The sequence below is a fragment of the Arthrobacter sp. D2-10 genome, from assembly GCF_054161285.1.
Genome location: NZ_CP096431.1, coordinates 282,052 through 512,737, shown reverse-complemented (window position 1 = coordinate 512,737; position 230,686 = coordinate 282,052). Strand labels below are relative to the sequence as shown.

Annotated in this window: 193 protein-coding genes, 7 tRNA genes, 9 rRNA genes, 1 other RNA gene and 1 riboswitch (2 of these 211 running past the window's edge); of the genes, 108 read left to right on the top strand and 102 right to left on the bottom strand. The window is 63.4% G+C overall.

What is annotated here, in order from left to right; translation table 11 throughout:
• From M1D74_RS02505 to M1D74_RS02470, 8 genes are all read left to right on the top strand, one after another.
• Positions 1–206, top strand: the end of a protein-coding gene (locus M1D74_RS02505; protein WP_458116358.1) for an NAD-dependent epimerase/dehydratase family protein. The gene continues 646 nt to the left of window position 1, outside the view; only the last 206 of its 852 coding nucleotides appear in the window; the start codon falls outside the window, past its left edge; it ends in the stop codon at positions 204–206.
• 129 nt (positions 207–335) lie between these two features.
• On the top strand, positions 336–758 hold the full coding sequence (locus tag M1D74_RS02500; protein ID WP_309070143.1) for a hypothetical protein: 423 nt from the start codon (positions 336–338) through the stop codon (positions 756–758).
• Positions 759–792: 34 nt separating this feature from the next.
• Positions 793–1,134: a hypothetical protein gene (locus M1D74_RS02495; RefSeq protein ID WP_309070142.1), complete on the top strand. Its 342-nt coding sequence runs from the start codon at positions 793–795 to the stop codon at positions 1,132–1,134.
• A 76-nt stretch (positions 1,135–1,210) separates the two neighbouring features.
• On the top strand, positions 1,211–1,657 hold the full coding sequence (locus tag M1D74_RS02490) for a hypothetical protein (protein ID WP_309070141.1): 447 nt from the start codon (positions 1,211–1,213) through the stop codon (positions 1,655–1,657).
• On the top strand, positions 1,654–2,253 hold the full coding sequence (locus tag M1D74_RS02485; protein WP_309070140.1) for a hypothetical protein: 600 nt from the start codon (positions 1,654–1,656) through the stop codon (positions 2,251–2,253). The genes M1D74_RS02490 and M1D74_RS02485 overlap by 4 nt, the downstream gene beginning before the upstream one ends.
• 63 nt (positions 2,254–2,316) lie before the next feature.
• Entirely contained in the window at positions 2,317–2,628 is a 312-nt protein-coding gene (locus M1D74_RS02480; RefSeq protein WP_309070139.1) for a hypothetical protein, read from the top strand.
• Between the two features lie 57 nt (positions 2,629–2,685).
• On the top strand, positions 2,686–3,582 hold the full coding sequence (locus tag M1D74_RS02475; protein WP_458116357.1) for a DNA/RNA non-specific endonuclease: 897 nt from the start codon (positions 2,686–2,688) through the stop codon (positions 3,580–3,582).
• 90 nt (positions 3,583–3,672) lie between these two features.
• Positions 3,673–4,272: a uracil-DNA glycosylase family protein gene (locus tag M1D74_RS02470; RefSeq protein WP_309070137.1), complete on the top strand. Its 600-nt coding sequence runs from the start codon at positions 3,673–3,675 to the stop codon at positions 4,270–4,272.
• A 79-nt stretch (positions 4,273–4,351) separates the two neighbouring features.
• On the opposite strand, the gene M1D74_RS02465 is transcribed toward M1D74_RS02470, so the two are convergent.
• Together M1D74_RS02465 and M1D74_RS02460 are read right to left on the bottom strand one after the other, a co-directional pair.
• Positions 4,352–4,425, bottom strand: a tRNA-Thr gene (locus tag M1D74_RS02465).
• A gap of 93 nt (positions 4,426–4,518) precedes the next feature.
• Positions 4,519–5,379 (bottom strand): DsbA family protein, encoded by an 861-nt coding sequence (locus M1D74_RS02460; protein WP_309072455.1) that lies wholly within the window; start codon positions 5,377–5,379, stop codon positions 4,519–4,521.
• 135 nt (positions 5,380–5,514) lie between these two features.
• Here M1D74_RS02460 and M1D74_RS02455 point away from each other — a divergent pair, with 135 nt between their 5' ends.
• From M1D74_RS02455 to M1D74_RS02440, 4 genes are all read left to right on the top strand, one after another.
• On the top strand, positions 5,515–6,960 hold the full coding sequence (locus M1D74_RS02455) for an alpha,alpha-trehalose-phosphate synthase (UDP-forming) (RefSeq protein WP_309072456.1): 1,446 nt from the start codon (positions 5,515–5,517) through the stop codon (positions 6,958–6,960).
• Positions 6,953–7,738, top strand: coding sequence for a trehalose-phosphatase (otsB, locus tag M1D74_RS02450; RefSeq protein ID WP_309072457.1), 786 nt, complete (start codon positions 6,953–6,955; stop codon positions 7,736–7,738). The genes M1D74_RS02455 and otsB overlap by 8 nt, the downstream gene beginning before the upstream one ends.
• A gap of 142 nt (positions 7,739–7,880) precedes the next feature.
• Complete coding sequence (locus tag M1D74_RS02445) at positions 7,881–8,969, top strand: ABC transporter ATP-binding protein (RefSeq protein WP_309072458.1); 1,089 nt, start codon at positions 7,881–7,883, stop codon at positions 8,967–8,969.
• Between the two features lie 107 nt (positions 8,970–9,076).
• Complete coding sequence (locus M1D74_RS02440) at positions 9,077–10,435, top strand: DUF4032 domain-containing protein (RefSeq protein WP_309072459.1); 1,359 nt, start codon at positions 9,077–9,079, stop codon at positions 10,433–10,435.
• Positions 10,436–10,541: 106 nt separating this feature from the next.
• Here the strand turns inward: M1D74_RS02440 and M1D74_RS02435 are convergent, their stop codons facing one another.
• From M1D74_RS02435 to M1D74_RS02410, 6 genes are all read right to left on the bottom strand, one after another.
• On the bottom strand, positions 10,542–11,162 hold the full coding sequence (locus M1D74_RS02435) for a hypothetical protein (RefSeq protein WP_458116356.1): 621 nt from the start codon (positions 11,160–11,162) through the stop codon (positions 10,542–10,544).
• 121 nt (positions 11,163–11,283) lie between these two features.
• The gene (locus M1D74_RS02430) at positions 11,284–12,657 is read right to left on the bottom strand and encodes an FAD-binding oxidoreductase (protein ID WP_458116355.1); all 1,374 of its coding nucleotides are present in this window, start codon (positions 12,655–12,657) and stop codon (positions 11,284–11,286) included.
• A gap of 14 nt (positions 12,658–12,671) precedes the next feature.
• Positions 12,672–13,160 carry a hypothetical protein gene (locus M1D74_RS02425; RefSeq protein ID WP_458116354.1) on the bottom strand — a complete coding sequence of 163 codons (489 nt, stop codon included), beginning with the start codon at positions 13,158–13,160 and terminating at the stop codon, positions 12,672–12,674.
• An 83-nt stretch (positions 13,161–13,243) separates the two neighbouring features.
• Positions 13,244–13,360, bottom strand: a 5S ribosomal RNA gene (rrf, locus tag M1D74_RS02420).
• Between the two features lie 172 nt (positions 13,361–13,532).
• A 23S ribosomal RNA gene (locus M1D74_RS02415) occupies positions 13,533–16,668 on the bottom strand.
• Positions 16,669–17,185: 517 nt separating this feature from the next.
• A 16S ribosomal RNA gene (locus M1D74_RS02410) occupies positions 17,186–18,709 on the bottom strand.
• A 95-nt stretch (positions 18,710–18,804) separates the two neighbouring features.
• Here M1D74_RS02410 and M1D74_RS02405 point away from each other — a divergent pair.
• A complete protein-coding gene (locus M1D74_RS02405) occupies positions 18,805–18,942 on the top strand; it encodes a hypothetical protein (protein WP_458116353.1) in 138 nt (45 codons plus the stop codon).
• Positions 18,943–20,087: 1,145 nt separating this feature from the next.
• On the opposite strand, the gene rrf (M1D74_RS02400) is transcribed toward M1D74_RS02405, so the two are convergent.
• The 3 genes from rrf (M1D74_RS02400) to M1D74_RS02390 all read right to left on the bottom strand — a co-directional run bounded on the left by rrf (M1D74_RS02400) (position 20,088) and on the right by M1D74_RS02390 (position 25,553).
• A 5S ribosomal RNA gene (gene rrf / locus M1D74_RS02400) occupies positions 20,088–20,204 on the bottom strand.
• Positions 20,205–20,376: 172 nt separating this feature from the next.
• Positions 20,377–23,512 (bottom strand): 23S ribosomal RNA (locus tag M1D74_RS02395).
• 517 nt (positions 23,513–24,029) lie between these two features.
• Positions 24,030–25,553 (bottom strand): 16S ribosomal RNA (locus tag M1D74_RS02390).
• 95 nt (positions 25,554–25,648) lie between these two features.
• Between M1D74_RS02390 and M1D74_RS02385 the strand changes: the two genes are divergently transcribed.
• Positions 25,649–25,786, top strand: coding sequence for a hypothetical protein (locus M1D74_RS02385; protein ID WP_458116353.1), 138 nt, complete (start codon positions 25,649–25,651; stop codon positions 25,784–25,786).
• A 1,145-nt stretch (positions 25,787–26,931) separates the two neighbouring features.
• On the opposite strand, the gene rrf (M1D74_RS02380) is transcribed toward M1D74_RS02385, so the two are convergent.
• The 3 genes from rrf (M1D74_RS02380) to M1D74_RS02370 all read right to left on the bottom strand — a co-directional run bounded on the left by rrf (M1D74_RS02380) (position 26,932) and on the right by M1D74_RS02370 (position 32,394).
• Positions 26,932–27,048 (bottom strand): 5S ribosomal RNA (gene rrf / locus M1D74_RS02380).
• Positions 27,049–27,220: 172 nt separating this feature from the next.
• Positions 27,221–30,356, bottom strand: a 23S ribosomal RNA gene (locus tag M1D74_RS02375).
• A 514-nt stretch (positions 30,357–30,870) separates the two neighbouring features.
• Positions 30,871–32,394 (bottom strand): 16S ribosomal RNA (locus M1D74_RS02370).
• The 16S, 23S and 5S rRNA genes sit together here, the layout of an rRNA operon.
• Before the next feature lie 95 nt (positions 32,395–32,489).
• On the opposite strand from M1D74_RS02370, the gene M1D74_RS02365 reads away from it, so the two are divergent.
• On the top strand, positions 32,490–32,627 hold the full coding sequence (locus M1D74_RS02365) for a hypothetical protein (RefSeq protein ID WP_458116353.1): 138 nt from the start codon (positions 32,490–32,492) through the stop codon (positions 32,625–32,627).
• A gap of 203 nt (positions 32,628–32,830) precedes the next feature.
• Here the strand turns inward: M1D74_RS02365 and glgB are convergent, their stop codons facing one another.
• Genes glgB through M1D74_RS02350 form a run of 3 tightly spaced genes read right to left on the bottom strand, consistent with a single transcriptional unit; the run spans position 32,831 to position 40,277 of the window.
• Positions 32,831–36,496 carry a 1,4-alpha-glucan branching protein GlgB gene (gene glgB / locus M1D74_RS02360; RefSeq protein WP_458116352.1) on the bottom strand — a complete coding sequence of 1,222 codons (3,666 nt, stop codon included), beginning with the start codon at positions 36,494–36,496 and terminating at the stop codon, positions 32,831–32,833.
• Positions 36,496–38,262 (bottom strand): maltose alpha-D-glucosyltransferase, encoded by a 1,767-nt coding sequence (gene treS, locus M1D74_RS02355; protein ID WP_309071202.1) that lies wholly within the window; start codon positions 38,260–38,262, stop codon positions 36,496–36,498. The genes glgB and treS overlap by 1 nt, the downstream gene beginning before the upstream one ends.
• A complete protein-coding gene (locus tag M1D74_RS02350) occupies positions 38,262–40,277 on the bottom strand; it encodes an alpha-1,4-glucan--maltose-1-phosphate maltosyltransferase (RefSeq protein WP_458116351.1) in 2,016 nt (671 codons plus the stop codon). The genes treS and M1D74_RS02350 overlap by 1 nt, the downstream gene beginning before the upstream one ends.
• Before the next feature lie 188 nt (positions 40,278–40,465).
• Between M1D74_RS02350 and glgP the strand changes: the two genes are divergently transcribed.
• A complete protein-coding gene (gene glgP, locus M1D74_RS02345; RefSeq protein WP_309071201.1) occupies positions 40,466–43,075 on the top strand; it encodes an alpha-glucan family phosphorylase in 2,610 nt (869 codons plus the stop codon).
• Here glgP and glgX read toward each other — a convergent pair.
• The 6 genes from glgX to M1D74_RS02315 all read right to left on the bottom strand — a co-directional run bounded on the left by glgX (position 43,072) and on the right by M1D74_RS02315 (position 49,557).
• A complete protein-coding gene (gene glgX / locus M1D74_RS02340; protein WP_458116350.1) occupies positions 43,072–45,162 on the bottom strand; it encodes a glycogen debranching protein GlgX in 2,091 nt (696 codons plus the stop codon). The genes glgP and glgX overlap by 4 nt on opposite strands.
• Positions 45,163–45,178: 16 nt before the next feature.
• Positions 45,179–46,168, bottom strand: a complete 990-nt coding sequence (gene rlmB / locus M1D74_RS02335; RefSeq protein ID WP_309071199.1) for a 23S rRNA (guanosine(2251)-2'-O)-methyltransferase RlmB — start codon at positions 46,166–46,168, stop codon at positions 45,179–45,181.
• Between the two features lie 89 nt (positions 46,169–46,257).
• Complete coding sequence (cysS, locus tag M1D74_RS02330; RefSeq protein ID WP_458116349.1) at positions 46,258–47,706, bottom strand: cysteine--tRNA ligase; 1,449 nt, start codon at positions 47,704–47,706, stop codon at positions 46,258–46,260.
• Between the two features lie 24 nt (positions 47,707–47,730).
• Positions 47,731–48,243 carry a 2-C-methyl-D-erythritol 2,4-cyclodiphosphate synthase gene (gene ispF / locus M1D74_RS02325; protein WP_309071197.1) on the bottom strand — a complete coding sequence of 171 codons (513 nt, stop codon included), beginning with the start codon at positions 48,241–48,243 and terminating at the stop codon, positions 47,731–47,733.
• Entirely contained in the window at positions 48,240–48,956 is a 717-nt protein-coding gene (ispD, locus tag M1D74_RS02320) for a 2-C-methyl-D-erythritol 4-phosphate cytidylyltransferase (protein ID WP_309123810.1), read from the bottom strand. The genes ispF and ispD overlap by 4 nt, the downstream gene beginning before the upstream one ends.
• A 118-nt stretch (positions 48,957–49,074) precedes the next feature.
• The gene (locus M1D74_RS02315) at positions 49,075–49,557 is read right to left on the bottom strand and encodes a CarD family transcriptional regulator (protein ID WP_056546372.1); all 483 of its coding nucleotides are present in this window, start codon (positions 49,555–49,557) and stop codon (positions 49,075–49,077) included.
• Positions 49,558–49,816: 259 nt separating this feature from the next.
• Between M1D74_RS02315 and M1D74_RS02310 the strand changes: the two genes are divergently transcribed.
• The gene (locus tag M1D74_RS02310) at positions 49,817–50,356 is read left to right on the top strand and encodes a hypothetical protein (protein ID WP_309071195.1); all 540 of its coding nucleotides are present in this window, start codon (positions 49,817–49,819) and stop codon (positions 50,354–50,356) included.
• A 68-nt stretch (positions 50,357–50,424) separates the two neighbouring features.
• On the opposite strand, the gene M1D74_RS02305 is transcribed toward M1D74_RS02310, so the two are convergent.
• Positions 50,425–51,105, bottom strand: a complete 681-nt coding sequence (locus M1D74_RS02305; protein WP_309071194.1) for a response regulator transcription factor — start codon at positions 51,103–51,105, stop codon at positions 50,425–50,427.
• Entirely contained in the window at positions 51,102–52,352 is a 1,251-nt protein-coding gene (locus M1D74_RS02300; RefSeq protein WP_309071193.1) for a sensor histidine kinase, read from the bottom strand. Before M1D74_RS02300 ends, M1D74_RS02305 begins: the two co-directional genes overlap by 4 nt.
• 173 nt (positions 52,353–52,525) lie before the next feature.
• Here M1D74_RS02300 and phoU point away from each other — a divergent pair, with 173 nt between their 5' ends.
• Positions 52,526–53,185 carry a phosphate signaling complex protein PhoU gene (phoU, locus tag M1D74_RS02295; protein WP_309071192.1) on the top strand — a complete coding sequence of 220 codons (660 nt, stop codon included), beginning with the start codon at positions 52,526–52,528 and terminating at the stop codon, positions 53,183–53,185.
• Positions 53,186–53,298: 113 nt separating this feature from the next.
• Here phoU and M1D74_RS02290 read toward each other — a convergent pair whose 3' ends face one another.
• A complete protein-coding gene (locus M1D74_RS02290) occupies positions 53,299–54,054 on the bottom strand; it encodes a phosphoglyceromutase (RefSeq protein WP_458116348.1) in 756 nt (251 codons plus the stop codon).
• Between the two features lie 155 nt (positions 54,055–54,209).
• On the opposite strand from M1D74_RS02290, the gene M1D74_RS02285 reads away from it, so the two are divergent.
• Entirely contained in the window at positions 54,210–54,932 is a 723-nt protein-coding gene (locus M1D74_RS02285; protein WP_458117121.1) for a class I SAM-dependent methyltransferase, read from the top strand.
• Positions 54,933–54,944: 12 nt separating this feature from the next.
• On the opposite strand, the gene M1D74_RS02280 is transcribed toward M1D74_RS02285, so the two are convergent.
• Both M1D74_RS02280 and M1D74_RS02275 read right to left on the bottom strand, forming a co-directional pair.
• Positions 54,945–55,265 carry a DUF2516 family protein gene (locus M1D74_RS02280; protein ID WP_309071190.1) on the bottom strand — a complete coding sequence of 107 codons (321 nt, stop codon included), beginning with the start codon at positions 55,263–55,265 and terminating at the stop codon, positions 54,945–54,947.
• A gap of 9 nt (positions 55,266–55,274) precedes the next feature.
• Positions 55,275–56,423, bottom strand: a complete 1,149-nt coding sequence (locus M1D74_RS02275) for a trans-sulfuration enzyme family protein (protein ID WP_458116347.1) — start codon at positions 56,421–56,423, stop codon at positions 55,275–55,277.
• A 195-nt stretch (positions 56,424–56,618) separates the two neighbouring features.
• Here M1D74_RS02275 and tmk point away from each other — a divergent pair, with 195 nt between their 5' ends.
• From tmk to M1D74_RS02250, 5 genes are all read left to right on the top strand, one after another.
• Entirely contained in the window at positions 56,619–57,233 is a 615-nt protein-coding gene (gene tmk / locus M1D74_RS02270) for a dTMP kinase (protein ID WP_309123817.1), read from the top strand.
• Positions 57,230–58,393 (top strand): DNA polymerase III subunit delta', encoded by a 1,164-nt coding sequence (locus M1D74_RS02265; RefSeq protein WP_458116346.1) that lies wholly within the window; start codon positions 57,230–57,232, stop codon positions 58,391–58,393. Before tmk ends, M1D74_RS02265 begins: the two co-directional genes overlap by 4 nt.
• Positions 58,390–59,937, top strand: a complete 1,548-nt coding sequence (locus tag M1D74_RS02260; RefSeq protein WP_458116345.1) for an alpha/beta hydrolase — start codon at positions 58,390–58,392, stop codon at positions 59,935–59,937. Before M1D74_RS02265 ends, M1D74_RS02260 begins: the two co-directional genes overlap by 4 nt.
• Before the next feature lie 79 nt (positions 59,938–60,016).
• Positions 60,017–60,089: transfer RNA gene (locus M1D74_RS02255), tRNA-Thr, on the top strand.
• 106 nt (positions 60,090–60,195) lie between these two features.
• Complete coding sequence (locus M1D74_RS02250; RefSeq protein WP_309069948.1) at positions 60,196–60,990, top strand: SDR family NAD(P)-dependent oxidoreductase; 795 nt, start codon at positions 60,196–60,198, stop codon at positions 60,988–60,990.
• Between the two features lie 5 nt (positions 60,991–60,995).
• On the opposite strand, the gene M1D74_RS02245 is transcribed toward M1D74_RS02250, so the two are convergent.
• The 12 genes from M1D74_RS02245 to M1D74_RS02190 form a co-directional block, all read right to left on the bottom strand.
• Positions 60,996–61,577 carry a hypothetical protein gene (locus M1D74_RS02245; RefSeq protein WP_458116344.1) on the bottom strand — a complete coding sequence of 194 codons (582 nt, stop codon included), beginning with the start codon at positions 61,575–61,577 and terminating at the stop codon, positions 60,996–60,998.
• A 9-nt stretch (positions 61,578–61,586) separates the two neighbouring features.
• Entirely contained in the window at positions 61,587–62,735 is a 1,149-nt protein-coding gene (locus tag M1D74_RS02240) for a zinc-dependent alcohol dehydrogenase (RefSeq protein ID WP_309069946.1), read from the bottom strand.
• Between the two features lie 71 nt (positions 62,736–62,806).
• Positions 62,807–64,660, bottom strand: coding sequence for an amylosucrase (locus tag M1D74_RS02235; protein ID WP_458117120.1), 1,854 nt, complete (start codon positions 64,658–64,660; stop codon positions 62,807–62,809).
• A gap of 99 nt (positions 64,661–64,759) precedes the next feature.
• Positions 64,760–65,806: a lactonase family protein gene (locus M1D74_RS02230; RefSeq protein WP_458116343.1), complete on the bottom strand. Its 1,047-nt coding sequence runs from the start codon at positions 65,804–65,806 to the stop codon at positions 64,760–64,762.
• A 110-nt stretch (positions 65,807–65,916) separates the two neighbouring features.
• Entirely contained in the window at positions 65,917–66,756 is an 840-nt protein-coding gene (locus tag M1D74_RS02225) for an aldo/keto reductase (RefSeq protein ID WP_458116342.1), read from the bottom strand.
• A 65-nt stretch (positions 66,757–66,821) separates the two neighbouring features.
• Entirely contained in the window at positions 66,822–67,280 is a 459-nt protein-coding gene (locus M1D74_RS02220) for a hypothetical protein (protein WP_458116341.1), read from the bottom strand.
• 16 nt (positions 67,281–67,296) lie between these two features.
• Positions 67,297–67,947 carry a bacterial proteasome activator family protein gene (locus M1D74_RS02215; RefSeq protein WP_309069942.1) on the bottom strand — a complete coding sequence of 217 codons (651 nt, stop codon included), beginning with the start codon at positions 67,945–67,947 and terminating at the stop codon, positions 67,297–67,299.
• 31 nt (positions 67,948–67,978) lie between these two features.
• The gene (locus M1D74_RS02210) at positions 67,979–68,233 is read right to left on the bottom strand and encodes a hypothetical protein (protein WP_309123814.1); all 255 of its coding nucleotides are present in this window, start codon (positions 68,231–68,233) and stop codon (positions 67,979–67,981) included.
• Positions 68,234–68,335: 102 nt separating this feature from the next.
• On the bottom strand, positions 68,336–68,512 hold the full coding sequence (locus M1D74_RS02205; protein ID WP_309069940.1) for a YbdD/YjiX family protein: 177 nt from the start codon (positions 68,510–68,512) through the stop codon (positions 68,336–68,338).
• On the bottom strand, positions 68,512–70,809 hold the full coding sequence (locus M1D74_RS02200; protein ID WP_309069939.1) for a carbon starvation CstA family protein: 2,298 nt from the start codon (positions 70,807–70,809) through the stop codon (positions 68,512–68,514). The genes M1D74_RS02205 and M1D74_RS02200 overlap by 1 nt, the downstream gene beginning before the upstream one ends.
• Before the next feature lie 132 nt (positions 70,810–70,941).
• The gene (locus M1D74_RS02195) at positions 70,942–71,181 is read right to left on the bottom strand and encodes a hypothetical protein (RefSeq protein WP_458116340.1); all 240 of its coding nucleotides are present in this window, start codon (positions 71,179–71,181) and stop codon (positions 70,942–70,944) included.
• Positions 71,182–71,245: 64 nt separating this feature from the next.
• Complete coding sequence (locus tag M1D74_RS02190; RefSeq protein ID WP_309069937.1) at positions 71,246–72,235, bottom strand: NAD(P)H-quinone oxidoreductase; 990 nt, start codon at positions 72,233–72,235, stop codon at positions 71,246–71,248.
• 92 nt (positions 72,236–72,327) lie between these two features.
• Here M1D74_RS02190 and M1D74_RS02185 point away from each other — a divergent pair.
• The 3 genes from M1D74_RS02185 (at position 72,328) to M1D74_RS02175 (ending at position 77,948) form a co-directional block, all read left to right on the top strand.
• Positions 72,328–72,415: transfer RNA gene (locus M1D74_RS02185), tRNA-Ser, on the top strand.
• A 214-nt stretch (positions 72,416–72,629) separates the two neighbouring features.
• Positions 72,630–73,151: a septum formation family protein gene (locus M1D74_RS02180; RefSeq protein WP_309069936.1), complete on the top strand. Its 522-nt coding sequence runs from the start codon at positions 72,630–72,632 to the stop codon at positions 73,149–73,151.
• 318 nt (positions 73,152–73,469) lie between these two features.
• Positions 73,470–77,948: an ExeM/NucH family extracellular endonuclease gene (locus tag M1D74_RS02175; RefSeq protein WP_458116339.1), complete on the top strand. Its 4,479-nt coding sequence runs from the start codon at positions 73,470–73,472 to the stop codon at positions 77,946–77,948.
• 87 nt (positions 77,949–78,035) lie between these two features.
• On the opposite strand, the gene M1D74_RS02170 is transcribed toward M1D74_RS02175, so the two are convergent.
• Entirely contained in the window at positions 78,036–79,958 is a 1,923-nt protein-coding gene (locus tag M1D74_RS02170) for an FAD/NAD(P)-binding protein (protein WP_458116338.1), read from the bottom strand.
• A 62-nt stretch (positions 79,959–80,020) separates the two neighbouring features.
• On the bottom strand, positions 80,021–82,414 hold the full coding sequence (locus M1D74_RS02165; RefSeq protein WP_458116337.1) for an ATP-binding cassette domain-containing protein: 2,394 nt from the start codon (positions 82,412–82,414) through the stop codon (positions 80,021–80,023).
• A gap of 161 nt (positions 82,415–82,575) precedes the next feature.
• Here M1D74_RS02165 and M1D74_RS02160 point away from each other — a divergent pair, with 161 nt between their 5' ends.
• Positions 82,576–84,666 carry a prolyl oligopeptidase family serine peptidase gene (locus M1D74_RS02160; protein WP_458116336.1) on the top strand — a complete coding sequence of 697 codons (2,091 nt, stop codon included), beginning with the start codon at positions 82,576–82,578 and terminating at the stop codon, positions 84,664–84,666.
• Between the two features lie 63 nt (positions 84,667–84,729).
• Positions 84,730–84,817 (top strand) — tRNA-Ser (locus M1D74_RS02155).
• Positions 84,818–84,914: 97 nt separating this feature from the next.
• Here M1D74_RS02155 and M1D74_RS02150 read toward each other — a convergent pair.
• Complete coding sequence (locus M1D74_RS02150) at positions 84,915–87,029, bottom strand: RecQ family ATP-dependent DNA helicase (protein ID WP_458116335.1); 2,115 nt, start codon at positions 87,027–87,029, stop codon at positions 84,915–84,917.
• 123 nt (positions 87,030–87,152) lie between these two features.
• Here M1D74_RS02150 and M1D74_RS02145 point away from each other — a divergent pair, with 123 nt between their 5' ends.
• Positions 87,153–88,559: a phosphomannomutase/phosphoglucomutase gene (locus M1D74_RS02145; RefSeq protein ID WP_458116334.1), complete on the top strand. Its 1,407-nt coding sequence runs from the start codon at positions 87,153–87,155 to the stop codon at positions 88,557–88,559.
• Positions 88,560–88,634: 75 nt separating this feature from the next.
• On the opposite strand, the gene M1D74_RS02140 is transcribed toward M1D74_RS02145, so the two are convergent.
• A complete protein-coding gene (locus M1D74_RS02140) occupies positions 88,635–90,494 on the bottom strand; it encodes a phosphoenolpyruvate carboxykinase (GTP) (protein WP_458116333.1) in 1,860 nt (619 codons plus the stop codon).
• A gap of 292 nt (positions 90,495–90,786) precedes the next feature.
• Between M1D74_RS02140 and M1D74_RS02135 the strand changes: the two genes are divergently transcribed.
• A tRNA-Arg gene (locus M1D74_RS02135) sits at positions 90,787–90,862 on the top strand.
• A 108-nt stretch (positions 90,863–90,970) separates the two neighbouring features.
• Positions 90,971–92,383: a dihydrolipoyl dehydrogenase family protein gene (locus M1D74_RS02130; protein WP_458116332.1), complete on the top strand. Its 1,413-nt coding sequence runs from the start codon at positions 90,971–90,973 to the stop codon at positions 92,381–92,383.
• Here M1D74_RS02130 and M1D74_RS02125 read toward each other — a convergent pair.
• The 3 genes from M1D74_RS02125 to upp form a co-directional block, all read right to left on the bottom strand.
• The gene (locus M1D74_RS02125; protein ID WP_458116331.1) at positions 92,380–92,904 is read right to left on the bottom strand and encodes a SixA phosphatase family protein; all 525 of its coding nucleotides are present in this window, start codon (positions 92,902–92,904) and stop codon (positions 92,380–92,382) included. The two genes, M1D74_RS02130 and M1D74_RS02125, sit on opposite strands and share 4 nt — an antisense overlap.
• 30 nt (positions 92,905–92,934) lie before the next feature.
• Positions 92,935–93,777 carry a winged helix-turn-helix domain-containing protein gene (locus M1D74_RS02120; protein WP_309069926.1) on the bottom strand — a complete coding sequence of 281 codons (843 nt, stop codon included), beginning with the start codon at positions 93,775–93,777 and terminating at the stop codon, positions 92,935–92,937.
• Between the two features lie 450 nt (positions 93,778–94,227).
• A complete protein-coding gene (gene upp, locus M1D74_RS02115; protein WP_458116330.1) occupies positions 94,228–94,863 on the bottom strand; it encodes a uracil phosphoribosyltransferase in 636 nt (211 codons plus the stop codon).
• Positions 94,864–94,885: 22 nt separating this feature from the next.
• Here upp and tadA point away from each other — a divergent pair, with 22 nt between their 5' ends.
• From tadA to M1D74_RS02090, 5 genes are all read left to right on the top strand, one after another.
• Positions 94,886–95,365 (top strand): tRNA adenosine(34) deaminase TadA, encoded by a 480-nt coding sequence (gene tadA, locus M1D74_RS02110; RefSeq protein WP_309069925.1) that lies wholly within the window; start codon positions 94,886–94,888, stop codon positions 95,363–95,365.
• Between the two features lie 45 nt (positions 95,366–95,410).
• Entirely contained in the window at positions 95,411–96,334 is a 924-nt protein-coding gene (locus M1D74_RS02105) for an SDR family NAD(P)-dependent oxidoreductase (protein WP_458116329.1), read from the top strand.
• A gap of 66 nt (positions 96,335–96,400) precedes the next feature.
• The gene (locus tag M1D74_RS02100; RefSeq protein WP_458116328.1) at positions 96,401–96,883 is read left to right on the top strand and encodes a pyridoxamine 5'-phosphate oxidase family protein; all 483 of its coding nucleotides are present in this window, start codon (positions 96,401–96,403) and stop codon (positions 96,881–96,883) included.
• A gap of 52 nt (positions 96,884–96,935) precedes the next feature.
• Positions 96,936–97,025, top strand: a tRNA-Ser gene (locus M1D74_RS02095).
• Positions 97,026–97,106: 81 nt separating this feature from the next.
• A complete protein-coding gene (locus tag M1D74_RS02090; protein ID WP_309069922.1) occupies positions 97,107–98,147 on the top strand; it encodes an AAA family ATPase in 1,041 nt (346 codons plus the stop codon).
• A 204-nt stretch (positions 98,148–98,351) separates the two neighbouring features.
• On the opposite strand, the gene M1D74_RS02085 is transcribed toward M1D74_RS02090, so the two are convergent.
• From M1D74_RS02085 to ectB, 4 genes are all read right to left on the bottom strand, one after another.
• Positions 98,352–99,131 (bottom strand): lysyl oxidase family protein, encoded by a 780-nt coding sequence (locus tag M1D74_RS02085; RefSeq protein WP_458116327.1) that lies wholly within the window; start codon positions 99,129–99,131, stop codon positions 98,352–98,354.
• A 284-nt stretch (positions 99,132–99,415) separates the two neighbouring features.
• Positions 99,416–103,618 carry a Pls/PosA family non-ribosomal peptide synthetase gene (locus tag M1D74_RS02080; protein ID WP_458116326.1) on the bottom strand — a complete coding sequence of 1,401 codons (4,203 nt, stop codon included), beginning with the start codon at positions 103,616–103,618 and terminating at the stop codon, positions 99,416–99,418.
• 26 nt (positions 103,619–103,644) lie between these two features.
• On the bottom strand, positions 103,645–104,859 hold the full coding sequence (locus M1D74_RS02075) for an aspartate kinase (RefSeq protein WP_458116325.1): 1,215 nt from the start codon (positions 104,857–104,859) through the stop codon (positions 103,645–103,647).
• 161 nt (positions 104,860–105,020) lie between these two features.
• Entirely contained in the window at positions 105,021–106,292 is a 1,272-nt protein-coding gene (ectB, locus tag M1D74_RS02070; protein ID WP_309069918.1) for a diaminobutyrate--2-oxoglutarate transaminase, read from the bottom strand.
• A 218-nt stretch (positions 106,293–106,510) separates the two neighbouring features.
• Here ectB and M1D74_RS02065 point away from each other — a divergent pair, with 218 nt between their 5' ends.
• The 10 genes from M1D74_RS02065 to M1D74_RS02020 all read left to right on the top strand — a co-directional run bounded on the left by M1D74_RS02065 (position 106,511) and on the right by M1D74_RS02020 (position 119,786).
• Positions 106,511–106,978 (top strand): 23S rRNA (pseudouridine(1915)-N(3))-methyltransferase RlmH, encoded by a 468-nt coding sequence (locus M1D74_RS02065; RefSeq protein ID WP_458116324.1) that lies wholly within the window; start codon positions 106,511–106,513, stop codon positions 106,976–106,978.
• A 97-nt stretch (positions 106,979–107,075) separates the two neighbouring features.
• On the top strand, positions 107,076–107,675 hold the full coding sequence (locus M1D74_RS02060) for a hypothetical protein (protein ID WP_458116323.1): 600 nt from the start codon (positions 107,076–107,078) through the stop codon (positions 107,673–107,675).
• Between the two features lie 78 nt (positions 107,676–107,753).
• On the top strand, positions 107,754–108,488 hold the full coding sequence (locus M1D74_RS02055) for a YcnI family copper-binding membrane protein (protein ID WP_458116322.1): 735 nt from the start codon (positions 107,754–107,756) through the stop codon (positions 108,486–108,488).
• 82 nt (positions 108,489–108,570) lie between these two features.
• Positions 108,571–109,257 (top strand): DUF4232 domain-containing protein, encoded by a 687-nt coding sequence (locus M1D74_RS02050; protein WP_458116321.1) that lies wholly within the window; start codon positions 108,571–108,573, stop codon positions 109,255–109,257.
• Between the two features lie 63 nt (positions 109,258–109,320).
• On the top strand, positions 109,321–113,991 hold the full coding sequence (locus tag M1D74_RS02045; RefSeq protein ID WP_458116320.1) for an ATP-dependent helicase: 4,671 nt from the start codon (positions 109,321–109,323) through the stop codon (positions 113,989–113,991).
• A complete protein-coding gene (locus M1D74_RS02040; protein WP_458116319.1) occupies positions 113,984–114,778 on the top strand; it encodes an Fpg/Nei family DNA glycosylase in 795 nt (264 codons plus the stop codon). Before M1D74_RS02045 ends, M1D74_RS02040 begins: the two co-directional genes overlap by 8 nt.
• A 55-nt stretch (positions 114,779–114,833) precedes the next feature.
• Positions 114,834–116,759, top strand: coding sequence for a DUF6541 family protein (locus M1D74_RS02035; protein ID WP_458116318.1), 1,926 nt, complete (start codon positions 114,834–114,836; stop codon positions 116,757–116,759).
• A 45-nt stretch (positions 116,760–116,804) separates the two neighbouring features.
• Positions 116,805–117,713 (top strand): RluA family pseudouridine synthase, encoded by a 909-nt coding sequence (locus tag M1D74_RS02030; RefSeq protein WP_458117119.1) that lies wholly within the window; start codon positions 116,805–116,807, stop codon positions 117,711–117,713.
• A 92-nt stretch (positions 117,714–117,805) separates the two neighbouring features.
• Positions 117,806–118,519, top strand: coding sequence for a DedA family protein (locus M1D74_RS02025; protein ID WP_458116317.1), 714 nt, complete (start codon positions 117,806–117,808; stop codon positions 118,517–118,519).
• Entirely contained in the window at positions 118,410–119,786 is a 1,377-nt protein-coding gene (locus tag M1D74_RS02020; protein ID WP_458116316.1) for a hypothetical protein, read from the top strand. The genes M1D74_RS02025 and M1D74_RS02020 overlap by 110 nt, the downstream gene beginning before the upstream one ends.
• A gap of 63 nt (positions 119,787–119,849) precedes the next feature.
• Here the strand turns inward: M1D74_RS02020 and M1D74_RS02015 are convergent, their stop codons facing one another.
• The 4 genes from M1D74_RS02015 to M1D74_RS02000 all read right to left on the bottom strand — a co-directional run bounded on the left by M1D74_RS02015 (position 119,850) and on the right by M1D74_RS02000 (position 124,259).
• Entirely contained in the window at positions 119,850–120,773 is a 924-nt protein-coding gene (locus M1D74_RS02015; protein WP_458116315.1) for an NADP-dependent oxidoreductase, read from the bottom strand.
• An 85-nt stretch (positions 120,774–120,858) separates the two neighbouring features.
• Positions 120,859–122,199: a cytochrome P450 gene (locus M1D74_RS02010; RefSeq protein WP_458116314.1), complete on the bottom strand. Its 1,341-nt coding sequence runs from the start codon at positions 122,197–122,199 to the stop codon at positions 120,859–120,861.
• Between the two features lie 50 nt (positions 122,200–122,249).
• Entirely contained in the window at positions 122,250–123,443 is a 1,194-nt protein-coding gene (locus M1D74_RS02005) for an acyl-CoA dehydrogenase family protein (RefSeq protein WP_458116313.1), read from the bottom strand.
• 39 nt (positions 123,444–123,482) lie between these two features.
• Entirely contained in the window at positions 123,483–124,259 is a 777-nt protein-coding gene (locus tag M1D74_RS02000; RefSeq protein WP_309069905.1) for a 3-hydroxyacyl-CoA dehydrogenase, read from the bottom strand.
• 145 nt (positions 124,260–124,404) lie between these two features.
• Here M1D74_RS02000 and M1D74_RS01995 point away from each other — a divergent pair, with 145 nt between their 5' ends.
• On the top strand, positions 124,405–125,508 hold the full coding sequence (locus M1D74_RS01995) for a glycoside hydrolase family 76 protein (RefSeq protein ID WP_458116312.1): 1,104 nt from the start codon (positions 124,405–124,407) through the stop codon (positions 125,506–125,508).
• Positions 125,509–125,511: 3 nt separating this feature from the next.
• On the opposite strand, the gene M1D74_RS01990 is transcribed toward M1D74_RS01995, so the two are convergent.
• On the bottom strand, positions 125,512–126,099 hold the full coding sequence (locus tag M1D74_RS01990; protein ID WP_458116311.1) for a hypothetical protein: 588 nt from the start codon (positions 126,097–126,099) through the stop codon (positions 125,512–125,514).
• A gap of 35 nt (positions 126,100–126,134) precedes the next feature.
• Here M1D74_RS01990 and M1D74_RS01985 point away from each other — a divergent pair, with 35 nt between their 5' ends.
• A complete protein-coding gene (locus M1D74_RS01985) occupies positions 126,135–126,896 on the top strand; it encodes a glycosyltransferase family 2 protein (RefSeq protein WP_458116310.1) in 762 nt (253 codons plus the stop codon).
• Here M1D74_RS01985 and idi read toward each other — a convergent pair.
• Positions 126,882–127,427 carry an isopentenyl-diphosphate Delta-isomerase gene (idi, locus tag M1D74_RS01980; RefSeq protein WP_458116309.1) on the bottom strand — a complete coding sequence of 182 codons (546 nt, stop codon included), beginning with the start codon at positions 127,425–127,427 and terminating at the stop codon, positions 126,882–126,884. The two genes, M1D74_RS01985 and idi, sit on opposite strands and share 15 nt — an antisense overlap.
• A gap of 35 nt (positions 127,428–127,462) precedes the next feature.
• Between idi and M1D74_RS01975 the strand changes: the two genes are divergently transcribed.
• The 6 genes from M1D74_RS01975 to M1D74_RS01950 are packed head-to-tail and all read left to right on the top strand — an operon-like array spanning position 127,463 to position 132,590.
• Entirely contained in the window at positions 127,463–128,533 is a 1,071-nt protein-coding gene (locus tag M1D74_RS01975) for a polyprenyl synthetase family protein (protein ID WP_458116308.1), read from the top strand.
• Positions 128,530–129,444 (top strand): phytoene/squalene synthase family protein, encoded by a 915-nt coding sequence (locus tag M1D74_RS01970; RefSeq protein WP_458116307.1) that lies wholly within the window; start codon positions 128,530–128,532, stop codon positions 129,442–129,444. Before M1D74_RS01975 ends, M1D74_RS01970 begins: the two co-directional genes overlap by 4 nt.
• On the top strand, positions 129,441–131,045 hold the full coding sequence (gene crtI / locus M1D74_RS01965; RefSeq protein WP_458116306.1) for a phytoene desaturase family protein: 1,605 nt from the start codon (positions 129,441–129,443) through the stop codon (positions 131,043–131,045). Before M1D74_RS01970 ends, crtI begins: the two co-directional genes overlap by 4 nt.
• Entirely contained in the window at positions 131,045–131,410 is a 366-nt protein-coding gene (locus M1D74_RS01960; protein WP_458116305.1) for a lycopene cyclase domain-containing protein, read from the top strand. Before crtI ends, M1D74_RS01960 begins: the two co-directional genes overlap by 1 nt.
• On the top strand, positions 131,407–131,730 hold the full coding sequence (locus M1D74_RS01955; protein ID WP_458116304.1) for a lycopene cyclase domain-containing protein: 324 nt from the start codon (positions 131,407–131,409) through the stop codon (positions 131,728–131,730). The genes M1D74_RS01960 and M1D74_RS01955 overlap by 4 nt, the downstream gene beginning before the upstream one ends.
• Positions 131,727–132,590: a prenyltransferase gene (locus M1D74_RS01950; protein ID WP_458116303.1), complete on the top strand. Its 864-nt coding sequence runs from the start codon at positions 131,727–131,729 to the stop codon at positions 132,588–132,590. Before M1D74_RS01955 ends, M1D74_RS01950 begins: the two co-directional genes overlap by 4 nt.
• Positions 132,591–132,635: 45 nt before the next feature.
• On the opposite strand, the gene M1D74_RS01945 is transcribed toward M1D74_RS01950, so the two are convergent.
• A complete protein-coding gene (locus M1D74_RS01945; RefSeq protein ID WP_309069894.1) occupies positions 132,636–132,896 on the bottom strand; it encodes a hypothetical protein in 261 nt (86 codons plus the stop codon).
• 110 nt (positions 132,897–133,006) lie between these two features.
• Positions 133,007–134,023 (bottom strand): DUF808 domain-containing protein, encoded by a 1,017-nt coding sequence (locus M1D74_RS01940; protein ID WP_458116302.1) that lies wholly within the window; start codon positions 134,021–134,023, stop codon positions 133,007–133,009.
• Between the two features lie 200 nt (positions 134,024–134,223).
• On the opposite strand from M1D74_RS01940, the gene M1D74_RS01935 reads away from it, so the two are divergent.
• Positions 134,224–134,565 carry a YciI family protein gene (locus M1D74_RS01935; protein ID WP_309069892.1) on the top strand — a complete coding sequence of 114 codons (342 nt, stop codon included), beginning with the start codon at positions 134,224–134,226 and terminating at the stop codon, positions 134,563–134,565.
• A 19-nt stretch (positions 134,566–134,584) separates the two neighbouring features.
• Here M1D74_RS01935 and M1D74_RS01930 read toward each other — a convergent pair whose 3' ends face one another.
• Entirely contained in the window at positions 134,585–135,307 is a 723-nt protein-coding gene (locus M1D74_RS01930) for a TetR/AcrR family transcriptional regulator C-terminal domain-containing protein (protein ID WP_458116301.1), read from the bottom strand.
• A gap of 119 nt (positions 135,308–135,426) precedes the next feature.
• Between M1D74_RS01930 and M1D74_RS01925 the strand changes: the two genes are divergently transcribed.
• The 4 genes from M1D74_RS01925 (at position 135,427) to M1D74_RS01910 (ending at position 137,949) form a co-directional block, all read left to right on the top strand.
• Entirely contained in the window at positions 135,427–136,086 is a 660-nt protein-coding gene (locus M1D74_RS01925) for a DUF2306 domain-containing protein (RefSeq protein ID WP_458116300.1), read from the top strand.
• Positions 136,087–136,176: 90 nt separating this feature from the next.
• Positions 136,177–136,479: a DUF4193 domain-containing protein gene (locus M1D74_RS01920; protein WP_309069889.1), complete on the top strand. Its 303-nt coding sequence runs from the start codon at positions 136,177–136,179 to the stop codon at positions 136,477–136,479.
• A 52-nt stretch (positions 136,480–136,531) separates the two neighbouring features.
• Positions 136,532–137,248: a VOC family protein gene (locus M1D74_RS01915; RefSeq protein WP_458116299.1), complete on the top strand. Its 717-nt coding sequence runs from the start codon at positions 136,532–136,534 to the stop codon at positions 137,246–137,248.
• Between the two features lie 461 nt (positions 137,249–137,709).
• Positions 137,710–137,949 carry a hypothetical protein gene (locus M1D74_RS01910; RefSeq protein WP_309069887.1) on the top strand — a complete coding sequence of 80 codons (240 nt, stop codon included), beginning with the start codon at positions 137,710–137,712 and terminating at the stop codon, positions 137,947–137,949.
• 47 nt (positions 137,950–137,996) lie between these two features.
• Here M1D74_RS01910 and M1D74_RS01905 read toward each other — a convergent pair whose 3' ends face one another.
• Positions 137,997–138,587, bottom strand: a complete 591-nt coding sequence (locus tag M1D74_RS01905) for a YdeI/OmpD-associated family protein (protein ID WP_458116298.1) — start codon at positions 138,585–138,587, stop codon at positions 137,997–137,999.
• A gap of 127 nt (positions 138,588–138,714) precedes the next feature.
• On the opposite strand from M1D74_RS01905, the gene M1D74_RS01900 reads away from it, so the two are divergent.
• The 3 genes from M1D74_RS01900 to M1D74_RS01890 all read left to right on the top strand — a co-directional run bounded on the left by M1D74_RS01900 (position 138,715) and on the right by M1D74_RS01890 (position 140,997).
• A complete protein-coding gene (locus M1D74_RS01900) occupies positions 138,715–139,254 on the top strand; it encodes an NUDIX hydrolase family protein (RefSeq protein ID WP_309069885.1) in 540 nt (179 codons plus the stop codon).
• A gap of 73 nt (positions 139,255–139,327) precedes the next feature.
• Positions 139,328–140,176, top strand: coding sequence for a DUF6707 family protein (locus M1D74_RS01895; protein WP_309069884.1), 849 nt, complete (start codon positions 139,328–139,330; stop codon positions 140,174–140,176).
• A gap of 41 nt (positions 140,177–140,217) precedes the next feature.
• A complete protein-coding gene (locus M1D74_RS01890) occupies positions 140,218–140,997 on the top strand; it encodes an SRPBCC domain-containing protein (protein WP_458116297.1) in 780 nt (259 codons plus the stop codon).
• Here M1D74_RS01890 and M1D74_RS01885 read toward each other — a convergent pair.
• Positions 140,994–141,998 (bottom strand): FUSC family protein, encoded by a 1,005-nt coding sequence (locus M1D74_RS01885; RefSeq protein WP_458116296.1) that lies wholly within the window; start codon positions 141,996–141,998, stop codon positions 140,994–140,996. The two genes, M1D74_RS01890 and M1D74_RS01885, sit on opposite strands and share 4 nt — an antisense overlap.
• Before the next feature lie 84 nt (positions 141,999–142,082).
• Between M1D74_RS01885 and tgt the strand changes: the two genes are divergently transcribed.
• Positions 142,083–143,333 carry a tRNA guanosine(34) transglycosylase Tgt gene (tgt, locus tag M1D74_RS01880; protein WP_458116295.1) on the top strand — a complete coding sequence of 417 codons (1,251 nt, stop codon included), beginning with the start codon at positions 142,083–142,085 and terminating at the stop codon, positions 143,331–143,333.
• A 182-nt stretch (positions 143,334–143,515) separates the two neighbouring features.
• Positions 143,516–144,454 carry a type IV toxin-antitoxin system AbiEi family antitoxin domain-containing protein gene (locus tag M1D74_RS01875; RefSeq protein WP_458116294.1) on the top strand — a complete coding sequence of 313 codons (939 nt, stop codon included), beginning with the start codon at positions 143,516–143,518 and terminating at the stop codon, positions 144,452–144,454.
• A gap of 58 nt (positions 144,455–144,512) precedes the next feature.
• Here M1D74_RS01875 and M1D74_RS01870 read toward each other — a convergent pair whose 3' ends face one another.
• On the bottom strand, positions 144,513–145,217 hold the full coding sequence (locus M1D74_RS01870) for a queuosine precursor transporter (protein ID WP_458116293.1): 705 nt from the start codon (positions 145,215–145,217) through the stop codon (positions 144,513–144,515).
• A 188-nt stretch (positions 145,218–145,405) separates the two neighbouring features.
• Between M1D74_RS01870 and M1D74_RS01865 the strand changes: the two genes are divergently transcribed.
• The gene (locus tag M1D74_RS01865; protein WP_309069878.1) at positions 145,406–146,065 is read left to right on the top strand and encodes a TetR/AcrR family transcriptional regulator; all 660 of its coding nucleotides are present in this window, start codon (positions 145,406–145,408) and stop codon (positions 146,063–146,065) included.
• 81 nt (positions 146,066–146,146) lie between these two features.
• On the opposite strand, the gene M1D74_RS01860 is transcribed toward M1D74_RS01865, so the two are convergent.
• The 4 genes from M1D74_RS01860 to M1D74_RS01845 form a co-directional block, all read right to left on the bottom strand.
• The gene (locus M1D74_RS01860) at positions 146,147–146,950 is read right to left on the bottom strand and encodes an ABC transporter permease (RefSeq protein ID WP_458116292.1); all 804 of its coding nucleotides are present in this window, start codon (positions 146,948–146,950) and stop codon (positions 146,147–146,149) included.
• 10 nt (positions 146,951–146,960) lie between these two features.
• Positions 146,961–147,890: an ABC transporter permease gene (locus M1D74_RS01855; protein WP_458116291.1), complete on the bottom strand. Its 930-nt coding sequence runs from the start codon at positions 147,888–147,890 to the stop codon at positions 146,961–146,963.
• 182 nt (positions 147,891–148,072) lie between these two features.
• Positions 148,073–149,272, bottom strand: a complete 1,200-nt coding sequence (locus M1D74_RS01850) for an ABC transporter substrate-binding protein (protein WP_309069875.1) — start codon at positions 149,270–149,272, stop codon at positions 148,073–148,075.
• Between the two features lie 52 nt (positions 149,273–149,324).
• Positions 149,325–150,392, bottom strand: coding sequence for an ABC transporter ATP-binding protein (locus tag M1D74_RS01845; RefSeq protein ID WP_458116290.1), 1,068 nt, complete (start codon positions 150,390–150,392; stop codon positions 149,325–149,327).
• A 163-nt stretch (positions 150,393–150,555) separates the two neighbouring features.
• On the opposite strand from M1D74_RS01845, the gene M1D74_RS01840 reads away from it, so the two are divergent.
• The 5 genes from M1D74_RS01840 to M1D74_RS01820 all read left to right on the top strand — a co-directional run bounded on the left by M1D74_RS01840 (position 150,556) and on the right by M1D74_RS01820 (position 157,906).
• The gene (locus tag M1D74_RS01840; RefSeq protein ID WP_458116289.1) at positions 150,556–151,332 is read left to right on the top strand and encodes a FadR/GntR family transcriptional regulator; all 777 of its coding nucleotides are present in this window, start codon (positions 150,556–150,558) and stop codon (positions 151,330–151,332) included.
• Positions 151,329–152,156 (top strand): PDC sensor domain-containing protein, encoded by an 828-nt coding sequence (locus tag M1D74_RS01835; RefSeq protein ID WP_458116288.1) that lies wholly within the window; start codon positions 151,329–151,331, stop codon positions 152,154–152,156. The genes M1D74_RS01840 and M1D74_RS01835 overlap by 4 nt, the downstream gene beginning before the upstream one ends.
• A gap of 78 nt (positions 152,157–152,234) precedes the next feature.
• Positions 152,235–152,684, top strand: a complete 450-nt coding sequence (locus M1D74_RS01830; RefSeq protein WP_458116287.1) for a YdeI/OmpD-associated family protein — start codon at positions 152,235–152,237, stop codon at positions 152,682–152,684.
• A gap of 40 nt (positions 152,685–152,724) precedes the next feature.
• Positions 152,725–153,555, top strand: a complete 831-nt coding sequence (locus M1D74_RS01825) for a hydroxymethylpyrimidine/phosphomethylpyrimidine kinase (RefSeq protein ID WP_458116286.1) — start codon at positions 152,725–152,727, stop codon at positions 153,553–153,555.
• 253 nt (positions 153,556–153,808) lie between these two features.
• Complete coding sequence (locus M1D74_RS01820) at positions 153,809–157,906, top strand: S8 family serine peptidase (protein WP_458116285.1); 4,098 nt, start codon at positions 153,809–153,811, stop codon at positions 157,904–157,906.
• Positions 157,907–157,993: 87 nt separating this feature from the next.
• On the opposite strand, the gene M1D74_RS01815 is transcribed toward M1D74_RS01820, so the two are convergent.
• Together M1D74_RS01815 and M1D74_RS01810 are read right to left on the bottom strand one after the other, a co-directional pair.
• On the bottom strand, positions 157,994–158,539 hold the full coding sequence (locus tag M1D74_RS01815) for a CGNR zinc finger domain-containing protein (protein WP_458116284.1): 546 nt from the start codon (positions 158,537–158,539) through the stop codon (positions 157,994–157,996).
• Between the two features lie 37 nt (positions 158,540–158,576).
• Positions 158,577–160,085, bottom strand: a complete 1,509-nt coding sequence (locus M1D74_RS01810) for a helix-turn-helix domain-containing protein (RefSeq protein WP_458116283.1) — start codon at positions 160,083–160,085, stop codon at positions 158,577–158,579.
• A 103-nt stretch (positions 160,086–160,188) separates the two neighbouring features.
• Between M1D74_RS01810 and aceA the strand changes: the two genes are divergently transcribed.
• The 3 genes from aceA to M1D74_RS01795 all read left to right on the top strand — a co-directional run bounded on the left by aceA (position 160,189) and on the right by M1D74_RS01795 (position 164,110).
• Positions 160,189–161,541: an isocitrate lyase gene (gene aceA, locus M1D74_RS01805; protein WP_309069867.1), complete on the top strand. Its 1,353-nt coding sequence runs from the start codon at positions 160,189–160,191 to the stop codon at positions 161,539–161,541.
• A 114-nt stretch (positions 161,542–161,655) separates the two neighbouring features.
• Positions 161,656–163,272 (top strand): malate synthase A, encoded by a 1,617-nt coding sequence (gene aceB, locus M1D74_RS01800; RefSeq protein WP_458116282.1) that lies wholly within the window; start codon positions 161,656–161,658, stop codon positions 163,270–163,272.
• A gap of 142 nt (positions 163,273–163,414) precedes the next feature.
• Positions 163,415–164,110, top strand: coding sequence for a DsbA family oxidoreductase (locus M1D74_RS01795; RefSeq protein ID WP_458117118.1), 696 nt, complete (start codon positions 163,415–163,417; stop codon positions 164,108–164,110).
• A gap of 38 nt (positions 164,111–164,148) precedes the next feature.
• On the opposite strand, the gene M1D74_RS01790 is transcribed toward M1D74_RS01795, so the two are convergent.
• The 5 genes from M1D74_RS01790 to M1D74_RS01770 all read right to left on the bottom strand — a co-directional run bounded on the left by M1D74_RS01790 (position 164,149) and on the right by M1D74_RS01770 (position 168,743).
• On the bottom strand, positions 164,149–164,829 hold the full coding sequence (locus M1D74_RS01790; protein WP_458116281.1) for a LytR C-terminal domain-containing protein: 681 nt from the start codon (positions 164,827–164,829) through the stop codon (positions 164,149–164,151).
• Positions 164,822–165,121, bottom strand: coding sequence for a type II toxin-antitoxin system VapB family antitoxin (locus M1D74_RS01785; protein ID WP_309123666.1), 300 nt, complete (start codon positions 165,119–165,121; stop codon positions 164,822–164,824). Before M1D74_RS01785 ends, M1D74_RS01790 begins: the two co-directional genes overlap by 8 nt.
• Before the next feature lie 112 nt (positions 165,122–165,233).
• On the bottom strand, positions 165,234–166,733 hold the full coding sequence (locus M1D74_RS01780; RefSeq protein ID WP_458116280.1) for a multicopper oxidase domain-containing protein: 1,500 nt from the start codon (positions 166,731–166,733) through the stop codon (positions 165,234–165,236).
• Positions 166,730–168,118 carry a multicopper oxidase domain-containing protein gene (locus M1D74_RS01775; RefSeq protein WP_458116279.1) on the bottom strand — a complete coding sequence of 463 codons (1,389 nt, stop codon included), beginning with the start codon at positions 168,116–168,118 and terminating at the stop codon, positions 166,730–166,732. Before M1D74_RS01775 ends, M1D74_RS01780 begins: the two co-directional genes overlap by 4 nt.
• On the bottom strand, positions 168,111–168,743 hold the full coding sequence (locus M1D74_RS01770; RefSeq protein WP_309069862.1) for a hypothetical protein: 633 nt from the start codon (positions 168,741–168,743) through the stop codon (positions 168,111–168,113). The genes M1D74_RS01775 and M1D74_RS01770 overlap by 8 nt, the downstream gene beginning before the upstream one ends.
• A 170-nt stretch (positions 168,744–168,913) precedes the next feature.
• Between M1D74_RS01770 and M1D74_RS01765 the strand changes: the two genes are divergently transcribed.
• Positions 168,914–169,774 carry a hypothetical protein gene (locus M1D74_RS01765; protein ID WP_458117117.1) on the top strand — a complete coding sequence of 287 codons (861 nt, stop codon included), beginning with the start codon at positions 168,914–168,916 and terminating at the stop codon, positions 169,772–169,774.
• Here the strand turns inward: M1D74_RS01765 and M1D74_RS01760 are convergent.
• A complete protein-coding gene (locus M1D74_RS01760; RefSeq protein WP_309069952.1) occupies positions 169,771–170,229 on the bottom strand; it encodes a glutathione peroxidase in 459 nt (152 codons plus the stop codon). The two genes, M1D74_RS01765 and M1D74_RS01760, sit on opposite strands and share 4 nt — an antisense overlap.
• Positions 170,230–170,365: 136 nt before the next feature.
• On the opposite strand from M1D74_RS01760, the gene M1D74_RS01755 reads away from it, so the two are divergent.
• Positions 170,366–171,292 carry an oxygenase MpaB family protein gene (locus M1D74_RS01755; RefSeq protein WP_458116278.1) on the top strand — a complete coding sequence of 309 codons (927 nt, stop codon included), beginning with the start codon at positions 170,366–170,368 and terminating at the stop codon, positions 171,290–171,292.
• Between the two features lie 8 nt (positions 171,293–171,300).
• Here M1D74_RS01755 and M1D74_RS01750 read toward each other — a convergent pair whose 3' ends face one another.
• The 3 genes from M1D74_RS01750 to M1D74_RS01740 form a co-directional block, all read right to left on the bottom strand.
• On the bottom strand, positions 171,301–172,485 hold the full coding sequence (locus tag M1D74_RS01750) for a fatty acid desaturase family protein (protein WP_458116277.1): 1,185 nt from the start codon (positions 172,483–172,485) through the stop codon (positions 171,301–171,303).
• Between the two features lie 22 nt (positions 172,486–172,507).
• A complete protein-coding gene (locus tag M1D74_RS01745; protein ID WP_458116276.1) occupies positions 172,508–173,569 on the bottom strand; it encodes a ferredoxin reductase in 1,062 nt (353 codons plus the stop codon).
• Between the two features lie 213 nt (positions 173,570–173,782).
• Positions 173,783–173,867: transfer RNA gene (locus tag M1D74_RS01740), tRNA-Ser, on the bottom strand.
• A 103-nt stretch (positions 173,868–173,970) separates the two neighbouring features.
• Here M1D74_RS01740 and ffs point away from each other — a divergent pair.
• The 4 genes from ffs (at position 173,971) to recR (ending at position 178,437) form a co-directional block, all read left to right on the top strand.
• Positions 173,971–174,067, top strand: an RNA gene (gene ffs, locus M1D74_RS01735) — signal recognition particle sRNA small type.
• Between the two features lie 28 nt (positions 174,068–174,095).
• The gene (gene gluQRS, locus M1D74_RS01730; protein WP_458116275.1) at positions 174,096–175,016 is read left to right on the top strand and encodes a tRNA glutamyl-Q(34) synthetase GluQRS; all 921 of its coding nucleotides are present in this window, start codon (positions 174,096–174,098) and stop codon (positions 175,014–175,016) included.
• A 9-nt stretch (positions 175,017–175,025) separates the two neighbouring features.
• Positions 175,026–177,782, top strand: coding sequence for a DNA polymerase III subunit gamma and tau (locus tag M1D74_RS01725; RefSeq protein WP_458116274.1), 2,757 nt, complete (start codon positions 175,026–175,028; stop codon positions 177,780–177,782).
• A 58-nt stretch (positions 177,783–177,840) separates the two neighbouring features.
• Positions 177,841–178,437: a recombination mediator RecR gene (gene recR / locus M1D74_RS01720; protein ID WP_458116273.1), complete on the top strand. Its 597-nt coding sequence runs from the start codon at positions 177,841–177,843 to the stop codon at positions 178,435–178,437.
• Between the two features lie 13 nt (positions 178,438–178,450).
• Here the strand turns inward: recR and M1D74_RS01715 are convergent, their stop codons facing one another.
• The 5 genes from M1D74_RS01715 to M1D74_RS01695 form a co-directional block, all read right to left on the bottom strand.
• A complete protein-coding gene (locus tag M1D74_RS01715; protein WP_458116272.1) occupies positions 178,451–179,113 on the bottom strand; it encodes a cyclase family protein in 663 nt (220 codons plus the stop codon).
• Complete coding sequence (locus tag M1D74_RS01710) at positions 179,097–180,479, bottom strand: purine-cytosine permease family protein (protein WP_309123672.1); 1,383 nt, start codon at positions 180,477–180,479, stop codon at positions 179,097–179,099. Before M1D74_RS01710 ends, M1D74_RS01715 begins: the two co-directional genes overlap by 17 nt.
• Positions 180,480–180,506: 27 nt before the next feature.
• The gene (locus M1D74_RS01705) at positions 180,507–180,926 is read right to left on the bottom strand and encodes a YybH family protein (RefSeq protein WP_309123673.1); all 420 of its coding nucleotides are present in this window, start codon (positions 180,924–180,926) and stop codon (positions 180,507–180,509) included.
• Between the two features lie 135 nt (positions 180,927–181,061).
• Positions 181,062–182,183: an ABC transporter permease gene (locus M1D74_RS01700; protein WP_458116271.1), complete on the bottom strand. Its 1,122-nt coding sequence runs from the start codon at positions 182,181–182,183 to the stop codon at positions 181,062–181,064.
• Complete coding sequence (locus M1D74_RS01695) at positions 182,180–183,112, bottom strand: ABC transporter ATP-binding protein (protein WP_309071653.1); 933 nt, start codon at positions 183,110–183,112, stop codon at positions 182,180–182,182. The genes M1D74_RS01700 and M1D74_RS01695 overlap by 4 nt, the downstream gene beginning before the upstream one ends.
• Before the next feature lie 217 nt (positions 183,113–183,329).
• Between M1D74_RS01695 and M1D74_RS01690 the strand changes: the two genes are divergently transcribed.
• The gene (locus M1D74_RS01690; protein WP_309071652.1) at positions 183,330–184,616 is read left to right on the top strand and encodes an aspartate kinase; all 1,287 of its coding nucleotides are present in this window, start codon (positions 183,330–183,332) and stop codon (positions 184,614–184,616) included.
• Between the two features lie 28 nt (positions 184,617–184,644).
• Here the strand turns inward: M1D74_RS01690 and M1D74_RS01685 are convergent, their stop codons facing one another.
• Entirely contained in the window at positions 184,645–184,923 is a 279-nt protein-coding gene (locus tag M1D74_RS01685; protein ID WP_375164377.1) for a hypothetical protein, read from the bottom strand.
• A gap of 135 nt (positions 184,924–185,058) precedes the next feature.
• Complete coding sequence (locus tag M1D74_RS01680; RefSeq protein WP_458117116.1) at positions 185,059–188,124, bottom strand: S8 family serine peptidase; 3,066 nt, start codon at positions 188,122–188,124, stop codon at positions 185,059–185,061.
• A 347-nt stretch (positions 188,125–188,471) separates the two neighbouring features.
• Between M1D74_RS01680 and M1D74_RS01675 the strand changes: the two genes are divergently transcribed.
• From M1D74_RS01675 to M1D74_RS01645, 7 genes are all read left to right on the top strand, one after another.
• Complete coding sequence (locus M1D74_RS01675; protein ID WP_458116270.1) at positions 188,472–189,395, top strand: 3-methyladenine DNA glycosylase; 924 nt, start codon at positions 188,472–188,474, stop codon at positions 189,393–189,395.
• A 48-nt stretch (positions 189,396–189,443) separates the two neighbouring features.
• Complete coding sequence (locus M1D74_RS01670) at positions 189,444–190,022, top strand: SSI family serine proteinase inhibitor (protein ID WP_458116269.1); 579 nt, start codon at positions 189,444–189,446, stop codon at positions 190,020–190,022.
• Between the two features lie 173 nt (positions 190,023–190,195).
• Positions 190,196–190,453, top strand: coding sequence for a phosphoribosylformylglycinamidine synthase subunit PurS (gene purS, locus M1D74_RS01665; protein WP_309123676.1), 258 nt, complete (start codon positions 190,196–190,198; stop codon positions 190,451–190,453).
• Positions 190,450–191,226, top strand: a complete 777-nt coding sequence (gene purQ, locus M1D74_RS01660) for a phosphoribosylformylglycinamidine synthase subunit PurQ (RefSeq protein WP_375164837.1) — start codon at positions 190,450–190,452, stop codon at positions 191,224–191,226. The genes purS and purQ overlap by 4 nt, the downstream gene beginning before the upstream one ends.
• Positions 191,223–193,511 (top strand): phosphoribosylformylglycinamidine synthase subunit PurL, encoded by a 2,289-nt coding sequence (gene purL / locus M1D74_RS01655; protein WP_458116268.1) that lies wholly within the window; start codon positions 191,223–191,225, stop codon positions 193,509–193,511. Before purQ ends, purL begins: the two co-directional genes overlap by 4 nt.
• A gap of 133 nt (positions 193,512–193,644) precedes the next feature.
• Positions 193,645–194,028 carry a DUF1304 domain-containing protein gene (locus M1D74_RS01650; protein WP_309071647.1) on the top strand — a complete coding sequence of 128 codons (384 nt, stop codon included), beginning with the start codon at positions 193,645–193,647 and terminating at the stop codon, positions 194,026–194,028.
• A gap of 100 nt (positions 194,029–194,128) precedes the next feature.
• Positions 194,129–194,626 (top strand): GNAT family N-acetyltransferase, encoded by a 498-nt coding sequence (locus tag M1D74_RS01645; protein ID WP_458116267.1) that lies wholly within the window; start codon positions 194,129–194,131, stop codon positions 194,624–194,626.
• Here M1D74_RS01645 and M1D74_RS01640 read toward each other — a convergent pair.
• Positions 194,526–195,035, bottom strand: a complete 510-nt coding sequence (locus M1D74_RS01640; RefSeq protein WP_458117115.1) for a DUF1990 family protein — start codon at positions 195,033–195,035, stop codon at positions 194,526–194,528. The two genes, M1D74_RS01645 and M1D74_RS01640, sit on opposite strands and share 101 nt — an antisense overlap.
• Before the next feature lie 61 nt (positions 195,036–195,096).
• Positions 195,097–195,492 (bottom strand): MmcQ/YjbR family DNA-binding protein, encoded by a 396-nt coding sequence (locus M1D74_RS01635; RefSeq protein WP_458116266.1) that lies wholly within the window; start codon positions 195,490–195,492, stop codon positions 195,097–195,099.
• A gap of 58 nt (positions 195,493–195,550) precedes the next feature.
• Here M1D74_RS01635 and M1D74_RS01630 point away from each other — a divergent pair, with 58 nt between their 5' ends.
• Positions 195,551–196,378 carry a DUF1206 domain-containing protein gene (locus tag M1D74_RS01630; protein WP_458116265.1) on the top strand — a complete coding sequence of 276 codons (828 nt, stop codon included), beginning with the start codon at positions 195,551–195,553 and terminating at the stop codon, positions 196,376–196,378.
• Positions 196,379–196,439: 61 nt separating this feature from the next.
• On the opposite strand, the gene M1D74_RS01625 is transcribed toward M1D74_RS01630, so the two are convergent.
• From M1D74_RS01625 to M1D74_RS01605, 5 genes are all read right to left on the bottom strand, one after another.
• Positions 196,440–196,856 (bottom strand): CoA-binding protein, encoded by a 417-nt coding sequence (locus M1D74_RS01625; protein WP_309071643.1) that lies wholly within the window; start codon positions 196,854–196,856, stop codon positions 196,440–196,442.
• A 13-nt stretch (positions 196,857–196,869) separates the two neighbouring features.
• Positions 196,870–197,901, bottom strand: a complete 1,032-nt coding sequence (locus M1D74_RS01620) for a GlxA family transcriptional regulator (protein WP_309071642.1) — start codon at positions 197,899–197,901, stop codon at positions 196,870–196,872.
• A gap of 47 nt (positions 197,902–197,948) precedes the next feature.
• Positions 197,949–198,728, bottom strand: a complete 780-nt coding sequence (locus M1D74_RS01615; protein ID WP_458116264.1) for an alpha/beta fold hydrolase — start codon at positions 198,726–198,728, stop codon at positions 197,949–197,951.
• Between the two features lie 12 nt (positions 198,729–198,740).
• A complete protein-coding gene (locus tag M1D74_RS01610; protein WP_458116263.1) occupies positions 198,741–199,694 on the bottom strand; it encodes an aldo/keto reductase in 954 nt (317 codons plus the stop codon).
• 87 nt (positions 199,695–199,781) lie between these two features.
• A complete protein-coding gene (locus M1D74_RS01605; protein ID WP_458116262.1) occupies positions 199,782–201,452 on the bottom strand; it encodes a DUF222 domain-containing protein in 1,671 nt (556 codons plus the stop codon).
• A gap of 115 nt (positions 201,453–201,567) precedes the next feature.
• Between M1D74_RS01605 and M1D74_RS01600 the strand changes: the two genes are divergently transcribed.
• A complete protein-coding gene (locus M1D74_RS01600; RefSeq protein ID WP_458116261.1) occupies positions 201,568–202,614 on the top strand; it encodes a D-2-hydroxyacid dehydrogenase in 1,047 nt (348 codons plus the stop codon).
• Between the two features lie 9 nt (positions 202,615–202,623).
• Here the strand turns inward: M1D74_RS01600 and M1D74_RS01595 are convergent, their stop codons facing one another.
• The 5 genes from M1D74_RS01595 to M1D74_RS01575 all read right to left on the bottom strand — a co-directional run bounded on the left by M1D74_RS01595 (position 202,624) and on the right by M1D74_RS01575 (position 205,336).
• Entirely contained in the window at positions 202,624–203,640 is a 1,017-nt protein-coding gene (locus M1D74_RS01595; RefSeq protein WP_458116260.1) for a magnesium and cobalt transport protein CorA, read from the bottom strand.
• Between the two features lie 81 nt (positions 203,641–203,721).
• The gene (locus M1D74_RS01590; RefSeq protein WP_458117114.1) at positions 203,722–203,796 is read right to left on the bottom strand and encodes a hypothetical protein; all 75 of its coding nucleotides are present in this window, start codon (positions 203,794–203,796) and stop codon (positions 203,722–203,724) included.
• A gap of 34 nt (positions 203,797–203,830) precedes the next feature.
• Positions 203,831–204,085, bottom strand: a complete 255-nt coding sequence (locus M1D74_RS01585) for a helix-turn-helix domain-containing protein (RefSeq protein WP_458116259.1) — start codon at positions 204,083–204,085, stop codon at positions 203,831–203,833.
• Positions 204,085–204,576, bottom strand: a complete 492-nt coding sequence (locus M1D74_RS01580; protein WP_458116258.1) for a DUF2975 domain-containing protein — start codon at positions 204,574–204,576, stop codon at positions 204,085–204,087. The genes M1D74_RS01585 and M1D74_RS01580 overlap by 1 nt, the downstream gene beginning before the upstream one ends.
• 118 nt (positions 204,577–204,694) lie before the next feature.
• Positions 204,695–205,336 (bottom strand): nucleoside/nucleotide kinase family protein, encoded by a 642-nt coding sequence (locus M1D74_RS01575; RefSeq protein WP_458116257.1) that lies wholly within the window; start codon positions 205,334–205,336, stop codon positions 204,695–204,697.
• 178 nt (positions 205,337–205,514) lie between these two features.
• Here M1D74_RS01575 and M1D74_RS01570 point away from each other — a divergent pair, with 178 nt between their 5' ends.
• Positions 205,515–207,365, top strand: coding sequence for a rhamnogalacturonan lyase family protein (locus M1D74_RS01570; RefSeq protein WP_458116256.1), 1,851 nt, complete (start codon positions 205,515–205,517; stop codon positions 207,363–207,365).
• Between the two features lie 36 nt (positions 207,366–207,401).
• A complete protein-coding gene (locus M1D74_RS01565; RefSeq protein WP_458116255.1) occupies positions 207,402–208,235 on the top strand; it encodes a rhamnogalacturonan acetylesterase in 834 nt (277 codons plus the stop codon).
• A gap of 72 nt (positions 208,236–208,307) precedes the next feature.
• On the opposite strand, the gene M1D74_RS01560 is transcribed toward M1D74_RS01565, so the two are convergent.
• Positions 208,308–210,257, bottom strand: a complete 1,950-nt coding sequence (locus M1D74_RS01560; RefSeq protein ID WP_458116254.1) for a DUF2264 domain-containing protein — start codon at positions 210,255–210,257, stop codon at positions 208,308–208,310.
• Positions 210,258–210,494: 237 nt separating this feature from the next.
• On the opposite strand from M1D74_RS01560, the gene M1D74_RS01555 reads away from it, so the two are divergent.
• From M1D74_RS01555 to M1D74_RS01500, 12 genes are all read left to right on the top strand, one after another.
• Positions 210,495–213,272 carry an exo-rhamnogalacturonan lyase family protein gene (locus tag M1D74_RS01555; protein WP_458117113.1) on the top strand — a complete coding sequence of 926 codons (2,778 nt, stop codon included), beginning with the start codon at positions 210,495–210,497 and terminating at the stop codon, positions 213,270–213,272.
• A 106-nt stretch (positions 213,273–213,378) separates the two neighbouring features.
• Entirely contained in the window at positions 213,379–214,458 is a 1,080-nt protein-coding gene (locus M1D74_RS01550) for a substrate-binding domain-containing protein (protein ID WP_458116253.1), read from the top strand.
• Positions 214,459–214,562: 104 nt separating this feature from the next.
• Positions 214,563–215,882, top strand: a complete 1,320-nt coding sequence (locus M1D74_RS01545) for an ABC transporter substrate-binding protein (protein ID WP_458116252.1) — start codon at positions 214,563–214,565, stop codon at positions 215,880–215,882.
• A gap of 89 nt (positions 215,883–215,971) precedes the next feature.
• Positions 215,972–216,931: a carbohydrate ABC transporter permease gene (locus M1D74_RS01540; protein WP_458116251.1), complete on the top strand. Its 960-nt coding sequence runs from the start codon at positions 215,972–215,974 to the stop codon at positions 216,929–216,931.
• Complete coding sequence (locus M1D74_RS01535) at positions 216,928–217,773, top strand: carbohydrate ABC transporter permease (protein WP_458116250.1); 846 nt, start codon at positions 216,928–216,930, stop codon at positions 217,771–217,773. Before M1D74_RS01540 ends, M1D74_RS01535 begins: the two co-directional genes overlap by 4 nt.
• Positions 217,770–218,843, top strand: coding sequence for a hydroxyacid dehydrogenase (locus M1D74_RS01530; protein WP_458116249.1), 1,074 nt, complete (start codon positions 217,770–217,772; stop codon positions 218,841–218,843). The genes M1D74_RS01535 and M1D74_RS01530 overlap by 4 nt, the downstream gene beginning before the upstream one ends.
• Positions 218,844–218,963: 120 nt before the next feature.
• Positions 218,964–219,064, top strand: a riboswitch (SAM riboswitch).
• Between the two features lie 5 nt (positions 219,065–219,069).
• A complete protein-coding gene (locus M1D74_RS01525; RefSeq protein WP_458116248.1) occupies positions 219,070–219,906 on the top strand; it encodes an ABC transporter ATP-binding protein in 837 nt (278 codons plus the stop codon).
• 68 nt (positions 219,907–219,974) lie between these two features.
• Complete coding sequence (locus M1D74_RS01520; protein ID WP_309072152.1) at positions 219,975–221,027, top strand: aliphatic sulfonate ABC transporter substrate-binding protein; 1,053 nt, start codon at positions 219,975–219,977, stop codon at positions 221,025–221,027.
• Entirely contained in the window at positions 221,024–221,902 is an 879-nt protein-coding gene (locus tag M1D74_RS01515; protein WP_309072151.1) for an ABC transporter permease, read from the top strand. The genes M1D74_RS01520 and M1D74_RS01515 overlap by 4 nt, the downstream gene beginning before the upstream one ends.
• Positions 221,878–223,839 (top strand): acetate--CoA ligase, encoded by a 1,962-nt coding sequence (gene acs, locus M1D74_RS01510; RefSeq protein WP_458116247.1) that lies wholly within the window; start codon positions 221,878–221,880, stop codon positions 223,837–223,839. Before M1D74_RS01515 ends, acs begins: the two co-directional genes overlap by 25 nt.
• Positions 223,840–223,890: 51 nt before the next feature.
• Positions 223,891–225,234, top strand: a complete 1,344-nt coding sequence (locus M1D74_RS01505; RefSeq protein ID WP_309124678.1) for an O-acetylhomoserine aminocarboxypropyltransferase/cysteine synthase family protein — start codon at positions 223,891–223,893, stop codon at positions 225,232–225,234.
• Positions 225,231–225,725, top strand: a complete 495-nt coding sequence (locus tag M1D74_RS01500) for a CoA-binding protein (protein WP_458116246.1) — start codon at positions 225,231–225,233, stop codon at positions 225,723–225,725. Before M1D74_RS01505 ends, M1D74_RS01500 begins: the two co-directional genes overlap by 4 nt.
• A 19-nt stretch (positions 225,726–225,744) precedes the next feature.
• On the opposite strand, the gene M1D74_RS01495 is transcribed toward M1D74_RS01500, so the two are convergent.
• The 3 genes from M1D74_RS01495 to M1D74_RS01485 all read right to left on the bottom strand — a co-directional run bounded on the left by M1D74_RS01495 (position 225,745) and on the right by M1D74_RS01485 (position 227,704).
• A complete protein-coding gene (locus M1D74_RS01495; RefSeq protein WP_458116245.1) occupies positions 225,745–226,524 on the bottom strand; it encodes a hypothetical protein in 780 nt (259 codons plus the stop codon).
• Positions 226,514–227,074: an RNA polymerase sigma factor gene (locus M1D74_RS01490; protein ID WP_309072146.1), complete on the bottom strand. Its 561-nt coding sequence runs from the start codon at positions 227,072–227,074 to the stop codon at positions 226,514–226,516. Before M1D74_RS01490 ends, M1D74_RS01495 begins: the two co-directional genes overlap by 11 nt.
• Before the next feature lie 72 nt (positions 227,075–227,146).
• Positions 227,147–227,704 (bottom strand): hypothetical protein, encoded by a 558-nt coding sequence (locus tag M1D74_RS01485; protein WP_458116244.1) that lies wholly within the window; start codon positions 227,702–227,704, stop codon positions 227,147–227,149.
• Positions 227,705–227,923: 219 nt separating this feature from the next.
• Between M1D74_RS01485 and M1D74_RS01480 the strand changes: the two genes are divergently transcribed.
• From M1D74_RS01480 to M1D74_RS01465, 4 genes are all read left to right on the top strand, one after another.
• On the top strand, positions 227,924–228,094 hold the full coding sequence (locus tag M1D74_RS01480) for a hypothetical protein (RefSeq protein WP_309072144.1): 171 nt from the start codon (positions 227,924–227,926) through the stop codon (positions 228,092–228,094).
• Positions 228,095–228,098: 4 nt separating this feature from the next.
• Positions 228,099–228,305 (top strand): hypothetical protein, encoded by a 207-nt coding sequence (locus M1D74_RS01475; RefSeq protein ID WP_309072143.1) that lies wholly within the window; start codon positions 228,099–228,101, stop codon positions 228,303–228,305.
• 127 nt (positions 228,306–228,432) lie between these two features.
• The gene (locus tag M1D74_RS01470; protein ID WP_458116243.1) at positions 228,433–229,158 is read left to right on the top strand and encodes an ATP-binding cassette domain-containing protein; all 726 of its coding nucleotides are present in this window, start codon (positions 228,433–228,435) and stop codon (positions 229,156–229,158) included.
• Between the two features lie 231 nt (positions 229,159–229,389).
• Positions 229,390–230,163 carry a hypothetical protein gene (locus tag M1D74_RS01465; protein WP_458116242.1) on the top strand — a complete coding sequence of 258 codons (774 nt, stop codon included), beginning with the start codon at positions 229,390–229,392 and terminating at the stop codon, positions 230,161–230,163.
• Here the strand turns inward: M1D74_RS01465 and M1D74_RS01460 are convergent.
• Positions 230,150–230,686, bottom strand: the end of a protein-coding gene (locus M1D74_RS01460; protein WP_458116241.1) for an FAD-binding protein. It continues 723 nt past the right edge of the window; the window shows 537 of its 1,260 coding nt (coding positions 724–1,260); the start codon falls outside the window, past its right edge; the stop codon is at positions 230,150–230,152. The two genes, M1D74_RS01465 and M1D74_RS01460, sit on opposite strands and share 14 nt — an antisense overlap.

The window sequence follows — 230,686 nt, the reverse complement described above, 5'->3', positions numbered from 1 at the left end:
CGCCAAACGGCTTCGACAGGTACATCATCGCCGCAGGCGACACGGTGATGAACCGCTCAAGTGCTTCCCTCGCTGCCGAGGTGTTCCCCGGTGTTGAGGTCACGAAGGACGTTGGGGAACATGAAACGCTCCTGTCAATCGACAAGGCGCGGAAAGTACTGGGGTTCAGCCCCCGTCACAGCTGGCGGGATGCCGTAGGCGACTAGGTATGGGAGGCTGCCGTTCCATTCGCGGCAGCCTCCTGTCACTGGTTCGGCTAGCCTCGACCCAAAATGATCAGTAGGCTTACTGAACCGGGAGCCGATGCTCCTACAGAATCGTCGAAAGGATCGGTCATGACTGAGAATCTCCCCGATGAGGAACTGAACGTGGTCGGCGAGGAACCGGAGGCAGCAAACCAGTCGCTCGCTCCGGAGGCGCTGGATCCGGTGAAGGACGGCCAGCCGGACGACTACCCGAGTGCTGCCGAGGTAGACCCGGACAACTGGGAACAGGATCCGCTGCTGCAGGATGAGCCAGGTGTAGGCGGTCCGGGACTGGAAACAAGCGACCAGAGCCTCCGCGACGAAACCGAAGATGTCCGATTCAGCGACGGTGACGAGCAGGTTCCGCCGGAGGAACCGACCATTGGCGAAGCAGCCGCCGACGTCGATTTCGGCGATCCCATGAGCGAGGAGGAAGCCGATGCAAGTGATGACTCTGCAAACTTCGGGGGCTCGCCACTCAGCCAGTTCGACCCTGAGGACCTCGAACGCTAGAGGTGTGCCTGGGTTGCGCACCTAGACTGGGAAAGTGAAGAAACTTGCTGCACTCTGCCTGCTCGTGCCCGTCGCTGCCCTGCTCGCAGGCTGCAGCCAGATAGAGGAGACCGCCGGCGGGATAGCCAGCGATGCGGCGTCGCAGGTTGCCGGGGCCGCCGCGGAGGAAGTCCGATCCCAGGTATGTTCCCTCGTGAACGACGGCAACGTCAGCGCTCGGGACCGGGAAATCCTGGGAGGGCTGGTAGAAACCGCTGAAACCGCCGGCGTTCCCTCGGAAATCACCGGCCCTCTTCGTGACATCGCTGCGGCGGGAGACCAGGTGCCCGCCGAGTCCGTCGAGGCGCTCAATGAGGCTTGCTCCCCGTCGTCGTAATCGCGGGAGGTCGCGGTTCGATGTCAAATATCCATCAACTGTTCTTTTGAGCAGCCGCTAGCAGTACCTTGTTCCTATGAGAAGCGGCTCAGCCCGAGTCGTTGGTGAAGCGACTGCTTATCAGGACGCGGTGTCGCGTTCCATCAGGGCCGCGTGCGCGCGGTGGGTGGCGATCGAACTGGAGTTCGGGCTGCTGAGCGGATCCGATGTCGACGCCCTGCTCGGCCCCCATTGGCCCCCCGCCGGATGCCTGGCAGCGGAACGCCGAATTCTCGGTGTTGCCACCAAGGCAGGGCGCGTTCTGTACCCGGGATTTCAGTTCGACAAGACCGCTCGCATCGTCCGGCCGGTCATGGCCGAAGTTGCGGAGATCGCTCTTGCTGCTGGCTGGAAAGACCGTCACATCCTGCAATGGTTCGTTGTCGCGAACGGCGAACTTCACGGCGAGCGGCCGGTTGACGTTATCCACGACAGGGACCGGCTGCTGGCCGCCGTACACGCTGATCTGGAGTCCGTCTGGTGAAAATCCTGCTTCCGCTGACCTTGACCGCTCTGCTGCTGGCCGGTTGTGGTGCCGTGACTTCACCGGGTGGAAGTCCTGCCAGCGGTTCACCTCGACCGGCTTCCGATGAGCTGATCGGCCAGGGAACAGTGTTGTCGACCGGTGACGGGCCGGCGATGCTCTGCCTGGGACCCGTCATGGAGTCCTATCCGCCGCAGTGTTCCGGCCCCGAGATCGTCGGTTGGGATTGGACGAAGGCTGACGCTTCAGAAAGCGCGAACGGTGTCACCTGGGGAACCTATGCTGTCCAGGGCAGGTGGGATGGCACCACCTTCACGGTCACCCGGCCGCCGACGCCGCTGGCTCTCTACGATCCTCCCGCCAACATCGATCCCAGGACGGACCCCACGAATCCCGGAGCAGGGACCGAAAGCGAACTGGCTGACCTGCAATCCACCATATCGAGCGATCCTGACGTTCTCATGACCTGGATTGAAAACGGCTACCTCTTTGTCACGGTGACTTACGACGACGGAGCTCTGCAAAGCGCGTACGACGCCCGCTATGGGGCGGACGTCGTTGCTGTGCAGTCGTCTCTGCAGCCGGTGAAAAGCTGACGGGTTCGGGACTCGCCTGACCCATCCCTCAAAAATGTCGGAGGCGCGCAGTACCTTGGGCGCATGAACATTTCAGCCACTTCCCACACCACTCCGACCACACCTGTCCGCCACCCCGAGCGGGGGCGCCGGTACAGCATCGAAGAACTTCGCGACCTTGCAGACCAGGGGGACGCCTGGGCACTATGCCAGGTCGATCAGTGGGAGCTCGAGTTTGCGGACGAATACGTGGGCACCATGTCGGAGCGCTGTTCCGACCCCACCTGTGAGGCGTTCGGCGAGCCCGTGGACACGTGCCATGACCAGGACGGCCGGCCAATTGACATCGACCATGGTGGTTGGGGGCACAGCGTCACCTGGGAACGAGCAGCCTGACCTGCGTTGATGCCCGGCGTTCATCTCGCGTCCATTCGACGGTGATAGGTTCCGCCAATGAACGCACCTTTGCCTGAGCCGCGGTTCCTCACCGCGGACGATCTCTCCGACCGAGCCGGCTTCGACGAGGAGTTTCTCGGCATCGGCCTGCCGGTGCCCGCCCTGGCGATGCTCGAGACCACTCTGTTGCCCTACACGCACTTCTCCATACTGATGCGCAGTGACAAACGCCTCGCGGCGGTCACCGCGCTCGGCATCGATGGTTCCCATCTGATGGACATGGACCGGTCAGGCATCGACTGGCGCCTCGATCCAAGATTGGGAGAGAGCATGCAGACCGGCGCAGGGCTCTACTCCCGCAATGACATCGACCGGGGGCATCTGGTGCGTCGGGCGTCGGCTGTGTGGGGCGCGACGCAAACGGAAGCAGCGCAGGCCAACAGTGACACCTTTTTCTACACCAATGCAGCACCACAGGCCGCGGAATTCAATCAAAGCCTTGATCTGTGGCTCGGGCTTGAAACCTACCTGCTGGATAACGCTGCGGACTACGGCCGGCGTCTGGTTGTCTTCACGGGGCCGGTTTTCAGCGATCGGGATCCGGTGTACCGCGGAACCGGCATCCCGCTCATGTACTTCAAGGTGGCGGCTTTTCTTCATGAGGGCGGGCTTGCCGCCACCGGTTACGTGGTGGATCAGACGCCCCAGCTGCGTGAGCTTCCCGACATAGAACGGCCCGGCGCGATGGACGCCGCTCCCCCGCTTGGTCCGTTTCGCACGTTCCAGGTCCCGATCCGTGACATCGCCGCTCTCACCGGGTTAGACCTCGCTCAGCTTGTCGACGCTGACCGTATGCCCATTGCGGCCGCCCTACCTACGGCGGCGGTCACTTCGGCGTGGCGGGAGCTGTCCAATCCCGAATGCCTTGATTTGGATTTCGACCTCCGGCAGTGAAGTACTCCCACCCCGCCTGACGTGGATCAGACTCTGTAGCGAAGCTCACCTCCGTCAGGCGAAGTGAACACACCCGGATACAGTGGAGGTATGTACCTCGACCATCCGCAAGCCCTGGCCGACGAAGCGGTCCTCGAGAACCGCCGATCCATGCTGGCGACCGCCCCGCACGTTCAAAGCCTGGAGCAGTGGCGCGCCGCGTATGCCGCCGCCCGGTCGACTCCCGTCCCCCACTTCGACCCCGCAGACGCCGGAGACCAGGCACGCGTGCTCTTTGTCCTCGACCGCCCGCAGGAAGATCTGTTCTCCGAAGGCGGCACCGGCATCGTGTCAGTCGACAACCCTGACAGCTCGGCCGAGCGCTGCTGGATTGAACGAGATTCCGCCGGTTTGCATGACGGCGTCCTGATGTGGAACATGGTCCCGTTCCTCGCGCCCAACCCCAACGCGGACAACCGCACAGCCGGAGCGAAGGCGTTGGGCTCTGTCCTGCGGCTTCTTCCGCGTCTCGAGGTGGTGCTGCTCTGCAGCGACGCCGTGCAGCAGACCTGGGACAAGCACCTACAGGACAGGGTGCCCCGCGTCACCGTTATCAAGGCGCCCGGTGTCGGGCCGCAGTCGCTCTCGCGCAAGACCAAACAGGACGAACTTCGCAAGGCCGTTGAGCGGGCCAAGCGCCTCGTCGGCTGACTTCGATGCGCCGTCAGGCGCGCACGAAAAAACCCCTCCTGCCAGGACATACCCGGTCAGGAGGGGTTTTTTGTGTGGGAGCCCCCTGCCGGATTCGAACCGGCGACCCCCTGTTTACAAGACAGGTGCTCTGGCCAACTGAGCTAAGGAGGCATGCTGGCTGAGCCAGCCCGCGCCGTCGTCGTCGTTTCGGTTTCAACAGCGCTACACAAGATTAGCCCAGCGCCGCGGTCGGCAGGAAATCAGCTAGCTCTTCGCCGCGATCTTCTCCTGCGCGACCGTGGCGAAGTCGCTCACCGCGTCCGGGACTTCCTCGCCGTCCACGAACACTGTGGGCGTACCAGTGATGCCGTAAGTCTCGGCTGCCTGCGTTCCAAACTTCACCCATGGCCGGAAGGTGTCCTCCTCGAGGCAGGCGGAGATGTCGCCGGCAGTTGCGGTCGCGGCCATGTCGGCAAGTTCGACGTCGGACAATTCCCCGTTTTCGAAGTTGCCGAACAGAGCGGCTGAGAAGTCCCAGTAGGCCTGAGGCGCAGTGTCTGCGACACAGGCGAGCGCGGCGGCACCGCGGGACGAATAGTTGGTCTGTGAATTGGGGTCCAGGTATGCGACGTTCCGGTACTCGAAGGTGATGGCACCTTCATCCAGCCACGTCTGGATCTGCTCCGCATGCGTCCGCTCGAAGTTGGCGCAGTGCACGCAGTTGACGTCGACGTAGGCGACAACCTGCACGGGTTCATCCGCGCCGGACGCAGCAACGCCCGGCGGCAGATCCGCGGGGTTCGGTGCTTCCTCGGGCAGGGAGGCGACGTCGACCGAGTCCACCGTGGCGGGCGCAAGTTCCGTTGTGGACGTAAGCACGATGCCGCCGTGTTCGTTTCCGTGCGCGGGAGCGGCACCGGCGTCGGGCACCTGAGTGCGGATGTTCCCAGCGACGATGAGGCCGACGATGACGAGGATCGCCACTACCGCCGCAACAACACCCCACTTGATGAGGAACGACGCGCGCTTCTCCCGTCGCTGCCGGTCCTCCATCACCAACCGCGCCTGCTCGCGCGCCTCCGACTTCCGTTGGGCCTTGCTGGGTCTGGGTGTGCTGGGCGTCATCAGTCCTCGTTGTTCCACATCGGTTGCGTCTTCACACCATTTTAGGTGACTCCCCCGCCCTCTCCGCAGCCGCGCAGCTCCCCTTCCCGACCGGCTAAAGTCATCAGTAGGCCTACCATCGTCAGGGGAGACAGTATGCAACCAGGTGACACCACGTACGGTGAGTTCGAATTCATTGTTGTGTCCAACCGGCTTCCGGTTGACCGCGTGAACGACGACGACGGAAACGGCACCTGGCGGCGGTCACCCGGCGGTCTGGTGACCGCGCTCGCTCCCGTGATGGAGAAGGCGGACGGCGCATGGGTGGGCTGGCATGGCGCGGCAGATGAAACCCTTGAATCCTTCGACCACAGCGACATCCGGCTCGTTCCCGTGCCCCTGAGCGCGGACGAGGTCGAGTTCTACTACGAGGGCTTCTCCAACGCAACGCTTTGGCCGCTCTATCACGACGTCATCGCGCCGCCTGAGTTTCACCGGCACTGGTGGGACTCGTACCGCAAGGTCAACGAGCGATTCGCTGCGGAAACCGCGTCGATCGCTGCCGAGGGCGCAACAGTGTGGGTGCAGGACTACCAGCTCCAGCTCGTTCCCAAGATGCTCCGGGAGGCGCGGCCGGATCTGAAGATCGGTTTCTTCAACCACATTCCGTTCCCTCCGCTCGAGATTTACGCGCAACTCCCGTGGCGCCGCCAGGTCATCGAGGGCCTGCTCGGCGCGGACCTGATCGGATTCCAGCGGCCGAGTGACGCCAGCAACTTCCTGCGCTGCGTACGCCGCTTCCTGGGTTTGGCAGTCCGCCAGCAACAGGTTCAGGTGAGGGGCGTCGACGGTTCACCCGACTACGTGTCGCGGGCAGAGGCGTTCCCCATCTCCATCGATGTCCAGCGGATCGTCGACCTGGCGAACCGCCCGGACATCATCGAACGCTCGAAGGAGATCCGGCGTGAGCTTGGAAATCCCAAGCACATCCTGCTCGGCGTTGACCGCCTCGACTACACCAAGGGCATTGGCCACCGCCTGAAGGCGTACGAGGAGCTCCTTGCCGACGGGCTCGTCAAGGTTGAGGACGCTGCGCTCATTCAGGTCGCGAGCCCCAGCCGGGAACGTGTGGAGCAGTACCGGCTGCTGCGGGAAGAGGTGGAAGGCGCCGTCGGCCGCATCAACGGCACCTACGACACCATCGCGAACACCGCTATCCGCTATCTCCACCACAGCTACCCCGTGGAGGAGATGGTCGCGCTGTATCTCGCAGCGGACGTCATGCTCGTGACTGCGCTGCGGGATGGAATGAACCTGGTCGCGAAGGAGTATGTCGCTGCGCGTACCGGCAACCGCGGCGCGCTGGTGCTGAGCGAGTTCGCCGGGGCAGCGGACACCCTGCGCCAGGCCATCCTCGTCAATCCGCACGACATCGACGGACTGAAGAGCGCCATCCTTTCGGCGCTCGAGATGACTCCCACCGAGGCCGGCCGACGGATGCGGGTCATGCGCCGGCAGGTGCTTCAGAACGACGTCGAGCGCTGGTCCAAAGCGTTCCTTTCCGAACTGCAGAACGGTGCCCGGGAGGAACTCCTTGTCTGAGTCACTCAGTCCTGAACTGCTCTCCGCGCTGGCTACGGCAGCCGCCACAGACACCCTTCTGGTCGCCCTCGACTTCGACGGCACCATGTCGCCGCTCGTTGACCGCGCAGAGGACGCACGCGCGCTGCCGGGGTCAGCGGCAGCGCTGCGTGAACTGGCGCAACTTCCACGCACGACGACGGCGCTCATCTCCGGGCGCGCGCTGGAGAGTCTGCGCTCGGTCGCCTCTCCTGAACCGGAAACCCTGCTGATCGGAAGCCACGGAGCGGAGACATGGACCGGCCCGGATGGCGCTCCGCTTGAACTGACCGCGTCACAGGCGGAGATTCTCCGTCGGGCCACGGACGCTGTGCAGAAGGTAGTTGACATACACCCGGGCACGCTGCTCGAGCTGAAGCCGGCCGGCGTCGTTCTGCACACCAGGACCGCTGACGTCGAGACAGCAGAGTCAGCGACGACGGCGGCGCGCACCGCCCTGTCAGCCGTGGATGGTGTGCATCTGAGCAACGGGAAGAACGTCCTTGAACTCTCCGTCGTGCAGGCGGACAAGGGTCGGGGGCTACAGTCCCTGCGCGAGCTGACCGCCGCAACAGCGGTAATCTTCGCGGGTGATGATGTCACCGATGAGCATGCATTGAAGACTCTCACTGCGCCTGACGTCGGCATCAAGGTAGGCGACGGCGATACCGCTGCGGAGTACCGCATCACTTCACCCGAGCAGCTCGTTCAGGTGCTTCAGGAACTTGTAACACTCCGTACTGCTGGCGTCTCCGCCTGACTTCGTGCATACTCTTATCTTGTGACGCAGTTCACGGTGGGTCCCACTCGGCCTCCGTCGCTGTGAATCGCTTCAACTGAATATTTTCCATTCACAACGGATCGTCGGGCACGTACCTGCCCGTGAAAAGGATAAGAAAAACATGGCAACGGTAACGTTTGACCAGGCTACTCGCCTGTACCCGGGCACCGAGAAGCCCGCCGTAGACAAGCTCAACATCGAGATCGCAGACGGCGAATTCCTCGTTCTCGTCGGACCCTCCGGTTGCGGAAAGTCCACCTCCCTCCGCATGCTGGCCGGCCTGGAAGACGTCAACTCCGGACGCATCCTGATCGGTGACCGCGACGTCACCGACGTTCCCCCGAAAGACCGCGACATCGCGATGGTTTTCCAGAACTACGCGCTGTACCCGCACATGTCCGTTGCCGACAACATGGGCTTCGCCCTGAAGATCGCGGGCGTTTCCAAGGAGGAACGTGCTCAGCGCGTCCGTGAAGCCGCCAAGCTGCTCGATCTCGAGGACTACCTGGACCGCAAGCCGAAGGCTCTTTCCGGCGGTCAGCGCCAGCGTGTTGCCATGGGTCGCGCCATCGTCCGTAACCCCCAGGTCTTCCTCATGGATGAGCCGCTGTCGAACCTCGACGCCAAGCTGCGCGTTCAGACTCGTACGCAGATTGCCTCACTGACCCGGCGCCTCGGAGTCACCACCGTGTACGTGACGCACGACCAGGTCGAGGCCATGACCATGGGCGATCGCGTGGCTGTTCTGAAGGACGGCATCCTCCAGCAGGTCGATACCCCCCGCAACCTCTACGAGCGCCCAAAGAACGTGTTCGTAGCCGGCTTCATCGGCTCCCCCGCCATGAACCTGCTCGAGCTTCCCACCACGGAGGCCGGCGTACAGTTCGGTGACACCACCTACCCGGTTCCCCGCGATGTGCTGGGCAACGCACACGGCAGCACCGTCACGCTGGGTGTCCGTCCCGAAGACCTCGCCCTCGCTCCCGCCGGTGAAGGCCTGCAGGTTGAGGTCGACGTCGTTGAGGAACTCGGCGCAGACGCGTACCTCTACGGCCACACCACCCTCAACGGCCGGGACCACGACATCGTGGCACGAGTCGACGGACGCCGTCCTCCGATGAAGGGCGATACCGTCTACGTGCGCCCCGAGAAGGGCCACGTGCACCTCTTCGACACCAAGGATGGTCTCCGCCTGGCGGACCATGTGTAACATCCTGACCCACTGAGCGGTTAGTACACATCCCGCGGTGGCCCCTGTTGGTTGACGGTAAACTCAACCGACGGGGGCCATCGTTGTTGTTAGGACAGACGGAACATATGACTGATTCGAACCAAGCCAACTGGCATCACGAGCCGACGGATTACGATCAGCCCGGCAAACTGCCCCGCTCGAGGAACGCCCTTGGTGAGGGATCACTGGGATCGCTCAACATCACTGCGGCCGCAACTGATCCCGAGCTGCTGGACCTGCCGTGGCACCTTGCACTGGAGGAATGGCCCGCGGAGTATCTGGCCGCGCTTCCGCGCGGCATCTCCCGGCACATCGTCCGTTTCGCCCATTTGGGTGGTTCCGTCATTGCCGTGAAGGAAACCAGCGAGCACATCGCCCGGCACGAATACCACATGCTGCGCAAACTGCAGCGACTCGATGTTCCCTGCGTCGAGCCCGTCGCCGTCATCTCGGGCCGTCAAACGGCCGACGGCGAGGACCTCAACCCGGTTCTCGTTACCCGTCACCTGAAGTTCTCCATGCCCTACCGCGCACTGTTTTCCCAGATGCTGCGGAAGGACACTCTGACGCGCCTCATTGACGCTCAGGCGCTTCTACTCGTGCGCCTTCACCTCATCGGTTTCTACTGGGGCGACGTCTCGCTGTCCAACACACTCTTCAGGCGCGACGCCGGCGCTTTCGCCGCCTACCTGGTGGACGCGGAGACCGGCGAGCTCTACCCTGAGCTCTCCACCGGGCAACGTGAGTACGACCTCGAGATCGCCCGGGTCAACATCGCAGGCGAGCTCATGGACCTCGCCGAGGGCGGCCTCATCGAGGAGAAGGTGGACCCCCTGGCCACCAGCGAACTCATCATGGACAGCTACCGAAGGCTTTGGGCCGAGCTGACGGACAAGGAGTCCTTTGAACTGGGCGAGCGATGGCGCGTCAACGCGAGAATCCGCCGCCTGAATGAACTCGGCTTCGACGTCGAAGAATACGCCATCAAGACTGTCTCCGAGACGTCGCAGATTCAGCTTCAACCCAAAGTGGTCGACGCCGGCCACCACAGCCGCCGCCTCATCCGTCTCACCGGGATCGACGCCCAGGAGAACCAGGCCAGGCGCCTGCTCAATGACATGGATGCCTATCGGGCAGACAACAGCCCCGGCCTGGATGAGGAGATCAGCGCCCACCAGTGGGTGGCGCAGGTCTTTGAGCCCATTGTCCGGGCTGTCCCCCGTGAGCTGGGCGGGAAGCTCGAGCCCGCTGAGGTGGTTCATGAGGTGCTTGAGCACCGGTGGTATATGTCAGAGAAGCAGGACCGGAACGTTCCGCTCGCTGAAGCTGTGCAGTCCTACCTGGACTCCGTGCTGCGGCACCGTCGCGACGAAGCCGCCATCATGCTGACCGCCGACACCAAGACGCTTGACATCATCAGCGGAGGAGCGCAGGAGGGCAGCTGAGTCTCGAGGTCAGTCCCTCAGAATGAGGAGAGCGTCCGCGGTTCAGGGCTAATACCCCGATCCGCGGACGCTCTGCTGTGTAGGCCAGCCTGCTATCTCTTCCCGCTTATGGAACCAGCTGACTGCAGTCAATCTCCTGGCCTTGGAACTCCTGAACACCGGGGCCCGCGGTCTGGCAGAATTCGACGACCTCTTGCGAGAAAGGTATCAGCGCGATGAGGCCGACGATCGCGATGATGCCCGTGATCACGCCGATAGCACCGATGATGATGCCTGCGAGGGCAAAGCCGTTACCCATTCCCGCTTTCCGCGACTTCACCATGGCGATGATCGAGATGATCAGACCGACGATCGAGATAGGCCAGATGATGGCACAGATCAGGCCCACGATGCCGAGCGTCCTGCCGGGGTTCTCAGCGGGCTGGCCGTAACCCCCGCCGTACCCTCCCGGTGTGCCGTAGGGCGAACCCTGCCCGTAGCCGACCGGCGCCTGCCCGTACGGCTGGTCCGATGAGGGCTGCTGCCCGTACGGCTGGTGGGACGAAGGCTGCTGTCCGTACGGCTGGTGGGACGAAGGCTGCTGCCCGTACGGCTGGTGGGACGAAGGCTGCTGCCCATACGGCTGGTCCGCCGACGTCGGCTGCTGCCACTGCTGTCCTGCGGGGTAGCGGGATGCATCATCCTGGCCGTCGTTGTGGCCGGGCTGACCCGTGGTGTTATCTGACACGATTGTTCCCCATCTCTTAAGTGTGATTGCCACCGGCACCCGCCGCGGCGCTGCTGCTTTCAGTCTATCCATAGGGCACCAGCGGTTACCCGCGAATCACGGCGAAAGTGCTCCGGCGTCCCTAGAGAATTGCCTTGCCTGGGTTCAGTATTCCGCGAGGGTCGAAGACCTCCTTGATCCGCCGCTGCAGCGCGAGCACCTCGGGAGCCTGCTCCCACGCGAGCCACTGGAGCTTGTACTGCCCGACACCGTGCTCACCGGTGATCGTCCCGCCCAGGGTCAGCGCGACGCGCACGGATTCGTCCAGGGCGACGTGCAGGCGATTCATGCCCGTTGCCCCCTCAGCGCGGGGAACCCAGAAGGTGGGGTGCAGGTTCCCATCGCCCGCGTGTGCGACCAGGCGCAGCCGCACATCGTGTTCCCTCGCAATCCGCTCGAGCTCCGCAGCGTAGTGCACCAGTTGGGAGCGTGGGACGGCGACGTCCTCACCCACCCGGAAGTCGTCGTCGACCCCGTCACCCCGCGCATTTCTGCGCAGGTCGAGAAGGGTGGCGGCCTCAGTGCCGTCCTCCGTATCGACCGCCGCACCCGCGCGGGTAAGAACCTCGCGCACGACGGCGGCCTCCGCCTCCGCGCCGAACCCGTCGGTCTGGACGAGTAGCAGCGCGCCACCCTTGGACGAGAGATCCGACTTGAACGCTGAATCGAGGATCTGAAGCGTATTGCCGTCGAGAAGCTCGAGAATGGCTGGCTGGACCCGCGCCGCACCGATCGCGAGAACCCCCGCGGCTGCAGCCGGAAGATCAGCGAAGAAGGCGGCGAGGGTCTGCGTTTGCACAGGAAGATACTTCAGCCGCACTGTGATGCCAACGACGACCCCCAGTGTTCCTTCCGAACCGACAAACAGTGCCGTCAGGTCGTACCCGGCCACACCCTTGAACGACGCGTGCCCGGTATGGATGAGCGTGCCGTCAGCAAGCACGACGTCCAGAGCGAGCACGGAGTCGCGCGTCACCCCGTACTTCGCGCATCGGAGTCCACCCGCGTTGGTGGCAACGTTCCCGCCGATTGTGGAGATGGCATGGCTTGCAGGATCGGGCGCATACATGAGGCCATGAGGAGCGGCCGCAAGGTTTAGGTCAGCATTGATTACCCCAGGCTCCACGACGGCCAACTCGTCCTCGGGACGAACGTCAAGGATGCGGTTCATCCGCTCGAGGCTCAGGACGACACAACCTTGGAGGGCATGTGCACCGCCGGACAGGCTCGTGCCCTTCCCGCGCGGAACCACCGGAACGCCCAGACGGTACGCGCACCTCATTACGTGCTGTACCTCGTCAACAGTCTCCGCCAGCACAACGACTCCAGGTTGTGCCGGCACCGCTACGGGGCCCTGATCCCGCGAGTAGCTGGCGAGTGACCCTTCGTCTACGAGCAACCGCGCAGGATCCACCCCGCTGACCAGTTCTTCCAACAGGGTGGCGGTAGTGCGCATTTCGCCGTCCTGGGTCATGCAGCACCGCCCATGAAACGCCGGTAATGCGCTAAAGCGGCGACCCAGTCGGGCGCAGCATCTGACTGCTCATGGCCCAGCTCACCGTCGGCCCAGCCATTGTGAACGACCCTGACCTGCGTAACCGGGCCGTTCTCCAGGAACGAGATAGAGACATGGCTCGAGAGGTGTGGATTGCCTTGATGGTGCCACGCCAACTCAAGCCCGCTGTCCGACACGGGTTCGATCAGCGTCGCCCATAATGCTGAGCGACCCGAGGGGTCTTCCTCGAACAGCGTCCCGTCGGTGAACTCCGGATGTGTTCCCTCTCCGAACCGGGTTTGGTCCGCAGGCCACCATAAGTGGATTCCGTCCATGAAACCAGCATAGAAATCCTCACAGGACTGTGGCACAGTCACTTCTGCGACGAGGGCTGCCGGCGCTGCACTGAAGTCGGCGGGATTCGGCTCAGCATTGCTGTTGCCGTGCGAAAAGAGGCTGTCCATACTGCGACTTTAGTGTGGTTGGTGGGTTGTGGTTAAAGCAGGAAGGGCCTCACCATCACTGGTGAGGCCCTTGCCTAAGTGTTGTCCGGCGGTGTCCTACTCTCCCACACTCTCTCGGGTGCAGTACCATCGGCGCTGTGGGTCTTAGCTTCCGGGTTCGGAATGGGACCGGGCGTTTCCCCCACGCTATGACCGCCGTAACTCGTTGTCCGCACCCCCTTGTTGTGTGGGGTGGGAAGTCTGTTGTTACAACTTGTGTATGTAGTTATCGGTGTTCCCAAGGAGCGCACCCCCCGCCCTGTTGTTGGGGGGGGGTGCGGGGTTGTTGGTTGGGAACCGCATAGTGGACGCGTAGCATTGTGTGTTTTGTGTGGTGTCAAGTTATCGGCGTATTAGTACCGGTCAGCTTCACGAGTCGTTAGTCCTCGCTTCCACATCCGGCCTATCAACCCAGTGGTCTGGCTGGGGGCCTCTCACACCAAATGGTGTATGGAAATCTCATCTTGAAGCAGGCTTCCCGCTTAGATGCTTTCAGCGGTTATCCCATCCGAACGTAGCTAATCAGCGGTGCACTTGGCAGTACAACTGACACACCAGAGGTTCGTCCGTCCCGGTCCTCTCGTACTAAGGACAGCCCTTCTCAAATTTCCTACGCGCGCAGCGGATAGGGACCGAACTGTCTCACGACGTTCTAAACCCAGCTCGCGTACCGCTTTAATGGGCGAACAGCCCAACCCTTGGGACCTACTCCAGCCCCAGGATGCGACGAGCCGACATCGAGGTGCCAAACCATGCCGTCGATATGGACTCTTGGGCAAGATCAGCCTGTTATCCCCGAGGTACCTTTTATCCGTTGAGCGACGGCCATTCCACAATGTGCCGCCGGATCACTAGTCCCGACTTTCGTCCCTGCTTGAGATGTCTCTCTCACAGTCAAGCTCCCTTGTGCACTTACACTCGCCACCTGATTGCCAACCAGGCTGAGGGAACCTTTGGGCGCCTCCGTTACTTTTTGGGAGGCAACCGCCCCAGTTAAACTACCCATCAGGCACTGTCCCTGACCCGGATTACGGGCCGAAGTTAGATATCCAGAGTGACCAGAGTGGTATTTCAACGATGACTCCACCTGAACTGGCGTCCAAGCTTCACAGTCTCCCACCTATCCTACACAAGCCACACCGAACACCAATACCAAACTATAGTGAAGGTCTCGGGGTCTTTCCGTCCTGCTGCGCGTAACGAGCATCTTTACTCGTAGTGCAATTTCGCCGAGTTTATGGTTGAGACAGCGGGGAAGTCGTTACTCCATTCGTGCAGGTCGGAACTTACCCGACAAGGAATTTCGCTACCTTAGGATGGTTATAGTTACCACCGCCGTTTACTGGGGCTTAAATTCCCAGCTTCGCCCACAAGGGGCTAACCGGTCCTCTTAACCTTCCAGCACCGGGCAGGAGTCAGTCCGTATACATCGTCTTGCGACTTCGCACGGACCTGTGTTTTTAGTAAACAGTCGCTTCCCCCTGGTCTCTGCGGCCCCGATCCGCCTCCGGTGAGCAAGTCACCATCACGGTTGGGGCCCCCCTTCTCCCGAAGTTACGGGGGCATTTTGCCGAGTTCCTTAACCATAATTCTCTCGATCGCCTTAGTATTCTCTACCTGATCACCTGTGTCGGTTTGGGGTACGGGCGGTTGGAACCTCACGCCGATGCTTTTCTAGGCAGCATAGGATCATCGGATCCCCACCAAGGGTGGGGCCCATCGGGTCTCAGAGACGGTATCAAAACCAGGACCACGGATTTGCCTATGGTCCCTCCTACATCCTTAGACCGGGACAACCATCGCCCGGCCCGACTACCTTCCTGCGTCACACCTGTTAATACGCTTACCTCCCAAGATCAGGTCCCACGCGCCCCATCAACACGGACCCCGAAGGGCACTGGAAGATGGTTTGGGTGGTTAGTATCCCTTGTTCAGTATGGGCGGTTCTTCACCGGTACGGGAATATCAACCCGTTGTCCATCGACTACGCCTGTCGGCCTCGCCTTAGGTCCCGACTTACCCAGGGCAGATTAGCTTGACCCTGGAACCCTTGATCATTCGGCGGACGGGTTTCTCACCCGTCTTTCGCTACTCATGCCTGCATTCTCACTCGTGTAGGCTCCACCGCTGGTTTACACCGCGACTTCACTGCCCACACGACGCTCCCCTACCACTCCAGACGCCTGAACCACGAAGGCTTGGCACTATCTGAAATCCACAACTTCGGCGGTGTACTTGAGCCCCGCTACATTGTCGGCGCGGAATCACTTGACCAGTGAGCTATTACGCACTCTTTCAAGGATGGCTGCTTCTAAGCCAACCTCCTGGTTGTCTGAGCAACTCCACATCCTTTCCCACTTAGCACACGCTTAGGGGCCTTAGTTGGTGGTCTGGGCTGTTTCCCTCTCGACTATGAAGCTTATCCCCCACAGTCTCACTGCTGCGCTCTCACTTACCGGCATTCGGAGTTTGGCTGACGTCAGTAACCTTGTAGGGCCCATCGGCCATCCAGTAGCTCTACCTCCGGCAAGAAACACGCAACGCTGCACCTAAATGCATTTCGGGGAGAACCAGCTATCACGAAGTTTGATTGGCCTTTCACCCCTACCCACAGCTCATCCCCTCCATTTTCAACTGAAGTGGGTTCGGTCCTCCACGACGTCTTACCGTCGCTTCAACCTGGCCATGGGTAGATCACTTCGCTTCGGGTCTAGATCACGCCACTCACTCGCCCTATTCAGACTCGCTTTCGCTACGGCTACCCCACACGGGTTAACCTCGCGACGTAACACTAACTCGCAGGCTCATTCTTCAAAAGGCACGCCATCACGGGAACAAGCCCGCTCTGACGGATTGTAGGCACACGGTTTCAGGTACTATTTCACTCCCCTCCCGGGGTACTTTTCACCTTTCCCTCACGGTACTGGTCCGCTATCGGTCATCAGGGAGTATTTAGGCTTACCAGGTGGTCCTGGCAGATTCGCACGGGATTTCTCGGGCCCCGTACTACTTGGGATACTCTCCAAGCGGCAGCACGCATTACAGCTACGGGACTCTCACCCACTCCGGTCGGGCCTTCAAACCCGTTCACCTATACGCCTGCACTCACTTCACCAGCCCGGCAGAGCTGATACGGAAAGTCCCGCAACCCCAGTGATGCAACGCCCGCCGGCTATCACACACCACTGGTTTAGCCTCATCCGCGTTCGCTCGCCACTACTAACGGAATCACTATTGTTTTCTCTTCCTGTGGGTACTGAGATGTTTCACTTCCCCACGTTCCCTCCACGCACCCTATGTGTTCAGGTACGGGTCACCCAGTCACTCGCGCGCTGGGCGGGGTTTCCCCATTCGGACATCCTGGGATCAAAGTTCGGTTATCAACTCCCCCAGGCTTATCGCAGATTCCCACGTCCTTCTTCGGCTCCTGATGCCAAGGCATCCACCGTGTGCCCTTAAAAACTTGACGATCACACACACAACCAACACCAACCCCCACACCCCCCAAAAGGGAACACAGGAACCAGCGACCAACCCAAAAGCCGGCAACGGTCATGCGCGATACACAAAATTTAAGATGCTCGCGTCCACTATGCAGTTCTCAAACAACAACCCCAGTAACACACCCCCACCACCCCACACAGGGAACAGCAGAAAGGTCATGCCCAGGAAAACCAGAAACACCACAAACCCAACCCCACAAAGGGGGCCAAGCTCCTGTTGCCTCAGGACCCAACAGTGTGCCAAAAGATAACCACCACCACCAACCACACCCTTTCCACAACCCACACCCCAACCCCCCCACAAAGGAAAGAAAGGAACGCAGATCCGTACTCAAACACGGCCAGCACCAGCAGCCACCAAATCCGTTGATATTCCACCCATGAGCACCCACCGCAGAACAAACGCCTGCGCAATGGGCCTACTCCTGACAACCCCCACACCCCACACAACGTGGACCGCAGGACATTGTAGGCGCTCCTTAGAAAGGAGGTGATCCAGCCGCACCTTCCGGTACGGCTACCTTGTTACGACTTAGTCCCAATCGCCGGTCCCACCTTCGACGGCTCCCTCCCACAAGGGGTTAGGCCACCGGCTTCGGGTGTTACCAACTTTCGTGACTTGACGGGCGGTGTGTACAAGGCCCGGGAACGTATTCACCGCAGCGTTGCTGATCTGCGATTACTAGCGACTCCGACTTCATGAGGTCGAGTTGCAGACCTCAATCCGAACTGAGACCGGCTTTTTGGGATTAGCTCCACCTCACAGCATCGCAACCCTTTGTACCGGCCATTGTAGCATGCGTGAAGCCCAAGACATAAGGGGCATGATGATTTGACGTCGTCCCCACCTTCCTCCGAGTTGACCCCGGCAGTCTCCCATGAGTCCCCGGCATAACCCGCTGGCAACATGGAACGAGGGTTGCGCTCGTTGCGGGACTTAACCCAACATCTCACGACACGAGCTGACGACAACCATGCACCACCTGTAAACCGGCCACAAGTGGCCGACACATCTCTGCGCCGTTCCGGTTCATGTCAAGCCTTGGTAAGGTTCTTCGCGTTGCATCGAATTAATCCGCATGCTCCGCCGCTTGTGCGGGCCCCCGTCAATTCCTTTGAGTTTTAGCCTTGCGGCCGTACTCCCCAGGCGGGGCACTTAATGCGTTAGCTACGGCGCGGAAAACGTGGAATGTCCCCCACACCTAGTGCCCAACGTTTACGGCATGGACTACCAGGGTATCTAATCCTGTTCGCTCCCCATGCTTTCGCTCCTCAGCGTCAGTTAATGCCCAGAGACCTGCCTTCGCCATCGGTGTTCCTCCTGATATCTGCGCATTTCACCGCTACACCAGGAATTCCAGTCTCCCCTACATCACTCAAGTCTGCCCGTACCCACCGCAGATCCGGGGTTAAGCCCCGGACTTTCACGGCAGACGCGACAAACCGCCTACGAGCTCTTTACGCCCAATAATTCCGGATAACGCTTGCGCCCTACGTATTACCGCGGCTGCTGGCACGTAGTTAGCCGGCGCTTCTTCTGCAGGTACCGTCACTTTCGCTTCTTCCCTACTGAAAGAGGTTTACAACCCGAAGGCCTTCATCCCTCACGCGGCGTCGCTGCATCAGGCTTGCGCCCATTGTGCAATATTCCCCACTGCTGCCTCCCGTAGGAGTCTGGGCCGTGTCTCAGTCCCAGTGTGGCCGTCCACCCTCTCAGGCCGGCTACCCGTCGTCGCCTTGGTAGGCCATTACCCCACCAACAAGCTGATAGGCCGCGAGTCCATCCAAAACCACAAAAGCTTTCCACCAACCACCATGCGATGGAAGGTCGTATCCAGTATTAGACCCAGTTTCCCAGGCTTATCCCAGAGTCAAGGGCAGGTTACTCACGTGTTACTCACCCGTTCGCCACTAATCCCCCCAGCAAGCTGGAGATCATCGTTCGACTTGCATGTGTTAAGCACGCCGCCAGCGTTCATCCTGAGCCAGGATCAAACTCTCCGTAAAAAAATACAGACACAACACAAACCCCCCGGAAAAAGAAGGATCCATGCTGCACAAAATTCGAAACCAGCCAAAAAACCAGCCACCCACGGAGGTGAATGACCAGTAAATCAACCAATCAAAAAACAATCGGTATCAACAAACATGGCACACTATTGAGTTCTCAAACAACAGAAGCACCCGGCACCAAACACAACCCTCAAGGCCGCATCATCGCTCCGGAGCAACTTTTCTAACTTACCCACCAAACCCCACCCCGTCAAATCCACCCTTCCGGGCTGTCTGTCGGCATGCTGCCTGGGGGTCTCCCACCGCTCACAGGGCATGTTCCATGACGGAAGAATCCTGGTTTTTGATAGGGAGTCTGTCGCTCTTACCGGCTGGTTTTACCAACCCGACCGCGGCGACTCAGAAGACATTACACGTCCTGACCCATGCCGGGCAAATCGACCGCAACTGACCCGGAATCCTGCACCATTCCGCGGATCCGAGGCCGTCGGACACCGCCCCGGTGCATTCAGCAGGACCGTTTCGGATTGTGACGTCGACCATAAACACGCCTCAGGGCCAGCACGAGCGACCTTCCCCGGCACCTCTGGAACACCCCTCCCCGAACGCCCCACGGTGTTGACCTTTCCAGCAAAGCGGACATGACGCAGCCATCCCGTGGAAGAACTGTGCTGAAAGTCGCACCACCGGCGGGGCAATGGTCGCACTCACCATCCCGGACGGCCACCAGGCGACAGCCCGGGGCGGCAGCCCGCCGGCGCTCCTCAGCACAGGCCATTCAACACAGGCCATGCAACACAGGCCATGCAACACCAGCCGGACAGCTCATGTAGGACGCAGCGCAGCACCGTGCCCGAAATCACCGCTCCGTTCCCAGCACAGTGCCCCTCCCAACACCGTTCCCAACCCCACCGTTGCCAGCACCGTTCCCTTCCCAGCACCACCGTTCGCTGCCCCAGCGTTCCCTGGCCGCACCCTTCCCAGGCGCTCAGGCAGGAGCTGCCCCCCATCCGGACCCAGCGCCCATACCCATCAGTCCAGGGCACCGCCTGCGCTGAATAAGACCCGGCCGGCAAGCCTCGAGCAACCTCCCCGGACAGGAAAGCCACAAACACCCATCATGAACACCGCCGGCAGCAGATAACCCGGACAAGCCCCGACCCGCAACGGACAACACCCCACAAACAGCACATCCCACACCCACCAGGCACACCCAGCACATCCGACCACACCGTCGGGTGCACTCCGTGGTTGGTGGGTCGTGGTTGGTGGGTTGTGGTTGGTGGGTCGTGGTTGGTGGGTTGTGGTTGGTGGGTTGTGGTTAAAGCAGGAAGGGCCTCACCATCACTGGTGAGGCCCTTGCCTAAGTGTTGTCCGGCGGTGTCCTACTCTCCCACACTCTCTCGGGTGCAGTACCATCGGCGCTGTGGGTCTTAGCTTCCGGGTTCGGAATGGGACCGGGCGTTTCCCCCACGCTATGACCGCCGTAACTCGTTGTCCGCACCCCCTTGTTGTGTGGGGTGGGAAGTCTGTTGTTACAACTTGTGTATGTAGTTATCGGTGTTCCCAAGGAGCGCACCCCCCGCCCTGTTGTTGGGGGGGGTTGCGGGGTTGTTGGTTGGGAACCGCATAGTGGACGCGTAGCATTGTGTGTTTTGTGTGGTGTCAAGTTATCGGCGTATTAGTACCGGTCAGCTTCACGAGTCGTTAGTCCTCGCTTCCACATCCGGCCTATCAACCCAGTGGTCTGGCTGGGGGCCTCTCACACCAAATGGTGTATGGAAATCTCATCTTGAAGCAGGCTTCCCGCTTAGATGCTTTCAGCGGTTATCCCATCCGAACGTAGCTAATCAGCGGTGCACTTGGCAGTACAACTGACACACCAGAGGTTCGTCCGTCCCGGTCCTCTCGTACTAAGGACAGCCCTTCTCAAATTTCCTACGCGCGCAGCGGATAGGGACCGAACTGTCTCACGACGTTCTAAACCCAGCTCGCGTACCGCTTTAATGGGCGAACAGCCCAACCCTTGGGACCTACTCCAGCCCCAGGATGCGACGAGCCGACATCGAGGTGCCAAACCATGCCGTCGATATGGACTCTTGGGCAAGATCAGCCTGTTATCCCCGAGGTACCTTTTATCCGTTGAGCGACGGCCATTCCACAATGTGCCGCCGGATCACTAGTCCCGACTTTCGTCCCTGCTTGAGATGTCTCTCTCACAGTCAAGCTCCCTTGTGCACTTACACTCGCCACCTGATTGCCAACCAGGCTGAGGGAACCTTTGGGCGCCTCCGTTACTTTTTGGGAGGCAACCGCCCCAGTTAAACTACCCATCAGGCACTGTCCCTGACCCGGATTACGGGCCGAAGTTAGATATCCAGAGTGACCAGAGTGGTATTTCAACGATGACTCCACCTGAACTGGCGTCCAAGCTTCACAGTCTCCCACCTATCCTACACAAGCCACACCGAACACCAATACCAAACTATAGTGAAGGTCTCGGGGTCTTTCCGTCCTGCTGCGCGTAACGAGCATCTTTACTCGTAGTGCAATTTCGCCGAGTTTATGGTTGAGACAGCGGGGAAGTCGTTACTCCATTCGTGCAGGTCGGAACTTACCCGACAAGGAATTTCGCTACCTTAGGATGGTTATAGTTACCACCGCCGTTTACTGGGGCTTAAATTCCCAGCTTCGCCCACAAGGGGCTAACCGGTCCTCTTAACCTTCCAGCACCGGGCAGGAGTCAGTCCGTATACATCGTCTTGCGACTTCGCACGGACCTGTGTTTTTAGTAAACAGTCGCTTCCCCCTGGTCTCTGCGGCCCCGATCCGCCTCCGGTGAGCAAGTCACCATCACGGTTGGGGCCCCCCTTCTCCCGAAGTTACGGGGGCATTTTGCCGAGTTCCTTAACCATAATTCTCTCGATCGCCTTAGTATTCTCTACCTGATCACCTGTGTCGGTTTGGGGTACGGGCGGTTGGAACCTCACGCCGATGCTTTTCTAGGCAGCATAGGATCATCGGATCCCCACCAAGGGTGGGGCCCATCGGGTCTCAGAGACGGTATCAAAACCAGGACCACGGATTTGCCTATGGTCCCTCCTACATCCTTAGACCGGGACAACCATCGCCCGGCCCGACTACCTTCCTGCGTCACACCTGTTAATACGCTTACCTCCCAAGATCAGGTCCCACGCGCCCCATCAACACGGACCCCGAAGGGCACTGGAAGATGGTTTGGGTGGTTAGTATCCCTTGTTCAGTATGGGCGGTTCTTCACCGGTACGGGAATATCAACCCGTTGTCCATCGACTACGCCTGTCGGCCTCGCCTTAGGTCCCGACTTACCCAGGGCAGATTAGCTTGACCCTGGAACCCTTGATCATTCGGCGGACGGGTTTCTCACCCGTCTTTCGCTACTCATGCCTGCATTCTCACTCGTGTAGGCTCCACCGCTGGTTTACACCGCGACTTCACTGCCCACACGACGCTCCCCTACCACTCCAGACGCCTGAACCACGAAGGCTTGGCACTATCTGAAATCCACAACTTCGGCGGTGTACTTGAGCCCCGCTACATTGTCGGCGCGGAATCACTTGACCAGTGAGCTATTACGCACTCTTTCAAGGATGGCTGCTTCTAAGCCAACCTCCTGGTTGTCTGAGCAACTCCACATCCTTTCCCACTTAGCACACGCTTAGGGGCCTTAGTTGGTGGTCTGGGCTGTTTCCCTCTCGACTATGAAGCTTATCCCCCACAGTCTCACTGCTGCGCTCTCACTTACCGGCATTCGGAGTTTGGCTGACGTCAGTAACCTTGTAGGGCCCATCGGCCATCCAGTAGCTCTACCTCCGGCAAGAAACACGCAACGCTGCACCTAAATGCATTTCGGGGAGAACCAGCTATCACGAAGTTTGATTGGCCTTTCACCCCTACCCACAGCTCATCCCCTCCATTTTCAACTGAAGTGGGTTCGGTCCTCCACGACGTCTTACCGTCGCTTCAACCTGGCCATGGGTAGATCACTTCGCTTCGGGTCTAGATCACGCCACTCACTCGCCCTATTCAGACTCGCTTTCGCTACGGCTACCCCACACGGGTTAACCTCGCGACGTAACACTAACTCGCAGGCTCATTCTTCAAAAGGCACGCCATCACGGGAACAAGCCCGCTCTGACGGATTGTAGGCACACGGTTTCAGGTACTATTTCACTCCCCTCCCGGGGTACTTTTCACCTTTCCCTCACGGTACTGGTCCGCTATCGGTCATCAGGGAGTATTTAGGCTTACCAGGTGGTCCTGGCAGATTCGCACGGGATTTCTCGGGCCCCGTACTACTTGGGATACTCTCCAAGCGGCAGCACGCATTACAGCTACGGGACTCTCACCCACTCCGGTCGGGCCTTCAAACCCGTTCACCTATACGCCTGCACTCACTTCACCAGCCCGGCAGAGCTGATACGGAAAGTCCCGCAACCCCAGTGATGCAACGCCCGCCGGCTATCACACACCACTGGTTTAGCCTCATCCGCGTTCGCTCGCCACTACTAACGGAATCACTATTGTTTTCTCTTCCTGTGGGTACTGAGATGTTTCACTTCCCCACGTTCCCTCCACGCACCCTATGTGTTCAGGTACGGGTCACCCAGTCACTCGCGCGCTGGGCGGGGTTTCCCCATTCGGACATCCTGGGATCAAAGTTCGGTTATCAACTCCCCCAGGCTTATCGCAGATTCCCACGTCCTTCTTCGGCTCCTGATGCCAAGGCATCCACCGTGTGCCCTTAAAAACTTGACGATCACACACACAACCAACACCAACCCCCACACCCCCCAAAAGGGAACACAGGAACCAGCGACCAACCCAAAAGCCGGCAACGGTCATGCGCGATACACAAAATTTAAGATGCTCGCGTCCACTATGCAGTTCTCAAACAACAACCCCAGTAACACACCCCCACCACCCCACACAGGGAACAGCAGAAAGGTCATGCCCAGGAAAACCAGAAACACCACAAACCCAACCCCACAAAGGGGGCCAAGCTCCTGTTGCCTCAGGACCCAACAGTGTGCCAAAAGATAACCACCACCACCAACCACACCCTTTCCACAACCCACACCCCAACCCCCCCACAAAGGAAAGAAAGGAACGCAGATCCGTACTCAAACACGGCCAGCACCAGCAGCCACCAAATCCGTTGATATTCCACCCATGAGCACCCACCGCAGAACAAACGCCTGCGCAATGGGCCTACTCCTGACAACCCCCACACCCCACACAACGTGGACCGCAGGACATTGTAGGCGCTCCTTAGAAAGGAGGTGATCCAGCCGCACCTTCCGGTACGGCTACCTTGTTACGACTTAGTCCCAATCGCCGGTCCCACCTTCGACGGCTCCCTCCCACAAGGGGTTAGGCCACCGGCTTCGGGTGTTACCAACTTTCGTGACTTGACGGGCGGTGTGTACAAGGCCCGGGAACGTATTCACCGCAGCGTTGCTGATCTGCGATTACTAGCGACTCCGACTTCATGAGGTCGAGTTGCAGACCTCAATCCGAACTGAGACCGGCTTTTTGGGATTAGCTCCACCTCACAGCATCGCAACCCTTTGTACCGGCCATTGTAGCATGCGTGAAGCCCAAGACATAAGGGGCATGATGATTTGACGTCGTCCCCACCTTCCTCCGAGTTGACCCCGGCAGTCTCCCATGAGTCCCCGGCATAACCCGCTGGCAACATGGAACGAGGGTTGCGCTCGTTGCGGGACTTAACCCAACATCTCACGACACGAGCTGACGACAACCATGCACCACCTGTAAACCGGCCACAAGTGGCCGACACATCTCTGCGCCGTTCCGGTTCATGTCAAGCCTTGGTAAGGTTCTTCGCGTTGCATCGAATTAATCCGCATGCTCCGCCGCTTGTGCGGGCCCCCGTCAATTCCTTTGAGTTTTAGCCTTGCGGCCGTACTCCCCAGGCGGGGCACTTAATGCGTTAGCTACGGCGCGGAAAACGTGGAATGTCCCCCACACCTAGTGCCCAACGTTTACGGCATGGACTACCAGGGTATCTAATCCTGTTCGCTCCCCATGCTTTCGCTCCTCAGCGTCAGTTAATGCCCAGAGACCTGCCTTCGCCATCGGTGTTCCTCCTGATATCTGCGCATTTCACCGCTACACCAGGAATTCCAGTCTCCCCTACATCACTCAAGTCTGCCCGTACCCACCGCAGATCCGGGGTTAAGCCCCGGACTTTCACGGCAGACGCGACAAACCGCCTACGAGCTCTTCACGCCCAATAATTCCGGATAACGCTTGCGCCCTACGTATTACCGCGGCTGCTGGCACGTAGTTAGCCGGCGCTTCTTCTGCAGGTACCGTCACTTTCGCTTCTTCCCTACTGAAAGAGGTTTACAACCCGAAGGCCTTCATCCCTCACGCGGCGTCGCTGCATCAGGCTTGCGCCCATTGTGCAATATTCCCCACTGCTGCCTCCCGTAGGAGTCTGGGCCGTGTCTCAGTCCCAGTGTGGCCGTCCACCCTCTCAGGCCGGCTACCCGTCGTCGCCTTGGTAGGCCATTACCCCACCAACAAGCTGATAGGCCGCGAGTCCATCCAAAACCACAAAAGCTTTCCACCAACCACCATGCGATGGAAGGTCGTATCCAGTATTAGACCCAGTTTCCCAGGCTTATCCCAGAGTCAAGGGCAGGTTACTCACGTGTTACTCACCCGTTCGCCACTAATCCCCCCAGCAAGCTGGAGATCATCGTTCGACTTGCATGTGTTAAGCACGCCGCCAGCGTTCATCCTGAGCCAGGATCAAACTCTCCGTAAAAAAATACAGACACAACACAAACCCCCCGGAAAAAGAAGGATCCATGCTGCACAAAATTCGAAACCAGCCAAAAAACCAGCCACCCACGGAGGTGAATGACCAGTAAATCAACCAATCAAAAAACAATCGGTATCAACAAACATGGCACACTATTGAGTTCTCAAACAACAGAAGCACCCGGCACCAAACACAACCCTCAAGGCCGCATCATCGCTCCGGAGCAACTTTTCTAACTTACCCACCAAACCCCACCCCGTCAAATCCACCCTTCCGGGCTGTCTGTCGGCATGCTGCCTGGGGGTCTCCCACCGCTCACAGGGCATGTTCCATGACGGAAGAATCCTGGTTTTTGATAGGGAGTCTGTCGCTCTTACCGGCTGGTTTTACCAACCCGACCGCGGCGACTCAGAAGACATTACACGTCCTGACCCATGCCGGGCAAATCGACCGCAACTGACCCGGAATCCTGCACCATTCCGCGGATCCGAGGCCGTCGGACACCGCCCCGGTGCATTCAGCAGGACCGTTTCGGATTGTGACGTCGACCATAAACACGCCTCAGGGCCAGCACGAGCGACCTTCCCCGGCACCTCTGGAACACCCCTCCCCGAACGCCCCACGGTGTTGACCTTTCCAGCAAAGCGGACATGACGCAGCCATCCCGTGGAAGAACTGTGCTGAAAGTCGCACCACCGGCGGGGCAATGGTCGCACTCACCATCCCGGACGGCCACCAGGCGACAGCCCGGGGCGGCAGCCCGCCGGCGCTCCTCAGCACAGGCCATTCAACACAGGCCATGCAACACAGGCCATGCAACACCAGCCGGACAGCTCATGTAGGACGCAGCGCAGCACCGTGCCCGAAATCACCGCTCCGTTCCCAGCACAGTGCCCCTCCCAACACCGTTCCCAACCCCACCGTTGCCAGCACCGTTCCCTTCCCAGCACCACCGTTCGCTGCCCCAGCGTTCCCTGGCCGCACCCTTCCCAGGCGCTCAGGCAGGAGCTGCCCCCCATCCGGACCCAGCGCCCATACCCATCAGTCCAGGGCACCGCCTGCGCTGAATAAGACCCGGCCGGCAAGCCTCGAGCAACCTCCCCGGACAGGAAAGCCACAAACACCCATCATGAACACCGCCGGCAGCAGATAACCCGGACAAGCCCCGACCCGCAACGGACAACACCCCACAAACAGCACATCCCACACCCACCAGGCACACCCAGCACATCCGACCACACCGTCGGGTGCACTCCGTGGTTGGTGGGTCGTGGTTGGTGGGTTGTGGTTGGTGGGTCGTGGTTGGTGGGTTGTGGTTGGTGGGTTGTGGTTAAAGCAGGAAGGGCCTCACCATCACTGGTGAGGCCCTTGCCTAAGTGTTGTCCGGCGGTGTCCTACTCTCCCACACTCTCTCGGGTGCAGTACCATCGGCGCTGTGGGTCTTAGCTTCCGGGTTCGGAATGGGACCGGGCGTTTCCCCCACGCTATGACCGCCGTAACTCGTTGTCCGCACCCCCTTGTTGTGTGGGGTGGGAAGTCTGTTGTTACAACTTGTGTATGTAGTTATCGGTGTTCCCAAGGAGCGCACCCCCCGCCCTGTTGTTGGGGGGGGTTGCGGGGTTGTTGGTTGGGAACCGCATAGTGGACGCGTAGCATTGTGTGTTTTGTGTGGTGTCAAGTTATCGGCGTATTAGTACCGGTCAGCTTCACGAGTCGTTAGTCCTCGCTTCCACATCCGGCCTATCAACCCAGTGGTCTGGCTGGGGGCCTCTCACACCAAATGGTGTATGGAAATCTCATCTTGAAGCAGGCTTCCCGCTTAGATGCTTTCAGCGGTTATCCCATCCGAACGTAGCTAATCAGCGGTGCACTTGGCAGTACAACTGACACACCAGAGGTTCGTCCGTCCCGGTCCTCTCGTACTAAGGACAGCCCTTCTCAAATTTCCTACGCGCGCAGCGGATAGGGACCGAACTGTCTCACGACGTTCTAAACCCAGCTCGCGTACCGCTTTAATGGGCGAACAGCCCAACCCTTGGGACCTACTCCAGCCCCAGGATGCGACGAGCCGACATCGAGGTGCCAAACCATGCCGTCGATATGGACTCTTGGGCAAGATCAGCCTGTTATCCCCGAGGTACCTTTTATCCGTTGAGCGACGGCCATTCCACAATGTGCCGCCGGATCACTAGTCCCGACTTTCGTCCCTGCTTGAGATGTCTCTCTCACAGTCAAGCTCCCTTGTGCACTTACACTCGCCACCTGATTGCCAACCAGGCTGAGGGAACCTTTGGGCGCCTCCGTTACTTTTTGGGAGGCAACCGCCCCAGTTAAACTACCCATCAGGCACTGTCCCTGACCCGGATTACGGGCCGAAGTTAGATATCCAGAGTGACCAGAGTGGTATTTCAACGATGACTCCACCTGAACTGGCGTCCAAGCTTCACAGTCTCCCACCTATCCTACACAAGCCACACCGAACACCAATACCAAACTATAGTGAAGGTCTCGGGGTCTTTCCGTCCTGCTGCGCGTAACGAGCATCTTTACTCGTAGTGCAATTTCGCCGAGTTTATGGTTGAGACAGCGGGGAAGTCGTTACTCCATTCGTGCAGGTCGGAACTTACCCGACAAGGAATTTCGCTACCTTAGGATGGTTATAGTTACCACCGCCGTTTACTGGGGCTTAAATTCCCAGCTTCGCCCACAAGGGGCTAACCGGTCCTCTTAACCTTCCAGCACCGGGCAGGAGTCAGTCCGTATACATCGTCTTGCGACTTCGCACGGACCTGTGTTTTTAGTAAACAGTCGCTTCCCCCTGGTCTCTGCGGCCCCGATCCGCCTCCGGTGAGCAAGTCACCATCACGGTTGGGGCCCCCCTTCTCCCGAAGTTACGGGGGCATTTTGCCGAGTTCCTTAACCATAATTCTCTCGATCGCCTTAGTATTCTCTACCTGATCACCTGTGTCGGTTTGGGGTACGGGCGGTTGGAACCTCACGCCGATGCTTTTCTAGGCAGCATAGGATCATCGGATCCCCACCAAGGGTGGGGCCCATCGGGTCTCAGAGACGGTATCAAAACCAGGACCACGGATTTGCCTATGGTCCCTCCTACATCCTTAGACCGGGACAACCATCGCCCGGCCCGACTACCTTCCTGCGTCACACCTGTTAATACGCTTACCTCCCAAGATCAGGTCCCACGCGCCCCATCAACACGGACCCCGAAGGGCACTGGAAGATGGTTTGGGTGGTTAGTATCCCTTGTTCAGTATGGGCGGTTCTTCACCGGTACGGGAATATCAACCCGTTGTCCATCGACTACGCCTGTCGGCCTCGCCTTAGGTCCCGACTTACCCAGGGCAGATTAGCTTGACCCTGGAACCCTTGATCATTCGGCGGACGGGTTTCTCACCCGTCTTTCGCTACTCATGCCTGCATTCTCACTCGTGTAGGCTCCACCGCTGGTTTACACCGCGACTTCACTGCCCACACGACGCTCCCCTACCACTCCAGACGCCTGAACCACGAAGGCTTGGCACTATCTGAAATCCACAACTTCGGCGGTGTACTTGAGCCCCGCTACATTGTCGGCGCGGAATCACTTGACCAGTGAGCTATTACGCACTCTTTCAAGGATGGCTGCTTCTAAGCCAACCTCCTGGTTGTCTGAGCAACTCCACATCCTTTCCCACTTAGCACACGCTTAGGGGCCTTAGTTGGTGGTCTGGGCTGTTTCCCTCTCGACTATGAAGCTTATCCCCCACAGTCTCACTGCTGCGCTCTCACTTACCGGCATTCGGAGTTTGGCTGACGTCAGTAACCTTGTAGGGCCCATCGGCCATCCAGTAGCTCTACCTCCGGCAAGAAACACGCAACGCTGCACCTAAATGCATTTCGGGGAGAACCAGCTATCACGAAGTTTGATTGGCCTTTCACCCCTACCCACAGCTCATCCCCTCCATTTTCAACTGAAGTGGGTTCGGTCCTCCACGACGTCTTACCGTCGCTTCAACCTGGCCATGGGTAGATCACTTCGCTTCGGGTCTAGATCACGCCACTCACTCGCCCTATTCAGACTCGCTTTCGCTACGGCTACCCCACACGGGTTAACCTCGCGACGTAACACTAACTCGCAGGCTCATTCTTCAAAAGGCACGCCATCACGGGAACAAGCCCGCTCTGACGGATTGTAGGCACACGGTTTCAGGTACTATTTCACTCCCCTCCCGGGGTACTTTTCACCTTTCCCTCACGGTACTGGTCCGCTATCGGTCATCAGGGAGTATTTAGGCTTACCAGGTGGTCCTGGCAGATTCGCACGGGATTTCTCGGGCCCCGTACTACTTGGGATACTCTCCAAGCGGCAGCACGCATTACAGCTACGGGACTCTCACCCACTCCGGTCGGGCCTTCAAACCCGTTCACCTATACGCCTGCACTCACTTCACCAGCCCGGCAGAGCTGATACGGAAAGTCCCGCAACCCCAGTGATGCAACGCCCGCCGGCTATCACACACCACTGGTTTAGCCTCATCCGCGTTCGCTCGCCACTACTAACGGAATCACTATTGTTTTCTCTTCCTGTGGGTACTGAGATGTTTCACTTCCCCACGTTCCCTCCACGCACCCTATGTGTTCAGGTACGGGTCACCCAGTCACTCGCGCGCTGGGCGGGGTTTCCCCATTCGGACATCCTGGGATCAAAGTTCGGTTATCAACTCCCCCAGGCTTATCGCAGATTCCCACGTCCTTCTTCGGCTCCTGATGCCAAGGCATCCACCGTGTGCCCTTAAAAACTTGACGATCACACACACAACCAACACCAACCCCCACACCCCCAAAGGGAACACAGGAACCAGCGACCAACCCAAAAGCCGGCAACGGTCATGCGCGATACACAAAATTTAAGATGCTCGCGTCCACTATGCAGTTCTCAAACAACAACCCCAGTAACACACCCCCACCACCCCACACAGGGAACAGCAGAAAGGTCATGCCCAGGAAAACCAGAAACACCACAAACCCAACCCCACAAAGGGGGCCAAGCTCCTGTTGCCTCAGGACCCAACAGTGTGCCAAAAGATAACCACCACCACCAACCACACCCTTTCCACAACCCACACCCCAACCCCCCACAAAGGAAAGAAAGGAACACAGATCCGTACTCAAACACGGCCAGCACCAGCAGCCACCAAATCCGTTGATATTCCACCCATGAGCACCCACCGCAGAACAAACGCCTGCGCAATGGGCCTACTCCTGACAACCCCCACACCCCACACAACGTGGACCGCAGGACATTGTAGGCGCTCCTTAGAAAGGAGGTGATCCAGCCGCACCTTCCGGTACGGCTACCTTGTTACGACTTAGTCCCAATCGCCGGTCCCACCTTCGACGGCTCCCTCCCACAAGGGGTTAGGCCACCGGCTTCGGGTGTTACCAACTTTCGTGACTTGACGGGCGGTGTGTACAAGGCCCGGGAACGTATTCACCGCAGCGTTGCTGATCTGCGATTACTAGCGACTCCGACTTCATGAGGTCGAGTTGCAGACCTCAATCCGAACTGAGACCGGCTTTTTGGGATTAGCTCCACCTCACAGCATCGCAACCCTTTGTACCGGCCATTGTAGCATGCGTGAAGCCCAAGACATAAGGGGCATGATGATTTGACGTCGTCCCCACCTTCCTCCGAGTTGACCCCGGCAGTCTCCCATGAGTCCCCGGCATAACCCGCTGGCAACATGGAACGAGGGTTGCGCTCGTTGCGGGACTTAACCCAACATCTCACGACACGAGCTGACGACAACCATGCACCACCTGTAAACCGGCCACAAGTGGCCGACACATCTCTGCGCCGTTCCGGTTCATGTCAAGCCTTGGTAAGGTTCTTCGCGTTGCATCGAATTAATCCGCATGCTCCGCCGCTTGTGCGGGCCCCCGTCAATTCCTTTGAGTTTTAGCCTTGCGGCCGTACTCCCCAGGCGGGGCACTTAATGCGTTAGCTACGGCGCGGAAAACGTGGAATGTCCCCCACACCTAGTGCCCAACGTTTACGGCATGGACTACCAGGGTATCTAATCCTGTTCGCTCCCCATGCTTTCGCTCCTCAGCGTCAGTTAATGCCCAGAGACCTGCCTTCGCCATCGGTGTTCCTCCTGATATCTGCGCATTTCACCGCTACACCAGGAATTCCAGTCTCCCCTACATCACTCAAGTCTGCCCGTACCCACCGCAGATCCGGGGTTAAGCCCCGGACTTTCACGGCAGACGCGACAAACCGCCTACGAGCTCTTTACGCCCAATAATTCCGGATAACGCTTGCGCCCTACGTATTACCGCGGCTGCTGGCACGTAGTTAGCCGGCGCTTCTTCTGCAGGTACCGTCACTTTCGCTTCTTCCCTACTGAAAGAGGTTTACAACCCGAAGGCCTTCATCCCTCACGCGGCGTCGCTGCATCAGGCTTGCGCCCATTGTGCAATATTCCCCACTGCTGCCTCCCGTAGGAGTCTGGGCCGTGTCTCAGTCCCAGTGTGGCCGTCCACCCTCTCAGGCCGGCTACCCGTCGTCGCCTTGGTAGGCCATTACCCCACCAACAAGCTGATAGGCCGCGAGTCCATCCAAAACCACAAAAGCTTTCCACCAACCACCATGCGATGGAAGGTCGTATCCAGTATTAGACCCAGTTTCCCAGGCTTATCCCAGAGTCAAGGGCAGGTTACTCACGTGTTACTCACCCGTTCGCCACTAATCCCCCCAGCAAGCTGGAGATCATCGTTCGACTTGCATGTGTTAAGCACGCCGCCAGCGTTCATCCTGAGCCAGGATCAAACTCTCCGTAAAAAAATACAGACACAACACAAACCCCCCGGAAAAAGAAGGATCCATGCTGCACAAAATTCGAAACCAGCCAAAAAACCAGCCACCCACGGAGGTGAATGACCAGTAAATCAACCAATCAAAAAACAATCGGTATCAACAAACATGGCACACTATTGAGTTCTCAAACAACAGAAGCACCCGGCACCAAACACAACCCTCAAGGCCGCATCATCGCTCCGGAGCAACTTTTCTAACTTACCCACCAAACCCCACCCCGTCAAATCCACCCTTCAAACACGCTTCCTGGCGTTCAGAACTGATCTGAATCTTCAGGATGTGGATGTTGGGCCGAACCCGAGGTCTTCGTCGGCGCGGATATAAACACTAGCACCCGATGGTCGGGATGTAAATCCGTCCATCGGGTGCCTGAAAAATCGGTCCTGAGCGTCCGCGAGACCTAGCTTTGCGCAGGCGTGAGGTACACGACGCCGAGCGGCGGCACCCGCAGATTCGCGTAGGCCGGAAGTCCGTTTTGGGCTCCCTCCACCGCCTGAACCGCGCCCGAGTTGATGACGCCCGAGCCGCCATAGGCTTCGGCATCTGTGTTGAGGACCTCGGCCCACTCACCCGCCCACGGCATACCGACGCGGTAATTCTCGTGTGGAGCACCGGAGAAATTGGCGATGCAGACCAACGGGTTACCCTGGGTGTCCCAACGCACGAAAGACAGCGTGTTGTGAGCGCCGTCGTTCTCGTCAATCCACTGGAAGCCAGCCGGATCGTTATCGCGCACGTAAAGGGCAGGCGTATTGCGGTAGATCTCGTTCAGAGATCGTACAAGCTGCTGCACTCCCTTGTGGGGGATGGTGTCCGAGAGCCACCAATCAAGGCCGTGCTGCTCCGACCATTCCGACTCCTGAGCGAACTCAGTGCCCATGAAGATCAGCTGCTTGCCTGGATGCGCCCATTGGAAGGCGAGGTATGCGCGCACGTTGGCCAACTGCTGCCACCTGTCACCGGGCATCTTCCTGAGTAACGAACCCTTGCCATGCACAACCTCGTCATGACTGATCGGAAGCAGGAAGTTCTCGGTGTAGGCGTACACCATGGAAAAAGTTGCCTTCCCATGGTGGTGCATGCGGTTGATTGGATCCTCGGCGATGTACTGGAGCGAATCATGCATCCAGCCCATGTTCCACTTGATGCCAAAACCAAGTCCACCCTGCGACGTGGGCCGGGTGACGCCGTCGAAGGCTGTTGATTCCTCGGCGATCATCACAATGCCTGGCACACGCTTGTAGGCGGTGGCATTCACTTCCTGCAGGAACGAGATCGCCTCGAGGTTCTCGCGGCCGCCGAACCGGTTGGGCTGCCACTGGCCCTCCTGGCGCGAGTAGTCGAGATACAGCATCGAGGCGACTGCGTCGACACGCAGTCCGTCGATGTGGAACTCCTCCAGCCAGTACAAAGCGTTGGCAACGAGGAAGTTGCGCACTTCCCGCCGACCGAAGTCGAAGATCAACGTACCCCAGTCGGGGTGCTCACCCAGCTGGGGATTGCCGTGCTCGTAGAGGGTGTTTCCATCGAAGCGAGCGAGTGCCCATTCGTCCTTGGGGAAGTGCGCCGGCACCCAGTCCATGATGACGCCGATACCCGCCTGGTGAAGCTTGTCCACGAGGTACTTGAAGTCGTCCGGGTGACCGAACCTCGCTGTCGGCGCGAAATACGACGTGACCTGGTATCCCCATGAACCGCCGAAGGGGTGTTCGGCGACCGGCATGAACTCAACATGCGTGAACCCCTGCCACTGCACGTACTCGACCAGCTCTTCTGCAAGCTGCTTGTAGTCGAGTCCAAGGCGCCAGGACCCGAGATGGACCTCGTAAACGCTCATCGGACCGTTGTGGGGATCCTTCGAGCTGCGTTCCTCGATCCACGCGTCATCCTGGAAGGTGTAACGGGACTCCACCACCCGGGACCCGGTAAGCGGAGGCACCTCGGTACCCCTTGCCATCGGATCAGCCTTTTCCCGCCACTGACCGTCCTGACCGAGGATCTCGAACTTGTAGCAGGCACCGGCTTCAGCTCCCGGGACAAAGAGTTCCCAAATCCCGGAACTACCAAGAGAACGCATCGCATGGACTGACCCGTTCCAGCCGTTGAAGTCCGCCTTGACGCGCACAGACTGTGCATTCGGTGCCCACACCGCGAAGCTCACTCCCGAGATGTCCCCGAGGGCAGATGAATAGCGGCGAACGTGTGCGCCGAGCGCGGTCCACAGGGTTTCATGCCTGCCCTCCGCGATGAGGTGAATGTCGATCTCGCCAAGGGTGGGCAGGAAGCGGTAGGCATCATCCACCAACTGGGGAACGCCGTCGTACACGACCTCCAGACGATAGTCCGGGACATGCCCGGGGCGCTCCGGCTCCAGGATGCCGACCCACACACCGTTGTGTTCGTGACTGAGCTCCACCCGCCCGGAGCCGGTCACCACGGTGACTTTCTCCGCAAGCTTGCGAAGGGTACGGACAGTTACATGCCCGTGCTGATCGAGGTGCGCTCCCAGGACTGCATGGGGCTGGTAATACCGACCATCGGAAACCTGCTGAAGGACTTCCGGATTCACCGGGATCGGCCCTCCGAGGGGAGCCTCTGCTGTTGTCTTATTCTGGTCCACTGCCGTCTCACTCTCCTTTTCAGGGATGTTGCGGCCGTCTGCCTGTTCCTCGGCGGAGGTACCGCCCTGGAGCATCCTTCGGACTGCGGAGACGGGAACGTCCAACCAATCCGGCCTGTTTCTCAATTCGTACACCACCTCATAGAGCGCCTTGTCGAGCCACAGCGCGCGGTACAGGGTGCTCGCTCGGTTCACTGTTGTTCCGGCCTCTTCGGAATAGCCGTCGAGGAACGCGGCCACGGATTCCGTGGCCCACAGCTCAGCGGAGGACGACTTCACCGCGCCCTCATGGACGCCGACTCCGGCTGCATATTCAAGCGAGCGAACCAGCCCGACGACGTCGCGGACCGGGACATCCGGCACGCTGCGTTCAGCTGCAGGGCGCAGCGGTTCGCCTTCGAAGTCCAGGACCAGCCAGGTTCCGTCGTGCGTCGCGAGGATCTGTCCAAGGTGGAGGTCCGCATGTATGCGCTGCAGATCCGGCAGATCCTGGAGTTTCTTGACCTCGTCAACGATCGCCCGGACTTGATCATCGAACGGTCCCACTGCTGACCCCGCCTCGCGCCAGGCCCATTCGATGCGACTGGCAAGCGACTCACGGAACTCACCTGCTTCCACCTGTGTTGCCGGGCGGCTTCCGAAGGCCCCGGCCAGCTGGGTGTGAATCCGGGCGATGACACGGCCCAGTTCACCGGCTTCCGTGGTGAACGGTTGCCCTCCTTCCAGCGCAGTGATGGCTTGCCGCCAGGCATCCTTGCTGCCAGGCAGGAATTCCCGAAGGACACTGAGGTGGCCGGTGACCCACTCCCCGTCGGACCGTCCGTCCTGCCAGCTACCCATGACCCACCCGAATGTCTGTGGAACATCCGTGGAGCCGGCGTCGGTGAGTTTCGCGCTCACCAGTACGTCCGGGCTCTCACCTGCTGCGAGAACCCGGAAGAACTTCAGGATCATCGGCGTCTTGCCCGAGGAGATGACAACCGAAGTATTCGACTGCTCGCCGCCCAAGACAGAGATGTCGTCCGACGGCGATACTCCGTCAGTGGACTCGAAGCCGCCGAGTGCTGTGGCGGTGGTCCGACCGTCGCCTGTCCCGGCTTCAGAGCGGATCAGGTTCAGCCACGCTGAGATGAACACCGGGTCGTGGGTGCCGTCATAGACATACCGGCGCCCAAGTTCCGCATGCTCTGTTTCACCGATAAGCGCGGCTTCAGCTCCATCGAGAGGCTCCGCCCGGAAGGTAAGCGGCACGTTGACGACGTCGAGCCTTCGTCCCGACTCCACCGCGACGATGTGGACCTCAAGGCCCACCTTGCCTGCAGGATCCTCCAACCGGATTCCGCCTGCGCGGCTCAGGGAAATATCCCTGCCCTTCGACGGGAACCAACGCTGACCAGGCATCCAGGCTGTGAGGAGGTCGGGAAGAGGTGACGTCGATGTGCCCATTACTTTACTGCCTCCGAAATAGGGATTACGGGGATGGCTTCGGTATTTGGAGACGCGACATTGGAGCTTGCCGAGCGCAGGCGCAACCAGTAGAAGTCATGGCTGCCCAGCGTCAGCGTGAGGTCGCCATCCTCAGCGAATGCCGGGAAGGGAGTGCCGCCGAAGAGGTCACGCAAACCCCTGCCTGAATACTCAGGCAGGTGGAGGCGGGCGGCAACCGGATGCTGGGACAGGTTGAAGACGCACAGGATGACCTCAGGCTGCTCGCCCTCTGCGTTACCCGGCGCGACCTCTCGGATGAAGGCGAGAACCGGCTCGGCTTCGGTGGGCACGTTCCGGTAGGAACCGAGGCCGAAAGCAGGATGCGACCGGCGTACGGCAAGCATCTGACGCATCCAGTGCAACAGCGAGCTCGAGCTCGCAAGCTGCGCCTCAACGTTCACGTGATTGTAGTGGTACACAAGCGACTGCACGACCGGAAGGTAAAGCTTTCCCGGATCAGCCGTGGAAAACCCGGCATTCCTGTCCGGGTTCCACTGCATCGGTGTACGTGAGGCATCTCGGTCCTCAAGCCAGATGTTGTCGCCCATTCCAATCTCATCCCCGTAGTACAGGAAGGGACTTCCCGGCAGGGACAGGAGCAAGGCGTGAATGAGCTCGACCTCGGCCCTGGAGTTGTCCAGCAACGGCGAAAGCCGTCGCCGGATGCCGATGTTGGCACGCATCCGGGAATCGGGGGCATACCACCCCAGCATGGCTTCGCGCTCCTCGTTGGTGACCATCTCGAGGGTGAGTTCGTCATGGTTCCTGAGGAAAGTGCCCCACTGAGCGCCAGCCGGAATGTCCGGAGTTTCCGCCATCGTCTCAATGATCGGTGCAGCCTTCTGATCCCGAAGGGCATAGAAGAGCCGCGGCATGATCGGGAAGTGGAAACACATGTGGCACTCGGCGCCCTCTTCATCGCCGAAGTACTCAACCACCTCGTCGGGCATCTGGTTGGCCTCGGCGATGATCACGCGCCCAGGGTAGTTCTCGTCAACCATGGCCCGCAGGTCTTTCAGGAACTTGTGCGTTGCAGGCAGATTTTCGCAATTCGTGCCGTCTTCTTCGAAGAGGTACGGGATCGCGTCTGCGCGGAACCCATCGATTCCCTGATCCAGCCAGAATCGCACGACATCGAAGAGCGCCTCGATGACCTTCGGGTTCTCGAAGTTCAGGTCCGGTTGGTGACTGAAGAACCGATGCCAGAAGAACTGCCGGCGCACCGGATCGAAGGTCCAGTTGGATTCCTCAGTGTCCACGAAAATGATGCGGGCGTCCTGGTACTTCTCGTCCGTATCACTCCAGACGTAGAAGTCGCCGTACGGCCCGTCCGGATCAGTCCGCGACTCCTCGAACCACTGATGCTTGTCCGACGTATGGTTCAGCGGAAGGTCGATGATGACGCGCACGCCGCGTGCGTGGGCCTCAGCGACAAGGCGCTTGAAGTCGCTCAGGCTTCCGAACTCGTCGAGCACATCGTAGTAGTCCGCGATGTCATACCCGCCGTCACGAAGCGGAGACTTGAAGAACGGCGGCAGCCAAAGGCAGTCGACACCCAACCACTGCAGGTAGTCGAGCTTGTCGATCAGGCCCGTGAAGTCGCCTGACCCGTCCCCGTTGGCGTCGGCGAAGCCGCGCACCAGGACTTCATAGAACACGGCCTTGCGGTACCAGTGCGGATCATGGGCAAGGCCCGGGGCATGTAGCTGAAACGGGTTCGCCACTAACGCGTCCTCCTGACGGAAAGGATATGTGCTGGCTCCACGTGGGCATCCAGCCTGACATAGTTGTGGGCTCCCCACTGCCAACTCTGACCGGTGATGAGGTCATCCACCCAGAAGGTGCCGTCCTCATTCCAATCGCCTTCCCCCAGCCCCAGAGCACTCAGGTCGAGCGAAGCGGTGCACTCGCGGGCACTATGGGGGTCGACATTGACGACGACGATCAACGTGTCTTTCCCCTGACCGTCGTCTCCGAGGCCTTCCTTGTGCTTGGAGAAGACGACTGTGGCGTCGTCGGTGCTGCTGTGAACCGTGAGGTTCTCAAGATCACCCAGAGCCGGATGAGAGCGGCGAATCTCGTTCAGCCTTGTCAGGAAGGGCGCGAGGCTTCGGCCCTGCGCCTCAGCGGCTTCGTAGTCACGCGGTCGGTACTCGAACTTCTCATTGTCGATGTACTCTTCGGCACCTGGACGGGCGACGTGTTCATACAGCTCATAGCCCGAATAGACGCCCCACAGCGGACTGGCCATGGAGGCGAGCACCGCCCTGATCTTGAACGCAGCCGGCCCGCCGTACTGCAGGTACTCGGTCAGGATGTCCGGAGTGTTCACGAAGAAGTTGGGTCGGAAGAACGCGGCTGTCTCCCGGCTCACCTCGGTGAAGTACTCCTCCAACTCGGTCTTGGTGTTGCGCCACGTGAAGTAGGTGTAGGACTGCTGGAACCCCGCGCGACCCAGAGCATGCATCATGGACGGCCGGGTGAATGCCTCGGCCAGGAATACGACGTCCGGGTGCTTGCTGTTCACCTTCGCGATCAGCCATTCCCAGAACTGCACGGGCTTGGTGTGTGGGTTATCCACACGGAAGATGCGTACTCCGTGGCTTACCCACAGCAGGACGATCCGGAGTACTTCGTTGTAGATGCCCTCGGGGTCGTTGTCGAAGTTGATCGGATAGATGTCCTGATACTTCTTCGGCGGGTTTTCGGCGTAAGCGATGGAACCGTCCACCCGGGTCGTGAACCATTCCGGATGCTCGGTGACCCAGGGGTGATCAGGGGAAGCCTGTAGCGCAAGGTCCAGCGCTACTTCCAGGTTCAACTCGTTGGCTCGGCGCACGAAGGCATCAAAATCGTCGAAGGAGCCCAAATCCGGGTGGATCGCGTCGTGGCCGCCCTCCGGTGCGCCGATCGCCCAGGGCGACCCGGGGTCGCCAGGCCCGGCGTTCAGGGTGTTGTTAGGTCCCTTGCGGTGGGTCGTGCCGATCGGATGAATCGGCGGAAGGTAGACGACGTCGAACCCCATACGCGCGACGGCGGGCAGCCTCTCCGCCGCGGTGATGAAGTTGCCTGAGGTCCACTGCGCGTTTGACGGATCGTACCTGGCGCCCTCTGAACGCGGGAAGAACTCGTACCAGGAGCCCCGGCCCGCGGCCTCCCGCTCGACCAGGATGGGGTATGCCCGCGAGGGTGTTACGAGCGCCCGCAGGGGCTCGCGCTCAATCGCTGCGCGGATGTCGGCGGAGTGCCCGGCGGCAAGGCGTTCGTCGATCGGTAGTTCCCGGTTGCGCAACCGCTCTGCGGTCGCGAGGAACAGGCTCCGCTCCGCGTCCGGCCGTGATGAGGACTCTTCGGAGAAGAGCACAGCGCCCTCTTCCAGCATCAGCTCGACGTCGACGCCGGCATCGATTTTGACGGTGGCGTTATGGTGCCAGGTCTCATAGAGATCGCTCCAGCCCTCGATCCGGAAGGAGTGGAGTCCGACGCCGGTTGGCCGCAGAAGACCCTCGTAACGGTCTGTGCCCATCCCAAGGGGAGTGAGTCGAGTGCACTGCACTTCTGCCCCTGCGGTGTCGAGCAGCACCGCTGACACACCGAGCTGGTCGTGTCCCTCACGGAATACGGTCGCTCCTACGACGACGTCGGAACCCGGAATGGCCTTCGAGGGAAACAGCCCTCCCTCAACCACCGGGGACACCTTGGTGATGGGTATTCGTCCAAACCGCAAATCTTCGCCCATGGATGCGCCTGCCCTTGTTCGTGTCGCCTCGCTTGAAGTGGTCACAGCTAGACGTTATCCATTATTGGGCGAGATTGCTAAGGCGACTTCCTAAACAGCAGGAGTGTTGCGTGTCACATTGCAAGCGTTTACGCACATGAGGGCGCAGGACGTACTCCGGCTCCGGAATGTGCGCTAACGTACCCATCGTGAAGGCAATCCGTAGGTTTACTGTCCGTACCGTTCTTCCGTCGAGCATTGCTCCCCTGGGCAAGTTGGCCGGCAACCTGCGCTGGTCCTGGCATCTGCCGACTGCGCGCCTCTTCCACGACATCAATCCTGAGGCATGGGAAGCCAGCGGCCATGATCCTGTTCAGTTCCTCGGGTCCGTCACCCGCGAACAGTTGCAGCAGATTGCAGCGAACCAGGAACTGGTGGCCCGGATTCAGGATCTGGGTGAAGACCTTGACCGCTACCTCACCGAGCCCCGCTGGTATCAGTCCCTCGGTGAAGACGCACCAAAGTCCATCGCATACTTCTCACCTGAATACGGAATCAGCGCTGTGCTTCCCCAGTATTCGGGCGGACTGGGGATCCTGGCCGGTGATCATCTCAAGGCAGCATCTGACCTCGGTGTCCCCCTCGTCGGCGTCGGTCTGCTATATCAGGCCGGCTACTTCAAGCAATCCCTTTCCCGTGACGCGTGGCAGCAGGAGACGTATCCCGTCCTCGATCCGGACGGCCTCCCCCTTACCCTCCTTCGTGAAGAGGATGGAACCGCCGCATCGGTCGTCCTCCCCCTACCCAATGGTCGCGAGCTGCGTGCGCATATCTGGCGTGCCGACGTCGGGCGTGTCCCCCTGCTGCTCCTGGACTCGAACGTTCCAGGCAATGACGAGGCCGCCCGCAACGTCACCGACCGCCTGTACGGCGGCGGCGGGGATCAGCGTCTCCAACAGGAACTCCTGTTGGGCATGGGCGGAGTGAAGGCACTACGCATTTTCCAACGGCTCATGGGATCTCCGGCGCCGGAGGTGTTCCACACCAACGAAGGCCACGCCGGGTTCCTGGGCATCGAGCGCATCCGCGAGCTGATGGACTCCTCCAACGAGCAGCCGATGTCCTGGGAGGAAGCCCTTACCGCGGGCCGCGCCTCCACGGTGTTCACCACTCACACGCCGGTTCCTGCCGGAATTGACCGCTTCGAACGCGCACAAATTCAGCATTTCTTTGATGCCGGCCTGGCGCCGTCCGTTCCCATCGAGCGCGTCCTCGAACTCGGCGCGGAGAACTACGAGGGCGGAGACGCGTCGAAGTTCAACATGGCAGTCATGGGGCTGCGGTTGGCCCAGCGCGCCAACGGCGTCGCAAAGCTGCATGGCGAGGTCTCCCGGGAGATGTTCGCCGGGCTCTGGCCGGGATTCGACTCGCGCGAGGTCCCCATCACGTCGGTCACGAACGGCGTGCATGTTCCCACCTGGGTTGACCCGCTGATCGCCGACTTCGCTCGGGAAAGTTTCGGCGCGGAGTCCGTCCTCGACCCGCAGTGGGCGCGGGTGTATGACGTCGAGGATGCGGATATCTGGCGTTTGCGTCGCATCATGCGTTCCAACCTGATCGACGACGTCCGCTCCCGGCTACGGGCCTCATGGAAGAAGCGCGGTGCGGCCGACGCCGAGCTCGCATGGACGGATAATGTCCTCGACCCGGGCGTGCTCACCATCGGATTCGCCCGCCGCGTGCCCACCTACAAGCGCCTGACCTTGATGCTTCGCGATCCTGACCGGCTCAAGGCACTCCTGTTGCACCCGACGAATCCCATTCAGTTGGTGATCGCCGGCAAGTCACACCCGGCCGATGAGCAGGGCAAGCGCATGATTCAGGATCTGGTTCGGTTCACGGACGATCCCGAAGTCCGCCACCGCATTGTCTTCCTGCCGAATTACGACATCGCGATGGCCCGCACGCTCTTCCCGGGGTGCGATGTGTGGCTGAACAATCCGCTCAGACCGCTTGAGGCCTGTGGCACGTCGGGTATGAAGTCGGCCATCAACGGTGGGCTCAATCTCTCCGTGCTGGACGGCTGGTGGGATGAGATGTACGACGGCGACAACGGCTGGGCCATCCCGACGGCCAACAACGGTGCGTCCGCTGATGAGCGGGACGACATTGAGGCGGCGGCACTCTACGACCTCATCGAGGAACAGGTGGCACCCCGCTTCTACAGCACCGCACACCCGTCCGCCGGGGCGGCCGGTCCGTCCGCTTCATCGAACGACGGCGTCCCCCATCAGTGGGTCGCGATGATCAAGCACACCATGGCCAAACTGGGACCGGCTGTGTCTGCCGAACGAATGCTGCAGGACTACGTGGGGCAGCTATACCAGCCCGCGTGCCGCTCCGGACGGCTCGCCGTGCAGGACGGCTACAGTTCGGCCCGGCACATGGCTTCATGGCGGTCGAAGATCAAGGACGGCTGGTCTGCGGTGCAGGTTGAGCACGTCGACTCCCTCGGCGTCACGGAGGAGCCGCAGATCGGAGACTCGCTGACGGTCAACGCCTACGTTTCGCTGGGAAGCCTTGGACCGGATGACGTGAGCGTGGAAGTGGTTCACGGGCGCGCATCCGAGAACGACGACCTGAGCGAAGTCGCCGTGGCCGAACTTCGGGTATCAGAGGACCTCGGCCGCGGCCGGTTCCTGTTCAGCGGCGAGATCGTCATCGATCACTCAGGGTCCTTCGGATACACCGTCCGGGTACTCCCGCAGCACGAGAGCCTCGCGTCCAAGGCCGAGCTGGGCCTCGTGGTGAACGCCTAGGCGCGTTCCTGGGCGCGGTAAACGGTGATCGAGTTCGACGCCGCGGTGTCTGTTTCTCCCGCGAGGAGACGGGCACCGCGGCGTTTTCCGTTGGCGGAGTCGGTGCTGAACCGGAGCTCGAACGACTGGTTGCCGCACTCGCCGGCGCCAAGCTTCTTGAGGGCCGCCACCGTCGGAAGCATCACCGGGCGGTCCTCAAGGTGACCGTTGACAACGATCAGGCCGTCAAGGGTGCCGTCGGGTGATCCCAGCAGCAACTGGACTGTGCGGCACTCCGGGTTTGACCACTCCTCCTGCGCCATTGGCTCCCCGTGCGGGTTGAACCACAGGAGGTAGGAGGTGTCCTCCCGTGCCGGATATCCGGCGGGCTGCTCGCTGAGGAACTCCCGCCGGATGCGCAGCAGCTCTCGGGTGGCGGTGAGCATGGTGTGCGCGGCGTCGTCTTGGTTCCAGTGCACCCACGCAATCTCGTTGTCCTGGCAGTAGGCGTTGTTGTTGCCGAGCTGCGTGCGGCCGAATTCGTCACCGGCCGTGATCATGGGGACACCAAGCGCGAGGAGTTGAGTGGCCATCAGGTTGCGGGCGGAGAGCGCCCGAGCCCCAAGGATCCTCTCCTCCTCCGTGGGGCCTTCAACACCGTGGTTGTAACTGCGGTTGTCATTGTGACCATCACGGTTGGCTTCGCCGTTGGCCTCGTTGTGCTTCCGGTTATAGGCCGTGAGGTCGGCTAGCGTGAAACCGTCATGGGCTGTGACGAAGTTGATTGACGACACGGCTGTACGCCCGGAACGGGCGAACACATCGGCCGAGCCTGCCAGGCAGCTTGCAAGCCGGGCGACAGTTCCCGCGCGGCGACCATCAGCCAGGGCGGCCTGGTCGCCCAGCCAGAAGTCGCGCGCAGTGTCCCTGAAGCGGTCGTTCCAGTCGGCCCAACCCTGCGGGAAATTGCCGGTCTGCCAGCCGTTGTAGCCAACGTCCCAGGGCTCGGCGATCAGCTTCACTCCGCTCAGGACCGTGTCGGCAGCGATGGCGATCAAAAGCGGGTGCCTCGGCGTGAAGTGATGGGCTTCATCCCTGCAAAGCGCCACGGCAAGGTCGAAGCGGAACCCGTCAATGCCGAACTCGTCCACCCAATACCGCAGCGAGTCCAACGCGAACTGGATGACACGGGGTTCGGTGAAGTTGACCGTGTTTCCGCAACCGGTGGTGTCGAGATACCGGCCGTCGTCGTGGTGGCGGTAGTACTTCAGCTCGCTCAGACCACGCCAGCACAGCGCAGGTCCGCCCTGCGGGCCTTCGGCGGTGTGGTTGTAGACCACGTCGAGAATCACTTCGATCCCTGCCTCATGGAGGAGCCGCACCATGCCTTTCAGCTCGTCCTGGACGGCTTTCGGGCCGGCCCGGCGGGCAGCCTTCGTAGCGTACTCGGGGTGGGGCGCGAAGAAGCCGAGCGTGTTGTAGCCCCAATAGTTATTCAATCCGAGCGGAGCGAGATGCGGCTCGTCAATATGGAAATGGATCGGCAGGAGCTCGACCGCGGTGATTCCAAGATCAAGGAGATGCTTGATCATGGCGGGGTGGGCGAGCCCGGCATATGTGCCCCGCAGTTCCTCAGGCACGTCGGGATGCAGTTGGGTCAGTCCCTTGACGTGAGCCTCGTAAATCACGGTGTCGCGCCAGCGGGTGTCCGGGCGGCGGGATGAACCCCAATTGAACTCGTGGTCCACCACAACCGAGAAGTAGATGGCCCGCTCGCCCGCCTGCAGCGTATCAATGGCGCGGCCGTAGGGGTCAAGAAGCAACTGGGAGGTGCCCGGCCCCGCAGGCAGTGCCACCCCGGTAGGCCAGAACGCATACCGCAAGGACCCGCCCAGACCCTTCACCAGCCCATGGTGGACTCCGTCAGTCAGCTCAGGCAGAGCGGCGGAGTTCCACTCACCGTTGGCGTCCTGGAAGTGCAGCGTCACCGCGTCCAGATCAGGTGCGTAGACAGCGACATTGAAGAGCTCCGGCTGGCTGCCGGAACACCGACGAACTCCCAGTGGGAACGCTTGGGAACGTTGGGCGATCTCGGTGGTCAGGCTCATGAAGGAGATTCGTTTCCTAACGCGCTTCTGCGGCTCGCTGGCGCGAGATCTCGTAGAGGCTGATACCAACGGCCATCGACGCGTTCAGCGACTCCATGGCCGAGTCGATCGGGATGGAGACAATCTGGTCGCAGTTCTCCCGCACGAGCCGGGAGAGGCCCTTACCCTCCGATCCGACGACCAGACAGACCGGTTCGGAACCGAGGGTGAGCGCCGGCAGCGAGATGTCGCCGTCGCCGTCGAGACCCAGAACGAAGATTCCCAGATCCTTGAAGGATTTGAGCGTGGAGTTCAGGTTGCCGACGCGGGCCACGGGAACACGCACAGCCGCACCGGCGCTGGTCTTCCACGCGGAGGCTGTGACGCCGACCGAGCGGCGCTCGGGCACGATGACGCCGTGGCCGCTGAAGGCCGACACCGACCGGATGATGGCGCCAAGATTTCGAGGGTCGGTGATCCCGTCCAGTGCGACGAAGAGCGGAGCGTGGGCAATGTGCCCCTTCTTCCACTTGGCGATCGCTTCCCTGGCAAGGTCCAGCCCGTCCGCGTACTCGTAGGGCGGAATCTGCAGCATCAGTCCCTGGTGAACGGAGCCGTCGGCCAGGCGGTCCAGCTCCGGCTTGCCCGTTTCCATCAGGGGGATCCCGCGCTCAGTCGCGAGCTTCAGGGATTCACGGACCCGATCATCCACGTCAATCCTGATCGCCACATGCAGCGCTTTGGCCGGGATGCCGGCGCGGAGTGCCTCGACTACCGCGTTGCGACCGGTGACGTATTCCTCACCGGGTTTGGACCTTGCACGCCCGGCGGCAGCCTTGCCCGCCAGCCGCTTGGCAGCGGAACGTTCTGCGAGCTGCTTGCTCTTGTACGCCTTGTGATACGGGCGGTCCTCAGCCTTCGGCGTTGGCCCCTTGCCCTCAAGGGCTTTCCGTCCGTGTCCGCCGGTGCCTGTGGTGGGGCCCTTCTTGGTCTTGCGGATAGCACCAGGACGTCCGTGGTTGGCCATGGGGAAACACCTTCAGGTAGAGGACTTGCGTGTTCCCAGTTTACGCGGGCGGGCGCCCTTCCCTTTCCCTGACTGAAACCCTCGGACAGTCAGTCCCGCGCGAGACTCCAGCGCGCGCCGTCGGCAGAGTCTTCGACCACGACGCCGGCGCCGGACAATGCGTCCCGGATGGCGTCCGCACGGGCCCAGTCCTTGCCGGCCCGGGCTGCTGCCCGCTCAGCCAATTGCGACCTGATAAGCGCGTCGAGAGCGGCGTGTTCCGGACTGTCCTCAGTGCCCTGGGCGGCATCGACGTCGTCGAGTCCGAGCGCGGCGGTCATGGCCGTGACTGCGGCGGCGGCGTCGGCAACGGCGCGGTCGTCCTTGTCGGCAAGCGCAGAATTGCCGGCTCGTACGGTGTCGTGGAGAACGGCCAGCGCGCGGGGAACGTTCAGGTCGTCATCCATCGCCTCAGCGAAGGCGGCGGGGAGGTCCTGCCAGCTTGCTTGGCGACCTGCGTGGCCGGACTTCGCGAGGAACCCATCAATGCGTTCGACGGCGGCGGCGGCTTCCTGCAGCGACGTTGGCCGGTAGTCCAGCACGGAACGATAGTGGGCCTGCCCAAGGTAGTACCGGACAACCCGTGGGGTGGCGAGCTGCAGCATCTCGGCTGGGCTGATCGTGTTGCCAACGGACTTGGACATTTTCTCGCCCTGGTAGGTCACCATCCCGTTGTGCATCCAGAATCGGGCAAACGGGTGACCTGCAGCCTGAGACTGGGCCATCTCGTTCTCATGGTGCGGAAAGCGCAGGTCGAGCCCGCCGCCATGGATATCGAACTCGGCGCCGAGATACTTGGTGACCATCGCGGAGCATTCGAGGTGCCATCCCGGGCGACCGGTTCCCCACGGGCTGGGCCAGGCCGCCGTCGTCGGCTCCCCCTCTTTCCAGCCTTTCCAGAGGGCGAAGTCGCGGGGGTCCCGCTTGCGGTTGCTGAACTGCGCTTCCACATCCGGTGCCGCCTGCATGTCATCCACACTCTGGCGGGTCAGGCTGCCGTAGGCGGGCCAGGACCGCACGTCGAAGTAGACATCCCCGGAATCATCCGCCGCCGGGTAGGCATGGCCGCGGTCAATGAGCCGCTGGATGAGCTGGTGCATCTCCGGGATGTGCCCGGTGGCCCGCGGCTCGTAGGTGGGCCGCTGGACGCCGAGGGTGTCGTAGGCCTTGAGGAATTCCTGTTCGTAGCGATAGGCCAGAGCCCACCACTCCTCGTTGGGCACCCCGTCCGGATCCGCCGGCGCTTCCTCGAAGGAAGCCTTCGACTTGGCGAGAATCTTGTCGTCGATGTCGGTGACGTTGCGGACCACGGTGACGGCATAGCCGCGCACCCTGAGCCAGCGCGTGAGTTGATCGAACGCAATGGCTGACCGAACGTGACCGACGTGCGGCATTCCCTGGACGGTTGCCCCGCAGTAGTAGACCCGCGCAGCCCCTGGGGTCAGGGGCGTGAACTCACGGACTTCTGCTGTTGCGGTGTCATAGAATCTCAGGCTCACCGATCCAGACTACCGAATCAGCGGTCACGCACCGGCAGCGTCTGCTCCGTTCACCCGCACGACGACGGCGGTCGCGATCGCCGCGATTCCCTCACCCCGCCCTGTGAAACCCAGTCCGTCAGTGGTGGTGGCTGATACCGTGACCGGCGCACCGACAGCTTCTGACAAGACGGCCTCTGCCTCAGCCCGCCGCGGCGAGAACCTGGGACGGTTTCCCACCAGCTGGACGGCAACGTTGCCGACCTCGAAACCCGCTGTCCGCACGATGTGCGCGGCCTCCGCAAGGAGGGTGATTCCGGAAGCGCCTGCGTACTCAGGCCGGTCCGTGCCGAAGTTGCTTCCCAGGTCGCCCGTTCCGGAGGCCGAGAAGAGGGCGTCTGCCGCCGCATGCGCAACGGCATCACCGTCGGAGTGCCCGGCGAGGCCGCGCTCGCCCGGCCATTCCAGTCCGGCCAGCCACAGGGGCTGCGGTTGGTCCTCCGGGCTGAATGCGTGAACGTCCACACCGATACCCGTGCGGGGAAGACTCGTAGTCACTGTTGCTCCTTGGCGTACTGGGGTGCTTGGAGGATGGCTTCGGCGAGCGTCAGGTCAAGGGGTGTGGTCACCTTGAACGCCAGAGGGTCGCCCTGCGCCAGGGTTACCGGAATTCCCAGCATCTCAACCAGCATCGCGTCATCGGTCGCTGAAGCGGCAGCCGAAGGATCTGCATGTGCCGTACGGAGTGTTGCTGCGTTGAAGCCCTGCGGCGTCTGGACTGCCCGGAGCAAGGCGCGCTCCGGAGTAGACGTCACCGTATCTCCCTCCACCACCTTGATGGTGTCGGATACCGGAATTCCGGGAACGACGGCGGCCGATCCTTCCCGCACGCATGCCGCCACCGCACGGAAGACGTGGGGCGGCGTGAGCGCCCGCGCCGCATCATGGACGAGGACGATGTCGATATCGGGAGGCAGGGCGTTCAATCCCGCTCGCACCGATTCGGGCCGGTTGGAGCCGCCGTCGACCGCTGTCATGGTGACCTGGGGGTGGGTCTGAGCGGCAACGATTGAGCGCAACTGGCTGTCCCCGCGTGGCACGACCACCGTGACGTGTGCAGCAACTGCAGAGGTCAGGACGCCATGGAGCGCATGCTCAAGGAGCGTGCGACCGGCACATTGAACCAGCGCTTTGGGTATGCCTCGACCGAGGCGCTCCCCCGCTCCTGCGGCGACAACGATCACGCCAACGCGTGAGGGATCTTCAGACACAGCTTCACCCTACGCGAAGGAACAACTGCGCTTGCGCACTGCAAGCATCAACTGCAAACGTCCGCTGCAGAGGCACCGGAAAAGGAAAAGGACCGCGATAACGCGGTCCCTTTTCTTCCTAGGAAGCCAGTACTTCGTCGAGTACTGTGGCTGCCTTCTCTTCGTCAGTCTTCTCTGCCAGAGCAAGCTCCGAGATGAGGATCTGGCGGGCCTTGGCCAGCATCCGCTTCTCCCCTGCAGACAATCCGCGATCGTGATCGCGACGCCAGAGGTCCCGAACCACTTCGGCAACCTTGATGACATCACCGGATGCGAGCTTCTCCAGGTTTGCCTTGTAGCGGCGCGACCAGTTGGTGGGCTCTTCGGTGAATTCCGCCCGGAGTACGTCGAAAACGTGCTCAAGGCCTTCCTTGCCTACAACATCGCGTACCCCGACGAGGTCAACGTTTTCCGCTGGAACTTCAATGGTCAGATCACCCTGAGCCACTTTGAGCTTGAGATACATCTTCTCTTCGCCCTTGATAACGCGCATCTTGATCTCTTCGATCTTCGCAGCGCCGTGGTGAGGGTAAACAACTGTTTCGCCAACCTCAAAAACCATGTGGATAATCCCCTTTCCCGCAGATCAGTTTATCACGAAACCGACACGCCGATTACGCGTTTTCGCAGGTCAGCGGGCGGATAGACGATCAATTGGCTATCATTCCGCTCTTGACGCGGGGCGGATTAGGTGCATGTCGACGGACTGTGTTCGGTCAGGGAGGCTCAACGAAGTCCAAGAATCGCCCTCATTGCCGATAGGCTGTTCCCTAGCGTTATCCGTCGGTCCGCGTGACCAGCTACCCACAGGAGTTTGTGCCGTGAAGAGTGCCCCGAAGAAACGAGTACAGCTGGCAACCACTGCCGGTGCCGCTGTGCTGGCTGTCCTTGGAGCAACCGGCTGTTCAGCAGTGAATGAACAGGCCACGACTATCCAGTACGCGGCTTCCGACGGAATCGTCGAGTCAGTTGGTCCGGTCAAGCTGCGCAATATCCTGATCATCACCTCCGGTGAGGGCGAGCCGGGCACACTGCTCGGAACCATGATCAACGACTCCGACTCCCCGGTCCAGGTCACGATCGACGGCGAGAACGAAAGCTCGCAGATCACGATCGAAGCCAACGACAAGTACGTCTTCGAGGACGAGGTCGACGACGACGGCACCCTTGAAGGCGTCAGTGAAGTTCCCGGGTCGCTGGTTGACCTCGAATTCAGTGTGAACTCCGAGACCGCTACGTTCGGTGTACCGGTTCTGGACGGAACCCTCGAGGAGTACCGCGAATACGTTCCCGGAGGATTTACTCCGGAACCCTCTCCTTCCGAGGAAGCCGGCGAAGCGGCCGCCGAAGAAGAGCACTAAAACCCACGAAAAAGGCGCCGGTCAGGAAATGACCGGCGCCTTTTGTGTTCCCGCTCTTCCCTCTGGGGTTAGGGCTCGTACTTGTACCCGAGTCCGCGCACGGTCACCAGGTGCCGGGGCGCAGACGGATCGGGCTCGATCTTCCCACGGAGCCGCTTGACGTGGACGTCGAGCGTCTTGGTATCACCGACGTAGTCCGACCCCCACACCCGGTCGATGAGCTGGCCGCGCGTCAGCACCCGGCCGGAATTGCGCAGCAGCATCTCGAGGAGCTCGAACTCCTTCAACGGCAGGGAAACCTGGTTGCCGTTGACGCTGACAACGTGCCGCTCCACGTCCATGCGCACAGGTCCGGCTGCCACCGTGCTGGAGATCAGCTCCTCCGGTTCACCCTGCCTGCGCAGAACCGCGCGGACCCGTGCCACAAGTTCGCGTGAGGAGTAGGGCTTGGTGACGTAATCATCGGCACCCAGTTCCAGGCCCACGACCTTGTCGATTTCCGAATCCTTCGCCGTCAGCATGATGACCGGCACACTCGAACGCTGGCGCAACTGACGGCACACTTCGGTTCCGGACAAGCCCGGTAGCTGCAGGTCGAGGAGCACGAGGTCGGCTCCGGCACGGTCGAACTCGGTCAGCGCATCAAGTCCGTTGTCGACGACGACGGCGTCGAAGCCCTCCTTGCCGAGCAGATAGGACAGGGGGTCGCTGAAGGACTCTTCGTCCTCAACGATCAGGATGCGGCTCACGCTTCAACTCCTTGATTCTGGGCAGTCCTGCCCTTGGTGCTCTGCACACTCTCGTGCTTCTTGCTTCCGGTGGGCGCGCCTCCGGCGGTGCCGGCAGCGGGTGCCAGGCCAGCGTCGTCGTCCGTGGTTTCCATCTCCGGCAGACGCACCGTGAACGTGCTGCCCTGACCGTGCTGGGACCAGACGGTCACTTCACCGCCGTGATTGGAAACGACGTGCTTGACAATGCTGAGTCCGAGGCCGGTTCCCCCGGTCTGGCGTGAGCGCGCCGCGTCGATGCGGTAGAAGCGCTCAAAGATCCGCTCCTGCTCCTCGGGCGTGATGCCCAGGCCCTGGTCGGTCACGGAAATCTGCGCCAGTCCGTCCCGCGAGCGGAGACCCACACCGACCCTGGTTCCCTCCGGCGAGTAGCGGATGGCATTGTCGATCAGATTGCGGAAGGCGGTCATGAGAAGGTCCGGGTCTCCGAAAACCGGCGCATCGATTGTGCCGCCGACCACGATCTCGATCTGCTTGCTTTCCGCCGGGAGCTTGTTGCGGTCCACTGCTTCCGCGAGCACAGCGTTGATGTTGACCGGCTTTCCGCGGCGGACCACATCCGTTCCCTGCAGCCGGGACAGTTCGATGATGTCCTGGACAAGTGCCGACAGGCGGCCGGACTCCTTGTGCATCCGCTGGGCGAACCTGCGCACAGCCACCTCGTCCGACGCGGCATCCTCCAGCGCCTCGGCGAGGAGGGAGATGGCACCCACCGGGGTTTTCAGTTCGTGGGACACATTCGCGACGAAGTCGTTGCGGATCTCTTCGGTGCGGGTTATTTCCGTGCGGTCGTCTGCCAGGATCAGGATGTACTCCTCGCCCAGTGCGGCGACGCGGGCCTGGACGATGATGGTTCCCTGACCCAGCGGCCCGCGCGGCAGCTCCAGCTGGCGCTCCTCGATGACGCCGTCCCTCCGCACGCGCGCAGTGAGCTCGAGCAGCTCGCTGTGCACGATGGTGTGGCCCCGAACCAGCCCGAAAGCGTAGGCGGCGGGACTGGCGCGGACAACGCCGTCGATCGCGTCCACGATGACGTAGGCACGCCCGACGACGGACAGCACATCGGCGGCGCCCTTGGGAAGAATCGGTTCGTCGGAATCCAGGCGGGCACGGCGCTGGGCCTCGCTCGCCCGAAAGGCGAGGATGCCGGCCACGCCGATAGCGAGGCCAACCAGCCCGGCGACGAGGCTCAGCAGTACAGGATCCACGGATCTAGCTTAGGCCGTGGTTACACCGCACCCTGCTGATCCGGTGGCATTGGCCCAGTGGTTCAACTAACGTTCACCTAAAGGTGCGTAACAGTTAAGAGGCAGCTGAAAACGTGCTGGACAGGACTGCGCATCTGCGCCCGTTCAGTACCTCAAAGGGAAAGGACGCCCACGTGCGTAAGGTTTTTCAGGCGGAGCTTCACCAGATCGGCGAAGAACTCATCGAGATCTCGAAGCTGGTTTCCGAGGCCATGCAGAAGGCCACGACGGCGTTCGAGGGAGCTGATACCGAGTTGGCCCAGGAAGTTATCGCCGCGGATGCACGCATCGACTTCCTGCAGAATGACCTCGACGAGCGCGCCATCGACGTCCTTGCGCTGCAGGGCCCGGTCGCAAGCGACCTGCGCATGATCGTGGGCGCGCTGCGGATGAGCGCATCGCTCGAGCGCATGGGGGATCTGGCCCGCCACATCGCCCAGCTCGCCCGCCTTCGCTTCCCGGAGAATGTCATCCCCGAAAGCATCCGGCCCACCTTCAACGAGCTGGCGCAGCTGGACATCGCAATCGCCAGCAAGGTGACCGAGCTACTCGAAACCCGCAATCTTGAGCTGAGCAATGAAATCTACGCCCACAACGCGCGGGTCAATGAACTTCATGCGGGGGTGTTCAAGGCGGTTGCCGCAGCGGACTGGAACGCCTCGGCGCCCACCACCGTGGATGTCACGCTGGCCAGCCGCTACTTCGAGCGGTTCGCCGACCACGGCGTCTCTGTTGCCCGGAAGGTCACCTACCTCGTCACCGGTGAGTGGCAGCCCAGCGCTCCGCTCAACTGACCCACCTGCCGGACAAGCGACGACGGCCCGCCTCCTTCCCCAGGAGGCGGGCCGTCGTCGTTGTGAAGGTTTGATTCCACCCGGTGCAGGGTGGAAGCACTACCGGCAGGAAGTCAGTGCTTGGCCTTGCCCTGATTCGCGACCGCCTCGATGGCGGCAGCGGCGGCGTCGGCATCGAGGTAGGTACCGCCGGCCTTGACCGGCTTCAGGTTTTCGTCCAGTTCGTACACGAGAGGAATGCCCGTCGGGATATTCAACGAGGCGATGTCGGCGTCGCTGATGCCGTCAAGATGCTTGACCAGAGCACGAAGCGAATTACCGTGGGCTGCAATCAGAACGGTCTTGCCGGACTCGATGTCCGTGCTGATGTCCGACTCCCAGTAGGGCAGGAAGCGCTCGAGTACGTCCTTCAGGCACTCGGTGCGCGGCACGTTCTCGCCCAGGTCCGCATAGCGGGGGTCATTGGCCTGGGAATACTCGCTGGAATCGTCGAGGGGCGGCGGCGGCGTGTCATAGGAGCGGCGCCACTCCATGAACTGCTCCTCACCGAACTCGGCAAGCGTCTGGGCCTTGTCCTTGCCCTGCAGCGCTCCGTAGTGACGCTCGTTGAGGCGCCAGTCGCGCTTGACGTCGATCCAGCTGCGATCTGCCGCTTCGAGGGCGAGGTTCGCAGTGATGATTGCGCGCTTCTGGCGTGAGGTGTAGACGATGTCCGGCAGGATGTCGTGTTCCACCAGCAGCTCACCGCCCCGCACAGCTTCCTTGCGGCCCAGTTCCGTCAGCGCCACGTCCACCCAGCCCGTGAAAAGGTTCTTTTCATTCCACTCGCTCTGGCCATGGCGCAGCAGGATCACTTTGTAAGAAGTCATGGCTCAAGTCTGCCGTATTTGGGCATGAGGGGCACACGAAGTGCAGCCGATGGACCTTTCATTACCCGTAACCTTGAACGGTGCCAGAACGAAAGCCCGGACAGCCGGTTGGAGCGATCACCCGCGGCACCACAAATCCTAATCGTCTCCGGCGCATGGACCGGTGGTTGACCGGACCCCAAGCCTGGCGCATCCGCGGGGCTGATGATCCCCTGGTGGTGGACCTCGGGTACGGCGCTACGCCGGTGACCGCCGTCGAACTTTTCTCCCGCCTGCGGGCGCTCCGGGGCGATGTTGAGGTGGTCGGTGTTGAGATCGACCCTAAGCGCGTCCGCGCAGCTCTTCCGCTTGCACGCCCGGGCCTAAGCTTTGTGCAGGGCGGATTCGAGGTTCCGCTGGGCGGACGGCGTCCCGTCGTCGTACGCGCATTCAACGTACTGCGTCAGTACGGTGAGGAAGAGTATCTGGCGCACTGGAACCGTGTGCGCGGCCGGTTATCCTCAGACGGGCTGTTCATCGACGGGACCTGCGACGAGATCGGACGACGGTCGACGTGGGTGGCGATCACCCCGGAAGGACCGCTGTCGCTGAGTATTTCCCTCCGGTTCGGAGGTTTCGAGGTGCCCTCCGATGTGGCCGAGAGGCTGCCCAAGGCGCTGATCCACCGCAACGTTCCCGGGGAGCGGGTATTCGACTACCTGCAGACGCTGGATCGCGCCTGGCTTGATGCAGCGCCGCTGCGATCATTCGGAAACCGGCAACGCTGGCTACGAATGTGCACGTCGATGCGCGACGCCGGTTGGCCGCTTCTTGACGGCCCGGCGAGGTGGCGGTTGGGAGAAGTGACAGTCGCCTGGGATGCGGTAGCGCCCCGCTAAGAAGGCCGAGGCTTACCAGGGCCCGTACGGCCCGCTACCCTGGACTTCGCTGACCGCCGGCTTCACGTCTGCAAGGTAGACGCAGGCCGCGATGATGGCAACGAGTTGCAGCAGCCCGAACAGTCCGGCGGCGCCGAACAGGGCTGTGAGCGCTCCGATGCCTGCAGCGCCTGCGGTCATGCCCAACCAGAAACTCTTGGTGCGCTTGAACGTGGCTTCGAAGGATGCCGGCTTGCGCTGCGCGCAGTCGACCAGCGCCCACAGTTCGATACCGAGCGCGAGGAAGGCAAGACCCCGGAACAGCCAAAACTCGGTCAACAGCACGATTTCCACGGAATCAGCCTAGCGGTTATCCGGCGCGGAGGAGAGTGCTGCTTCCAGATCCGCCCAGAGATCCTCGATGTTCTCGATACCGACGGACAATCTGACCAGCGCTTCCGGAACCGTCTTCGGCTCCCCGGGCTGGCGTCGTCGTCGTTCAATCAGCGATTCCACGCCACCGAGGGAGGTGGCGGGCAGCCACAGGCGGACCGCTTCCACGAGGGCGTCCGCGGCTTCCCGTCCGCCGGCCGGCTCGATGCTGATGATGCCGCCGTAGCCCTTGAGCTGTGCGGTGGCGCGCTCATGGCCCGGATCGGTGGGAAGTCCCGGATAGCGGACCCGCTCGACCGCGGGATGCCCGGCAAGGCGCCGCGCAAGTTCCATCGCATTGGCCTGGCTGCGCTCCATCCGCAGTGCAAGGGTGCGCAGTCCGCGCAGCGCGAGCCATACCTCGAACGGCCCGGCGATCGCCCCGTGGAGCGTGCGGTAGGACGTCAGCTGGTCGCGCAGCTCAGGGTTGGAGGTGACCAGTGCACCGAGCACGACGTCGGAATGGCCGGCAAGATACTTGGTGACCGAGTGCAGAACGACGTCGGCGCCGTAATCCAGCGGTCGGCACACCAGCGGCGTGTTGAAAGTGTTGTCGACGACGACGAGGGCGCCCACGGCATGGGCGGCGTCGGCGAGGACAGCGGTCTCGGCGACCTCGAGCATCGGATTGGTGGGGCTTTCGAGCCACAGCATGTCGGCGCCTTCAAGCTGACCGAGCACCTGCTCGGTGTCCGCGACATCCACCTGCCGAACGGTGAGCCGCCCGCGGGCCTCCTCGGCGAGCGCCAGCGAAACGGAGCCACCGTACGCGTGGCGCGGGATGACAACTACTCCCCCGGTGGGAACAAGCGAAAGGGCCGCCGCGGCAGCTCCCAGCCCCGACGCGAAGGCCAGTGCCGGCAGCGCAGCACCCTCGAGCTCCGCAAGGGCCTCCTCGAAGGGATCCCAGGTGGGGTTGGACATGCGCGCATAGATACGGTCGCTGCCCGTGGGGGCAACAGTTTCGTGGAAAGTCGACGACAGCACGATCGGCGGGTTGACAGGAGAATCGTGCTCACGCCGCGGGCGGCCTGCGGCCACAGTGAGCGTATCCGGGGCAAGGTTCGCGTGCTGGGTCATTCGATCAGGTTAGTTGGTCCGGGTACGCGGTCCCTGCATCGACCGGGCGCTTATTACGGATTCTGGCGCGATCAGCGGTTGTGGGCGCCCGCTCGATCCCGGTGATCCACAGAACCATCCGTTGAAACGCGGTTCGTCAGGGCAAGTCGGTAGGCTGAACCAGTGACATCTCAGACTCCCCGCCGCACCGCTGGCATGTTCATCGCGTTCGAAGGCGGAGACAGCGCGGGCAAGTCCACGCAGGCCACGCGGCTTGCCGAAGCGCTTGAGGCGGACGGCCATGCGGTCATCCGTACCCGCGAGCCCGGCGGCACGGAGATCGGTGAAAAGCTTCGTTCCCTCGTACTCGAACACGGGCACGGCCATATTGACGCCCGCACTGAGGCCCTGATTTTCGCCGCTGCCCGCGCCGCCCATGTGCATCAGGTCATCCTGCCGGCCCTGCAGCGCGGCGAGGTGGTGGTATGTGACCGGTATATCGACTCCTCGGTGGCTTATCAGGGCGTGGGCCGGGGCTTGGGCGCGGATAGCGTGCTGGATATCAACATGTGGGCTGTTGAGGGACTGCGCCCGGACCTCACGGTGCTGCTGGACGTTGACCACGTCGAAGGACGCGGGCGCCGAACCTCCAGTGCAGCCGAGGAGGACCGGATGGAATCCGAGCCGGACTCCTTCCATGAGCAGATCCGGACCGCGTTCCGCCAGCAGGCCTCAGCCAACCCTGGACAGTACCTGGTGCTGAATGCATCCGACCCGGTTGATTCGATCGCGGAAGTCATCGCACAGTCCGTACGGGAACGGCTCGCATGAGCGTCTGGACATTCCTGACCGGTCAGGCAGCTGCAGTTGAACAGCTCCGCCGCGCCGCAGCAGCCGAGCAGCCCAATCACGCCTGGCTGTTCACCGGCCCTCCCGGTTCCGGCCGATCAAATGCCGCACGGGCGTTCGCCGCTGCCCTGCTATGTGACCGCCCATTACTGGCCGAACGCGGCTGCGGTGAGTGCAAAGGATGCACGACGGCGTTGGCCGGCTCGCACGCGGACGTCACCAACGTGACCACGGAGAAAGTCACCATCAGCATCGACGAGGCTCGTGAGCTGGTGAAGAAGGCCCAGGACAAACCGTCCACCGGCCGGTGGCGCGTCATCATCGTGGAGGACGCGGACCGCATGCAGGAACGCAGTACCAACGTCTTGCTGAAGGCCATTGAGGAGCCCCCGCCACGCACCATCTGGCTGCTCTGTGCGCCCAGCCCCGGCGATGTCCTTGTGACCATCCGTTCCCGCTGCCGCTCCGTCAGCCTGCGGGTGCCGCCGGTCGATGCCGTCACCGACCTGCTGGTGCAGCGCGATGGAATCGACCCGATCATCGCCGAAGCAGCTGCCCGGGCCGCGCAAAGCCACATTGGGGTGGCAAAACGGCTCGCTACCGATTCCGATGCCCGGGAACGGCGCAACCAGATCGTTCGGTTGCCTCTCAACCTGCGCAACATTGCCGGCGCGATGCGCGCCGCCGCCGACCTGGTGAAGCTGGCTGAGGCTGAAGCGCAGAGTTCCTTTGAGCAGCGCGATGCTGAGGAAAAAGCGGCTCTGCTGACCTCGCTCGGAGCACCCGAATCGGGCACTCTTCCTCCCGCCATCCGTGCCCAGGTCAAGCGGTTGGAGGATGACCAGAACCGACGTGCCAAGCGTTCCAAGAATGACTACTTCGATCGCGCCCTCACCGACCTCACCTCGTTCTACCGTGACGTCCTGATGCTTCAGCTCGGCGCCGGCGGACACCTTGTGAACGAGCCGCTGCGGCCCGAACTTGAACGCTACGCGGAACACGGGTCACCGGAGCAGACGCTCGCCCGTATTGAAGCCATCAACAAAGTGCGCACCCGGATCGTTGGAACCAATATCGCCCCCCTGCTGGCCATCGAGGCGATGGCCGTCAGCCTGCTGCCAGAGAAGGAACTTTCCGCGTGAACCACTCCAAACCCGTGCGCCGCTCACCGCTGCGTTCGCTGGCAGGTGCGGCCGCCGTCGTCGTCGGTCTGGTTCTTTCCGGCTGCACGGCGGGTCCGGACACCGGCGCGGTGACGGCGCCGCCAGAGGTGATCGGCGAAGTTCCGGAGAACCTGCAGGAGTTCTACACCCAGGAGATCACCTGGGAGGAGTGCGAGGGTGAGTTTGCCTGCGCCACCGTGAAGGTGCCGCTGGATTACAGCGCCCCGGGTCGGCAGTCGATCGACATTGCGGCTATCCGTCTTGACGCCTCGGGCGAGCCTCAGGGCTCGCTCCTGATGAACCCGGGCGGTCCCGGCGTCTCCGGCTACAACACAGTCCGTGATTCCGCGGAGTTCCTCCTCAGCGATCGACTGCGCCAGTCCTACGACGTGATTGGATTCGACCCGCGCGGCATCAACCGATCGTCGGCGGTGGAATGCCTCACGGATGAGGAACGCGAGGAAGCCCGGACAGAAACGATTCCCCCGGACGCGACCGAGGAGGAAGCGATCGCGCTCATCGAGGAAGATTCCGCCGAGTACGCCGAGCTGTGTGCCGAACGGTCGGGCGAGCTGCTTGGCTACATTGACACCGTGAGCGCCGCGAAGGACATGGACATTCTGCGCGCCCTCGTCGGCGACGAGAAGCTGAACTACCTCGGGTTCTCCTACGGCACCCAGCTCGGCGCTGCTTACGCCGGCCTGTTCCCGGAGAAGGTCGGGCGCTTGGTGCTCGACGGCGCTGTGGACCCTTCGCTGAGCTCTGCCGAGATCACGGCCGGTCAGGTCGCGGCGTTCGATGAGGCCCTTCGCAGCTACATCGCAGACTGCCAGTCGCAGAGCGACTGCCCGCTCCCCGGTGATGTCGAGGAGGGCGTTTCCGTCGTCGATGACCTCTTCGAGTCGGTCGAGGCCAGTCCGATGACTGCGTCGGACGGCCGGCTGGTGACCATCGGGACGTTCTTCCAGGGTTTCGTGCTTCCCCTGTACGACAGCGGAAGCTGGCCTGCGCTCACCGGAGCCATCGACCGTGCACTTCAAGGCGATCCCACGGAGTTCCTCCGGTTCGCCGACCTGAGCGCTGAACGGCAGCCGACCGGGGAATACTTGACCAATGCCTCCGATGCGTTCACCGCGGTGACCTGCCTGGACTATCCAATGTCTGCCGACCCAGAGACCATGGCAGCGGAGGCCGAGGCGCTGGAGGCGTCGTCGGAGGTGTTCGGTGAGTACCTGAGCTATGGCGCTCTGGCCTGCGAGAACTGGGAATACGAGCCCGTCAATGAACCTGCGCCGGCCAGCGCGCCGGGCGCGCCGCCGATGGTGGTCATCGGAACCACTGGGGATCCGGCCACCCCCTACGAGTGGTCACTAGCGCTCGCCGATCAGTTGGAATCCGCTGTCCACGTGACCTGGGAAGGCCAGGGGCACACCGCCTACGGCCGCTCCGGGGAGTGCATCGAGTCGCTCGTTGACGACTTCCTCATCGACGGCACGGTGCCCGACGACGGCGCCCGCTGCTGATTTTGACCGGTGAGCTTACGCTCTTATACAGTTATTCCTTGTTGAACGGGCCAGGTTTCAGCCTGGCGCCCAACAACTAGCCTCCTTAGCTCAGTCGGTAGAGCGTCTCACTCGTAATGAGAAGGTCGCCAGTTCGATTCTGGCAGGAGGCTCTTTTTGTGCCCTGTGCCGGGCTTGTTTCCCGTCTCCGCCCTTTCGCTCCGCTCCTCCCCGTACGAGAATAGGCAGCACGCTTACCTTTCCTGGGAGGATTCGGTCATGGAAACAGATCGCCCGCTTGCACTCATCACCGGCGCTTCGAGCGGTATCGGCTACGAACTGGCGAAACAGTTCCTTTCCAACGGCTTCGATGCCCTGCTGGTCGCCGAGGACGCGGAAATCACCACCGCGGCGAACTCCTTGCAAGACCTTGGCGGGCAGGTGTACGCCGAGCGCATCGATCTGTCAGAGCGCGAGGGCGTCGACCGCCTTTACTCCAGTCTGACCGCCCTGAAGCGGCCGCTGGAGGCTGCGGCGCTGAATGCCGGCATCGGCGCCGGCGGACCGTTTCTGGAGAACCGGCTGGAGGATGAGCTGCGCCTGATCGACCTCAACGTTGTGTCGACGGTCGCGCTCGCCAAGCGGGTGGCTACGGACATGGTGGCCCGCAACCACGGCAGGATTCTGTTTACCTCATCCGTGGTTGCACGTATGCCGTCGCCGTTCCAGGCTGTCTACGGCGCATCCAAGGCGTTCGTTCAGTCGTTCGGCCAGGCACTGCGTAACGAGCTGAAGGATACAGGCGTCACCGTGACCACTCTGCTTCCCGGCCCCACCGACACCGAGTTCTTCGAACGTGCAGATCTCATGGACACGCGGTTGGGAACTTCGAAGAAGGATGACCCGGCACTGGTGGCAGAGCAGGGGTTCAAAGGATTGATGGAGGGCGAAGGTAACGTGCTTGGTGGCTCCCTCAAGTCCCGGGCGATGGGGATGAGCGGCAATGTCACACCGGACGCTGCCGGGGCGGAAATGAACCGGAAGCTGAACGAGCCCGGATCCGCGCACTCGTAGGGCCGCTAGCGGCCGCGCCGCACCAGCTTCCTCGTGATCGCGAACGCTACCCCACCGGCGGCTACCCATGGACCTCCCACGATCAACGGGTCCAGCCACTGATGGTTGATATCGGAGCGCTTCACGCCGAAACGTGACGCGACGCCGTGCGCGCTCTTCTCAGCCAGAACGCCGGTTTCCGTCACCGGGTTATCGGGTCGCGCGGACGCAACTGAACGCAGGTGGCTTTCCCAGGCGTCCACCCTGTCGCCGAGGATGAGCAGCAGCCAGTGAGCCGCACGGCCCTCACTATAGGACGCATACGCATGACGGCGAATTGCACCGGAAACGCCCTTGAGCGGAACGGAGGTTCCGAACACGGGCGGAACGATGTCGTGTTCGATGGAATGCTCGCGATTCTCGGCCCCGGGCTGCTGCTCAGGGAAATCCCAGTGCGCGCCCGTATGGAAGGGGGCCAGCTTCTCCCGCGGATAGGACGGGCGGTCCGCCGGATCCAGGTCAGCGCCCCAACCCGGGATGCGGGCGCGGAGCTCGTCACGGGTTTCGGTGTTCCTTGGCTTGTTGGCAACGTATGGCGTTGAGTGCACGGCGCTCTCCTAGCTTGCGTTCGGAACGATCAGGGGCTTGATGCAGTTGTCCAGCTTGGCCGAGAAGATGTGATACCCCTCGGCGATGTGCTCCAGTGGTATGCGGTGAGTAACGATGTCGTTAGGCTTCAGGTAGCCGTTGCGAATGTGTTCCAGGAGGCGCGGCCACTGGCGCTTGACCGGGCACTGATTCATTCGCAGGGTCAGCCCCTTGTTGACGGCGTCGCCGAATTTCACGGCACTGAAGATAGGTCCGTACGCGCCGACCACAGAAACTGTGCCACCCTTGCGGACCGAATCGATGGCCCAGTTCAGGGCGATGGGTGATCCGCCCTGAAGCTTGAGCTTGGTCCCGGTCACCTGCTGGAGGAAGTTGCCGTCGGCTTCGGCGCCCACCGCGTCGATCACGACGTCGGCCCCCAGATAATCGGTCGCCTTCTTCATCTCGACCACGATGTCGTCGTATTCGTTGTAGTTGTAGGTCTCAGCGTGCGCGAAGGTGCGGGCCTTTTCCAGCCGGTACTCAAGCTGGTCAATCACAATGACTCTGCCCGCCCCCATCAGCCATGCGGACTTTGCCGCATACAGTCCCACCGGACCTGCCCCGAAGACGACGACGGTGTCCCCCTCCACGATGTCGCCCAGCTGAGCGCCGAAATAGCCCGTGGCGAGGGCATCGGTCATGAGGAGGGCGTCCTCATCCTCCAGCCAGTCAGGAATCAGCGACGGTCCGACGTCCGCAAAGGGGACGCGCACATACTCGGCCTGGCCGCCGTCGTACCCGCCGCACGTGTGGGAGTAGCCGTAGATGCCTCCCACCGCGGTGGCATTCGGGTTGACGTTGTGGCAGTTCGAGTAGAGGCCGCGGGCGCAGAAGTAGCACGACCCGCAGTAGACGTTGAAGGGCACCATCACGCGGTCGCCCGGGCTCAGCGTCTGCACCGAACCACCTACCTTTTCGACCACACCGATGAACTCGTGGCCAAAGGTGGTTCCTACCCGGGTGTCCGGCATCATCCCGTGGTACAAATGCAGGTCCGATCCGCAGATCGCGGCTCTGGTTACCCGGATGATCGCATCGTTCGGATGTTCGATCGCAGGGATGTCTTTTTCTTCTACACGGACCTTATAGGGGCCGCGGTACACCATTGCTCGCATGGTCACCTCGCTGTCGGCTGCACGTCAGAATAGTAAGCATACTGTCGAAATGCTCGCTCCGACAGGCCTTATCAGTTCGCGTAAGCGACCCGCAGCCAGACGAAGCTGCGCGGAGCAAGCTCGATACCGGCATCCATGTTCTCCTGCTCGTGCGTCAGCAGATTGGTCGCCGTCCGGTTGAACCCCGATAAGACAGCCGGCGCCACGGCCTGCGGACTGTCACCGAAGTTGGCGAGCACCAGCACCGCTGTGCCTTCGCCGGGACGCTGATATCCGAGGACGTGCCGGTTCCCGGTCCGGAAGTCCACCAGACGGGTTCCTTCAAACTCGGGGGTCGCTGCCCGGATGGAGATGAGTTCGGTCAAACCGGAGTAAACGGCGCCCTGCGGCGTGGAAGGATCCCCACGCTTCGCATAGCTGTCCGCAGGATAGTGCGGGCGGTGCACCCATCTGCTGTCGGCTTCATGACCCGGCTCAGCGGCATAGCCGTAATCGTTCCCCTGCGCGACCTCGTCGCCCAGATAAATCAGCGGAACACCGCCCGTGCTCAGGGTGATCGAGTGGGCCAGGAGGATACGCTGCACCGCTGCCTCCGGTTCCGTTTCCAACCCGAGCAGTGACGCCGTCGTTCCCGAGATCCGGCAGTCACCGGTCCTCGGGTTGTCCTGGAACGGAACCCCGTGAGCGAAGCTGCCCGGAAAGCGATTGACATAGAAGGAGTTGAGGAAGCGGCGGTGCTCGAACCCGTTGATGCCCAGCTCGGCAGCGTCTTCGTCGGCGAACGTCCACCCGATGTCATCGTGGCTCCGCACGTAGTTGATCCAGGATGTTCCCTCCGGGAGGTTATGCCTGCGTTCCAGCGCCTGCGAAAGGAGCGAAACGTCACGCGTGGCCATGGCTTCCCAGATCAACGCCATCTGTAGGGGGTTGTAGGAGAGCTGACACTCCCCCGGATCAATGTATTCGGCGACCTGATCCGGATGGACGATCGCCTCGGACTTGAAGAGGAGCGAGGGCGCGGCGAGTCTGCACACCGCGTTGAAGGCCTGCAGGAGCAGATGCGCTTGAGGGAGGTTCTCGCAGGACGTACCCACCTGCTTCCAGATGAAGGCCACCGCGTCCATGCGGAGGACACTGATGCCCTGGTTGGCGAGGAAGAGCATTTCCTCCGCCATTGCACGGAAGACCTCGGGGTTCGAGTAGTTCAGGTCCCACTGGAAGCTGTGAAAGGTAGCCCACACCCAGCGTCCGTCGTCGAGCTGGACGAACGATCCCGGGTGGTCGTCGGGGAAGATTTCCCGGGCGTGGGACTCGAAGGCATCCGGCATGGTGCGGTCAGGGAAGATCCAGTAGTAGCCGCTGAAACGGGAGTCTCCCTCCGCCGCCTTGCGTGCCCAAAGGTGTTCATTGGACGTGTGGTTGAAGATGAAGTCGACGACCAGCCTGATGCCTGCGCTGCGCAGCTCTGCGGCCAGTTCGCGAAGCTGAACCATTGTTCCCAGCCCGGGATGGACCTCTCGATAGCTCGAGACTGCGTAGCCGCCGTCTGAATTCGGCTCCGGGGCAAGGAACAACGGCATCAGGTGCAGATAGGTGAGCCCGAGTTCCTTGAAGTAGGGGATGCGGCTTCGTAACCCCTCGAGATTCTCCGCGTACCTGTCGACGTAGCAGACGCCTCCCAGCGCCTTGTTGGAGAGGTACCAGGCGATGTCATGCTCCTGGTCGTCGTCGACTTCTTTCAGCTCGGGAGGCCGCGCGACCCATGAACGCGCGGCGAGGAGCACGAGCTGTGTGAGCTGCTCCTGCCAATCGTTTCGGTCCCCGTACAAGGACTCGAAGAGCCGATACAAAGTAGGAAAATGCGCGTCGAGCCGACGGTTGAAATCCAACCAGTTCGCTTCGTCGGACTCGGCGTCGGAGCGCATGACGTCCCTGATGCGTGTGAAAGCGCCGTCCAGATCGTTCTCAACCATCGGTCCTCCAGCCGTGGGCGGGTGTGCGCTCCATCCTGTCAGACGCCGTGCTCAGCGTGCCGGGATGACGCAGGCAGGGGCGGGAAGGTTCAGCGAATGCACCTGGTCGACCTGGCCGGAAGCCTGGACGCACAGCACGTCGAGGGTGGACGAGCCCTGGTTCGCCACAACCACGAAGTCGGCCGCGTCATCCTCGGCAGGCACGACCGCGAAGTGCCGGGGCCATGACCCTCCCACCGGTGAATCCGAGAGATGCGTCAGCGTTTGCTCCCCCGAGACGGTGAAAACCGCGAGGACGTCGGGGCCGCGGGTTGCGGCGTACAACAGGTTCCGTGTCCCGGTGGACGCTCCGACGTCCACATGAGAGGGCTGGCTTGGCTGCCCGGCCGGCACGGAGGCGGCGAGGGCCGGAACTGGACTGAGGGGCAAATCGCTCCCGTCGGTACGAAGCACGTGCAGTCGTGAGTCCAGTTCACCAACGACGACGACGGCGCCTCCCGGCAGCGTTGTCATGTGGCGTGGCCCTGTGCCCGCCGGGAGCTGCACCACGACCCCGTTGGGACCGGACGCAGTGAACCTGCGCACTTCGTCGGTGCCCAGGTCACTCACCCACAGCTGCCCGTGGCCGGCGTCGTGGATGTAGTGCGCGTGCGGGCCGTCCTGCCGCTCCGGGTTGGGTCCGGATCCGGTGTTCCGGTATACCGCCGGGTCTTCAACCGGCTCACCCTGCTCGTTCAGGTCCAGCCGGGTGATGGCGCCGTCGCCGTAGTTGGCGACCCATAACCGTCCTTCCGCGACCCGGAGGTGACACGGGAAGGACCCGCCCGTCGCAACTGCACCCAGAAGATTCAGGCTGTCATCCTCGACGGCGAAGGCGCTGACGCTCCCCTGTTCCGCTTCCCGCACCGCATACAGCACAGGGCGGGAGGGATGCAGCGCGAGGAAGGAGGGCGCCGTCGTCGTCGCCAGCAGGCGTTCGCCGGTCAGGCTCCCACTCCGCCGGTCGAGGGCAACCCGCCAGATGCCTTCCCCAGAGCCGGGATCAGTGCCGTCGGCGGGATAGGTGCCAATCAGGAGGTCCACTGTTTCCGTGTGCATGAGGACCATTCTTCACACAAAAGTGCAGGCACTGCATGCGTTGACGGCAACGCGCGCAATGCCTGCACTTGTCGGAATGAATCAGCCGCGACTGGCGCGGGACGTGCCGATCAGGCGAAGTCCGCCGTCGCCGGGTTGGCACCGATGCGGCCTGCCTCGCCCTTGTCGAGTCCGTTGATCGCTTCGATGTCTTCCTCAGTCAGCGAAACATCCAGTGCACCCCAGTTCTCGATGATGCGGGACTCGGTCACCGACTTGGGAATGACAACCAGACCCAGCGCGAGGTGCCACGCGAGCACAACCTGAGCGGGGGTAGCTCCCCGCTTCTCGGCGATGTCGGCGAGCACCGGGTCTTCGAGCAGGCCCTTCCCTGATCCAAGCGGTGACCAGGACTCATGCAGGATCCCCATTTCCGCTTCGAAGGCGCGCAGTTCGGCCTGATTCAGGTAAGGGTGGGTCTCCACCTGGTTGATTGCGGGCACGACCCCGGTCTCGTCGATGATTTCCTGCAGCGCTTCGACGGTGAAGTTGGATACGCCGATGGAGCGCACCCGTCCGCGCTTCTGCAGCTCGACGAGCGCCTTCCATGTGTCCACGTACTTGCCCTGCTTGGGCTGGAGCCAGTGGATCAGGTAGAGATCCAGCGTTTCCAGGCCGAGCCGCTGCATGGAACCCTCGAAGGCCTCGAGGGTGCTCTCGTAGCCCTGGTCCGCATTCCACAGTTTAGTGGTGATGAACAGCTCATCAGGGTTCAGTCCGGATGCTTCAATCGCCCTGCCCACACCCGCTTCGTTGCCGTAGATCTTTGCGGTATCGATGTGGCGGTAGCCCGCCTTGAAGGCGCGCCCGACGACGTCCTCCGCCGTTGCGTCGTCGACCTGCCAGACGCCATAGCCCAGTTGGGGAATGGTGCGGCCGTCGTTGAAAGTCAGGTTCGGTGAGGTGCTCATGGGTTCCTTTCGATGACTGATTGCTTCTTCGAACTGTGCTAACTCACGCCTGCCGGCAGGTATTCCTACGAGCTGGTTCCTGACAGCAAACGTTCAGCTTCCGCCACATCCTCGGCAACGACGTCCGCCCGTCGCCGGACGTTCTCGAGCCCGGCCGATGCAATCCCCCAGCGTTCCCCGTCAAGACGGGCCATAGCTGCGGCCTCGGCTGTGGTTGCGAGCGCGTTGCCCGCGCGGGACAGTGCCCGGTGCACCTGAAGGAGCGCACCGGGTATGTCCAGACCCTCGCTGGGATGCCGGGAGTGCGCCATTACACAGCACTGTCGGACACGCGGCAGCAACTCTGCCAGTTCGTTGGCGAGACCGGCGAGGTCGTTGTAGACGTCGTCGTCCTCCACGCCTTCCAGGATCTGGTGATAGCGGTCGAGTCCGCGCCGGAAGCGGTCGTGGGCACGGCGCCACACTCCCGTGCCGAGCTCAGCATCATCCCTGCGGCCCTGGCGGGCCGCCGCAAAAAGTGCCACCTGCGCCTACCGGCGCTTACAGATACTGGCCCGGGCCATGGGTGTCGGGCTTCTGCGGCGGGTTCGCCGGCCTCGGGCCGGGCGCACGCCGCGGCTCACCGTCCTCACCCACGACGACGCCGGGCGCTATGACCGTGCCGGGCGGCAACTGCCGGAGCTGGAGCTGGGCAGCGAGTTGCTGGTTGACCATCTGCTGGGCGGCCAGGGCTGTCTGAATACCGTGGAAGAGGCCTTCGAGCCAGCCCACCAGCTGGGCCTGTGCGACACGAAGTTCAGCATCGGTGGGGACGGAGTCGTCGGTGAAGGGCAGGTTGATCCGGTGCAGTTCCTCGACCAGCTCGGGCGCGAGCCCGTCCTCAAGTTCACGCACCGACCGCTCGTGGATCTCGGCGAGGCGGCTGCGCCCGGCGTCGTCCAGCGGGGCGCTGCGGACTTCCTCAAGCAACTGCTTGAGCATGGTGCCGATGCGCATGACCTTGGCGGGCTCGTCCACCAGCTCGTGCAGCTTTGTAGGCTGGCTGCTTTCACCGCGGGATCCGCGGCCGTCGTTTTGTTCGGGGAGCCCGCGTCCGGCATCAAGTTTGCCGAGGAGAACCGGGCTTTCCTGGTTGTGCTTGGCCGCTTGTTCAGGAGTGACACTGATGTGCTCAGGCTGCTGTTCGGTCATAGGTTTATGCTCTCACGTGCCTTGAGAAGCGTCAGTCAGCCTCGTCCTGGTGGGCAAGCTCTTCCTCACGGCCCCTCTTGTACTCGCCGGCCGGGCTCATGCCCGGGACCTGTTGCCCGGCATTGAGCTGCCCGGAGGTGAAGTGTCCTTCGGAGAATTCGGGGCCGCCGTCGTTCTCTTCCTGGGGTAGATTCACATCCTGGCGCAGATGCTGGTCCTCGGATTCAGCACCGGGGCTGGGTGCTCCGACGTCTTCGCGCAGATGCTCTGGAAGGTTCTCGGTCATCCCTCTAGCAAACCACGGGGGCTTGCCCGGCGCTAGGGAAGGGTCGCACAGCTGAGGCGGGCCCAACACAGTTGGACCCGCCTCAGCTGCGCACATTTCCGCCTAGCAGCAGCGGCCCTCCGGATTGGCGTCCTGGCGATCAGTCTTGTCGCGCCAGAACTGCCGCTCCGTCATGGGAGGCTCGTTGCTGTGGGTCGCGGCATGGTGGTCGAGGTACTGCTGGTACGCGTTCTCGCCCATCACACCTTTGAAAAGCCAGATCAGCTCCTTGACGCTCATCAGTGACCTGCCCGTGCCGGTTTCCGGTCATGCGGAAGAGCGGCCCACTGCGCTTCGAGCTCCTTCTCGGCCGGAGTAGCGATCAGGCCCGCCGGAGCGTAGGTGCGGGACGGCACGGCGGGGTCCTCAGCGCTCGGTCCGCCGCCGGTTCGGTAGGCCTTGACGGTGGCGATGATCGCCGTCGCAATGACGATGATCGACAGCACCACGAAGACGATAGACAGCGTTCCCTGGATGAAGGTGTTGCGGACGACAGCTTCCATGGCGGCGACCGTCGGTGCATTGCCGAAGCTCTCCTCGCCGGCGGCCAGCGCGTTCCGGAAGGCAAAGTGGTTGGCCCAGTAGCCCACGGCCGGAACCGGAGAGAAGATCTTGAGGAACGACGCCGTGATGGTGACCACTGACGCGAAGGCCAGCGGCAGGGCGGGGATCCACAGGTACTTGAACGCGCCCTTCTTCGCACAGATCGCCATGCAGACCGCGAGCGCGATCGCCGCGAGCAGCTGGTTCGCGATGCCGAAGAGCGGGAACAAGGTGTTGATTCCGCCAAGCGGGTCGGTGACGCCCATGATCAGGATCGCGCCCCAGCCTGCCACCATGATGGCCGTACAAACCCAGGCACCCACCCGCCAGGAGGTGTCCTTGAACTTCGGCACGAAGTTGCCGATGCTGTCCTGCAGCATGAACCGCGCAACGCGGGTACCGGCGTCGACCGCTGTCAGGATGAACAAAGCCTCGAACATGATGGCGAAGTGGTACCAGAACGCCATCATGCCTGCGCCGCCAAAAAGGCCCTGCATGATCTGGGCAATGCCGACCGCGAGCGTCGGCGCACCGCCGGTACGCGAGACGATCGACTCCTCACCGACGTTCGTGGCCAGGGTGCTCAAGGCTTCGGGAGTGAGGTTCACTCCCGTTAGACCCAACCCGTTCACGAACGCCACGGCGCCTTCAATGGTGCCCCCGGTTGCCGCTGCGGACGAGTTCATCGCGAAATAAATGCCCCGGTCGATCGACAGCGCCGCCACAAGGGCCATGATCGCCACGAATGATTCCATGAGCATGCCGCCGTAACCGATGAAACGGGTCTGGCGTTCCTTCTCGATCATCTTCGGAGTGGTGCCGGAGGAGATCAGCGCATGGAAGCCGGAAAGCGCTCCACAGGCAATCGTCACAAACAGGAACGGGAACAGCGTGCCCGGGACCACGGGGCCGTCGGCACGGCTCGCGAATTCACTGAAGGCGGGGACGTCGATTTCCGGCCTCACAATGACGATGGCGACCGCCAGCATGACGATGGTGCCGATTTTCATGAACGTCGAGAGGTAGTCGCGGGGTGCAAGGAGCAGCCACACCGGCAGAACGGCCGCAATGAACCCGTAAATGATGATGCCCCAGGCGATGGTGACGCGATCGAGGGTGAAGATCGCTACGCCCCAGTCGGTCTCAGCAATCCAGCCGCCCGCGATGATGGCAAGCATGAGCAGCGCGAAACCGATAAGCGAGACTTCCGTGACCTTACCGGGACGGATGTAGCGCAGGTACACGCCCATGAAGAGCGCAATCGGGATGGTCATCGATACGGAGAAGACGCCCCACGGGCTTTCGCCGAGGGCGTTGACCACGACGAGTGCGAGGATCGCCACGATGATGATCATGATGGTGAGGGTCGCGATCAGGGCTGCAGTACCGCCGATCACGCCGAGCTCCTCGCGCGCCATCTGACCGAGCGAGCGCCCGCCCCGTCGCATGGAGAAGAACATCACGAGGTAGTCCTGGACGGCGCCGGCGAGGATGACGCCGATGATGATCCAGATTGTTCCTGGCAGGTAGCCCATCTGCGCAGCAAGGACCGGGCCTACGAGCGGGCCCGCGCCGGCGATGGCGGCGAAGTGGTGGCCGTAGAGAACCCGGCGGTCTGTAGCGGCGTAATCCTTGCCGTCAGCCTTGTACTCAGCGGGGGTGGCCCGGCGGTCATTGGGTTGCAGCAGTTTCCGCTCGATGAACTTCGAGTAGAACCGGTACGCGATCAGGTAGGTGCAGACAGCCGCGAACACGAACCACATTGCGTTGACCGTCTCGCCGCGGACGATCGCGAGCATGGTCCAGCTGACGCCACCGAGTAGCGCAATGCCTACCCAGATCGCAACCTTCAGCGGTGTCCAGCCGCGGTCTTCGGTATCCACATGCACCGCGGTCGGCGGCAGGTTCGGATCGTGCTGGAGGACATCAGTGTCCTCATCTCGTTCGACGCGGCGTGCCCCCGCCTGCTCGCGCCCGGGGTTGTTCTCACTCATGGTGCTCCCTTGTATGTGAGTGGCTTAACTCACTGAACGTAGCAGGGGAGCGAGTGCTGCGTCACAACTTTCTGCCCGCGCTGAAGAAACTTCGCTGAGCGGCGGGAACGATGAGGTGAACGGCTCGCGGTATCAGTGCGAGGGTTGGTCCCTGCCGTCGCGGGAGTTGGAACCTTCGCTGAAGCTGGAGTGCGTATCTGTCCGCGGATCGGCTCCCTCGTCAGCGGTGTCCTGAGGGTTGCTCTTGACGCCGTCGTTCACTTGGTCTGCGAGGTTCTCCGCCCAGCTCTCAGCAGCGCGCTCAAGTCCTGACTCGTCGTCCTTGCCCTGCGCCGCCCTGTCCGGCTCGCCGTCTGCCCTGTGCTTGGCCATGATTCCTCCTTGGAATTTCGGTGGATGCTAGCTTGTCACACCGTCCGGAATCTACCAAGCAGACTTATTGTTTTGAAACGGACTGCAGCGTCAAGAGGATCTTGCCGGTGTGCTGACCGGAATCAAAGTACTCGTGCGCCTGCACGACGTCGGAGAGTGGGAACGTGCGGTCGACAGGTATCGAGATGGTTCCCTCTGTGATTAGCGGCCAGATGTGCTTGTAAACCCCGGCCATAATCGCTGACTTCTCCTCGACAGGCCGCGAGCGCAATGTAGTGCCGGTGACTGACGCGCGCTTCGCCATGAGAACACCGAGGTTGAGCTCTGCCTTGGCACCACCCTGCAGACCGATGACAACGAGGCGGCCGCCTGTCGCAAGCGCCTCCACGTTGCGGCTGAGGTACTTGGCGCCGACGACGTCGAGAATCACGTCCGCACCCCGTCCACCCGTCACCGCATCCACCTCAGCGACGAAGTCCTGCTCCCGATAGTTGATGCACACTTCGGCACCGAGGCTACGGGCGTAGTCGAGCTTCTGGGACGTTCCAGCAGTGACAATGGTGCGGACCCCCAGCGCACGCGCAAGCTGGATGGCCATGGTGCCGATTCCGCCCGACGCACCATGGATGAGCAGCGTCTCACCGCCGGCCATCCCAGCCGTCAGTACCAGGTTCGAGTACACCGTTGCCGCTACTTCGGGCAGGCCCGCGGCGGCCACCAGATCCACGCCGTCGGGCGCTGGCAGTACCTGCCCGGCAGGCACGGTTACCTGTTCGGCGTAGCCGCCGCCGGCAAGGAGCGCGACGACGGCGTCACCCCGCTGGAAATGTGACCCACCGGCGTCGGCAATCCTTCCCGACACCTCAAGACCGGGGTACTCGGAAGCTCCCGGAGGAGGCGGGTACACGCCCTTCCGCTGCTGCACGTCCGCCCGGTTCAGCCCGGCCGAGACAACATCGATCAGTACCTCTTCTGCCTGGGGACGGGGTGGTTCAACCTCGGCCACCTCCAGGACTTGCGGTTCACCGAACCTACGCAGTACTACGGCTTTCATCGGTTCCTTCCTGACCTGCCATGTTGACTTAGCTCCGCGCAATTGGCGGTAGTTTTGTGCTGCCTGCTCTGCATGAAACACTATTCCCCTGAGGAAGGTTGTCCGAGCGGCCGAAGGAGCTGGTCTTGAAAACCAGTGGGCGGTAACCCCGTCTCAAGGGTTCGAATCCCTTACCTTCCGCATTGAGCTGGCCGGCTCACCAGTTGCACCCCGTTGTCACAGGCGGGGTGCAATTGCTTTAACCGCTCCCCCACCTGCCTGCTCGCGTGCCCGCCATCGGCACCGATCGCTGTGCCGGCGCCCCGGGCGCCCGCGTGCCCGGACCTCCGCAATAGGATCCGGTAGGCTCCGGAAAGTGCCGATCCTGACGCCCGCAACGACGAGGAGCTTCTCCATGACGATCGCCGCCGCGAAGCACCTGCTCCCGCCCGCTGCCCTGGTCATCATGGCGGCAGCTCTCACCGGTTGTGCCATAGGGAACGACGACGGCGCGCCGCCTACCGGCCCGGCGTCAGCGGAACGCACGGAAGCCGCACAGGTCACGACGTCGGACGTCGCTGCCAATGACCTGCACGCGGGCGAATGCATGACCGACTCCGGCACTGCAGCAAACCCCGCCATCCAACTGCTCCCGTGCACGGAACCGCACGCGTTCGAGGTCTTCGCCACCAAGGAACTGCCGGAGGGCGACTACCCCGGTGTCGGCGAAGCGGACGCGCAGGCACAGGAGTTCTGCCGCACCGAGTTCCTCTCATTCGTGGGCGTCGACTACGACGCCTCATCTCTGGAGCTTCAGTACTTTTATCCGGTTGAGTCGGAATGGAACGACGACGACGGCGGACGGACGGTCGTGTGCCTGGTTGGCAACGCCGGGGGCGCACCGGCGACGGAGACACTCCGCGACTCCCGCAGATAGTTTCCACCAGCAAGCACTCGTGTTTGAATGTGCAAAGCGTCCGCTGTGTCCCACATCACTATCAGGTGAGCGGGAGCGGCGCTGAAGTCCGTCACCACCGGGCCGACGATGGGAAATGCCGTAGATGGTCTCTACCCGGCTGATCTGTTCCCCGCGGGGTAACCGCCTGTTCACTACAGCGTGGTTGGCTTGCCGCGACCGGAATGTCACCGGCAGATCCTATTGTCACTTTCGTGGCCAGTTCCGCCGAAGCACCATGCCGAACGCGGGCATCACTCGCGGCCGTAATCCGGCCAAAGTCAAGGAGAAACAGTACGAATGAATAATTCGTGGAGGGGCGCGCTGTGTTCAGCGCTTTCGGTGGGCTTGCTAGCCTCGCCGTTGGCGTTCTCGCCAGCCAGCGCAGAAGAATCCGTCGAAGCCCAGGCAGGCGCCGGCGTCGTTATCAATGAGGCATTCGTCAACGGGGGCAGTGCCAACGCACCATTCACCCACAAGTTCGTTGAGCTGCTCAACACCACTGACGCTCCTGTGAGCCTCGACGGCTGGTCGCTGCAGTACCGGTCGGCGACGGGGGCAGCTGCACCGTCCGGCGTCGTACCGCTGAAGGGCACCATCCCTGCGAACGGCCACTTCCTTGTACAGGGCGGCAGTAACGCCGGGAACGGCGCTGCTCTTCCGGCACCTGACCAGGCCAGCGGCGCATTGAATCCCGCTGCGGCGGGCGGCACTATCATCCTGGCCAATCAGGCTACGGCCGTGAACCCGCTGCCGGTCGGTTCCGTGGTCGGCGCCGCCGGTGTTGTTGACCTGCTCGGTTACGGCACCTCCAACACCTATGAGTCGCTTGCTGAGGAAGGCCCGGCCGGTGCCACGACGCTCTCGATGAACCGCGCTGATGGCATCGATACCGACAACAACCGTGCGGATTTCACTGCTCTGGACGCCGTTACACCCACCAACGCCGCTGGTGGGACTGCCGGAAGCGAACCCGAACCCGAACCCGAACCGGAACCGCCGGTGCCCGGCGAGGTCATCCCCATCGACCAGATTCAGGGCACCTCCACAGCTACTCCCTACCTCGGCCAAATTGTCACCACGCGAGGTGTGGTCACCGCCGCGTACCCCAGCGGTGGTTTTGAGGGCTACTACATCCAGACCGCCGGAACAGGCGGAGATCTTGGAGCGGACCATTCCGCCTCGGATGGAATCTTCATCTACTCACCCGACACCGTCGGCGACGTTGCCGTCGGTGATTCCGTCGAGGTAACGGGCACCGCGGGCGAGTACTTCACTCTGTCGCAGATCACCGTGCCAGCCGGTGGCATGTCCAAGCTCACGGAAGCTGCCGAAGCAGTCAAGCCGGCGCCCGTCGCCTACCCCGCCACGGACGCCGCACGTGAAGCTCTGGAGGGCATGCTCGTCCAACCGCCCGGCGCCTTCACCGTTTCCGACAACTACATGCTGAACCAGTATGGCGAGATCACGCTCGCTGCCGGGGACACTCCCCTGGTCCAGCCTACGGAGGTCGCCCCCCCGGGCACCCCCGAGAACACGGCTGTCACAGCAGACAACGCCGCACGGGCCGTGAAGCTCGACGACGGCGCTACCACCAACTTCCTCCGCGGCACGGCGATGGACCAACCGCTGCCCTACCTCACGCCGGAGCAACCGGTCCGGGTCAACTCGTCTGCGACCTTCACCTCGCCCGTGATCTTTGACTTCCGCAACAGCTCCTGGAAGTTCCAGCCGCTGACCGCGCTCACGGCTGCCAACTCGGCCGAAGTGCAGCCCGTCGCGTTTGTTGGGTCCCGTCCCGAATCGCCCGCGAGCGTTGGCGGCAACGTCAAGGTCGCATCATTCAACGTACTCAACTACTTCACCACCACCGGTGACCAGCTCACCGGGTGCACCTACTACGAGGACCGGGCAGGTAATCCGGTCACGGTGCGTGGAGGCTGCGATGCTCGCGGTGCGGCGAATGCTGAGAACCTTGAACGCCAGGAAGCGAAGATCGTTGCAGCCATCAACGGGCTTGGCGCCGACGTCGTCTCCCTCGAAGAAATCGAGAACTCAGCGAAGTTCAGCAAGGACCGCGACGAAGCCCTGGCCACGTTGACCGCCGCACTGAACGAGGCCGCTCCCGGTGTGTGGGACTTCGTCCGTTCACCGGAGCAGTTGCCCGCCCTTGAGGATGAGGACTTCATCCGCACCGCCTTCATCTACAAGAAGGCAGTGGTCGAGGCAGTAGGCGAGTCGGTCATCCTCAATGACAATGCCGCGTTCTCGAACGCCCGCAAGCCGCTGGCTCAGTCCTTCAACCTGCCCGGCGGGAACGACTCCACCAAGTTCCTTGTGATCGCCAACCACTTCAAATCGAAGGGATCAGGCAGCGGTGAGAACGCTGACCAGGGTGATGGCCAGGGCGCTTCCAACGCGGACCGCGTTGAGCAGGCAACGGCTCTCGTGGCCTTCGCCGACCAGCTCAAGAAGGACGCCGGTACAGACAAGGTCTTCCTCGCCGGTGATTTCAACTCCTACTCGGCCGAGGATCCCATGCAGGTCCTGTACGACGCCGGTTACATCAACCAGGGTGCCAAGACCGACGGATACTCCTACGTTTTCTCCGGCCTTGTGGGGTCGCTGGATCACATCCTTGCGTCGCCCGAAGCCGACGCGATGGTCTCCGGCGTAGACGTATGGAACATCAACGCGGTGGAGTCGGTGGCGCTGGAGTACAGCCGCTACAACTACAACGCGACCAACCTTTACGAGCCCAATCAGTTCAGGGCCAGCGATCACGATCCGGTGATTGTCGGGCTGGACCTGGCGCCCGCTAAGGCCACTACGGAGCTCAACCTCATGGGCATCAACGACTTCCACGGTCGAATCGATGCGAATACCGTGAAGTTCGCCGGAACGGTCGAAGAACTGCGCGCACAGTACGGCGAGGAGAACTCCCTGTTCCTCTCGGCCGGAGACAACATCGGGGCCTCGCTCTTTGCCTCTTCGGTCGCGAAGGATCAGCCTACGATCGACGTTCTGAACGCACTCGGCCTCAGGGCTTCAGCGGTGGGCAACCACGAGTTCGACGGCGGCTTCGCCGACCTGAGCGGGCGGGTGGCTGACGCCGCGGAATTCCCCTACCTCGGTGCGAACGTGTACCAGAAGGGCACCACCACTCCTGCCATGCAGGAGTACGAGATCGTGGAGGTGGGAGGGATCGACGTAGCTGTTATCGGCGCAGTCACAGAAGAAACGCCGTCGCTCGTGAGCCCCGGCGGCATCGCGGACCTGGAGTTCGGCGATCCCGTGGAGGCAGTGAACCGCGTCGCTGCGCAGATCGAGGAGCAGGACCTCGCTGACGTTATCGTGGCCGAGTACCACGAGGGCGCTGGAGACGGCGTAGCCGAGGGATCAACGCTCGAACAGGAAGTCGCCGCGGGCGATGCATTCGCAGATATCGTCACCGGCACCTCGCCGCTCGTCGATGCTATCTACACGGGACACACGCACAAGCAGTATGTGTGGGACGCTCCCGTTCCCGGTGTCGAGGGTGAAACCCGTCCGGTAGTCCAGACCGGCTCCTACGGCGAGTACATCGGGCAGATCACCCTCACCGTGGATAACGCAACGGGAGAGGTTGAGTCCTACACCGCGCAGAACGTCAAGCGCACCGCCACGGCCCCGGCCACCCTCGTAGCAACTTATCCCCGCGTCGCCGCGGTCAAGGCGATCGTCGATGCGGCGCTCGCTGAGGCCGAGGTCATCGGCAGCCGTGCGGTTGGTTCGGTCACTTCGGACATCACAACCGCTTTTGTGAACGGCGGCCGCGACGACCGGACCAACGAATCGACGCTGGGCAATCTCGTCGCCGACTCCATGAAGGCATCACTGTCGGCAACAGAGCGGGGCGGAGCCCAGATAGGCGTCATCAACCCGGGCGGCCTTCGCAACGAGCTCTACTACGGGGAAGACGGCGTGATCACCTACGCCGAAGCGAACGCCGTCTTGCCTTTCGTCAACAACCTGTGGACCGTCACACTGACCGGCGAGCAGTTCACAACGATGCTGGAGCAGCAGTGGCAGCCGGAAGGCTCATCGAGGTCTTTCCTCGCCCTGGGTCTCTCCGACAACGTGTCCTACACTTACAACCCGGACCTGGCAGCCGGATCCCGCATCACCTCCGTGATTATCGACGGCGCACCGCTGGACCCGGCCGCGGAATATCGGATCGGTACGGTCAGCTTCCTGGCACAGGGCGGCGACAACTTCACCGTCTTCCAGCAGGGAACCGACGTCCGTGACTCAGGTTTGGTGGACCGCGACGCGTGGATCAGCTACATCGAGCAGAACAGCCCGTTGTCGCCGAGCTTCGACCGTAGGGGCGTAGTGGTGAAGGATGCACCGGCCACTGTCACCGCGGGTGACTCCGTAACTTTCAGTGTTGCGAAGCTGGATCTGACCTCACTTGGCAGCCCGGCTAACACCAGCCTGTCGACAAGCTTCGTTGACGCTGACGGGAACGTCACCGAGTTGGGAAGCACTCCCGTCGCGGGCGGCGCTGCGCAGGTTACCGTCACCGTTCCGGAAGCAGTTGCCGGACCCGGAAGGATCGTTGTGGTGGCAGAAGAATCCGGCACTACCGTCACCCTGCCGGTCACTGTGGAAGCGGCTGCGGAGGACGCGTGCGTTGCACCGGTGAAGCCGAAGCGCGGACCCGGCGCTGAGAAACCCAACAGCTACGGCCAGGCAATGGCGGAATACCGCAGGTGCCTTGCGGCGGCCCGCGGCTAGAACGCATCCGCCGTTGAACTAACTCACACAGGAAGCGCCCCTTCGCAGCAGTGGAGAGGCGCTTCTTGTTGTTATCTGGGATACCCGCTACTGTCGGCCGAGGACAGCCAAGGCGATGTCATCGGCATCGCGGAGGGTCCGGCCCCCGGCATCCAGCGATGCACCGGCCTCGGCAGCAATCGCAGTTCCCCATTGCACGGAACTCAGCTGAAGGCCGAGAACGAAAAGGTTCTCCTGCACGAGACCGTTCGCGCCCACCGCACGGTATGGCGGCTTGGTCACGTCGAGGCCCGGGGAAACTTCAGGCACACCGTCTTCGGACATAGTGGTTCGCGCACGAACAAGCCCGTCCTCGAGCAACCGGCGAAGGAGGACGGTCTGATTCTGGGTTACACGGTTGGCGGGCATCATGGCTTCAACGAGGGCACCGGCCTCGTACTTGCCTCCATCCACCCAGGGCGAGGAGACAGCAAACCGACCTGATTCGGCGTCGAGCTCGAATCGCGGAGCAGGACCTGCAAAGCGTACGATGCCCGCCCTTGCCAATGCAGCCAACTGCTCTATCCGCAATGCGGGCGGTCCGCTCGCAAGACCTTCGACGAGCGGCTCGAACCAGCCGCGCAATTCAGCGGTCCAGGAGGCCTCAGTGAGGCCGCCGTCGGCGACGACCTGCTTGATGACGGACCGCCCGGCGTTCATCGCACCGATGGCCATCTTCAGAGGGTCATCTTCGCCGCGGTCGGAGCCGGCCGCGTCCTTCTCGAGATAATCCAGCACCGCCCGGTTGTACTCGTCGGAGGACGCAAACCGGTGCCTCCCGAAAGGCTGTGCCAGCGCTTCGAGATCAAGCCGGTCGGCAGGCGGGACGGTTGCCTCAAGAAGATCCTCCAACCGCCGTGGCCAGGCCCTGTCAGAGTCGTCGAGCACGTCCCGAAGCGACGCGCAGAACGAATCGGGAAGCCCGGAGATCCGGGCCAGCGTGCTGTAGTACGCCCACACGGCGTCCCGGTGGAGCAGCGGCCACAGGTCGTGGTCGAAACCGGGCTGAATCCCGTTCGCTGCGAAGCTACCGGCGCGTTCAAGCGTGCAATAGCGGAGCTGCACACTGCGTGGAACATAACTGTCGAGCTTCGCTTTCGCGCGGTACGGAGTTCCTCGGCGCGACGCGGCAATCACCAGAGGCTCCCTACCGGAGGGCTGGTAGGTCAGCGCCCTGCCCGCGGATTCACCGCTCGTCACGAATCTGCCGCCACGGCCTTCCGTGAGGTGAGTGATGATGTCGAAGAAGTTCAGGCCGAGCCCGCGGAACAGGACAGGCTTGCGGGCCGGGAGCCTGTTCCAATCGGCGTCGGCCGGCACGTTGGGGGCCCAGTACTGAAGGCCAAGCCGCGCTGCGCCGTCGCGCAGGGCTTCCTGCTCGGGGTTGAGTTGGGCGGGAAGGTGGCCCATAGCCAGTACGACGGCGTCGCTCGCCACCGTGCTGCCCTCGCTGAGTTCGATCCGAAAACCTGCAGGCAGCGCCTCGACATGCTGGGCCTCGCAGGAATGCACGATGACATCGAAGCCGTCCCCCAGCGAGCCCGTCAAAGACGAGAAGATCCATTCGAGATATCGCCCATAGATAGCCCTGCTCGGAAAGTCCACCGAGCTGAGCGATCGAAGCTCCGAACGGTCCGCATCGCTCAGGCGCGCATCAGGAGCCGCGTCCATGCGCTGCCGCCAGTCGTCAAAGGACAGTGGCACGGGCGACTGCGCACGTTCGGCGGCGGCCTGACCGACCGGCACGACAGTGGGAAACAGTGCCGGGGTGTTCATGAGGAAGTGCCGCGACTGGTCGGTGCGCCAGACATGACCGGGGCCGGGGTGGTGAGGATCGATCAGGTGGACGGTGACGACGGAACGATCAACCTCGGCCTGTGCGCGCCAGTTCGCGATGAGGCGCTCGAGAACGGAGATACCACGCGGGCCGGCGCCGATAATGGCCACCTGTACAGCCCGCGTTGTCTCCATCCATCTAGGTTATCCGCCGTGCGCTGAGCTTCTGTTCAACCGATTCATCGCCCGCATGGCCCTCATCCCGTGGCTACGTATGCCGCCAGATGCTTGCCTGTCAGCGTGGAGTGCCCAGCGACGAGGTCGGCCGGCGTTCCCTCGAAGACCACTGTGCCTCCGTCGTGCCCGGCGCCCGGACCGAGATCGATAATCCAGTCTGCGTGCGCCATCACCGCCTGGTGATGCTCTATGACCAGGACTGATTTCCCAGAGTCGACGAGGCGATCCAACAGCCCAAGCAGCTGCTCGACGTCGGCCAGGTGAAGTCCGGTCGTCGGCTCGTCAAGGACATAGATGTCACCCTTCTCCCCCATCTGGGTGGCAAGCTTGAGCCGTTGCCGCTCGCCGCCGGACAGTGTGGTGAGCGGCTGCCCCAGGCTGAGATAGCCGAGGCCGACGTCGGCCATCCGTTCGAGGATCTTGTGGGCGGCGGGGGTACGGGCCTCGCCGTCCCCGAAAAACCCGACCGCCTCCGAAACGGGCATGGCAAGCACTTCGGAGATGTTCTTTCCACCCACTGTGTACTCAAGTACTGAGGCCTGGAATCGCCTGCCTTCACATTCTTCGCACGGGGATTCCATGGTCGCCATCACGCCCAGGTCGGTGTAGATCACCCCTGCGCCGTTACAGGTGGAGCAGGCACCCTCCGAGTTGGAACTGAACAGAGCGGGTTTGACGCCGTTGACCTTCGCGAACGTCTTGCGGATGGGCTCAAGAAGTCCGGTATAGGTGGCGGGGTTGCTTCGCCGGGAGCCACGGATGGCCGCCTGGTCGATCACTACAACGCCATCGCGCTGTGCAACGGATCCGTGGATCAGCGAGCTCTTGCCGGAACCGGCCACGCCCGTGACCACACACAGGACCCCCAGGGGGACATCGACGTCGACGTTCTGCAGGTTGTGCGTTGAAGCTCCCCTGATCTCCAGCACCTGCTTCGGGGAACGGACCTGCTCCTTGAGCCTGGCGCGGTCGTCGAGATGGCGACCGGTGATGGTGTCACTTTCCCGCAGTCCCTCGACAGTTCCCTCGTAACAGACCGCTCCGCCCCCGGTTCCGGCCCCGGGCCCGAGGTCGATAACGTGATCGGCGATCGTGATGGTCTCGGGTTTGTGCTCAACGACCAGCACAGTATTGCCTTTGTCCCGCAACTGCAGCAGCAGTTTATTCATGCGCTCGATGTCGTGCGGATGGAGGCCGATGCTCGGCTCGTCGAAGACATACGTGACATCGGTGAGTGAGGATCCCAGGTGCCGGATCATCTTGGTCCGCTGCGCCTCGCCGCCCGAGAGCGTGCCGGCCGGCCGGTCGAGGGAAAGGTAACCCAGCCCGATTTCGGCGAACGAGTCGAGAAGGTGCTGAAGCCCTTTGAGCAACGGTGCAACGGAAGGCTCCTTGAGGTCCCGGAGCCACTGTGCAAGATCGCTGATCTGCATGGTGCAGAGCTCGGCGATGTTCTTGCCCTGGATCTTCGAGGACAGAGCCGCCTGGGTGAGCCGTGTTCCCTCGCACTCGGGGCAGGTCTGGAACGTCACGGCGCGCTCAACGAACCGACGCACATGCGGCTGCATGGCTTCCGGGTCCTTGGAAAGCATCGACTTCTGGATCTTCGGGATAATCCCCTCGAACGTGAGGTTGACGCCTTCGACCTTGATCTTGGTGGGCTCCGCATACAGCATCGTGTCGAGCTGCTTCTTGGTGAACTTCTCGATCGGTTTGTCCATGGGCAGCCCCATGCCCTCGAACAACCTTCCGTACCACCCGTCCATCGAGTAGCCGGGGACGGTCAGCGCCCCGTCAGCGAGCGTCTTGGCCTCGTCGTAGAGAGCGGTGCGGTCAATGTCGCTGACGTTGCCCATGCCCTCGCATCTCGGGCACATGCCACCGAGGTATACCGCCTGGCTGACCACGCTCTTCTCCACACGGCCGCCCTTGTCGGTGGACATGACACCGCTGGCCTTGCGCGTCGGCACGTTGAAGGAATACGCGGTAGGTGGACCGACATACGGCGACCCCAACCTGCTGAAGAGGATACGGAGCATGGCGTTGGCGTCCGTCGCCGTTCCCACGGTGGAGCGCGGGTTGGCTCCCATTCTCTCCTGGTCGACGATGATGGCAGTCGTCAACCCCTCGAGCAGATCGACTTCCGGCCTGGCAAGCGAAGGCATGAACCCCTGCACGAAGGCGCTGTAGGTCTCGTTGATCATCCGTTGGGACTCGGCGGCGATGGTCGCGAAGACCAGGGAGCTCTTGCCCGAACCGGAGACGCCGGTGAATACCGTCAGTCGCCGCTTGGGGATCTCCACACTGATGTCTTTGAGGTTGTTCTCGCGGGCTCCCTGCACCCGGATCACTTCATGGGTATCCGCGATGTGCGTGTCTGCACTGTCCAGATCAGTGCTTGTGGCCGTACTCATTCTGCCTCCAGGTGCTGCGGAGCGGGTGGAATCCGGGACGGCGGACGTGTGGCGCTACCCCGGCACTATCCAGACTGGATCTATCTAATCAGGTGGCATCGCCAATGGGCAGACCCGGTCGGTACCGAGAGAAAATGGGGCAGGTTGCCTAAGATAACGGTATGACGCACACCACGCAGCAGCCCGACTCTGCACTTGAGGATGAGTTCCTCTGGCTGGAGGACATCTACGGAGAGAAGCCCATGGAATGGGTGCGCAGCGAGAACTCCGTGACAGAGGAAGCTCTCGTCAACCCGGAGTTCCTAGCATCGGAACAGCGACTCCTTGAGGTACTCGATGCGACGGACCGCATTCCGATGGTTTCCAAGCGCGGCGGGCATTATTACAACTTCTGGCGCGACAAGGATCACCCGAAGGGCTTGTGGCGGCGGACCACCTGGGACAGCTACCTGACGGACGCGCCGGAGTGGGACGTCCTTCTCGACGTGGATGCCCTGGCGGCAGACGAGGAGAAGGAATGGGTGTGGGGCGGAGCCATGTTCCTGCGCCCCGACGAGGGCGAGCCCTATCGGCGCGCGCTCATCGCGCTTTCGCCGGACGGCGGCGACGCGCAGCGGTACCGCGAGTACGACGTCGTTGACCGCGCGTTCGTGGAGGGCGGCTTCGACATCCCGGTGGCGAAGAGCAGGATCAGCTGGGCCGGACCGGATGCGCTTCACGTCGGCACGGATTTTGGCCCCGGAACAATGACCACGAGCTCCTACCCGCGCACCGTGCGCACCCTCCGCCGTGGAGAGGAACTCCATTCTGCGGAGCTGTATTTCGAGATTCCGGAAACCTCGATGATGGCCGTGGTGATGCACGACCAGACCCCCGGATTCGAGCGGGACATCGCAGCGCACATCGTTGACTTCTACTCCAGCCGCACGTATCTGCGCCGCGACGGTGAGTGGGTGCATGTCGACGTTCCGGAGGACGTCAACGTGTCGCTGCACCGGGAATGGCTGGTGCTGCGGCCCAGAACCGACTTCGAGCTGGACGGTGTAACGTACCGTGGCGGCTCCCTCCAGGCCGCGCCGTTGGAAGCTTTCCTGAGCGGGCAACGCGCACTGACAACCGTCTTCGAGCCCGACGAGCACACGGCCCTGCAGTCGTGGAGCTGGACCCGCGACCGCCTCCTGCTGAACCTGCTGAAGGATGTCTCCTCGGAAATCCGCGTCCTCAATCCAGCAGATGGTTGGTCTTCAGAATTGCTGGACGCGTGCCCGCCCCTCCACTCGGTGGACGCGTACGCCGTGGATGACGAGGACGACGACGCCGGTAACGACTACTGGCTTGTCGCCACCGGATTCCTGACGCCTACCACGGTGGTGCGCGGCACCATCGGCGGGGGTCACGAGGAAGTCAAGGCGTCGCCGTCGTACTTCGATGAGTCCGCGTTCGAGGTGGAGCAGCACTTCGCAGTGTCCGCTGACGGCACCCGGGTGCCTTACTTCCAGGTCGCCCCGAAGGGCCTCGTGCTCGACGGCGGCAACCCGACCCTGCTCTCCGGGTACGGAGGATTTGAGCATGCCATGACGCCGGCGTACAGCGGGGTCATCGGGCGGGGCTGGCTGGAACGCCGAACCAGTGACGGCCGCTCAGGCGTGTATGTACTGGCGAACATTCGCGGTGGCGGTGAATACGGCCCGGCGTGGCATCAGGCGGCCCTCCATGCCAACCGGCACCGCGCCTACGAGGACTTCGCCGCGATTGCGCAGGATCTGGTGGACCGCGGCGTCACGAGCCCCGAGCTACTCGGTTGCACGGGCAGGAGCAACGGCGGCCTGCTGGTCGGGAACATGCTGACGCAGTATCCGCACCTGTTCGGGGCAATCTCGTGCGGCGTGCCGCTGCTCGACATGAAGCGGTACACCAAGCTTTCCGCGGGGTACTCGTGGATCGCCGAGTACGGTGATCCTGACAACCCGGAGCAGTGGGAATACGTTCAGACGTTCTCCCCGTACCACCGCTTGCAGGAGGGTAGGAAGTACCCGAAGACCCTGATCTGGACGGCCACGAGTGACGATCGGGTTGGCCCGGTGCAGGCGCGCAAGATGGCTGCACGAATGAAGTCGCTCGGTGTGGAGAACGTGTGGTTCCACGAGGCACTCGAAGGTGGACATGCGGGCGCGTCGGATAACCGCCAGGCTGCGCGCATGCATGCCATGTCCTACGAGTTCGTGTGGAAGGCCTTGACCGGCGAGCTGTAGCTTGGCTGATTTTGCTCTTGCCCGGAGGTTCTGGGTAGTCTTGGGTGGCTGGTAATAGCTGCTGGAGACGTGCCAGAGCGGCCGAATGGGCTTCACTGCTAATGAAGTGTGGGTCTAAAGCCCACCGGGGGTTCAAATCCCCCCGTCTCCGCGTTTGGATCAGGCGCCCTGCGAATTGAGAAATCAACTCCCAGGGCGCCTTTTCTTTTGGTTCAACCGGTGCGGGGCGGGTGCCTCCACCGGCCGCGTCAGGCCTTGAGTGCGAGCACGAAGGGAAGCACCTCCTGAGCACCCGCCTGCCGGAGCGCCCTTCCGGCGACAGTGATACTCCAGCGGCTGTCCGCCAGGTCATCGACCAACAGCACCGGCCCCGGGTTCGCTCCGAGCCAGGCTCGGCCTTCCTCTGGCACCGCGAACTTTTCCCAAACCGAGGCGAGACGGAACGCGCTGTTGCCGCCGGAGCTGCCGCTTGGCCATCCCTGCGGCAACTGCAGTGCGCCGAGGTACGGAATACGCCCGACTCCGGCCAGGCCCTCGGCGAGTGATCGGATGAGGAGAGGACGCCGTCGGGATGGCATGCTGACCACCGCTACCGGGCGGGTGTCCCAGTGCCACTCCGACAGAACACGGACACAGGCCTGCGCGGCGGCAGGATCCAGTGCCGCATCCTCCGTTGCATCTGCCAGGAGTTCTCGCACCCGGTTGCCCCACCCGAGGTCGGTCATGCGAGCCAGCGCGCGACCGGCGGAGACCTGCTGGTCCGCGGCGATACGGCCCTTGACGGGCACATTCAGCTTGTCCATCCCGGACGGCCATTGCCCCCGGGGCTCCAGGAGGACACCCACCCTGCCGAGGGCGCTTCCCGCGCTCTCCGAGGCATCGTGCGAAACCTCATCGGAGTACCACGGGCCGGCACAGTTGTCGCACCGGCCGCACGGTGCGGCCGAGGGGTCATCGAGCGCAGCGGCAAGGAACTCCATTCGGCAACTGCCGGTGTTCTCATAATCGAGCATCGCGTTCTGTTCGTGGACCCGTGCCTGCGAAATGCGGGCGTAGCGCTCGCGATCGTAGGTCCAGGGGTTTCCGGTTGCCTGCCACCCGCCGGTGACCTTCCGTACTGCCCCGTCCACATCGAGCACCTTCAGGAGGAGCTCGAGAGGTGAGCGGCGCACATCGACGCGGGTCTCCAGAGCCGGGGTGGAGAGCACTGCACCACCGGCGAGCTCCTCAAGAATGCGCTGCGCCTTGTCTTCTGCCGGCATCGACGCAGTAGCGAAGTACTCCCAGATGTCGCGGTCTTCATTTCCCGGAAGCAGCAGGACGTCTGCGTTGGGCGTACCTCGCCCGGCCCTGCCAACCTGCTGGTAGTAGGCGACCGGCGACGAGGGCGCCCCGAGATGGACCACGAATCCAAGATCAGGCTTGTCGAATCCCATCCCGAGGGCGCTGGTGGCGACGAGAGCCTTCACGTCGTTGTTCTTCAGCGCCTGCTCTGCGGATTCGCGGTCCGCAGGGTCGGTGCGCCCTGTATAGGCAAGCACTGCATGACCGCTTTCACGCAGGAGCCGCGCTGTGTCTTCTGCGGCTGAGACGGTAAGGGTGTAGATGATGCCGCTCCCCGGAAGCTCCCCCAGATGAGTCAGCAGCCATGCCAGCCGCGACTTCGGACTGGGAAGGCGGAGCACACCCAACCGCAACGATTTCCGGGCAAGTTTCCCCCGCAGCGTATAAACGGCTGTTCCGTCAGTGCCGAGCTGATCCTCGACGTCCTCGACCACCCGCGAGTTGGCAGTAGCAGTAGTTGCCAGCACCGGAACGCCGGACGGCAGGGTGGTGATGAGGTCGCGGAGCCGGCGATAGTCCGGCCGGAAATCGTGTCCCCAGTCGGAGATGCAGTGGGCTTCATCGATCACCAGCAGCCCGGTTCGCCGGATAAGTTCGGGGAGCTGATTCTCCCGGAAACCCGGATTGTTGAGCCGTTCGGGCGAGACGAGCAGAACGTCGAGCTGGTTCGCTTCAAGCTTTGCGGTGATTTCCTGCCACTCCGTCTGGTTCGCGGAGTTGATCGCCGCGGCTCTGACCCCGGCACGCTCGGCAGCCGCCACCTGATCCCGCATCAGGGCCAACAGCGGTGACACGATGAGGGTGGGCCCGGCACCGGCCGAACGCAGCAGGAGGCTCGCAACGAAGTAGACAGCTGACTTTCCCCAACCGGTGCGCTGAACCACCAGAGCGCGGCGGCCGCCATGAACCAGTGCCTCGATCGCCTCGAACTGCCCCTCATGGAAAGCGGCATCCTCACGACCCACAAGGGTTCGGAGAATAGAGAGCGCCTGCTGGTGCAGGGTGGTTGTTTCAGCCATGCGCCCCAGTATGGCAGTTGCAACTGACGCTCCCGTGGCCCTCTTCGCGGGTGTGGACAACCGTCGTCGTCTGTTACTCCCCACCCCGCGGTGGCGGGTAACAGACCGGTTAGACTTTCCAGCGTGACTACAACCATCGACCTTTCCGCATCGTTCAAGGCCTACGACGTTCGAGGGATTGTCGGTGAAACCATCACCGTGGAGTCCGTCAGGGCAGTAGGTGCTGCTTTTGTCGATGTAATCGACCTTGCCGGGGAAACGATCCTGGTGGGAGGAGACATGCGTCCTTCCTCCCCTGAGTTCTCCGAAGCATTCGCGGAGGGAGCTACCGCCCGCGGCGCCGACGTCATTTTCCTGGGCCAGATCTCCACCGATGAGTTGTACTACGCGAGCGGAACCTTCAACGCAGCGGGCGTCACCTTCACCGCCAGCCACAACCCCGCGCAGTACAACGGTATGAAGATGTCACGGCCCGGCGCCGTCCCGGTGTCGTCCGAGTCCGGCCTGGCGGAGATCAGAGAACTGGCCGAACAGTACCTTGGGGAAGGCTCCATTCCGTCAGCCGACCGGCAGGGCTCCACTTCTTCCCGCGACGTTCTCAAGGATTACGCACAGTACCTGCGCTCACTGGTGGACCTGTCCGGAAGCCGTCCGCTGAAGGTGGTCGTTGACGCCGGCAACGGCATGGCCGGCCTCACCACTCCCGCGGTTCTTGGTGCAGAGTTCCTCGAGGCCCTGCCGCTGGAGATCGTCCCGCTCTACTTCGAACTCGACGGCACCTTCCCCAACCACCCAGCCAACCCCCTGGAGCCCGAGAACCTACGCGACCTGCAGCAGGCCGTGGTCAGCAACGGGGCGGACATCGGCCTCGCATTCGACGGTGACGCCGACCGGTGCTTCGTCATCGATGAGCAGGGCAATCCCGTCTCGCCGAGCGCCATCACCGGTATGGTTGCGCGCCGGGAGATCCGCCGCGCCCAGGCAGCCGGCGAGCAGGAACCTGTAATCATCCACAACCTGATCACCTCCCGTGCGGTTCCCGAGCTTGTCCGTGCGGAGGGCGGCCGCCCGGTGCGGACCCGCGTAGGGCACTCGTTCATCAAGGCAGTCATGGCCGAGGAAGGCGCAGTCTTCGGCGGCGAGCACTCGGCCCACTACTACTTCCGGGAGTTCTGGAATGCTGACACCGGCATGCTCGCAGCCATGCACGTTCTTGCGGCGCTCGGCGAGCAGGATGAGCCGCTGTCGGAACTCGGCCGCGAATACGAGCCCTACTTTGCCTCCGGCGAGCTCAACACCAGGCTCGACGACGTCCGGGCTGCTATTGCGCGCGTGCGCCAGGAATTCGACAACGACGGCGTCACGGTCGACGAAGTCGACGGCCTCACTTTCACCGCGGACGACGGATCGTGGTGGTTCAACCTCCGCGCCTCCAACACGGAGCCGTTCCTGCGGCTGAACGCGGAGGCAGAAAATCCCCAGACACTCGAAAACCTGACCTCAGCCGTCCTGGAGCAGATCCGCCAGTAACAGCTGCTCGGTCAATAAGCAGTGTGGCCGGTTCCGCCTTCAAGCAGAACCGGCCACAAGTGTCTTGACTGCCGCCTAGGCGGCGAACCGCTCCTTCAGGCGCTGCAATTCGCTGGAAAGCTCCTGCGGGAGGGAATCACCGAACTGCTGGTACCACTCCTCAATACCCTTGAGCTCTGCTGCCCACTCGTCAGCATCGACGCGAACCGCCTGCTCGACGTCCGCCGGCGTGAGGTCCAACCCGGTCAGGTCGAGGGCATCAGGCGCAGGGACGTACCCAATGGGCGTCTCGACTCCCTCGGCCTGGCCTTCGAGCCGCTCGATGATCCACTTGAGCACGCGGGAGTTGTCACCGAAGCCAGGCCACGCGAAACCGCCGTCAGCGGTACGGCGGAACCAGTTGACGAGGAAAATCTTCGGCAGCCGTTCCTGATTTGCCTGCCCACTCACCTTCAGCCAGTGGCTGAGGTAGTCACCGGCGTCGTAACCGATGAAGGGCAACATCGCCATCGGATCACGACGCACCCGACCTACTGCTCCTGCAGCGGCGGCCGTGGTTTCGGAGGAAAGGGTGGAGCCCATGAAGATGCCGTTGGTCCAGTCACGGGACTCGGTGACCAACGGAACCGTGGTCTTGCGGCGACCGCCGAACAGAATGGCCGACAGCTCGACACCCTCAGGATCGTTGAACTCCTCAGCGAGCATGTCGATCTGGTCGATCGGCGTGCAGAAACGTGCGTTCGGGTGCGCGGCGGTGGCGCCTGATGTGGGCGTCCAGTCGTTGCCCTGCCAGTCTGTCAGGTGCGCCGGCACCTCCTCGGTCATCCCCTCCCACCAGACGCCGCCGTCGTCGGTCAACGCCACGTTGGTGAAGATGGAGTTGCCCTTGGCAATGGCGCGCATGGCATTCGGGTTAGTCTGCCAGCCGGTGCCGGGGGCTACGCCGAACAGGCCCGCCTCCGGGTTGACCGCGCGAAGTTCGCCTTCCTTGCCGAATCGCATCCAGGTGATGTCATCCCCAAGGGTTTCGACCTTCCACCCGTCGATGGTCGGATCGAGCAGGGCCAGGTTGGTCTTGCCGCACGCGGATGGGAACGCAGCCGAGACGTAGTACGTCTTGTTCGCGGGTGAGGTGAGCTTCAGGATGAGCATGTGCTCGGCGAGCCAACCCTCGTCCCGGGCCATCACGGAAGCGATCCGCAGCGCGTAGCACTTCTTGCCGAGCAGTGCGTTCCCGCCGTAGCCGGAGCCGAAGGACCAGATGGAGCGTTCCTCCGGGAAGTGCACAATCCACTTCTCCTTGTTGCACGGCCACGCCACGTCCTGCTGTCCCGGCTCCAGCGGTGCACCGACGGAGTGCAGCGCCGGAACGAATTCCGCGTTCAGCTCGGTCAGTCGGTCGAGGACCTCTGTGCCGATCGTCGCCATGATGCGCATGGAGGTCACAACATAGGCGCTGTCGGTGATCTCAACGCCGAACTTGGGGCTCGTGGCGTCCAGATGGCCCATGACGAAGGGGATCACGTACATGGTTCGGCCGCGCATCGAACCGGCGAAGAGCCCGCGCAGCTTTTCCTTCATCGCGTCCGGGTCCATCCAATTGTTGGTGAAGCCGGCGTCGCGCTCGTTGCGAGAGCAGATGAAAGTTTGTTCTTCGACGCGGGCAACATCGGCCGGATCGGAGAACGCAGCAAAGGAGTTGGGGAAGAGTTCAGAATTGAGTCTTGTGAACGTTCCGGCGGAGACCAGCTCGTCACTGAGCTGATGGTTCTCCTCTTCGGATCCGTTGACCCAATACACCCGGTCCGGCTGTGTCAGCGCGGCAGTCTCCTCAACCCATGCCAGCAGTTCCTGGTGGGTTGTCGGTGCAGTTGTCGCTGCGTTCCGGTCATTCGCTCGGTCAGCGAGCAGCGGCTGTCGCGCGGTATCGCCCATTTCTTGTCCCTTCGTTGGGTGGGTGGTGTGTATCGATGCTAGGGGCGTGATCACGGGCTACTACCGCGATTGCAGGAGTACAGTACGAGTTGAGCCGCGCCGAAACCGCGAGTTTCCGCGGAAGTCTGAAAAGAATAACGTTTCACCCTGTGACAAAGGTCACATAGACCGGTCTATACTACTTTTCAGTAGATTCCCGCTCCTGAGCTCAATTAGCATTAGGTGCCGATTGGCTGTAAAGTTATCTACGGCCAAACGGCCATGAGAAAGTCACTCAAAAGACTTTTGAAATGCGTGCGTAGCTCAACGGATAGAGCATCTGACTACGGATCAGAAGGTTGGGGGTTCGAATCCCTTCGCGCGCACCAGTCCAACCGCCCTGGGAAACCGGGGCGGTTTTGCTTTAACCTCCGTGCGCCTGACGAGGGTCGTGCGCTCCCTTGCCCAGCCTTCACCGCAGTGAAAGGCTCAAGACCATGAGCCCTTTCCAAAAGACTGACGTCGTTGTTATCGGAGCCGGCGCCGTCGGCGAGAACGCAGCCGCCCGTGTGGCTCAAGGCGGACTTTCCGTTGTCCTCGTTGAGTCCGAACTCGTCGGCGGTGAATGTTCCTACTGGGCTTGCATGCCCTCCAAGGCGCTATTACGGCCAAGCTCTGCGCTGCACGCCGCTAGTGCAGTGGCCGGCTCGCGCGAGGCAGTGACGGGCACGCTGGATGCGCAGCAAGTGCTGGCGCGCCGGGACGAGTTCACATCGCGCTGGGACGATTCCTCGCAGGTTGAGTGGGTGGAAGGCGCCGGCATCACGCTGGTCCGCGGACGTGCCCGCCTCACCGGTGAGCGTCGCGTTGAAGTCATCACCGACGACGGCGCCATCACGCTGGAAGCCCGGCACGCCGTCGTTCTTGCCACCGGCTCCACGCCCTCCATACCGCCCATCGATGGCCTGAAGGATCTTCCATTCTGGGGTACCCGCGAAGCAACATCAGCCAAGGAAATTCCCGAAAGCCTCACCGTCCTCGGTGGCGGTGTCAGTGGCACAGAACTGGCCCAGGCCTACGCCCGACTCGGCTCATCGGTGACCCTCGTCGCGCGGAGCGCGCTGCTGGGCTCCTACCCCGAACCCGCCACCCGCCTGGTCCAGCAGGGCATCGAGAACGACGGCGTCACCCTCCACCTGAACACCGGCACCACCTCCGTCGCGTACGACGGCAACCGGTTCCGTGTGACCCTGGCCGGTGGCACCGTGGTGGAGTCGGACAAGCTTCTGGTATCCACCGGACGCCGTCCGGCCCTGTCAGGTCTGGGCATCGAACAGTTTGGACTTGAGCCGCGCGGCTTGGAAACGGATGACTCGGGACAGGTCAGCGGCCACCCGTGGCTGTATGCCGTGGGTGATGCAGCCGGGAAGGTGCTGCTCACCCATCAGGGCAAGTACGAGGCCCGGATGACGGGGGACGCGATCGTTGCGCGAGCCAACGGTTCCCTAAGCGGGCAGCCCGAACCCTGGAGCCGGTTCACTGCGACTGCCGACACCTATGCGGTGCCCCAGGTCGTCTTCACGGATCCCGAGATCGCAATGGCGGGCCGAACCCTCGAAGCGGCCAGACGGGATGGGCTGAACGTCAGCGAGACCTCGCTCGAACTCGCGGTCGCGGGCTCCTCGCTGCATGCGGACGGATACGAGGGCTGGGCCCAGATGATTGTGGACGAGGACCGCTCTGTCCTCGTAGGCGTCACCTTCGCCGGCCCGGACGTCGCCGAACTTCTACACGCGGCGACCATTGCCATTGCCGGGGAGGTGCCGCTGCACCGGCTCTGGCATGCGGTGCCTGCGTATCCGACAATCAGCGAGGTATGGCTGCGTTTGCTCGAGAAGTACGGGCTTTAGGCGCGGCGGACCACGAAATTGGTCACATCGGCGTCGCGGCCGTCGAGTTCAGCCCAACGGCCGCCATGGCTAAGGACGCTCAGCCCTGCCGTTGGGTAATGCGTGGCCAGGTCCACAACGGAGTCCTCGTCCGAATCGGCTGACGCCAGGCGCATGGCAAGGTTCTGAATGCCAGGCAGGTGCCCTATCACGAGGACGCTCGTCGCTGTCTCCGGAACATAGTTGATCACCGTCAGCATCTCCGTGGCGCTGGCCGCATAGAGCTTCGGCTCCAGCCGGGGCGTCGGGGCCTTCTCCCCCAACTCCTGGCACACCCAAATGCAGGTCTGGCGCGCCCGCAGGGCCGACGACGTCAAAATCAGGTCAGGTACGGCGTCGTTCTCGACCATCCAGCGCCCAATGAGCGGTGCGTCCCGATGCCCCCGCGCACTGAGCGGGCGCTCATGGTCCGCGACATCGCCATGCCAGTCGGACTTGGCATGCCGCAGGAGCATCAGGCGCTTCAGGTGGTGTGAGGACATTCCCTCACCCTACTTCGTGACGGGCGGCAGCTAGATGGAGTACTCCGGAGCGGCCCACACAACAACCTCAGGGTGCTCATAGAACCGGTATCCCTGGCCGCGGACAGTGCGGACGGTGTTGGCCAGCCGGCCGAGCTTGGAGCGCAAACGGCGGATGTGTACGTCAATGGTGCGCTCGTTAGGCACCTCATCGGCATTGCGCCACAGACCGCTGAGGAGTTCCTCGCGCCCCACGGTTCGGGAGGCATTCTCCACCAGGTAGTTGAGGAGTTCGAACTCCTTGAACGTCAGGTTCAGGATTTCACCGTCCAGGTGAACTTCACGCCTGGAGAGATCGATCAGCACACCGGTAGGACGGGGTGCAGGCGGCGGAGTGGGCTGCTGCTCGGTGCGCGGCCGGCGGTTGACCGTCGGGTCCCCCAGCGCCTGCCTGACCACGTCGATGTCAGTGCCGACGGCGTCTGAAGGAGCAAGCGCAACTGCAGCGTGGCTCTGGGCGCCGGGCACCAGGGTGCGGACATAGGCCCGTACATCCTGTGCAAGCTTGCTCAGTGTGGTGTCGTGCTCAGCGGCAGTGTCTTCGTCCAGCGCGACGTACAACACGAATCCGCGTGCGGTGGTGTCGCCGGTGACCGCCTGCGGTCCGGGAATCCCGTTGGGTGTCACCACTGGAACCGGCGCCGTGATGGGCTGAGCAGAGTCAGCGGGCGAAGGCACGGGCTTCAGCTGTCCGTAGCTCGGAGCATAAGCGGCAGCAGTTGGCTGGCTGTAGGCGGGGAAACCGGGACGCTGCCCGTAAGCCTGCCGTTGAAGGCTGGCGCGGTTCTGCGCGTTGCGGAGGGAAATGTGGACGTATCCGGAAGAAACGGTCATGTCTAAACAACCTCATGGTGAATCGCCGTCATCACGGCTCGAATGCAGGGGTGTGCCCGGTCGGGATGGAGCTTCTGTGGAGCCCGCCGTTGGGCTAGAAAATGCGTAAGAGGGTGGGGTAAACCGTTACGCGCACATTCGACAGCAGCGAGTTCCCTGTGCGGGCAAGACGCCCGGGAAATAAGCTGCGGCTGCAGATGCTGCTGAGTTGGTGTTCACAATTCGAATTATTGCACGTAACAATCCGCTACGCGCAAGTAACAATGGTAGAGCGTCCGCATTCTGGACAGGCAACGCCGCCGGACTAATCGTCAAGCACGCCGTGCCAGCGGCGCCGGATCGCAGACGGTACGCGGCATTCGCGAAGAGAACAAAGCAATCCGCCTGGAAAGTGAACCGGTTGCGAACCGGGTGCCACACCCCGCTGACCACATTGTGGACAGCGGGAGGCTAACCTACGACGCCGTAAAGGCGGTCACCGGCGTCACCCAAACCGGGGACGATGTACGCATTCTCGTTCAGCTTTTCGTCAATCGAGGCAAGCACGATGGTGACATTGGTCCCCTCCAACTCCTGCCTGAGGACCTCAAGGCCTTCGGGTGCCGCGAGCAGGCAGATGCACGTAACATCGGCCGCGCCTCTGCGGAACAGGAACTTGATCGCTTCGCGGAGGGTGCCGCCGGTGGCGAGCATCGGGTCGAGAACAAACACCTGCCGGCCGGTGAGGTCATCCGGTAGACGCTCGGCGTATGTGATGGCCTCGAGGGTCTCCTCATTGCGCGCCATTCCCAGGAATCCCACTTCCGCAGTGGGCACGAGGCGTGTCATTCCCTCAAGCATGCCGAGCCCGGCGCGCAGGATAGGGACAACCAGAGGCGTCGGCTTCACCAGGCCCGTCCCGACGGCGGTGGTCACCGGAGTCTCGATCTGCACCGGCTCCACGCGCACATCCCGGGTGGCCTCGTAGGCCAGCAGCGTTACCAACTCCTCGGTGAGCAACCGGAAGACCGGTGACGGAGTGTTCTTGTCCCTCAGGACCGTCAGCTTGTGGGACACCAGGGGATGGTCGACAACCAGAACGCGCATTGGTCAAAAGTATCATTGGCTCATGCCCGCCCACCCTGCTCCTGCGCCCCGGGACTACGACGCGTGGATGGTACTGGCGCTGGAAGCCGCTCGGCGCACTGGCGAGACGGCGGACGTGCCGATAGGCGCCGTCGTCGTCGGTCCTGACGGGATGGTGCTGGGCACCGGTTGGAATGAGCGCGAGGCAACCGGCGATCCAACCGCCCACGCAGAAGTCCTGGCCATCCGGCGGGCTGCGGCAGCCATAGGGGCCTGGCGGCTTGAGGGCTGCACCCTGGTGGTGACCCTGGAACCGTGTGCGATGTGTGCGGGAGCCAGCGTGCTGGCGCGGATTCCGCGCGTCGTGTTCGGGGCGTGGGATGAGAAGGCCGGGGCTTCAGGGTCCGTCTTCGACGTTTTGCGTGAACGTCGCCTGAATCACTGGACCGAGGTGTTCCCCGGGGTCCTGGAAGATGAGTGCTCTGCGCTTCTGAAGGACTTCTTCGCTATCCGCAGAGGCTGACGTAGTGTGGTTGATAAGCGTGCTTATCAACTCCCTGGAGGTCCCGTGAAGCGGGGTCGAAGTATTGCCGGAGCCGTCGTCGTTATTACCGGCGCCGGCAGCGGTATCGGTAGAGCCACCGCCCGCACATTCGCTGGGCAGGGAGCCCACCTGGTGCTGGCCGCGCGTGGTGAGGAAAACCTGCAGGAAGTCACGAACGAGTGCCGGGAACGGGGCGCCCGCGTGGCCTGCGTGCCGACGGACGTTTGCGATGAGGGTCAGGTAGCGGCCCTGATGCAAGCGGCCATCGCCGAGTTCGGCCGGATCGACGTGTGCGTGATCAACGCCTCGGTGTATGGCTATGGCACCTTCGAAGCCACGCCTTCGGACGTGTTCAGCAAGATCATCGACACCAACCTGGTAGGTGCGGCTGCTACCGCCCGGCATGCGCTCTCGCACATGCGCGAGGCCGGCACTGGGACTTTGATTTTCATCGGTTCGGTCTACTCAAGAATCACGTCCCCCTATGTATCGGCATATGTGGCCAGCAAGTTCGGCCTGTACGGCCTGGTACGCGTCCTCCGGCAGGAGCTGCGCAAGACGCCGGAGCTACACGTCTCACTCGTGCTGCCTGCCACGATCGACACCCCCATCTATCAACACGCCGCGAACTACACCGGACATGACGTGCATCCCCTGCCGCCCGTGGTCCACCCTGACAGGGTGGCGCAGGCGATTCTCCGCTGTGCTGAAAACCCCCGCGCGGTGACCATCGTGGGGGCGGTCCAGCGGACCTTCATACCCCTGCATGCGCTGCTCCCCCGAATCTACGATGCGTGCGTGGGTCCGTTGATGGATCTCGTCGCGCTTCGGCGGGGCGGGGAAGGGGCACATCCGGGTACTGTCCTGCGGTCATCGCCGGGGTCGAATTCAGTCACGGGCGGCTGGGGGAAGCTGGGACGCCTTCACCGGAGGACACCCCCACACTGAATGACCACTCGCGCAGCACATCGAACGAGCACCAAGAGTAACGAGCACCAAGAATAAGGAGAAGGAATGAACTCGCAGCAGGACGGCATGAAGGAACTCACCAAGATCGTCAAGGACGCGGACATCGCGATCCTGACCACTGTCAATGCCCAGGGTCAGCTCGTGAGCCGACCGCTCGCGGTCCAGGAGGCGGAGTTCGACGGCGACCTGTGGTTCTTCACGGAGGATCCCTCTCCGAAGGCGGACGAGATCCGGGCCAACCCCCAGGTCAACGTGTCCATCAGCAGCGACAAGGGTTACCTTTCCATCGCCGGTACCGCCACGCTGACGAAGGATCGGGCGAAGATCGACGAGCTGTGGAGCGCTTCCGTGAAGCCCTGGTTCGATGGGAAGGACGATCCCTCGGTGGCACTGATCAAGGTCGACGCGGACACTGCCGAGTACTGGTCGATGGATACACCGCGCGTCGTGGCCGCCTTCAAAATCGCCAAGGGGATGGTTACCGGCGAGCGCCCCGATCCGGGCAAGAACGACGTCGTAAACCTGTAGTACTGCCCATTTTGGGCGGAGGGCACCTCAGCCGGTAAAGTAGGGCACCGTTGGTGACGTGTCCGAGCGGCCGAAGGTGCAACACTCGAAATGTTGTTTGGTGTAAAAGCCAACGTGGGTTCAAATCCCACCGTCACCGCCACGTGAGAAGGTCCCGGTTCCCTTGTACGAGGGGGCCGGGACCTTCTGCGTTGTTGGTGACGGTCGGTACTACAGTGGAGGCATGGCTGCAAGCCGGAATCCGCTCGATGACCTGCGCGAAACCATCGGTCATCTGGCCGACCAACTCAAGCTGCCCGGTTCGGAGCGCGTCGATGACCTGGTCGGCGATCTCATCGGTACGAGGCCTGGACCGGCCCGGCCGCTCTCCGAACTGCAGGCCGAGCTCGACGCCCTGGTCGGACTGGAAACCGTGAAGGAACAGGTCCGGGCCCTCGTCGCACTGCTCCAGGTCCAGGCCCGCCGTAAGACGCATGGCCTACCGGAGGTGGCCACTTCACAGCATCTGGTGTTCCTCGGAAACCCGGGCACGGGCAAGACCACCGTGGCGCGGCTCCTGGCGGAGATGTACCGCGCGGTCGGTCTGCTGCAGAAGGGCCACCTTGTCGAGGTCGACCGGTCGGGGTTGGTGGGACAGTACGTGGGCGCGACCGCCATCAAGACGGACCGGGTGATCCGGCGTGCGCTGGACGGCGTTCTGTTCATCGACGAGGCCTACGCGCTGGCCCCGGAGGACGGCCGGATGGACTTCGGCCCCGAGGCGATCGAGGTCCTGCTCAAGCGAATGGAGGACCACCGCCACCGCCTTGTCGTGATCGTGGCCGGATACCCGCGGCTGATGGAGTCCTTCCTGCTCTCAAACCCCGGGCTGCGCTCCCGGTTTGCCCGCGAGATCACGTTCCCCGACTACTCCGTCGACGCACTCCAGACGATCTTCCACCGGATGTTGGCCCAGCATGAGTACACCCTGGAGCCGGGTGCCGACCAGATGTTGCGCCGCATCCTCGCCGGGCTTCACGCGGGCGAGGACTCCGGCAACGCACGGTTCGCCCGCACGCTGTTCGAGCAGGCCCTTAACCGTCAGGCGCTGCGGCTGTCGTCGGAGGATCAAAGTCTCGACGCGCTCGACCGTGAGGCCGTTATGACGCTCACGGCAGACGACATCGTCGAGGCCGCACTGGCCCTGGGGGAAGAGCCGGAGCCGGAACCGGAACGGACGCCGGAACCGGAACAATCACGCTGGTGGCGCTGGCTGGTCGGTTAGGCAGTCGTGGTCTTCCGCCTCGAGTACAGCGGAGTCCTCCATCGTTACCCCGTAGTGCACGAAGGCATTCACCCCGAGTGAACAGCCCGCCCCGATGGATATGCCTTCCACTTCTAAGGCACCGTCTTCCACGAGTCAGGAGCTCCGATCCTGCACGCTACAAGGAGAAGGGAGGAAGCTCCGAGTTACCGGAAGCTTCGAGCGTTAACAGCCCTGTTTGACGACGGTGGCCTCTCTTTCGGTGATGTGCACCAGGGTCGAGGTCAGGTTGTTGTCGTCGTTTTTCTCGGTAAGGGCACGGTTAGGATCTGCCTCTGCCTCGAGGCAGAAGTTTCCGGGCAGTTTCAGGTCCTTGAGCTCGATGTATTGACCCTCGAGGTACCAGTCGTAGGAGTCCACCCATCCTTCGGTCATTCCTTGAATTAGCTCCGTAAGCTCTGATTCTTCGTCTTCGCCGCAGTAATAGTCGTCGTCGCTGTATCTGGAGGGTGTGTCGCGCAGGGCGCCGTCATCACGTAGGCACCATCCTTCCTTGCGGGAGCCCCGCCACTCGTCACTGTCCTCCGGTCGCATCCGGTAGCGCTCGAACTCCTGCAGGTGGAAGTGGTCGTGCCCGTCGAAAGTTTCGTACCGCATGATGGCGTCCGTTTCCACCGACCTCCAATTACCATCTGCTTGCAGGACGTCTTGAGAAACCTTCAGATCGGGCTCTTCTGTACTGGACCGGGTACCGGTCACTTGCATCGGACCGTCACCGTCATTGAGGACATCGGCGGTGAAGCGAAGCACCTTCTCGCCGCGGTCATAACCGATGTGGATCGATTGCAGCGGCAGCATTACCAGGTCGGGGAGTAGGTCACCCGCGCCAGCCGAAGCTGCCGGCGATGCTTCGACGGCCGTCGGCGGGGAGGATTCTGCAGGGTCCAACGACGCATCGCCCTGCGCAGAACATGAAGAAACCGTGATCGCTAGGACCGCCGCCACGCAGGGGCGCCAGTAAGCCGCCACGCAGGGGCGCCAGTAACAGGTCGACGAAGCTATTGCCCGCCGCAATGAGATCATTCTGATGTCGGAGAAAGGTGATTTCCTTATCTTCGTTCTGGTCGTTCCTGGCAGGGGGCCGCCACATGGCCGGCTGGCTCTTGCAAGTGAACAGCAGCCTCCCCCATAGCCGTGTCGGCAGCAGTTTGGGGATTCCGTGAAGGTTTCTGTGAGCTTCGGTGGCTTTGCTCTGCGTACCATTGACGTTGTCCTATTCGTAGATTCGGTTAGTGGCGCGCTATCTGGGCGGGTTTCCGATGTGCCTCGTGGGCAGGGATTCGGTGGGAGCCGTGGGATGGTCGCCAGCTGGCTGGGAGCCGCCTGTTTGTTGCCCGGTGCCGCGGGCCGGGCGGGATTGTCGCCGTCCTTGCTGCCTTTCTGGTTTCGCGGGCGGGGTTGCCGGCGTAGACGGAGTTGTCCGGCACGTCCTCGCCCTTCATCAGGAGGGAGTCAGCTTCGAGGACGACGCCGTTGCCCATGGTGACCCCGTAGTTGACGAAGGACTCGACGCTTAGAGAGCAGCGGTTGCCTAGCACGATGTGGTCCGACTTGAACGTTCCGTCCTCAAGGGAGTGGCCCTGTATGGCGGTGCCTTCATTGAAGGCACAGTCGTCCCCGATGGTCACCAGGGTTTTCTCCGGGATATTGACCCCGGCATCGTAGAGCCTCTTTCCGACCTTCACGCCGAGCATTCTCCAGATGGGCGCTTTGAACGGGGTTCCGTTGAATGGCGGTGTCGCCAGCAGCTTCCACAGCCGCTCATGGCGCCAGAAGTATGGGTCGTAGATGGAGCAGTACTGCGGCGTCAGGTGCCGGAAGCCCATTACTGCGCGTTCGACCAGCACGGAGAACAGGACGCGGAATACCAGAAATGCCAGCGTCGCCAGGGCGAGTGCGAGAGCACCGAGAACGCCGTGGAGGGTGACAGCAACAGCGGTCAGCAGGGTGCCGACGAACAGCAGAAACCAGCGTACAGACAGGAACAGGACCATGCTGACGATGTTGTGCCGGTTCTTGGCGGGCAAAAGCCTGTTCTTTGCTTCCTCGATCTTCAGTTCGTCGAACTGGGTGTCGCGCATGACCGCGCGTGGGATTTCGAAGGGCGGCGAGCCCAGCAGCCCTATCCCGGTCCGGACCGGTCCGTCGATGGGGATCATCACTTTCGTCGCTAGCAGGCAGTTTTCTCCTACATGGGCACCGATGGGGAAGATTAGGTCGTTGCCGAGGAAGTTCCGTGAAGCGATTCGTACCTGTTTCAGTTGGAAGGACGTGCTGGAGAAGTCGGCGTTCATAAGGTTCAGGCCGTCGGAAACCATGGTTCCTGTTCCGACGGAGGACAGGTAGGGCGATTCGTGGGCCACCTCGGGGCCGAAGTTCGATCCGGTTTGTTCCACCTTGCCAAGGTTGTACCCGAGCGCGGAGAGGTAGTGAGTGATGTAGGAACTGTCCCCGAACACGTCCTTGTACAGCTTTATGTTCGAAATCCTCGCCAGGGCGCGTTGGAACGAGTAGTGCAGGCCGTAGAGCGGGTAGACGGTATCGGGTTTCAGGATGGTGTTCAACAGCCGCGGAACGGTCAGGACAACAACTAAACCGGTGATGAAACCGCCTATGAACAGCATCAAGGTCACGAGCATGGTGTCAAGGAAAAAGCCTAGGTTTCCCAGTCTCAGATGATCCAGTCCCAGGTACTCCGGCAGCAGGGCGGACAGGCCGAGCAGCCCGACCGGAAAAACGAGCAAGAGACGGTTCGCCAGTTGAAGGAGACTGTAAGTAACCCGCCTGCGGGTGCTGCAATTGGTGGGCTCTACGCGCCGGTAGTTCGTGCTGGTAAGGGCTGCGGGCGAGCCGTGCCACGTCTGCCCGGCTGGTACCGACTGCGATGTTTGCAGGGACGAGGCGTGCCCCAGCTGGGCATCGTCTCCCATCGAGCTGCCGATGTCCAGGGTTGTTTTCTCGGAGATGAGCACATTCCGTCCCAAGGTCACGGGACCCGTCTCGATGACTCCCGAGCGGGCGCGGCAGCACAGGAAGAAGGAGTTCTTATGGATGACGGTGCCATCTCCCACGGTGAACAGGTCGGTGCACACCGGGACCATGCGGGAGAAGATAACGACGCCCTTTCCGATCTTCGCACCGAGCATCCGCAGGTACAGCAGGTACAGAGGTGAGCCGGCAAACAGCACAAGAGGATTGGTCTGGATAAGGGTTTTGACCGCCCAGAACCGGACATAGGCCATACTCCAGATCTGGATTTCCGCCGCTTTCCACCGTCCGATCAGGATCCATTTCAACAGGACCGGCACTAGCGACAGCACCACGAACGTTGCAGCACCGAAAGCTATGGCGCGGGCCCACATCTGCACGAGTTCGCCGCCCGCCGAGATCCACTCATAACCTAAGACCAGCAGCAGCGAGGCCCACGTGAGGTAGCCCAAAAAGATCAGCACCTGCAGCGCCCCGCACATGACGAACTGTGTCGTGCTGGCAGTCCTCCGCGCCGGAACGGCCTCCGTGGCGGGCGCCGCTCCGCCGTCGGTCTCCGGCTGGCTCGCGCCCAGAAGCAGTGCGAGTTGCTGAACCGACGGATTCAGATAGATGTCCTTCATCGCGGGCGGAACGAGGTCTGTATGCCTTCGAACCCTGGCGCAGAAGTGCGCCATCAGCAGGGAGTTCGCACCGAGGTCATTGAAGAAGTGTGCGTCGGTGGAGACTCGATCCAGACGAAGGACCGCGCCGAGTTCCGCTGCCAGCAATTCCTCCATTGTCGTCGCAGGCGCCGTATAGGTGCCGGTAACGGCCAGACTAAGCCTGTTCGCCGGCTGCGGTAGGCGTTTCCGGTCGGCCTTGTCGCTGGCCATCATCGGAATGGCCGTGAGCTGTTCGAAGTAGGCCGGGACCATATAGCCCGGGAGTCGAACCCTGAGCATGTTGTAGATGTCATGCGGATCGAGGTCCACGGTGTCATGGCGCAGCGTGTAGTAGGCGGCCAGCTCCACCAACCCGGGCTCGGGTTCGTAGGTCGACACGACCGCCTGAGCGACGCCTGGTACCTGCAGAAGAACGGATTCAATTTCTGTCAGTTCAATACGGTAGCCACGGATCTTCACCTGGGTGTCAATGCGGCCAAAGTATTCGATTTCACCGTCGTTATTGATTCTTCCCAAGTCGCCGGTGCGGTAGATCCGGCCGGACGGGTTGTTGTCGAGCTGGAGGAAGTCCGCGATGAACGCCCGCTCAGTTAGGTCCTGCCGATTGATGTATCCGCGGGCTAGTCCGACGCCGGCCAATCCGATCTCCCCGCTTTCGCCGATCTGCAGGGCCCGGTCTTCGTCAGGGTCAAGGATCACGGCAGAGTAGGTGGGCAGGGGCACCCCCAGCGTTACTGAGCGGTCCGGGTCGGCGACGGCCACGGTCGCGGTGACAGTCGCTTCCGTGGGCCCGTAGACGTTCAGGAACCGGCGTCCGGGCCGGTGCCAGCGGGTGATCAGGTCGCGGGGGCAGGCCTCACCGGAGACCAACAGGAATCGCAGGCCGGGCAGGTCTTCATCGATGGTAGCCAGCAGGGTCGGAACGCAGCACAGGGCGGTGATACGGCGGTCCTGCAGATAATCAGCCAGTTCAGCTCCCAGAAGGCTGGAACCGCCGGGCTTGGGAACCAGAGTGGCTCCGATCATCCATGGCACCCATATTTCCTCTACAGAGAAGTCAAAGGCGATGGTCATGCCCTGGTAAACGCGGTCCTCCGGTGTGTAGCCGTAAACCTCCGCGGCAACACGGACGAAGTTGCAGATACTGGAATGCTCAACTCCAACCCCTTTAGGGCGCCCGGTCGAGCCGGAAGTGTAGATGATGTACGCCAATTCGTCGTCCACACCGCCTTCGGGAAGGGCAGACAGGCGGGACGGATCCTCGGCCGCGACATGTACGCGCACATGGTCGAGGCACACTACGGGGGCAGCGACTTCAGGGAGCAGATCCTTCAAATGCGTGAGGGACAGGACCAGGGCAGCGTCGGCATCTTCCACTATGTACTTCAGCCGGTCGGCCGGAAAACCGGGGTCAAGAGGGACGTATGCTGCGTGGATCTTCAGCACGGCCAGCATTGCGATATAGGCCTGCCACGGCTGATCGAACAGGAGGGCAATCCGGTCTCCTGGACGGGCGCCGCACACCAGCAGGTGCCGGGCGAGCTGGTTCGCCCGTCCATCGAGCTCGTCATAGCTGAGGGTGACTTCCCCCGCGTCAACGGCCAGCCGGCCTCCCTGCCCCTGGCTCCGCAGGCTGTCACAGCGGCCCTCAAACAGGTGATTGAGCCGCTCGCCCGCCCGCCAGCGGGCAGTGTGGTCGATGTCCTCCGCCTTCAGGACGGGTCCGGCTCCGGTCGATCCAAAGGACCCGACGCCGTGCAGTTGGACGGGGCGGTTCATTCCGGAATCGGTTTGGGACGTTCTGTTCATGAGTTCCCCTCTTCTTCAAGAGCCGACCAGGCTTTCCCGAGGCCGAATGCCGCTTCAACCCTTGCTACCGCGAGTGGGAGCGATTCTGCAGGGATGACCGCCGAAAGGGATAGCTCCGACGTTTCCATCAGCTGGACGGGAATGTTCGCGTCGGAAAGCTCCCGGAGAAATACGAAAAGCACCTCCGCGGACGATCGCATGCCAAGCCCGGAAACCGTGATCCGGCCCATCCGATCCTGAACCTGAACACTGCTGAATCCGATGGTCTCCTGCAGCGCGGTCAGGGTGGCAACCGCCGTAGACGCTTCGGCTGATGGAAGTGCAAACACAACGTCAGAACTGGTGTGGTCCAATGCGTGCGAGGCCTGGGAAATCGTGGTGAAAGCCACCCCCGATTTGATCAGGCCCTCGAAAATCCCCACGGTGGCCTCGGGTCTCCCCGGCACATCGGCGATCGTGACCGTGGCCGCGGAGTTGTTGCTGGTTACCATCGAGACGACAGGCTGTTCCCCTGCGGATCTCCGGCGGTTGCCGTCCAAGCACGGCAGGACAAGAGTTCCGGGATTCTGGGTGAACGACGACCGCACGTGAATGGGAATGTTCCACCGGCGAGCATACTCAACACTTCGGAGATGCAGGATACCCGCGCCGGACGCTGCCAGTTCAAGCATCGCCTCACTCGAAAGTGCATCGATCTTTCGGGCGCTTGGCACCACCCGGGGATCTGCCGTGTAAACGCCGTCAACGTCGGTATAGATTTCGCAGATACTCGCTCCCAGCGCTGCGGCGAGCGCTACGGCGGTAAGGTCGGATCCTCCTCGGCCGAGGGTGGTGATTTCTCGCTTCTTCTTCCGGACCCTGCCCTGGAATCCCGCCACGATGGCGATGCCTCCCTGATCGACCCAGTCGCGGACTCGATGGGGTTTGACCTCAACGATGTGAGCATGACCGTAGGCGTGGTCGGTCAGGACTCCCGCCTGTTTGCCAGTGAACGTGCGGGCGCTGACGCCGAGATCAGCAAGGGCCATGGCGAGGAGTGTCGTCGGAATGAGCTCGCCCGTCATCAATAGCGCATCCAGATGCGGTTGACACGGATGTTCAGAAACACAGCCCGCCAGTTTCAGCAACTGGTCCGTGGTGTCGCCCATCGCAGAAACCACGCCCACCACCTTGTATCCGGCCGAGTGCGCGCTGGCGAGCCGATGAGCCACCCGCTGGATGCACGCGGGATCCTTGACAGAAGAACCACCGAACTTTTGTACGATCAGGCTTCCCAGTGGCGGTTGGCATCCAGGTGCTCCCACTGAATGCACGTACGCGGATCCACCGGCATAAGGGACACCATCAGCCGGGGGTGCTTCAGCGCCCGCCGTCATGCGACGTCAGCTTCAGCGAAGGAATCACCGGTGACCGAGGAGGCAGCCTCCGCGAGTATGCCCAGGCCCCGCGAAAGGTCGTCCGCGGTGATGGTGAGCGGCGGCATCGTCTTCACAACCTCGCTCTGCGGGCCTGAAGTCTCCACGAGCAGGCCGGCGCGGAAAGCCTCCGCGGTGATTTTGCGGGCTGTCTCCGGGTCCTGATAGTGGATCCCGGCGATCATGCCCCGCCCGCGAACCGTCGCCCCGCAGGTGCGGGCGGCAATGGTTCCCAACCCCTCGTGCAGTTGGGCTATGCGAGCGCCGACCTCTTCCTGAAAGGCCCCGTCGCTCCAGTACTCCTCGAGTGCTGCGGTCGCCGTGACGAATGCGGGGTTATGTCCGCGAAAGGTCCCGTTATGCTCGCCCGGTTCCCAGATATCCAGTGCCGGCCGGAACAACGTCAGTGCCATAGGCAACCCGAAACCCGATATGGACTTCGACAGGCAGACAATATCGGGTGTTATCCCCGCCGCCTCGAAGCTGAAAAATGACCCCGATCGTCCGCAACCGGCCTGTACATCGTCAACGATCAGGAGAATGCCATGCACGTGGCACAGCTCGCATAGATCCTTGAGCCATGACATCCGCGCTGCCCTGAGCCCTCCCTCGCCCTGGACAGTCTCCACGATGACAGCCGCCGGCATGTCGACGCCGGACCCCTTGTCTTCCAGGACCTGCCGTAGCCACATCAGGTGATCCGCCTGATCAGGAAGGTAACCGTCGTACGGAAGGCTTGAAGCGTTGTTGAGCGGGATGCCCGCTCCCCCTCGCTTCATGGAATTACCCGTCACCGACAGCGAACCCAGTGTCATCCCATGGAACGCGTTGGTGAAACTGAGGACATGGTGCCGAGCAGTGACCTTGCGGGCGAGCTTGAGGGCGGCTTCGACGGCGTTGGTGCCGGTCGGGCCGGTGAACATCACCTTGTAGTCCAGTCCGCGCGGGATCAGGATCAGGTCACGGAAGGTTTCCAGGAATCTTCGCTTGGCCGCCGTCTTCATGTCGAGTGAGTGCACGATCGCACCGGACTGCAGGTATTGAATCAACGGTGCAAGCAGGAGGGGGTTGTTGTGGCCGTAGTTCAAGGCGCCTGCACCGGAAAAGAAATCTACATACGCCCTTCCGTCCTCGCTATGGACCGTGCTTCCCTCCGCATGGGAGAAAACCGTGTCCCAGTTTCGGCAGTAGGACCGGACATTCGATTCGAGGCTTTCGAAAACATCCATGGTGGGTCTCCCAGGCTCGCCTACCACCGGGGTCTGGTGGTGAGGACCGATATGAACAGTTCCAGCGGAGCTGGAACGTCCCGGCAATAGCTGAGCCTCGCGCCGGTTAGATGTGTGCACGTATGCACGCGTCTACTTTTATGTAGGAAGCTTCCGGCCCGCACCTTATGAAAACCTCGATACGGGGGTGTGTTGGCGGTCGCGCTACGTTGATACACATGGCATTACGCGCTCTGGCTGTCGGCCGGAAACATGAATCCTGGGTGGCCGAGGGAATTGCCCGCTACGAGAAGCGGCTCAAGAAGCCTTTCGACCTCTCGTGGCAGCTCATCCCGCATTCAGCCCGCGAGGGTGATGCTGCCCGCGATGAGGAGTCTGCCCGCCTCCTTGAACGGCTCGCAGGCAAGAACGCAAGTGACTACGTGATCCTTCTCGATGAGCGGGGCAAAGCCGTGGACTCCCCCACCCTTGCTGCGCGGCTCCAGCAACCGCTCGACAGCTCACGCAACATCACGCTGATCATCGGTGGCGCATACGGCGTCAATACGGAAGTGCACCAGCGTGCGGACTTCGTGTGGTCGCTCTCACCGCTCGTATTCCCGCACCAACTGGTGCGACTCATTCTTGCCGAGCAGCTCTATCGGTCCCAGGAAATTGCAGGGCGCCGTCCCTACCATCACGAGTGAGTACGACCGAGCCAAAGTGTCCGCAGCAGCGAATAGAGTAGGACTACACCACTTCTTCTACCGGAAGTAGAAGGAGTCGATACGGGGAGGAGGAACCATGACGAGCAGCCACGCCCGCATCCTGCGGGCCGCAGCGTGCGCCGTCGTCGTCTTCTTCCTTGCCGCAGGCGCTCACCTGGCGGGTGGAGCAGCGCTCCCCAGCCCCTTCATTTTGGGCGCACTCGCGGTCACCACGCTCCTCGCCGCCACCGTGCTGTCGCGGAGTAAGCTTTCGCTTCCGGCCGTGCTCGGCGTCCTGAGCGCAGGCCAACTCCTCCTTCATGAAGCTTTCACCATGCTTACGACGGCGGCGGCGTGCGTCCCAGCCGCCCGTGACCACTTCGGTCCGCAACAGGTGCACTGCTCGCCGACCGGCGGGCTTGAGCATGCGCATGCTTTCTCGCTGTTCGATAATCCGGTGATGTTCGGGGCGCACGCAGGAGCGGTCGTGGTCACGGCGTTGATGCTGTATCACGGGGAGTCCGCGGTTGAGCTGGCGGTGCAGTGGCTACGGCCGCTCGTCATGCTTCCCCGGCTGAGAGCCATCCTGCCGGTCACCGACCTGCCGCCCCTCCCCGACATCCCGGCGCGCAACTACCTTGCACCCCTGCTGGACTTCCGACCGCTGCGCGGTCCGCCCCTGCCCACCTCTCACTGACTCACACCGGCGGTCTTCTGACGCGCCATTTCCCTGATCCCGCTGGCCCTTGAGCCAGCACCCCTGAGAGGTAACACCATGAAGACTTCAATTCGCCGTACCCTGACAGCTGCCGCCGCGACCACCGGCTTGATGGGCCTTGGGCTCGCCGGCGCCGCCGCACACGTGACCATCGAACCCGACACCACTTCGGCCGGGGCGTTTGCCCTCCTGAACGTGTCTTTCTCCCACGGTTGCGACGGCTCGCCGACCAACAAGCTCACCATCTCCCTGCCGGAGCCGCTGGTGGACGCCAAGCCGGAGATTGTTCCCGGCTGGACCGTGGAGAAAGTGACCGAGAAGCTCGACGAACCACTGACCCTGGACAACGGGTCCAGCGTCACGGAGCGCGTCGGGCAGATTGTGTACACCGCCGAGACCCCGGTCGAGGACGGCTATCTGCAGCAGTTCGATATGTCGGTCCAGCTGCCTGATGCCGAAGGCGAGACCATCGCGTTCCCCGTGCTGCAGAGTTGCGTGGAAGGCGAGACCGACTGGGCTGAAATTCCCGCCGAAGGTGAAGACCCGCACAGCCTTGAGGCTCCGGCCCCAACCATCACCCTGACCGGTGCTGAAGAGGGCGGGCACGGCGAGGCAGAGGAAGCGGCGGTGGAGTCGGAATCCGCTGCCGAAACCGCTGACCTGGAGAGTGCGTCCGCGGGCGATGACACCTCCGGAGCTGGGACCGCGGGCTATGTCGGCCTCGGAGCAGGCGTGCTCGGGTTGATCGCCGGAGTGGCCGCCCTTCTGCGCACCCGCAAGGCCAAGGCGTAACGGAAGCGGGCTCCCTGCGTCACTCAGCCCTGCACCGCCGAGGCTGTTTGACGCGGGGAACCTTCGCCGTAAGGGTGGTTTTATGACTACCCGCCTCTCCACTCCCCGCCTGCTCGCCGCCGCCGTTCTCCTCGGAACGCTTCCCTTGGCCGGCTGCGCGTCCGGGGAGCCCGCCCAGGAATCCACCAGTCCGGCGTCGTCCGCCGCCGCTCCCACGGTGGAAGCCAGCTCCTCGCCGGAGTCTTCGGTTCCGGCATCAGCGTCACCGTCCGCCGACTCCACTGAGAGCGGCGAACCGGACCCTTCGGAGGCCGTAACCTCCAGCCCGACGGCGGCGCCCACCGACGGCGCATGCACCGCCGACATGCTCAGTGCCGCGCTCGAGACCGAAATGGGAGGAGGCGCCGCGGGCAGCGTCTACCGACAGATCATCTTCACCAACGCGTCCGACGAGGAATGCGAAATTACCGGCTACCCGGGCGTCTCCTACGTTAACGCCGCGGGCGAGCAGGTCGGGGCTCCCGCAGACCGCGAGCCGGGCGAATCCGCCGAGGTGGTTCTCGCGCCGGGAGAAATGGCCGTTGCGCCCGTCAAGCAGACCAACGCCGAGAACTACGGCGCTGAGTGCGAACCGACAGAAGTTACCGGGCTGCGGGTGTACCCACCGAACGACACTGCGTCGCTGCTCGTTGACCAGGTCGGCACGGCGTGCGCCTCGGAGGACGTGGTGCTCATGACGGTGGCGCCGACCAAGCCGCTCGCGCCATAACCGACCCCGCGCGGCTTGTCCCCCACCTGAGAAAATGTCGGAAGGGTAGGAGATGATGAGTCGATGACATCGGTGCTAGGGAAATTCACGCCCGCCACACGCCAGTGGTTTGAGGGCGCCTTCTCCGCACCCACGCCCGCACAGGAAGGCGCGTGGAACGCGGTGTCCGCCGGGTCCCACGCGCTTGTCGTTGCACCCACCGGGTCGGGGAAAACCCTCGCTGCGTTTCTCTGGGCGCTGGACAGCTTCATAGCCCGGCCGGTCGAGGGTAAACGATCAACCCGCGTCCTCTACATCTCACCGCTGAAGGCTCTCGGCGTGGACGTGGAGCGGAATCTTCGGGCGCCATTGATCGGCATCACGCAGACGGCCAAGCGGCTCGAACTTCCCGCGCCCTCCGTCACCGTCGGCGTTCGATCCGGTGACACCCCGCAGGCCGAGCGCCGTACGCTGCTCACCCGCCCTCCCGACATCCTGATCACCACACCAGAGTCACTTTTCCTGATGCTCACCTCACGGGCAAGGGAAACGCTGACGGACCTGGACACGGTCATCATCGATGAGGTCCACGCCGTCGCCGGAACAAAGCGCGGAGCGCACCTCGCCGTTTCCCTGGCGAGGCTTGACGCGATGCTCGACAAGCCCGTGCAGCGCATCGGCCTGTCGGCAACAGTCGAACCGAAGGAGACGGTCGCCCGCTTCCTCGCCGGGGACGCTCCCGTGGAGATCGTGGCACCGCCGTCCAAGAAGTCCTGGGACCTCACCGTCACCGTGCCCGTGGAGGACATGACGGAGCTGGGCGGTTCACCTGCCTCGGATGACGACGGCGGCCCTACCCCGTCGCCGAGTATCTGGCCACATGTCGAAGAGAAGATCGTGGATCTCATCAAGACCAAGCGGTCAACGATCGTCTTCGCGAATTCCCGCCGTCTGGCCGAGCGGCTGACGGCCCGGTTGAACGAGATCCACGCTGAGCGTCTCGAAGCGGCTTCATTCTGGGATTCGCCGGGTGCGGCTGCGCCTGGGGAGAAGGCCGAGCCGCAGCGCCCTCCTGCCGAGGTGATGGCGCAGGCCGGGCAGACGGAAGGTGCAGAGCCGTTGCTCGCTCGGGCACACCACGGCTCCGTGTCCAAGGATCAGCGTGCCCTGATCGAAGATGATCTGAAGTCAGGCCGCCTGCGCTGCGTCGTCGCGACGTCCTCGCTCGAGCTGGGGATCGATATGGGCGCAGTGGACCTGGTCATCCAGGTGGAGTCGCCGCACTCCGTGGCCAGCGGGCTGCAGCGTGTTGGCCGGGCTGGCCACCAGGTTGGCGAGGTGTCCGAGGGCGTGCTCTTCCCGAAGCACCGCGGCGACCTCGTGAACACCGCGGTCACGGTCGAGAAAATGCTCGCCGGTCAGATCGAACCGCTGTACATCCCTACCAACCCCCTCGATATCCTCGCGCAGCAGACCGTTGCGGCGGCGGCTCTCGATACCATCGACGTCGAGGAATGGTTCGACGTCGTCCGGAAATCAGCACCGTTCGCTACCCTCCCTCGCTCGGCCTTCGAAGCAACGCTCGATCTCCTCGCCGGACGGTACCCCTCGGACGAGTTCGCCGAACTGCGGCCCCGGATCGTCTGGGACCGCGTCGAGGGGACGATCACCGGCCGGCCGGGTGCACAGCGGCTGGCAGTCACCTCCGGTGGCACCATCCCGGACCGCGGCCTGTTCGGCGTCTACCTTGTCGGTTCCGAGGACGCCGGGTCGAACCGGGGCGGGCGTCGGGTCGGCGAGCTGGACGAGGAGATGGTCTACGAGTCACGCGTCGGTGACGTCTTCGCCCTCGGCGCCACCAGCTGGCGCATCGAGGACATCACCCACGACCGCGTGCTGGTGTCCCTTGCCTTCGGTCAACCGGGCAAGCTTCCCTTCTGGAAGGGCGACTCCCTCGGCCGCCCGGTGGAACTCGGCCGCGCCCTTGGGAAGTTCGTCCGGGAGCTGACCAACGCGTCGGATGAGGACGCCACCGCGAGGTGCACCGCAAGCGGCCTCGACGAATGGGCCTCCGGCAACCTTCTGGCCTATCTCCGGGAGCAGCAGCAGTCCACGGAGGTCGTTCCCAGCGACCGCACCCTTGTAGTCGAGCGCTTCCATGACGAGCTCGGCGACTGGCGGGTTGTCCTTCACAGCCCCTTCGGCATGCCGGTTCACGCACCCTGGGCGCTGGCCGTCGGAGCAAGGCTCGAACAGCGGTACGGGATGGACGGCTCAGCCATGGCTTCCGACGACGGCATCGTGCTGCGCGTTCCCCTCATGGAAGACGAGCCGCCCGGCGCTGACCTGTTCCTCTTCGACGCCGAAGAACTGGACGGCATCGTCACGGCGCAGGTGGGCGGTTCGGCGCTCTTCGCGTCCCGGTTCCGGGAGTGCGCGGCAAGGGCGCTGCTGCTGCCCCGCCAGAATCCCTCGAAGCGCAGCCCGCTGTGGCAGCAGCGGCAACGCTCGGCCCAGTTGCTGGACGTGGCGCGCAAATTTCCCACCTTCCCGATCATCCTCGAGACGGTGCGCGAATGCCTGCAGGACGTCTATGATCTCCCTGCGCTGAAGGACATCGCCGGGCAGATCGACCGCCGGGAACTGCGGATCGTCGAGACCACAACCTCGCAGCCCTCGCCGTTCGCCCGCACCATGCTGTTCGGTTATGTAGCCTCCTTCCTCTATGAGGGCGATTCCCCGCTGGCGGAACGCCGGGCGGCTGCTCTGTCACTCGACCCCACTCTCCTTAACGAACTCCTGGGCCGAGCCGAACTGCGCGAGCTGCTCGACGCCGGCGTTATCGCGGATACCGAGCAGGAACTGCAGCGCCTTGCTCCAGACAGGAAGGCGCGCGGACTTGAGGGCGTTGCCGATCTCCTGCGGTTGCTCGGGCTGTTGACCGCCGCCGAGATCGCCGAACGGTCCGAGGACCCGGACGCCGCCACCGATCACGTGGACGCCCTCGTCAAGGCGAATCGGGCCTTGCGCGTGAACGTAGCCGGCGCCGAGCGCATCGCTGCAGTGGAAGACGCCGCCCGGCTGCGTGACGCCCTCGGCGTGCCGCTGCCGATGGGTGTCCCGCTGGCGTTCATCGAACCGGTGCCGGACCCGCTCGGCGATCTGATCGGCCGTTATGCCCGCACCCACGGTCCCTTCACCGCCGCCGAAGCCGCAGCACGGCTGGGACTGGGTGTCGCCGTCGTCGTGACTGCCCTGCAGCGGCTTTCCGCAGACGGCCGGGTGGTGGAAGGCGAGTTCCGCCCGACCGAGTCCGCGCCCGACCATCAGGCCGCCTCAAGTGAATGGTGTGACAAGGAGGTCCTGCGGCGGCTCCGGCGCCGTTCCCTGGCGGCCCTGCGGCACGAGGTCGAGCCAGTGGACCCTGCGGCGTACGGCCGGTTCCTGCCTGCATGGCAGCACGTCGGCTCGGGTCTGCGCGGGCTCGACGGTGTCGCCACTGTCATCGACCAACTGTCCGGTGTGCCCATCCCCGCTTCCGCCTGGGAACCGCTCATCCTCCGTTCGCGCGTGTCCAACTACAGTCCGGCCATGCTCGATGAGCTGGCCGCAACAGGTGAGGTCGTGTGGTCCGGCGCCGGGTCACTTCCCGGCAACGACGGCTGGATCTCGCTTCATCTGGCGGAGAACGCTTCACTGACCCTGCGGCCGGATCCGGAATTCGAGCCCACCGCGCTGCAGCAGGAACTCCTGGAACTGCTCGCCGGCGGTGGCGCGTACTTCTTCCGCCAATTGGTGCAGGGGCTGACCAACGGCAATCAGCCCGCCGACGGCACGGTGACCGCCGCCCTGTGGGACCTGGTATGGGCCGGGCGGATCGGCAATGACACGTTCACACCTGTGCGCTCCCTGCTGGCCGGCGGGAAGACCGCCCACAAACAGCGCACCCCCACCCCGCGAGCACGGACAGCGAGGATGGGGCGATTGGGCAGGGCGCCGTCGCTCACCGGCAGCAGTCTGCGGACTGCGGGGTTGTCGGCCGCGAACGACGGCGGCACAGGCTACCAGCGCAGCACTCCTCCACAGGTGGCCGGCCGGTGGTCCCTGCTTCCTGCCGTCGAAGGTGACACCACCATCCAGGCGCACGCCACGGCTGAGCTGCTCATGGATCGCTACGGGATCCTCACCCGCGGGTCCGTCGCCAGCGAGGGTATCCCCGGCGGATTCGGGTTGATGTACAAAATGCTCTCCCGCCTGGAGGAGATGGGACGCTGCCGCCGCGGCTACTTCATCGAGCACCTCGGCGCCGCCCAATTCGCCGTGCCGTCGACGGTCGACCGGCTCCGCTCCTTCAGCGCCGATGCCCGCCCGGATGCCGCCGTGGCGAAGAAGCCGGCCGCCGTTGCCCTTGCCGCCACCGATCCGGCCAACCCGTTCGGCGCGGCGCTGGGCTGGCCTGCACACGACGGCGGTCACCGCCCGGGCCGAAAGGCCGGCGCCCTGGTGGTGCTCGTCGACGGACAGCTCGCCCTGTATGTGGAGCGCGGTGGGAAGACCATGCTGACGTACACCGAGGACACGGATGCTCTTACAGCGGCAGCGGAGGCGCTGGTCACAGCCATCCGACACGGCGCAGCAGACAAGATGGCCGTCGAGAAGATCAACGGCGAGTCCGCCCTCGATTCCCCGGCCGGACGTGCCCTTGGCGACGCCGGCTTCTACAGCACACCGCGTGGATTGAGGATCCGTGCCTGAGGGAGATACCGTCTGGCGGGCCGCCCGCGACCTCGATCGCGCACTCCGGGGCAAGGAACTCACCCGGTGCGACATCCGGGTGCCCCGTTTCGCCACGGTGGACTTCATCGGACGCACGGTGCGCAATGTCACCGCCCGCGGCAAGCACCTGCTCATCCGGGTGGAGGACGAGTGGAGTATCCACTCCCACTTGAAAATGGAGGGCCTCTGGCACGTATACCCCCGCGGCGGGAAGTGGCGCCGACCGGCCTTCAAGGCCCGGTGCATCCTCGAAACCGACACGAACGCGGTGGTGGGGTTCGAGCTCGGTTTCCTGCGGGTGATTGCCCAGGCAGAGGAGGACGACGCCGTCGGCTACCTTGGTCCTGACCTCCTCGGACCTGACTGGAACGCGGAAGAAGCGCTCCGCCGGCTGCGCTCAGATCCCGACCGTCCCATCGGCCTTGCCCTCCTCGACCAGCGGAATCTCGCAGGAATCGGTAACGTGTACCGGTGCGAGTTGTGCTTTCTTGCCGGCGAGCATCCGCTCACACCGGTGGGTGAGGTGAAGAACCTGCCGCGGATGGTGGAGCTGGCGCATCGTCTGCTTGACGTGAACAAGGAGCGGTCAACCCGCGTCACCACGGGATCAATGCTTCGCGATCCGCTGTGGGTATACGGGCGGACCGACCGGGGATGCCTTCGGTGCGGAACTCGGGTGGTCCGCAGTGAACTCGGGGACAACGAGCTCGAACAACGCGTGCTCTACCACTGCCCCCACTGCCAACCGGCACGGGTTTCAGCGTAACGCTGACACTCACCGGCACCCGTTTGACCATCCGTACCGCCTACCGAGGGAGACCATGAGCTGGTTCAGCGCGCTCCCCGGCTTCCTCGTGGCGCTAGTGGTTCTCCTTGGTCCGGGCTTGCTTTGGGGTGCGATCCTCGGCCTGCGGCGCCTCACCCTGCTGGCCCTCGCCGGCCCTCTGAGTGTGACCGCCGTCGTCGTCGCGTCGGAAGTTGCCTCCCTGGCCGGCGTGCGCTGGTCGCTGGGGCCTCTCTTCGGCGTCTCCGCCGGCGTTGCCCTGGTGTTGTGGCTGATCCGCCGGCGGTTTCGGGATGCCCTCGCAATGGACCCCGGCGGACCGCTGCGCCGGACCCTGATTGCGTGGGGTGTTGCAGCTTTACCCGTCGGTCTGATCACACTGTGGATCTTCGGGAACCCGGAGAACATCGCACAGTCGCACGACAACATCTTCCACCTCAACGCAGTTCGTTACATCGCGGAGTCGGGAAACGCGTCCTCGCCCGACCTAGGATATCTCGGCACGCGCGCCGCCGTCTTCTATCCTGCAGGCTGGCACGCCCTCGTTTCGGTTGTCATGTTGTCTTCCACTCTGTCCATCCCGGCTGCGATTAACGTCGTGAACATAGCGATTGTTCTGGCGATCTGGTGTATTGGTTGCCTCTTCCTTGTCACGAGGGTGACCGGCGAGCGTCTCGCTGCACTCTTGATCGCAGCAGTACTCGCAGGCTCCTACAGTAGCTTCCCTTACCTGCTGTACGAGTTCGGCGTTGTTTACCCCTATATGCTGTCTATCGCCTTGCTGCCGGCGGTACTCGGGCTCGTGGTGCAGCTGATGCGCGTCGGTGCACCCCTGCGTACGACGACGGCCGGCAACCTCCTGCTGCTGTTGGGAATTCTCCCCGGGCTGGCCCTGGCCCATCCGTCGACGCTGGTCGGCGCTCTGGGCCTCAGCCTGCCGATGGTCCTCGCCGCTGGCTACAGCCGTCTGCGCAGGGACAACAAGACTCCGTGGAAGACGCTGCTGCCGACCGGCGCATTCCTAGCGGTGCTTGCGGTCGCCTGGATGACCCTGCGCCCGGCACGGAGCAGTTCAGACAATTGGGACGAACTCGGCGACGCGGGCCAGGCCCTCGTAGAGGTGGTCCTACACTCGCCGCTCTACCGGCCCCCCGCGTATCTTGCCGCCGCCCTGACTCTTGCCGGAGCCGTCGTCGTTCTTCGTCGCGGGCGCCACCGCTGGACACTGGCCCTGTACGCGCTGGCGGCGATGCTGTTCGTTGTCGCCAACTGGAAGGAAGTGCCGGACCTGCGGTGGATCGTAGCCGGTGTCTGGTACAACGACTTCTTCAGAATCAGCGCCATGCTGCCGGTGGCCGGGACCATCCTCGCGTCGCTTGGAGCTGTCGCACTCGTCGACGTCGCTGCCCGACGACCGGCGGTGCGTTCCTTCCTGCGTGGGCAGGGTGGAAGCAGGACGCGTGCGGCCGCCGTCGTCGTCGTACTGTTGGTCCTCGGAGTGGCGCTGGCACCGCTCGGCGCGGTTCAGCAAGGGGTCGCGGAAGCGGCCGCAAAGTACCGCTTCACGGAGAATTCGCAGCTGCTGACCAGCCAGGAACTGGCGCTTATCCAGCGACTGCCCGAGACAGTCGAGGAAGGCGCGGTCATCGTCGGGGTGCCGCTGACCGGAGCCTCCCTGTCCTACTCCTACACAGGCATTCCCACACTGATTCCGTACGGAACGCCCGTCTCACCAGCCCGCAGTCTCGTCTACGCCGCCCTGGACGAGATGTCCACCAACCCGGAGGTTTGCCCCGCGGTCGAAGAAACGGGAGTGCGCTACGTCCTCGACTTCGGCATCAGCTCCGTGCACCCGGGCGAGACCGAAAGGGCAGCGGGGCTGGAGGACCTCACCCGGGAAAACGGGTTTGAGCGCGTGGACAGTGAGGGAACAGCAGCGCTCTACCGCGTTACCGGGTGCTGACCGGTTCATATCGAGCGCGGAAGGGTTAGCTACCCTTGATAGGTGATGCAATCTCCGCTCCCGGTCCGCAACGGCGTCAACGCCACGCGGCTGCGCCTCCCCTCGGAAGGCCCGTGGAGCACGGCCCTTGAGTACATCCTCGACCGCTGGAACCACGTGGATCCGGATGGCATTGCCGAGCGCTTCGACCGCGGCGAGGTGGTTGCGCTCGGCGGCGAGCGCCTGACGCGCCACACGCCCCTCACCGAGCACACCTTCATCTGGTACTACCGGGAACTGCCGGTTGAGAAGCGACTCCCGGTGGAATTGAGCATCCTGCACCAGGACGAGAACCTGTTGGTGGTGGACAAACCGCATTTCCTCCCCACCACACCCGGCGGCATGTATGTCGCTGAATCGGCGCTCGTGAGGCTGCGGGTCCAACTCGACCTGCCGGACCTGATTCCGATGCACCGCCTCGACCGTATGACGGCGGGAATCCTCATGTTCTCGACGAACCCCGCCACCCGCGGTGCGTACCAGCTCCTGTTCGAGAATCGGCGGATCCGCAAGGAGTATGAGGCCGCCGCACCCATCGATCCGTCGCTGCAACTCGACATCCGCCCGTGCACTGTCCACAGCCGCATCGTGAAGTCACGGGACTACCTCCTCGCTCAGGAGGTTCCCGGCGAGCCGAATGCCGAAACCCGCGTCCAGCTCCTCGAAGAACGCAACGGTATGGGCCGTTACCGGCTCCAGCCGCACACGGGCAAGACCCACCAGCTCCGGCTGCACATGGCCGGGCTGGGTCTCGGGATTCTGAACGACCCGTTCTACCCGGTGCTGCTCCCCCAGCAGGACGATGACTATTCGAAGCCGCTCCAGCTCCTCGCCCGGCACATCGAGTTCGTCGACCCGCTCTCCTTCCGGCCGACGTCGTTCACCAGCGGCCTGGAACTCTCCGCACTCGCCTGAGGCGGCACTCGCCTGCGCACCCCAAATCCTGAGGCAGACCAAACTGCGTACCGAAGGGCCGTGTGCGAACAGCGCCCTGTAAATTGGTACAGGTGGACCTGTCGACGCTCGCAGAGTGGTCCCTGATGATTCATCCGGTCACACTGCTCGTAGTTGTGGCCGACGTCTTCGCGCCCATTATGCCGTCCGAATTCCTGGTCATCGCGTCCGGTTCGCTGGCCTCCGAGGGGTCCGTGCTGCTGCCCGTGTCCCTCCTGACAGCCGCTACCGGCAGCCTGCTGGGCGACCTCGCGCTCTACCTGCTCTTCCGAAGAAAGCTGACACACTGGCTGGACCGCTTCCGCTGGGGCCGGGCCGTCCACCGCGGGATCCGAGGCGCAGTCGAGAAAGCCGGAAAGTCCCCCACCTACGCCGGCCTGGTTGCGCTCCGCTTCCTCCCCGGCGGGCGGACCGCAGGAATTGCAGCCGCCGGGATAGCTGAACTCCCCCTCCGTCCGTTCCTGGGATTCGCTGCACTCGGCGGAATCCTGTGGTCCGTCTGGCTGGTCGGCCTGGGCTACATCTCCGATGCCACAACGGGCTTCCCCATGTGGGCTAGCGCACTTCTGGGAATGGGGGTGGGTACTCTGGTGGGACTGATCATTGCAGCGTTCTTCGCGCTGAAGCAACGCCGGGAGGTCCGAAAGACACATGAGCATGCCGACTCCGTCCAACCACCGGCTGCCGCAACCCCCGCCCGTCCCGCCCCGGAAGACACCCGAAGCGGTTCCTCCACCCCCACCGAGCGAGACGACCAGCGTCATTGAGAGGCTGAAGGCAGCACGTCCGAAGACGCCCGTCCCTTCGGACGATCGCGACGCCACCAGCACGACGGCGACGGTCGCCGCACCCTCGGACGCGCCGGTCACGGCGCCCACCCCTTCCAGTCCTCCCGCCGGCGGCACGTCGGACTTGGGCCCCACCGGGCGGCCGGGCCAGGAACGTCAGGGCCAGGAACGTCAGGGCCAGGGCGCCGACGCAACACCATCAAAGGCGCGACAAGAAGAGCTGAAGGCGGCTCGCGCAGAGAAGCTCAGAACTGCTTCCAGCGCTGCCTCGGCGTGGGCGGCTCAATCCGGGAAGCGTACTGCACAGTGGACGGCGTCGGCTTCCCGGTCAGCCGCTGCGAACGTTCGCTCCTGGCCGCTGGACGTGGTCCGGCGCATTCTGGTCACTGTCGTGGTCCTCGGATCGTTGGCAGGCACAGCTTGGGCGGCGGGGTTGTTCGGCGGAACCGAGATCTGGACGGTCGATCTCTTCCGGCCCGATCTTTCGCTCCTCTCGCCCCACCGCTACGCCTTGGCTATCTGGGCGCTGATCGGGCTCGGCCTGGTGGGGTATGTGGTGCACCAATGGTTGCCCGGCGAATCAAACAGTCCCCGGCACCGCAGGCTGGGCTGGATTGTGATGGCCGCGGTACTGCTGAACTTCGGCTTGGCCCTCATGATTTCGGCCGGACTGTACCTCGAAACCCTGATCCTGCATGGCGTCCTGCTTGTCCTGCTGCTGTTCTCCCTGCGGTGGCTTAACCGCTGGCCGGCCGCCACCTCGACGGAGGGCTCACTCGTCGATGTACCGCTTGGGCTTTTCCTTGGCTGGACCGGGTTCACGGCGCTGAGCCACTGTGCTGCGGTGCTCTCCCTGAACGGCTTTTCGTGGCTGTGGGATGACGACTTCCGGTGGGCGGTTGTGGGGCTGGGGATCGTCGTCGTCATTGGAAGCGTCGTGTGCTCCACGGACCGCGGGCGCATCGCCGTCGCTCTCGCCGTGGTTTGGGGCATCGGCTGGATCGTGGTGGAACGCATCATCGGACAACCACAGTCCCTGCTCATCGCGGGCACCGCGGCACTCGCGGCATTCCTGCTCCTCATCACGTCAGGCTCGCGCCGGCACCGGGTGGATCATTCCTACCGGCGCGCCCTTCGCCGTCGGCAGACTGCGAACCTTCCGCCGCTCAACCTCGATGACGAGGACGACGACGACTTCTACGACGAGTACCCCGGACGGTTCGGCCACCCCGATGACCGTCGCTGAGCCTCGGGAACGGCTGGCGCATGTGCGCTGACCAGCCGTTCCCGCTGACTCATCCCGGACGCATCAGCCGACCGTGAGCGCGATCTTCCCGCGCGTATGGCCCGCCATATTCGCGGTAAACGCCTCCGCGGCCTGCTCCAGAGGGTAGGTGGCGGCGAGCACAGGTTTCACGTGGCCTGCCTCGATGAGGTCCGCGAGCGTAGACAAACCCTGCGCGTCCGGACGCACAAACACATACCGTCCGCCGTGTTCCTTCACCTTCGCGTCGGCGATGGATGCCACCCGTCCCTGCTGGGTGAGGACGTCGAGGGATGCCTGCCAATCGGCACCGCCAACGAAATCGACGACGGCGCTCACGCCGTCCGGGGCGATCTTCCGGACCCGGTCAGCGATCCCGTCCCCGTAGGCTACGGGCTCAGCACCCAGTTCGCGGAGGAAGTCGTGGTTGCGCTCCGACGCTGTGGCAACGACCCTGGCGCCGCGGGCCCGAGCGATCTGGATGCCGAGCGTGCCCACGCCGCCGGCGCCGTTGTGGACGAGCACCGTGTCACCGTCCGACACGTCCAGTGCATCCAGTGTCTGCAGGGCTGTGAGTCCGGTGAGTGGAATCGTGGCCGCCTCCGCCCAGGAGAGGTTCGAGGGCTTGCGTGCGAGGGTGCGGACCGGGGCGGACACCCGTTCCGCGAAGGTCCCCTGGCCGACGGTGTCCATCCGGACGTAGCCGAAGACCTCGTCGCCGGCAGCAAACTCGGGGACGGCGGGCCCTGGCTGAATGACGACGCCGGAAACGTCCCATCCGGGAATGACCGGGAAGTGCGCCGTGAGTGCGCCGTCAAGGTAACCGCCCATCACCTTCCAGTCGACGGGATTGACTGAGGTTGCCTTGATTTCGACGAGGACCGTGTCCGGGCCCACCTTCGGCTCCGGCTGCTCACCGTACTCAAGGACGCCGGGGTCGCCGTACTTCGAATAGAACACTGCCTTCACTGGGGATTTCCTTCCATCGGTTCTGCTTCCCCCAGAAGAACCGTGCGGACCCTCCCCAGCATTCCGTGGAACGGCGAGGACCTCGTCACATCTGGGGAGCGTTCGCCTCGACCACGAAGCGCAAGGAATAGTTGTCCAGCGTTCCAGGCAGCCGTCCGCCCACCTTGAGCCGCCCGGGAGACTCGAGCTTCAACGCCGATCCGCCGAGAAGGTGCGACAGGAAGGCGCTGGTGAGCATCAACACCAGGTGGCGTCCCGGGCATGCCGCAGGGCCGTCGCTGAAGGGAATGAGTGCCCAGTCGCCGTCGTCGTCATTCAGCCACCGTTCCGGAGTGTACGCATGCGGGTTCGGAACCGTGCGCTCATCCCGGTGGAAGAAGGGAGCGTAGATGAGCACACCACAGTGCGCAGGGATGGTGCCTGTCTCCCACTCGACGTCGGCGGTGGTCTGCCGGAGAACCATCGGCGTGGTGGGCCACAGCCTCAGCGACTCCAGGACACAGGCGCGAAGCCAAGGAAGGTAACTGCGTTGGCCGTGGGCCTCAGCAACCTCCTCGGCCACCCGTGAGAGCACCCCGGCGTGAGCTGTTATTGCAGCAAGGCTGCGGAACGTTGCCATCCCTGCCGGGTCGAAGGCGAACAGCCACTGCGGAATCTGTTCGCGGGGAGCGGCGTCGTCCGGCGGGTTCGCTCCCGCCATCACTGCGGCGAGGCTGCCCGGAGGTGCCGACTGCATCCGGCGTTCGACGGCGGCAAGAAACTCAGCGCGAAGCTTCCTCCTTCGGGGCTTGAGGAACGCCCAGTTGGCGTCGGCGCGCAGCTGCTGGAGCATATCCGTCAACTCGTGATCGTCGGCCGCGGCGTCGCCGAAGACGATCCGCCTCACCATTCGGTACCAGCTGCGGATGAACTCGTCCCAGGCCAGAACCCCTGTCGCCCTCGATGCGGCCAGTAGGTCTTCGGCCTCTTCGGCCACGACTCGAAGGAATGGTTCCGCAAGGTGGTGGACGGGGCTGGCGCTGTCGAGCACCTGGTCCTGCAGCGCACGTCGCACACTTCGCTCCGCCCCATGGGAGACAAGTGAGTTCCGCGGCTGAAAGTGCGCCAGGGCAGCCTTCTTTTCGCTGCTGTCAGTGGCGAACGGGTCAGGGCTCTCGGCCAGGATACGGTGGACGTCCCGCGGCTCGAGCACAATCGCCTGGCGACGCAGCGGCAACCGGAGGAGCACTGGGGACTGCGGGTATTTCTCAGACAGCGCTTTCACCGTGGCAACAGCCCGTTCATCCAGCCGCAGCTTTTCGCTGAACGCGAGCACCTTTGGCCGCCTGATGATCGGGCCTTTTGCAATATTCGGCGCGAAGACGTTCGTCAGGACCGCCGCGGTCTCCCGCACAGTAAGCATCGGGAGGGATGCATCGGTATTCATACTCCACTGTGGTGTGAAATGGTCCGCCGCGGCAACCGCAACCCAGGCATTCAAAGAATGGCCGAGACTCCCGTGACCGCCCGCCCGACAATCAGTGTGTTGATTTCAAAGGAACCTTCGTAGGTGAAGATGGCTTCGGCATCGGCGAAAATTTTCGCCATCCCGAAGTCAGTCACGATCCCGTTGCCGCCGAAGATCGATCGGCCCAAAGCCACTGTTTCCCGCATCAACGAGGAGGTGTAGGACTTGGCGAGCGCAGCCTGCGCCATGTCGGCTCCGCTGTGCGGAAGCCCCTGCGGTCCCAGGTGCTCGTCCTGCTGCAGCTGCGCCACGCGCGCCATCATGCCAAGGCTCGCCGTGGTGTTCCCGAGCATTCGCACCAGCTGCTGCTGGATGAGCTGGAAGCCTGCCAGTGGACGCCCGAACTGCTGGCGCTCGACGGCGTACGCCCGGGCCGCGTCGAACGCCGCCAACTGCTGCCCCACCGCTTGCCAGCCCACCAGTATCCTCGAACCGCGCAGCAGGTGTTTGGTATCGGTGAAACTGTTGATCCCCGCGAAACGGTCAGTTTCGGACACCCGCACGTTGTCCAGGAGGATGTCGGCGTTCTGGACGGTGCGCAGCGCGATCTTGTTCTCGATCGCCGTCCGTGTCACCCCGGGAAGGGTCGCATCCAGAATGAAGCCCCGCACGGCTCCGTCCGCAGTATCGCGGGCCCACAGCAGCATGTAGTCGCAGAAAGTGCCGTTGCCGATCCAGCGCTTTGCACCGTTCAGGATCCAGGTGTCACCGTCACGGGTGGCCGTGGTGGCCATGCCGCCGGCCACATCGGAACCGTGAAGGGGCTCCGTGAGCGCGAACGCGCCCGTGATCGTGAGATCCATGGCGTCATCCAGCAGCCGGGATTTCTGCTCCTCCGTGCCGAATTCGTGCAGCGCCTCCACAAAGAGGTCGTGGTGCACCATGAAGAACGTTGCCAGCGAGGTATCGGCGCGGGTCAGCTCGGCAATGACCATACCGCTGAAGAGGTAGCTGTACCCCTGCTGCACCGGGGTGCTCAGGTTGAGGGAGGCGAGTTTCGGGAGCACCTCCAGTGGGAACTCGGCCCTGTTCCACCAGTCGGTTGCGTACGGGGCAACCTCCTTGGCCAGGAAGTCGCGGACGTCCCGGAGCTTCGCCCGTTCGACATTGCTGAGCAGGGACTCAAAGCCGTAGAAGTCTGCGCTGGGGAGGCCGCTCTCCATTGAGCTGTCCTTTCGGGGCATAGCAGTCGAAGGGATGGTCTATTTGGGTGCCATGCGGATGGCACCGTCGAGCCGGATGGTTTCACCGTTGAGCATCTGGTTCTCCACGATGTGTGCAACCAGCGCAGCGTATTCGGTGGCCTTGCCGAGCCTGGACGGGTGCGGAACCTGCTTCCCAAGGGATTCCTGGGCTTCCTGCGGCAGCCCGGCCATCATGGGCGTCTCGAAGATGCCCGGAGCGATGGTCATGACGCGGATGAAGGAACGCGCCAGTTCCCGCGCGATCGGCAGGGTCATGGCCGCCACTGCCCCCTTCGATGCGGAGTACGCGGGTTGCCCGATCTGCCCGTCGAAGGCAGCGACAGAGGCCGTGTTGATGATGACCCCGCGCTCGCTGGTCCCCGTCTCAGTCTGAACCGGATCGGTGGCCGCCATGGCCGCCGCTGCCAGCCGCAGCACGTTGAAGGTACCGATGAGGTTGATGTTGATGACCTTGCTGAACTGCTCGAGCGGCAACACGCCCTCCCTGCCCAGCACCTTTCCGGGAGTAGCCACCCCCGCGCAGTTCACGACGATGCGCAGCGGCCCGAGCTCTGACGCCGCGTCGACAGCGGCCTGGACCTCCTCCTCGCTCGTCACGTCCGCCGGCACGAAGCGGGCGCGCTCCCCCAGCGACTCCGCGAAACCGGCTCCGTCCGAATGCGGCAGATCGAGGATCACGACCGCCGCGCCGTCGTCGTGCAGTCGCTGGGCGGTTGCCCGGCCGAGCCCGGACGCACCCCCGGTCACCAGCGCCACCGTTCCTGCACAGTCCATGACATCTCCTTTGCGTCGTGAGTGAGCGAGGCTAAACCGCTTCCTCCCGAGCCTACTGTGATGCAGCGCACTGACTCATCCGCCGTGTCCGCCACTGTGCATAGTGCTCAAAGACGGGCACGACGGCGCGGTCTAGGGTGTCTCTATGCCCACCCGAGAGCCCTCCAGCACCTTCGGCGAGGCCGCAGCCGCCGCCTCCTCCTCGATACCCGCAGCCTTCGGCCACAGGCTGTACGGCCTGCCCGGCACGCACCTCGCGCGGGTCACCCTTCCCGCCCGGCCGAAGGTGCCGTGGCACTACTGGTGGCAGGCGCACTACCTCGACTGCCTGCTCGATGCCGCGGAACGCGAGGCGCGGTCCGGAGGCGCAACCGGGAACACCGACGACGGCGCCGCCCACCGCTTGCGCGCGCGGCGCCTTCTGCGCACCATCCGACTGCGCAACGGCGGTCGCTGGACCAATCGCTACTACGACGACATGGCTTGGCTGGCCCTCGCAGCCTGGCGCTCGGCTGACATCGCAGGCACTCGCCCGCCCGGCAGCCTTACCCCCGTCCTGGCCTCCGCCCATACTCCGGACCTTGGCGGCGGCCTCTTCTGGAACATGTCCCGCGACTTCAAGAACACGCCGGCCACAGCGCCGGCGGCCCTGCATTTCGCCAGGGTCGGGCGGACGAAGGAGGCGGAGCGCCTGGTCGACTGGCTTTTCGCGCGGCTCCAGGACCCCTCGACCGGTCTGCTCCTCGACGGGATCCGCATGCCCGGCGAACGCATGGTGACCGACGTCTACACCTACAATCAGGGGCCGGTCCTCGGCGCACTTCTGGCGCTCGGAGACCCCACAAGCCTGCAGCGGGCATCCGACCTCGTTCTGGCTGTAGCGAAGCACCTCGTGCTGCCGACGGGCGCCCTGCGCACCCACGGCGGCGGCGACGGCGGCCTCTTCACCGGAATCCTCATCCGCTACCTCGGCCTCGCGGCGGAATCACCCGCGCTGCCGGAGCTCACGCGCACGCTCGCGAGAACCGTCATCACGACGACGGCGCGCGCCCTGTGGGCGGGACGCGGCGAGCGGGAAGCCGGCGGGCAGCGCCGTCGTACTGTTTGGGTTTTTCCTGCTGGACCGGGCGAATCCGCCGGCGCAGGAACGGTGGAACTGTCGACGCAACTGCAGGCGTGGATGATCTTCGAGGCTGCCTGCCGGGTGGCGGACATCGGGAACCCCGATGCGGATGGGCCTTCGCTCTGAACCTCAGACGTAAGAGTCCTTCGGCGCCTTCTTCTTCAGCCGAGCGAGGAGGAGCCCGGCGGCCAACGAGCCGAGGGTGGCAATGGCGAGGTCGCCCATGGTGTCCGGATAGGTGACGTGAATACCATCAGTCACCCACGCGTCGCCGGCCCATTCCGCGAACTCCCACAGCACGCTGAGCGCCATACCGAGCAGCACCACCTGAAGAACGACGCCGGCGCGGTCGCGTCGAGAGTTACCCGCGGCCGGCAGCAGCCCGATGTGCGTGGCGAGTACATAGGCCATTCCGGCGACGGGACCGGTGCAGACGCAGTGCACCAACAGGTCCCACCAGGAGATCACCTCGTAGAGGTTCAGGACGCTGCTCCAGCAGGCGAAAATCAGTGCGCACCCGTAGACGGCGTCAAACACCGGGTGCGGACGGGCATAACGCGACAGCGTGAGACCGCCAAGCGCGAGGAAGAAGACCCAGAAGTCCACCGGACCCCACCAGAAGACCATGGCAATAGTGCTGAGCACGGCTACGGCCCGTACGCCGTCCGCTGCCACTTCGGCATGCGTGGCCGGCCGGCGGATCAGGTCGGCGATCATGATTCCAGCCTACGTGCACGGCTAGGATCGGGGTCATGCCGTCCCTGTCAGTGGTCATCCCGTGCAAAGACGACGCCGGACCGCTGGCCCGTTGCCTTGAGGCCCTCGCCGGGCAGACACTGGCGCCGCTCGAGGTGATCGTGGTCGACAACAACTCCACAGACACCAGCGCGGCGGTGGCCGCCGGTCATGGTGCCGCCGTTGTGCATGAGTCCATTCCTGGGATCGCCGCAGCTGCCTCCACCGGGTACGACGCCGCCTCCGGTGACGTCATCGTGCGCTGCGACGCGGATACCATCCCGCCGGCGGACTGGCTGCAACGTATCTCCGCTCGCTTCGACGCCGAACCGGATCTCGCGGTGCTCACCGGCCCGGGGGTCTTCTACGACACCAGCCCGCTTCGCGCACGCGTTGCCGCCATCGCCTACATGCAGGGCTACTTCGTGTCGATGGGGCTGGCCATCGGCCATTGGCCGCCCTTCGGTTCCAATTGCGCTTTCCGCCGCTCCGACTGGCTTTCGGTCCGCGAGCGCGTCCACCGGCACGATCCGAACGTGCACGACGACGTCGACTTCGGCTTCGCGCTCAAGCCCGGCCGGCGCACGGTGTACGACAGGTCACTGCAAGTGGGAATCTCCGCGCGTGCGCTCGCCGGCGGTCGTAAGGGCTGGCTGCGTTTCACGCGCGCTGTGCACACTCTGGCGCTGCATTGGCGCACGGCCCCGCCGTGGGACCGCTGGCGCTGGACTTTGGCCGAGGTTCGGGAGCGCCGTCGTCGGGCGTCACTCGGCGGGTGAGGAGAACCGTTCGGGGTAGAGCAGCGGCAGCTGCAGGGTCAGCCACGGACTGAACGCCCAGGGTGCGGCGGCGACGGCGGTGGTGAGCTCCAGTGGGTCGGCCCACTGCCACTCCATGACCTCGTCTTCGCGGGGATCCACCGGGGACACCGCGCGGGCGGTGTAGACCGGGCAGATCTCGTTCTCGACCACGCCCGATGCGTCGACCGCCCGGTAGCGGAAGTCGGGCAAACGGAGTTCCACGGAGTCCAGTCGAAGGCCCAGTTCGTGCTCGGCGCGCCGCACCACGGCGTCCTCGGTGGCTTCATGCGGCCCTGGATGCCCGCAGAACGAGTTGGTCCAGACACCCGGCCAGGTCCGCTTGCTGAGGGCCCTACGGGTGATGAGGATGCGGCCGTCGTCGTCGTAGACGTGCGTTGAAAACGCGAGATGAAGCGGGGTTGCGGTGGTATGAACCGTTGCCTTGTCCTCGGTGCCGACGGGGGTTCCGTCGTCGTCCGCCAGGACCACAAGCTCTTCCGTGCGGTTCATTTCCCTCCAAGTGTTCGCGCGTGTTTACTTTACCTATGGACAAGGAGACCACACTGGCTGGTTCTGTCGACAGCCAGCTGGTGAACGATGTCCTGGCGGCCTTCTTCGACCGGGCGAAGAACCGGGCGGAAGGCATGCACCCCGATTACCGCACGATGTGGGAGCACCTCGAAGCCGGCACCACGGGCGGGAAGCGGTTCCGCCCCCGCCTGGTTCTGGCCGTTTACAGCCTGCTCGGCGGCACCGACCTGACGACGGCGGCAACGGTCGCCGCCTCGTTCGAACTCCTTCACACCGCGCTGATCGTGCACGACGACGTCGTGGACCGGGATTTCGCCCGCCGCGGCGTTCCGAACGTATCGGGTGTGTACCGCAACCGTGCCGCCGCGCAGGGAAACCCGCCGGCGAGAGCTGAACACGCGGGGCTCTCGGTCGGCGTCATCGCCGGCGACCTGGCCCTGTGCAACGCCTACCGTCTCCTGGGCGAGATCGACACCGACCCTGTCACCCGGCGCAAGTTGGGCGATCTTCTCGACGAAGCAATCTTTGCGTCCGCTGCCGGCGAACTACTCGATGTGCTCGCTCCCCTCGACCCCACGCCGCAACCCGTCGATGAAGTGCTCGACATGGCACGGCTGAAAACGGCGGTCTACTCCTTCGAAGCGCCGCTGCAGGCGGGCGCCGTGCTCGCGGGCGCAGAGGACCGGCTGGTGAATACGCTCGGGGAGTTCGGGCGCTGCATCGGCACGGCCTACCAGGTGGCAGATGACCTGATCGGGGTCTTTGGTGATGAGACCCGCACCGGGAAGGTGGGCTGGGGCGATCTGAGGGAGGGCAAGCGCACGGCGCTGACCTCCTACGCCGCCGAGCAGCCGCAGTGGCCGCGGATTGCCGTTCTCCTGTCCACCCCGGATCTCTCTGCCGCCGGAGCAGCGGAAGCCCGGGAACTGCTGATCGAGTCCGGCGCCCGGGACCGGTCCTTGCAGCTGGCTGCCGACCTCACCGACCGCGCGCTGCAGGCACTCCTGGACCCCTCGGTGCCGGAAGGGCTCCGGAACGGTCTGGCGCCCCTGTCCGACGTCGTCATCGATCGGGTGCGCGTATGAGCCGGGATCGCGACGCGCTGGCTGACTACACCGATGCGGCTCTGAAAGCGTCTGCGGTGGTGCTGCGCTCCTACTCCACGTCCTTCGGGCTCGCGTCACGGTTGTTCGAGCCGGGGGTCCGCCGGCAGGTCGAGTCCGTCTATGCGCTGGTGCGGGTGGCCGATGAAATCGTCGACGGCGTCACCTCCGCCGCAGGACTTGAACCTGTCGAGTCCCGGCGGCAGCTCGACGAGTTCGAGCGGGAAACCGAGCGTGCCCTGGTCAGCGGGTACAGCACCAACCTCGTGATCCATGCCTTCGCGGACACGGCCCGGCGCACCGGGATCGGCACCGACCTGACCCGGCCGTTCTTTTCCTCCATGCGTGCCGACCTCGACCGGACGGAACACACGCCGCAGTCCTTCACGGAGTACGTCTACGGTTCGGCCGAAGTCGTGGGACTCATGTGCCTGAAGTGCTTCCTCCACGGTCACCCCGTGAGTGCCGCTGAAACAGCGCGGCTGGAACGCGGCGCCCGTCACCTGGGGGCAGCATTCCAGAAGGTCAACTTCCTTCGGGACCTTGCCGAGGACTTCTCATCCCTGGGCCGCAGCTACTTTCCGGAGGTCTCTCCCGCCAGCTTCGACGAGGCCGCCAAGCTGCGGCTGCTCAAGGACATCGAGAACGACCTGCACGAATCCCGGGTAGTGCTGCGGGGGCTCCCGCCTTCGAGCCGCAGGGCCGTTGCGCTGGCCCAGGAACTGTTCGCCGAACTGGCAGACAGGATCCGTGCGACGCCCGCTTCGGAACTGATCCGTACGCGCATCAGCGTTCCCAACACGGTGAAGCTGCGGATCGCGGCCGGCGTGCTTGCCGGCCGGCGCGGCCTGGAACCGACGGGCACCCACCAAAACCGGGTCGAGGCGCAGTGAAAGCACGCATTCCCTCAGGACGGACCGTCGTCATCATCGGGGGCGGCATCAGCGGCCTGGCAACCGCGGCGCTGCTGGCCACCGAGGGCCACTCCGTGACGGTGCTCGAGAAGCAGGACGCCGTAGGCGGGCGTGCCCACTCCTTCAGCGAGGACGGATTCCGGTTCGACGCCGGTCCCTCCTGGTACCTGATGCCTGAAGTCATCGACCACTACTTCCGGTTGCTGGGTACGTCGGCGGATGAGCAGTTGGACCTGGTGAAACTCGACCCGGGGTACCGCCTTCTGTCCGAAGGCTTCAGTGATCCGGTCGATGTTCCCGCCGAGCGGCGCCGTGTGGTGGAGCTGTTCGAGAAGCTTGAGCCCGGAGCCGGTGCAAAGCTGGAGCAGTACCTCGACTCCGCGGCCGACACTTACACGATGGCCACCCGACGGTTCCTCTACGCCACGTTCGAGTCGTTCACGTCTCTGCTGACCCCCGATGTCCTCGGCCGCCTGCCGCGCCTCGGTGGACTGCTCCTCGAGCCCCTGCACCGCTACGCCAGCCGCTACGTCTCGGACCCGCGGCTGCAGCAGATTCTGGAGTACCCGGCGGTGTTCCTCGGGACCTCGCCCTTCACGGCGCCGAGTATGTACCACCTGATGAGCCACCTGGACCTCGACGACGGTGTGCTCTACCCGATGGGTGGATTCGCCCGGCTGGTAGACGCTATCGAGCGCCTTGCGCAGGATGCAGGCGTCACCATCCGCACGGGGGCCGAGGTCCTGGGCATCGAAACCGCACCGACAGGATCACGGAAACGCCCGGCTGCGGTACGCGGTGTCCGCTACCGGTCCAATGGGAGCGAATCCACTGCGGCGGCCGACGTCGTCGTCTCCGCTGCGGACCTGCACCACACCGAAACCGCACTGTTGCCCAGGCACCTGCAGACCTACCCCGAACGCTACTGGTCCCGCAGCACTGCCGGGCCGAGCGCGCTCCTGCTGTACCTGGGTGTTCGCGGCGAACTGCCGCAACTGGAACACCACACGCTGCTTTTCACCGCGGACTGGGAGGAGAACTTCCGGGCTATTTTCGGCCGGACCCCATTTGTGCCCTCGCCGGCGTCGATGTACGTGTGCAAGCCCAGCGCCACGGATCCTGACGTGGCGCCCGAGGGCCACGAGAACATATTCGTGCTCGTGCCGATCCCTGCTGATCCGGGCCTTGGAGGCAGCGGCAGCGAGCGTGTGGAGCGCGTCGCGGACGCCGTCATCACCCAGCTCAGCCAATGGGCCGGAATTCCCGACCTTGCCGAACGCATTGTCCTGCGGCGTAGCTACGGGCCCGCCGACTTCCAACGTGATTACCACTCGTGGAAGGGCACCTCGCTGGGACCGGCGCATACGTTGCAGCAGAGCGCGTTCTTCCGCGCCGGCAACATCAGCCGCAAGGTTCAGGGCCTGTACTATGCGGGCGGTTCGACCATTCCGGGCATCGGGATCCCGATGTGCCTGATCAGTGCCGAACTCGTGATCAAGCGCCTGCGCAGGGACGTGAGCACCGGCCCCCTGCCCGTGCCCCTCCGTCCCGGCCTGGTCCGCGAGAACACGGTCGCGTGATGGGGGCGGTCTATCTGCTCTTCCTCCTGGCCTCACTGGGCTGCATGATGCTTCTCGACCAGCGCCTGCGTCTGTTTTTCTGGCACGACGCCGGCCGCGCCGCCGCCGTGCTTGCCGCCGGTGTGCTCTTCTTCCTGGCCTGGGACCTCGCAGGAATCGGACTGGGCATCTTCTACCGGGGCCAGACCGAGGTGATGCTGGGCGTCAACCTGGCCCCGGAGCTGCCGCTCGAGGAGGTCGTGTTCCTCACCTTCCTCAGTTACCTCGTGATGAACCTCTTCCTCATGTTCCGCCGCGCCCTCGATGAGGCCATCCGGCGTCGTGGCCTCAGCGAGCGCACCGGCGATGCGGGGGGACGTCCATGACGTACTGGACACTCAACGCAGTCTTCCTCCTCCCCGCCCTCATGGTCGGAGCCGCCGGCGCTCTCCTGCTCAAGGGACGCCGTCGTACGGTAGCGCTGGCAGCGGCGGGCGGCGCCGCCGTCGTCGTTCTTGTCCTGACCGCTGTTTTCGACAGCCTGATGATAGCGGTGGGGCTCTTCAGCTACGCGCCGGAGCTGATCTCGGGGGTCTTCATCGGGTTGGCCCCGCTGGAGGACTTCGCCTACCCCGTGGCGGCGGTCCTTCTCCTCCCCGCGCTGTGGACAATTCTTGGCGAGCGCAAACGGAAGCGGCAGCTGTGAAGACCATCAAAACCCTCCTGGTGTCCTCGCGCCCGCTGTCCTGGGTGAACACCGCATTCCCGTTCGCGGCGGCATACCTGCTCACCGCCGGGCAGATCGACCTCGCCTGGATCATCGGCACCGTGTACTTCCTGATCCCGTACAACCTGGCGATGTATGGAATCAACGATGTGTTCGACTACGAGTCGGACCTGCGGAACCCGCGCAAGGGGGGCGTCGAGGGTGCTGTCCTTGACAGGACCATGCACACCATCACGCTCCGCGCAGCGATCGCCACCAACGTCCCGTTCCTCGCGATCCTCGTGCTGCTCGGCGGACCCTTGTCCTGGCTGGTGCTTGCCGTCAGCGTCTTCGCGGTCATCGCCTACAGCGCGCCCGGGCTCCGCTTCAAGGAACGCCCGTTCCTTGACTCCATCACCTCGAGCACGCACTTCGTCAGCCCGGCGGTATACGGACTGGTCCTGGCGCAGGCAGAATTCACGCCTGCCTTGTGGGCGCTGATCGGCTCGTTCTTCCTCTGGGGCGTCGCCAGTCAGGGGTTTGGTGCCGTGCAGGATGTCGTCGCGGATCGCACCGGCGGCATCGCTTCGATTGCCACCGTCACCGGAGGGCGCGCGACCGTCAGGTTCGCGATTGCCGCCTATCTGGTGGGAGGGGCGCTCATGCTCTTCACCCCGTGGCCGGGACCGCTCGCCTCGTTCCTGGTGCTGCCGTACGTGATCAACATTGTTCCGTTTGCGTCCCTGGATGACGACGACGCCGAACTCGCCCACCGCGGGTGGAAACGGTTTCTCTGGCTCAACTACGTGACAGGGTTCTTGGTGACGATGCTGCTAATCTGGTACGCCGCGATTCGCTGAGGTTCCGCGTTCCTTTCCCGCAGCTAAGGTTCTTTTTCCTGCAGCTCAGAAGAGCTGGGTGCCGACGAATCCGTACACGCCGAAGGCCAGCCCTGCGGCGATCAGACCCATGGTGATCACCGAGGGCACCAATCCGCTCTGGCGGAAGACTCCCAGCACGCTGAGGATGAGTGACACTGCAGCCAGGGGAAGTGTGACGTAGAGGACGAAGAAGAGGACCCCGAACCCGGTGTCGACGCCGTCTTCGACCAGAAAGAAGACGGCCGACGTAGCGAGAGCGTTGATCACAAGCAGAATCAGGGCCATGCGGCCAATCCATTTGCCCGTCGTCCGGGTCCCCCTGACTGCCATGTTCAATTGTGCAGCGAAGAGGGGCATCACCGCGAGCAGTTGCGGGCCCGGACTTGAAGGGGGCGTTAACTTTTCTCTTCGTGATGTTTTGACCGGTGGCCGGCGATTGCGGCGCGGACATCGCCCTCCGTGTGCCCGCCCTTCTTCTTCCCGAACGGCAACGCTTTGAGCAGCGGATGCACGATCGCCATGACCAGGAGACCCCAGGCGAGTCCGACGATGGCTGAGCACAGGGTGTTGACGAGCCAGGCCAGCAAGCCGCCCACCACGGCGATCCCGGCAAACGGCTCCTCGAGGCCATGGATCAGGTCATACGGCAGGTGCCAGCCCAGGTCATGAGCGCCCTGCACCATAATGTGTCCGCCAACCCAGAGCATGGCGATCGTTCCCACGAGGGTGATCGCGGTCAGCACAGCCGGCATCCCCTTCACCAGCAGTTCGCCGAAGCGCTTGGAGCCCGCGGAGTCCTTGGTGGTCAGGTGGAGTCCGATGTCGTCCATCTTCACAATGAGGCCAACGGCTCCGTACACGAGGACGGTAATGGCAATGGCGACGACGACAAGGATGAGCGCCCGGGACCAGATTGACTCAGTGGCAACCTCGTTCATCGAGATGACCATGATCTCGCAGGACAGGATGAAGTCGGTGGTGATGGCACCCTTGATGACCTTGGCCTCGGCGTCCGGCCCCCGTTCGACGGCCGGCGCCTTTTCGTCGTCGTGGTGGCCGCGCAGCTTGTGCCAGACCTTCTCAGCGCCTTCGTAACAGAGATAGGTGCCGCCCAGCATGAGGATGAAGGGGATTATCCATGGGATAAAGGCGCTGATGAGCAGCAGTGCCGGCAGGATGACCAACAGTTTGTTTCGCAGCGAGCCCCAGAAGATCCTCTTGATCATCGGTAGTTCACGGGACGGGTCCGCGCCGGATACGTACTGCGGAGTCACGGCGGCATCGTCGATCACGACGCCGGCGGCCTTGACCCCGGCCCTCGCTGCTCCGGCAGCGACGTCGTCGACCGATGCGGCCGCTATGCGTGCCAGGGCTGCAACGTCGTCCAGCAGGGCGACGAGACCGCCGCTCACTGGTCGCTCCCGGCGTGCTCGGGAACGGGTTGCTCGGCGTGAACGCTTCGGTCAAGGTACTTGATTGGCATGTTCGGAGTATATGGCGACTGACAACCCGTCGTCATGGACGGCTGTGCCGGAATCAGCGTTTCGAATCTCTGGCGGGCCTGGGTCTGCAGGGCTACAGTCGGTCCCGGTATGACGACGAAGGAGTAGACGTGACAAAGTATCTGATCTCGTTCCCGAGCAGCGCCATGAGATTTCCTCAAGAGGACCTGCAGTCCGTTTCGGACGCGGCGCACGCCGTCGTGCAGGAGGCCAAAGATGCCGGCGTCTGGGTTTTTGGCGGCGGCATCGATGAGAGCGTGCCGCCTGTAATGGTGGACGGCACGGGGACCGTGATTGAGGCTACCTACCCAGAGACGAAGCATCTCGAAGGCGGGTACACCGTGCTGGAAGTGCCGACCCGGGAGGAAGCGCTGGAATGGGCCGCGAAGATTGCGGTTGCCTGCCGTTGCGCGCAGGAGGTTCGAGCGTTCCAGTACGACCCCGCCAGCTGACCGTCCTCCTCCGCCCGGCTCAGCGCGGGGCCGCCGGACGCGATGACCAGACCCGGGCATGCAGCCTTTCGATACCGTCCAACAGCAGATCAAGAGCGAACTCGAATTCAAACTGGTCATCACAACCGGTTCCGACCACTGAGTCCTGCTCGTGAGCTGAAGCTGTAGCGACACGCATGATGTTGGGATAGCGCCTTGCCATCTCCTGGAGCATCGCCAACTCCGCCTCGCCCATCTCTCCGGGGGCTTCCTCCGGATGGCTGGGGGGTTCTTCGAATAGTTCCTGGGTGAACCCCCACATACGGCTTCCGATCGCGTGCATTACGTGGTGGGTGAGGTCCACCGTGAAACCGGCGCTGATGAAGATGCCGATGAAGGAATCCATGTAGGCGAGGACGCCCGGTGTCTTGGTGGTACGGGTTTCGAACACCCGACGCGCCCATTGATGCCGTTGAAGCATCCGCCTGGCCGAGAGAATGCGGTGGCGAACGGCGTCTTTCCATTCCGCTCCGATGAGCGGCGGGTCTATCTCGCCGATGAGGATGTCCACCATGCCATCGAGGAGTTCTTCTTTGTTGGCAACGTGCTTGTAGAGGGCCATGGGCACGACGCAAAGTTCAGCAGCCAGCTTCCGCATGCTCAGTGACTCCACACCGGACGAGTCAGCGAGCCCGACTGCGGACCGGAGAACGCGTTCACGATTGAGCCGCAGCCGTGAGGGCTGCGATTTCTCCCCGCTCATCGTTTCTCCGCTCTCTCAGGACGCCTATTGACTAGTGTACGGCGTACACCTACAGTCAAGGGATCGCGGGTGTACGCAGTACACCTTTATCTGATTACATCATCTCCGAAGGACAAACTATGGCAACGGTCAGCGAAGGTGTACACCCGGCAATCCGCCCTGTAGCAAGGCGGAGACGGGAGTGGCTCGTGCCCGCCGGATTGATCCTTTTGAGCCTGATTCCCGTACTCGCCGGAGCAGTCCGTCTTGGCGAACTGACGGGAGGCGCACCGATCACGGACCGCAACGCCCGCTTTTTCGATTCCCCCGTTCCCGTGGTCATCCACATCGTCGCCGTCGTGGTCTATTCGCTCCTCGGCGCATTCCAGTTCGCCCCCTCCCTTCGGAGGGGCAGGCGACAGTGGCACAGGATCGCCGGGCGGATCCTCATCCCTGCAGGTCTGCTCAGTGCGCTTTCCGGCCTGTGGATGGCGCTCTTCTACGCTCTGCCGCCCAGCGACGGACTGCTCCTGCTGGTTTTTCGCCTCATCTTTGGAATTGCCATGACGGCGAGCATTGTCCTTGGCATCCGCGCGGTCACACGGCGTGACTTCGCGGGGCACGGGGCGTGGATGACCCGCGCCTACGCGATCGCGCTCGGCGCGGGAACCCAGGCACTCATCCTCATCGTGCCGGAAGTCCTCTCTAGCCCGCCCGATGTGACTACCCGGGCAGTCCTGATGGGAGGCGCCTGGGCCATCAACCTGGCGGTGGCCGAGTACTTCATCCGCAAAAGGTGAGTGAGCAACTTCATCACAGGCGACAATGCGCTGCGGGCCCCTGACCTGTACGATGTTTCAGCACATCAACAAGGAGGAGCAGCACCCCACATGGCTACTGACTACGACGCCCCCCGCGTCCGCGAGGAAGATCAACCGGCGAACGAGTCGCTCGAGGCGCTGAAAGCCGAGCGTAGCTCAGCTGCAAAGACAGCCGTCATCGACGTCGATGAAGCCGATACCGCAGAAGGTTTCGACCTGCCCGGCGCAATGCTCGACGAGGAACTACAGATCCACGTTGTTCCCGCACAGGCGGACGAATTCACCTGCATGTCTTGTTTCCTGGTACGGCACCGCAGCCAGCTTGCAAGAGAAGATAACGGCGCCAAGTTCTGCGCCGACTGCGAGAGCTGAATACACCCGGATCCGTGGGCACACTCGGCCGGACTGGCCTAGGGTGTGAGCCATGTATCTGGAGAACCTCGTCATCGACGCAGTTGAACCGCAGCGGCTGGGTCGATTCTGGGAGGCGGCGGTCGGTGGAGAGCGCCTAACGGACGAGGACGACATCTTTGAAACCCGCCTTGCCCTCGCAGGCGGGCCCGTACTCGACCTTTGTTTCCCACGAGTTCCCGAACCCCCAGCGCGCCAACCCCGGCTCCATCTCGACCTTGAGGGCGGCGCCCATCAGGCCGAGGTGGTGGACCGGTTGCTCCGATTGGGCGCCGATCCACTCGATGTCGGGCAAGGTGACGTGCCCTCGGTGGTCCTATCCGATCCAGAGGGCAACCCCTGCTGCGTGATGGAGCAGCGGGCGGCGTACGCCAACAGCGGGCCGATCGCTGCGCTGCCCCTGGACTCAGCCGACCCGGAGCGCGACGCCGGATTCTGGTCCTGGTTGACCGGATGGATCCTCGTGGCCGGGGCTTACCCCTCCCTCCGCCACCCTTCGCTGCGAGGCCCTGTGCTCGAGCTGTGCCCCGAGCCGGCGCCGAAAGGCGAACTGAAGAACCGGTTGCACCTCGACATTCGCCTCGAGGCCGGAGAAGACCCCGACGAAGTAGCAGCAGGCATCGCGGAGCGCGGCGGCCGTGAGCTTCACCCGGACTGGGGAGATCTGCCGTGGCGCATCTACGCCGACCCGTCGGGCAACGAGCTGTGCGTGCTGCCCGCACGGGACTAAGGCCCGGCTTCAGTCGGGTGGGTCCTGACCGACCAGCCCATCGACGCGCCCCAGGCCCGCGGCATCCAGCCCCGCGAGAGTCCCCGAAGCCCGTGCACCGTCACCCTGGGATGTTCCAATTCGGCACCTTTACGGTACGGTGAGCAGAGAGGGGTACCAGTTACTCCTCAGTACGGCGTTATCAGCACTACTGTTTGACCGTTCAACGAGCCAGCTCTTAGGCCTCGTGCCGGTCCAGATCAGATACCTCCAGCGGATCTTCAGCCAGCAGGGTCCACTGCCACGCGATCGCGTTATCCCCCGCAGGGACCAGTTACTGCGCACTTCCAGGTGCGCCCTATCAAGCTCCAGCGTCACCTCCCGCCTGTCAGCGGCTTATTGGTGACCCCACACGGACACAAGAGACGTCCCGTCAAGAAAACAGGCTATGGACGTCCGGACAATCGTTTAGGACAAGAGCCATGAGCTACAACAGCAAAATCGATCCCACTGAACCGTTCCCGGAAGACCTGCGACTGCTGGACGACTGCGCACTCCACGTACTCAACAGCAAGGTCCATCGCGAGTTGGACGCCGAGTACGCACAGGGGTTTCCCGAGATGGAGACCGAATTCCGGAAGGAAGAACTCGCTCAGGAATTGAACCGGCGCGCCAGCAGCGCGATCGCGGGCAAGCGTCCACGGCTGCTGCGCGCGGTCTGAGAAGTAGGATCTGGACCCCGTCCCTGCCGGGAGGACCGCCCCCTGAGTCAGGGCTTCCGCTTCTGCGGATAGGGTGCCTCATGCCTCGCCAGCATCTCGACGAACGCAGCGATCCTTCGCTCCCGCCCGGCGACGGTCTTGAGCTGTCCAAGCCGGAAAATGAGCGCGAACCGGTTCTGTGACGTGAGCACGTCGAACATTGCCTGCGCATCCGGGTCCGCAGCTATCGCCGCTGCAAGGTCATCCGGCACGACGGCGGTCGCCGGGCCGGCATAGGCCCGCTCCCACCGCCCGTCCGCCTTGGCGCTCTCGACGGCGGCACGACCGGCGTCGCGCATCTTGCCCTCTGTTTCCAGCCGCTCGATGTGTCCCACATTGCGAAGTGACCACATGCTGCGCGGGCCGCGGGGGGTGAAGCGCTGGAGGCTGCTCTCGTCGTCCCGCTTTTTGGCCTGTCCGTCAATCCACCCGAAGCACAGCGCCTCATCCAGTGCGGTGGCCCAGGTCAGGGTGGTCACACTTCCGCCCTTCTTGTGGAGGACAAGCCAAACCCCAGGCGACGACGCGTGGTTTTCTTCCAGCCAGTCCCGCCACTGTTGCGGGTCGGGCAGCAGGAGTTCGGGCAGTTCGGCGGCCATGCGTTCAGGGTACTGGAGCGTGCAGGTCGGAAAAGTCCCCCTGAACAGTGAAATCCTGATTCAGCCAATGGCCGAAGTGCAGCGAGTCAGGGTCGAGAAGCGCCAGGTCTGCTATAAAACAGAAGGTATGAACCTGCGCACACCAGACCCTAACCCCGGCTGGCTCAACGAGGACGACCTCTACGAGGCACGCCGCCGACTGCCGATGGTCTATGTCGAGGCCATCCCGGTGCGGTGCGATGCGCTCGGATACGTCACAGAGGTGGGGCTGCTGCTCCAGGGCAGCGCGCAGGGCGAGATGGTGCGCACTTTCGTCTCCGGCCGCGTGATGTACCGCGAGACCATCCGGGCAGCCCTCCTCCGGCACCTCGAGAAGGACTTGGGGCCCTTCGCCCTGCCCCAGCTGCCCCCGTGTCCCGTGCCCTTCACCATTGCCGAGTACTTCCCCTCGCCCTCCGAAACCGGCCTGACCGATGACCGCCAGCACGCCGTCGCTCTGGCCTATCTGATCCCCGTCACCGGCGAGTGCAACCCGCGGCAGGACGCCCTCGAACTCACCTGGCTTACACCCGAAGAAGCTCTGAGCCCTACAGTGAGCGCGGAATTCTCCGGTGGCCGCGACAGCCTGCTGCGTCAGGCGCTCGCCTACGCCGGTTGGGGCCGCTAAGGCGTTACCGTTCTTTAGAGACCGGCTCCTTTCGGGGTCGGGAGCAACAGGTGCAGCGAGGTGGGACCTTCCGATGATCGACAGCGACGTGGACGCGCGGATTCAGCCGCTTGCCGCCGAGGCAGTGACCGCCGGCCGCAAGCTCCTGCTGCCGGGAGGCGAGCGCACCAGCGAAGTGGTGGACACCGCCGTCGAGCTTGATGATTTCGGTGTCCCGGCAGTGGTGGTGGCCATCCTCGAATCCGGGGAGAAGGTGCGGATAGCCACGGGCTCCACAGTGCAGGTTGAGGCGCCCGAGGAACTCGCGCAGATCGTCACGGACGAGGGGTCGCCGGAGGCACTGGTCGCCCATGTTGCTGCGATCCATGCCGAGAGCCCGCGTGTACAGGAACTCGCTGAACGGCTGACACGCGGAGTCAACTTCAAATCCGGCAGCAACCTGCAGGACATCCGCGACCTCGCGATGACCCTCTACGTAGACCTGTCGGATCCTGTGAGCGCGCTGAAGGTTTGCGACGTGCTGACGGACCAGCCGTTCGACGGGAACTTCGGCCGCTGGAACCTGATCGAAGGCTGCCTCGCGCTCGCAGCGCACCTCACCCAGAACGACGGCGATGCCTCCCGCGCCGCCGGCTACTCCACCGCACTGCGTACCGCCGACGACGCAGAGACCGACCCGCTGAAGGCAAAGCTCGCGGCGGCGGTGCGGCAGCGGCAGCTCAACGAGCCGAACCTGTACGACCGGGAGATCGCGCGGTCGGCGAATGATCCGGCGGCCGAGAAAGACTGGCGAGGCCTGCGGCTATCGGTGCTGCTGTACCTCCGGGCGCACGGCGGATCTGAGACGTTGAGCGCTGAGGCGCTGGACCGGCGTATCGCCCACGAACTGCTCTCGATCAGGGCCCTCGCCGCCAAACTGTGAACCGCTGGTGAGGGTGATGCTGCGGGAGTAGAGTGTCGCGCATGAGCGACTCGGCAGGCTCCCTCACCCAGTCCAGCACCGAACAGCATCCGGGCAGCGGCGCCCCGGCGGCGGGGGCTAACCCGCTCAGCGTGCACATCAATGCGGACGCTCGTCAGGTCTGGCTCATGCTCCGCGAACCGCGGCTCCTGCGCCAATGGCACGGGTGGGACGCCGATACCCTGGATGAGGAAATCCGATCCATCTACTTTGCGCCGTCGGTGGTCGAGGGGCCGGACCATACTTCCCTGACGGTCGACGGCGGTGACACCTTCCGGATCAAACCCGCGCGCGACGGCGTCGAGGTCACGATTGAACGGGTCGAGGCCGAACCCGACGAGATCACCGAGGGCTGGATCACGTTCCTGCAGCAACTGCGGTTCGCCCTGGAACGCCACCCCTCGGGCACCCGACGCACCGCCTTCTTCTCGGGCGAACCTGCTGACGGTGAGTCGATCATCGAGAAGTTGAACGCAGAGCAGCTGCAGCAACCCGGCGACTCCTATTCCCTCGACCTCCCCAACAGCCACGAGCTGACCGGTTCGGTCTGGTTCCGTACCGATCATCAGCTCGGGCTGACCGTGTCCGGCTACGCGGATCACGGCGAGGGTCTGGTGATCGTGGCCGACGCTCCGTCGCTGGAACGCCGATCCAGTCTCGCCGTGATTTCCACTTACGGCCTCGGAGCCCACGCGCTGCACTCGGCCTGGGAGAGCTGGGATTCCTTCCGTCAGCAGCACTACCCGTCCTCCGGCCCGCTGGAGACCTCGAAGGTGGACTAGACCTTCTTCGGATCGCGAATCACCAGAACGACGACCACGCCCACCGCCGCGCCGATCACGGTTTCCACAAGCCGGTCGGCGAGGAGACTTCCCGTGTCACCCACCGGCGCAGCGAGTTCACTCATGAGCAGCGCCAAGGGTGTGATGAAGACCAGCGCAAGGCTGTAGTGGCGGATCACGAACATCTCGGTCAGGAACTGCAGCACGATCAGCACAAGCACCAGTTGCCACGGCACGAGCGGCACGGCGAGTAGAACAGCCGTCACACCGAGGCCGCCCACCGTCCCGGAGACCCGGTCAAACGCGCGCCGAAGACGGGTGGATCGGGTCGCTGCGGCAAGCGGCACAATGGCGGACAGGATCGCCCAGTAGTTGTGGCCGATGCCGAGCAGGGTGGCTATGCCTCCGGCGACACCGGCGGCGAGAGCGTACCGGACGGCGTTGGCGCTCAGGTGCCCGGACGGCGACCGCGGGCGGAAACGGCGTCCCGGCCATCCGGATCTGCCGCCGGGCAGGAGCCAACCGGCGGTGCCGATCGCCAACGACAACAGGATGCTCAGGACGGCAGTGACAACCGCTTCGGGGATCGTTGCGGTGCTCGGGATGGACGCTGAGCCGGCGAAGGCAAAGACCGGGAAGAAGGGACCGGGAGGCCGCAGCACCCACCGGTCCGCCGCCAAAGAACCCAGTCCTCCCACCAGGACTGAACCAAGAACCACAGCCCAGGGACCGGCGTCGTACTTTGCGACCAGGACGCCTGCAGTGATCGCGGTGAGGAGGAGCACGCCGGCGCCGCTCTGGTGCTGAAGCCTGATGCCGTGAGGATCTCCGCGGCCGAAGATCCCGGTGAATGCGCCAAAGACGGCAAAAGCGGCAAGGTCGATGCGGTCGATCAGGAGGAGAACGACGAGCGGAACAGCAACACCGAGGGCTACCCGGAGGGCCGGGAGGTGGTCGTTCTGGGCCGGTCCCACCCTGAAGTATGCGGTCACCGCATGCACGAACTTTTGTTCCTTTCGGTCGCCTGCTCCGCACTCCAGACTATCCGTCGGGAGCTCCCCACCGATTGCTGAGAAGATGGGCGGGTGCCACAAACAGACTTTTCGTTCTCCATCGGTGAACGCCTCAGTGAAACCACCCAGGCCGGTGAGGGCCTGCACGGGCGGACCGGGACCATCTCCACTCCGCACGGCGAGATCCAGACGCCCGCGTTCATCGCCGTCGGAACCAAGGCCACGGTCAAGGCGGTGCTGCCCGAGTCCATGAAGGAAGCCGGCGCGCAGGCGCTGCTGGCCAACGCCTACCACCTCTACCTGCAACCCGGAGCTGACATCCTCGACGAGGCAGGCGGTCTGGGGAGGTTCATGAACTGGGACGGGCCGACCTTCACGGATTCGGGCGGCTTCCAGGTGATGAGCCTCGGGTCCGGGTTCAAGAAGGTCATCACGATGAACTCGGCTGCCGCATCCGAACACGCCGGTGACGATGACCGCGTTGCAGTGGGCAAGGAGCGCCTGGCTCACATAGACGACGACGGCGTGTGGTTCGTCTCCCACCTCAACGGCGACCGCCACCGGTTCACCCCCGAAATTTCGATGCAGGTCCAGCACCAGCTCGGAGCAGACGTCATGTTCGCGTTCGATGAGCTGACCACCCTGATGAACTCCCGGGGTTACCAGGAGGAATCGCTGGAGCGCACGCGGTTGTGGGCGGAGCGGTGCATCCTTGAGCACGAGCGGCTGACCGTCGAACGCGCCGACAAGCCGTACCAGGCGTTGTTCGGTGTGATTCAGGGTGCCCAGTATGAGGACCTGCGGCGCAAGGCCTCCCGTGACCTAGGGGCGATGAACTTCGACGGGTTCGGCGTCGGCGGTGCCCTGGAGAAGGAGAATTTGGGGACGATTCTTGGGTGGTGCGCCGACGAGCTGCCCGAAGACAAGCCGCGACACCTCCTGGGCATCTCGGAACCCGATGACCTGTTCACCGGTATCGAGAATGGGGCCGATACTTTTGACTGCGTCTCCCCCACCCGCGTTGCCCGCAACTCCGCGTTCTATACGCCCGACGGCCGGTGGAACCTGTCCAATGCCCGGTTCAAGCGTGACTTCACTCCCCTGATGGAGGGGTGTGATTGCTACACCTGCACGCACTACACCCGCGCCTACATACACCACCTCTTCAAGGCGAAGGAAATGGTCTCGGCAACGCTCATCTCGATCCACAACGAGCGGTTCGTCATCCGCATGGTCGACGACGCCCGAGCCGCTATCGAGGACGGGACCTACTTCGATCTGAAGGCGGAGGTGCTGGGGCGGTACTACGCCGCGTCCAGGTAGGCCGGCCCCCACCCCCCACCCCGCCCTCGCCTCCTCGCAAAAGTGCCGGTTTTGTGCACGGAGGCGGTGAAGTTCGTGCGATCCTGCACGTAACCGGCGCCTTTGTCTCCAGGGAGCGCCAGTTTTTCCACATAACGACGACGGCGTCCCCGCCTCTCGCCGTCAGCCGTCAGGCTGTTGCCATGACAGTAGACGCCTACTCCTGGCTGCAAGCGTCCACGAATTGCTGGCGTACCGGTGAGCTGGAGGAGATGGGCGTTTCCCGTCGGCGCATCCCGAAACTCATAGAAGACGGCGTTCTCGCCCGCATCCAGGTCAATGCTTTCGTTGCGGCCCGGTACTGGAACTCGCTGAGCGAAACACAGAAAGCGCGCTTCAGGATCACGGCGCATGATCATGCACGTCGCGCTTTACGACCAGCCACGTACAGCCACACCTCTGCAGCGCGGATTCACGGTCTCAGCCTGTGGCGTGCGGACGCGCAAGTCCATATCACCCGACCTTTTGCCGGCTCATCCCGTGAGCACATTGGCGATGTGGTCCGACACCGAGCGCCCCTGCTACCCCGGGACGTCGACATGGTTGACGGACTGCGCGTCACTTCACTCGCGCGTACGGTTGTGGATTGTGCCCGAGTTCTCTCCTACCGCCAGGGGCTCATCGTCGCAGACCATGCACTTCGCCTCGGTGTGAAGCGGGACGATCTGCATGACGTTGCGCAGCGCCAGAAGGGCTTCAAAGGCGTGCAGGTTGCCCGAAAGGTTATAGAGAACGGTAGCCCGCTATCAGAGTCCCCGGGTGAGACTCTCACCTGCCATCTGCTTGCCGGGATGCCCTTACCCATGCCGGAGCAGCAAGTGGTAGTGCGCACCCGGCTAGGTGAGCACAGGCTCGATTTTGCGTGGCTCGAACAAAAGATCGCCCTTGAGTTTGACGGCAAAACCAAGTACTTCGATTACGCTCCTACTCCCGACGTGCTGTTTCAGGAGCGCCGTCGCGAGAAGGCCCTGATGGAGGAGGGCTGGATCTTCATCCGGTTGGAATGGTCCGATCTCTTCACCGAGGCAACCCGCGCGCGCATCCGGAAGGTGTGGTGGAAGCGCACCAGAAATGCCGCTTAAGCACAGGATCGTAGGAAAGGTCCCACGATCCTGCGCGGGATCGGCACTTCTGCGAATGTTAGGCGGCGTAACTCGGCTCCCGGCGCTTCACCCAGCGAATCGCCGCAGTGGTCACGGGTAGCAGGAGTACCTCCACCAGCGTTTTGTAGAGGAAGCCGAAAAAGAGGTAATTCAGGAACGTCGGGAAGTCCGTGATGCCGATGACCGAGGCGGCGATGGCGCAGAAGATAAGTGTGTCGGCAAACTCACCGACGCCCGTCGACGCCAGCAGTCGCGCCACCACGCTGCGTTCCCCGAAGCGGGCTTTCATGCGCACCAGCACCCACGAGTTCAGGGTCTGCCCCACCAGGAAGCCCAGCAGCGACGCGAGCACAATCAACGGAACCGGGCCGAGTGCAAGCTCCAGCGCCTCCTGTTTCGCCAGACCGAAGTCGTCGTCGAATCCCGGGAGCGCGATGATGACCGCATAGGCAAGGGAAGCGAACGCCGACAGTACGAACGTGACAATGATCCCGAGGCGCGCAGCCTTGAAGCCGTACACCTCGCTGATGACGTCGCCGAGGATGTAAGCGAGCGGGAAGAGGAAGAATCCGCCGTCCGTGATGATGCTGAAGTCGCCGGCGACCGGCCCGATCAGCACGCCCTTCGAGGCGCCGATGTTGGAAAGGATGACGATGACGGATAGCACCGCCAGCATGATCGAGAAAATGGGGCTGCCTGGGGTCGCGTAACGAGCGCGGGCATGTTGCTGCAGTTGAGTCATGGGTTCGCATTCTGGAAGTGGTTCGCGCAGCCTGAACGGCCCGCTGTATTAGCACTGTCACCCGGCTGCCCCGGGGCGCCATCAATTGTCCCATGCTCCCCGGCTCCCTGAACTACAGATACAAGGGCCGGAAATTGAACGCGTTCAATTCGATTAGACTCTTTTGAACGTGTTCAAGAAGGAGACCCGTGCAGCAGAAGAAAAGCGAAGCCACGAGGGAGCGGCTCGTCGCCACCGCGTTGCGGCTCTTCAGGGAGCAGGGCTATGACAGAACCACCATGCGTGCGATCGCCGCGGAAGCGGGCGTCTCGACGGGTAACGCCTACTACTACTTCTCATCCAAAAACGACCTGGTGCAGGCTCTGTACCATTCCCTGCAGGACGAGCATCGTGCCAGGTCCCTGCCGCTCCTGCGGGATGGGCAAAACCTGGGCGAGCACCTGCGCGCCATCCTGCAGAGCGGAATCGACGTCATGGGTCCGTACCACGACTTCGGGTTCAACTTCATCGGCGTGGCCATCCAGCCGTCGTCGAATCTGGGTCCCTTCAGCGACGATTCCTCCGTAGCCCGGGCCAAGTCCATTGCCCTCTTCAACCAGGCGGTCAATACCGCCCGGCCGCAGCCTCCGCTTGCCATCCGCGCGGACCTGCCCGAACTCCTCTGGCTCGTCTATATGGGCGTCACCCTTTTCTGGGTCTACGACCGCTCCCCCGGCCAACGTCGCACACGCCGTCTGATCGACAACGCCGCCCCGTTGATCGCCAAGCTCGTCATCCTGTCCCGCTTGCCGGTTGTGCGGAAGATTGTCGACGACGTCGTGCAGCTCATCAAGAACACAAAGCAGTAAACCAGCACGACGACGGCGCGCGGCCGGCTGCGCGCCCCAGCGGCACCGGCGACACTCACTGGGGTACGTTCAGCCCGACGCCTATTTCTTGTCGTCGCCGGTCAGGCGCTGGCTGAGGTACACCGGAATCATTGAGACAAGGATCAACACGGCCGCGATCACGTTGACTACGGGAGCCTGATTCGGGCGGGCCATGTTGTTGAAGATCCAGATGGGTAGCGTCTCTGTACCCGGCGGCGCAGTGAAAGTCGTCACGACGATCTCATCGAAGCTGAGCGCGAAGGCGAGCAGGCCTCCCGCCACAAAGGCCGAACGGAAGCTGGGGAAGGTCACGCTGAAGAAGGTTTTGACGGTGTTGGCGCCCATATCCATGGCGGCTTCTTCGAGGCCCCTGTTGATCCGGCCGAGCCGTGCCTGCACGTTATTGAACACCATCACGATGCAGAACGTCGCGTGCCCCACAATGACGGAAAAGAGGCCAAGACCTATCCCGAGCGGTTCCAGCACTGTCTTGAAGGTGTTGTTCAACGCCACGCCCGTCACGATGCCGGGCAGTGCAATCGGCAGGACCACCAGCAGGTTGACGGTGTTCTTGCCGAAGAACTCGTAGCGGGAAAGCGCAAAGGCAATCATCGTTCCCAATACCAGCGCGATCACCGTTGCCGCTGCTGCTACCCGCAGGGAGGTCCAGAGAGCTTCACGCACGCCCTCATTCTGGAAGGCGGCACTCCACCAGTCGGTGGTGAACTCCGTGATGGGGAAAGCTCCGGAGGTGGTTGCGTTGAAAGAGTTGAGGACCACCAGCATCAGCGGCAGGTAGATGACAGCCATGACCAGACCGGCGAAGATCCGCAAGGTGACCTTAGCGGAGGATGAGAGTCTCATGAATCGGCTCCTAGAGCTGCTTGAGGGCGCCGGACTTGCGGGCCAGGAAGAGGTACAGGACAACCACCACAATGGGTACTGTGCCGAACGCGGCAGCGAGCGGCGGGTTCAGGTTGATGTTGGACGCAATGACTGTGCCGATCACCTGGGTCTTTCCACCGACGAACTGGGCGGCGATATAGTCACCCAAGCTCAGCGAGAACGTGAAGATAGAGCCTGCGATGAACGCGGGCTTCAGAAGCGGGATGGCTACCGTTCGCACAGTCGCCCATCCTTTTGCGCCCAGGTCGGACGAAGCGTCGAACAGGTTGTCCGGGATCTGACGGAATGCTGAATAAACCGGTACGGCCATGTAGGGGAACCAGAGGTAGGCCAGAGTCACCACCAGAGCAGCAGTACCGTATCCCGGTCCCGTGATGCCAAGGGGGGCCAATACCCAGTCGAGCGGACCGCCGTTCATGAAGGTGATGCGCCACGAGAACACTTTCACCAGGTAGCCCGCCCAGAGCGGCAAGGTGATGCCGATTGCCAGGACAGCGCGCATCCTCGGTGATGCCACTTTCGCCATGTAGAGACCAAGCGGCAGCGCCAGCAGGGCACAAAGCACGGTTACGGCGAGTGCAATCCCGACGGTCCTCAGCGCAGTCAACTGGTACGCCGGCACCGTGACAATCTCAACGAAGTTCTCGAGCGTGAAAGCCGGAATCACTTTCGATGTGAATGTGTCGGTGGTCCAAAAGGCGGTGATGAACAGGAGGATCAACGATCCGATATAGAGCACGCCGAGCCACGCGAGAGGCAGGGCAAGGAACGCAGTAAGCCTGAGTTTGGGCCGGGCGTGAAGGAGCCGGGAGATCCCATCACCTCGCCCGCTGGGTTTTCCGCCGGGTTCAGGGCCGCTGCCGGGTATGGTTTCCGGCTCAACGATTGGTACTGCCATGGCGATGTCCGGCGGGCGTGCCCGTCGTTCCTCCTTCAGGGGTGCTGAGCTTGTTCGAAGCGGTGAATGACGCTGGCGATTGCCGCGTCGAGCTGCAGTGCCTCCACGGCAGGGGTACGACGGCGGCAGCCGCCGCGCGCCGTACCCCTCCCTGGTGGAACACAGGCAGTGGGCTTGAGGCCTTAGCCCTTGACCTCAGTCCACGCCTTGGTCCATTCCTGGTAGTTGGTGCAGGTGACGTCGGTGCGGCCATCGACGCACTGCTCTACGGGAGTGGTCCACATCCAGACCTGCTTGTAGTAATCCTCGTCAGTGGCGTGGAACGTAGCGCAGTGCTCCTCGTTTTCCTTGGAACCCTCGCACGCCAGAGCGTTGGCTGGAGCCATGCCGAAGTTCTGGGCGATCTTGGCGTTCACCTCGGCGCTGGAAGCCCAGTCCATCCACTGATAGGCGCAATTCGGGTTCTTCGACTTCGCGGACAGCATCCAGGTGTCCGACCAGCCTGTGGCACCTTCCTTCGGCAGCACTGATTCGACGTTCCCGCCGTCGGCCTGCGCGATGTTCACAACCACCTGCCATCCGGTGCCCAGCGAAGCTGTGCCGGAGGAAATGGACGAGGCCGCCTTCAGTGCGTCATTCCAGTACTCGCCGGCGATTCCGTTCTGCTCCTTCAGCAGTTCGACCGCTGCGGCCAACTGGTCCTGGTCCAATGCGTAGGGGTTCTCGATTCCCAGCTCGGGCTGTGTAGCCATCAGGTAGACGGCCGCGTCGGCGATGAAAATCGGGGAGTCGTACGCCATCACCTCACCTGCGTATTCGCTGTTCGGGTCCCAGGTCGCTTCCCACGAATCCGGCGCCTCCGGCACAGCTTCCGTGTTGTACATCAAGACGTTTGCGCCGCGCCCGATCGGAACCCCGTAGCTCTTGCCGTTGAGCGTGTCGTAAATCTGGCCCTTCAGGCCGTCAACAATATTGCCGAAGTTGGGGATCAGATCGGTGTTGATAGGGGCAACATCGCCACCTGCAATCAGCCTCAGGGAGGCATCGCCCGAAGCGGAGACGAGGTCGTATTCGCCTGTACGCATCAGTTGCACCATCTCATCACTGGTGGCGCCGACCTTGCGGTTGACCGTGCAGCCCGTCTGCTCCTCAAACTCGGTGACCCAGTCAGCGTCGGGGTTGGTGGAGCCGTCTTCAACGAAACCCGCCCAGGCGACGATGTTGACCTCCCCCTCGGACTCCCCCACCTCAGTCGCCGCTGGAATATCGGGGACCTGGATGCCGCCTCCGCTCGAGGTTGCAGGGGCTGAACCGCCGCAACCGGCGAGGACCAGCGAGAGAGAGGCGAGTGCCGCAAGGGGCAAGGCTTTGGTAATTCTCATGGGGGTGTACCTTCCTTGGTGATACCGGGGTTACTGGGGATTGTGTGTAGGTCTAGACGGCGTAGTTGAAGCGGGACGACCACTGAAGACGGACCCGGTCTCCACGGTGGACGCCCGAAGCGCGGGAATCGTTCTGCTCCTGAACAATGAGGGTCTGCCCTGCGTCGGTCCGTGCAACAAATCGTGTGGTGGGTCCGGTGTAGACGATCTCCTCGATCACCGCTTCGACAGTGGAGACGTCGTCCCCGACAGGCGCGCCATCGAGAGGTCGGATATGGATGTGCTCGGGCCTGATGCTCAGTAGTGCTGGAGACCCTGTGAGCTGACGGGCAAGTTCACCCTCGACGAGGTTGGTGCTTCCCAGGAAGGATGCAACAAAGCGGCTGCGTGGCCGTTCGTAGAGGTCTTCAGGGGATCCAACCTGCTCGACGATGCCGTCATTGAAGACGGCGACCCGATCGGACAGCGTAAGCGCTTCTTCTTGGTCGTGGGTGACAAAGACGAAGGTGATTCCAACGCTTCGCTGGATCTGCTTCAACTCAACCTGCATCTGTTCACGGAGTTGTTTGTCGAGAGCACCGAGCGGTTCATCCAGCAACAACACCTGTGGACGAAGGACAAGCGCCCGAGCCAGAGCCACCCGCTGACGCTGCCCTCCCGACAGCTGAGAGGGCAGCCTGTCCGCCACCTGGGGCAGCCGGATCATTTCAAGCGCCTCGGTGACCAGCCTCCGCCGCTCGGCCCGTGGGGTCTTGCGAAGCTTCAGACCGTACTCCACGTTCTGGGCAACGGTCAGGTGCGGAAAGAGCGCGTAGTCCTGAAAGACGGTGTTCACATTGCGCTCGAATGGCGCTTTGCGCGTGACGTCATGTCCTGCGAGCCTGACAGCACCCGACGTGGGTAGCTCGAAACCGGCGATCATACGCAGGACCGTGGTCTTGCCGGAGCCGGACGGCCCGAGCAATGAGAAAAACTCGCCCTGCCTGATGTCCAGGTCCAGCCCCTTCACCGCTGTGAAGTCGCCGAACGTCTTGACGACGTCCCGCATTACGATGGCGGGGGTATCCGCTGTGCCCGTGCGGTCCTGGACAATGTCGGCGGCGGGTGCTGTGGCTTGCACGGCGGGGTCCTTTCGGAAGCAGGATGTGATGTGCGCTACGTCGGCGTTAAACATATGAAACCAGACGTTAGATGTAAAGTGGATCACACGCGGTAAATTCGCGGTTACGAATTCCTCACCCGAACAGGCAACCCGGGCAAGCGAGTCTGGAAGGATTGGATGCATGCCTCCGAACTCCTCGCCGCGTCAGCGCATGCTGGCGACTGTCTTCGCCCCGTTAGGTGAGGTCGGCAAGGCTCAGCGGGTGGAGGACCGGATAGTCGAAGGAATTGCGGCCGGTGTACTCATCGACGGCGACCGCCTACCCAGCGAAGCCGAACTGGCTTCAGCGATGGGCGTAGCCACTGTGACAGCACGCGAGGCCCTCGTTGCTCTTCGCTCCCGCGGGCTGGTTGCCACCCGCCGCGGCCGGGAGGGCGGCACCTTCATCACCGCTCCAGCCGGACGACGCGCTGAACTGGTGCGCAACCGGTTGCGGCGGATGAGCCGGGTCGAACTCCGGGACCTGGCCATCCACTACCGTGCTATCGCGGCAACGGCCGCTGAACTTGCAGCCGATTCCGCAGGGCCGGACGACGTCGAGGTCCTGCGGCGCACACTGATCGGTTCCGGCCGCGGTGGCGCGCTCGTCGGTGAATTCCTTCTCGAACTGGCTGCCCTGAGCCAGTCGGCTCGCCTCACCAGGGAGTTCGGACGCCTCCACAAGGACTTCGGCCCGTTGATGTCTTTATTGCACGAGGACAAGGACTTCGACACGGCAATGGTGAAGTTATGTGAGCGCATTGCCGATGCCATAGCAGCCGCGGATGCTGCGGCCGCTCGCGAGGCTGTCATCGCCCAGATACGCACCGGGCTGGTTGCACTTATCGATGAACATTCCCGGTTGGCAGAGCCGCCGGCCGGGTCGGAACGAGGGAGACCTCAGAGGAGGACGGGATGAGCTTCGAATCCACGGGGACCGTTGCGGCGCAGGCGGAAGCGCTCCAGCAGGTGTCCGGATTTTTCAGGGGCATTCTCGCTGAAGTTTCCGGGTGGGTTCCGGAACTGGCCAGCCTGTTCGAGGACCAGGGAAGACCCCCGCGGGCGAAGGCTGTCAATGCAGCGACCCTGCCCCTGGTGGCGGAACTGGTCAACGGCCACCGGTGGCCGGTAGTTGGGGCCGGATTCGTTGCCGCGAACTCCGCGATTGCGGACACCGTCTGGCACATGGCCTGGTGGCAGGGCGAGGCATTGGAACCACTGGTGTTGCCGTCGGTGGCCGCTGCCACCGACGCGTACGTGCGCCGGGAATGGTTCACTACTCCGATGGAGAAAGGGGAACCACACGTCACCGGGCCCTACGTCGATTTCCTCTGCACGGATGAGTACACCATGACCATGACGGTCCCGGTTACGGTCAGAGGCCGCAGTGTGGGCGTGGCCGGCGCGGATGTATTCGTCGAGTCTCTCGAACCACTGCTGCTCCCTGTCCTCCGGGAGTTGGATCCTGCAGCGGCCCTCATCAATCATGTCGGGAGGGTTGTGATCTCAGCTGACCCACAGGTCGCTGCTGGAACATTACTCGCCCCCGATGCCTTCTCGACGTTCCCGCCTTCTGATGGAGGAGGGAACCAGGCTGAGCCCTCGGTGGATACTGATACTCCTCGCACAGTGCAGCCCCGTGGAGACTGGTACGCAGGTTCGGACCGGTCCGTGCTCCGCTGCGACCGGTTGCCGTTGGCTGTCGTTCACCCAATCGCGGCGGATCGCAGTGCAGTGAGTTGATTGAGACCGTCAGACCGTTCAAGGAATAATTCACTCGCAGCACTGCCGATCATTCCGTTCACGACTCTGGAGGCACCCGTGAAGTTACGCGCTGAACTCGAATCGACCGGCAAGACCACGGCGGGCTTCGAAGTCCCGGAATCGGTCGTGGAGGCCCTGGGCGGCGGCAAACATCCGAAGATCGTGGCGACCGTCAACGGCTTCGCCTTCCGCACATCCATCGCATCCATGGGTGGGCGTTACATGTTTGGAGTGAGCGCTGACCGGCGCAAGGAAGCCGGAGTCCAGGCCGGCGAAGTTCACGACGTCGACGTTGAGCTCGACACCGCCCCGCGGGAAGTCGACCTACCCGAGGATTTTGTGACCGCACTGGATCAGAATCCGGCGGCGAAAGCGTTCTGGTACACGCTCTCCTACAGCAACAAGAGCTGGCACGCGCTGCAGATCGCAGGCGCAAAGAAACCGGAGACCCGCTCCGCCCGGATCAACAAGTCCATCAGCCTGCTGGCCGAGGGCAGGGCACGCTAGCCGTTGGCGCTAGCCCCGAACCGTCGGGCACACTGATGCAATGGCTACTGACGCACCCGCAATCACCCTGACCATCGCCGGCTCTGAGGCCACCGGAGGCGCCGGCGCGCAGGTCGATTTGAAGACGTTCCAGGAACTCGGTACCTACGGGATTGCCGCGCTCACCTGCATCGTCTCCTTCGACCCGAAGGACAGCTGGAATCACCGGTTTGTCCCGGTTGAAGCGCAGGTCATCGCCGATCAGCTTGAGGCCATCCAGTCCTGCTACACGATCGGTACCGTCAAGATTGGAATGCTCGGTACCCCGACAACCATCGACACCGTCGCAACCGCTCTCGCTGCACAGGCGTGGCAGAACGTTGTGCTGGACCCGGTTCTGATCTGCAAGGGCCAGGAGCCCGGCGCCGCACTGGACACGGACCAGGCGCTCAAGGCCAACATCCTGCCGCTTGCAACCTTTGTCACCCCGAACCACTTCGAGGCGGAGTCACTCTCGGGGATCGAGATCCGATCCGTGGAGGATCTCAAGGAAGCGGCGCGGCTCATCCATGCGGCGAGTGGCGCCGTCGTGCTCGCGAAGGGCGGCGTGCGGCTGGAAGGCAGCGACGCCGTCGACGTCTATTACGACGGCGAGACCCTGGAAGTCCTCAGTGCCCCCAAGGTGGGTGATGTCGCAGTCAGTGGTGCAGGGTGCACCCTTGCCGCAGCAGTCGCCGCGGAACTCGCCAAGGGTGCCACACCGCTGGAAGCGGCGCGCACCGCCAAGGCATTTGTCACCGAAGGGATCAAGAACCGGGTGTCCTCGAACGCACCGTTCGACGCCGTCTGGCAGGGCGGCGCGGGAGACCTTCAGGAGCAGCCCGCAGGGTGATTCCCGTCGCCCGGACTGACCGCGTCATTCCTCAGGACGATTTATCCGGTCGGGACACCAACATTCGTTGACTTGTGACCCTTCACACATGAAGCTGTAGTCGGGGAGTCCGCGGGGGCTCACCGTTCTGCTGGCACCCATCGCACCACAGGGATTCTCACTCACACCAGTCTTAGGCTGAGCCAGCAGTGCTGCGGGGGCTCGGAACGGACTCAAGCGGTATGGCCTTGACTCTTCCTTCCTAAGGAGCAGCATGAGCAAGTCATACCGCCGGAGATCAGGAAGGGCTGTGCTGGCGTCGCTGACCGGCCTCGCCCTGGCCTCCAGCATGTGGGCACCGGCATCGGCACTCGAGGCACCGGATTCCGGCGGGCCCACGGCCGAGGGGATCGCGCTTCAGCCGGCGTTCGAGGCCAAGGTCAGCCGCGAGCTCGCGGCCAGGACAGGCCCGACGGCGGCATACGTCCAGTTCTCGGGCAAGGGCGCCTTCGAACAGACTCAGCCCACAGAGGTACGAAGCAACGGATTCACCGCACCGGTCCCCCGGGCGGACCGCGTCAAGGAGATCCGCACGGGCATCCAGGCGAAGGCAAACGAGGTCGCAGCGGAAGCGAGCGCTTCCCAGCTCTACACCACCACCAACACCCTGCCCGGTGTGGCGATCAAGGGTGACGCCGACGCGATCAAAGCGCTCGCTGCGCGACCTGACGTCGTCAAGATCACCGCAATCGTCCCCAAGACCGTCGAGAACAAGGGCGCAGACATCGACACCCGCGCTCTCGAGGCATGGACGGCGCGCGACATCACCGGCGAGGGAATCACCATCGCAGTGCTGGACACCGGTCTCGACTACACCCACGCCGGCTTCGGCGGTCCTGGAACCATCGAGGCGTACGAGCAGGCCCAGGCGGATGCAGAGCCTGATCCGGCACTTTTCGATCCGGACAAGTTCAAGGGCGGCTACGACCTCGTGGGCGATGCGTACAACGCTGACGACCCCGAGAACGATGAGCCGGTACCCGACCTGAACCCGCTGGATTGCGAAAGCCATGGATCGCACGTCGCCGGCACCGCCGCCGGTTATGGCGTCAATGCGGACGGCACCACATTCGACGGCGACTACAGTGATCTCACCCCGGAGGCTGTCAACCAGATGCGCATCGGTCCGGGTTCGGCTCCCGACGCCGGCCTGGTGGCCTTGCGCGTTTTCGGCTGCACCGGTTCAAGCCTCGTTGTGGGGCAGGCGCTGGACTTCGTCCTCGACCCCAATGGTGACGGCAACTTCGACGACCGTGCTCAGGTCGTCAACATGTCGTTGGGCTCGGCCTTCCCCGCGTACGACGATCCCGAAAATGACATCGTCAACTCGCTGACCGCACAGGGCATTCTGTCCGTGGTGTCCTCAGGGAACGACGGCGACGTGTACGACATCGGCGGTTCCCCGGGAAGTGCTGAGTCGGCTCTGACTGTCGCAGCGAGCGTCGGATCACAGATCACGATGGGCCGCGCTGATGTGCTGGCTCCGGCAGATGTCGCCGGTCAGGCCGCCGGGCAGTACACCGTGAACTTCGACTACGCTGCAGCGGGTGTTACTCCCGAAACCCTTCGGGGTGAGGTGGTGATGGCTCCAGCCGGCGCGAACAATGACGGCTGCGCCGCCTTGCCTGCCGCAGGCGTGAATGAAGGAAAATGGGTCTGGCTCTTCTGGGACGACAACGACGCGACCCGCGAATGCGGATCCACCGTTCGCTGGAACAACGCAGCTGCTGCAGGCTACGCCGGCGTCGTCATCGGCACGACACTTGACATCTTCCCAGCGGGGATCGGCGGAAACGCCACGATACCGGGTATCCAGCTCTCGGCCGGTGACACCACCAGGCTGATGCCGGCCGCGGAAGCAGGAACCCTGGTCCTTCAGCTCGACCCCACCTTCCAGGCCACTGCTACCGGTCCCTCCAACGCGCAGGACAACCTCGCGGACTTCTCCTCGCGGGGCGTCCACGGTTCCAACGGCGTCGTTAAGCCCGACGTCGCGGCACCGGGAGTCCTCATCGGTTCGGTACAGGTGGGAACCGGCAACGGCGCTTCGGTGAAGAGCGGCACCTCCATGGCGGCACCCCATACGGCAGGTATCGCGGCCCTGGTGCTCTCGGCACATGAGTACAACCCGTACCAGGCCAAGAGCGTCATCATGAATACGGCTACACATGACCTGCTCACGGCCGACGGTGTTGCCTACGCACCGAACCGCGTCGGATCAGGACGTGTTGACGCCATCCAAGCCCTGGACACACCGGTATTCGCCTACGCGACCGACCAGCCCGCCCTCACCTCGGTGAACTTCGGCGTGCTGGAACTCGGCACCGAGGCCCTGTCAGTGACCAGGCAGGTCACCGTCGAGAACCGGTCCAATGCTCCCATCACGTATAACGCAGAATACCTCGAGGCATCGACCATGCCCGGCGTCACGGTGACGGTTTCCCCGGCGGCGATCACGGTGCCGGCCAATAACACGGCCGCGCTGACCGTCACGCTGGCGATTCCTGATCCGGCCGCGCTCGCCAAGACGATCGACCCAGCAGCGGAAGCAGTGCAGGCGGGCCTTCCTCGCCAGTACCTCGCCGATGTGTCCGGCCGGGTCGAACTGACCAGCACGGACGGGCAGAAACTCCGCGTTCCGGTCTACTCGGCTCCGAAGCCGACGTCGGCCATCTCGGCCGGCGCGGAGGCCGCCTTCGACGGGCCCGCGGACCTGGAAAGCACCGTGACCCTGTCAGGTCGTGGCCTTGCCCAGGGTGTACCGGGTCAATCGGCCTACCAGTCGATCGTGTCGCCGCTTGTCCTGGGTGTCGAAAGCCCTCGGGCCGAGAATCGCCCGCTGGAGTCCCTGTACTCGTTCGACCTGAAAGCAGTCGGCGCAGCCTCAACGGTTCCGGCGCTGATCGACGCGGCCGGGGACCGGACGGCAGGGGTCCTGAACTTCGGCGTCAGCACCTGGCAGAACTGGGCACAGCTCGGCGGCAATAACGGTGTCTCCATCGAAATCGATACGGACGGCGACAGCACGGTCGATTACGTGGTCAGCACCCTGCGTGCCGGGGACCTTGGGCCCGCGGCGCCGACGCTCGACATGATCCTCTTCGAGGTCATAACGATCGACGACGCGGGAGCGCCGATCTTCGACACGGACCTGTACTTCGCCAACGGGGTCGACGGAAGCGTGGACACAAACACCTTCGACACCAATGTGGTGACGTTCCCGGTTCCCGTCGCGGAACTGGGAATGGACGCTGCTGCCTTGAGTGCTTCAGCGCCCATCCAGTACCGCGTTGCAACGTCCAACGTGCTGAATGTCGATGAGAACGGTGTCAGCGGAGCTCCAGTGGATACCACGGACTGGATCAGCTTCAACGTCACCGAGCCCGCCCTGTGGTTCGAGGGCGGCGTGCCCGATGCCGCATCGTTCGTCTCCGCTGACGGCGTCACCCTCAACGTCAACCGCCAGGAAAACGTCACCGACGCCAAGGCACTCTTCCTTCACCACCACAACGCGACGGGGAAGAAGGACGAGATCGTGCCGATTGCGGTGGCAGGTGAGCAGGAGGCTACCAAGGATCTCGACGGCGACAACATCCCGGACGTTCTTGTCCGCAACTCCGCAGGGCAGTTGCTGCTCTACCCCGGCAACGGCAAGGGTGGCTTCCTGAAGAGCCGGGTGATCGGCACAGGCTGGAATTCAATGAACGCCATCCTGGTTCCCGGTGACTTCAGCGGCGACGGCAATGCCGACGTCGTGGCGCGGGACAGCGCCGGTCGGCTCTGGCTCTATACAGGAACGGGCACCGGTACGCTCACCCGGGGCAAGCAGATCGGAAACGGCTGGAGCGGCCTGGCCATCGTCACTCCAGGTGATTTCGACGGTGATGGCACCGTGGACCTGATTGCCCGCGCCGGGAACGGCGCGCTGCGTCTTTACCCGGGCAACGGGACAGGCGGGTTCCTCACGCCGGCGCAGATCGGCTCAGGCTGGAACGGCTACACCATTGTCGGGCCGGGTGACTTCAGCGGTGACGGCAACGCCGACCTGCTGGCGCGCGACTCCGCCGGTAGGCTCTTCCTCTACCCGGGCAATGGATCAGGCGGCTTCGGCGCCCGCACGCAGCCCGGCTCAGGATGGAACGGCTTCACCCTGGTGGCTCCGGGCGACTTCAGCGGAGACGGCAACGCCGACCTGCTGGCGCGTGACCCCGCCGGACGGCTCTTCCTCTACTCCGGAAACGGCACTGGCGGCTTCGCCGGCAAGGTCCAGAACGGACAGGGTTGGGGCGGCTTCACCTGGATGGTTCCGTAACCTTCACTGGTAGGTGAGCACTATCGGAAGCCCTCGGCGTAAGCCGGGGGCTTCCTCCTGTTTCCGTCCCTGCGGACAGGTGGACGTTCAGGCCGTCTGCGCCCGTTCGGCCAGCCGCGCCCGGTAGGCCGCGACAGCTGCCCGGTTCCCGCATCCCGACTCGCAGAACCGCCGGGAACGGTTCTTTGACAGGTCCACGAGCACGTTGTCGCAGTCCGGCGATGCGCATACCCTCAACCGGCTCAGCTCCTTGCTGCGCACGAGGTCAACGAACGCCATCGCCGCCTCGACCGCCATCCGAGCCGACAGCGGGGCCTCGCGCGGCGTGGCATGAATGTGATAGTCCCAGGAATCGTGGCGGACAAGCTGCGGAAGGGCATTGAACTCGCGCAGCAGGCTGTTCACCAGCTCCACAACCTGGTCTTCGTCGCCACTCCACAGCGACCGAAGCCTGGGGCGCAGCGTTCGGACTGCCTCGAGCTCGTCATCATCGAGGGCGAGGTTGCCGGTCCAGTTCCAGTCGCGGGCAAACTGCGCGAGAGCACCGACGTCGGAAAGTTGTTCACCGTCCTCGGTATTGACCAGGGCGGCGGCACTCCGCAGACCCTCTTCAGTGTCATTGGCAAAAAGCATGGAGCTCCCCGTTCGAGTGGGCATTCACTGTACGACGCTAGCCCGAATGCGCCTGGAGGAAGGAGTAAACCTCCGTTTCATCCACGCCGGGGAAGGCCCCCGGCGGCATAGCCGCCAACACATGGGAGTGCGCCCGCGCGCTGGGCCACGCGTAGCCGGACCACTCCTGCGCCAACGACGACGGCGGCAGCTTGCAGCACGATTCCTCCGGACAGCGGGACTCACCCCGCACGGTGGTCTCCCGTCCCCGGAACCACTTCACGTGCGCGTAGGGCACGCCGACGCTCACCGAGAACTCTCCGCTGGGGGCGTGCTCCGTTCGGGCCGTGCACCAGAAAGTGCCGCTCGGGGTGTCGGTGTACTGGCTGTAGGCGGAGAACCGGTCAGGCACGTCGAACACCATCCGGGACGTCCACTTCCGGCACGAGGGCTGCCCCTCAATGGCGCCGGTATGGTCCTGGGGGAAGGTTACGCCGTCGTTCTCGTAGGCCTTGTAAATGATGCCGCTCTGGTGTGTCTTCTGGAAGTGCGTCGGGATACCGAGATGCTCGGTGGCGAGGTTGGTGAACCGGTGGGCGGCGGTTTCGTAGGAGACGGCGAAAGCGTCCCGGATGTCCTCGACGGCGATCTCCTTCGCGGCTTTGGCAGCCTGGAGAAACTCGACCGTGGCCTCCTCGGGCAGGAGGAGGGCAGCCGCGAAGTAGTTGGTGGCCACCCGTTGCCGCAGGAACTCGTGGTAGTTCTCCGGCGTCTTGTGCTGCAGCACGTAGTGGCCCAGGGCCTGGAGGAGCACGGACCGCGGGTCATGGTCGGTCCGCTGTGACTGGGTCAGGTAGATCCGCCGGTTCTTCAGGTCCGTCACGGACCGGGTGGAATGCGGCAGGTCGCTGACATGGTGCAGCGTGAACCCGAGGTGCGCCGCAATGTCCGCGATGAGATGCTGCGAGAGAGGCCCCCGCGTATGCCCCACGGACTCCAAAACCTTCTGCGCCTCCCCCTCGATATCCGGGAAGTAGTTGTTCTGCCGGCGCATGACTCCCCGAAGTTCAGCGTTGGCGCGCCGGGCCTCTTCAGGGGTGGCCACCTGCTCGTTCATCCGCCGCTCCAGTTCAGCCTGCAACCCGACGAGCGCCTCCAGCGCCTCCATGGGCAGGCGTGCAGAGGTGCGGACCTTCGGCAGCCCCAGGGACTCGTACAGCGGTCCCCGCTGCGCCCGCTCCAGCGCGATTTCCAGTGCGGCGCGCCTGCTCGGTGGTTCCGCGCCCAGCAGTTGGTCGACGCTCACCTCCAGCGCCTTCGCGAGGGACTGCAGCATGCCCAGCCGGGGCTCACGCTTTCCGTTCTCCAGGAGGGACAGCTGGGAGGGGGCAGTTCCGACGACGGCGCCCAACTCCTCGAGCGTCATGCGACGGCTCTTGCGGAGGTGGCGGAGACGGCGGCCCAGGCTGATGGCATCTCCCCCGTCAGGGGCAGGCTCGGCGTCGGGCAGACGGGTGCGATTCCAACTGGAAGTCGTCATTTCTTGACCATACGCGAAGAATCGCATTTCTTTCCAGAGCTTTCATCTAGATGCCCGTTACAGGATGCAGAATCGTTGACTTCACCAGCACAACCGCACAGGCATTACGCCTCCCGGAAGGACAATTGCAATGACGCAGGAAGCCGCACACCCAGGTGACAACACCAACGCCTACACGGAAGCAGTCCGCGACCTCGAACTCGAGTGGGCAGCCGATCCGCGCTGGCAAGGAATCCAGCGCGACTACTCTGCTGCCGACGTCGTACGCCTTCGCGGCAGCGTGCAGGAGGAGCACACGCTCGCCCGCCGGGGAGCAGAAAAGCTCTGGCAGCAGCTCACTGACCAGGCCCGGACCGGTGAGTACACGCATGCGCTGGGCGCACTGACCGGCAACCAGGCCGTACAGCAGGTGAAGGCCGGGCTGAGGGCCATCTATCTGTCCGGCTGGCAGGTGGCAGCGGACGCCAACCTGTCCGGGCAGACCTACCCGGACCAGTCCCTTTACCCGGCGAACTCGGTCCCGCAGGTGGTTCGGCGCATCAACAACGCGCTGCAGCGGGCGGACCAGATCGAGTGGGCTGAAGGCGTTCTGAGCGGTCGCGAGGAATTCACAGACTGGCTGGTGCCGATTGTGGCCGACGCCGAAGCCGGCTTCGGCGGGCCGCTGAACGCCTTCGAGCTGATGAAGTCCATGATCGCCGCAGGAGCATCCGGGGTGCATTGGGAAGACCAGCTGGCTTCGGAGAAGAAGTGCGGCCACCTCGGCGGTAAGGTCCTCATTCCCACCCAGCAGCATGTCCGCACGCTGAACGCGGCCAGGCTGGCGGCCGACGTCGCCGGGGTCCCTTCGGTGATTGTGGCCCGCACGGATGCCGAAGCGGCAACGCTCATCACATCGGATGTCGATGAGCGGGATCGCCCATTCCTGATCCGCGCCGGATCGGAACCAGTACGGACGCCCGAGGGCTTCTACGAGGTCCGCAACGGCATTGAGCCGTGTATCGCCCGCGCTCATGCGTATGCTCCGTACGCGGACCTGATCTGGATGGAGACCGGCACGCCTGATCTGGAGCTGGCGCGGCGCTTCGCCGAAGCGGTCAAGGCCGAGTTCCCTGATCAGATGCTTGCGTACAACTGCTCCCCGTCGTTCAACTGGCGCAAGCACCTCGACGACGCCACCATCGCGACGTTCCAGCGCGAGCTCGGCGCCATGGGCTTCACCTTCCAGTTCATCACCCTCGCCGGGTTCCACGCCCTGAACTACTCGATGTTCGATCTGGCGCACGGTTATGCCACCGACGGCATGAGCGCCTATGTGGACCTCCAGCAACGCGAGTTCGACGCCGAAGAACGCGGCTACACGGCCACCAAGCATCAGCGGGAGGTTGGCACCGGCTACTTCGATCAGGTAGCCGGCGCCCTCAACCCGACCGGCAGCACCCTTGCCCTGGCCGGCTCCACCGAGACCCAGCAGTTCTCCTGAACCCTCCTCCCCCTCCCTTTCCCTTTGCATCGAGTGGGCGCTGAGGACCAGCCAGGCGCCCCGCTGCGGTCATTTCTGCCCACTCGATCTGGACATTCAGCCAGGAGCATCACCATGAACACCACCGGCATCACACTGACCGCCCCACCGATCCCCCGCCAGGATGAAATCCTTACCGCCGAAGCGCTGGACTTCCTCCGTGAACTGCATGACTTCGCAGAACCGCGCCGTCAGGAGCTGCTGCAGCGCCGCCGCGAAGCACGCAGCCGCATTGCCCAGGGCGAGGATCCCCGCTTCCTTCCCCACACCGCACACATCAGGAACGACGACGGCTGGAAGGTCGCGCCGCCGGCTCCCGGTCTAAAGGACCGGCGGGTGGAAATCACCGGCCCTGTGGACCGCAAGATGACTGTCAACGCCCTGAACTCCGGGGCGAACGTCTGGCTGGCGGATCTCGAGGATTCGTTGACTCCCACCTGGTCCAATGTCATCATCGGCCAGTTGAACCTCCACGACGCCCTGCGGCGCAGAATCGACTTCACCACCGAGGAGGGCAAGGAGTACCGGCTCGGAGAGACGCTGCCCACCGTCGTCGTGCGTCCTCGCGGGTGGCACCTGCCCGAGCAGCACATCCTGATTGAGGGCGAACCACTCTCCGGCGGCATCGCGGACTTCGGCCTGCATTTCTTCCACAACGCGCGGACTCTCATTGATCAGGGCCGGGGGCCGTACTTCTACCTGCCCAAGCTCGAAAACCACCTCGAAGCGCGGTTGTGGAACGACGTGTTCGTCCGCGCCCAGCAACTGCTCGGCATTCCCCGCGGGACCATCCGCGCCACCGTTCTGATTGAAACGATCACGGCGGCATTCGAGATGGAGGAAATCCTTTACGAACTGCGCGAACACTCCTCCGGGTTGAACGCGGGCCGATGGGACTATATCTTCTCGATCATCAAGAACTTCAGGCTGCGCGGTCCCAGGTTCGTCCTGCCGGACCGCACCATGGTCACCATGACCGCGCCGTTCATGCGCGCCTACACCGAGCAGTTGGTACGCACCTGTCACCGGCGTGGTGCGCATGCGATCGGAGGCATGTCGGCATTTATACCCAGCCGTCGCGATGAGGCGGTCAACGCCGTCGCGCTCGAGAAGGTCCACACGGACAAGATGCGTGAGGCCGGCGACGGTTTCGACGGCTCATGGGTAGCCCATCCGGACCTGGTTCCGGTTGCCCGCGCTGTCTTTGACGTCGTGCTCGGCGAGTTGCCCCACCAGTTCGACCGGCAACGCACCGACGTCGTGCCCGATGACCGCGCACTGATCGACCTCACCGGCACCCAGGGGCTCATTACGGAAGCGGGTATCCGCACCAATCTGGAGGTCGGAGTCCGCTACCTCGAGGCCTGGCTGCGGGGGAACGGTGCTGTGACGCTGAAGAACCTGATGGAGGATGCCGCCACCGCGGAAATCTCCCGGTCGCAGATCTGGCAGTGGGTACATGCCCAGGCCGTGACCGACACCGGTGAGATCGTCACCCTGGAGTGGGTCTCGCAGCTGCTGGAGGAGGAGTTCGAGCGGCTCCCACGCTTCGATGATGACCGGTTCGACGACGCCCGCCGGCTGTTCGAGAAGGTGGCTCTCGGTGACGACTTCCCTGAGTTCCTCACCCTGCCCGCCTACACCCGGCACCTCTGCGCGAGGCAGGCTCCGGCACCGGCCCTGCAGCGGTAATCTTCACGTTCCCTTGGCAGGACGGGCCCCCCAGAGGGTGCAAACGGGGAGTGTTCTGCCGACTCGGAGCGGGCTGGGACACGTGAGGCAAATGACGGCGGTGAGCGGGAATGCGCACCGCCGTCGTTCCGTTGCCCACGGTATGCATATTGAAATCTGGTCCGATGTGAAATGCCCCTGGTGCTTTGTGGGCAAGCGCCGCTTCGAGAAGGCCCTGGCCGATTTCCCGCACCGGGACAGCGTCGACGTGACGTGGAAGAGCTTTCAGCTGGACCCCAGTCTCCCCGAGCACTATGAGGGCACCGAGCAGCAGTACCTGTCCGAGCGCAAGGGCATCGCACCCGAGCAGGTCCGTCAGATGTGGAACCAGCTCACCTCATCAGCGGCCGACGTCGGCGTGAACTTTGATTTCGACGCCGTCGTGGTGGGCAACAGCTTCACTGCGCACCGGTTCCTGCACCTCGCCAAGTCGCTCGGGAAGGGCAACGACGCCAAGGAAGTGATTCTTTCGGCGCACTTCGAGCAGGGGCTCGACACCTCGGACGTGGAAGTCCTCGTGACGCTCGGCAAGGAGTTGGGGATCGATGAGCAGTCGGTGCGCGAAACCATCGCCGGCGAGGGATTCGCGGAGGACGTGCGGCACGAGATCAACGAGGCTCGGACACTGGGCATCAGCGGCGTCCCGTTCTTCGTGATCGACCGGAAGTACGGCATCTCCGGAGCGCAACCCGCCGAACTATTCCGACAGGCGCTGGATCAGGCCTGGCAGGAAAGCCACCCGCTGATCCCCATGTCGGCAACCCCCGACGGCGAGGCCTGCGGACCGGACGGCTGTTAGCCGGCCCGTCGCCGTCGTCGTTCTTTTGCCTGCGTTCGTCAGGGAGCGGACGGCGACGGCGACGGCGTGGCGCTCGCCGTTGATGCAAGCTCACACGTGAGCCCACCCGGTTCCGCGTTTACTTCCTCCGCCGGCACCAGCGATTCGAACTCAGAGCCAAGGACGACGTCGACCGTAGCGTCGGGGCGTTCGTCCTCGACGTAGACCGTTTCGGGGATGATGCGTTGCAGGGTGAATGCCTGTGCGTGCCCGTCCGGCCCGGACACGATGATGGCGGTCATGTTGGTCTGGGCGACCGAGCGGTTTCCGATGGTGCCCAGGACAAATCCGCGTTCCTCCAGTGCCGCCGATGCATTACCGGCGAGCCCGGCGATGCTGGTGCTGTTGAGGATGTTCACAGTCACCGTCGCCGGATCGACGAGGTCGAACGGCCCGAGGGGGCAGGCGCTGACGGGGGTGGGCGTTGCCTCCGGCACCGGGAGCTTGACGTCTCCCCGCGCCAGGGCGAGCGCGAAGAACACTGCTGCGGCCAGTAGCGCTACGAGCAACACCAGAACGATGCCGTGGCGCAGCCTGCGCATGTAGATGTGCGGGCGCTCTACGTTGCCGTCGTCTGCGAAAACCGTTTCGAGGTCGTTTTCAGTAACAATGCGGTGTCCGTGCCACTCGATCGGGTTCCTCTTGGACCGGACGGGCTTCCGCTTGGGCGTTCTAGCCATCGATAACCAGAACGCGGGCGTGCAGGATGGTTCGCTGGTGCAGCGCGGTGCGAACCGCGCGGTGCAGGCCATCCTCAAGGTAGAGCGTGTCGTTCCACTGCACCACGTGCGGGAACAGATCGCCGAAGAATGTGGAGTCTTCCGCCAGCAGCGCCTCAAGGTCGAGGGTGGTCTTGGTTGTGACGAGCTCGTCCAGCCGAACCTGGCGTGGGGCCACGTTTGCCCAGTCCTTGGGCGTCAGGTGTCCATGGTCGGGGTAGGGGCGTCCATCGCTCACTGCTTTAAAGATCACCAATACAGCCTAGGCAAGATATCGCCGCAAGGGAATGTGACGCCACGGCGGCGCGGCCGTCGTCGCCAAATGGTTATAGCTTCAAGCGCTCGGCTGGAGGAACCGTTCCCGATCAGGCCGCATCGATCGGCACACTTCGTTTTGCGATCACGGCGCCGGTGATCCAGTCTTCCCACTGGACGTTCAGGTAGTACCTGCCGGGTGCGGGCGGTAGAAGGAGCATGTCATAGCGTTCAGCTGCCCCGTAGGCGAGCCTGCTTGTAGTCAGCGGGTACTCTGCGTCCCTGCATGGTGGAGCCGGCGCGTTGGGCACCGAGGTGTCCCGGAAGGGGCGTCCGTCATGCGAGATGATTTCGGCAATCGGCACCTCCGCTCCTCCGGCGTCGGTAAACGTCACCAGATTGGGCAGATAGTTCGCGTTCACCGTCCGCAACAAAGTCGGCTTCTTGGGACCGCCCACCACGTTGGCGCGAAGCCTGGACAGACTCCAGACGATCTCCTTGCCTGCGGGGCGCCGGGCCAGTTCACCACCCAGGAGGTAGAAGTGGCGCGGCTCGAACCGGTTCAGACCGGCGTCCTCGCCTGAGAGCCCGTCAGCATGGTTCATTTCATGCCAGCGTGGGTCCAGGCAGTAGGGAGCGAACAGCGCTTCTGTATCAATGTCGTACTCCGGTCCGTCCACAAACGCCCGGCGGGCGCCGGGACTCACCGGGTAATCCGGGTGAACCACGGGGTCGATGACCAGCGGGCCGAACATGCCCATCTGGACGTGCAGCGGCGTGTTGACGTGGCAGTGGTAGAAGTACGTCCCCGCGGCGCCATAGTTGGGGTCACCGGGACGGCCTGCTTCCGGCTGCATCTGGTAGGTGTATTGCCCGTCGACCTCGAAGGAGGTATGGCCCACGCCGTCGTTCCGGGGGTCGGGTTCCATGCCATGCCAGTGGATGGTGTGGGGGCCCTTGCTCGGATGGACAGTGGCGTGGAAGATCTTCCCCTCCTGAACCCTGAGCGTAGGCCCGGGGAACCCGCGCTCGAACCGGTCATCTTCGAAACTCCACATCTCGAATTCGGCGCCGTCGTCCAGGACGAGGTCGCGGCTGTGAAAGTCGAAGTCAACAGAGACGGCAGCCGTCTGGAGGAACTCCGTCACCGGGTTGGAGACCTCCAGCTGGTCGGAGCTGAAGTCCACCTGGCTCTGGAACCGGTGGTGCAGTTGGGGTTCCGGTACGACGATGGGGTCAGGCGCCTCCGTCGGTACAGCGGTCGCCGAGGGAGTCGCGGAAGCGCTGGCAGTCGCGGTTTCGGTCGCTGTAGCGGTCGCAGTAGCGGTCGCGGTCTCGGTCGCCGTAGCGGTCGCCGTAGAGGTTGCGGTCGCTGTTGCGGACGCGGTCGGCTTCGCTGAAGCAGATGCCGAAGGCTTGGCGCTCGCGCTCGGCTTCACGGAGGGCTTCACCGTCGCTGTCGGCTTGGGCGATGGTGTCGGTTTACGCGTCCGCTTGGCTTTGCGCGCCTCCTCCTGACGCCGTCGTTCTTCCTCCCGACGACGGCGCTCGGCCAGCTTCTGCAGTTTCTCGGTCGTGCGAACCGAGCGCTTACGGCTGAAGATACTCACTGATTGCCTCCTGGGTTGGGACCCTTCAGGGTCCAGTGGGCAACTAGACCGCCCGGATACATTCCGCCCGCAGCAGTCTGGGACGGTTCGGCGTGGCAGTGCATGGGGTAGACCCAGTCGCCGGTACGCGCGAACCACACGGGATCAATGGCGTCCGGCGGCCGCTTGATGGGGATGATGATGTCTTTGCGGTCCATGGGTTCGAGTTCGACGACGTCCTCCCACTGCTGCAGGACCACGTGACCGTCTGAATCAACGAAGCCCTCGTGCCGCGGCCAGTCCACGCCGTTTCGGCGGACCACCCAGACGTGGTTGCCGTGGAAGTGCATCTGGTGGAAGACGATTCCGGGATTGACCAGCCGCACCAGTTGTCCGCCTCTGAGCGTGCCCGCTTCCGTGCCCTCTCCGAACTGACGGACGTCCAGCTGCCGGGGATATCCGGAGATCAGGGTTTCCTCCTCGGTGGCAAGGTTGACAGCCTCGTCGAACGTGATCCCGAGGGACTCGAATCCGCTGCGCCCGTTGAGGGTGAAATACCGCGGTACGGCCCTGGTCTGTGCGGCATTCACGGTCTGGCCCGCGGCCTCCATGGACGCCCAGCGGGGTTCCACCGCATGGGAGATCCACAGCCACTGACGCTCAAAGGTTGCGCGGTCCGCCGCGATGTCCCACTGGTGCTCCGGGTCCATCACTACAAGCACCCCAAAGAGTCCGAGCACGCGTTCGACCGGCGCATTCGTGGGATCAGCGAAGATGTACGTGCCCGGGGGCGGACAGGGGAATTCGATCATGGCCACTGCATCGGGGCCGATAGCGCCGGTGGTGTAGTCCGCACCACCGGGTGCCGCTCCAAAGACCGTCAGGGTGTGCGGCTTGTTCAGCCGGTTCTGCACCCGCATCCGAACCGTGCTTCCCAACTCCGCGATGATGGTGCGTTGGGGGAAGTAACTCGCCCAGTAGTTCCGCCGGATGAAGTACTGCCCGGGGTTGGCCGGGTCCGGACCCACCGGAGTCGGGGTGCCACGCGGCGGCAGCGGCCTCTCCAACGGGTAGGTACGGCTGGGAATCACATCGCCCCCCATGGTGATGATCGTCGGGTCCATGGTGAGGCTGGGACTCGCGTCGTCAATGTCCGTGGGCCGGCTGCCGAATCCGCGATGGTAGACGAGGGTGTCGTCGACCATCTTGAGATAGCCGTCGTTGATGTAGACGTCCAGGACGCCGGGGATCGGCGCTAGGGCCAGCGGGACGGGTGTGCGGGCAACTCGGTGCCTGGGCGCGGCCGGCTGAACCAGCGGCAGCGCTGCAAAGCCCAGTCCGGCCGCTGCTCCGAGCTTGAGGAGGTCCGCCCGGGCAAGTATGTCAGGAGGCAACTGCTCAGCCATGATGATCCTCCAGGGAGCCTGGTCGAAGGGAAATACGGGGAAGGGCCAGCACCAGCGGCGCCGGACCGCCCCAGGGATCCGTGAACTGGGCTGCGAGACCCGCGGCGCCGGTTGGAACCAGGAAGCTGATCCACAGGCTGCGTTGGGAACCGGGAGTCAGCAGGATCTTGGATACGTCGGCGGCCCGGTTGGTGACCGTCGTCGTCTTTGTCACCACGAGGCGCAGCTGCCCGGGAGCGAACAAGACGTTCCGCTCGGAGGTGTTGCGCACGTCCAGCTCGACGGCGAGATGTTCGCCCCAGGTGTGATTGAACGGTTGGGACCCCGCGCCGGGCGGAGCGGCTCCGCTCGAGGAGTGGCCACCGGCTGCGTGCCCTCCGACCCCGCCTACCAGCCGTGCCTGCCGCTCAGCCGCTGCAATCCGGACGGACCCGAACGACGTCGGAACCTCCTCGGTGCCACCGGCGGCGGAGACTATCCCCCAGCCCGCAGCGGTGCCCAGAGCACCGGTGCCTATCAGAATGCCAAAAACTCTCCGCGTAAGTCCGGTGGGATAGTCGGCTGCCTCCCCAGGCATCAGGTCAGCCGCACCCTGCTCGGCCAGCGCGATTTTTTCAATCGCCATTACTCGCCCTTAATACGTGCATGGATGCTGCAGGCTTCAATCTTCCGACCAGGACCTTGGAGAAACCCTGCTCGAGCAGTTCCGGCGATTTCGCCGTCATGGATTTCGCTGCCTTCCCCGGTTCCGCGGATACTGGGGCAGTGACTTCTTCGGTGCCTCCTTCCGCGTCCATGCCCACGCCTATGGGCCTGCTGCTCGACGTCGACGGGCCGGTTGCGAGCCCCGTCTCGCGCAGCGTCCGGTTCGAGATCATCGACGCCCTCATCCGCCTCGCGGCAGCCGGCTGGCCGGTCATCTTCAACACGGGCCGGTCTGATGACTTCATCCGCGAAGAGGTCATGAAGCCGATGCTGGCTGCGGGCATCCCGGAGGGCGTCAGGTTCCACGCCATCTGTGAGAAGGGCGCCACCTGGTTCAGTTTCGACTCCGACGGCCCCACGCCCGTCCAGGTCGACCAGACTCTGGCCCTGCCTCAGGAGTTCGGGAACGAGGTGCGGACGCTGGTGGAGCAGAAGTTCGCTGACCACATGTTCTTTGACGAGACCAAGCGCGCCATGGTGTCAATCGAGCAGCGCCTCGATGTGGAGAACGAGGACTACCTCGACCGTCAGGGACCGTTCGACGCCGCGGTCCTTGAGATCATGCAGCACTTCGACATGGGCGTGTGCCGCCTGGCGCACCACCTTCCGGACAGCGACGACAGCGTCGACTACCGGGTGGACCCCACCATCATTTCCACCGACATTGAATCGGTGCGCGTCGGCAAGGACCTCGGCGCGGAGCGCGCCCTCACCCTGATCGACGGCGCTGTTCCGCATGTCTGGCGCACCGTGGGCGATTCACGCACCGACTACGCCATGGCGGACTACCTGCACGAGCACGGCTACAGCGTCGCCCATGTGGACGTCCGGCCCGCCGACGGCATTCCGGAGAAGCCCTACCCCGTCCTCACCGAGGGTGACCTCATCCACGACGACGCGGGCGCCGCTTTCCTGCTGCACTGCGCCGAGGCTGCCGTTTCCGCCGTCTAGCCGTTCAGAGTCTTCTCGATCGCAGACACAACTTCGTCGGAGTCAGGCTCGACAGTGGGGGCAAACCGCGCAACCACGGTACCGGCGTCGTTCACCAGGAACTTCTCGAAGTTCCACTTCACCAGGCCCGGAAGCACGCCGTTCCTGAACTTGGTGAGCTCGGCATAGAGCGGGTGCTGGTCCCGGCCGCGGACATCGGTCTTCCGGGTCAGTGGGAACGTGACGTCGAAGGTGCTGGAGCAGAATGCCTGGATGTCCTCGTCGGTTCCGGGTTCCTGCCCCATGAACTGATTGCTGGGCACGCCCAACACCACGAAGCCGCGGTCCGCATACCTCCGGTAGAGCTCCTCAAGCGCCGCGTACTGGGGTGTGAAACCACATTGCGAGGCGACGTTCACCACCAGGACGGTCTTGCCCTGAAAGTCGCCGAAGGTCCGCTCGGTGCCGTCGATCATGGTCAGAGGGATGTCATGAAGTTTCTGCGCGGACACTCGTGCTCCTTGGCTGTCGTTGTCTTTGGTACTCGATTGCAGTTCGTCGACCGCCCCTCATCCGGATGGGACGTTCAGGAGGAACCTGCATACTGGAGCGATGGCGTCACCCCTCTCCCGCCTGCGGGTTGAACTCAAGAACACCTTCACCGGCACCGGTGCCGAACCGCCCGCCTGGACAGAGGAACTCGCGGAAGGGAACGACGCCGGCTACTTCGCTCCCGGTTCCGCCGTCTGGTCGGTTCACAGCTCCATGACTCCGACGGTGGGCGGCATCCGTGCACTCCTGCTTCAGGCGCTGCATCCGGGTGCCATGGCGGGGGTGTATGCCCATTCCGACTTCCGCGAGGACCCGCTGGGCAGGCTCGCGAACACCATCCGCTGGATCTTCACCGTCACGTACGGGTCCACCGACGCCGCGCAGAGCGCTTCAGGCTGGGTACGCCGCCTGCACGAGAAGGTGACCGGCACGTACGTGGACGCCGCCGGCGTCGAGCGTTCCTATGCCGCCAACGACCCTCATCTGCTGCGGTGGGTGCATCTGGCGTTCACTGACGCGTTCCTCAGCGCGCACCGGGAGTACGGGCTGAAGTTTCCCGGCGGACCGGACGAGTACGTGAAGGAGTGGGCGATCGCGGGAGAACTGATGGGCGTCACTGACCCGCCGCGCAGCGTCGCTGAACTGCGTGATCAGCTCTCCGCATACGACGGCGAACTCGCTTCCAGCCACCAGGTCCAGGACGCGCTGGCCTACATCAAGCGACCCCCGCTTCCGCGGTCCCAGCGTCTGGGCTACCGGATCCTTTTTGCCGGGGCGGTGGCCACGCTCACCCCTCGGCACCGGGAACTGCTCGGCCTGTCGTTGCCGCACATCGGGCCCTTACCGTTGCCGGTCAAGCCGGCTGTCCTGCTGGTGCTGGGAGCCATCAAGCTCGGTCTGGGCAGGCAGGGACCGAGTGAGGCAGCAGCGCTTCGGCGGATCCGGCGGGTGCAGGGGCAGCACCCGCCGGACCCGGCGACCAGCTGAAGACCGGACTAGCTGGCCGGTGCCTTACGGTCCGGCAGTGCCAGCCGGAAGACCTTCGCCCACGCGGACCCGACCTGCTTGAGCAGGGGCCCGGTGGTGTACGGCAGTCCATAGCGCTTGCAGATGTCACGGACCTTCGGGGCGATCTCGTGGTACCTGTTCGACGGGAGGTCAGGGAACAGGTGGTGCTCGATCTGGTGGGAGAGGTTTCCGGTCATCAGGTGCATGAACTTCGAGCCGGAGATGTTCGCCGAGCCGATCATCTGCCGCACATACCAGTCACCACGGGTTTCGCCGTCGACCATTTCCTCGGTGAAGGTGTCAGTGCCGGCTGGGAAGTGACCGCAGAAGATCACTGCGTGGGCCCAGACATTACGGACTGCGTTCGCGGTCAGGGTTCCCGTCAAGGCCTGCCTGCCCGAGCCGGTGAGCATTGCGACGACGGGCGTGGCGACGTAATCCTTGCCGAACTGCTTGGCGGCCTTGCGCCCAAGTGCCTGCAGGTCCCGGCGAAGGGCGTCTTTTGATTTGGTGCCGTCCTTGTATTCCGGCAACTCAAGATCGTAGAGCGCGATGCCCCACTCGAAGAGCGGCGCGAGCACGGCGTTGTACACCGGGTTGCCCAGGTTAAAGGGCCGCCAGGGCTGGTCGTCGTCCATGCGCAGGAGGTTGTAGCCGACGTCGCGGTCCTTGCCCACCACGTTGGTCCAGCGGTGGTGCAGGTCGTTATGGGTATGCTGCCAGGACCGTGTGGGCGTGACAAAGTCCCAGTCCCAGGTCGTGGAGTGGATGTCCGGATCCCGCATCCAGTCCCACTGGCCGTGCAGGATGTTGTGACCGAGCTCCATATTCTCCAGGATCTTGGCGAAGCTCAGCATGGTGGTGCCTGCCACCCACGCTGCCTTGTTCCGTCCGACAAGCAATGCTGCACGTCCACCGAACTCGAGGATGCGCTGAGCCTTGATGACGCGCCGGATGTAGGCGGCATCAGGCTTCCCCCGTCGGCCGAGCACCTCATCGCGGATGGCGTCGAGTTCACGGGCCAGTTCGGCAACCTGCTCATCGGAAAGATGCGCAGCTGCCGGCGGGCGGACAAGCGGATGCCCGGTCTCGGCGAGCGCTCCCGGCCGTCGTCGGGTTGCCGGTCTTTCAACCGCAGTGTCCTCTGACACCTGATCTACAAGGTTCGTCATATTCTCACTCCTTCGATCCGAGTTATATGTCGAGGTTTACGGGTCCGGCTGCTGCCGAAACGCACGTCTGAATCAATTGCCCGGGTTCTCCATGTACTTCGTTGGTGCGAAGGTCCCGGACTTGTCCTGCCCGAAGCGGGATGAGGCAGCTGTGGCAGATTCCCATGCGGCAGCCGCTGGGCATGAGGAGGCCTTCGTCTTCCCCGACCTCGAGCAGCGGAGTGTTGCCGTCCGCCTCAACCTCCCGGTCGGAGGCCTCGAAGGTGACCAGTCCGCCGTCGTTCCCGGTGCCTTCCGCCAAAGCGGTGCTGAAGCGTTCGATGGTGAGGCTCCCGGCCGGCAGTTTCGCCTGGCGCTCCCACAGCGACTCTGCGCTTTCCAGGAATCTCTCCGGTCCGCACGCGTAGGCCGCGCGCTCACGCCAATCGGAACACAACCGGTCAAGGACGGCGGGAGTGTTGAAATCGATGCGGCCATGCTCACCGGTGAACCAGAGCTTCACCTTGAACTGTCGGAACTGGTCGGCGAGCTCGCGGAGCTCCTCGACGAAGAGGCTTGTCTTCGGCGTGCGAGCGGAATGAATCAACACAACATCCGCGTCCGGCCGGCGGGGAACAAGCGTGCGGATCATGGACATCACCGGGGTGATGCCGCTCCCCGCTGTCAGCATCAGAAGCGGCCGCGGCCGATCAGGGAGTACGAAGGTGCCCTGAGGCGGGGCAAGGAAAAGAATGTCACCGGGTTTGGTCTCACGGACAAGGACGCCGGACACGGCACCCATGTCGGTAACGGTGATGGCGGGATCCTGACCGGCAGCTGTGCTCAGGGAATACGAGCGCCAGTGGCGGACTCCGTTCAGTTCCACGCCGATGCGCGCCCACTGCCCTGCGCGGTGTGCTTTCCAGCCCCTGCCGGGGTGGAAGTAGATCGTCACGGAGTCTGCGGTCTCCGGCACCACTTTCGTGACGATGCCGCGCAGTTGGCGTGACGAAAACACCGGGTTGAATAGCGACAGAAAATCTTCCGGCGCGAGCGGTGTGGTCAGTGCCGAGAACGCGTGTCTCAGCTTCGGTAGCCGGGTCATGCCTGCAGGTCCAATCGCAACTCCTTACAGGATGGGCACATGGCTGAAGGTATCAGGCCACACAGCCGATGCTGTATTCAGTGTGAACTCCATACTTATGCTTCGGAAGACTCATTGCACAATACACTTTACTCAGCATGCTTACGATCACTTCAAAGTCCAGTGAAATGCAGAACACCCCAGCTGTAAAGCCGGGGTGTTCTGTGTGAAGCGCGGAGGATGGGGGATTTGAACCCCCGAGGGCGTTAACCCAACACGCGTTCCAGGCGTGCGCCATAGGCCGCTAGGCGAATCCTCCTTGTTTGGAGCAGGTTCCAGAATACCCGCACATGCCTGATGTGCCGAATCGGGTGCTCTCCGGCGACCGGCGAAGCCCCTGCTCCGATTCCTGTAGACTATTTCGCGGCCCCTCATGTGGTGTCATCCTGTTGAACTCCCCCAGGACCGGAAGGTAGCAAGGGTAGGCCGGCTCTGGCAGGTGCATGAGGGGTCTTTACGTTCCCTGCCAGCCGCGTTTGGAGGATCCGTGAACGCAGGTCGCTTCGCGCCGAGCCCCACCGGTGAACTTCACGTGGGCAACCTCCGCACTGCGATCCTGGCCTGGCTCTTCGCCCGGTCCACCGGCCGCCGTTTCCTGGTGCGCGTCGAGGATCTCGACCGGGTCCGTGCCGGCGCTGAAGCGGTGCAGCTAGCCGAGCTGAGCGCCGTCGGGCTCTCCTGGGACGGTGACATCACCCGCCAGAGCGAACGCCAAAACCTCTACGACGACGCCGTTGCCCGCCTGCTGCGCGACGGGCGCCTCTTCGAGTGCTTCTGTACCCGGCGAGACATCGCGGAGGCGGCTTCGGCGCCGCATGTCCTTCCCGGCCACTACCCCGGCACCTGCCGGGACCTGTCCCAGTTCGAGCGCGAAGCCGCGCGGCGCGTCCGGCCGGCCGCGCTCCGGATCCGCACCGACGTCGACCGTTATGGTATCCGCGACGTCCTGCACGGTCCCTACACCGGACTGGTTGATGACTTCGTAGTGGTGCGCAATGACGGGGTGCCCGCCTACAACCTCGCCGTCGTCGTCGATGATGCGGAACAGGGCATCGACCAGGTGGTACGCGGCGATGACCTGCTGAGTTCCGCACCGCGGCAGGCCTATCTCGGGTCCCTGCTGGGGCTTCCCGCTGTTGAGTATGCTCACGTGCCATTGGCGCTGAACCCGGAAGGTCGACGGTTGGCCAAGCGTGACGGCGCAGTCACCCTCGAAGCCTTGGGCGCCAAGGGTTGGGATGCAGCCCAAATCCGGGCGCTTATCCTGCGTTCGCTCGGCCTTCCGGACAGCTCACTGAAGGCTGCGCTGGGGGCATTCGATCCTCGCCTGCTGCCCCGCGAGCCGTGGATTGTCGACCCTTCCCACCTCTCCTCCACCGATGCCGCTCCTGTCCCACCCAACCGATAGAGTTCTTCTGTGAGTACAGCCCTTTACCGCCGGTACCGTCCGGAGACGTTCTCCGACGTGATCGGCCAGGAGCACGTCACCGAGCCTTTGATGACGGCCATCTCCAAAAACAGGGTGAATCACGCCTATCTTTTCTCCGGTCCACGCGGCTGCGGCAAGACCACCTCGGCCCGCATCCTGGCCCGCTGCCTCAACTGTGCGCAGGGCCCCACACCGGTTCCCTGCGGCACCTGTGACAGCTGTGTTGAGCTGGCCCGGAACGGCTCCGGCAGCCTGGATGTCATCGAGATCGACGCAGCATCCCACGGTGGCGTCGATGACGCCCGTGATCTCCGTGAGCGCGCCACCTTCGCTCCGGTCCGTGACCGCTACAAGATCTTCATCATCGATGAAGCCCACATGGTCACCAGCGCCGGCTTCAACGCGCTGCTGAAGATCGTCGAAGAACCCCCGGAACACATCAAGTTCATCTTCGCGACCACGGAGCCGGACAAGGTGATCGGAACCATCCGGTCGCGCACGCACCACTACCCGTTCCGGCTGGTTCCCCCAGAACCCCTGATGGCTTACCTTGAGCTGCTGTGCAATCAGGAGAACATCCCGGTGGCGCCCGGCGTTCTGTCCCTGGTGGTGCGTGCAGGCGGCGGGTCGGTGCGCGACTCCCTGTCCGTGCTGGACCAGCTGATGGCCGGTGCCGGAACCTCCGGCCTTGACTACGAACTCGCGGTGTCGCTGCTGGGATACACGCATGCCTCGCTGCTCGACGACGTGGTCGATGCCATTGCCGCCGATGATTCCGCTACCGTTTTCGGTGCAGTTGACCGGGTCATCCAGACGGGCCATGATCCGCGGCGGTTCGTCGAGGACCTTCTCGAGCGGTTCCGCGACCTGATCATTGTCAACGCAGTTCCTGATGCGGCGGCGTCCATCCTGCGCGGTACACCTGACGATCAGCTGAACCGCATGCGCACCCAGGCTCAACAACTGGGACGCGCGGAGCTCTCGCGCGCCGCTGACATCACCAATACTGCGCTCACCGAGATGACCGGCGCCACCTCTCCGCGATTGCACCTCGAGCTGCTCTGCGCTCGCATCCTGCTGCCCGCTGCGGACCAGTCGGAGCAGGGCACCCTGGCCAGGGTCGACCGCATCGAACGCCGCCTAAGCTACGCCGATGGCCTACCTGAGGCCGGTACCGGGGCTCCCCCAGCTACTGCCGAGCGCACCGCACAGCCCTCCGCTCCGGCCGCTGCCGCACAGGTACCGGCACCGGCAGCTGCGTCGGCACAGCCTCAGGCACCGGCTGCTGCCCCTGTATCTGCAGCCTCTGCAGCGGCTGGCCCGGACAGGCAGCCGTCGGGCACGCAGGTTTCTGCCGACTCAAAGCCACAGCAGGCTCCGGCTCCGGCCGAGAAACTCGAGCGCGCCACGGAGCCTGCGCAGGAACCCGGTGCTGCCGACTGGGGCGGCGGATGGGGCGTGCCTCCTGAACCTTCGGATCCGTGGGATCAGCAGAGCACCGAATCCCGTTCAGCAGCAGCACCAAGGGCCCAGCAGCCCAGGTCCGAGCAGCCCCAGTCCGAGCAGCCCCAGTCGGAGCAGCGCCCGGTTGAGCAGCGTCCGGTTGAGCAGCGTCCGGTTGAGCAGCGTCCGGTTGAGCAGCGTCCGGTCGCGCAGCGTCCGTCGGGTCAATCCGCTCCGGCCCAGGGTTCAGGTCAGATAGAGATGATTCGCAGGGCGTGGCCCGAGATCATGGACGAACTGGCCCGGATCAAGCGCAGCACGTGGTTGAACGTCAACACCGATGCAAAGCCGCGCTCCTTCAGCGACAATCAGCTCACCCTTGCGTTTGCGTCACAGGGCAATGCGCTGGGTTTTCAACGCGGTCAGCACAGCGACAACCTGAAGCAGGCCATCAACAAGGTGCTTGGGTTGAACTGCAGCATTGAAGCCATCCATGACGGCGCCGCGGCAGCGGGTGAACCCGACCCAAAAGTACTTACTAGCCGGAACCAGCCGGCAGAGGCGCAGGGGCAACCCGGCGCCAGTGGCCCTGCATCGATAGGTGCCGGCACACCTTCCCCGGGAGAGGATTCCTGGGGGCTGCCAGCGGCCGCAACCGGAGCCCGGCCTGGCTGGGGAGAATCTGCCCGGCCGGCTGCGTCCGCCACAATCCATCAGCAGAACCAGACGCAGCAGACGCCCGCGGGCATCGAACCAACCGGTATCGTGCGCACGGAGCAGGCACCCGTGCGGAAGGCAGGTGCATCCCAGACGCCCCCGCAGCAGGCCTCCCGGCAAGATTCCGCGCAGCAGGTGCCCGCGAATGCCCTCGCGCAACAAGCGTCCACTCAGCCGGCCCCTGCCCAGCAATCACCCGCTCCGCCGGCACCCGTCCATAACGCAGCTGCACAGCCCGCACCCCGCGAGCCCGCTGCTGGACCGCGCAACCCCAATGACGTCCCTTCTTTCACGCCGGCAGAACCGGCCCGTGACCCTGATGATCCCGGTCCTCAGGAACCCTCTTTCGACGAGGAACCGCCGTCCCGCCCCAGCCGCTACCAACAGCTGCTCGATGAAGCCGCTCGGGCGGAGGCGGCCAAACCCAAGCCGCAGCCTGTAACGGGCGCCGTAGACTTGAAGTACGTCGAGGACATACCCAGCGCAGACGATGAAACCATCGAGGAATCCGGACTGGTCGGCCGGCAGGCCATCGAACGTATCCTCAACGGACGGCTTATCGAGGAACGCAGCCTCGACCAGTAACAAGGCCACCCGGTCCCGGCCGGGCCGTCGAGTCACCATCTACAGCTAAGGCAAATCCGTGTACGAAGGCGCAGTTCAGGAGCTCATTGACGAGCTGGGACGTCTACCCGGCGTGGGCCCCAAATCGGCACAGCGCATCGCGTTCCACATTCTTGAGGCAGACGGGGACGACATGAAGCGGCTCGTCAACGCCATCGTTACCGTCAAGGAGCGGGTGAAGTTCTGCACCATCTGCGGGAACGTCGCCGAACAGGAGACCTGCGGCATCTGTCGCGACCCACGTCGTGATCCGTCCGCGATCTGTGTGGTCGAAGAGTCCAAGGACGTCATCGCCGTCGAACGGACGCGGTCCTTCCGAGGCAAGTATCACGTGCTCGGCGGCTCAATCAATCCAATCGCGGGGATCGGTCCCGATCAACTGCGCATCCGGGAACTGTTGAACCGGCTCTCTGACGACCAGGTTCAGGAAATCATCATCGCCACCGATCCGAACCTCGAGGGCGAAGCCACGGCCACCTACCTCGTGCGGATGCTGAAGACCATCGGCATCAAGGTCACGCGCCTCGCTTCCGGACTGCCGGTCGGCGGTGACCTCGAATACGCGGACGAGATCACCCTCGGCCGCGCCTTCGAAGGCCGCCGCACCGTCTCCTAGGGAGCGCGAAACGTCAGTTCTCCTGCAATGATCCGTCCCTGCGGGCCACGGCACGGACAGGAGCGCCGTCCAGGTCCAGCAGGGGCAGCGGGAAGATCCCAATCCAGCAGCGGGCTGGAAGCTTGCTGACACCGCGCAGATTCTCAACGATCAAGCCGTCGCCACCCAGCACAATGTCATGTACAGGCAAGCGGAAAGAGTCCGCCTGTAGCGTGGGATCCGGGCTGAGCGTGTCAACGCCGAGGACGCGCATGCCGCGCTGTAAGAGTTCAGCAGCTGCGTCAGGGGCAAGGTAAGGGTGATCGAGGTAGGCGTCCGAGCCGATCATCCGATCCCACCCTGTGGCCAGGACCACTATCGGCGGCACCGCATCCGGAATCTGATCGGCGATCCTGGAAAAAGTGATCTCCTCCCCGGGCGCAGCGCCGGTGAGATGCAGGATCACCGCCTCCCCCGACAACTCGTCCACGCTGATATCGCTGACTGTCCGACCACCGTCGACGCTGTGGGATGGGGCGTCGATATGTGTTCCGGAGTGCGATCCGAGGTGTAGGGCAACAACTGATACGCCGTCTTCGCTGAGAGTTAGTGCAGGAGCGAAGGCCACTTCAGGATCGCCCGGGAAGACCTGCATCCCGGCGCTGATGGGGTGGGTGAGGTCAACGTACCGCGTCAACCTGTACCTCCTCGGCCAGATGGCCTGCGGATTCGCGCCCGGAACGGCGGCTCTTGTACGAGAGGGCAAGGTAGAGGACGAAACTGAGAACGAAAGCCGGCAAGGTTGCCCCGATTGGGCTAGGCCACGAGTAGGTCAGTACGTAGGAAGCTGCGGCGCCGATCACCCACACCGCGATTGCCGACCAATTGATTCCTGCCGTGTACCAGTACGAACCCTGGCCCTCGCGGAGGATGTCCCGGGTGTAACTTGCACGCTTGATGATGTAGTAGTCCACGATCATGATCGCGAACACGGGGATGAAGAACGCGCCGATCATCACCAGGAAGTCGGTGAACTGGTTCAGCAGAGCAAGCCAGGTGGAGCCGATGATGGAGATCACTCCCACGGTGAGTGCTGTCGGTAGGAAGCGGAACTTCCAGTGCGCCTGCGCATTGACCACGGAGGTCACCATTCCGTAGACGACCATGGTGTTGGTGGCCATGACCGACATGAAGATGACGACGGCCAACGGAGCCCCGAAAGCGGCAACGATGACAGTGGGATCGAACGGTGCAGCGGGATCCCCGGACAGGAGAACATAGCCGATGGCTGTGGCGCCCAGGCTCATGGCGAGCACGGTGGAAACAACGTAACCGATGCCGGAACCAAGGATGCCTGCGCGGCTTGACTTCGCGAGCCGGTTGAAGTCGGCAGAAAGCACTGTCCAGGAAACCGCCGTGGCGATCACAATGTCCAACACCACGAAGCGGGTGAATCCCAGGGACGCGTCCGCTTCAATGCCAGCGAACTCGGCCGGAGTGAAAGTGGTGAAAGCGGTGACGAAAACATACGCCATGATCGCCAGGATGACGACGGCGAGCCACGGCTCTACCTTTGCGATACCTTCGTGCCCGAGAATCGCCAATGCGACGACCAGTGTCTGGGCAAGCACTGCAAAGAGCATCGGGTTGGAAAAGCCGGTGGTTGACTCAACCAGATAATTGACGGTCACACCCGCCAGCATCGCCTGCACCCAGCTCCAGCCCATCAGGATGATGACGTTTGCGGCCACCGGCAGGAGGCTGCCTCTCGTACCGAACGCTCCACGGGTGATCGCCATGGTCGGCAGTCCTGTTCGGGTGCCGATATTACCGACCAGGGTGAGGACAACGGCGCCGACGACCGTGCCGATGAGAATCATGAGGAGAGCATCGGTGAAGCTGACAGCCGGCACGAAGAGAGTCCCCGTCAGCAGCGTAGTCACAACGAAGTTGGCTGCCAGCCAGATCATTCCTATCCGGCCGAGCGGAAGCGTACCGCGTATCGGACCGAAACCGTCGGCATTTTTCTGAAGACGCGCATCGAGGCGCTGATAGAGATTCATGAGGGCTCCTGGAAGTGAGGGCGGGAACTACGCTGTCCGGGCGGGAGAGGGCGACAGATGCTCATGAACGGCCAGGAGCGCACCGTCTGGTTCACAACGGAAGACGATGGTTTCCCGCTCTCGATACGACTCTTCACCATCGCTGGTGCGGACCGTGGTGGCTACGTCGTGGCTGAAGACGGCGCCCCCGGCGAAGACTGTGACCTGCTGGTTGGATGAGTCGCAAGCTATGACCGTCCAACCGCTTGCCACCCATTCTGACCACATCGCTTCATAAGCCGCGCGGCTCTCGAGTCGGCTCTGCTCGGAATGGAAAATAAAGCTCGCATCGGTGGCAAAACCGGAAAAATATCGTTCAGTATCCGTCGCCGCAAATGCTTCCACGATCCGGGAGGCGGCTTCGGCAACTTCACGTTCGGACGGCTGGGGAAGCGCGTGGTTGTTCATATTTTCCTTACGAAATGCCGAAAGCATGGGTGCTTTGCAGGCAATAAATGTTGACTATAGGTAACCTCGCGTGTTGTGTCAACCGTCACAACGGACGGAGGAAAGGTGCCCCTTCCGACGCTAAGGGGGAGGCGCTCAGGCTATGCGGGTGCCCTGTGAGAGCCGGCGAGCTGGGGTGACCAACTTGCGACGGCCCGCCCAGAGCACCACTGCAGCCAGCCCACCCTGCAGGGCAAGCCCGAGCGGCCAGATAGGGAACGGCTCAGACTCGATGTCCCGCGACCGCGGCCCAAAGAACTGGGCCTCGGCACAGGTGACGTTGTAGTCCGGACCCGCCTGGGCAAGACGAACCTGATCGCTGATGCTCTCCATAACCCCGGGCGCCCGGTAGGTCTCATTGAACGACCCCACCGGGAGGTCATCCGCGGCCCTGTCATAAGGCACAGCATCCGCGACAATGACGAACGGGTTGGCTGCGAGCAACCATGCTGTACGTTCGGTGTGCCAGACCGTCGTCGTGATTTCATCGGTGACGCACACGAGGTCCTCCTCCGAAGGGATCTCCTGGCTGAGCTGCACCTCCGGCGGGTAGTTGTAGTACGACTGCACTACCGGGACGTCTTCCTCCATCACCAGAGTCATGCTGAGCCCGAACGCGATCAGGGTTCCGAGACCCAGCAGGGCAACCATCATGTAGGTGGTGACGATCGAGAACAACGGCCTGGTTGCGAGGGCGGAGATCCCGACGCCGAGGGCGCACACCAACCCGAGCTCGAGGGCAAGCACCACCAGGGAGACCACGGCCTCGAGCGGGTTGACGCCACCCAGAGCCAGCGCCCAGAAGATGAACGGCGAACTCAGCGCCAGGAATCCCGACGAGGCCACCCAGGACGCGAGCCACTTACCCCACAGGATCTGGCCAGGGGTCAGGAGCGTAATTTGAAGGATGGCCAGCGTTCCGCCGGCGCGGTCACCATTGATCGCGTTTGCGGACAGGCCCGGCGCCACCAGCAGCCCGAAGAACAGCACAAAGCCGACCACGAGGTCGAACAGAAAGGGTCCCGCTCCGCCGGTGGCCGACGTCGTAAGGGTCGCCAGCAAAAACACCAGACCGATCACAAGGAACCAGACGGCCATCATGATGTACCAGGCGCGGCCCCGTAGCCTCTGCTTCATCTCAAGCCCGAAAATGGAACGCACCCCCGTCGCATATCCGAGGCTGAGGGGGCGGCTACTCTCGATCAACTGCGTGCTCATTGCCGCTCCGTATCCAGGCTCATGTAGGTCTCTTCGAGGGCGCCGCCGGCCGGCGCAAAGGCGGTCACGACGACGTTGGCCAGGACGAGCGTGCGCAGCAGCCACGCTGCCTGCTCAGTGCTACTGAGCAACACCTGATACTCGACCCGCCGGGAGTCGCCCCGCTCTTCGAAGACGACGCCGTGACTTGACAGGACGTCGGCGAGGGCCGACATCGGTTCGGCCTGGATGCAGTAGCGGCGAAGCTGACTTCCTGCCTCGTCGAGGGTCTGGGTCTTGACGGACTCCCCGCGGCTGACGAAGACGGCGCGGTCTGCTATTTCGTCCAGTTCGGACAACACGTGACTGGAGACGACGATGGTCTTGCCCTCCCCGGCGAGCCGCCGGAGCATGATGCGCAGCTCCACTCGGGAGCCCGGATCGAGTCCCGACGCCGGTTCATCCAGCAGGAGCACCTCCGGGTCATGGATCAGCGCCCGCGCCAGGCTGAGACGCTGCTGCTGACCGCGGGAGAGGACCCGGGCCGGGGCGTCAGCGTATTCCGTGAGCCGGACGGCGTCGAGCAGTTCGGCGGCTCGCGTGGAAGCAGCCGCCGTCGTTAATCCGTACAGCGCACCCACGGTGGTGAGGATCTCGCGCGCCTTGAGCGATTCCCAGACCCCGAGGGTGTCCGGCATCCAGCCGACCTTGCGGCGCACGGCTGCGGAATCGGTCGCCGGGTCCGATCCCCCGACCGTGAGCGTGCCCGCATCCGGCGCCAGCAGCGATGCGAGGATCAGCAGCAGCGTGGTCTTGCCGGATCCGTTCGGCCCGATCAGCGCTGTCACCTCTCCCGGCGGCGCCTCAAAATCGATACTGCGAACCGCATCGACGGAGCCGAAACTTCGTTTGATACCTCTGGCAATGATTCCCCCATACCCATTGGTCATGAGGCGACCCTAACAACAGGGTGAGGAAACCTGGTCTGGAAACGCTGCACAATAGGACTTGTGATTGGGTGAGTCGAAATCGAACGGTTAACATGGTGTGCGGTTACGGGCCGTTCATCGACCGTGGCCGACTTGAAGAAACCCCCTTTGTAGTTGACCTGCTACCGGCGCCGTCCATACCGCCGGACACCGTCACCCAATATCAGCGAGCGTGCGCATGGCCTTGATTGTTCAGAAGTTCGGTGGCTCGTCCGTGGCCGACGCGGAGGGCATCAAGCGCGTCGCCAAGCGCGTCGTGGAGACGCAAGCGGCCGGCAACCAGGTCGTCGTCGTCGTTTCAGCAATGGGCGACAGCACCGATGAACTGCTTGACCTCGCAGCGCAGGTCAGCAGCACCTCCAACCCCCGCGAGATGGACATGCTCCTGAGCGCCGGGGAACGCATCTCGATGGCCCTGCTTGCAATGGCCATCCACGAGGCCGGGTCCAGCGCACAGTCCTTCACGGGCAGCCAGGCCGGCATGATCACCGACGCGATCCACGGCAAGGCCAGGATCATCGCAGTGTCGCCGCACCGGATCAGGACGTCCATCGACAAGGGCGACATCGCAATCGTCGCCGGCTTCCAGGGGATGAGCCAGGACAGCAACGACATCACGACGCTGGGCCGTGGCGGGTCGGATACAACTGCCGTAGCACTCGCTGCAGCCCTGAAGGCTGACGTGTGTGAAATCTACACCGACGTTGACGGTATCTACACGGCCGATCCGCGCGTTGTCCCTTCGGCGAAGAAGATCGCAACCATTTCCAGCGAAGAGATGCTGGAGATGGCCGCGTCCGGCGCGAAAATCCTGCACCTTCGCTGCGTCGAGTACGCCCGGCGTTTCGGCGTGCCGCTGCATGTCCGCTCATCATTCAGCCAACTCGAGGGGACCTGGGTTCTTCCCAACCCCGACGACACCATCAAGATTCAAGAGGGAGAACCCTTGGAACAGCCCATCATCTCCGGTGTTGCCCATGACCGCTCCGAGGCAAAGGTTACCGTTGTCGGCGTGCCCGACATCCCCGGCAAGGCAGCTGAGATCTTCAGAATCGTTGCGGGAGCCCACTCCAACATCGACATGATCGTGCAGAACGTTTCCACGCATGGCTCAGGGCACACGGACATTTCCTTCACCCTGCCCATCGTCGAAGGCGCCGATGCGCTGACGGCGCTGAAGGCGGCACAGGACCTCGTGGGCTACGACAGCATCGAATACGACGAGCAAATCGGCAAGCTGTCCCTTATCGGTGCCGGAATGCGCTCCAACCCCGGCGTCTCCTACAAGTTCTTCCGGGCATTGTCCGACGCCGGCGTGAACATCGACATGATCTCCACCTCCGAGATTCGCATCTCGGTGGTCACCAGTGCCGATCTGCTGGACACGGCGGTTCGCGCCGTGCACGCGGCGTTTGATCTCGACGGCGACGCCGTTGCGACCGTTTACGCGGGCACGGGCCGCTAGGACGCCGTCGTCCTGCTAACTCTCGAGGCTATTCCTCCGTGTGGAGGACCGGCTTCGTGAAGTAGTCCGTGTATTTCTGGACGGGTTCGGTTCGGCGAACTGTCTGGTGGTCCGGATGCTTGCGGACGGCGTAATGATGGCCGTCGGAATCCACCTCGATGTTGAGTTCAGCGAGTTCGGCCTCTGAGGCTGTTTCGAACTCATCATGCCGGTGTACCACCGGGCCATCCAGGGCATCCCGTTCGGGCGGTCCCAGAAAGATGGTGGCGGGGTTTTTGATCCAGCGGCGCCGGGGTCTCTCAGCCATGGGTATCGCCTTCTCTCTGCGGCTGTTCGAGTACCCACATCTTAAGTCCGAATGGTCCAAAAAGCTCCGGCCTGATGCAGAAATCCCCCGCACCGGACAGACCGGTGCGGGGGATTTCGCGTAACCTGCGTACTGCTACTTACCGTTCGTCGGCGTGGTGTCCTCACGCGGTCCTGCGGGCAGCTTGTCTGCGCCGCTGACCTCGGGAACCGCGACCGCTTCGACGTCGCCCGAACCGCTGACCGTGACCGAAACGAAGGTCACGGAGGTGGATCCTGTGTAGGTGATCCGGCCGACATATGAGCCAGGCTCGAGGCCGGTCCAGTTCAGGGTCACTTCTCCGGACTGGCCGTTGTCAAGGTCAAGCGGGTTGGGCGAGATGGAGGCGTTGCCCTCGTCGGCGCCCAGGATCGCGGCGTCGAATGTTGCAGCGGTCGCCCGCCCATCGGTGCTTGCGTAAAGGTTCACGATTGCCGTGTAGGTTCCCGGAACCGGGTTCGGCAGGCTGAGTGTCTCACTCGCCGAGGCGGTGGCAACCTGGAACAGGCGGCCGTTGGGATCGAACACGAAGAGGTCGAAGTCCGCCGTGTCATCGGAGGAAAGAACCGACATCTTCGCGAACGGCGTCCCCCTGGGAACGGTGACCTCGGTGACGAAGTTCGACGCGTTGTCGCTCGTGGCCACAGGGCCGGGAACGAGGGAAAGCGCCTCGCTGTTGGCCTTGGAGAGCCCCTCAAGCTTCATCGAGACGGGAGCATTCGTTCCCGCGGTAACAGGGATGATTCCACTGCCGTCCGGACCTTCGGATGTGAAGGAGAGCTCGGACGGAGCGACCACGGACTGCGGGCGGACCGCGATCGGTGAAGCCACTACCTTCTCAGCGCCCTGCCACACCAGCGAACCCTTGGCGAATTGGCCGAGTGCGGCGTCCGCATTCTCGAAGGTCACCTGGAAGGTGCGCTTCTCCCCTGCCGCACTGAAGTTCAGGACCGAAGGGGTCACCGTGACGTTCACGCCGGGAACATTCGCCGTGGCGTTGTAAAGCCCGGGGGTGAGCGCAGTCACCGTGCGGGTGACGGTCACCTTGCCGGTCAGGTTTCCGACCGCGAAGGACGGAACGTTCATGTCCTTCGCGTTGAGGCCCTCGATGCCCGCGACATCGGCGAAGCCGGTGCCTTCAACAAACTGCAGGTAATCGCGTACACCCGCGTCGTAAATCAGTCCGGGGCTCAGCACGCTGGTGGGATCGACCTGACCTGCACCGGTCGCGAAGACGTCACCGTCCACGCCGCCTTCAGCGTTCTTCACCGGATCAGCGGTGGTCATCATGGCGGACTTCACCGCAGCCGGCGACCACGCCGGGTTCTTGGCGAGGATCAGTGCGCCCACGCCGGCGACGTGCGGCGATGCCATCGAGGTGCCTGAAAGGAATCCGAAGTCATCACCTCCGGTACCGATGGGTGAAACGCCTGCGAGGACGGCAACGCCCGGTGCAGCGATGTCCGGCTTCAACAGATCCGAGCCAGTCGCGAGGAGCGGCCCCCGAGAGGAGAAGCCCGCGATCTGCGGAACGGGCGGCAGTGCTTCGCCGGTGGTGTCCTCAGGTACCAGCGCTACCCGGATGTCGGGGTTGGCGGCAACCTTCTCCTTGAGCGCCAGGCTCTGGGGAGCGTTGACGTGCACGGTGGGAACGGCGTGCTTGTCGGTGTCCATGGAGGAGTCGGAGAGGTTCACCAGGATCATGCCGATTCCGCCGGCCCGGGCAACCTCGGCCGACTTCGCAACGCGGTCGTACACGCCGCGGTCACAGACAACGATCTTGCCTGTCACGAGGGCAGGATCCAGGGAGTTCGGTGCACACAGTGCCGGGTCCACAGCACCGGCTGCTGCCGCGTTACCGCTGAGTACTACCGGGCTCGCCGGAACGCCGGCGCTCATGATGCTGGCTCCGCGGAACTTCGTCCCATCCGAGAACTCGGCTGTACCCTGCAGGGCGTGGCTGAAGGTGCTTGCTGCGACGGTCGTCAGCCAGGGTGCGCCATGGTTGACGGTGCTGGCGGTCGGCCCGGAGTTACCGGCCGAGGTGGCGACGAAGATCCCTGCCGAAGCTGCGGACAGGAACGCGAGCGACACAGGATCCGTGGTGGTGGTTGTACTGCCCGAGATCGAGTAGTTCAGCACGTCCACGCCATCGAGGATCGCCTGGTTGATCGCGGCAACAGCGGCGGAGGAGTAGCAGCCGCCGGTGTTCGGGTCGTCGTCGGCCCAGCAGGTCTTGTAGATGGAGAGCTTGGCGGCCGGCGCGACTCCGGAGGACACCCCGAAGTCACGGCCCGCTACGGTCTGGGTGACCTTGTTGTTGCCCGCTGCCGTGCTTGCCGTGTGGGTTCCGTGGCTGTCGACGTCGACCGGCGACAGCACTTCCTCGGGTGCCCGATTCGCCTCGGGAACGAACTCGATGAAGTCCTCGGCGAAGTACTGGGCCGCGAGGACCTTCGAATTGCACTCCTCGCCGGTGAAGCCTTCACCTTCCTGGCATTCACCGATGAAGGTTGAGCCGTCTGCCTTCAGCATGGCGATCTGGCCGTCTTTGGTCAGGTAGGGCTCTCCGACACGCGCCTTCGCATTGCCCTTGAGCGGCTTGACCTGCTTGCCTGCGAAGAACGGGTTGTCCGGGGTGTAGCCGGTGTCGATGATCCCGACGACGGTTCCGGCGCCGGCGTTCTTTTCGCCGCCGAACTGCGTCTTCCAGGCACCCTTGCTTCCGGGAAGGTTGAGGATGTCCATGCTGGTGTAGTCATCGGGCGCGTTCTCGACGTCCGGAGCGACCATGCGTACGTTCGGATCCTTGGCGAGCTCAACAGCCTGCTCGGACGTCAGCGTAGCGCTGAAGCCGTTGAGCGCAGCGGTGTAGGTGCGGTTGATCTCCACACCCTCCTGGGCCGCAACGGCCTGCTGCTTCTTCTCAAGGTGGTTCTTGTACTTCTGGAAGTCCTTCTTGCCGCTGAGCTTTTCGCCCTTTTCCGGCTTGGTGGCTGCGATGCCGGGGACACCGCCGTCGTACGTTGCTGCGGGCTCCTCACTGAGCACCACAATGTAACGGCCGGCCGGGTAGTCCTTGGGATCCACTTTCTTGACCGTCTGGATCTGCTGGGTAGCAGTGGGGCCAGTCGGTGCTGCAGCGGCGGGGACCGCCGTCATGGAACCGAGAATCAACGGCAGGCCCAGCACGAGAGCTGTAGCTCTGCGCAGACCACCTGCCCGCGGATTCCTGTATTGAGGGTCTTTCACGCGAGGTTACCTTTCATCGAAAAAGCGACCGGACAATGCCGGACTGAAAGCAGCTGGTGTGGGGGTCTGTGCCCTGAATCACTACCGGAGCCTCACATAGGCTACCCCCGAGTAGGGTTCCCAAGGGGCGGTCCTGAGCAGAACCTGCCCGTAAACAGAGCTTTGGAGCAAAATCGGGTTTTGAGAACGCCCGTTCATTCAATTTCCGACGGGATAGTGGTAAAAGACCGTTGCTTCAGGCATCAGGGGATAATGGGATGGTGCCTGTGACCGTCCTTGCTCCCGAAGAGTGGGAGCCCCGTGCCACCGCCCATTCCGAGCGGGTTCGAGCGTACACCGAGCCCTACCTGCGCCGGCGGGCGGCACAGCAGAAGCATCCGGTGGAGGACTTCCTGTTCACCTACTACACGCAGAAGCCGGCTCAGCTGCTGAAGTGGCATCCGGGTGCGCATACCGTTCTCACCGGGCCCCCCGCCGTCGAACGTGCGGGCTGGAAGTTCTACCGGAACCTCACCTCCGAGGAACGGCAGCAGCTCGGACTCAAGAACGACGACGGCGCCGTGACGCTCGATCTCGCTGCTTTCCTCGAGGCACGGCGGGAGGCGGTGAACTTTGCCCGCATCATCCTTTCCGGCACTGCCGCCCGCCCTGCGCAGTTCGGTTGTTTCGGTCTGCACGAGTGGGCGATGGCCTACAAGTCGGAGGAGAACTCCATCCGGCACGAATACCTGAACCTGCGGTTGGGCGCCCAGGGAACGGACGAGGTGGTGGAGGCGAACCGGATCAGATGCACCCACTTTGACGCCTTCCGTTTCTATGCCCCGCAGGCGGTTGCGCTGAATGAGCTCCAGCCGACGCGGACAGCCCAGCGGGATCTCGAGCAACCGGGTTGCCTGCACGCAAACATGGACCTCTACAAATGGGCATACAAGCTGACTCCCGCCCTGCCCAGTGATTTGGTGATGGACTGCTTCGAACTCTCGTGGCGAATCCGCGCCATGGACATGCAGGCCTCGCCGTATGACCTGGCGGAGTGGGGCTACCCTCCCATCGCCATCGAGACACCCGGCGGGCGGGCGGACTATGTGCGGGCACAGCGTGCGTTCTCGGCTGAATCCCAGCTAAAGCGTGCACAGTTGAATGAGTACATCAATCAACTGCACCTGACCGTTGACCCCTGATCCGGGCAGGAACCAGCTGGAATATCGAGGGTGACGAGGAGGTTTCCCATGGGTTTTGCACGCGGCATCGCCGCAAGAAATGTGGCTATGCTTGTCGGCACTGTGCTGGCCTTCTCCCTCAGCGGGTGCGGGTCGCCCGGCGAACCCGGCACGGAACTGGCCGCCCCTCCCAGCTCGCCCGTTTCCGAGCCGGCCGAACCATCTGCGTCGCCAACAGCCCCGGAGAGCAGTATGTCCCCAGAATCACCGAAGCCCACACCCAGCTTCCCGTCGGATCCTGCAGCAGTCGGAACCGCCATGCTGGCCATCAGTATCAAGCTCAGCCCGGAGTCCGCGCCGGTCGAGTACTTCCTTGAGTGCACGCCGGACGGCATTGGAGAAACCACTACAGTTCCTCATCCGGAAGCTGCCTGCGAGGCGGTCAAGCGGCTCGGTGCGGCCTTCTTCAATGCGCAGCCGGACCCCAACAGGATGTGCACGCAGCAGTACGGCGGCCCGCAGACCGCCACGGTGAAGGGAACCGTCGACGGGCACCGCGTGTACGCGTCGTTCTCCGCCACTGATGGCTGCGAGATTGCGCGCTGGAACGCGCTGGAAGCCATTCTCGGAACCGCCGGCGCCAGTTAGCTGCGCGCGCCAACTCCCGAGTCACGGCCCGCTGTGTTCGGCCGGTAGAATGGAACAGCAAGCTCGCGGAGCGCTGGACCATTCTTTCGAAAAATCAGGCGTGAGACGGCACCCGTCGGGCAACCGCATTTAACTGCACCTAACCAGTGTTTACACCTCACAGGAGTTGCCGGATGCCCCGGATCGTTGTTGACGTCATGCCCAAACCTGAAATCCTCGATCCGCAGGGCAAGGCTATCGCCGGCGCCCTCCCCCGTCTCGGGTTCACTGGATTCGCCGAGGTCCGGCAGGGCAAGCGTTTCGAGTTGACCGTTGAAGGCGATGTGACCGAGGAAGTGCTGGATCACGCCCGCAACGCGGCCGCCACACTGCTCTCGAACCCCGTCATCGAGGATGTGACCCGGGTCGAGGTCATCGAGGACGCACAGTGACCATCGAGACTCCCCTGATCGGCCACTCAGCGGCTGAAGTTGTCGATGAAAGCCTGTCCGGAGTCCGCGTCGGAGTCGTCACCTTCCCCGGCACGCTCGATGACCGCGACGCGCTGCGGGCGGTGCGCATCGCAGGTGGCACCGGTGTCCAGCTCTGGCACGGCGACCATGACCTCAAGGACGTTGACGCCGTCATCATTCCCGGTGGTTTCTCCTACGGCGACTACCTCCGCGCAGGCGCGATTTCGCGCTTTGCGCCGTTGATGGAACAGATCACCGCTGCGGCGTCCGGCGGTTCCCTGCCCGTACTCGGCATCTGCAACGGCTTCCAGGTCCTCACCGAGGCGCACCTGCTTCCCGGATCAATGGTCAAGAACAACCACCTCCACTTTCTCTGCAAGGACCAGCGCCTGTTGGTCGAAAACAGCTCGACGGCGTGGACTTCCTCATACGGTGAAGGCAGCGAAATTGTTGTCCCTCTGAAGAACCAGGACGGTCAGTTCGTCGCGGACGAGCGCACGCTCGACGAGCTTGAGGGCGAAGGACGCGTTGTATTCCGCTACGTGGGCGGCAACCCCAATGGATCCCGCCGCGACATCGCCGGTATCACCAATGAGCACGGCAACGTTGTGGGCCTCATGCCGCACCCCGAGCACGCGGTTGAACCCGGCTTCGGCCCGGACTCCTCCGCCTTCGGCGAGGTCGAAGTCCGCGGCGGCGTGGACGGGCTCGGTATTTTCACCTCGGTACTGCAGAAACTGGTTAACAAATGACCACAGAGACAACCTCCAAGAAGTTCAATATCGACACGGTCGAACACGCCGAGCAGACCCCCGAGCAGCCGCTTCCCTGGGCGGAACTGGGGCTGAAGGAGAACGAGTACGACCGCGTCGTCGAGATCCTCGAACGCCGTCCTACCGCTGCAGAGCTGGCCATGTACTCCGTGATGTGGAGCGAGCACTGCTCCTACAAGTCCTCGAAGGTGCATCTGCGCCAATTCGGCGACAAGGTCACCGAGGAGATGAAGGAGCACCTGCTCGTCGGCATCGGTGAGAACGCCGGCGTCGTCGATATCGGTGACGGCTGGGCGGTGACCTTCAAGGTCGAGTCCCACAACCACCCATCGTTCGTTGAGCCGTATCAGGGTGCCGCAACCGGCGTCGGCGGCATCGTCCGCGACATCATCTCGATGGGCGCCCGTCCCGTCGCGGTCATGGATCCGCTGCGCTTCGGAGCAATCGACCACCCTGACACCCCGCGACTGGTCCACGGCATCGTATCCGGCATCGGCGGGTATGGAAACTCGCTCGGCCTGCCCAACATCGGCGGCGAGGTCGTCTTCGACTCCGTCTACCAGGGCAACCCATTGGTGAACGCCCTGGCTGTCGGCGTCCTCCGCCATGAGGACATCCGCCTGGCCAACGCGTCAGGCGTCGGGAACAAGGTGGTGCTGTTCGGTGCGCGCACCGGAGGCGACGGAATCGGCGGCGCCTCGGTGCTGGCCTCGGAATCCTTCGACGACGCGAAGCCGTCCAAGCGCCCCGCTGTTCAGGTCGGTGACCCCTTCGCCGAGAAGGTACTCATCGAGTGCTGCCTCGAACTGTTCAAGAACTCGATCGTTGAGGGCATCCAGGACCTCGGTGCCGCAGGCATCTCCTGCGCCACCTCCGAACTTGCCTCGAACGGCGACGGCGGCATGCACGTCGAGCTGACAAACGTCCTCCTTCGCGACCCGTCGCTGACTCCCGGCGAGATCCTGATGTCGGAGTCGCAGGAACGCATGATGGCCGTGGTGACGCCGGAGAACGTTGCGGCGTTCGAAGCCATCATGGACAAGTGGAACGTCGAGTACTCGTGGCTGGGTGAGGTCACCGATACCGGCCGCCTGATCATCGAGTGGGACGGCGAGAAGATCGTCGATGTCGACCCCCGCACGGTTGCCCACGACGGCCCGGTCTACGAACGCCCGTACTCCCGCCCGGTGTGGTTGGACGGCGTTCAGGCTGACTCCTTCAGCGCTGAAGCGCCCACTGATCTTCGAGCCGCGGTGCTGGAGCTGATGGCCTCCCCGAACATGTGCTCGAAGGACTGGATCACCAACCAGTACGACCGCTACGTGCAGGGCAACACCGCTCTGGCGATGCCCGACGACGCCGGTGTGGTCCGCGTTGATGAGGAGACCGGTCTGGGCATCGCGCTCTCCACGGACGCCAACGGCCGCTACTCCTACCTCAACCCGTACGACGGCGCCCGGCTGGCTCTGGCTGAGGCCTACCGGAACGTTGCCACGTCCGGTGCCAAGCCGATGGCCGTCACCGATTGCCTGAACTTCGGTTCCCCCGAGGACCCAGAGGTCATGTGGCAGTTCGCCGAGTCGGTGCGCGGCCTTGCCGACGCCTGCCAGGAGCTCGGCGTTCCCGTCACCGGCGGCAACGTCTCGCTGTACAACCAGACCGGTGGCGTCGCCATCCACCCCACGCCTGTAGTCGGTGTGCTGGGCGTATTCGACGACGTCGCACGCCGGACTCCGTCCGGTTGGCGCGAGGACGGCCAGGCTATTTACCTGCTCGGCACCACACGGAATGAGCTGGACGGTTCCGAGTGGGCGAATCTTCGCGGTCACCTCGGCGGGCAACCCCCGGCGCTTGACCTCGACGCCGAGAAGACCCTCGCGGCAATCCTGGTCAACTCCTCACGTGACGGCATGATCGACGCAGCACATGACCTCTCCGAAGGCGGCCTTGCTGCGGCTCTCTCGGAAGCGGCCCTGCGCTTCGGTGTCGGTGCCCGGATCGGGATCGACGAGCTGTGTGAGCGTGACGGCATCGACCCGTTCACCGCGCTGTTCTCGGAGTCGCAGGCGCGTGCCATCGTCTCGGTTCCGCGCTCCGAGGAAGTTCGTTTCAACGACATGTGCACGGCACGGAACTTCCCGCGCATCCGGATCGGTGTGGTTGACGCCGAAAACGACGCCCTCGACGTCCAGGGGCACTTCACCCTCCCGCTGGGAGAGCTGAAAGAAGCACACGAAGCTACGCTTCCGAAGCACTTCGGCTGACCCGTATCGATCGCGCCAATTCGATCAGGTCAGTCTCCATCAGGTAGAGCACCGGTGTCATGACACCGGTGCTCTGCCATATCGTTACGTGCCCCATCCCGAGTGAAAGCAGCCCAGCAGATAGGGTTGATCCATGACATTTCCGCTTTTGAGCGCGCTTTTCGCCATGATCGCGGGTTTGTTGCACGTGTATATCTTCGTGCTTGAAAGCGTGCGCTGGCGCCACCCATCTGCGTGGCGGAAGTTCGGCATCTCCTCCCAGGAACACGCGAACATCATCCGCCCGATGGCTTTCAATCAGGGCTTCTATAACCTGTTTCTTGCTGCCGGTGTGATCGTTGGGTTGTCGCTGTCCGGCACGCTCGTCGGGTACGGCATGATCGTCCTCGCGCTCGCGATCATGGTGCTCGCCGCCGTCGTTCTGGTTGTGACCAACCGGTCACTGTGGGTGGCCGCGCTGGTTCAAGGGCTTCCGCCGCTCATTGCGCTGCTGACCCTGCCGATGGTACCGGCCTGACTGCTTTCCGGGCGATGCTCGGCATGCGCCCGCAGCTGACCGGCGCCTCAGCATGATGCGGGAGAGGCCCCTCATCACAACGCGGCTGAAGTTGCTTCCCATGCGGGCCGCGCACGCCGATCTGATCGCGCGCCAGGAGCGGGAACCCTCCTGGGCGCTGGACTATCCCCAGCCCACTGATGTGGACGCTGCGCGCCATCTCTTTGAGTCAGGACTGCTCTACGCCGACGACGGCGGACGCTTCGGTGTGTGGCTCATCGTCGAGATGGCGAATGACTCCGTGATCGGGACCATCGGGTTCGACGGCCCGCCGCAGGCGGGAGCTCTTCAGATTTTCTATGGGATCGTACCGTCCCGGCGCGGCTGCGGCATGGCCGCGGAAGCGCTGCACCGCCTGACGGAGTATGCCGGTGAGAGCCCGGAAGTGCGTTCGATCGAGGCTTACGCGCAGTCCGATGCGTCGGCCGCGGTGTTGCGGAGGGCAGGCTACGGCTCTGTCAGCGAGGAGCGTTACCCGCTCGGGGCGTCGCTCTTCGTCTGGGGAATGAATCCGTCCCGGCGGCAAGGTGACGGGCAGCCCGCAGGTAGCGGCGGGTAACCAGCTCCTGGCAGAACCGTGCAACCGGAGCTCCGAGCCGGTAGAACCAGTTGGCGTGCCGACTGTAGGCGTGCAGCTCGAAGTAGACCGCCCCGTCGGGTTCCAGGACTGCAGTGAAGCTTTCCTCCCCGCATTCCGGGTGGCCGGGCAGGGTGGCGTAACCAAACCCGGCGCGGCGGGTGCCGTCGTGGTGCTCCTCCGGGTCTTCGACCCACACCACCTCGCAGGGAGAATTCAAGCGCAGGTTTCCTATGCCGAAGCCCACTACCACCAGTCCCCCGACGGCGGCGCGAGGCTGTGAGGCGTGGATGCGCAGCCTGGAGCGGCGGTGCAGGTCGAGCGCGAGGATTCCGTCAGCGAGTTGCCGAAACTGGTTCTCCCCAGCGCCCACCCTGATGCGGTGGCGCATGGGTCTGAAACCTGATGGCCAGACACCGCCCCGGGTGAACCCGACTGCGTTGTGCGTGATCTCAGGCATTGCTTCCTCGGATCAGACGTGACCAGCCGAGCGACTCGCGGTTCCTTCTGGGAAGAGAAGCGACCACCAGGTCGTAGGAATCCTCGATCATGTCACGAAGGATGTCGTCGGGCAGCGTTCCGGTGCAGTCCACGCCGTTCCAGTGGGTTTTGTTCATGTGCCAGGCGCCGGTGATTTCCGGGTGTGCTGACCGCAGCTGTTCGGCGAGATCAGGCTCGCACTTGAGGCTGATGGACAGGGACGGGGAACCGAGATCCGAAAGCGCGAACATCTTCGCTGTTCCGCCGGGTGCGCGCACCTTGAAGACCGAGGCTTCGGGCCCGAAAGGGAAGTCCTCGTAGGTTCCCGGAAAGGAGAGACAGGTCTCGCGAAGCTGTGCTGCATCCACATAGTGAGCGTACAGCGAAGCGGTGACACACTATAAGGACCACGATCAAGGAGCGCACATGGGAGACATCGGCAGGCAGGCGCGAAAGGTCGCTGACGGGGCAGAAGACGCCACCGATTCAAAACCGTTCCTCCTTGCAGCCAGGGCAGGGTACGTCGCGGCGGGCATCCTTCACATCCTGATCGGCGTCATTGCCTTCCGGGTAGCGAGCGGCGGATCCGGAAGCGCGGACCAGAGCGGGGCCATGGCCTCACTCGCGGGTTCTCCGGGTGGTGGAATCCTGCTGTGGGTCTGTTTCCTTGGTTGTTCAGCGCTGGCGCTTTTCCTGCTCAGCGAGGTCCTCTTCACGCCGCGCAGGCTCAGCGGCAAGGAAAAGGCGACGTTCCGCTTGAAGAACGGCGGGAAGGCTGTCATCTACGCGGCGATCGGGTTGGCCTTTCTTCAGTATGCGATGGGCGGCTCCAGCGACAGCGACTCCGCCACGCAATCCACCAGCGCAGCACTCATGGCCAACCCGGCGGGAACCGCACTGCTGCTCGCTGTCGGTGTAGGTATTCTCGCCATCGGCGGCTACTTCGTTTATCGCGGCATCACCAAGAAGTTCGAGGAGAACCTGACCGGTAAGCCCTCCGGATCTGCCGGACGGGCCGTGACCATGCTGGGTACCGTTGGTTACGTCGCCAAGGGCATCGCGCTGGGTGTTCTTGGCCTTCTGCTTGCCATCGCTACCGTGAGGAATAACCCGGAGGAATCTACGGGACTCGACGGCGCCCTGAAGTCGCTTCAGGAGCAGCCGTTCGGCGTGTGGATCCTTGGCGCCGTCGCGCTCGGGCTGATCGCGTACGGGATTTTCATGATTGTGCGTTCCCGCTACCAGCGCATGTAGCGGTGAGCGCGTGTAGTAGTGAGCGCGGCTGAGCCGCATCCAGCTCAGGAGCAGTCGGCGGTCACAGCCCCATCCGTGGCGCCTCGATAGCCGGGCACGTGTCCATGACGACCTCGAGTCCGGCATCCGCAGCGCGCTTGGCTGCCGCCTCATCGATCACGCCGAGTTGCAGCCACACTGCTTTTGCACCGACGGCGATGGCGTCGTCGACCACCTTGCCCACTTTCTGGCTGTTCACGAAGCAGTCGACGACGTCAATCTTCCCCGGTACGTCAGCCAGTCGCTTATAACCCTGGCGACCGTAGACATCGTCCCCCTTCAGGCTCACGGGAACGACGTCCATCCCGAGCTGGTCGATGAGGAAGCGGGACACCCCCATCGCCACCCGCCTCGGATTATTCGAAAGCCCGACGACGGCCCAGCGGCCTGGCGTGGTCAGGAGCCGTTTGATGGTTGCCGGGTCATTCTGGTGCGACATGTATGGCTCCTGTTCAGGCAGGTTGCAGGTGGTTGGAAGGTTCGGCACGCTGTGGGTCGGCTCGATGTGGATCGGCACCGTGCACCAGCGTCGGATGACCGCGGAAGGTTCTCCTGTACGCAGCCGGTGAGGTGCCGAGCGCACGCTGGAAGTGGTGTCTCAGAAGCACCGCCTGACCGAACCCTGCCTCGCGGGCGATGGTTTCGATGCTCAGGTCGGATTCCTCCAGCAGGCTCTGCGCGCGGAGGACACGTTGGGCGGTGAGCCAGGCGGCCGGCGTCGTGCCCGTCTCTGCCTTGAAGCGCCGGGCGAAGGTGCGCTCCGACATGTGCGCGCGTGCCGCCAGGGCGCTGACGCTGTGTTCCTCGTCCAGATGTTCGTCCATCCAGACGAGGATGTCTTCCAGCGTGTCGCACTGGGTGACGGAGATGGGACGGTCGATGTATTGCGCCTGGCCTCCCGCGCGGTGCGGCGGCACAACCATCGAGCGGGCAATGCTTGTGGCGGCAGCTGCACCGAGTTCGGTACGCACGAGGTGAAGGCACGCATCGATTCCGGCAGCCGTTCCAGCGCTGGTAATGATGGTGCCGTCCTGGACGTAGAGCACGTTCTCATCGATCCGGGCGTTTGGAAACTGCTCGGCGAGCTGATGGGCATGAATCCAATGGGTCGTCGCGCGACGCCCGTCGAGAAGACCCGCTTCGGCCAGAGCGAAGGCGCCGCTGCAGACGGACAGCACCCAGGCTCCCCGCTCGTGAGCCGCCTGCAAGGCGCGGTGTACTTCGCCTTGTCCCGGTGCGTCTGCCCCGAACGGCGGCATGATGACCAGGTCTGCGGTCTTGGTAGCGCTCAGATCTTCCTCGACGGCTATGGAGAACCCCAGATTGGTGGGAACGAGTCCCGGTGTAGGAGTGCAGATTGAGAAGTCGAAGGCCGGTATGCCTACACCGCGTTTGGAGCGGTCGACACCGAACACCTCGCACGCAACTCCGAACTCGAACGGCGTTACTCCCGGCAGGGCGATGACGGCAACTCTCTTCAACATGGGTCAAGTGTGGCAGATTTCTTGCCCACAGTTAAGATACTGCCACGCTAAATCTGCGGCGCTTTCCGTGTGATGAACTGTTGGATCCAGTCGAGCGTTTGCGGATGGTCCAGGTGAAAACCGTGCCGGCCGTTGGGAACCTTCGCCAGGGTGGAACGCGGGATGAGGTTCCGCAGCACCTGGGCATTGTCGATCGGAGTGAGCACGTCGGCTGCGCCGTGGAGGATGAGTGTCGGAGCTTGAATGGATCCCAGGTGGTCCTGTGTGTTGTGCTCCTTGCTTGCCCTGAACTGCTGGCGTTTCGCCTGGGGTGATGCGCGTGAGGTGAAGAAGGTACGAACAGCTTCCTGATGGGCGGCTGCCCATCCGGCGTCGAAAAAGAGGGGTTGCAACTGGTCGGGATCACCGCTGGTGAGAGCTCGGGTAGCTTCCGGATCGCGGTCCCTGCCCAGAAAGCCGCCCGCGGATGTGGCGGCGAGAGTGAGCGCGCCGACCCTGTCCGGATAGTCGATCGCCAACCACTGGGCAATGCGTCCGCCCATTGAGTGACCATAAACATGTGCCCGCTCGATCCCGGCGGCGTCGAGCACACTAACGGCGTCGGCAGCGAAATCCCGAGTGCTCGGGTGGCCCGCTGGGCCGTCATCGCTCCCACCGACGCCGCGGTGGTCGAATCGGATCACCCGGAATGCTTCCGACAGGGTGGGGACAAGCGGATCCCACCCTGTCAGCGCTGTTGCCTGGCCGGCAATCAGCAGAAGCGGGGTTCCCGTTCCGTCGGAACGCCAAGCCAAGCGGGTTCCGTCCTTCGTGACGGCGAACTGCATCGGTGCAACCAGTCAGTCGGCGATATTCGACGGCGGCGTACCGAGCGCCTCCAGGTCCTCCCAGAACGACGCCGGCACGTCTGTCTGGCGCATGCGTTCCAACTGGTCGATGCGCCTGGCTGATGAGATGCCCACAATCGTGGAGTCCACAAGCGGTGAGCGGAGGGAGAAGTGAAGCGCCGCCGTCGGCAGTTCGATGCCGTGGTCAGCGCACAGGTGCTCGACCTTGCCGACCCACTCGAGGAGTTCCGGCGGAGAAGCGGTGTAGGCGTAGTTTGCGCCGCTTGCGGACCCGCGGGCAAGCAAACCGCCGCCGAAGGGCGCGGCATTGAACACGCCCATTCCCAGATTGACTGCGTCTTCGATCAGAGGGAGTGCACTTCGATCGACGAGCGTGTAACGGTTGTGCGTGAGGAGGACATCGAACGCTTCGGTTGCAACGTATTGCCTCATCAGGCTCACAGTTCCGGCGGCAATGCCAATCACATCAACCAGGCCCTCTTCCTTGAGCTCGATCATTCCGGCAATTGCACCACCGGGTGCTGCTGCCTCTTCAAAGGTGATGGAGTAGGGGTCGTGCAGGTGGAGCAGCCCTAACCTGTCCACACCCAGCCGCCGGCAGCTCTCCTCGAAGGATCGCCGGACGCGATCCCGGTCGAACAATCGGGTAGCTGGATCCTCGTCGACCTTGGTGACGATGGAGCGCCCTTCCGCTGCTCCCCCCGAGGAGACTGCGAGACCGAGTACCTCCTCGCTGCGTCCCTTCGCGTAGTTGTTGGACGTATCGATCAGTGCGTAAGGGCCGTGAAGCATTGTCCGCGCGAGTTCGACGGCGGCTGCCTCGTCAGCACTACCCGGGCTGGTCCCCGCACCAAGAAACGAGGTTCCGAGGGTGATCGGGCTGGCCAGAATGCCGGTAGCTCCCAAGGGACGGGGATCGATGGGACTTTGTGGCTGGTCGGGCACGGGTTCTCCACTTCTATTCGGCGTGTCAGGGTTTCGGCTTACGCGCTGGCGCGTCGCGGCTCCACTGATGGTGACGTTGAGTTCTCCCTAGGAACTTACCGCTTCACCCTCCATTGCGCTTCCGAACGGCGGATCGGGCGTCGACGTCCGTTCGGTCCCTGCGCGCGAACGAACAACGATCTTTCCTGGCTCGGGCTGGTGATACCTGAAGACGCCCTCCGACTTGTACAGGTGGTGTTTGGGACAGAGGCATGCCAGGTTGAAGTGACTGGTTGTTCCTCCTCTTGCCCAGGGCACAGTGTGGTCGATCTCGCAGGCAACCGCGGCCCGGTTGCAACCGGGATGCCTGCACGTTCGATCGCGGGCACGAACCCAATCCTGTAGATGTTTTGGCGGTCGATAAGTCTCGCGTCCGACGTCCAATACCGATCCGGTGACCGGGTGAGTGAGTATTCGAGTGAAAGACGGCGCATGTGCAGCCAGTCGAGCGGCCGTAGCAGTATCGATTGGGCCGTATCCCTCCAGCTCCGCGAACTGGTTGAGGCCGTGCGGGTCCATGTTGCCGCCCGCCCTGCCGCCGGGGGTTTCATGAACGCCCGCTGAGCCGTCTCCAGGGACGCCGGTGTCCTCCCCGAGGACATCGAGCAACGCGAGGACCGGCACGGTGACATTCACGTGTGCGGTGATACCCCGCCACGCTGAATGCTCATTGGTGGTGCAATCGTGGGTGAGCAGGTCCACGAACACGTCTGCCCGGAGTTGAGTGAGGGTACGGGGCTCGTCCGGAGTCTTCACCTTACGGGCCGTACTCGTCAACCGCTGGTAGATGCCGCATGCCTGCTCCGCCGGAAGGTAAACATGCAGCCAGGCCATCCCGTCATCATCCAGTTGCAGCTCAACGTGCCGCTCTGCTTCAGCCTTGACCTTGCGGAAGCGAAGGGTCTGCGGGTGATGCTCTTCGCGGAGGCGGCGTGCCCTGCGGGCAAGCTTGGCTACAGTCATACCCTGGGCTTGATCAAGCAGAGCCCGCTCAAAGAGCGGCACAGCGTTCGGCGGCATGCCGAGCGACTCATCCGCAATCAGGATTGCATGACGTCGGGAAATCGATCCGGCTTCAAGCGCTTCCAGGGTGGCGGAATGCTTCGCGGTCAGCTGCACGGATTCCTCAACCAGACGGTGCGCGGTGCGTTCCGGGATGTTCAGTGTGAAGGCCACCTCTGATGCTGCAACGGACTGAGCCATGTCCTCCACGCGGTTCCCACTCGGGAATCGGTGCAGAACTTCATCCCGAGTCCTGTCGGCGAGCGCAGCGACAATGCGCGCTTCTATAGCATCAATCCAGGACCGGAGCCCGGCAAGTTTTTTCAAGGCGTCTGCTGTATCGCTGTTATCAAGAGCTTCGAGCCCAGTGAGTACCACCCGCCCGCAAAGACCAGCAGGATCCGGAGAACCCAAGCCGAACCCATTGGCATGATCCGTGTCCGTTCCGGTAGCCGCGGAATGCGTGGGAGGTGCCGATTCCCACACCCGCATTGAAGGCTGAAGCTGGGCCTCTGGCCGACCGGGTGTTTGTCCGCCCGACTCCGGCTGGGCATGGGCGGTCCCTTCTGCCTGTGTACTGCCGACCCCTGGAGACCAAAGTTCACAGTCGAACTCCCAAAGATCCTCAGGGCGGAAGTCACGCTCAGTCAGAAAGTCATGCCAGGCATAGTCATCGGCATACAGCGATGATTCCTCCAGCCCCATTTCCAACGTCATGAGGAAAGCCAAACACCCGCCACTGACATTTCCGGAACCTCGAAACACGGCACCCGCGGAACGCGGTCACCGGCATCCCATATGCTCGATCACACCCCTAGTCGACAGGAGAATCATGGCGGATCTGCGCGTGTTCGTTCCCACTCCCCTGCCTGAGCAGCTGTGCGAGCTCATCGAGAAACTGGAGCCGCGGATCGAACTGGTGAGGGATCAGACGCTGCTGCCGCCACAGCTTTACCCGGGGGATCATCTGGGCGACAGGAACTTCAAGCGGACACCACAGCAGCAGGCGGCGTATGAGGCTCTCATCGACAGTGCGGACGCACTGTACGGAGTGCCGGGTCAGTCCGGCGCGGAGCTGGGGAGGGCCGCACGCGCCAATCGCCGACTGCGGTGGGTCCACACAACTCCGGCAGGTGGCGGCAACCAGGTCAGAGCGGCGAAGCTGGCCGAGGAGGAGCTGCAACGCATCACGTTCACCACATCGGGTGGAGTTCATGCCGAGCCGCTGGCCGAATTTGCTGTCTTCGGAATGCTGGCAGGCTCGCAGAATTTGCCGCAACTGCTCCGGGACCAGCGCGCACATACATGGGGAGCACGGCGTCCGGTACCGCTGATCGCGGACCAGCGCGTCGCCGTCGTCGGCTTGGGCGGGATCGGGCGGGCGGTGGCACGCAAACTCAGTGCGCTGGGAGTTGAGGTGGTCGGTGTTCACCGGCGCAGCGTTGAAGCAGAGGGGGTCTCCCGGATCGTCCCGCCGGAGCAACTCTCCAGGCTGCTTCCCGATGTCGACGCAGTGGTGCTCTGCCTTCCGGCCACCGATGCCACCCGTCACATGCTCAGCCGCACCTTGCTGGAGCAGGTCAAGGCGGGCATCACGGTCGTCAACGTCGGTCGGGGCACCACCATCGACGAGGAGGCACTCACCGAGGCGTTGATTGACGGCCGTGTCGGGTTCGCTGCTCTTGACGTATTTGAACAGGAACCGCTTCCAACGAACAGTCCGCTCTGGGAGCTTCCAAACGTCGTCGTAAGTCCTCACAACGCGGGAACCTATGAGGACGAGGAGCGGAAAATCGCAGAGTTGTTCGCAGAGAACGCGAGGCGTTTACTGGACGGGGAGCCGATGCTGAACGTTGTCGATACCGTCGAGTTCTACTGAACCGGCGCGCTACATCCACCTCTTGTGCTTGAAGGTGAGATAGAGACCGATCCCCATCAGGAGCATCAGGGCCAGCGCAAAGGGGTAGCCAAACGCCCAGCCCAGCTCCGGCATGTGTTCGAAGTTCATCCCGTACACCGTGCCCACCAGTGTGGGTGCAAAAAGAATGGCCGCCCAGGAGGATATCTTCTTCACTTCCTCGCTCTGGGCGAGACTGGCTTCCGAAAGATGACGCATCTCTTCGTTCTGCCGCTGTGTCACAAGTGTCGCGTGGACGGAGAGGGCACTCTGCAGCAGGATTCGGAAGGAATCAACGCGCTCGATCACCCGAATCACATGGTCTTGAACGTCGCGAAGGCGGCGCTGTAGCTCCAGATCCATGTCGTACTTCTCGGCCCCGCGCAGCAGGGCATCGAGCATAGGACGCAGCGGATGTGCTGCGCGCTGGAAGCCGATGACCTCGCGGGAAAGTTCGTAGATGCGGCGTGCGACGTCAGGAGCGGAGTTGAAGAGCTCATCCTCAATCTCGTCGATGTCATTCTCGAGTCCCGCAACTACCGGCGCATACTGGTCAACCACTTCATCGAGAATTGCATACAGCACCGCTTGCGGGCCGAGGGCGAGGAGCTCCGGCAGTGCTTCCAGCCGTCGTCGTACCTTCGCCAGGTCAGGCGACTCAGCCTGACGGATGGTGACGATGAAGTCGGGCCCGATGAAAACATGAAGTTCACCGAATTCGACGATCTCCTCCGCGTCCAGGTAGCGTGCAGGACGCAGGACGGCAAACAGTGTCTCACCGTAACGCTCCAACTTGGAGCGCTGGTGACCGTGAAGCGCATCCTCAACGGCCAGCTCGTGTAGGGCAAACTCTTCAGCAACCCGTTGAATCTCGGCGGCATCCGGCCGATACAACCCGATCCAGGCCATCCCGCCGTGGTCACGCTTGAGTTCGAAAGTCTCATCCAGGTTCACCGGGTTGGCAGTACGGTGGCCGTCCACGTATACGCCGTTGTCAACGATCGTCACCCGATTGTCCTTTGCTCTCGTTCCTTCCAGTGCTTGGGCGAGTCTCTCACGTGCACCCACTCCCACGGCCGAAGCCCCGCGTCAGTTTGACGTCTGCAACTGGTAGATCAGTGCTGCAGCCACATCAGCCAGACGCACATTGGTGTCCTGGGACAGCTTGCGCAGCAGGTCGAAAGCTCAATCGGTGATTTTATCCTGAATCGGCACCGCCGCCGTCGTTGTTGGCGGAAGCCGACGGCTCATCAGGTTCCCACCGCAGCACGTCACCGGGCTGGCAATTGAGGATTTCACAGATGGCTTCGAGCGTGGTGAAGCGGACCGCCTTGGCGCGGCCATTCTTCAGCACCGCCAGGTTCGCGGGAGTGATTCCGATGCGCTCCGCCAGTACACCGACGGGCATCTTGCGGCGGGCCAGCATGACGTCGATGTCTACGATGATCGGCATCAAATCACCTCGTCGAGTTCGTCGCGCAGGTGCTTGGCTTCGGCGTCACGCGCCACTGCCTGTGCCAAAAGCATTCGCAACACCAGCACAATCAATGCGACGCCACCGATCAGAAGCGACGCCCCGCAGATCAGCAGAATGATGCCTGGGGCAATTTCGCCCGGTGCGAGAAGTACGGCAAGCGCGAACACGAGCACCGAGGCAGCGGTGATGGCCCCGAAGATGATGTCGACATACCGGAAGGCACCGTGAGAGAAGACCGTGCCGCTGCGGACCATCGTGAGCAACTTCCATACGCAGACAGCGCTGACCTGCACGGTGAGGATCCCGAACACAACGATGGCGTTGAACGTAATGCGCAGCCCGGTAGGCACGCCCGCTTCCTCCAGGTCGGTAGAGATCAACGGCACCATCCAAAGCTGAATGAACAACGACCCCGCAATCACCATCGCGATAACGACCTGTAATGCGAGGATGGCCAACTTACCCATCGAGGACTCCTTCGATTGTTTTACAAGGAGAATATATCGAAAGACGATAGGTTAGACAACGCCGCCTACGAAGTCCCTACGCAAGAGCACCGCCCCTCCACGCGCATAGCGAGTCCCGCTACCCGGCCCGGACCACCAGATCCGCCCTGGCTTTCGCCTCCTCAATCAGCCGCGCGTTCGGCTCGTCAATCTGCTCTACCCACGCTTCCGCTGCAGCGCGGCTCTTCCCGAACGCGACGTGCCGCTCAATCAGCCGCTCGATCCGCACACTGCGCTCCTGCTCGCAGTACCAGACCTCAGTGCACATGCTGCGGATGTCCCGCCAACCTGGGCGTTCGAGCAGCAGGTAGTTGCCTTCGGTGAGGATGGTTCCCGCGGAGGGATAAACCGGGAGTACACCGGCAATCGGCTGTTCAATGGTCCGCTCGAAACCCGGAGCGTAAACCACCGCATCCCGAGACGCTCGAAGGCGCTCGAGCAGCGCGGCGTAACCGTGAACGTCGAAAGTCTCGGGCGCACCCTTGCAGCCCAGAAGCCCGAGCCGCCCAAGCTCCTGGTCCGAAAGATGGAACCCGTCCATGGGCACGTTTGCATACCGCTGCCTCTCCGGCTGCGGCTGGTCCCGGTTCAGCCGGGCAACCAACCGCTCGGCGAGCGTGGTCTTCCCCGATCCCGGCGGGCCGGCAATTCCGACGACGACGGCGCCACCCTCCGGTGCGGACAGCCCCGCGATGCGGTCAACCAGTTTCGAGAGATGCACCCCGCCATCCTGACAGAAAGTCCCCTCTTGATAGCTTCTCGCTGTCCGATATTGTCGGCGACCGCTCCCCGCCCACCGTCTCCGGACTAAGAAAGGCAGACGGGGAATCCCGAATCACTCAATGAGGAGAATCATGACCCTAGGGATAAGAGGGCGCAGGCGTCACCGGATATTGTCCGTGACGATCTGCGCCGTCACAGCAATCACCATGGCGACGGCGTCCGTGCCGGCCACAGCACAATCAGGGCATGGTGCTGACCGTCGGCCGCCGGCGGCAGGACCCGGAGACCGGCCGATGGAGAATCTGGACCGCGGCGTTGTGGCAGTCCGTGCCAGTAGCACCGAGGTGCTCGTTAGTTGGAGATCGCTCGGCTTGGATCCGGACGGATTGGGTTTCAATGTCTACCGGTCCACGGACGGAGGTGAATTCACAAGACTCAATGGAGACGTACTGCTCGAAGGAACGAACTTCGTGGACACCACGGCGAATACCAGTAAAGAGAACAGCTACCGCGTGCGCGCCGTCCTCGGGCAACAGGAGGAGCCACCGAGCAAGGCCTTCACCCTTGCGGCAGGCAACGCGGTCGAACCTGCGGTTCGGATTCCGCTGGAAGCCGGTGGTCCGATCAAATTTCTCTGGGTCGGGGACCTCGACGGCGACGGCGCCTACGACTACGTCATCGATCGTCAGACGGCACCCCAACAGCTGCAGGCCTACAAGAGTGACGGGTCCCTCCTGTGGGAGATGAGCATGGGGCCCAACAGTCTGGACCAGGACAACATCGAGGGAGGTTCGGCAACGCTCAATGTTGGCCACAACGACGGGGTGACCGTCTACGACTTCGACAGCGACGGGCGCTCGGAGGTGGCCGTACGCATCGCCAACGGAGTCACCTTCGGCGATGGAGAGACGTTCATGGCCGACGACGACACCCAGCAGTTCATGGCCATCCTCGACGGGCGTACCGGACGAGCGCGTGCCACTGCCCCGGTCCCTGATGACTACATTTCCGACGGTCCCATGTACGCCCGTTTGGGTGCCGGCTACCTGGACGGCAAGACCCCCAGCCTGGTCGCCTACATGAAGAACCGGACCGGTAACGGGGACTTCAATTTGATGGTTGCGGCCTGGCAGTTCGACGGAAAGTCGCTGACCCAGCAGTGGAAGTGGCTGCGCGGCGACCAGAACGCGCCTGACGGGCACAACACGCGCATCGTCGATGTCGATGGCGACGGCAAGGACGAGATCGCAGAGATCGGCTTCGTCCTGAACGGCGACGGCACGCTGCGTTACAGTCTCGGGGATAAGGGAGTGGTCCACGGGGACCGTTTCCACATCGCCGACATGGACCCGTCCCGTCCCGGCCTTGAGGGCTACGGGGTGCAGCAACGCAACCCGTCGGGCCTGCTCGAGTACTACTACGACGCTTCGGACGGCTCGATCCTCTGGCAGCACTTCGGGGAAGGCGGAGACACCGACGTCGGCCGCGGCATGGTCGGCGACGTCGATCCCCGCTTCCCGGGTATGGAGGCCTGGTCCTTCTCCGGGCTCTTCAACGCTCCGACGAACCAACTTACCGAGCCGGACCCGAGCCTCCGCCCGTGGCCGCACCTCGGGGTGTGGTGGGACGGCGACCTCCTCCTGGAACTGTTCAATGACGGCAAGATCGAGGAGTGGGATCCTGCGAAGCCGACTCGAACCGGATCCCTTCCCCGCGTCGAAAGCACCTGGCGCTACGGGGCAGTGAATGCGCTCGGCGATTCGGCCAATCCACTCTTCCTCGGTGACATTCTCGGCGACTGGCGCGAGGAAGTGGTACTTACCAGCCCCGAATTCGATGAGCTGATCATCTTCACCACCGATCAGCCGACCGACACCCGGCTCTACACCCTGGCCCACAATCCGTCCTACCGGAACGGCATGACACTCAAGGGATATGTCCAGTCGCATCACGTCGACTATTTCCTCGGTGCCGGTATGGCACAACCGCCCGAACCGAACATCAGCTACACCGGCCGCCGGCCGTAACTCGACCACTTGATGGGAAAGGAACAGGTCTCGACCATGTCAGAAGCAAGGACCATCACACGACGATCAGCCCTCGCCGCACTCGGCGCCACGGCCATCGTCGGTACGACGGCGGCATCAGCCTTTGCCACAGCCACCGTCCCGGGAAGCAAGAGGGTGTTCATCGCCGGTGATTCGACCGCCGGACAGAAGCATCAGGATGTCGCGCCGGAAACGGGCTCGGGAATGGTGTTGCCGTTCTACCTGACGCCGCGGGCCGTCGTCGACAACCGAGCGCTGAGCGGCAGGAGCTCGAAGAGCTTCATCGACGAGGGCCATCTCGCGGGGATCCTGAATGCTATCCGCCCCGGCGACGTTCTACTGGTGCAGTTCGGGCATAACGACCAGAAATCGGCAGATCCTAAGCGCTACACCGAACCGTGGACCACCTTCCAGGCCTACCTCCGGCAGTACATCGACGGTGCGCGAGCGCAGGGCGCGACGCCGGTGCTTGCGACTCCTGCTGAACGCCGCCGGTTCGACCGCAACCAGAACGCGTACACCACCCACGGAGACTACCCGGCTGCCATGCGGGCGCTTGCCGCCCAAGAAAGCGTCCCGCTCATTGACGTACAGGCACAAACACTCGCCCTGTGGCAGCAGCTCGGCCCGGAAGAAACCAAGAAATATTTCCTCTACACCGATGACGGCCGGCGGGACAACACTCATTTCAATCCCCCGGGAGCAGCAGCGATCGCCCGCATGTTCGCCGAGGGCCTGCTCAGCTCCGGCGTCCTGTCCGAAGGATACGTCCGGCGGTTGGATGAGGAAGTACCGGCGTCGTGGTTCACCTGGCCTGAGGGCACCACCCCGCCGCCGGCACCCGAGTAGAACCAGCACGCCAGAAGCGCCGGTCAGTCATTTCAACTGACCGGCGCTTCTATGATCGGCTTGACCTCCCGGTCAGCGCGGGGCGGGAAGTTCCACGGTGATGGCTGACCCGTCGTCCCAGGTCAGGGTGACCGAATCACCTACGAGTTCCGCTATTCGCGCTCTGGGCGCCGACTCCACCTGCGAACCTCTCAGCGAAACCTCACAAGCGTAGAACATCCCCTCCGCAGGCGTCTCCACTGCAAGCCACGGGATGCCGGTCTCCTGCCCGAGCGGCGTGACGTCGGTCAAAACCTCCACCCCACTCTGATCCAACCCCGCAAGATTCCTCATGGTCGAAAGCTTGCCTCCCGACTCTGCGAGTGCCCCGCGCACCTGAACGGTCTCGCCTGAGACGGCCCAGCCTCCAACACGCAAGGCAGAGCCTGTCACGTCGGCATCGTGCGCTCCGTCGAGTCGGATGATCCGCACTTCACTGCCCTGCTTCACGACGGACGCGACCGTAATCCAGGGACCCGTAGTCACTGGGCCCTCCTGTCCGAGGCCGTGATCGCGGGCCGGTAAATCTTCCACTTCCACCCAGTGTGCCCGGGACCGGGAAACACCTACGAGGACGTCCTCACGCTCCTGAACGGCCAGCGTCTGGAATCCTGTGCGATGGCTTGCCCGCCCCTGCTCGTCAAGGACGACGACTGACTGATCCAGCGGGTTCATCACTGTGTCCCCGACCAGCGGAGGAAAGGTCGCGGTCGAGTATCCGAACCGAGCGTACAAAGGCGAATCCGTTCGGAGGTCCCCCTCGGAAGCTCGGTCCGTTCCGTGATTGAAGATACGGACGACGCCGTCGTTCTGTGTTCCCGACACCAACCACCCGGCAGCGGGCATAGTCAGCGCAAAGTCCCCCTCCTCCACCGGAAGCGGCTCCTCGGCGCTTGTCCACACTGGGTGGTCGGCGGGAAGGGCCAGACCGAGCATTCCCTTGCTGGCCCAATAAGGGGAGGCTGCTCCCGAATAACCCTGTGCCATGGGATTCCACTCACCGTGCCACCCGACCGAAAGGAGGCCGCGTTCGTCAGGTACGCCATGATCGAGGAAGTACTTGAGCATGCCGGAGGAAGCGCGGCGGACGAGGCCCGGCTTCAGTTCGTTGATCTCGCAGTAGGAATCCACCCACAATGGCGCAGCGGTTGCGTAACGGTAGATCAGGCTCCTCCCCTGAATGAGCGGAGCGCCGTCGGCTCCCTGTAAGTGCGCAGCATCCTGGATGTAGGAACGGAAACGATCCGTGTAGATCGGGCGAAGCCGCCGGGCTTCCTCCGAGTCGGAGAGGTCTGTCCACAACAGCGGGTACAGTTGCAGCGCCCAGCCGCAGTAGTGGTCGTATGCCCGACGGTTGCCGTCCGAGTACCAGCCATTTTCGGCCACGAAGGACTCGTGCTGGGATAGGCGGAGGTTCAGGTCTTCCTGCGAGTACGGCGCTCCCACGGAGCGCAGGAATTCTTCGACGACGATCTGGAACCAGACCCAATTGGTGACCGGATAGCTACCTCCGATCACAGTGGACATCCAATCGGCGATCCGCTGCTGCACACCATCGTCGAGCCGGTCCCAGAGCTGTCGACGCGTCATCATGAGCACCAGGGCGATGGAAGCAGCTTCCACCTTGGCCTGCTGGGTTTCGGAAGGTACCGGCCAATACCCAGGGGAAGCGGGATCCGTGCCGTTAGCCAAACCCTCGGCGTACCATTCGGCCAGGTTGTGCGGGTCGCTCTCCGGCGAACCCTTCAACCGAAAACCTGCCGTTAGAAAGCTGCGTGCAAACCCTTCCAGGGCATCGCTTTCCGGCCCGCTGCCACTGGTGATGCCCGGCAGGGAAATGAAACTATTCCCCGGCTGCGCGTACTGGCGCACTGAGTCCAGAAGCCGATCGGCCACGTGTTCCCAGTGCTCCCTGGTCAGACCGGTGAAGGGAGAAAGGTCGAAGTTCAGCGGCGGAGCGCTGAGCACATCGCTGTGGGTCATGCGGCATTTCCTTCATCACTATGTTCGGCGTCGGCGCCGAAGGTTACAACGCTAACCAGTCTGTCGTGCAGCACACCGCTAATCGGACAAATTGCGACCGCAGGCTGCTGCACTGTCCACTGACCGGGCGGAGACTTCCCCTGAAGAGGCATGTCCGATGATGTCCGTTCTTCAGGTGCGTACGCGCGGCAGCGCCTAATCTCGGCGAAGAATCGGCACCACTGGGGTTGCCGCACGATGGGAGGACCAATGTCGCCACTCACACGTCGTACATTCCTGCACGGGACCACTGCCACCAGTGTCCTGGCCGCAGGAATCATGAACAACGCATCATCAGCGCTCGGACTCACTCCAAGAAACACCGTCCCGGCACGCCCTGCACCCACGGGCGACGGCAAAGTACCGCTCAGCTGGCTGGACGGATCTGCCGCAGGAGTAGCAGGCAGCACTTGGGGAGTCGCCTGGCCGAAGGGAACCGTCAGCGACCCCAACGAGATCGGCCTGCAGGCATCGGATGGACGTAACGTACCCCTACAATCTTGGGCTACGGCCCGCTGGCCCGACGGTTCCCTCAAGTGGACGGGACACGCCGTAGGAGCAGGCGAATCGGCAGAGTCGTACACCCTCGTACCGGGGACAGCACCAGCGCCGCCGAAGGCACCGGTGACTGTGCAGGAGAGTTCGGCGGAAGTTGTAGTTGACACCGGGGTGGCCAGGACAACGATCCCCCGTTCTGGAGACGTTTTGGTTTCAGCGATTGCCAGGGCCGGAAAGAACGTGGCCGTCAACGGCCGGCTCGTCAGCCTGCACCAGAAGGGCTACACGGAAGAGACCAACGGCCGGCCGCCGCATATCAATGAGTTCCTTGGCCAGGTCGAAGAGGTGGCCGTCGAGCAGAAAGGGCCGCTCCGCGCCGTCGTTCGCGTGAAGGGAATCCACGCCGGCAAGGGAAAGAAATGGCTTCCGTTCACTGTAAGGCTGGTCTTCATCGCGGGAGCTGAAAGCTTCCGTCTCATGCACACCTTCGTCTGGGATGGTGACCCTGCAGAGGACGTGCTGCGGGGTCTGGGGATCCGATTCGAAGTTCCGATGATCGATGCGCTGCACGACAGGCATGTTCGTGTCGCAGGCCAAGGAGGAGGATTCCTCGCGGAGGCAGTCCGCCCGATCACGGGCCTGCGCCGTGACCCAGGGGAGAACGTACGGAAGGCGCAGGTTGCAGGGCGTCCGACACCCCCTATCTCCTCATGGGACACGCGCGTATCGAGCAGGCTGGATTACATTCCCGCATTCGGGGACTACTCGCTGTCACAAGCGAACAGCGACGGCTTCACCCTCCGGAAGCGCACCAAGAAGGGCACCGGCTGGGTGCGGGTCAGCCACGGCAGCCGCTCGGATGGCTTCGCCTACGTGGGGGGAATCAGTGGCGGTCTCGGTATCGGTCTCAAGAACTTCTGGGAGCTGAACCCCACCCAGTTGGACATCAGCGGCGCTGCTGGTGAGACGGCCTCGATCACCATGTGGCTATGGTCGCCCGACGCCGGCGAAATGGATATGCGGTTCTATCATGACGGTCTCGGACTGGATACTTACGAGAAACAGCTGGATGCTCTCAACGTCACCTATGAGGATTACGAACCCGGATTCGGAACACCGTATGGGGTGGCGCGCACCAGCGAGTTGATGGTTGTTCCCGTTGAAGCTACGCCGCCCGTTGAGACTCTCGCCAACTATGCCGCTGCGGTCCGCCAGCCGCCGCTGCTCGTGGCATCTCCGGGAGCATTGCGTTCCGCCGGGGTGTTCGGCGACTGGTCAGAGCCGGTACGCGATGACAACGTCGCCCGCAACACGATCGAGGATCGACTCGACTTCCTCTTCGATTACTACGTGAAGCAAAAGGAGACCCACCGATGGTACGGATTCTGGGACTTCGGCGACGTCATGCACACCTACGACGGCGACAGGCACCAGTGGCGCTACGACATCGGGGGTTATGCCTGGGCCAACTCCGAGCTTTCACCGGATCTGTGGCTCTGGTACGCCTATCTGCGGTCAGGCCGGGCGGACATCTTCCGCTTCGCGGAGGACATGACGCGCCACACCGGCGAAGTGGACGTCTACCATCTGGGTGAATGGGCCAAGCTGGGTACCCGCCACGGCGTGCAGCACTGGGCGGATAGTGCCAAGCAACTGCGTATCAGCACGGCCGCCTACCGTCGGTTTTACTACTTCCTCACGGCGGACGAGCGCACCGGTGACCTGCTACGAGAACTGGTCGACTCGGACCAAACCTTCCTCGGGCTCGACCCTATCCGGAAGATCCGCACCGAGCCGTACGAGCCCGACCGGAATGCTTTGTCGGTTGGAACAGGTACGGATTGGAGTGGACTGGCGGCTGCCTGGCTCACTGAATGGGAGCGTGACGGCGATCCATCGGCGCGTGACCGGCTGCTCGGCACCATGGCGGACATCGCCGGCTTCACGAACGGGTTCATCCACGCCAATGGCCTGTATGACCTGGACAAGGGTCGTTACGTCGAAGAGGGACCACTGGATGTCTCGCACCTTTCAGCAGTGTTCGGCCTCGTGGAAATCAATTCGGAATTGATCTCCCTGACCAAGGGCACCGAACTCGAGGTTCCCGGTTTCGAGGATGCATGGCTACAGTACTGCCGGCTCTACAACGCCTCCCGGGCGCAGCAGAAGGAGGAGACGGGCTACGACTTCGGCAGTCTCAATCTGCAACAGCCGCACAGCCGGGTCACCGCCTATGCCGCAGAGGCACTCGATGATGATGCGCTCGCCGCACGGGCTTGGGAGGAGTTTGGTGTGGGCAGGAACGGCTATGTCCGCGGTACCAAGTGGAAGACCCAGCGAGTCGAGGCGCCTTACGTCCTTGAGCCGTTCGACGAGGCGCCCTTCGTGTCAACCAACGCGACGAGCCAGTACGCGCTGGCCGCGATCCAGAACCTTGCGTTGATCGGCGACAAGCTGCCAAGCAACCTCAGAATGTGAATGTCTTAGCCACCACGCCCGTGCGGACCCATTCCGGTCCGCACGGGCGCACACTTGTTAGTGCACGAAACAAAACGAACATTTTCGTGCACGAGGAGGTCCATTAATGAGTGAGGTATCGACGATGCTGCCGCGCACCAGGCATAAACATATCCTTCGGGAGATTGAGCTGCACGGCACGGTGCGGTCGGCAGACGTCGCCGAGAAGCTCGGTGTAAATAGCGTGACAATCCGGCGCGACATCGCTGAACTGGACGCCGCCGGGCTACTGACCAAAGTGCATGGCGGGGCTCTCGCCGTCGTGAAGGCCCGCCGCCCGCCGGAAAGCAGCCAGACGCTTGTCGGTGTTCTTGTGCCCTCCACAACGTCCTATTTCCCGGAAGTCGTGCGCGGGATGGAGTCGATGGCTGCCAGCAGGCGCGTTCGGCTGGTGCTGGGTCTCTCGCACTACGACCGGGAGATAGAAAAGGCCCGCGTCGAACGGCTTCTCGCCCTGGGCGTCGAGGGATTGATTCTGGCTCCGACGATTCCGGAAGATGTCTCGTCGCTGGTTGATTGGTTGAGTGACCTGCCCGTTCCTGTGGTCTTGCTGGAGCGGGTTGTGGACGGGTTGGTGATCGGCCACGAGTTCGAGCATGTCCGTAGCGATCATGCGCATGGGGCGTCGCTCGCCGTGCGTCATTTGGCACAGCTGGGACACCGCCGCATCAGGCTCGCACTGTACGACAGGACACCCACTGCCCGCTGGGTGAAGGCGGGGTATTTCCAGGCGGTCGAGCGTTTCGGCATCGAGGACCCCGCCGTGCACGTGCTGCCCAAGGGTGACGATGATCCGCGCGCCCTGAATGTCGCCCTTGCTGAGCTCATCGAGGAGTGCCGTACCTCCGGCACCCGGGCCGTACTCGTGCATACCGACCATCATGCGGCGCAGCTGGTCGAACTGGCCGACAGCATGGGTATCAGTGTTCCGGAGGATCTTGCCGTCGTCGCCTATGACGACGAGCTCGCAGAGTTCGCTCACGTGCCGCTCACCGCGGTCACGCCGCCGCGTCGGGAAGTCGGTCGGGGAGCGTTGCGGCTCCTGCTTGAGCGAATGGAGGCGAAAGACGCAGGCCGACCGGTCCGGCATCTTCAACTGCTGCCGCGGCTGACCGTGAGGGCCTCCTGCGGGGCAGGGAAGCCCTAGCTTTCTCGGCTTGTCCGTTTTTGTTCGGATAGACAGCCCTTGCAGTGTCGTCTGTCACAGTAGATCCCGTTGTACCGTTTCAGGCCACGAGCAAGGAGGCTCCTATGTCCGCACTGCGAAAGACTCATACCGCCGCTCCACCCAAACTCAAGTGGGCCGCCAGCGTAGCTGCCCTCGGCCTGCTGCTGTCCGGCTGCAGTGCCGGCGGCGGCTCCGAAGGTGGTGGCGGCGCAGAGGAGGTCACTCTGACGCTCTCCTTCTGGGGTGACGCAAGCCGTTCCGAGAGGTACGAGAAAGCGATCGACCTCTTTGAGGCAGAAAACGAAGGCGTCACTATCCAGACGACGTTCGCCGGCTTCGGTGACTACTGGACAGCCCGCAATACCGAAGCGGCGGGCGGCAGTCTTCCCGACGTCATCCAGATGGACCTCGCGTACATCAACCAGTACGCGTCAACCAATCAGCTGGTGCCGCTCAATGACTACATCGGCGATGTCATCGATACGTCCACCATCAACGAGACCCTTGCCGCTGCCGGCGAGGTCGAAGGTGAGACCTACGCGATCGCCTCGGCGGCAAGCACATTGTCCACCCTCATCAACGACCCGCTGCTGGCCGAGCTGGGCGTCGAAGCGCCGTCGGCCGACCTCACCTGGGACGAGTACGATGCGTTCCTTGCTGAAGTCGCCGAAGCAGGAGCATCGAAGGACCCGCAGGTCTACGGGGCCATGGATTACACCGCGATCTTCTGGGCCTTCCAGATGTGGCTGCAGCAGGAAGGCAAGCAGTTCGCGACCGCTGACGGCCAGCTGGGTTTCGCCCCTGAAGATCTGGAACGCTGGTGGTCGCGCGGGGAGGCCCTTCGCGAAGCGAATGCGGTCCTCCCGCCGGAGCGGCTCGAACAGCTCCAGGGTGTGGATGCCCTCGGATCGGGCGAGGTCGCCACGGACATCAGCTGGGACAACTTCCTTGTGCGCTTCTCTGAGGGGCCTGCAGCACCGGAACTGAGCATGCTCCCCGTCCCCGCTTCAGACAGCGGCGACCGCTCGATGTTTCTCAAGCCCGGTCTCATGATGGCGATCGGCGCCAACTCGGAACACCCGGACGAGGCCGCCGAGTTCATCGATTTCCTGATCAACTCGCCCGAGGTAGGAGAAATCTTCGGGGCTTCGCGCGGCGTGCCGTCGTCGTCTTCCGCGGTGGAAGGCATGGCAGCCGAGGGCCTGGACGCCCAGCTTGTCGAGTACGAAGCCTCCATTGAAGAGGACCTGTCCGGAGCGGCCCCGCCGCCGGTCGAGGGTCTTGGCTCCATGGAAGAAGCTTTCGTGCGGATTCACCAGGACCTCGCGTTCGACGCCGTCGACGCCGCGGACGCAGCTCAGCTGTGGTTCGACGAGGCTGAATCGGCCCTCGGACGGTCCTGACCGAAGCTGGCGGTGCCGCACGGACAAATCCAGGCCGTCCGTGCGGCACCGCTGATTTTCCTTCCCCGCACCATCCAGAAAGTAGAAGCATGACTCTCACCGATGAGAAGCTACGGGGCCGTTCAGACGGTTCCCGCGAGCCGGCGCCACGAAAGCAGCGCCGCTGGCGTCCAGAGGACGTACGCGCAGGATACATTTTCCTCTCTCCGTGGCTGCTGGGTTTCCTCGCGCTGACGGCCGGCCCCATGCTGGCATCCCTTTACCTGGCGTTCACGGACTACGACCTGTTCCGCGAACCCACCTGGGTGGGCACCGACAACTTCGTTGAACTGTTCTCCGACCCGAGGTTCCTGCAGTCGGTGAAGGTCACCGTGATCTATGTGTTGGTCGGCACGCCGATCAAGCTGGCTGCCGCCCTTGCCATCGCTACCCTCCTCAACCGCTCGCATCGCGGCCAGGGAGCCTACAGATCGATGTTCTACCTGCCCTCCCTTGTCGGCGCGAGCGTATCCGTTGCCATTGTCTGGAGGGCGATGTTCAACGATGACGGGGTCGTGGACCGGATCTCCCAGCTGTTCGGCCTCCCAGCGGGCGGCTGGGTGGGAAACCCGAACATGACCATGCCGATGCTGATCCTGCTCGCTGTATGGCAATTCGGGGCCCCGATGGTTATCTTCCTTGCAGGCCTGAAGCAGATCCCTCACGAGTTGTATGAAGCGGCCGCTATGGACGGTGCCGGGCGCATATGGACGTACCTGAAGATCACGCTGCCCATGCTGTCGCCTGTCATCTTCTTCAATCTTCTTCTGGAAACCATCTCGGCATTCCAGGTGTTCAGCTCGGCGTTCATCATTTCGGGCGGAACGGGTGGACCCGCCGGCTCCACGTTGTTCTACACGCTCTACCTCTACCTGCAGGGCTTTACCGAATTCCGCATGGGGTATGCCTCCGCCATGGCCTGGCTATTGCTGATTGTGGTCGGCATCATCACCGCGATCATGTTCCGCACCTCGCGGGGTTGGGTGCACTACGGAGGCGATTCCCGATGAAGACCAGAAGCTCAATACTCCGCAGGATCGGCTTCCACGCGGTGGCGCTGACCCTCATTGCCATCACTATGTATCCGGTCCTCTGGATGGTCTTCTCGACCGTCAAACCGTCGAATCAGATCGTCGGCAACGTCAATCTGCTGCCGGAGGAGTTCACTCTGGATAACCTGACGGCGGCCCTCGCTGGAATTGGCGGCGTCTCCTTCTGGACCTTCTTCGGCAACTCTCTCGCGCTAGCGGTTTTGAGCGTCGTCGGAATGATCCTCTCAACCACGGTGGTGGCTTATGCGTTCGCTCGTATCAATTTCCCGGGACGGAACATCTGCTTTGCCTTGATGATTGCTACGCTCCTGCTGCCCTTCCACGTGGTGATCATTCCCCAGTACGTCGTCTTCAATAACCTCGACATGATCAACACCTGGGTACCGCTGCTGGCGCCGAAGTTCCTGGCGACCGAAGCATTTTTCATCTTCCTGATGGTGCAGTTCATGCGAAATCTCCCCCCGGACCTCGACGAGGCAGCGAAAATCGATGGTGCCGGCCACGGCCGCATCTTCGCAGCAATCATGTTGCCTCTCATGCGACCGGCGATTGTCACCTCATCCATCTTCACGTTCATCGGCAGCTGGAACGACTTCCTCGGCCCACTGCTGTACCTGAAGAAGCCTGATCTCTACACCCTGCCGGTAGCGCTTCGCCTCTTCGTCGATCAGACGTCCGCGGTGAACTACGGGGCCCAGATTGCGATGGCCCTGCTGGCCCTGGTACCGGTTCTGGTTTTCTTCATCATTTTCCAGCGATTCCTGATCAGCGGTGTCGCTACCCAGGGACTGAAGGGATGAGCGCGCTGCAGAGGGATGCGACGCTTTCGCAGATTCCTGAACCAGGTGCTGCGGAGAAAGATTCACGGCGCCTGAGGGGTGCGCTCTTCATGCCCCGCAGCACTGTGAACCGAATTTTTCCAGGCTCAGTCCTGGATGAGCTGGCGGAAGTCGTAGACCTCGTCTCGCGTGAACCGCTCGAGGATTTACGGGACCCAGCGGTTCGAACAATACTTTCGGACATCGACGTACTGATCACAGGCTGGGGAAGCCCGAAGGTCGACGAGGAAGTGCTCAGCACGGCTCCGAAACTCCGCGCCGTTTTCCACACGGCGGGGACGGTGAAGGGAGTGATTAGCCAGGGATGCTGGGAACGTGGCATCGCCATCAGCTCTGCGGCTGCGGTCAATGCAATTCCCGTCGCGGAGTACACCATGGCGATGATCGTCCTGGCCAACAAGCGTGTCCTGCCGCTGGCCGATGCTGTTCGAACCAACCGTGGCCGAGTATCTCCCGAAGAGCTTTTCCCCGGACTCGGCAACTTCGGAAAGCGGGTCGGAATCATCGGGGCCTCACGCATCGGGCGGCAGGTTATCCGTTTGCTCGCCGCCTACGATCTTGAAGTCGCCGTCGCTGACCCTTTCGTCGACAAAGCGGAGGCAGACCAGCTTGGCGTGCAGTTGAAAGAGCTCGACGAACTACTCCCCTGGGCCGACGTGGTATCACTCCACGCGCCATCCATCCCGGAAACACGGGGCATGATCGATCGTCGCCGCATCGGCCTTATGCGGGCCGGCACAACCTTCATCAACACGGCGCGGGGAGAGATCGTAGATCAACAAGCGCTCACCGAGCGGCTTCAGACCGGTGACATCTTCGCCGTTCTCGATGTCACATCGCCGTCCGTGCTGCCAATGGACTCTCCGCTGTACGATTTGCCGAACGTGTTGCTCACTCCCCACATTGCGGGTTCGTTGGGGTCGGAGCTTGCCCGGCTGGCACAGTCCTCCATCGAAGAGTTACGGCGGTTCACGAACGGCGAACCGCTCGAGCACCAGATCAAGACCGACCTCCTGCCCATCACTGCCTAAGGAAAATTAGGGCGGTGGACTGGCCGCTCGAGTACCCTCGGCACGCCCTCGGGACTGGCGGAACGCGTTTTGTTACGACACATGTTGCGCCGAAGGCTCAGAAAGTCGTTTAGTTGAAGCTCACCATCCCGAGCGGCCGAGAGACCTGGATCGTTGACGCCGCAGCAACCCTTACCTGCTATTCGCAGGGGAACGGGTGCTACTGCCAGGAGCGATGGAGTGTTTCATGAGTACCCTTTTGAGTGCACAGCAGCAGGCGTCCCGGAAGACACAACCCGGCGCCGCCGGCAAGCAAGCCCTTCCCCTGACATTCTCCTCACTGGTCCGTTCCTTTGGCAGCGGCAGCGCTGAGCATGTGGTCCTGAGGGACATCAACCTCGAGGTTCGCGCCGGTGAAGTGCTGGCGATTGTCGGAGCGAGCGGCTGCGGAAAATCAACCCTGCTTCGGGCCGCGGCCGGCCTCGACTCACCTACCGGCGGCAAGGTTCTGATCGACGGCACCGCCGTCAACGGGATCGACGACCGCTGCGCCTTCGCCTTCCAGGAACCCCGCCTCCTTCCCTGGCTCTCCCTGCGTGCCAATATCGCAATCGGACTGCCCAAGGGAACCAGCGCCGCAGCCGGCAAGGCAAAAGTCACGGAGCTCCTCGGTCTCGTCGAGCTAGCCGACTTCGCCGGGCACCGCCCCCGTGAGGTCTCGGGCGGCATGGCACAGCGCGCGTCGCTGGCCCGGGCACTCGCACGCAACCCAGGTGTACTGCTGCTCGATGAGCCATTCGGTGCGCTGGACGCACTGACCCGCCTGAAGATGCAGGACCTCCTGCTCGATATCCACCGCGCGCAGCCCACAACGGTCCTGCTCGTCACGCACGACGTCGACGAAGCCCTCCAGCTTGCCGACCGCATCATCGTGCTCGGCAAATCAGCGGACCCGGCTCACCCCGGAGCATCCGTCACCGAGGTGCTCACCGTGCCGGGCGAGCGCCCCCGCGACCGCAATTCGGCTGAGCTCGGTCGAATGCGGAGCTCACTGCTCGCCACTCTCGGCGTCAAAGGCCACTAGCGCACCCACCACTTGTTCCGCCGTCGTGCCCGTCCGCGCGATGGCTGCCGTCCATGCAAAGGAAAATCATGATCCGCACCCGCTCACCCTTCACCCGCCGTGCCGTCGTCTCCGTAGCGCTCGCCGCAAGCAGCGCTTTCGCACTGACCGGCTGCCTCGCCGGCGAGAACGCCGCCTCCACCGAAGAGGCGGGATCCGGTGAATCGGCCACCGAACTGAACATCGACTTCGCCACCTACAACCCGCTGAGCCTGGTCATCAAGGACCAGGGCTGGCTGGAAGCCGAGCTGGAAGACGAAGGCGTAACCGTCAACTGGATCCAGTCCGCCGGATCCAACAAGGCCAACGAAGCGCTGCGCGCAGGAGCGGTCGACGTCGGCTCCACCGCCGGATCCGCTGCCCTCCTCGCCCGGTCCAACGGCTCGCCCATCAAGACCATCGACATCTACTCGCAGCCGGAGTGGTCGGCAATGGTGACCGTCGAGGGTACCGGCATCGAGAGCCTTGAGGACCTCCGGGGCAAGTCGATCGCAGCCACGAAGGGCACTGACCCCTACTTCTTCCTGATCCAGTCCCTTGAGTCCGCGGGCATCGACCCCTCCGAGGTCACCGTGCAGAACCTGCAGCACGCCGACGGCTGGGCTGCCCTGAACAACGGTTCGGTCGACGCGTGGGCCGGACTTGATCCGATCATGGCATCGGCCGAGCAGGAGGGCGCTGAGCTCTTCTTCCGCAACATCGACTTCAACACCTACGGATTCCTCAACGCCAACGAGGAGTTCCTGACCGAAAGCCCCGAGCTGGCTCAGACCGTGGTAAACGCGTACGAGAAGGCCCGTCAGTGGGCCAAGGAAAACCCCGAGGAGACGGCGGAGATCCTCGCCGAGGTCGCCGGCATCGACGTCGAACTTGCCAAGGCCGTGATCATCGAGCGCACCAACCTCGACGTCGATCCTGCTCCGGGCGAGGCGCAGCGTGCAGTCCTCGAGAAGGTTGGCCCGAACTTCGTCGAGACCGGCGACGTCTCCTCGCAGGAGCAGATCGATGAAGCCCTCGAGACCCTCTTCGATGACTCCTACGTCTCCAACGCCGACCCCGAAGCGATTCAGGCCTCCTCATGATCCACGAGAACGCCACCCCCATCAGCAAGGAGGGCCTGGAGGCTACCGGCCACACCCTCACCACCGCGGACGACGACGGCGTCTCACCGCTCCAGCCGGCGGACACTTCCGCCGGGTTGCTGAGCCGCCGCCCGGTCCGGCTGCTGCTGGGGCTTGTTGTTCCCGCCCTGGTGCTCGGTGCCTGGCAGCTGAATTCTGTGGTGGGCGTCTTCAGTGCGGTGCAGCTTCCCCCGCCGACGGCGGTGCTGAACGCCGCCGTCGAGCTCGCTGAGCGCGGTGAGCTGTGGATCCACATCGCCATCTCCACCCAGCGCGTACTGATCGGGTTTGCCCTCGGTGCCACGCTCGGCCTGGCTCTGGGCGCATTACTGGGGCTCTCCCGGCTGGCCGACGTGTTGCTCGCTCCCGTGATCGGCGCCCTCCGTGCTGTGCCTTCGCTGGCATGGGTTCCGCTGCTCATCCTGTGGATGAAGATTGGCGAGGACTCGAAGGTCACGCTGATCCTGATCGGCGCCTTCTTCCCGGTCTTCACCACGCTTTACCTCGCGCTGCGGCACGTCGACCGGAACCTCGTGGAGGCGGCGCGTGCCTTTGGGCTGAAGGGTTTCCGGCTGCTCACGACCGTGCAGCTTCCCGCCGTCGTTCCCGCGATCTTCTCCGGGCTGCGGTTGGCGCTCGCGCAGGCCTGGCTGTTTTTGGTGGCTGCCGAACTCATTGCCTCGTCGCTCGGTCTCGGGTTCCTCCTCACGGACTCGACGAACAACGGGCGGACAGACAGGATCTTCCTCGCAATCATCCTGCTCGCGGTGATCGGCAAGACCACCGACGCGCTGCTCGGCATCGCCGAGAGATGGGCGGTCCGGCGTTGGACCTGAGCACTGCCGAGTTGACCGAACCTGAGCTGATCGAACCGGATCTGGCCACTGAAGCCGAGCGCGTTGCGTTCTGGGAGGAGGCGGCGCGCCGGTTGCACTGGAGCTCGGAATGGCAGACGGCACATACCTTCGAGCCGGCACGCCCCGGTCCCGGCGGTGAGCTGTCTGTCCCGCGCATCGAGTGGTTCGCCGGCGGCACACTGAATGCGGCCTACAACTGCGTGGACCGGCATGTTGAGGCCGGCCTCGGTGACAAGCCTGCGCTCCTCTTCGAGGGGGAACCAGGAGACCGGCGTACTGTCACCTATTCCGAGCTTCAGGAAGAGGTCAGTCGTGCGGCGAACGCCCTGACCGCGTTGGGAATCGGCAAGGGTGACCGCGTAGTCATCTACCTGCCTGTTTTGGTGGAGACCGTCGTCGTGACCCTTGCGTGCGCGCGGATCGGAGCCGTGCATTCGCTGGTCTTCGGCGGCTTCTCGGCGGAGGCCCTGCGCTTTCGCGTTGAGGACACGGGCGCCAAGCTGCTCGTCACCACGGATGGGCAGTACCGGCGCGGAGCCGCGGTTCCGGTGAAGGCCAACGCCGATCTCGCCGTTGCCGGCAACAATGCGATCGAGCACGTTCTGGTGATCCGGAGGACGGGAAGCGAGATCGCCTGGCACGAGGGCCGCGACGTGTGGTGGCACGACGCCGTTGCCTCCGCCTCCCCCATACACGAGACCGAGGCCTTCGACGCCGAAACCCCCCTGTTCATCATGTACACCTCCGGCACCACGGGGAAGCCGAAGGGCCTGGTGCACACCACGGGCGGCTACCTGACGCAGGCGTCCTGGAGCTTCGAGTACCTCTTCAGCGACCCTGACCCGGCCAAGCGGGACAGTGACATTCACTGGTGCACGGCCGACCTCGCCTGGGTCACAGCCCACACCTACGAAATCTACGGACCGCTCTCGAACGGCGCCACCCAGGTCATCTTCGAGGGCACCCCCAACACTCCGCATCCCGGCCGCCACTTCGAGATCATCGAACGGTACGGCGTCACGAGCTACTACACGGCACCCACCCTCATCCGCTCGCTGATGGGCTGGTTCCCCGACGGCGTCCCGGCCGAGTACGACCGCTCCACCATCAAGGTCCTCGGCACGGTGGGCGAAGCCACGAACCCGGAAGCATGGCGCTGGTTCCGGGAGAACATCGGCTCCGGAAGTGCCCCTATGGTGGACACGTGGTGGCAGTCCGAGACCGGCGCGACGGTCCTCTCCCCCCGCCCCACCGATGCCTCCTTCAAACCCGGCTGTGCCTCCCGCGCGCTTCCCGGCGTGAGCACCCGCATCGTGAACGACGACGGCGAACCGGTCGGTCCCGGCGAGCAGGGACTCATCGTGGTGGACCGCCACGGTCCGGCGATGGCCCGCACCGTCTGGGGAAATCCTCAGCGCTACCTCGATTCCTACTGGCGCAAGTTCGCGGAGCAGGGCTGGTTCCTTGCCGGCGACGGCGCCAAGTACGACGACGACGGCCACACCTGGATCCTCGGGCGCGTGGACGACGTCATCAACGTCTCCGGCCATCGACTCTCCACGATCGAGATCGAGTCAGCGCTCGTATCGCATCCGCGGGTGGTCGAGGCCGGAGTGTGCCCGGTAACCGATGGGGTGACCGGGCATGCGATCGCGGCGTTCGTCGTCGTGCACGGTGAGGTGGGCAACAGCGCCACACTGCAGACCGAACTCCGCAACCACGTGGCGAAGGCGATCGGCCCGATTGCCAGGCCCAGCGCCGTCGTCATTGTGGAGGATGTTCCCAAGACGCGCTCCGGGAAAATTATGCGCAGGCTGCTGACGCAGCTCTACGAGGGAACGCCGCTCGGTGACACCACCAGCCTTCAGAACGAAGGCTGCGTTCCGAAGATCACTGACGTGCTCGCCGCGCGATAGCGCAATACTTGAGAAGAACCAGATACACCCTCCAGGAAAGGTGGCCATTCCATGGCTGACCGCACTTTCGGCTTCCGCACCCGTGCCCTGCACGCCGGTGGCACCCCTGACGCCACGCACGGCGCCCGGGCGGTGCCGATTTACCAGACCACGTCCTTCGTGTTCAAGGACACGAACGACGCCGCGAACCTCTTCGCGCTGCAGAAGTACGGCAATATCTACTCCCGCATCGGCAACCCCACCGTCGCGGCGTTCGAGGAGCGCATCGCCTCCCTCGAGGGCGGCATCGGTGCGGTCGCGACGGCGTCGGGCATGAGCGCCGAGTTCATCACCTTCGCAGCGCTGTGCCAGGCCGGCGACCACATCGTCGCGGCGTCCCAGCTCTACGGCGGCACGGTGACCCAGCTCGACGTGACGCTCCGGCGCTTCGGCATCGACACCACCTTTGTCCCGGGAACTGATCCAGCGGACTACGCGGCCGCCATCCAGGAGAACACCAAGGCGGTCTACGCCGAGGTCATCGCCAATCCGAGCGGCGAGATCGCCGACATCGCCGGGCTAGCCAAGATAGCGCACGACGCCGGTGTTCCCCTGATCATCGATTCCACCCTGAGCACGCCGTACCTGATCCGTCCGCTCGAGCACGGCGCGGACATCGTGATCCACTCGGCCACCAAGTTCATCGGCGGCCACGGCACCACGCTGGGCGGCGTCATCGTCGAAAGCGGGCGGTTCAACTGGGGCAACGGCAAGTTCCCCACCATGACCGAGCCCGTCCCGTCCTACGGAAACATCCAGTGGTGGGCCAACTTCGGCGAGTACGGCTTCCTCACCAAGCTGCGTACTGAGCAGTTGCGTGACATCGGGCCGTCGCTGTCGCCGTCGTCGGCTTTCCAGCTCCTGCAGGGCGTGGAGACGCTGGCGCAGCGCGTCGATGAGCACGTCGCCAACGCGCAGGCCGTGGCCGAGTGGCTCGACAACGATCCCCGGGTCGAGTACGTGAACTACGCGGGGCTCGCCTCGCACGTGCACCATGAGCGGGCGAAGCAGTATCTACCCCAGGGACCCGGTTCGGTCTTCAGCTTCGGCGTGAGAGGCGGGCGGGAGGCCGGTCAGAAGTTCATCGAGTCGCTGCAGCTTGCCTCGCACCTGGCCAACGTTGGAGATGCCCGGACACTGGTCATCCACCCGGGCTCCACGACGCACCAGCAGCTGTCCGCGGAGCAGCTCGTGGCGGCAGGCATTCCTGAGGATCTCATCCGGATTTCCGTGGGGCTGGAGGACCTTGAGGACATCCTGTGGGACCTCGACCAGGCGCTGGACACGGCGGTGGCAGGAACGCCCGCCCACCTCGAAGAAGCGCTCGAATTCAAGAACGAGGGAGTGAAGGCATGAGTACGCAGGAACGTTCCTGGGAGGGGCCCTCTGCACCGGAGCGCCTCAACATCCTCCGCAATGCCAGATCGATCGCCATTGTCGGGGCGTCGGACAAGCCCTCGCGGGCGTCCTACTTCGTCTCGACGTACCTGCAGTCGTCCGCACCGTACCGGCTGTACTTCGTGAACCCGACCGCAACCGAAATCCTCGGGCAGCCGGTCTACAAGTCCCTGGCAGACCTGCCGGAGCAGCCGGACATCGTGGACGTCTTCCGGAAGCACGACGATCTGCCCTCGGTCCTCGAGGAAGCCAAAGCGGTCGGTGCCAAGACCCTGTGGCTCCAGCTCGGTTCCTGGCACGAGGACGTCGCCCGGGACGCCGAGGCCGCAGGGATGAACGTGGTGATGGACCGCTGCGTGAAGATCGAGCACGCGCGCTTCCATGGCGGGCTGAACCTGGCCGGCTTCAACACCGGCGTCATTTCTTCGAAGCGGCAGGTCACCGCTTAGTGGTTTAAACGGAAGGGCTTCAGCGGGAGGGCTCCGCACTCGGCGCGGGCTTCGGTGTTCCTCCGGGAACTGTGAGTCCGGGCGGATCGACTGGAAGGACGGAGCGGGGCGTCGGAACCGGGCGGGGAGCCTCGACGGGCAACTCCGGGAGCTCAACCGGCGGAACAACTCTGCGTTCCACCTCAGGCAGGTCTTTGCTGGTCCCCTTCCGGTCCGCCGGGGCGTGGTTCTCAGGCTCGGCGCTGGTCGTGGGCTCTGGGGCCGCCGGTGAGCCTTCCCCGCCCCGGGTGCCCGGCTCCACTGCGCCCGGTCCCTCAGGAGCCGGCGCGGACACCGGCGCCTGAGGGACCGGCGTTACGTCCGGAGCGGGAACCGGCGCGGGCTGAGCTGGGTCGGGCTGCTTGTCCGAGGCGGGTTCGGCAGGTTCCGACGGCGCCACCCAGCGGATCACGGACTCGATCGCGGTCTCGACGGCGTTGCCCGGACCGAGCGCGGCCACTCCCCCCATACCTGCAGCCATAGCGAGCACGACGACGCCGCCCACCGCTGCACCCCGACGCTTGGCCTTGCGAGATGGCAGCGGAATAACATTTCCGCCGGTATGGGACTCCGACGAGCGGTCACCAGGTACCGCTGCCTGACGCATGGCTTCAGCGAGCGCAGGCGAGATCGGCGGCGCCGGCCGCTGACCGACACCCCTGAGTTCAGCGAGCGCAACAGTCAGTTCTTCGGAGGCAACGACGTCGGACTCGGCAAGCAGGTTCCGCGCCGCCGCCCGGGAGCTGGGGTCATGCACCATGGTTGCTCGAATCCTTATCGACAAGAAGTTGTTTGAGTTTGTGGAGTCCGCGACGCTGCAGCTGTTTCACTGCACCGGTTGATTTCCCGAGCACGCGTGCCACCTCATCGAGCGGCAGGTCCGCGACGATCCGCAGGGCGAGCACATCGCTCTGGTCGCTGTTCAGGGAGCGGAGGTGCCCGAGGGCTCCTTCGGCGGTGAGGTTGCCCAGGGCAGAGGACTCAGCGGACGCCGTCGTCCGGTGGTCTACAGAAGGATCATAGGAAAACAGGGCGGGCCGACGGGTGCGTCTCCGGGTTTCATCGACGTGACGCGCGTGCGCCATGGAGAAGGCGAAGGTGCGCAGGCCCTGCTCGCCGCCCGTGATGGAAGGCAACCTGCTGAACAGGGCGAGAAAGACGTCCTGCGTGAGTGCTTCGGGATCCTCCGAGCCGCGGGCGGTCAGGTAGCCGAGGATCCTCGGCGAAAGTTCAGTGTAGATACGGTTCAACGCCTCAGTGTCGCCTGCCTGGGCAGCGCCCAGCAGATCGTCCGTCAGCGTGGAACTCACATGTACCTCTCGATCCGGGGGCGGGTGCGGCATTGCGCCGCACCCAAACCCCGCAATCCTAGCGACGCAGCGTTAGCGGCGCGAACCCTCAACCTTGGCTTCAGCACCAACCTCAACGCCGGCTCCTACCGCGACCTCGGGCAGGGTAACCTCAGCCGGAACAGCGGGCACGGCCGGGGTCGCGGGTGCACCGTCAACGCCAGGCACGGCGGGCGCAGCCGGAACCGCGGGGACAGCTACCCCGGAACCACGCACGTCGGCGTCGGCTTCGGCGTCGACCTCAGCCTCTGCATTGGCTTCGGCATCTTCGGCTGCTTTGACATCCGCGGCGGCCTGAGCGGAAGCGGCGGGCGATGCCGGAACAGCCGGTACGGCAGGCACGGCAGGGGTCGCCGGTACGGCCGGTACATCTTCCTCGGAAACCGTAGGAACGGCGGGCAGGGCGGGAACGGCGGGCACGGCAGCCTCGGCGGGTGCCACGACCGCAGTTACTTCAGCAGCACCGTCGGCAGCGCCTTCAACGGAGGGAGCGGCAACTGCGACGCCCGCACCGCCGACGGCGATGACGGCGGCAAGGGCGGCGCCCTTGGCGGGCAGGCTGAGGGCGCTGAAACGATCGTGCAGGTTCATGGAACTCCTTGGTCGGTCTTGATCATGAGGTTGGGGGTGCACCGCCCTCGCTGGGGGACGAAGCGGCGCACCCTCACATGCAGGTAATCGACGCAGCGATGCCGCGGGTTACGCACATTCCAAAGAACTTTCAGGCTTCGTCGAATAGTGGCTGAAAATTATTGATAGTGGTCTTTTCTGCCACTGTTGGGGCAGGGAGGCGAGGAGGACCATCGAGGTATGGAAATCATCGTCGTACTGGTTCTGCTGGCCGCACTCACCGCGGCTGTCCTCCACACCGTCCGCACGGACGGCAGGGGGCACACTCCCTCGATCTTCTCCCACACGGGCTGGGGAGATTCGGCACTGCCTAGCCGCTCCTACTCGAATCCAACGCCGGAGGGGGTGTAAGGCCATGGAGCTCCTTGTCATCCTGGGAGTACCGCTGGCGCTGTTCGCCTACATCGGCCGCACCTCGGTCCCCGCGTCCGAGCGCATACCGCTCTCCTCCTGGCGCCTGCCGGACCTCGCACGGAACGTATGGATCGGGCTGATCGTGTGCGCCGTGGAGACACCGCTCGACCGCACCATGGAAGAAACATTCAACACATACCGCTACTGAGTCGGGCGCAATATAACGTCAAACAACCGCTACACGGCGGGAATCACGCCTAGTCCGACTAGGTTAGGGATGATTACTGGCGGGCACCGTAGGTGCCCGGACACCCGGATACCTACGGAGTAAACCGATGAGTCCCAGCCCGGTTCCACCCTCACACACGGCGCTCAAACGGGCTTCGACGCCGCTGCCCGTCTCCTTCGTGAAGCTGCACGCCGAGGGCCTCCGCGATGTCAGTCTCGATATCCGCGCCGGCGAGGTGCTCGCGTTCGTGGGCACAGAGAACGACGGTGCCTCCCGCCTCCTGCGCGCGGCCGCCGGACTGGATCACCCACAGTCGGGCTCGGTGCTGGTGGGCGGGGAACCTGTCCGGCGCACGGACGACCGCTGCTCCTGGACCCCCAGGGACGCCGGCCTGCAGCCGACCCATTCATTGCAGGCCAACCTCGCACTGGGCCTCCGCAAGGGTTCCAGCGCCAGCGAGGGCAAGGCGAAAATTGCCGAGCTTCTCGATCTCGCAGGGCTTCACCGGTTCGCCAAGCTTCTTCCCACCGATGTGACCGCCGAGATCGTGCGGCGCGCGGCCCTGGCCCGGGCACTGGCGAGCGGACCCGGCGTAGTGTTGCTCGACCACCCGTTCGCGGCCGTCGAGGGCGCTGCCCGGACAGTGCTGCACAACGTGCTGCAGACCCTCCACCGAGCCCTCCCGACCACGGTCCTCCTTGCAACCAACAGCATGGAGGAAGCGGTGCGGCTTGCCGACCGGGTTGTGGTCCTCGGCCGCAGCGCCGCCGAGGAAGTATCCGGAGCGCTTTCCATCTGCGAAATCCGGGACGGGCAGCGCAAGCAGCGCTGACGTCGGAGCTCAGGTGCGTTCAGCGCCCCAGCATGGGCGGCACTGGCCAGGACAGCACCGCGGGCGGGCACTGAAACACCGGCGCAATTTCGGCTTGACCGGATACAAATCGAAAGCCGTTGTGTAAACTCGTAAGCACACTTACGGTCGGGTAGCTGGTATCCAACGAGCTAACGCGCCGGAATGTGGAGCTGCCGGCGCGTGCCGCTGGAGCAGCGTTGGGAGATACAGGTGCAACACACCAACAACTGGCTGAGATATACCGCTGCGGTAGCACTGTTCATCGGAGCGACGTTCGCCGCCGCACCGGCCGCCAATGCGGACCATGACTCCGGCGGTGACACTTCCCCGTCGGGACCGGCTACGGGTCCCAGCAACGAGCCGCCGGAGGAAGACAACCGGGGTCGGGGTGGCCGCGACGAGCCGCCCGTGGCACCCGCACCCCCTCCCGAGCCCCCCGTGGAGGAGCCGTCCCCCGAGCCCCCCGTGGAAGGGCCAGCACCTGCCCCGGCACCCGCACCGGCGCCGGCACCTGACAAACCACCGCCGCCACCGCCCGCTCCAGCGCCCGAACCTGAGCCTGCCCCCGAGCCTGAGCCCGCGCCGGCCCCCAAGCCCGCACCTGCCCCGGCGCCTCCCGTCCAACAGGCGCCGGCACCGGTCGTTCCCCAGCAGCTCATAGTCCCCGCCCCGCCCCAGGTCTATACAGTGCCGGTGGAGGTGGTTCCCGTCGAGGAACCCACCCCTGCGGAGAAAACAAAGGCAGCCAAGAAGCTGGCCCCGTTCGCGATGCCGCCCTATGCCTGGGCGCCTATGTACGAGCCACCGGAGGAAAGCGAGTCGCCTGACCCGGCGCCCGTCGCTGGAAGCGGGACACCCGGCACCGAAGCAGCCGGGTTCCCCATCCTGCCCAGTGTCAGCGCGGGGTTGATCGCGCTGTTGGCCGCGGCCATGGTTGTTCTCGCAAGGCGGTCCCAGGGACCACGGGGAATCAGCGCCCCATAACGGCGGCCGTGAACGGGTTGGTGAAGATGCCGTCAGGGTCCAAGCGCTTCGCGAGTAGCCGGAAGTCCTCGAGGCGCGGGTAGAGCCGGTCAAGGTCGTGGGCACCAGGGGTGAACAGCTTGCCCCAGTGCGGCCGTGCTGAGTACGGCTCAAGCGCCGCCTCCAGCTTCGGCAGGAGCGCTTCGACAGCAGGCTGGTCCTGAACCCAGGTGAAGTGGAGGCCCACTGCATCGGTCCTGTAGCTCGAGCTGAGCCACAGCTCGTCGGCGGCTACCGTGCGGATCTCGTTGACCTGCAGGAGCGGGACGATCTCCGCGCTGAGCTCCCGCACGGCACTGATGGCGTCAACGGCACGATCCCGGGGAACCAGGTACTCGGACTGCAGCTCCACGCCGTTGCTCGGCGTGAAGTCGAGCTTGAAGTGCGGCAGACGGTTGTACCAGGGGCCGGGCATTCCCAACTGCGGGGTGCAGCCGATGGCCGGCAGCCCGGGCAGCGGGTGCCTCTCGTCGTCGGCAGGGAG

Excerpts from the sequence above, each read along its gene's own strand:
- M1D74_RS01825 (WP_458116286.1), top strand. The coding sequence starts at position 152,725 with ATGGCTACTGACGCACCCGCAATCACCCTGACCATCGCCGGCTCTGAG.
- M1D74_RS02265 (WP_458116346.1), top strand. The coding sequence starts at position 57,230 with ATGAGCGTCTGGACATTCCTGACCGGTCAGGCAGCTGCAGTTGAACAG.
- M1D74_RS02055 (WP_458116322.1), top strand. The coding sequence starts at position 107,754 with ATGAAGACTTCAATTCGCCGTACCCTGACAGCTGCCGCCGCGACCACC.
- M1D74_RS01530 (WP_458116249.1), top strand. The coding sequence starts at position 217,770 with ATGAGCGCGCTGCAGAGGGATGCGACGCTTTCGCAGATTCCTGAACCA.
- M1D74_RS01970 (WP_458116307.1), top strand. The coding sequence starts at position 128,530 with ATGAGCCGGGATCGCGACGCGCTGGCTGACTACACCGATGCGGCTCTG.
- M1D74_RS01810 (WP_458116283.1), bottom strand. The coding sequence starts at position 160,085 with ATGCGATTCTTCGCGTATGGTCAAGAAATGACGACTTCCAGTTGGAAT.
- M1D74_RS01540 (WP_458116251.1), top strand. The coding sequence starts at position 215,972 with ATGACTCTCACCGATGAGAAGCTACGGGGCCGTTCAGACGGTTCCCGC.
- M1D74_RS02190 (WP_309069937.1), bottom strand. The coding sequence starts at position 72,235 with ATGAAAGCCGTAGTACTGCGTAGGTTCGGTGAACCGCAAGTCCTGGAG.
- M1D74_RS02205 (WP_309069940.1), bottom strand. The coding sequence starts at position 68,512 with ATGAGCGTCAAGGAGCTGATCTGGCTTTTCAAAGGTGTGATGGGCGAG.
- M1D74_RS01500 (WP_458116246.1), top strand. The coding sequence starts at position 225,231 with ATGAGTACGCAGGAACGTTCCTGGGAGGGGCCCTCTGCACCGGAGCGC.
- M1D74_RS01760 (WP_309069952.1), bottom strand. The coding sequence starts at position 170,229 with ATGATCGACGGCACCGAGCGGACCTTCGGCGACTTTCAGGGCAAGACC.
- M1D74_RS01580 (WP_458116258.1), bottom strand. The coding sequence starts at position 204,576 with ATGGGTAAGTTGGCCATCCTCGCATTACAGGTCGTTATCGCGATGGTG.
- M1D74_RS01600 (WP_458116261.1), top strand. The coding sequence starts at position 201,568 with ATGGCGGATCTGCGCGTGTTCGTTCCCACTCCCCTGCCTGAGCAGCTG.
- M1D74_RS02170 (WP_458116338.1), bottom strand. The coding sequence starts at position 79,958 with ATGGAGACAACGCGGGCTGTACAGGTGGCCATTATCGGCGCCGGCCCG.
- M1D74_RS01945 (WP_309069894.1), bottom strand. The coding sequence starts at position 132,896 with ATGGCCCTGATTCTGCTTGTGATCAACGCTCTCGCTACGTCGGCCGTC.
- glgB (WP_458116352.1), bottom strand. The coding sequence starts at position 36,496 with ATGGGCACATCGACGTCACCTCTTCCCGACCTCCTCACAGCCTGGATG.
- M1D74_RS02150 (WP_458116335.1), bottom strand. The coding sequence starts at position 87,029 with ATGGCTGAAACAACCACCCTGCACCAGCAGGCGCTCTCTATTCTCCGA.
- rlmB (WP_309071199.1), bottom strand. The coding sequence starts at position 46,168 with ATGGCCAACCACGGACGTCCTGGTGCTATCCGCAAGACCAAGAAGGGC.
- M1D74_RS01860 (WP_458116292.1), bottom strand. The coding sequence starts at position 146,950 with ATGAGACTCTCATCCTCCGCTAAGGTCACCTTGCGGATCTTCGCCGGT.
- M1D74_RS01670 (WP_458116269.1), top strand. The coding sequence starts at position 189,444 with ATGGGTTTTGCACGCGGCATCGCCGCAAGAAATGTGGCTATGCTTGTC.
- M1D74_RS01985 (WP_458116310.1), top strand. The coding sequence starts at position 126,135 with ATGCCGTCCCTGTCAGTGGTCATCCCGTGCAAAGACGACGCCGGACCG.
- M1D74_RS02120 (WP_309069926.1), bottom strand. The coding sequence starts at position 93,777 with ATGACCGTTTCTTCCGGATACGTCCACATTTCCCTCCGCAACGCGCAG.
- purS (WP_309123676.1), top strand. The coding sequence starts at position 190,196 with ATGCCCCGGATCGTTGTTGACGTCATGCCCAAACCTGAAATCCTCGAT.
- M1D74_RS02460 (WP_309072455.1), bottom strand. The coding sequence starts at position 5,379 with ATGACGCCCAGCACACCCAGACCCAGCAAGGCCCAACGGAAGTCGGAG.
- M1D74_RS01770 (WP_309069862.1), bottom strand. The coding sequence starts at position 168,743 with ATGGCGATTGAAAAAATCGCGCTGGCCGAGCAGGGTGCGGCTGACCTG.
- M1D74_RS01905 (WP_458116298.1), bottom strand. The coding sequence starts at position 138,587 with ATGGCCGCCGAACTGCCCGAACTCCTGCTGCCCGACCCGCAACAGTGG.
- M1D74_RS01675 (WP_458116270.1), top strand. The coding sequence starts at position 188,472 with ATGGTGCCTGTGACCGTCCTTGCTCCCGAAGAGTGGGAGCCCCGTGCC.
- M1D74_RS01685 (WP_375164377.1), bottom strand. The coding sequence starts at position 184,923 with ATGGCTGAGAGACCCCGGCGCCGCTGGATCAAAAACCCCGCCACCATC.
- M1D74_RS01850 (WP_309069875.1), bottom strand. The coding sequence starts at position 149,272 with ATGAGAATTACCAAAGCCTTGCCCCTTGCGGCACTCGCCTCTCTCTCG.
- M1D74_RS02235 (WP_458117120.1), bottom strand. The coding sequence starts at position 64,660 with ATGCGCTCCGACGCCGAGTCCGACGAAGCGAACTGGTTGGATTTCAAC.
- M1D74_RS02350 (WP_458116351.1), bottom strand. The coding sequence starts at position 40,277 with ATGGGCGAAGATTTGCGGTTTGGACGAATACCCATCACCAAGGTGTCC.
- M1D74_RS02100 (WP_458116328.1), top strand. The coding sequence starts at position 96,401 with ATGAACTCGCAGCAGGACGGCATGAAGGAACTCACCAAGATCGTCAAG.
- M1D74_RS01835 (WP_458116288.1), top strand. The coding sequence starts at position 151,329 with ATGAGCTTCGAATCCACGGGGACCGTTGCGGCGCAGGCGGAAGCGCTC.
- M1D74_RS02030 (WP_458117119.1), top strand. The coding sequence starts at position 116,805 with ATGCAATCTCCGCTCCCGGTCCGCAACGGCGTCAACGCCACGCGGCTG.
- M1D74_RS02210 (WP_309123814.1), bottom strand. The coding sequence starts at position 68,233 with ATGACCGAGAACCTTCCAGAGCATCTGCGCGAAGACGTCGGAGCACCC.
- M1D74_RS01690 (WP_309071652.1), top strand. The coding sequence starts at position 183,330 with ATGGCCTTGATTGTTCAGAAGTTCGGTGGCTCGTCCGTGGCCGACGCG.
- M1D74_RS01790 (WP_458116281.1), bottom strand. The coding sequence starts at position 164,829 with ATGGCTAGAACGCCCAAGCGGAAGCCCGTCCGGTCCAAGAGGAACCCG.
- M1D74_RS01645 (WP_458116267.1), top strand. The coding sequence starts at position 194,129 with ATGCGGGCCGCGCACGCCGATCTGATCGCGCGCCAGGAGCGGGAACCC.
- M1D74_RS01750 (WP_458116277.1), bottom strand. The coding sequence starts at position 172,485 with ATGACGAACCTTGTAGATCAGGTGTCAGAGGACACTGCGGTTGAAAGA.
- M1D74_RS01475 (WP_309072143.1), top strand. The coding sequence starts at position 228,099 with ATGGAGCTCCTTGTCATCCTGGGAGTACCGCTGGCGCTGTTCGCCTAC.
- M1D74_RS01480 (WP_309072144.1), top strand. The coding sequence starts at position 227,924 with ATGGAAATCATCGTCGTACTGGTTCTGCTGGCCGCACTCACCGCGGCT.
- M1D74_RS01890 (WP_458116297.1), top strand. The coding sequence starts at position 140,218 with ATGAGCGACTCGGCAGGCTCCCTCACCCAGTCCAGCACCGAACAGCAT.
- M1D74_RS02315 (WP_056546372.1), bottom strand. The coding sequence starts at position 49,557 with ATGGTTTTTGAGGTTGGCGAAACAGTTGTTTACCCTCACCACGGCGCT.
- M1D74_RS01640 (WP_458117115.1), bottom strand. The coding sequence starts at position 195,035 with ATGCGCCACCGCATCAGGGTGGGCGCTGGGGAGAACCAGTTTCGGCAA.
- M1D74_RS02455 (WP_309072456.1), top strand. The coding sequence starts at position 5,515 with ATGCAACCAGGTGACACCACGTACGGTGAGTTCGAATTCATTGTTGTG.
- M1D74_RS01775 (WP_458116279.1), bottom strand. The coding sequence starts at position 168,118 with ATGGCTGAGCAGTTGCCTCCTGACATACTTGCCCGGGCGGACCTCCTC.
- M1D74_RS02165 (WP_458116337.1), bottom strand. The coding sequence starts at position 82,414 with ATGAGTACGGCCACAAGCACTGATCTGGACAGTGCAGACACGCACATC.
- M1D74_RS01815 (WP_458116284.1), bottom strand. The coding sequence starts at position 158,539 with ATGCTTTTTGCCAATGACACTGAAGAGGGTCTGCGGAGTGCCGCCGCC.
- M1D74_RS01700 (WP_458116271.1), bottom strand. The coding sequence starts at position 182,183 with ATGAGCACGCAGTTGATCGAGAGTAGCCGCCCCCTCAGCCTCGGATAT.
- M1D74_RS02065 (WP_458116324.1), top strand. The coding sequence starts at position 106,511 with ATGGCATTACGCGCTCTGGCTGTCGGCCGGAAACATGAATCCTGGGTG.
- M1D74_RS02230 (WP_458116343.1), bottom strand. The coding sequence starts at position 65,806 with ATGCACACGGAAACAGTGGACCTCCTGATTGGCACCTATCCCGCCGAC.
- M1D74_RS01795 (WP_458117118.1), top strand. The coding sequence starts at position 163,415 with ATGCATATTGAAATCTGGTCCGATGTGAAATGCCCCTGGTGCTTTGTG.
- M1D74_RS02475 (WP_458116357.1), top strand. The coding sequence starts at position 2,686 with ATGAACGCACCTTTGCCTGAGCCGCGGTTCCTCACCGCGGACGATCTC.
- M1D74_RS01920 (WP_309069889.1), top strand. The coding sequence starts at position 136,177 with ATGGCTACTGACTACGACGCCCCCCGCGTCCGCGAGGAAGATCAACCG.
- M1D74_RS02195 (WP_458116340.1), bottom strand. The coding sequence starts at position 71,181 with ATGGCCAAGCACAGGGCAGACGGCGAGCCGGACAGGGCGGCGCAGGGC.
- aceB (WP_458116282.1), top strand. The coding sequence starts at position 161,656 with ATGAACACCACCGGCATCACACTGACCGCCCCACCGATCCCCCGCCAG.
- M1D74_RS02005 (WP_458116313.1), bottom strand. The coding sequence starts at position 123,443 with ATGGAGAGCGGCCTCCCCAGCGCAGACTTCTACGGCTTTGAGTCCCTG.
- M1D74_RS01505 (WP_309124678.1), top strand. The coding sequence starts at position 223,891 with ATGGCTGACCGCACTTTCGGCTTCCGCACCCGTGCCCTGCACGCCGGT.
- M1D74_RS02385 (WP_458116353.1), top strand. The coding sequence starts at position 25,649 with ATGACCAGTAAATCAACCAATCAAAAAACAATCGGTATCAACAAACAT.
- tmk (WP_309123817.1), top strand. The coding sequence starts at position 56,619 with ATGTTCATCGCGTTCGAAGGCGGAGACAGCGCGGGCAAGTCCACGCAG.
- M1D74_RS02140 (WP_458116333.1), bottom strand. The coding sequence starts at position 90,494 with ATGGGCGATACCGCGCGACAGCCGCTGCTCGCTGACCGAGCGAATGAC.
- M1D74_RS02035 (WP_458116318.1), top strand. The coding sequence starts at position 114,834 with ATGAGCTGGTTCAGCGCGCTCCCCGGCTTCCTCGTGGCGCTAGTGGTT.
- M1D74_RS01695 (WP_309071653.1), bottom strand. The coding sequence starts at position 183,112 with ATGACCAATGGGTATGGGGGAATCATTGCCAGAGGTATCAAACGAAGT.
- M1D74_RS01910 (WP_309069887.1), top strand. The coding sequence starts at position 137,710 with ATGAGCTACAACAGCAAAATCGATCCCACTGAACCGTTCCCGGAAGAC.
- M1D74_RS02470 (WP_309070137.1), top strand. The coding sequence starts at position 3,673 with ATGTACCTCGACCATCCGCAAGCCCTGGCCGACGAAGCGGTCCTCGAG.
- M1D74_RS01930 (WP_458116301.1), bottom strand. The coding sequence starts at position 135,307 with ATGAGCGGGGAGAAATCGCAGCCCTCACGGCTGCGGCTCAATCGTGAA.
- M1D74_RS02180 (WP_309069936.1), top strand. The coding sequence starts at position 72,630 with ATGACGATCGCCGCCGCGAAGCACCTGCTCCCGCCCGCTGCCCTGGTC.
- M1D74_RS01705 (WP_309123673.1), bottom strand. The coding sequence starts at position 180,926 with ATGAACAACCACGCGCTTCCCCAGCCGTCCGAACGTGAAGTTGCCGAA.
- M1D74_RS02440 (WP_309072459.1), top strand. The coding sequence starts at position 9,077 with ATGACTGATTCGAACCAAGCCAACTGGCATCACGAGCCGACGGATTAC.
- M1D74_RS01560 (WP_458116254.1), bottom strand. The coding sequence starts at position 210,257 with ATGACCCACAGCGATGTGCTCAGCGCTCCGCCGCTGAACTTCGACCTT.
- M1D74_RS01680 (WP_458117116.1), bottom strand. The coding sequence starts at position 188,124 with ATGACGGCGGTCCCCGCCGCTGCAGCACCGACTGGCCCCACTGCTACC.
- M1D74_RS01710 (WP_309123672.1), bottom strand. The coding sequence starts at position 180,479 with ATGAATCTCTATCAGCGCCTCGATGCGCGTCTTCAGAAAAATGCCGAC.
- M1D74_RS01585 (WP_458116259.1), bottom strand. The coding sequence starts at position 204,085 with ATGCCGATCATCGTAGACATCGACGTCATGCTGGCCCGCCGCAAGATG.
- M1D74_RS01755 (WP_458116278.1), top strand. The coding sequence starts at position 170,366 with ATGGCGTCACCCCTCTCCCGCCTGCGGGTTGAACTCAAGAACACCTTC.
- M1D74_RS02050 (WP_458116321.1), top strand. The coding sequence starts at position 108,571 with ATGACTACCCGCCTCTCCACTCCCCGCCTGCTCGCCGCCGCCGTTCTC.
- purL (WP_458116268.1), top strand. The coding sequence starts at position 191,223 with ATGACCACAGAGACAACCTCCAAGAAGTTCAATATCGACACGGTCGAA.
- M1D74_RS01995 (WP_458116312.1), top strand. The coding sequence starts at position 124,405 with ATGCCCACCCGAGAGCCCTCCAGCACCTTCGGCGAGGCCGCAGCCGCC.
- M1D74_RS01990 (WP_458116311.1), bottom strand. The coding sequence starts at position 126,099 with ATGATCGCCGACCTGATCCGCCGGCCGGCCACGCATGCCGAAGTGGCA.
- M1D74_RS02500 (WP_309070143.1), top strand. The coding sequence starts at position 336 with ATGACTGAGAATCTCCCCGATGAGGAACTGAACGTGGTCGGCGAGGAA.
- M1D74_RS01485 (WP_458116244.1), bottom strand. The coding sequence starts at position 227,704 with ATGAACCTGCACGATCGTTTCAGCGCCCTCAGCCTGCCCGCCAAGGGC.
- M1D74_RS01515 (WP_309072151.1), top strand. The coding sequence starts at position 221,024 with ATGATCCACGAGAACGCCACCCCCATCAGCAAGGAGGGCCTGGAGGCT.
- M1D74_RS02060 (WP_458116323.1), top strand. The coding sequence starts at position 107,076 with ATGACGAGCAGCCACGCCCGCATCCTGCGGGCCGCAGCGTGCGCCGTC.
- M1D74_RS02215 (WP_309069942.1), bottom strand. The coding sequence starts at position 67,947 with ATGACCGAACAGCAGCCTGAGCACATCAGTGTCACTCCTGAACAAGCG.
- M1D74_RS02250 (WP_309069948.1), top strand. The coding sequence starts at position 60,196 with ATGGAAACAGATCGCCCGCTTGCACTCATCACCGGCGCTTCGAGCGGT.
- M1D74_RS01555 (WP_458117113.1), top strand. The coding sequence starts at position 210,495 with ATGGGAGGACCAATGTCGCCACTCACACGTCGTACATTCCTGCACGGG.
- M1D74_RS02225 (WP_458116342.1), bottom strand. The coding sequence starts at position 66,756 with ATGAGCACCTCACCGAACCTGACTTTCAACGACGGCCGCACCATTCCC.
- M1D74_RS01915 (WP_458116299.1), top strand. The coding sequence starts at position 136,532 with ATGTATCTGGAGAACCTCGTCATCGACGCAGTTGAACCGCAGCGGCTG.
- M1D74_RS01840 (WP_458116289.1), top strand. The coding sequence starts at position 150,556 with ATGCCTCCGAACTCCTCGCCGCGTCAGCGCATGCTGGCGACTGTCTTC.
- M1D74_RS01955 (WP_458116304.1), top strand. The coding sequence starts at position 131,407 with ATGACGTACTGGACACTCAACGCAGTCTTCCTCCTCCCCGCCCTCATG.
- M1D74_RS01870 (WP_458116293.1), bottom strand. The coding sequence starts at position 145,217 with ATGACTCAACTGCAGCAACATGCCCGCGCTCGTTACGCGACCCCAGGC.
- M1D74_RS02430 (WP_458116355.1), bottom strand. The coding sequence starts at position 12,657 with ATGCGCACTACCGCCACCCTGTTGGAAGAACTGGTCAGCGGGGTGGAT.
- M1D74_RS02425 (WP_458116354.1), bottom strand. The coding sequence starts at position 13,160 with ATGGACAGCCTCTTTTCGCACGGCAACAGCAATGCTGAGCCGAATCCC.
- idi (WP_458116309.1), bottom strand. The coding sequence starts at position 127,427 with ATGAACCGCACGGAAGAGCTTGTGGTCCTGGCGGACGACGACGGAACC.
- upp (WP_458116330.1), bottom strand. The coding sequence starts at position 94,863 with ATGCGCGTTCTGGTTGTCGACCATCCCCTGGTGTCCCACAAGCTGACG.
- M1D74_RS01855 (WP_458116291.1), bottom strand. The coding sequence starts at position 147,890 with ATGGCAGTACCAATCGTTGAGCCGGAAACCATACCCGGCAGCGGCCCT.
- M1D74_RS01630 (WP_458116265.1), top strand. The coding sequence starts at position 195,551 with ATGGGAGACATCGGCAGGCAGGCGCGAAAGGTCGCTGACGGGGCAGAA.
- M1D74_RS01895 (WP_309069884.1), top strand. The coding sequence starts at position 139,328 with ATGATCGACAGCGACGTGGACGCGCGGATTCAGCCGCTTGCCGCCGAG.
- M1D74_RS02000 (WP_309069905.1), bottom strand. The coding sequence starts at position 124,259 with ATGGACTGTGCAGGAACGGTGGCGCTGGTGACCGGGGGTGCGTCCGGG.
- M1D74_RS02490 (WP_309070141.1), top strand. The coding sequence starts at position 1,211 with ATGAGAAGCGGCTCAGCCCGAGTCGTTGGTGAAGCGACTGCTTATCAG.
- M1D74_RS02045 (WP_458116320.1), top strand. The coding sequence starts at position 109,321 with ATGACATCGGTGCTAGGGAAATTCACGCCCGCCACACGCCAGTGGTTT.
- M1D74_RS02160 (WP_458116336.1), top strand. The coding sequence starts at position 82,576 with ATGACGCACACCACGCAGCAGCCCGACTCTGCACTTGAGGATGAGTTC.
- M1D74_RS02240 (WP_309069946.1), bottom strand. The coding sequence starts at position 62,735 with ATGCGAGCAATGGTGTACCGCGGCCCCTATAAGGTCCGTGTAGAAGAA.
- M1D74_RS01925 (WP_458116300.1), top strand. The coding sequence starts at position 135,427 with ATGGCAACGGTCAGCGAAGGTGTACACCCGGCAATCCGCCCTGTAGCA.
- M1D74_RS01615 (WP_458116264.1), bottom strand. The coding sequence starts at position 198,728 with ATGCAGTTCGCCGTCACGAAGGACGGAACCCGCTTGGCTTGGCGTTCC.
- acs (WP_458116247.1), top strand. The coding sequence starts at position 221,878 with ATGGGCGGTCCGGCGTTGGACCTGAGCACTGCCGAGTTGACCGAACCT.
- M1D74_RS02010 (WP_458116314.1), bottom strand. The coding sequence starts at position 122,199 with ATGAATACCGATGCATCCCTCCCGATGCTTACTGTGCGGGAGACCGCG.
- M1D74_RS01875 (WP_458116294.1), top strand. The coding sequence starts at position 143,516 with ATGACAGTAGACGCCTACTCCTGGCTGCAAGCGTCCACGAATTGCTGG.
- M1D74_RS01745 (WP_458116276.1), bottom strand. The coding sequence starts at position 173,569 with ATGACCCGGCTACCGAAGCTGAGACACGCGTTCTCGGCACTGACCACA.
- M1D74_RS01960 (WP_458116305.1), top strand. The coding sequence starts at position 131,045 with ATGGGGGCGGTCTATCTGCTCTTCCTCCTGGCCTCACTGGGCTGCATG.
- M1D74_RS01900 (WP_309069885.1), top strand. The coding sequence starts at position 138,715 with ATGAACCTGCGCACACCAGACCCTAACCCCGGCTGGCTCAACGAGGAC.
- M1D74_RS02275 (WP_458116347.1), bottom strand. The coding sequence starts at position 56,423 with ATGACCCAGCACGCGAACCTTGCCCCGGATACGCTCACTGTGGCCGCA.
- M1D74_RS01525 (WP_458116248.1), top strand. The coding sequence starts at position 219,070 with ATGAGTACCCTTTTGAGTGCACAGCAGCAGGCGTCCCGGAAGACACAA.
- M1D74_RS01765 (WP_458117117.1), top strand. The coding sequence starts at position 168,914 with ATGCCCACGCCTATGGGCCTGCTGCTCGACGTCGACGGGCCGGTTGCG.
- M1D74_RS01520 (WP_309072152.1), top strand. The coding sequence starts at position 219,975 with ATGATCCGCACCCGCTCACCCTTCACCCGCCGTGCCGTCGTCTCCGTA.
- M1D74_RS02365 (WP_458116353.1), top strand. The coding sequence starts at position 32,490 with ATGACCAGTAAATCAACCAATCAAAAAACAATCGGTATCAACAAACAT.
- M1D74_RS02200 (WP_309069939.1), bottom strand. The coding sequence starts at position 70,809 with ATGAGTGAGAACAACCCCGGGCGCGAGCAGGCGGGGGCACGCCGCGTC.
- M1D74_RS01625 (WP_309071643.1), bottom strand. The coding sequence starts at position 196,856 with ATGTCGCACCAGAATGACCCGGCAACCATCAAACGGCTCCTGACCACG.
- aceA (WP_309069867.1), top strand. The coding sequence starts at position 160,189 with ATGACGCAGGAAGCCGCACACCCAGGTGACAACACCAACGCCTACACG.
- M1D74_RS02130 (WP_458116332.1), top strand. The coding sequence starts at position 90,971 with ATGAGCCCTTTCCAAAAGACTGACGTCGTTGTTATCGGAGCCGGCGCC.
- glgX (WP_458116350.1), bottom strand. The coding sequence starts at position 45,162 with ATGAGCCTGACCACCGAGATCGCCCAACGTTCCCAAGCGTTCCCACTG.
- M1D74_RS01495 (WP_458116245.1), bottom strand. The coding sequence starts at position 226,524 with ATGGTGCATGACCCCAGCTCCCGGGCGGCGGCGCGGAACCTGCTTGCC.
- tadA (WP_309069925.1), top strand. The coding sequence starts at position 94,886 with ATGCCCGCCCACCCTGCTCCTGCGCCCCGGGACTACGACGCGTGGATG.
- M1D74_RS01550 (WP_458116253.1), top strand. The coding sequence starts at position 213,379 with ATGAGTGAGGTATCGACGATGCTGCCGCGCACCAGGCATAAACATATC.
- M1D74_RS02175 (WP_458116339.1), top strand. The coding sequence starts at position 73,470 with ATGAATAATTCGTGGAGGGGCGCGCTGTGTTCAGCGCTTTCGGTGGGC.
- M1D74_RS01605 (WP_458116262.1), bottom strand. The coding sequence starts at position 201,452 with ATGACGTTGGAAATGGGGCTGGAGGAATCATCGCTGTATGCCGATGAC.
- M1D74_RS02405 (WP_458116353.1), top strand. The coding sequence starts at position 18,805 with ATGACCAGTAAATCAACCAATCAAAAAACAATCGGTATCAACAAACAT.
- M1D74_RS01565 (WP_458116255.1), top strand. The coding sequence starts at position 207,402 with ATGTCAGAAGCAAGGACCATCACACGACGATCAGCCCTCGCCGCACTC.
- M1D74_RS02080 (WP_458116326.1), bottom strand. The coding sequence starts at position 103,618 with ATGAACCGCCCCGTCCAACTGCACGGCGTCGGGTCCTTTGGATCGACC.
- M1D74_RS02480 (WP_309070139.1), top strand. The coding sequence starts at position 2,317 with ATGAACATTTCAGCCACTTCCCACACCACTCCGACCACACCTGTCCGC.
- M1D74_RS02285 (WP_458117121.1), top strand. The coding sequence starts at position 54,210 with ATGGACCGGTGGTTGACCGGACCCCAAGCCTGGCGCATCCGCGGGGCT.
- M1D74_RS02290 (WP_458116348.1), bottom strand. The coding sequence starts at position 54,054 with ATGACTTCTTACAAAGTGATCCTGCTGCGCCATGGCCAGAGCGAGTGG.
- M1D74_RS02445 (WP_309072458.1), top strand. The coding sequence starts at position 7,881 with ATGGCAACGGTAACGTTTGACCAGGCTACTCGCCTGTACCCGGGCACC.
- M1D74_RS02020 (WP_458116316.1), top strand. The coding sequence starts at position 118,410 with ATGCCGACTCCGTCCAACCACCGGCTGCCGCAACCCCCGCCCGTCCCG.
- ectB (WP_309069918.1), bottom strand. The coding sequence starts at position 106,292 with ATGGATGTTTTCGAAAGCCTCGAATCGAATGTCCGGTCCTACTGCCGA.
- M1D74_RS02090 (WP_309069922.1), top strand. The coding sequence starts at position 97,107 with ATGGCTGCAAGCCGGAATCCGCTCGATGACCTGCGCGAAACCATCGGT.
- M1D74_RS01975 (WP_458116308.1), top strand. The coding sequence starts at position 127,463 with ATGGACAAGGAGACCACACTGGCTGGTTCTGTCGACAGCCAGCTGGTG.
- M1D74_RS01535 (WP_458116250.1), top strand. The coding sequence starts at position 216,928 with ATGAAGACCAGAAGCTCAATACTCCGCAGGATCGGCTTCCACGCGGTG.
- M1D74_RS01620 (WP_309071642.1), bottom strand. The coding sequence starts at position 197,901 with ATGTTGAAGAGAGTTGCCGTCATCGCCCTGCCGGGAGTAACGCCGTTC.
- M1D74_RS01820 (WP_458116285.1), top strand. The coding sequence starts at position 153,809 with ATGAGCAAGTCATACCGCCGGAGATCAGGAAGGGCTGTGCTGGCGTCG.
- M1D74_RS01470 (WP_458116243.1), top strand. The coding sequence starts at position 228,433 with ATGAGTCCCAGCCCGGTTCCACCCTCACACACGGCGCTCAAACGGGCT.
- M1D74_RS02125 (WP_458116331.1), bottom strand. The coding sequence starts at position 92,904 with ATGTCCTCACACCACCTGAAGCGCCTGATGCTCCTGCGGCATGCCAAG.
- M1D74_RS01650 (WP_309071647.1), top strand. The coding sequence starts at position 193,645 with ATGACATTTCCGCTTTTGAGCGCGCTTTTCGCCATGATCGCGGGTTTG.
- M1D74_RS01545 (WP_458116252.1), top strand. The coding sequence starts at position 214,563 with ATGTCCGCACTGCGAAAGACTCATACCGCCGCTCCACCCAAACTCAAG.